Genomic DNA, 195,132 nt, shown 5'->3' with positions numbered 1-195,132 from the left:
TTATGCTTTTTATATTCCCTTAATTATCCTTTATTTATTTGTTCCTTTCACCTTCATTTATTATTGATTGTTAATTGGTTTCATGTTTTAACATTCTCAAAGGGGTTGCGTATAACGTTCGCGCATTACCGACGTCCAGACGGCTTAAGGACCATAGGTCCGGGTGGCTCTGCCACTTAGCCGGTTGGATGTGTCACCTGATCAACTTCAACGAAACTTCCCCTTGGTGACCAAGGGAGCGTAGCGACCGCTGTGGTAATGCAATGTTATGAGATGTCATTGACATCTTGAATTACCTTCAAATTATCTTGTACATGTTTTATTACATCTCTTGAAGTTTTCATCTCGAATCTCTTATAAGAATATTCATTAGTGATATCCAATACTTCTTTCAGATTGTATCCGTGGTTCCATTTAATCAACATCTTTATTAAATTATTGAAAGACTGCTTGTAATTCCACTGCTCTATTCCTGTTCTTGATCTAATAAATCTCCTGATAATTCTATAATCCCTTATGTAGACATTAGGATTTAAAATATAAATGATATCTGCATTTATAAAACTTTCGTTCGTCCAATTGTATTGAACTCCCTCAATAATCCATGACTCTGATCTAACTATTCTATTTAATTCTGCATCTCTTATAGCCTCAGGAAATCTTAGATTTTCTACATTTCTGTCCCAAATCATATTATCAAGTTCATAATTGGTTATCCCTAACATCTTAGAAAGTTCCTTACCTAGATATGATTTTCCACTTCCACAGGAACCAATAATACGTATCTTAATATTCTTCATCTCCTTGAGATGGCTTCATTATCTTTTTTATATTGCAATGATTTCACATAACGTTGCGTATTTCTGACGTCCAAGCGGCTTAAGGACCGTAGGTCCGGGTGGCTCTGCCACTTAGCTGCTTGGATGTGTCGCCTGATTCCACTTCTCCGAAATGCCTCTTGGCGACCAAGGAGCGTCAGCGTCGATGCTGAAAAACATTGTTATGTGATGTCTCGGACATCTTTGAGTACCCAAAAGTTGTCTTTATTAGCCTTTATTTAAGATGGTCTTGAAGACCTTTAGTATATATGGTTTTTCTTCCGATCCATCAGAATATCCTTCAATAGGTAACCCGTTTAGAAAAGGATATCCCAAGAATTCATTAACGATCTCTTCCATACTATCCAATATCTCTATTTCGCATTGAAATGGTAAATGCTCATTAACATTAGAAATTAGATTAAATCTCAGTTGACTAGCCATCCAGTCAAACCAGAGATAAAATATCATTCCGTTCTTTTCACTTGAGTTTGTCACTTGGGCTTGTCTATCCTGTATAACAGCACTAAAGAATTGGATAAAATCATTTATACTTATTTCACACGCTAACTGCTGTTCTAAGGATATACGCCACATATTATTGTTAATCTCTTCTTCTAAATCTCCCATGGAGGTACCTATGAAGATTGGATCTAATTTGATTTCTTCAAGATTCTTAAAATATTGATCTTTATTCATTTAACTCTCCTTGGCATGCAAGAATTGGGTTTAAACACGTTCTTCCGAGATTTCACATAACGTTCGCGCATTACCGACGTCCAAACGGCTTAAGGACCGTAGGTCCGGGTGGCTCTGCCACTTAGCTGGTTGGATGTGTCACCTGAATTAACTTCCACGAATCTACCTCTTGGTGACCTAGGGAGCTTAGCGACCGCTGTGGTAATGTAATGTTATGTGATGTACTCGACCTCGTAGCATCTACTTACAATATCTCATTAACATTTATTTCAATGATTTTATAGTCACTCAAATCTAAAAAAGCCCCTAAATCAAAAAGAAAATACTTTATTTCATCATATCTTTTACTTTTTCGAATGGTAAGAAATTTCAAAAATATACGATCTCCAACAATCATTGGATCTTCCATTTTGAATGCTTTAATTCTTCTGTCTTCTCCCCAAGTCCACCCCTTACTAAACCCAGGTATCAAGTTACTATCAGATTCATCTATTTCTTTATTTACAATTACTTCAACACTAAAAACAGTCCCCTTCTTATGTATAAAATTAGGGGCCTGATAGTAATTTAATATTCCAGTCCATTCAAATTGATCATTAGTATAGTAATCGAAATTATCAGTTGTCATACTATTTCTCCTATTATTAAAAATATAATCATTTAAGGATATTAAACCAATTTCGAGTATTTCACATAACGTTTGACATTCCTGACGTTCAAGCAGCTTAAGGACCGTAGGTCCGGGTCGTCAGACTTAGCTGATTGGATGTGTCGCCTGAATCCACAGCTATGAAAATCCCCTTGGCGTCCGAGGAGCGAACGCGACGATGCAGGAATGTTTGGTTATCTGAAGTAATCGACTACTTTGAAATTTCTAAAACTTCACTTCATCAGTTACTTTATAAATAACGTATTTACCTGTCCACATCTGTGATTCAACTACTATTACATCTTTTTCATTTTCTTTAGTAAAAAAATATCCAGACCCAATTTGCTCTTTGAATTGTAATCCTATTGTGTTAAGTTGTTTAATTAGTTCATCCATTCCATCCTTCTGATTACCTTGATAAATATACCAATTATAATTACCCTTATTACTAAGAAATACGACCTTATTGTAACTGTTAAAGATCTTTTCATATGCTTGCTTTTTGGATACTCCCTCAACTGGTAATTCAGGCAAGTACAACCTCAAATTAAAATAAATAAGACTAAGACCAAAACAGACTATTACTATTCCTAAAGACATTATTGCTATCATCTTTTTTGGTATGCTTTTCATCTTTTCACCTATTTTTCGATTATTTCAGATAACGTTCGCACATTTCTGACGTTCAAGCGGCTTAAGTGACCGAAGGGAACGGGTCGTCAGACTTAGCCGGTTGAATGTGTCGCCTGATTCCACTTCTCTGGCATGCCTCTTGGCGACCAAGGAGCGTCAGCGACGACGCAGAAATGTAATGTTATCGGATGCTTCTGGCATCTTCGAATCCACTACCGAATATATCTAATGTCTTATAATCAATTTTCTTCATATTCCTTATTATCTAGGAGCATTACTTCATTTACCCATTCTTCAAGTGCCTCATATATTTTTGATTTAGGCCATTGAGCATCTAATTCTTCATTACTCTTCCAAGTTAAATGAACTTGAACATACTTATCAGGAACCTCTTGGTATTGAAATAACACATCGTCTCGATCTATTCTTCTAGCAACCACTATTAGTTTGATTCCTTTGAGAATGTGATTATCAGAAATTTCTTTATTAAGTTCATCGAGAAAAACACTCGAGGTTTCTGATTCCCATGGTTCTAAAAATTCCATTTTCGAGCTTTTCATACTAATCACCTTCACTTTTATGTTTTAACACATTGCAGAAGTTTCCGATAACTACTAATCTACGAACTCGTTTATCCCACCGATACAGCTGAATATATGAATTCGTTTATCTCCCAATACAGAAGTGATAGACGAAGCCTTTTAGCCTTACCCTAAATTATACCATCTAGTTAATGCTAAGAATAGTGGCTTCCTTCATTGTCCATTGAATATCCACTTACAATAAGTAGTTTCTGTATTTCCCGATAGCCACTCCCTTCTTTTGTGACACTTCGTTGGGCACTCCAACTTCTTGCATACACGTCGCCTTTCACCGCTATCATAATCCTAAAGGAAATCAGCAACGCTATTCTAGTGAAAAACAACATTATGAAATTGTAACGGAAATGGATGCTTCTATATGGGTCCAAACAGATCCTGCTACGCTGTCCTTTTGCAAGCGTTTATACTCCGATCTAGCGATACTTCGTATCTCTTTGGGGCAGCCATATTATCAGGATTGGGTATTTCCATACTGCCACGATGGCTGTGAATATTTTCAAGCAATCATTACTTACAGCACATGATGATCTGACAACAGATTAATATTTAGCCCAAGAAAAAACCCAGTATGTATCATACTGAGTCGGATACTACATATTTCAAAGTCAGTAACTTCTATAATTCGGGTGGTGAGTGCTCTTCTCATCGGGGCAACATCCAACGGGAGGTCCCAGAATGACCGATTCTCGGATAGGTGCTACAGCCTTCGCATAATCCTGCTCGTTGATACAATACGCTCGTTGCATCACTTCCTTCGGTACACACCGTAAGAAATCCGACCCATACACGATATCAGGCGTAGGCTGATCGAAGATCGTCAAGAGATGAGTATGATCGCACTCCGCAATTATCCAATGGAACCACCCTTTAGGAAATAGTGCTACTTGCCCTGGCTTCAAGTGGTAGGTCATCAGTCTTTGTGTACATGGGTCAAAGACTGACGTAATGATCTCACCGCTAATTACAAAGAGTGTCTCATTTACATTGGTATGCCAATGCGGGTTGACTATAATCCCTTTGCTCAAATGGACGTTAAATAAACCGGTCTTAATCGCGGGTAGTTGCTCCCCGAATAACTGGGTAATATAATTGTGTGGATCCCGCTTATAATTGAGTACTTGATTAGAATCCGCCGCTAAGCATAAGTTAGGTGATTGCAAAACTGCATCGATCATAATATTGTGTCCTCCTTCATGGGTAAATGCCTAATGTAATGTATGCCCAAGGAGGGATTATGGTACTTATCAGTGATCGTAATCCCCAATGTCTCAGCTAAATAGCTTTCCAAATAAGTGAATTTCAATCAATCATTTAATTGAATATTCATTTTTTTCTTATGCACTAAAATGTAAATCAAATAGCTTCCATATACCAAATATATAATATTTAATATAGATACAACTAACACTTCTTTATCTACAATCACACTATTCGTCATTTGAGCAAGCGCATCAAACAAGAAATGAAATACGATTAGTGGAATAATATTACCTGTCGTTTCTATAAGCAGTGCAAGAATAAAACCGATAAGAAGGGCGTTGATAATTTGTAATATAATATGTATGAGGTCACTTCCGTTTAGCGCATTAGCCATATGTAGAATTCCGAAGAAGATAGAAGAAAATACGATGTAAAAGACAGGACCTTTGGACTGTAATCTTTCTCTAATTATTCCTCTAAAAATCGATTCCTCCGTATAACCTACGAGTAGAGAAAAAACAAGAATAAGTATAATTTCAGTTACTGTCAGCTCTAAATTGAGCCCACCCATGATCGGCTGAATGAGCACAATAATCAGCAATGGAATATAATAAAGCGTTACTTTATCTTTACGGATATCCAGCTTTTTAAATCCAAATATACCAAACGAGCGGTCCCTCTTCCTCATGTATACGGTAACAATTACCGCCATTACGAAAAATGCACACATTTGGGCAACCATGATACCCATGTCTTTAAATCCCAGTATCGTTGCTACAGCAGATGCTACAGCAATCAATAACGTCAGCACAACTCCTAGCATAATTGAAAATAAAATAGGATGTTCTTTACGTACTTTCCCTTCCATTATTCCCTCTCCTCTTCCATCAAATTCTATCACTACGTCATTTTACATATAATTCAGAAATTCATCAACCTTTATCTTCCAATCAATTCAATTGTAGATATTCTCATTCTCCACATTAAATGATACAATGATACTGATTCTCATTATCTATTGAAGGGTGATTATGTTGAATACTAAAGTAGCCGATTATAAGAATATACCCGGTCACTGGGTTCTCGCCGGTCTAGGTAAGAAAGTGCTCCGTCCAGGTGGACTAGAAATGACACGAAAAATGCTAGCAGATTTAAATATTGGCGAACAAGATTCCGTTGTAGAGTTTGCCCCTGGGCTTGGTATAACCGCGCAAATGACATTAAAGGCGCAACCAATGCAGTATACTGCTATTGAGCAAAATGAAGATGCCGCCAAAGTGGTACGCAGCTATCTCCATGGGGATAACCGAAACGTCATCATCGCTAATGCTGAACATGTCCCTCTTCCCGATGGTTCTGCAACCGTTATCTATGGTGAAGCCATGCTTACCATGCAGACTCCTGCACAGAAATCACGTATTATTTCTGAAGCAAAGCGGATTCTGAAACCGGGCGGTCGATATGGCATTCACGAAATGAATCTCACACCTGTAGATATTGATGAAGCGAAGAAAAAGGAAGTGCGTCAAGATCTTGCTAAAGCCATTCGTGTTAATGCCTCACCACTAACTTCGGATGAGTGGCAACAATTGCTGACTAGCCATGGTTTCAGGATTATATCCGTACATACCGCACCTATGCATTTACTTCATATGCGTAGACTGTTCCAAGATGAAGGCTGGAAAGGTGTTCTAACAATAACAAGTAATATTATATTAAATAAGCAGGCTCGACAACGAGTTCTTACGATGCGTAATCAATTTATTAAACATGCTGAGCATATTCAAGGTATTAGTATTATCGCTGAGTTGTTACCTAAGGAGCATATTTCATGAAGACATTCTATGAAGTTCTAACTCCCTATTATGATGAAATATTTGCTGTAAACGATAAGCAAATTAGCTTCCTATCCTCCTGCTTCCCCTTATCATCACAGTTGTTAGATATCGGGGCAGGAACTGGAAATACAGCAATTGCCTTAGCAGAGCTAGGCTATCAACTAACAGCATCAGAGCCTGAACCTAGCATGACAATCAGAATAAAGGATAAGCTACATCATAACAAAAAACTTCAAGTCAACGTGTCCCAACACAATATGCAACAAATCGCTCAATTCAACGAATCTTTCGATGGCATCTATTGTATTGGGAATACATTGCCCCATCTTCATGATCTTGATGAAATACGTTCTTTTCTGCAATCAAGTTATGACAAACTTAATGAACACGGAACGTTAGTCATCCAGACTGTTAATTTCGACAAGGTCCTTCACCAGCAAGAGTATGTCTTCCCTATTATTGAAAAAGAATCATTTACATTTACACGTCAGTATAATCTTCATGGAGATAAAGTGATGTTTACTACTATCCTAAAAGATCAATCAACCACTTATTCTAATACACTCCCTCTTTACCCTGTTACCTCAAAACAGCTCGAAGATGAACTTCACAAATGTGGCTTTCATTCCATATCTGCATTTGGTAACTACGCTAAGTCACCTTTCAATATTGAATCACCTGCTCTTATACTTACAGCTAGCAAATAAGCATACAACAAAGAGCGCCACATATGGCGCTCTTTGTTATATGCATGAATCTCATGCGGGTAAGATGGGATCACCTCACAAAGATCTCTCCATCTGCCTTATGACTTCCCTTTTCCAACTGCGAGCCCAACAATCATAATCACCAGTACCAACAGTTGCATGAGCTGTTCTACGGTCATATCCGTCCGCCTCCATCTTGTACAGGATGGCTCTTTCGGACGGTTTCCCTCTCCCTAATTCCCGGACGTTCCCCCTAACATATATATTCACTTGGATAAGTGATTATGTCATCGATTCCTTATTTCAAGAAATTTTTCACGCGGTTAATATATTTCTTTTTATGAGAATAGCCTTGATAAAGTCTCCTATTCACTGTATTGGAATCACCGAAGAAGAATCGCTCATATAGTTCCTGCCGCCCCCCGAAGCCACTTACGCTAAGTTCCCATGCTAATCTAAATAACTGCACCTTATCTTTCGCAGCACGGTCATTTCCTTTAAGATAAGTATCTAAATACGGCCTCAACTCTGTATTGAAGTCCGATTCTGATGGAATCATAATTACTCCACTAGCCCCTATAAGCTGAATAATGTCCATCATACGTGGATATATTTTAGGAAAGATTACGTTTGCGGTCCATAGAGCATTTCGATCCGGAAGCACACTTCCCCAACGATCAACGACTGCATTGAGTTCAGAGGCAATAAGTAGAGATTTTAACGTCTCCACATGAACGATGATTTCGGATACTTTCTCAATAATATGTGGGTTTGTTCCTATATCAAGTGATTCTACCATCTGCAGTACGACACCTAATATAAACTCTGCTTTAGCAATATACCTACATAGTACCTGGTGAGCTGTATGCGTATGAAATCCACTCTCACTGAATAATCGTTGTGATAACGAATCGTTACCAGCCACAAACACACGATGCCACGGAACAAGCACATGATCAAATACGATCAGTGTATCCATTTCTTCGAAACGTGAGCTTAAAGGATAATCAAAGGACGAATCACCCCCAACCATGCTTTCCCGACAGATCCACTTCATTCCTGGTAAATGATTTGGCACAGCAAAGACAAAAGTATTCGGATTATTCTTTTCTTGAAGATGAGTTGCAACAGGTGGATGAACCCATATTTCGTCAGCCGTTACACCTTGTGTAGCTAATAGAAATGCACCACTAACAACAATTCCATCCTTATTTCGATCTACAATCTTGGCTGCTGATGTATCAAAAGATCCGTCATCCATCAATCGGACCACTCTACTAGCCTGTGGCTGCACAAAAACATGAGAAAGCGTCACATCATTCTCGCGGCAATACTCATAATAGTTCCTTAGATTATGTTCATATTCTGGTGAATCCTCTGACAGCAGCTTCGCGCTTGCATGAAATGCCATTAGAGCTGTATTCATGTAGTCAGGAGAACGTCCCATCAGCCCATGATGCTGTTCACCCCATAATGACATCATAACTCGGCGTTTAGCCACATCATGTTTACTCTTTGGTTGCAGATAGGACATTCCCACCCGATTGCCTGTTATTGGTGAGGTATAGCTCATTCTGTCTATATACTCCAGCTCATTCTGCATATCGTATAAAGAAGCTTGTGTGCGTATTAGACCACGGAAAGCCTTATGATTCGATAATCTACCCGAAAGTTTCTCACCGCGAAACCAGACCTCGGGTTTGGATTGATCGATTTGCTTCATATATTGTGAGCCGTTCTTCATACCCATGTGTCTAACCACCTTCTAGGCTTTGTATAACTACAGCATATTCTTTTTCCCTTCGGTGAGAAACAGGCATGCGCCTATTATTCTCCAAACACTTTTCAAATCTATAGCTTTCATAAACCCTCAGGTGTACAATTTCAATAATGAATTGAAGTAACCTTTACTTGGGAGAGGAAAACTAGGAGGAGTATATACATGCTTAACAATCAACAACTTCAAGATATTCAAGATCTACAACAACTTTGCGAGAATGCCGACCAGCTAGCCCTCAAGCTTAACTGGGAGATGTTACGTAACCGAAAGACAGAGCAAAAGCATGATTATTTCCGTTATGTGGGAGATACACTAACTGGTTTCCTAGGTGTCTATACGTTCGGCAGTAAGTTAGAGATCTGTGGCATGGTGCATCCTGATTATCGTCGTAGAGGAATTTTCACTTCATTGTTAAAAGAAGCTCTACAAGATTCAGCAATTGCAGGCTATTCTTCACTATTGTTAAATGCACCTGCTAATTCGATTGCTGGGCAAAAGTTTCTTAATGTAACCCCTTGCCAATATGAGTGCTCAGAGTATCAAATGCGATGGGATTCCACGCATAAAGAGGATCCATCATTGTCCAATGAACAACTCATTTCACAGCGGAAAGTCACCATCCGGAAGGCTGTACATGATGATATCAATGATTTAATTCGTCTTGATAAAGATGGCTTTGAGATGAGCGATGAGGATGTACTGGATATGGCTCAGATATTAGCTAGCGATGGTCTTCATCATATGTACATGATAGAATCCGATGGCGTAATGGCAGGTAAAATTAATGTATTACCATCGGAAGCAGAGACTTGGATCTACGCCTTCACTGTGGATCGGGCAGTTCGTGGCCAAGGAATTGGACGGAGAACGCTCCAACTTATAATCGAGCAGGAACAACCTAACGATAATGAATTATGGTTGGAGGTAGCTGTACATAACCCACAAGCCTTGAAATTGTATGAATCCTGTGGGTTCGTTACACAAGAGAAGCAAGAATATTATCAATATACGGGTTAGATAACTTCGACGGAGAAGTAATAGTCAGATTGCCCTTGATCTAAGAACCAATCACAGTAAATTTTATATAAATATATCCCTTTATCATTCGGAACGAAGTAAGGATCACCATTGGAATCAATGTTTGTAATTGAAATTGTAAATTCCTTGATTCCTTTGGGAGCCTTTGCCTCTACCTTTGATCCTTTAGTAACAATGGTTGGCGTCAATTCAGGTATAGATCCATCCACGCTTACACAACTACCTTCATTGAGAAAAGAAGGAGCACACCAGGTGTAACTGCTACGAACAACATTTATTTTAATGCCATCAATTACAATCTCTGGTAAGGGTGGTTCCGCTGACTTTACCCATTTTGAATTTATGCTTTGTTTAGCAAGTTCTTCGGTTTTCGAGTTATTGTTTCTATCGCCCATTGTATATCCAACATAGAAAACACAAGCAAGTGAAGCTATTATTAACATTGAGATCAACAACCTCTTAATCATTTAAAATCACCCCTCTCACTTAAGACGGCGGTCTTTGTCTATAAGTTACAATATGTCTCTCCTTAGTTCATATGTTGATTCACACAATCCCTGTATAGAATGAAAAAATGACACACTCGATTCCAACCATCTCAGCCCAGTCAACTAGCTGTTCTGTCGTTACTTTGTAAGAGAATACGGTATGATGTGCTCCTCCTGCAAGGATCCATGATTCAGCAGATACTGAAAGCGAAGGTTCAGGCTTCCACATGACGCGTGCAACAGGTTGTTTTGGCATCTCATGTTGCGCTTTAACTGCATCGACTACGTTGATGATAAGACGGAAACGGTTGCCCATATCTACAAGGGATGCTACTAAGGCTGGACCACTACGACAATCAAAGATCATACGAGCTGGATCTTAGCGATCCCCAATAGATAATGGATGAACCTCAATACGTGGCTTATCCGCCGCGATCGTTGGACATACTTCCAACATATGAGAACCAAGAATCAATTCGTTGCCAGGTTCGAAGTGGTATGTATAATTTTCCATGAAGGAGGTTCCTTCATTACGAGCAATGATCTTCATTAGACGAAGTAAAGTGGAGGTCTTCGAAGTTCGTTGTAAATGTTGACTTCCGGTTACAAACCAGAATTGAAACGGTTTTACTTTTAGAATGAATAAAACTTCCTACATATTATTAACAATATATTGTACGTACAACACTCGTTATTCTCTTTCTACTCGTAAAATAGTTGGATTTCAAGTAGAGATTACAGATCTCCCTATGATTAGGATGCATTCATGAGGATAAATGATGTACAATATAATTTATAAGTTCTATAAGAATTTTAGACTGAAATGAAGGATGGATTAATGATGTATGTAGCACACGATTGGAAAGATTACGAATTATTAGACACAGGTAATGGTGATAAGCTGGAAAGATGGGGCGATGTCATCTTACGCAGACCGGACCCACAAATTATTTGGCCATTAGAAAACGAAACAGACACATGGCGTAAAGTTCATGGTCACTACACGCGTAGTTCTGCAGGTGGTGGTCAATGGGATATGAAGAAACCGATCCCTGAGCGCTGGAGTATTTCATATGATAAATTGAAATTCCATATTAAACCTACAAGTTTCAAACATACTGGTCTATTTCCTGAGCAAGCTGTGAACTGGCGCTGGATGATGGATAAAATTGCTGATGCTGGTCGTCCCATTAAAGTATTGAATCTATTCGCTTACACTGGCGGTGCTACCGTTGCTGCAGCTTATGCCGGAGCAGAAGTTGTACATGTCGATGCGGCAAAGGGTATGGTTCAGTGGGCTAAAGAGAATCTTCAACTTTCTGGTCTTGCTAACCGTCCAGTACGCTATATCACAGATGACGTATTTAAATTTGTACAACGCGAACAACGTCGTGGGAATAAGTACGATGCCATTATTATGGACCCTCCTTCCTATGGACGTGGACCAGGTGGCGAGATGTGGAAGCTGGAGTCAAGCTTGTATCCGTTTCTAGAGAGCTGTATGGAAATTATGTCGGACAAGCCTCTCTTTATGCTGATTAACTCCTATACGACTGGCATTTCGCCAACAGTTCTAACCAATATGCTGACTATGACGATGGCACGTAAATATAGTGGGAATATATCTTCCGGTGAAATTGGTTTACCTATCACATCTTCTGGGCTGACACTGCCTTGTGGAATACTAGGTCGCTGGGAGGCTTAAGTTTATGAATGATGTAGACACATCGGGCTCAAATATACCGATTCTTTATGAAGATAACCATCTTCTTGGAATCGTCAAGCCTGTGAATGTACCTACTCAAGAAGACGCATCAGGGGATCCTGACCTAGTTAATATTCTCAAGCAGGATATAAAGGATCGTTATAATAAACCCGGCAACGTCTATGTTGGTCTTGTCCACCGACTGGATCGACCGGTTGGAGGGGCGATGATCTTCGCTAAAACTTCGAAAGCCGCTTCTCGTTTATCCGAGTGCGTTCGCAGTCGAAATTTCCGTAAAGTGTATTTGGCTGTCATCCATGGCACTCTTCCTTCTTCTCATGGAAGATTAACAGATATGCTATTAAAAGATGCGAAGACCAATACGGTAACCGTTGTTCCGCGGGGAACGGACGGCGCTAAAGAAGCCATCCTCGACTATAAAGTTATCGGAACTTCTGACAAGTTAAGTCTAGTACAAGTCGAACTTCTGACGGGTAGATCACATCAGATACGTGTGCAATTCAGCCATGCAGGTCATCCACTCTATGGTGATCAAAAGTATGGTAGTCAACTAAATAAAGTCGGACAACAAATCGCCCTTTGGTCAGTATTTGTCGGCTTCCCCCATCCGGTAACGAAGGAAGAGGTTACTTTAGTATCCTCTCCCCCTTCGCAATATCCTTGGGATTTGTGGCCGCAGGCACTCACTGAACTGTAGTCTTCAAATGTTCAATATTTGCAGCACTTCTTAGAATAGTTATAGGGGAACCTTCTAGGTTAATCTATTAACAATCTGAGAGGTGTATTTTTATACAATCAAACGTAATTAAGAGTTATAATGATGGATGAAGGCATAAACTTTTTTGATCATGCTGATATTTATGGTGGGGGTAAATCTGAGGAGTGTTTCGCACAAGCTATTGACATGAATTCTAGCATTCGAGACAACATGATTATCCAGAGCAAATGCGGAATTCGGGATGGTTACTTCGACTTTTCTAAGGAACATATTTTAAATTCAGTCGATGGCATTCTACAACGTTTACAAACGGAGTATCTAGACGTTCTACTATTGCATCGTCCAGATACTCTAGTAGAACCTGAAGAAGTTAACGAAGCTTTCACCATATTGCGCGACAGTGGTAAGGTCAGACATTTTGGAGTAAGTAATCAAAACCCTATGCAGATTGAATTACTTAGCAAGTACATAGATCATAAGTTGATTATTAATCAATTGCAGTTAAGCATTACCAAGACAGGAATGGTACGAGATTTACAGAGCAGCCGGAAATAAACTTCCGTAAATACTATAGGGAAATGACAAAGTCCCCCCTTGTAAGTAAGCACTCAAAAACTCATGTTATCATGGGATACGAGTGAACTTGAAGGGGGGATATTTTTCATGATCCTTATTTCTTTCGGCCAATATATAGAAGATGTGAGGAAATGCCTAATAGAGCTGGATCTTGCGCTGTCTGTATAAGAAAATCTACCAGTTGCGCATATTCCTCAGTACCCTTCTGTTTCCAATAAGATAGCTGCTCTTCATTTAATAATGCACCGATATTGGTTGAACCGATGAGATCAATGGATTGAAACCCGTTACTCTCCATGAAAGGATTAATATCTTCTACGTTGTAAAAATAGGCGCCTGTATATCTTCCTTCATCACTATGGTTAAAGATACCATTGTTCATAAACTCTTGAATGGCTTGCATATTATCATTCGGCTTCCAATGATTCGGAGATAACAATGACGCAAGTGCATGATTCGTGCGAGACCGAAAAGCAACAAATACATAACTACCACTCTTCGTCACTCGGTGAAGTTCTTGAACAGCGGTACGACGATCAATGTCATTCTGTAGATGATACATAGGTCCTAGCATCAACGATGCATCAAATGATTCGTCAACGAACTGCGATAAATCCCGAGCATCCGCTACATGAAACCCATCAAACAATGAGTCCACACCATACTGATACGCCTTCTCTTTTGCTATTTCAACAAGTTTGGGGGTAAGATCTGTTAACGTCATCTGATACCCTTGTTGTGCAAGGGCAATGGCATACTTACCCGGACCCGCTCCATTATCCAATATATGACCCTTTGCCGGAAGATACTGTTGGATGTAATGCCGATTCACCGTAAATTCGAGTGGCTCTCGATCTAACCGGCCCCACTCTCTCTCCCCAAAGCTATTGTAATAATCAATGACTGGATCGGTCATATACAGCCCCCCTCTTATGATCTCTATTCCCAACTTCGCTCATGAACCCCATCGTTCAAAGTAATACTCATACCACCACCCGTACTTCCTGAAGTATCCACATCACTATCCACTTTCATGTTAAATTCAGTAGTATGAAGCCCTTCAGAACGAGGTGGAATTCTAACAGGTGACAAAGTGATCACAGGCAAAACAGGTATGTTCGAATCTGATAATCTCAAGAATTCAGAAAATTTTATCGCAGGTACAACTTCAACGAGATCTCTACTATTGTTCTTAAGTATCAATTGGCATGTACCCGTAAATTGACGATCCTTAAGAACATAATCACAACTCGCTTGTCGACGATCCACTTCCACTGCATACACTCCTGAGGCGAATAAACGTTGATAGCTCGTCGTTAACCAACCTGCTGCATTACCCACTAACATCAGAATAACGATGAAAGCTACAAACTTGTTGTGATTAAGAGCTCTGTCCATGAAGAATAATACTACCAATAATAGAGCAATAACAAATAAGTTCGCAAAGTGCCATCCCTTCCCATTGTCACCAGAATGTATAGGCAGACCTACCGATTGAAACAGCCATTCGACTGTCATTAGCGGTCCCGGATAGCGGATACTCAGTATGATGATCAATGATAATAATATTATGGAGATCAGCAGAGAACGCCGATCACGGATGAATGGAAGACTTTCTTCCTCCCTGCGGTCGTATAAACGATTTACTTTATTCTTTCTCATGAACATAAGTAACCTCACCTCGCTTGATCGATATAGTATATAACGTCAACTGACTCAAGAAGTTACCACTATTTACATCAAAGGAGGAACTTAGCCTAGTGATTTATCACCCTATCTTCTCTGTATACACTTTTCCCACCAAAGTTTCGATCTCGACCATATCTCCTTTTTGCAGAACAAAGTTCAGAAATTTACGTGAGATCTCTGATCCGTTAAGTTTCATCGTCTTAATATTCTCTAACTCCCAACCAAATTCATCATATACATCCATATCAAAAATAACGTCATTTAAAGTTTGCACGATATCACCCTTCTGTCCATTATGTAGTAATTACAATACTATCATAACCGTCGTAAATTTGGGATTGCTGCCCTTAACCGCTCAAAAATATGGACATTCCTTCTATCTCTTGTTAAGCCCCTGCTGGCTCATCAAGAAAAGAAAGAATGTCCAACTTATACGAACGATATTTACAACTTATTTCAATCCAGGCATTATTTCTACTCGCTCAACCTTATTCGGATCTTCAATACTATACATCCAAATATATAGCTCAGCATCACTTCCCTTGAAATCCTTATAAATATCAATCGATTTGTTCTTACCGTCCCCGGAGAAGTTTGCAGTAAGCGGTCTACCATAATTCCTCTTCCCATCCACTAATCTATAAGTCTGACTGAGTCCGCCAAAATTCAGATCTGAACTTTCACTCTCCACATAAAGATGACCGTCCTTTGTGTAATACGTCCATTTCACAGCGTATCCATTCAATTCAGTTAACGTTATTTTCTTATCATCTCCAATATCCTTTAGATGAATTGGTTCAGCGCCACCATCATATCTAATAATTTCATGCTTCTGCACCCATGTCACAAGGGAATCCTCCGTGATTCGCACCTGAGTAGGGAGTTCAAATCGGAATGTCGTTTCATAAGGCGTGTTTCCACCATCACTATCGGACCACATACCTCCATCTAATACCGTCCCATTAACATCTAGTGAATATTGAGCATATGGAAGCTTTAAGTATTTATCGTTGTGGGTTACTTTGATTTTTATTTGGGTAGGTGTGACTACCATTTCCTTAAGCACCGCATCGTTGGATCCATCATTTAATGGTATATTCATATCTCGTTTAAAAGTACCTGTTTTCATCTGAGATTTATGAAGCACAAGATCGAAATTCCATGATTGATTTAGTCTCTCTTCTTCTCTAGTATATTCCAACTCGTATGTTGTAGATTCCTTCTTCAAATCAGTCAGACGGAAATACTGCTGACTTACATACTCACCCTGTTCTCCAGGAGTGCCGAATACCCCACCCCCTAGGTCATACAACGCTGTCTGTCCTTCTTTAGCGTTAATTCTCGGATATGCCCAAGCCTTCGCTTCAGATTGACTGAATATGACGGATGAAGAGATCATGGCCGTGTCTTTATCTTGGATGAACGATTGAACGTTCACTTTTTCTATTCCATCCTGCTTGATATCAAAAGATTGGATGCCATCCTCTAATGGATTAAATGAAATATCCTTCTGTATATTTGATAGAAACTGTAAACCGCTCGCTGTAAATTGTACTCTAGCTTCTTCTTGATCCGGTGTCCATTCCGTTTCAAAGTAGCCTGTAAATCGTTTATTCTGTTCATCCCATCGTTGACTACTATAGTTCCCTTCAATGACTACTCCTTGTTCATCTTCTAAAGTCATATTAGAGAAGTTCCATAACTTATTCGGATGATCTCCTAAATCTAAGCTATACAAAATAACGGTGCGGTTATCATCCACAATCGCCGTATGAAGCGTCAATACAACACCATCATTCCTCACCGATTTCTCAACAACCTGACCTAATCCCTGCGTCAGTGCTGACTGAATCCCAATTCTCCCTGATAGAACATCACTCCACTCTACATGAAACGCAGCATAAACCGGTGTTGCAAGAATCAGAACAGCTGCGGATGTAGCAATGATGCTTTTACGCAAATGAAATCTTGGCTGCCGTTCAGTCACAGTTATTACATTACCTTCTGATCGATCTCTAGCCTTCTGTATGTTACCCCACATCACATCAAAATCAGGATAGGTTAGTTCTTTATCATCTTTTAAATGCTGCGATAGCGTTTCCTCTATGTCCCTCATCCACATTCCCCTCCCAAGCTTCTTGATAACCGTGCTCATCCAATATCTTTCTCATTAACTTCATACCTTTATGAAGCCTTGATTTGACTGTGCCTATAGGTATTTGTAATATATCCGATGTTTCAGATAGGCTTAAATCATGCACATATCTTAGTGATACCACTGCCCGAATCTTATGTGGTAATTGGCTCAGAAAGCCGCTCCATTCCTTGGCTGTCTCTCGGTCTTCAATGACAGAGTCAACAGACTTATCGAATGTCACTCGATAGAGCCGCTGATTTCTTTGCTCTTTCATTCTTAAGCTACGATTTCTTTTCAAATGATTCAGACAATGATTGACTGCGACTCTTATGATCCACGTTTTGATAAATTCGATTTGTTGCCAATCTTGTCTGAATACGGTGATAAATACATCTTGGCACACATCTTCTGCATCAGAGACATTGTTTAACATGTAATAACAGGTCTTATATACATCTTTGTTGTACCTTTGGAACAAATCCTGCTCTGTCAAACGTCACCCTCCTCTCAAATCAGCTATACATCATAAACAAATGCCAACACAAAAAGGTTCATTCTATCAATCTGCAAAAACTGACTATCCCAAGATGGAAATCCATAGATATAAACGATAATTTATCAGAAAATAGCGGAAATTTTATAGTTTCTACCTGCATGAAGTGACAAACTTTTCTATGATTTAATGATATATTAGATCTACACTTAGTGAACTAAGTGTATAAATGGAGGGATCAATATGGGAGATTTAGAAATGGATATCGTGTCAGAAGAAATCATTGTAGATGAAGCAGAATTATCCGACCCTACCGAAGACTTGACGGAAGAAATCCTTAGTGAAGATTCTGCTGAGGAAGAAGTCGAAGAAATTGAGGAAGTTGAAGATGTAGAAGACGACGATGCTGAGGATTCCTTCGAAGATGACGAGGATCTCATCTAGAAGTCAAGAGGTTATGAACTCCCTTCTCCTTGAACAACATACGATACAAAACCAACCTGTTCATTTATGAACAGGTTTTCATTTTGTTTAAGAAAAACGGCTAAATGATGTACAAGCAACTATTCGTCCTCAAGCTCGATTCCTTTCGTTTCTTTCCCTAGAAAGAGCACAGCAGCAGCTCCAATTAGAATGACTACGAAGAACATACTAAAAATAACATCAATCGCAACGTCTCGAGAAACTAGTAGCCCTACTAACAGTGGAGCAATAACACCACCAACACGTCCCATAGCCGTTGCAAGTCCTACTCCGGTCGTACGAACCTTTGTAGGATATAGTTCCGGGCTATAGGCGTACAGTCCACCCCAGGCTCCCAAGTTAAAGAAGGATAAGAATATACCGGACGTAATCAACATGCCAACAGATGTTGAATATCCGAACCACACTGCACTCACAGCCGTCATCACTAAATAAGTCACAAGGACGAATTTACGTCCGAATTTCTCAATGAAATATGCCGCTGTGAAATAACCCGGTAATTGAGCTAAAGTCATAATTAACACATACTCAAAACTCTTAACCAGACTAAACCCTTTAAGTGTCATCACCGTGGGTAGCCATAGAAACATGCCATAATACGAGAATACGACGGTGAACCATAAGATCCACAGCATAATGGTAGAACGACGATACTCCATCGACCATACTTGTACTACTTTCTCACGAAATGAAACTTTGCGTAGGCCACTTTGTTTGATGAAACGTGGAGGATCTTCTATCGCACGTCGTAGGTAAATTGCGTAAAATGCTGGAAGTGCTCCAATGACGAAAGCTGCCTGCCAGCCATATTTCGGAATAATAAAGTACGCAATAAGTGCAGCGCATATCCAACCAACTGCCCAAAAACTTTCCAATAACACTACTGCACGCCCCCGCTCTTTGGCAGGCACAGATTCAGACACTAATGTGGATGCAACGGGAAGTTCTCCTCCCAGCCCAATACCAGAGATGAAACGTAATAAACACAGTACACCAAACCCAGTAGCTAGCGCAGATAAGCCACTCGCTATGGAAAATATTAATAATGTCCACAACAAAATGGATTTACGTCCATAACGATCTGCCATAACCCCTGCTAAAGCAGCACCGAGCACCATCCCTACAGAGCTTATACTTGTAAGAAAGCCAATCTGGCCCGCTGAGAGAGACCATTCCTCTTTTAGGGCAGCGACGATAAATGATATAATCCCAACATCCATAGCATCGAACAGCCAGCTAAGACCCACTCCGAAAAGTAGTTTACGTTGTTTGGGATTTCTTAATACTTCTATCTTGTTCATATGTATGACTCCCTTTTGATGTCTCTACGATTATTCATCTGATCATACCACTTTGGATGTAATCTTACCCAAAAGATAAATAAGAAGCTGTTGATTATGCGATGAAATACGATTTAACATATTGGATAGAAAAGCATCACGAATTTGCATACCTCGTTCTGCTTCCTGCTTGCCCTTCTCGGATATGGATACCCAGACAATTCGTCGATCGTCGTGATCTCGTTCCCTTGCCAACAGACCGTTCTTCTCCATTCGATCTAGAAGCATAGTAACCGCAGCAGGGCTCGTGGCTAGATAGGGGATGAAATCAGAAGGTTTCATCGTGCCGCGTTCCAGGATGACTTCTAGAACAATTAATTGAGGTTCTGTCAGTATAGGCGTAAGCTCGCTATCCATATGCAGTTTATAATCTTTACTGAGCTGGGACCATAATTTCGCGAATTCGGAAGTCTGCAATGGTATACCTGCCTTTCTATTATAGAACTTTATTTAATTAATGAATGATTTATCCATCTTCCTACTCATTCATTTTCGTGATAAATGTTCCAATTCCTTCCTAGATCCTCTTATTTTCTTAAATAAAAAGAAAACAGCCCCGCTAGAACTTAAGCGGGATGTCTTCTCACATATCACATTATTTCTCAAACAAATCAATAATTTGGTCATTCTTCTCTAGATGAATCAGTTGCTTACCTGTCGATTTTCGTTCAGCAATTGGAGCTTGTGCGGAAGTAATCACATTCGAAATTCCCGCTTGGCTAACCACAACGATCTCCACAGGCTCCTTACTGTAAAAAGCTCCGGCTAAATAGCTACCATTGCGCTTCACACGCTTACCTTCCTTAAATTCAAATGTTGGTAACCCTTTTCCACCACGGCTTTGCGGTAAATAGTCGGCCAAAAGTGAACGTTTAGCATAACCAATATCACTAATCGTCAGAATCTCACCTTCATCTTCATCTACCCAGAGTGCAGACACAATCTCATCGCCCTCACGTAACTGTATTCCCTTAACACCGGCCGATACTCGCCCCATGGCGTTTACTTCTTGTTCATTGAAGCGAATACACATGCCATCTTTACTTACTAAGAGGATATCCTGGTTACTGTCACTCATCGTAACGGAAATAATCTCATCTTCTTCTCCTACTTTACATGCAGCAACTGCATTAGAACGAGTAGTCATATATTCTTTCAGCTCAGTCCGCTTCACTTGGCCTCTCTTCGTAACAAATATAAGGCTCTTACCAGGATCATCCAATGCTGTCGCATGTATCACTCCAATGATGGCATCCTCTTTAGATAGGTTTATAAGATTAACGATGGCCGTTCCGGCATCTTTCCATTTGAATTCAGGAATGAGATGAACCGGCAACATGAAATATTGTCCTCTTTGTGTAAAGACAAGTAAGTTATCGAGTGTATTGAGCTCCATTACCTTCTTAAGATAATCGCCTTCTTTGACGCCTGAACCATCCCGTTCCCCACCAGAGCGAGTAAAAGATAACATATTCGTTCGCTTAATATAACCGTCTTTGGATAAGGTTACGATCACATCTTCAGAGCTGACTAGTACTTCGAGATTCACCTTAATCTCTTCCACTTCACCTTGGATAACAGATCTGCGATCAATTCCATACCTATCTCTTATATCCATCAATTCTTTGCGGATCAAAGCGACTAACTTCTTATCACTTTCTAAAATAGCACGTAAATTAGCTGCTTTCTTATTGAGCTCATCCATTTCTTTCGTCAATGTTGTGATCTCTAAGTTCGTTATGCGATAAAGTTGCAACGTCAGAATGGAATCCGCTTGGCGCTCAGTAAAGCCAAACATCCACTCTAAGTTGTTCTGTGCATCCTGACGGTTCTTAGAAGCCTTAATGGCTGCAATGACTTCATCCAGAATGTTCAGCGCCTTAACTAGCCCTTCTAGCACATGTAGGCGATCTTCTGCTTTATTGAGATCATATTTAGTTCTGCGCGTAACAACTTCACGTTGATGATCAATATATGCTTTCAAAATAGGCTTAAGCCCTAATTGTTGTGGAGCTTTGTTAACAATCGCCACCATATTGAAGTTATACGTAATTTGCAGATCTGTTTTCTTCAACAAATATGACAAAATACCCTGTCCATCCGCTTCCTTCTTAAGCTCGACGACGATTCGTAGCCCTTCTCGACCACTCTCGTCACGAACTTCAGCAATACCCTCGACTTTTTTCTCCAATCGAATATTCTCCATCGCTGTAACAAGGCGTGATTTAACGACTTGAAATGGGATTTCCGTAATGACAATCTGTTGCTTGCCACCACGTAGAAATTCAATTTCCGTCTTAGATCTTAAATATATACGACCTTTACCGGTACGATAAGCATCCATGATGCCTTCTCCACCCATGATTGTTCCACCAAGTGGGAAGTCTGGGCCCTTGATAAATGTCATCAATTCTTCAAGCTCAATCTCAGGTTTCTGCATCACAGCAATACAAGCATCAATCACTTCGCGCAAATTATGCGGGGGAATCTCAGTAGCAAATCCTGCCGAAATTCCACTCGCACCATTGACGAGTAAGTTAGGATACCTTGAAGGCAATACGGTTGGTTCTTGTGTAGTGTTGTCGAAATTATCTTTAAATAGGACTGTTCCTTTTTCGATATCACGCAGCAATTCTAAGGCAATTGGAGATAACCTTGCTTCTGTATAACGCATTGCTGCTGCTGGATCATCATCAATGGATCCCCAGTTCCCGTGTCCATCTATAAGCGTATGACCCATCTTCCATGGCTGAGCCATACGTACCATCCCATCATAAATCGATGAATCTCCATGTGGATGGTAATTCCCCATCACATCACCGACAGCTTTGGCCGATTTGCGATAAGGTTTATCAGGCATGTTACCAGAGTCGTACATCGAATATAGGATACGCCGTTGTACTGGTTTCAATCCATCCCGTACGTCAGGAATGGCACGATCTTGAATAATGTATTTAGAGTATCGACCGAAACGATCTCCTACGACCTCTTCTAAATATACCGGTAGAAATTCTTCTGATAAACTCACATTTTCACCTTCTATTCTACAACATCTGTAAAGTCGACATTATCTACAATCCAGCGTTTACGTGGTTCCACTTTATCACCCATAAGTGTAGATACTCGTCGCTCCGCCTTGGCGGCATCTACAATCTCTACTTTAAGCAATGTTCTCAACTCTGGATCCATCGTCGTTTCCCATAATTGCTCAGGATTCATTTCACCAAGTCCTTTGTAACGCTGCAATTCATACTTATCTCCGAATTCCTTCAAATAATTCGCAAGCTCTTCGTCACTCCATGCATAACGCATCGTCTCAAGCTTACCCGATTTACGGGTGATCTTGTACAATGGCGGTTGAGCGATATATACACGGCCAGCATCAATAAGGGGTTTCATGTAACGGTAAAAGAACGTTAGAAGCAATACCTGGATATGTGCTCCATCCGTATCCGCATCGGTCATAATAATAACTTTAGAATAATTGCTATCTTGTACATCAAATTCTGTTCCTATTCCCGCACCAATGGCAGATACAATAGCACGATACTCCTCGTTCTTGAGGACATCAGCAAGCTTAGCCTTCTCTGGGTTCAACGGCTTCCCTTTCAAAGGAAGAATAGCCTGAAGTTTAGAATCCCGACCCTGTTTGGCCGAGCCACCCGCGGAATCCCCTTCCACAATGAATAGTTCAGTGCGCGTAACATCTTTGGACTGTGCTGGCGTTAGCTTACCATTCAGGTTAGAACTCTCACTACGCTTCTTACCTGTTCTGATATCGTCTCGAGCTTTCCGAGCTGCTTCACGTGCTTTGGATGCCTGAACTGATTTCTTGATCAACGTTTGAGCGACCTGAGGGTTCTCTTCTAGAAAGATCTGCATCTTCTCTGATACGATGGCGTCAACCGTACTTCTTGCAGAGGCACTTCCAAGTTGATCTTTCGTCTGCCCTACAAATTCAACATCCGACATTTTGATACTGATGACAGCCATCATGCCTTCACGTAAATCTGAACCTTCTAGATTCTTATCCTTTTCTTTGAGTATGCTCGATTTTCTCGCATAATCGTTCAACACACGAGTGTAAGCTGTCTTAAAACCAGTTTCATGAGTCCCCCCACCCCGTGTAGGAATGGAGTTAACGAAAGAGACCAATGTTTCCGTATACCCAGCATTATATTGAAGGGCTACCTCAACTTCAACATCGTCTTTCTCTGCATTGAAATGAATAACATCATGAAGAACATCCTTACCTTCATTTAAATATTCAACGAACTGACTTGCTCCACCTTCATAGTAGAACTCATCTTCCTTATCAGCTCTACTGTCCTTAAGGACAATACGAAGTCCCGAATTGAGAAATGCAAGCTCCATCACACGTTCAGCCAATGTATCATAATTGAGATGAATTCCTGCTGTAAAGACTCGAGCATCAGGTTTGAATGTCACTTTCGTACCCGTCTTATTGGTGTTACCTAACTGCTCTAATCCCGCAGACGGTTCGCCTACATGTTCTTTCCCTTGCTTATCAACCCAATATTCGAAACGCTGGCGATGTATTTTACCATCACGATAGATCTCGACCTCAAGCCATTCAGATAAAGCATTCGTTACTGAAGCGCCCACACCATGTAGACCGCCAGATTTCCTATATCCCGAACCGCCAAATTTACCTCCGGCATGCAGAATCGTAAATACAACCTGTGGTGTCGGTATACCCGTTTTATGCATTCCTGTTGGAATTCCGCGTCCATTATCTATAACTGTCACGGATCCGTCTTTGTGTAATGTAATTTCAATTCTTGTGCAGTATTTGGCAAGATGTTCATCCACCGCATTATCTACGATTTCCCATAACAGGTGATGAAGTCCCGAAGTACTCGTACTACCAATATACATTCCTGGTCTTTTGCGAACCGCAGCCAGACCTTCGAGCACTTGAATGTCGTCAACATCGTATCCAGTTTGGTCTATACTACCGCCCTTAGATGACTCTGCAAACAAATCGATACTCTCGACCATTCATGCTCCTCCTTTGTAGATCTTTATGTAGGATTCGAAAACATCACATGCAAACAGATGTTTTCGTATCCTTGTCTATTTTAGTTCAAGATATCCCGTTTCGTAAAGACAGTAAATGACACAATAACCGAACCAAGTGCCCAAACCCCCAGTACCATCAATGAAAAATTAAGATTCATCCCTTCGATGGGAGCTGGTGTTCCTGATAAATAGTTCGTAAGCTGTAAGTTTACCATAAACAAATATTTAGCGCTTGTCCATGCAGATGCCATATTTGTCAGAATATTTCCTGCTATAAGTGCAGCCATCATGACTACAATACTGGCAGCCGTACTTTTCACTAACACCGATACCATGAATGCAAGCAAAGCAACGACTATGGCGACGAACCATATCAATCCACATTGCATCAACAAATACTCCCACTGTGGTACCGCATGTACAGCGGACATATCGACATCAGCACCTGACATTTGGAATCCGGTAAACACAGGCATATTAAACCCAGCATAACCGAAGAAGGCTCCTGAAATCAGATAACTGATAGCAAAAGTTGATACAACAATCAGCGAAACAAACATCATGAGCGCAATAAGCTTACTCAGCAGTACTTTCCACCTTTTTACCGGTCTTGTCAATAGCATCTTTATCGTACCCGTCGTTCTCTCCCCAGAAACAATGTCCGATGCGATAGCCATAATAAGCAATGGAATGAACAAAGTGATCGAATTATCCATGAATTGTCTCGTAAAGGTTACGCCATTCGGTTCTTTAGGATTCACATCATGATCCAAATAATACTGAAGCTGTTGTATGAAAATAAGTCGATACTTTTTCCACTCTTCCGGAATTCGATTACTTCCCAAAGAGTTCTGATTGTCTGTAATCTGCTGTTGAGTTTCCAGTCTCCAATCCCCGTTGAACTTGTCCCGAGTCTGCTCGGACGAACGCATCTGCGCATAGGTGAACATGGGGACGAGTATGAGTAAGATGAGTAGAATGATGTGAAATCGTTTCTTTTTAATAAGTTTGATACACTCGTTCTTGATTAATGGGAGGATATTACTCAATGTTCTCACCCTCAGTCATTTGTAGAAATAATTGTTCCAGTGTTGGATTAATCTTATTCACGCTCTTCACAGCGATACCCGCACTAACTAATTGAGCAATAATCACAGGAATCAATTCCTCCTCGTTCTGAGTAACAATCGCATTAGCCGACATTCCTGCTATGATCGTATCATCAAGTAAAAATTCAGCAGATTCGACCACTCGAACGCCCTCTTTTGCTAAAAGTATTTTCCGTCCCTCCAACATCGGCTCCACATCCCAAATAACATAACCAGCATTCTCAGACACCAATTCATGCACTCCACCCACAGCAAGCACACTACCTTGACTAATAATGGCCACTCGATCGCACAGCAATTGAATTTCACTCAAAAGATGACTTGATACGAATACCGCCATCCCTTCGTTTGCCAACTGCCTTATAAATACACGAAGCTCTTTGATTCCCTTAGGATCAAGACCATTCGTTGGCTCATCCAGAATAAGTAATTTGGGACGACCTAACAACGCTTGAGCAATTCCCAGCCTCTGACGCATGCCAAGTGAATATGTACGTACCTTATCATGAATCCTTTGATCTAACTTTACAATGTCTACAACCTCTTGAATTCTCACAGCATCTATACCAGACTGCATACGGGCAAAATGTTCTAAATTCTCCCACCCAGTAAGATACGTATACACTTCCGGATTTTCAACAATCGAACCTACATATTGTAGTGCATTTTCCTGGTCACGATTCACATCATAACCGTATACCTTGATCGTGCCACTGCTTGGCTTAATCAGATCGACCAGCATCCGAATAGTCGTCGTTTTTCCCGCTCCGTTAGGACCGAGGAAACCAAAGATTTCACCTTCTAGCACATTAAAAGTAACGTCCTTAATGATCATCTTTTTACCAATTCGTTTACTAATATGATCGACGGAAAGCACAATATTATCTACCATATGTATATCCCCCTTTATGCGTCTGATTTACTGTATTCCTTGAACAATTCGATCAGCGATTTGTTGATATCCATCACCATTAGGATGAAAATGATCCGTTGATAAATACCGCCCTAGATGATGTGTAAACAAATCATATGTTGGCACTAATAGCATGAACTTATCTTGATTAATTGTGGTTTGTGCTATGTTATTCCATGTGGTAACAACCTCATTGCCGATCGTTGATAGTTGTTCTATATCCCCAAAAGGATTATATAACCCTACGTAAATAATGTACGCATCTGGATTAATCCCTCTTAATTTCTCCAATGCCAGTTGTAATTGTTCTGACGATTTAGGTAGTACACTCCGAAGTTTCTCAGCAGTTATATCACTAGCTAATCCATCTGACTGTGCTGAATCTGTTGACTCATCTGACTGTGCTGAACCATCCTTTTGCCCTTCTCCAGAAGATAACAGCTCGGCTCCCTGGAATAGATCATTACCACCAATTGAAAGGATGATGATATCTGACTGCTTTAGTACGTACTGTACACCCGGTTCATCTAGCTTCGTCACTAGACCTTCAGTAGTCAGACCATTGATCCCTAAATTGTTGAGCAATGTTGTCTTTTTGCTACTATTCTTTGAAAGAAGTTCCACACTTCTTTTCACATAGCCCATCCCCGTATCGTCGCCTGTTCCTTTCGCCAAGGAATCACCTATGGCAGAAATTTTATATTCCTTTTTCTTGTCCATGGCATCGGACACTCCCTCTCCTAATTGCTGAGATGGTCTAGGCAATTCCGTCCCTGCCTGCGGCGCATTCACATCTTTAATGGCATATATAAACCCAACTAACAATAGTACTGTTGACACAATCGAGACAATGCTCACACTACGCCAGATCCAATTACTTGAATTCAATGATCATCCCTCCATAATCTCGGTAGAATAACTCCGTCATCCGCAACACTCGACAAATAGATTAACTATATTTACATTAAGACTTCTATAATTAATTTGCAAATGAGGATTGCATTGATGTAACAGTTACTGTCGTCGTCAGGAAGGAGATTATGCTTCCGAGGGTAGCGATACTTTGTATCGCTTTCAGCTATGGGCTACAGGTACTCAACGTTAGTTCCAAATTAGTCCTCTAAATCCGCCACAATTTCTGTTTACCCCGTTTTAGTTGCTCAAACAACACTTATTTACTCGAGAAACCCCACTTTTCAATTGCCTCATTAAGCGTATCACAGTTTCAATTTTTAACGGAACACACTGACACTATTCCAACCCAAAACACCAATATGAAATTGTAACGGAAGTACAGGCCTCTATATGCAAATAAACAGCCTAATATTAGAAAAAAGCATCAAATAAGGTCGCTCATTTCCGTTACAATTTTAAAAGAGGCGTTTCGGGCAGATTAAGGTCTGTAGCTTCCGTTAAACTAGAATACATACCAGGTTTCTACTCCACCATCTCAGCTACGTTCTCCATGATAGAGTCGTGAGACAAATGCGCTCACTCCGCTCATTACAGAACCTATTCCCGTTCTTCATCAACTTTCACTTCAGAATGATATCTCATAGTTTCAAAAAAACGGCTATACCGCCCTTTTCAAGGGACAGTATAGCCGTATAATTTTGTATGTCTATTTTATTTACTAATGAACTCTTGCACCCAGTGACCGTTATAGTAACCTACTCCGATAGTTGTGAAGTTAGCACTCAAAATATTAGCACGATGTCCCTCACTATTCATCCAAGCTTGCATAACATCTGCCGGAGTCTTTTGACCTTTCGCAATGTTCTCGCCTGCATAACTATACGAGATGCCATATTGTTTCATCATGTCAAATGGAGATCCAAACGTTGGAGATTGATGAGCAAAGTAATTATTATTATTCATATCTTTCGCTTTATCTAGAGCCATATTTGCTAATTTAGCATCTATTACCAATGATTTCAATCCCGCTTTACTTCGTTCTTTATTCACTAGATCCACGACCTGAGAAGTAACACTAGACTTATCTGTAGTTGTATCATTCGTCGTAGTGTCTGTTGGTTTTGTCACTGGTTTTGTCTCTGGTTTCGTTTCTGGCTTTGTTTCTGGTTTCGTTACTGGTTTCGTCTCTGGCTTTGTTTCTGGTTTCGTTTCTGGCTTTGTTTCTGGTTTCGTTACTGGTTTCGTCTCTGGTTTCGTTTCTGGCTTTGTTTCTGGTTTCGTTACTGGTTTCGTCTCTGGCTTTGTTACCGGTTTTGTAGGCTTAGTAATTGTCACTTCTTTATCCACGACTACTGTCCATTCTCCACCATTATTTTTAATCCACTCTTGAATATACGTTTTCAAACTATTATAGATACCGTAGTTATTGTTATTGTTCTGAACAGAAGTAGCCGATGCTGACCCTGGTAGTGTTATTCCCACAGCCAATACAGTAGCAATCGTCCCCGCCATCAATGATTTTATAAATGTTGTTTTCATTTATCCATCTCTCCTTTGAATCGATTTGTGTCTTGCATCTACATGCAACAGAATAGTTACAATATTGTCACCAGCAATGAATTCATTGTAACATGCTAGTTTTCAATTAAAACCCACAATTATTGGAAAGTACCTACTAATCAATAGATACCAACGGAAAAAACCTTACATAAACCACCGTTTTCACTGTGTGTTTACATAAGGTAAGCTACTACTCTACTATTAATCTTAAGAAGATCTAGCCGATTCATATGCCCTTATTTTGCTTCGTCAATATTGTCCTTCGTAATTTTCTTATATTGGATCCACACATATTGATTGTCCGTAATCTCAAAACCAACATTATCCTTGGTAGGTGTTTCTCTATTCGCTAACAGTGTAGCTAGAATTAGAGCAGCTTTACCTTGGTTATCGAAGTCATTAAGTACAGTTCCTAACATCGTTCCTTCTTGTAACGCTTTTATTGCTGGTGCCATTGCATCTACACCTACAACAGGCATATATTTATCACCTTTGAAATAACCTGCATCTTTTAATGCTTCAATAGCACCTAGTGCCATATCATCATTATTCGCTAGAACCGCCTCAATACTATTTCCCTTCGATTTAAGGAACGCATCCATTTTTTCTTGACCTTTCACCCGATCCCAATACGCTGATTCTTCAGCAACCTTTTCCACTTTAATACCAGCAGCTTCAATCGCTTCAATCGCATACTTCGTACGTAATTCAGCATCTTGGTGACCGGGTTCACCTTTTAACATGGCATATTGGAGTACACCATCTTTGTTCTTATCTGCTTCAGGATGTAATCTCCAGTAATCAGCAATAATCTCGCCTGACATCGTGCCCGATTCTTCAGCCTTCGCGCCGACATAATAAACGTTATCCCATTTCTTCATATCATCTGCAAGTGGTTCTCGATTGAGGAATACGACAGGAATGTTAGCGCTCTTCGCTTTATCAATAATAATGCCAGCCCCTGTCCGGTCTACTGGATTAATAATTAGCGCATTCGTTTTTTTCGTAATAAACACATCTACTTTATCATTCTGAGTCAATTGAGAATTTTGGCTATCTACAATTTCGACCTTTACTTTTCCTTCGGCACTACTTTTAATGGAGTTCCGAACACCCGTCATGTATGTATCTCCGAATCTGTAAATCGCTACACCAATATGAGGCAATTTACCTCCGTCTGCCGAGCTCGAGCAACTTGCCATAACTGATCCGAGTAGCGCACCTATGAGTAAAGCGACTGTCATTCTTTTGATCATTGATATGGACCTCCTCCATAACTTTTCATAGACATGCGATCATCACCTTACAAAAGGAAACAGTTGCTTTTGATTTTCTGGCCACAACATATTATCGAGATCAATCAACTTGGATCCTGTCTCCACTCGCTCAGGAACATGGATCCCTTCAATGCCTTCAACAGCATGCTTCACTGCTAAATATCCATTACTATAAGGGTTCTGAATGACCGTTGCCTGAACAACACCCTCTTGTAACATCTCAATGACCTCAGGTGGGCTGTCAAATGTAATGATCTTCACTCTACCACCAGCACCTAGCTTCTGTACTTCTTTCGACACACCGATCCCTGCTATTTCATTCAGTGCGATGATTCCTCTGAGGTCTGGATATTGATTAATCATTTCATTCGTTAATCGTGCCGCTAACTGTATGTCTGAACCACAATATACGATATCTATTACCTTAACGTCAGGGAACCGTGCCATGTAATCCAACATCCCCGACGCTCTTTCATCCGCATTCCGAGCTCCCTCTACGAAGCTAACTAAACCAACCTGACCTTTACCACCAATCAATTGAATCAATCTTTCTGCCGCTCTTTGTCCTGCTTCATAATTATTGGTTCCTACAAAGGTCTTCACTCGAGCCGAAGCTACTTCTGTATCCATGGAAATGACCGGAATTTTGTGATAAGCTGCGCGATCCGTTACCTGTGCCAGCTTCATATAATCACTTGCTGATAGAATAATAGCATCTGCTTTGTTCTTAATCGCGTCATCGACTAACATAATTTGCCCCTCGATATCATTCTCGCTATCTGGACCAAGGAATGTTAATTCTACGTTGTATTCTTTCGCGGCAACTTCCGCTCCCATCTTAACCGTATTCCAAAAAGAACCACTATTCATCTTCACAATCATGCTCACCTTACGTACGCTATCTGTCATTCGTAAACTTGAAGGAGTATTCGAACAAGAAACCAATCCCAGTGAAAGAGAAACCAATAATAACAATATTCTTCTTATAGTTATATTCATAACATTCCCTCTTCTTCCACAGGATCTAGTTCCTTTATCATCATAGGAAGGGTAATAGTAACCGTAGTTCCTTCCTCCACTTCGCTCACAAATGTCAGTCCATACGCTTTGCCGTAGTACAATTGGATGCGTTCATGAACATTCTTCACACCCACGCCTGATCCTCCTGAACTCTTCACACCACCTGTCAACAGTTGTCCCATCACTTGAGGTGTCATTCCAAGACCGTTATCCGTCACCGAAATAATAACTCTCTCCCCTTCAACTCTGACTGAGATCCGAATAGAGCCTTCATCTGGCATAAGCTCAATCCCATGATAGATGGCATTCTCGACAATCGGTTGAATGATAAGTTTCAGCGTTATACAAGTTAATGCCTCATCCTGAATATCCATCTCGTAATTAAATTTACTCTTATATCTTATCTTTTGGATAATCAGATAATGACGGACATGCTCTAATTCTTCCTCTAACGTGATCATATTCCTTCCTTCACTAAGACTAATACGGAATAATTTAGACAGTGAAGTGATCGCAGTAACGACATCTTCGTTCTTCCCCCGCTCTACAAGCCGGATAACGGAATTCAACGTATTATAGAGAAAATGTGGATTAATCTGCGCTTGAAGTACATCTAGTTCACTTTTCCGCTTCGCTTCCTGTTCATATATAATCTGACTCATAAGTTGACGAATTCGATGTAGCATAAGGTTAAACCTCTTGGATAATTGCTCTACTTCATAAGCACCCTTCACATCAATAGGTGTGCTAAAATCACCTTGCCCTACCTGCTTAACCACTTTCTCTAACCGGCGAATAGGCTGTGATATCTTGGCAGACACAAAAATAGAAATCAATAGTACGACAACCATAACGATCGTTAGAAACCATCCAACGAAATGATTAAGATCCCTCTTCGTTGTTACAATCTCATCTGGATAGGCCACACCAACGATTTTCCAACCAATCGGGTCCACTGTTCTAACCGTAATATATCTTTCTTCTTCTGTAGATGTGTCCATATAACTTCCGAAGGCGTACTTAAATACAGGCTCAATATTTTCATATTTAAGTCCTGCATAAATTAATTGCTGCTGTGGATGATAAATGATATTTCCTAGAGCATCGATAATATAGGCATAACCTTTTTTACCAAGACTTACTTTGCTGCTAAGCTCATCAATCGTCCGAAAATTAACATCCACCAACAGAATACCCTGCTTCAATTCTCCCTTTTCCCTATACTGGATCATTCGACTTAATGAAACTACCCATTTATATTGCCCTTTGTATAAGTTCTGAATATGAGGTTGAGAGAAGGAGACGGATTCCGGTTGCTTAAGTGCAGTCTGAAACCAACTTTGTTTCATTAATTGTGTATTTCGGCGCATGTTCGCATCGGGTACGTCCAATACCATGTCACCTACCGGTGTAAACAGAGCGACAGAGACTAAGTCCTCACGGGTCCGAAGAAGTGTCGTCAGTTGTTCCTGCAATAATGAATCCGAGATGTTACCTGTCTGACCAATTTGCTGTTCCACCACTTCATATATATCCTGCATACCTTTGACATATAGCTCCAAGTGGGAGTTCACCTGTTCTATAATTTGTTGAATGTTTAGATAAGCGTTGTCTTCTGCAGATTTAGCGAACTTGTTGTAGAGTAATAGGCTAACTAGGAGCACCACGATAACCGTAATCATCGAGAAAGATATCGTAATAATGACTTGAATACTTCTTAGATTGAACGAGAGTGGGACTTTAAGTTTTTTTGAAAGTTTAGATTGTCGTGAATCTTTCAATTTAATGCTCACTCGTCGTTGCTCCTCCCGCATTATTTCGATATTCTTTTGGAGATATTCCGAATTGCTTACGGAAACAAAAACTGAAATAATTAGGATCGATAAATCCAACCTTCTCCGCGATTTCAAAAGATTTCAAATCACTTGAACGTAGATAATCTTTAGCAGATTCCATCCGAAGTTGCATCACATAGTTCACAAAGGTCATCTTCATTTCTTTCTTGAAAATACTACTGAAATACCCGGTACTTATATGTAAATATGTACACACTTTATTAATAGAAATGTCATTCTCGTGATAATGGATCGCTATGTATGATTTAGCGTCCTCTACCAATTGATTATAACTAGATTGACGGCCCTTCGAAATGTGGTTCATGAGTTTCACACAAATACCAGTAATCCACAGCTTTACTTCATTCAAGTTATTAAACTTCGTGATCTCAACAAAATACTCATTCGTACCGAATATCTCATCGAGCTCCATCCGAAATTCTTTAGCTATCTTCATAATAGATGTTATGATTTCTAATACATATACCTGACAATCCTTTACAGTAAGTTGACTCATCTCTTCTCCTGCAAATAGATTCTCCACCGTAGCTCCTACTTCCTGCGCTGTTCCTAGTTTAATGGCGCGAATTAACATTTGTTGCTTCAATTCATCATAGTGAAGAGGCTCATTCTTGAATCGATCCGTTCTCGATTCCACATCATCAATCCAAATCACTCGATTATTGCCCAAAAGTAAACGATAATCCAATGCTTGCAATGCATCATTATAGGAATGGTTTACACCCCCAAGAATGTTTGTCATGGTTCCCGCACCTATCGTCACGGTTAGCTTTAAATATTTCTCTACATTTTGTCTAACTTCTTCTAATATTTCTAGCATCCTTTGGATCATCTTCTCGGAATCGTCATCATGATTCATCATTAATAGAACGACATCATCATGATGAAGAAACACTTCACCTATCTGGTGCTTCAGACATATTTCATTGGCAATATTCAGCACTGCAAACAATTGTAATTGTCGATCATTCGTATGTTTTAAAGATTGTGAAGTTGTGACATTCATATGCGATGATTCATTCTGTTGCAGCTCTGCATAGAAATAATCTACTCTCACAATAGAGACCATATATAAAGAAGCAGTTAATTTAAGCTCATAACTGACCATCTTTTCGTTTATTTCTGTGATAGGTATACGTCTTGACACAAGAGAGGAGAGAAACTTGCCTCGCATAATAGGAAGGCTTTCTCGGTAATACTGGAGCAAATGATCTAAGTTGTCCTGTTCAGCTAGTTCGTCGTCCAGTTTATTCTTCACTTTCAACAATACATCAACCAGTTCTTTAGAAGAAAAAGGCTTAAGAACATATTCGTCGATCTGCATCTTTATCGCTTTCTGAGCATATTCGAATTCATCGAATCCAGTTAAAATAATGATCTTCGTATGCGGATAATGGTTTCGAATCCATTCGGCAAGCTCTAGTCCATTCATAAAAGGCATATGAATATCCGTTACGACAACGTCCGGATGATATCTCTCAATTAGCTCTGTCGCTTCTCGACCATTCTCCGCCTTATCTACTACATCGAAACCATGCTCTTTCCATGCTATTTCATCAAGTAATCCTTCTCTTACATCTTCTTCATCATCTACTAAAATAAGCTTATACATTTACTCATTCCTCACCTCAATTTTGTAAGCGATTGCATAATCCGATTTAGCTGCATCGCCGATTATGAAATTGATTCATGTGAAACTTATGCTTTCTTATATTTTAAAAAAATGGTGCCCCTAAAGCCTTAGTAAATGACTCGGGACACCCTGTATGTTATTGCCGCACTATAATGTTTTGCTGAAAAGGTAGCCCATATTGGTGAATCCGATATGTTTATAAAACGCTCTTGCAGGAGCACGCTCTACGCGGTTACCACTTTTAAGAAATAGAAGATGGCTTCCTTGACCTTTGCTCCATTCTTCTGCACTATGAATCAATCTCTTCCCAATGCCCTGACCTTGATAACCTTTAGCGACAACAATAGAGGTAATCTGAGTTGTAGCTTCAGTACTAGAATGAGTCAGAATATTTCGTAAACTGATCTCCCCTACTACTTCGTTATCCACTTCAGCAATGAGTGTACAATGTACAGGACTAGATTCCATCTCCTGCATCCGTTCTCGCATGACACTTAATGTCGTTGGATAGTTCAATTCTCGCATTAATGCATTTAGACTCTCCAAGTCATTCCATTGGAACTTACGGATACACAATACAGGGGTAGACAAACTACCTATCATGGTCAAATTCCTCCACTTTCAATAGACTCGCAGCATGCTTCGCTGTGTCTCGTGCATTCTCAACATTATCAGCAGTACTCAAAGTAACAGCCATTCTTCTTCCAGGCTTCGCCTCACCCTTACCAAATACTCTTACTTGAGTTCGTGGAAGTAAGAGAGCTTCACCGACTCCATTAATGATAAAGTCAGTGCTATTTCCTTGTGCTTTCAATGTAGCTGATGCACCAGGTGAAAGTAATTGTACCTCATCAATCGGCAAGCCAAGGATCGCTCTAACATGTAGAGCAAACTCCGACAAATCCTGTGTCACCATCGTTACCATACCGGTATCATGTGGACGAGGCGATACTTCACTGAATACAACTCCTTCGGATGTTAAGAACAACTCAACTCCAAAGACACCATATCCACCCAATTCATCCGTAATCGCTTTGGCAATTGCTTGAGATTGTTCAATTTGAGTGTCACTCATCTGATGCGGTTGCCAAGACTCCACATAATCGCCATCCTTCTGAATATGGCCAATCGGTGGGCAGAACAGCGTTCCAGATACAGATCGAACAGTAAGTAGCGTAATTTCACTCTCAAATTGAACAAAAGACTCAATGATTACACGGGTAGTCTTAGCTCGTCCATCTTCAACAGCAATAGTCCAACACGCGTTCACTTCATCCATACTCCGACAAACACTTTGGCCTTTGCCAGATGAACTCATAATTGGCTTCACCACACAAGGTGTTCCTAGTTCAGCTACCGCAATTTTCAATTCATCCAGATTGTCTGCGAATCGATAAGCTGCGGTTGGCAATCCTAGAGTCTCGGATGCTAGGCGGCGAATCCCTTCGCGATCCATCGTGAGTGAAGTAGCACGCGCGGTAGGAACGATATGATATCCTTCCATTTCTAATTCCATCAATGCAGTTGTTGCGATTGCTTCAATTTCTGGAACAATAAGATCGGGTTGTTCTTGCCTTATTATTCTTTTTAGTGCTTCTTCATCGAGCATATCGATCACATGAGACCTGTGTGCTACCTGCATAGCAGGAGCATCTTTATAGCGATCCACGGCAATGGTCTCAATACCCAATCTCTGGGCTTCAAGTACCACTTCTTTTCCTAATTCTCCACTGCCCAGCAGCAATATTTTTCTGGAATATGCAGAAAAAGGAGCACCCCACACCACTTGCCATCCCCCCTATAGATCTATTATCTCTATTTTCAGGGTTTAGCACGCAGAATGCAAGAGCGCTCCACAAATTTTCAGCAAATTCAATCTTTTTCCTACATAATCTTGTTACATTTTCACGAAATCCATGTCGGTTTTTCAAGGAAGTGGTATCATTGTGTAATTTTAGTACGTGTTCAAAAAGTCAAATTTTCAGCACTAAAGCGTATGCTTACGATGTTGCGTTTCTTCGAAACGCCTCAGAAGATTGAATGAAGATAGCGAGTGAGAAGCGGAGCTACACGTTTTCGTAGAAAACGACTTCGGAAGCATACGCTGGCAGTACCTACGTGAGCACCTGAAATGTTTCCGAAGGAAACATACCTCGAAAGCATATGCTAGGACCGGCTGAATTCAATATTCGATGTCGAATACGCTCCCTGCTAACCTTCGTGATCAAAAGATGACTTTTTGAACTACCACAATTTAGATGAATCTGAATTGGGCTTCAATGAGACCGTTATAGATCCCATCTTGTCGTATCAACTCAGCGTGGCTTCCCTCTTCCTTGATTTCCCCATGATCCAATACAACAATTTTATCCGCATGTCGTATCGTCGAAAGTCTATGGGCAACAATAAATGAAGTCCGACCTTGGAGTAGTACTTTCAAGGCTTCTTGAATTTTGAGTTCTGTTTCCGTGTCAATACTTGCCGTAGCTTCATCTAACACTAGAATACGCGGATTAGCTAGTAGCGCTCTTGCAAAGGACAGTAGTTGACGCTGACCCATAGACAATACATTTCCGCGTTCTTCTACTTCGGTGTCATATCCCTGTGGTAAGGCCGAAATGAAGTCATGAGCATTCACCGATTTAGCTACCGTTTCAATCTCCTCATCCTTCGCATCTAAACGCCCAAAACGAATATTATCTCGAATCGTTCCAGAGAAGATGAACGTATCTTGCAACACAATACCGATCTGACTTCGTAGGCTTTCAACCTTTACATCTCGAATATCATTTCCATCAATAGTGATCTTGCCATCCGTGATGTCGTAGAAGCGACTCAGGAGATTGACAATCGTACTTTTACCCGAGCCTGTATGACCAACTAATGCAATCGTCTGACCCGCCTCAACGTTTAGGTCAATTCCTTTCAGAGCTTGACGACCTTTCTCATACTCAAAGACAATCTTCTCAAATGTAATATCCCCTTTAATTTCAGGTAGAGTTATTGCATTAGGTTGATCATCGATACTAGGTTTCTCATCCATGAATTCGAATATTCGCTCTGATGACGCCATCGCAACTAACAATTGATTATACATCTGACCCAGACGGTTAATTGGATCCCAGAAGTTACCTACATAACTAGAGAAAGCTACTAATAGACCAATCGTTAGTTCACCTTGTTGAATCAAGTAGGCACCGAACGAGAAGAGTATCAATGTACCGAAGCCACCTGTAATTTCTATAAGTGGACCGAATCCTTGGTTCATGGTCGTAGCTCTATCCCATGACTTCTTAGCATCTTTATTCATGACATCGAAGAATTCCATATTTTCTTTCTCTTGCGTATAAGCTTGAGTGACACGAATCCCTTGGATCGATTCATTCAAATGTGAGTTGATTCGTGAACCTTTCATACGAACTTCCTGCCAAGCTCCACGAATCTTCACCCGCAACTTCGTAGAAATAAAGAACATAATCGGTACTGTAATAATAACCGCAAGTCCAAGCTTTACATTGATTATCAATAGAATCACAACAATTCCTATCAACTGAACAAAGTCAATCATTAAGTTAACGACACCGTTAGTGAAGAGTTCCTGCAATGAGTTCACATCATTGGTAACCCTGACTAGAATCGAACCCGCTGGTCTTTTATCAAAGAAATTGAATGAAAGCTTTTGAATATGCTTGAATAAATCTGCTCGTAAATCAAATATGACTCTCTGTCCAATAATATTCATGTACTTAATGCGATAGGTCGATGCTATCCATTGCACAGCATATAGTACTAATATAACAACAGCAATCGTATAGAGCATCTTCAGATTAGGACTAGCATTAGCAGGCGCAATCGCCTTGTCAATCGCCATACTCGTTAGGTAAGGAACTGTTAATTTAGTGATCGTTCCCAGAATCATCATCAATCCGATCAGAGGGAGTAATTGTTTAGCATAAGGTCGCATATAAGCAAACAATCGTCGGAATTGTCCCCAGTCAAATGCTTTATCAATAATATCATCATCTTGGTAGACAAACCTCGCGCCACCTTTTTGAGCTTTATTAGATTCCTTGCTAGACTTTTGATTCTGCCTTTCAGCTTTTATGCCCGTGTTCATGATTTCACCTGCTCTTCTGCTTCCCCAGTTACCCGGGAGATATAGTCAGCGTACTGAATTTGGTACACATCTCGATATGGACCTGGCACAGTAATTAGATGTTCGTGTTTGCCTCTTTGTACGACCTTCCCTTCGTCCAGTACTAGTATTTCATCTGCATGACGTAGAGAAGATATTCGATGGGCAATAATAAATGTTGTACGTCCTTTCATCACTTCTTGGAATCCTGACTGGATCTCATGTTCTGTCTCCATGTCAACGGCACTGGTCGCATCATCAAGAATAAGAATTTTGGGATTCTTTAGTAAAGCACGAGCTATGGCGATCCGTTGTTTCTGTCCACCAGAGAGTCCCATTCCACGTTCTCCAACGACCGTATTATATCCATCAGGCATCTCCATAATAAATTCATGCGCTTTCGCTAATTCTGCAGCACGAATGATTTCTTCCATAGTTACATCCTTCAACCCATATGAAATATTATTCTGGATGCTGGAAGAGAACAGGAATGTCTCCTGGAATACCGATGCAATCTGGCTACGAAGACTATGAACGGTAATATCACGTATATCCACTCCGTCAAGTTTGATCGTACCTTCATTCACATTATAAGCGTGCATTAGTAATTGAATAATCGTTGACTTACCCGAACCCGTCCCACCTAGAAATCCAATAACAGAGCCCGCTGGTGCATCGAAGGTTACGTCCTTAATCGCAGCTATCTTATTTCCATAGGCAAAAGTAACATCATCAAATGTAATATGTCCCTTAACTTCTTCCACCTTAAGCTCCACCGCATCTTCACGATCTTTAACGTCAATGGGGTGATTAAGTAGTTCTAAGACGCGTTCACCTGAAGCTTCGGATTGGGTATAGTTATTAATTAGGAATCCAATATTCCACATTGGACCGATTATGTACCAGATCAGACTGAAGAAGGCTACCAATTCTCCTAATGAGAGTGTTCCATTGATGACAAAGGTTCCTCCTACTGTAAGGAGCAGAACAACCGTGATCGAAGCCAAGAATTCCATGAATGGAAAGAAGCGACTCCATAATGTTGACGTAAAGATCTGGTTCGTCTTATAGCGTTCATTACGGATGGAGAACTTCTCAACTTCATGAGGTTCACGTGCAAAAGATTTAACCGTTCTAACTCCTGTAACATTCTCCTGTACAGCAGTCGTTAGCGTACTTAATGCTAAGCGCATTTCCCGAAATGCAGGATGAATCTTACCTTCAAATCTCAGAGCTACGATAATTAAGAATGGAACACTCATCATCGTGACCAAGGTCAATTGCCAGTGAATGGAGAACATCATAATTGCGCCGAATAAGACCATTAGTATGGTGTTCATCATTTGTGCTAAACCAAACCCAACAAAATTTCGAATCGCTTCGAGGTCACCTGTTAAACGTGACATTAAATCGCCTGTTTTAGCAGTGTCATAATAGCGAAAAGATAAAAATTGAAGTTTCTCGTAACATGCATTACGCAAACGGTATGCCAAATGATTACCTAATCTACCACCAAGGGTACCGCTTACAAATTGCATCATTGCTTTTACAATGACGACAAGAATGACAGTGATAGCAAGCATAGGCACTTTGTCATACTGCCCAGGCATAATAGCATCATCAATCAGGCTTTTAAGCAACATCGGAGTAACCAATCCTAGCGCAGTAGCAATTGCTAAACTTAGGATCGATAAGTACAGAAACTTCCGTTTGTCCCAAAAGAAGCTCTGTAATTGCCTGAGTACGTTCATGTTTCTCCTCCTTATGGATGCATAAGATCCATATCATTTATTTATATATTTGTGAACATTAATGAAGTTTACCACCGTCCTTGCAAGGCGGCAAAGTGCATAAGTCATCATAATCAGCCTAGTTACGCAACCAACTGCCAATTGAATCATACAATCAAGAGCTAGTTATCAATTGTTCTTGTTTCCTCCATATCCCTTGGTTAATTGACCAAAAGAAAAGAAAGCCTGTAAAAGCGCTTCCCCAATCCGCCTTATCCCCTCTCTTTCAGAAGATTTTCTATTCTAAAACTTGCTCATATATAGTTAATTCATTCGCTAATTCATGCCATTGTTCTATTGAATCTGTTAATTGTAGTGTTTGTTCAAGCGCAGTGTATCCTTCTGCTAATTGCTCTTCTAGAATAGCTGCTTGACGATGAAGTCCCTTTTGAAATTCCGTTACATAGAAGTCAGATAACTGCTGTTGCTGTAGGATGACCGCTTCTGCTACAGCCTCTTTTAACTTTGGTTCAACGGCAAGCCGTAACTTCTCACGACCTTTTCCTTCGAAGAATAACTTTGGTGTTTTAAAAGAAGACCACATACTCCCCCAATCCATAGATTGATGAAATTGACTACCTTGCAAATCAGGTACTGTCCAATCTCGATTCTCTCTCATGGGTATTAATAACATGCCCTCATCCAAGTCATGGATCTGATTTGTAAACCGAATCGCTCCTTCTTCCAAGATTGATTTGGCCTTTAGTTCAAGTCGCAATGTCGTAGCCCATATTTCTTGATCGATTTCCCTTAATAAGGACTGTTCTAGCTCTCGCCCGCAATCCGTGTATATCTCTTTCAAAGAACCCATGCCTTCACGGAGCACTGTAGGATGAAAAGATTCTTGAAAGAATGATCCCAATCGATAATATATCCGTTGGCACACGTGGAATAACAGCTCTTTCGTCTCTTGTTCGATCACCCTATGGACACCTTCCAACTTCGTGAACTGACTCAACATAGCGTTAGCCTTCGTAACCTTATTTGAAAGTTCAAGTCGCTGTCCATCTCTAGTCGCCTCATCTTGTCGGGATATCCGATCCCATTCTTCCGCACGCATTCGGGCCGATGTAATCTCTTGTCTTGCAGCTAGTATAGATAATCCTGGTAACTCTTTCCCGGCAAAATCATCTAGTGATGTCTCAAATGCCGTAAACCCTGAAGCTAATAACGATGACTTATCGCCCTCACGCTTAGCCTCCAACGCTTTCATGCTCGATAGAGCATAAATATGAGGTGAACCAATGCCATTACTCCGAAGGTTGGATTGCACATGGTCTATCACTTGCTCAAGCTCATCGTTTGATGCAGCAAGATCTGATGCATTGATAATGAAAAACATTTTATCCAGTGCAAAGCTATCTTTCACCCTCCCTAATTGAGAGAGAAATTGTCGATCCCCTTTGGAAAAGGCATGATTATAATACGTTACGAACACGATCGCATCTGCATACTTCATATATTGAAAAGTCACACCTGTATGACGTGCGTGCAGTGAGTCAGCCCCTGGTGTATCCACAAGAATAATGCCCTGTTCTGTTAGGTCACAACTGTAAAATAAATCGATGCGCTCAACAAAACAAGATTTACTCTCATCTGCTACAAAGGAGCGATACTGTGGAAAATCAACGATTTGCTCCGTACCCAAAAGTTCCTCGGCTTCCATCCACCCAGCACTAGCGGCCTTCAGGAAGCCGAAATGAGGTAACCCCGCAGGATGTATACCTTCTGAACTTAAGTTATTGACCGCCTTAGACCATTCCCTAGGGTCAGGCACGCCTAAATGGAGCGTCGCGAAAGATATTCTCAAATCCTCCATAAATGTCTCGTGCGACTTCATCGTCACCTGTGCGGTTCCGTGTAAATAATCACCTTGCGGCGCAAGAATACGATTGATCGCCGCGGTCGTCGGATGCGGCGATACAGGCAGTACATCTTCGCCAAGCAAAGCATTGGCGAAGGAGGACTTGCCCGCGCTGAAAGCTCCGAACAGCGCTAGTGTGAACGTGCCGCCTTCTAGCGCAGCGGCGCGTTCACGGATTCCCCGCGCGGCGGATGCCATCGCGGGGTACAGCCCTAGCAGTGCGGACGCGGCATGCAATTGCGCCGCCGCATCTGCTAAGCGCTGGCGGCGACCTCCGGGAGCTATGCCGCGCGGGTGAGCCCCGCCTCCGCTATGCGGCGGGGCAAGTGCTCTTGCGGGCGCAGCGCGAAGCGCGCCCGCCTCCTTGGCCGCCACCGCAGGTGCGGGCGGCCGTAAGGGCGCCACCACCGGCAGGAGGCCGGGGGTGATGCCCTGGCGCGGCGGCAGCAGCTCCGCTAGAGCTGCCGCGCGCGCGGTTTCCTCCCGCAGCAACGCTGCATAGCGGGAGCCGGCGGCCGACTGTTGCTGCAGGTCGGCCATTCGTTGACTTAGCTGCTGCAGCTCGCGTGCAGCAGCCTCATCGAGCAGCACTAATAGCTGCTCCGCGAATTCCATCATGCTACGACGATACAAGCCCTTAATATGTTCGGCTATGCTACGACAATAGTTCAGAACATACTCACCAGATAGAACAGCATCACTTTGAAGTGTGTGTAGAATAACACTCTCATCTATAGACGGAATGAATAACTCCATCTTCTTCTGCCATTCTTCACTCCACAGCTCCTGCTCGTCACCCCATTCAATCAACATCTGACGGACATGCCATTCCACTTGTGAAGCTACTTGTTCCTGCAACTTATGAAGAAACTGACTTTGCCTTTGTTCTTGCTCTGCCTTTGTCTTATTGCCCGATAACCATAGACCCTTCTTAAATCCAGGCCTACGACTCTCCAAGAATAGCTGTGCTAGATCTCTAATTTCTGCTGGCATCAGGTTTGAATTATCCAGTAACTTATGTAACTCGATACGAAGCACTTCTCTCTCTTCCTGTGGACCCCCTTCAATCTGCCCTCGCTCAAGCTCCAAAGACTTCATACCTGCTTCAATCCGATCCAGAACTTCCTCCCCACCTAACTCTTCAAGAAGACGCTCCTTCTCATCTGCTAAAGACTCTTTAAATTGTTCTAAATGATCCTCAGCAACATGGTGAACCGAACAAGATATACTATATTCAAGCAATGCTTCCTTCTGCTCAATTAAATCTGTAATTAAAGATTTCAACCGATCATGCTGATTATAAGGATGATCCATTTCCTTCAAGGAATTATAAATAACCCCTTCATAGCTAACCTGCCAACGTTGAAATGCTGTAACCACTTCCTCATGATATGCCGCAAAAGATAACTCCTGCTCTTTATGCTTATCAATCTGATTAACAATCAAATATAGCGGCTTCCCCCAATCGGATAAGCTCTTCGCGAACATCAAATTATTCTCAGATTGAACATGATTGTAATCCATTACATATAGTACAACATCAGCCAAGTGAAGCGCTGAATGAGTCGCTTTCTTATGTCCATCATCTGTAGAATCGACCCCTGGAGTATCCATCAGAACACCATCTGAACCGAGAAAAGGAATCCTCTCCCATACTTCGATAGATGAATACTCACCACCATTCATGCAATAATTATCAAGTTGTGCTGGCGACACCTCTAACGGCGTAATCTTTTCAATATCGCCTTCCAACTCATTCAGATCAGCGGAGTATATGAGCGCACGTGGTACTCCATTACGAATCGTCACCACATTCGCACTCGTTGGTACAGGACCTGAAGGTAATACCTTCATCCCACACAACGTATTAATTAGACTCGACTTCCCCGCAGAGAAGTGACCACATACAGCAATCGTTAATTCACCAGAATTCTTCTTCTGCAATAAATCATTAATATTATGACAGGATTTCATATCTCCCCAACCAGTCAACTTACTATTAAACGCTTTCAAATCTGTTGCTACGTTCTTCATGTCGCTCTGTGTCACTGCCACCATGAATGAATTCTCTCCCCTTATGAACATACTTTTACCATTTATAGACTTGCTGAATGATATATGACATCATGTCATGTCTAACTCCTGTGATTATTCTCATTGAAATAACTTTATTTTACCATTTCATAAGGTTTAGCGATATCTTTTATCATAACAAAAAAAATAAAACCGAAGAAATTCCTCCGGTTTTATATCTTTTAATGAATATGAACTAACCCTATATCATCGGTCATGCACCTAAGCTAATGCATCCTCAAGCTCAGGGAACAGAATCTCAAACACAGAACCATGTTGAAGAATAGTCACACCGCGTGATCTATCTCTCATAACTACGACTTCTGGCTTCTGAGACATACGCTCATAATAAAACTCTGGCACTTCTCCGGAATGGCTCACAGTAATACCATCCACTTCTTTTTCTTCATTCTCTGCAAATTCGCTGTCCACAACATTCTCGAAAATATCGGAAAATTGTTCAAAATTGTTTGTATACACGGAAATACATTTCATCTAATATCCCATCCTTCTCCAGCTCTAATGTTCACTATCCAATGATCTCTTTATCTTTCCTTTTTTGGGTCAATTTCATACGTTTTTTACCTTCACGACATACATCAAGCAGCGGACAAACCTGGCACTGTGGATTTTGAGCTTTGCAGTGATAACGTCCAAAAAAGATAAGTCGATGATGAGTATCTGTCCATTCATCTCGAGGAACTTTTTTCATCAGTTTCTTTTCCACTTCAAGTACGGAGTCATCCCATCCTGCTAATCCTAGACGTTTAGACACCCGTTCCACATGCGTATCCACTGCTATAGCTGGAATTCCAAATGCATTCGATACGACCACATTAGCAGTCTTACGTCCCACTCCTGGAAGCAACACTAATTGATCATAAGTTCTAGGAACATCACCATCAAATTGCTCTATCACCATTCTGCATAAATTCTGAATATGCTTGGCCTTATTACGATAAAGTCCGATTCTTCGAATATCTTGCTCCAATTCTTCAAGCGGAACATCGATATAATCTTGGGGTGATGTATACTTCTGAAAGAGGTCCTTAGTAACCTTATTTACTGTCTCATCTGTACACTGCGCAGACAAGAGCACAGCAATCGTTAATTCAAACGCGTTGCTATGGATCAATTCACAATGCGCCTCAGGAAACATCTCAGCCATTGTGTCCAATATATGACGTACTTTTGCAGCTACCATGATGAATACCTCCTGACAAGAAGAAAAACGTCTTAATACAGGAAGTACATCCCGTATCAAGACGGTGTATTTCATGACCTAACCGAAAGCAGATTATTGTTTCTGTATTTCCACTATTACATCATTGTGAAAATACAGTACAATTTTATCATTTTCTCGGAGAGATTGCACGGATAATGTCGTGTCACCTTGATGAATATATGCATTTGGTGACAACTTATACAAATTCTTATCGGTTGCAAGTTGTTTTTTCACATAAAAGTCTCTTGAAGTATCTGTATACTTCCAGAAAGTCTTCTCAAGTTTACTAAGCACATTGATGATCGTAGTTCCATCTACATCTTTACGTATTTCGACACGTTCTCCTGAAGTCAGACTGTTTAATACAGTGCTCGTACTACCCGCACGAATAATTTTAACAGCACCTGATGCTTTGATAACTTCTGTGCCACCTTTAAAACTTTTAACGGTAACGTTTGAAGTGGCTATATCTACAGCTAACACTTCGCCCGAAACTAACTTAGATACTTGTGCTGATATAGCAGTATCCCCGCTATAAGTGACATTTACAATCTGACCAATCTGTAAATCAGAAGCTTTCATTAATTCTCCACTATCACTAGTAACAGTAGCCTTGTCTAAATAAACATAGTTCGTACCGCTTCCCGATTTCGCAGTGATCCATTTATTACCCGAATCAACAGACGCCACTTCATATTGAACAGATGTTTTCAGCAAAATTTTGGATACCGTTTCTTGATTATCCCCGAGTACAAGAGTTACCTCATTGCCAACTTTTACATCTGATATATTCAGATAACTTTTACCATACATCTCAACCGATGTAATTTGATAAGGAAGGGTAATTCTTTGACCGTTAGCACCTTCAATCGTTATTTTTCTAGCAAGCGTATCCACTGCTGTTACAGTTCCATCATACTTATATACCACTTCGAGCGTCAAAGCACGATTTGTAATATAGCTAAGATTAATTTTACGTCCACTAGTTAGAAAGTACTCAATTCCTGTCAATGATGGGATCGACGTATTGTAAATCAGCTTCGTCTTGTCATCTATTGTAACTACAAATGGTCTGTTTTTTTCATCTAATATCGTCAACAGCTTCGTCTTTGTATCATAAGATACGACAGTGGCATTTGGCTTTTGTTCCATTTGTCTATTAAGCACGACAATCTTAGTTACTAATTCCTTCGAGTCTAGCGTCATTTCAACTTGATCTCCAGCAGTAGCGTCAGCTAGAAGATCCGCTAGAATCGGCTTATTAATACCACTAATGACAATCTCAGGTTTATCAGACAGCAACTTCACTTCCAATGAACCACCCGTTTTGGTATACGTAATGGTTGTCCCATTTGAGCCAATTTCATAAATAGTACCACGAATCGTCCGTTCGACAGCTTGAGTTATTTCAATTGAGCGAATGGTGTTATTTTGAACAGTGTAGTTAATGACTGAACCCACTTTTAACTCCGCTGGAGATAATAATTGATCCTGATAACTGATAACAGGTACCTCATCCCATTTATAGCTCTCCATCGTGCCTACTGTATTCTTAATTCCAACCGTCTTGGAATTAATGTCTACACTTTCTACTGTTCCTGTGCCATTTTTATTGACGACATTTGTTTTCACTTGAACAACCACTAGATTCTTATTCGTAGAGAAGGTCTCCCGTTTTATAACAATTTGACTTCCCGTTGTTATATCTTTAGCTTCAATCTTATTGCCACTTACATCAAGGAAAGTAGTGTTGGCATCATAGTTGAAATTATCAAACCCTGTATTAGTAGAGACAGCGAATGAATTCCCCGGGAACAATCTTTCAAATGTAGTCTCGATATTCTCTAACTGTTCCGTAGGATCTATAATTTCTACATATGCAGCCTTGCCGCCATTCTCAATGATCATCACTTTGGAGTACAACTTGATATCAGAGAATGGAACTTTGATATCAGAAGTTTTGGTATAGTAAACCGTTGTATTATTTAATGGAAAATTACGTATACTACCGTTAACAAATAAGCTGATTGAATTGTCAGTTAATTCTGTCACGATACCTTCACTTGAATTTGCATATTTAATGTCGGTCTGATCATCACCACGACTAAAGAACGTTGCTAGTTGAGCGCGAGTAACGGAACCTAGCGGATCGAAACGATTCCCTTCAATACCAGTCGTTAATCCCATCTCGATAGCAGCATTTACATACCCAAGTTTCGAAGCAGAAATTTTACTATTATCCACGAAAGAAGTTGCTCTTGATGCTAATGCTTGAGCTTCATTCTCCTTACCAATCGCACGTACTAACAATTCTGTAATCCATTCCCGACTAGCTTTCTTCTCACCCCAGGAAGTTTTTGATGTAACATCATCAACTTCAACCTGCTTATCCAACAAATTATGTTGGAAAGCTAGAGCTACATAGGGCTTGAAGTAATTATTCACCGTAAAAGTAGCAGGAAACACAACTGCCGTATCTGTGTTTAATTGATCTTGGATATTCATAAATCGGATTGCCATCGTCACAGCTTCCTGTTGTGAGACACTATCATTCGGTCTGAATAATCCTTTGTCACCCAATAATATGCCTTGTGATGCTAGTTTGTAGATATGTTTTTCAGCCCAAAATCCACTCTTCACATCACTAAATGTTCCGGAAGCCGATATTAAGGCATTTGTAGCTACTGGTGTTGTTCCATCCGCAAAAACCGCGGCCCCTGAACTTAATGCCACCATACTTGCAAGAACGGCAGATACCACCTTTTTAGAACTCATAGAATTACTGCGCTTGGATTGCATATTTCTTCCCCTCTCTTAATAACACAAATACAAATCAGAATCAGACTGTCTAGAATTAAATTAATATTCGACATAAAAGCTCCAATCCCTGCTTTTCTTCTAATTTTTCACCATTGGATGCTCTAAATCAACATGTCCCATCAGACTTTCTACTTTAGCACCATTAACAAGAAGTTCAATAGATTTCACTTCATCAAATTGAAATAATGTATTTTGAAGTGCTTCAAGTGCGAACAATTCACCACCTGAACCAAGACGAGCTTCATCTGGAAGGTTAATGTCCATCGTTATGGCATCTCCTTTGAAATCAAGAGAGAGCAATTCAATCTTTGCCCATAATGAAATGAGTTCAGCGTTGTCACCTTTTTGAAGCGCTTTAAACGCTTCTACATATTTTTGGGATTCATCCACGTACGTAATCTCGGTTGTGGATTCTATTAGTTCCATCGCTTGGGAATCCGTAAAATAAACCTTAATGTATTCTTTTTGGGATGCGGATGCATTTGTTGTTGGCACATTCTCTGTTGGCACAGTTACTGGCTCTGATTGTCCATCGCTTGGCTGCGCTTGCGGCTTATTCCCACAACCCACTCCAATGACTACGACTAATGCGAGAATCCCCACACTCCACCATTTTCTATTCATACTCTTGTCCCCCTAAAAGTTTTGTAGCAATTGCTTCCTGATGTTCACTTCGTCAAAACTAGCTTCGGAAGCATATACTTTAAAGTTTTGTAGCAATACTTCTTGATTTCTACTTCGTCAAAACTCACTTCGAAAGCATTATCTTTAAAGTTTTGTAGCGTTACTTCACACCAAGATACTCCTTAATTCCGTCCACAATACCTTGGGCAACCCGATTTTGTAAGTTTTCGGTAAACATTGCTGATTCATCTGCTTTATTACTGAGATAACCTACTTCTAATAAAACAGCAGCCATCTTCGTTTCACGAATAACATGGAAGTTCCCATATCGAACGCCTCGATCTTTAAATCCTGTCGCTTTCACTAAATACTTATGCATGACTTTTGCAAATGCTATACTACTATCATTTTTATAGTATGTTTCACTTCCCGTAGCTGCAGACGAAGTGGAGCTGTTTGCATGTACAGATACAAAAACAGCCGCGTTCAAATCATTTGCAATTTTCACACGATCTTTTAACTCCAAGAAAGTATCATCATTTCGGGTTAAAACGAAATCTAGATTGGGTTCCTTCTTTAATAGTTGTCCTGTCTTAAGAGTAACAGCCAAATTGAAATCTTTTTCCCTCTTGCCTGTCACACTAATCGCCCCAGGATCTTGATTACCATGACCAGCATCAATAACTACAATCTTCTTCCCATTATCCCCTATAGGAAAAGATGGATCCGTTTCTGACGAATTCAGATCAACAATTAATACGTTACCCTCATTATACATTGTGTACTTCTTGGCATGATTCAAATCCATTACAATTCTCACTGTTGAAGGGGAATTATTAAATAATGAATATCTAATTTTCGTTAGATCTGGATAACCACTTACCGCGAAACCACCTTGCATATGAGCGTTAAGTTCATGGGTCGCTCCATATGTATCTGAGAAATGGGCATCGGGTATATCAATGATAATACGATCGGGTGATTTCAATACAGACACCTTTGGTTTTACATTACCCGTAGTAGCGACCATCAAACGATTATCACTAAAACTCATACCATCAATAGTTGCGAGTCCGTTGTTCTCCCCAGGACCAGGCGCAGGTTGACCTTCATTTATATCTCCTGACCCTTTATCTGGTGAAAGCAAATATACTGTTTTGGATGTATTATCCCAATCCACTTGAATTCCCATTTGCTCACTAACAAATCTAATGGGCACCGAGACGGTATCATTTTTCAATATAGGAGCCGTTGACAATGTGGATTTATTACCGTCCACCCAGGCGATCTTGTTATTAACTGCCAACTGTAGCGTTGTATCTTTGTTCTTTATAGTTACCGTGCGCTCTTTTTGCTCCCATATGACTTCAAATCCTAGATTTTCCGAGACAACACGAATTGGAATCATTATATTGTTATTCACATTCTCAATTTTTACATTTGACGCAAACACAAGTTCCTTACCGTTCAAATATACATTTGAATGTCCTGAAGCCGCTTGTCCCTTGTTTGGAAATGCCATAACAAAGATGATTATAAACAATAGAAAGCTAAATTTCTTCATCATTCACCCTACCATTCCTAAAATTTTGTATTTCTAATCCAACTATTTCCCTCTCACTTCCTTTCCTCGGACAACTATTAGACGTAATTTCGCTATAAAGGTTGCGAAAATCTTCCTTTTTATCGACAAAGAACCCAAAAGCAGATTCGCTCTCAGGTCCTTCATTCTATATTATGTCAATTTAATTCATTTCTCTTAGTTTGAAGCTTCGTCTCGAACCATAGGATGTTCCAATTCAACATGTCCCATAAGACTATCAACAGACTTATTATCTACTAGCAGTTCGATGCTTTTCACTTCATCAAATTGGAACAAGGTGTTCTTCAAGGCTGTTAGTGCAAAACTCTCTCCGCCTGATCCTAACCTTGCTTCATCCGGCATGTGAATATCCAACGTAATGCCACCCGCATCGAAAGAGATCGACTTCAGTTCAATCTTGCCCCATAGCGGAATTAGATCAGGATTGTTACTAGATTGCAATGCTTTAAACGCAGAATCATATTTCTCAACTTGATCAGAAAAACTAATCTCCTGCTTTACTTGTACAAGTCCCTCCACTTGAGGATCCGTGAAATAGACTGCAATCTCCTCACTTGAGACGGAATCAGTAGACTTTGTTACGGTATCCTTGTCCACTAGTTTATCTCCTTCTGCAACATCTACAACAGTCTCCTGACCATCCGTGCTAGCATTTACTGTTGGAGGAGTAACCTTTTCTTTTGAAGTCGATGAGATTTCTTGGTCTTGCGTAGTGCTTGATCCTTGAACAGTACCGCCTTCTGTCATTGGCTTCTGTCCACACCCCGTTCCAATAACGATCAATAAAGACAATATGAATATACAGCTTATTCTTTTATACAATATAAGCACATCCTTCGGGAGAAATCACTTCGTTTCTATATTTAAATACTCTTTAATTCCATCCACAATAGCCTGTGCAACTCGATTCTGCAAGTCATCCGTAAATAATACAGCTTCATCAAAGCTATTACTTAAGAACCCAATTTCTAGAAGCGAAGCAGCCATTGTCGTCTCTCTGATGACATGGAAGTTCTCATTCTTAACGCCACGATCCTTTAAGCCCGTAGCTTTAATAAGATACTTATGAATACTAGTTGCCAGTTCTTTACTCTCTGACCGATTATAATAATATGTTTCCGTTCCGTTAGGACTTGATGATGTATTGCTATTCCCATGAATAGAAACAAATACATCTGCTTGTAATTGATTGGCTAGTACTGCACGTTCCGATAAAGTTGGATATACATCGCTATCCCTAGTCATGACAACTTCAATATTCGGTTCGTTAAGGAGAATGGCCTGAACTTTCAATCCTACAGACAAGTTAAAGTCCTTCTCACGCTTTTTCGTGACACTCGAAGCACCAGGATCTGACCCTCCATGTCCAGGATCAATTACGACAAGCTTACGACCAGTATGACCTGAATCAATGATTGCATCTTCTTCATATCCAGCTTCATCTTCAGAAACATTCAAATCGATAACAACGATATTAGAACCAAAATCTTGATTCAATCGAAACTTTTGAGCAGCATTCAGACCCATTACGATACGAACCGTATTCGGATCACGAGAGAATAAAGAATACTTCACTTCAGTTACATTAGGATATACGCTAGGGTCCAATGTGTCCAATGCACCCTGCAATGTTGTATCTAGGGGTTGAATTGAAGAAAATGTATCAGCGAATATGGTGTTAGGCAAATCTACCACAATCCGATCAGGATTGCTTAATGTCATAATTTTAGGTTTTACCTCATGGTCCAAAGATATGATAAGTTGATTATTAACAAGTTCTATTCTGTTAAGCGTCCTGTTAGTCTTATCAGCAGGATCTACTAGCGGCGTAGTTACAGATGGATTAGTCTCATTCGGTACAGTTAACGCAGGTAAATCTACTTTTACATCTGTATCCGTATTGGCTTGTCCATTGTCAACAGAACCAGGTTCAGCACTTGTCAGATAAACCGTCTTATCTGTATTATCCCAACTCACAGTCAGTCCCATTTGCTCACTCACGAAACGAATCGGAACAAGAACCGAATTATTCTTCACTTGAGGTGCAGTATTAAGAATAACCTGCTTCCCATCAACAGTTACCTCATCCTTATCGACAGTAAGTAAAATCACTTTTGAATTTTGCTGAATTGTAACACTTTTTTCTTGTTGATTCCAATCTACATTAAATTTCAGATTCTCCACAACGACACGAATCGGAATCATCACGTTATCATTAACTACTGCTACTTGAACATTGTCTGGCATCGTTATTTCGTTACCATCCAGAATGATCTTTGACTGAACTGCCGCCGCCTTGCTTTCGCTCGGACAAACGACAAGAAAGAACATACACAACAACAATAAAAAACTAAATTTCTTCATTATCCACCCCGGTTGTAAATATTTCCTCTTAAACAAACCTTTTTACCCTCTTTTTTACCAATATAGACACTATTCTATCTAATGTTCTGAAACTCCTGCTTTTCTTTCATTTTTTCTTCAAAAAAAAGATAACCAGCTCTTTAAGCTGATTATCTTTTATATAATAGATTCAAAAAGTTTCATTTCACTTCAAAATAAGCTACCTGTTACTAATGTTATGAGACAAGCTTCAACCCTATCGCTGCACCTAAAACCATTGAAATAAAAACAATTCTTTTCCAATCCTTGGATTCTCCATACAGGAGCATTCCTATTATCGCTCCACCTGACGCCCCGATACCTGTCCAAATGGCATATACTGTACCCATCGGAAGTGTTGTCATCGCAAACGCAAGTAATACAAAACTCGCCCCAAATCCAACCATTAACAAAACGATCGACTGCCAATTACGGTCTCTATGCAATTTACTTATCATAGCAACACCAATCATCTCAAATATTCCTGCGAAGATTAAAGATACCCAAGCCATTAGGAATCAGCCCCTTCCTCTGTTTTGTCCTCTGTTACTAATTTCAAACCAATAACACCAGCCAATAATAGTAGTATCAGAAGTATTTTCGCTATTTTAATAGGTTCACCAAAAAAGAAGGTTTCGGATAACACAGTACCCGCCGTACCCATCCCTACAAATACGGCATATACCGTCCCAACGGGAAGCTTTTTCCCTGCCATAATTAATAAATAGAAACTAATAATAATAGATATAATAGTTCCTATCCATGTCCAAACATCATCAGCATGTTTTAATCCTATGACCCAAAATACTTCAAAGAACGCTGCAATCATGACCTTTATCCACTCTTTATTCATTTCATTTCACTCCTTAGATTTATATTCCTCAAAAAAGACACAAAAATAACCTGGGCGACAACTGTTACACAGTTTCTCCCAGGCTTTTATCCTTCCGTGACATAGCAGAGCTATGAGTTTTCTCTCGGACCAGACCAACTATTGTTGCGGAACCCTAGAAAACATTTAATATTGAATTCGAAGTACTTCAATTAGATTATAACACCATTATCTCTTTTTTGCTCAAATGCTGTAATTGCTGCTTCATGTTGAAGCGTTAGTCCAATATCATCTAGACCTTGAAGTAGGAATTGACGACGGTGCTCATCAATTTGGAAATCGATGTGTAGACCGAAATCATCATTCAACGTCTGCTTCTCTAGATCAACATGCAACTGATAACCTTCATTCTTAGCTGTACGTTGGAATATATCTTCCACTTGTTCTTCAGACAACTTGATAGGCAAGATGCTGTTCTTAAAGCAGTTATTATAGAAAATATCTGCAAAGGAAGGTGCAATGACACATTTGAAGCCATAATCCAAAATCGCCCAAGGAGCATGTTCACGTGATGATCCACAACCAAAGTTGGCTCTAGACACAAGCACAGATGCACCTTGATAACGTGGTTTATTCAAATCGAAGCTATCGATGTTGTTACCTTGTTGATCGAAACGCCATTCATAGAACAAGAACTGACCAAATCCAGTACGCTCAATTCTTTTTAGAAACTGTTTAGGTATAATAGCATCCGTATCTACGTTAACGCGATCTACAGGACCTACAATTCCTGTTAATTTAGTAAAAGCATCCATATGGTTAACTCCTCTCTTCTTTATACTTTAGTTGGCTACTTCCGAATTGAAGCTCCATTCACGAATATCTACGAATCTACCTTTGACAGCAGCGGCTGCTGCCATAGCAGGAGATACTAGATGCGTACGTCCTCCACGTCCTTGACGACCTTCGAAGTTACGGTTCGAAGTAGAAGCACAACGTTGTCCAGGCTCAAGAACGTCCGGATTCATTGCTAGACACATACTGCAACCTGCATCACGCCATTCAAATCCCGCTGCAGTGAAAATTTTATCAAGACCTTCTTCTTCTGCTTGAATCTTCACTCTACCAGAACCTGGTACGACGATTGCAGTAACTCTACCTGCTACACTATGACCTTTCGCCACAGCTGCCGCAGCGCGTAAATCTTCGATCCGTCCATTCGTACATGAACCGATGAACACATAATCAATCTCAATGTCAGTCATTGGTGTACCTGGTTTAAGATCCATATATTCAAGTGCAGCTTCAGCAGCTTTACGTTCATTCTCAGTAGGTAATTCTGACGGTACAGGAACCTTGGATGTAATATCCGTTCCCATTCCAGGGCTAGTACCCCAGGTTACTTGTGGGATCAATGAATCGACATCGAATTCCAATATCGTGTCAAACTCAGCATCTTCATCCGTACATAATTGCTTCCAAGCTTCAACAGCCTTGTCGAAGTCTGCACCTTGAGGTACATGCTCACGTCCACGCAAATAGTCGAATGTAGTCTGGTCTGGCGCGATCATCCCTGCTCTAGCTCCACCTTCGATGGACATATTACAGATCGTCATGCGCTCTTCCATCGTTAATGAAACGATCGAATCACCTGTGTATTCAATAACATAGCCTGTAGCGAAATCTGTACCATACTTAGCAATAACTCCTAGAATCATATCTTTCGCTGTCACACCTAAATTACGTTTCCCAGTGAAACGAATTTCCATCGTCTTCGCCTTGGATTGTTGCAAGCATTGCGTAGCCAATACGTGTTCAACTTCACTTGTACCGATACCGAAAGCCAAAGCCCCGAAAGCACCGTGAGTTGAAGTATGGCTATCTCCACATACAATCGTCTTCCCTGGATTCGTAAGTCCAAGCTCTGGGCCCATTACATGGACTACCCCTTGTTCAATACTATCAAGGTCGTATAATTTCACTCCGAAATCGCGACAGTTCTGTGACAAAGTATCAATTTGTTGCTTAGAGATTGGATCTTTAATATTGAAACGATCTTTCGTAGGAACGTTATGATCCATCGTTGCAAAAGTCCGTTCAGGACGACGCACCTTGCGTCCACTTAAACGTAGTCCTTCAAATGCCTGTGGAGATGTCACTTCATGAACAAGATGCAAGTCGATATATATGATACTCGGTTTGCCTTCTTCTTGATGAATGACGTGATTGTCCCAAATTTTCTCAAACATTGTCTTTTTACTCATCATATTCACCCCATCTTAAATTCGAACTTTGGAAGATTTGCCTCTACTTATGAGGCGTCACTTGATTAATCACAATAATATCATCAAACCATTCATTGTTCCAAGATATAATATCTATAAACGCTATAGGTTTAAACTATAACATATGTGAGGCTTATATTATACGATCTCTATCTACTATGGTTACTAGACTGATTATTGGATTCATCTTTGTAGAGGTGTAGGAATACACTCCTACACCTCCACTTGTTAATATTATTATAATTTGTTTATAACTCATCTTAATAAAGTTGAACTGCTCTATTCTATAACAGTCCAATTCTTCTGATCATCATCCTCTATAATCCCGAACGTAACATCTACAATGTCCGGATCTTGTAATACAAGATTTCGAATATCGAATTTAATATCATCTGCCTCAGCAAGGGTGAAACCTTTTTGTAGCTCGATCAGACCATCTGCATGATAGTAACGCCCTTCTTGCATAATCCGTAAAGAATAAATATCTTTCACATGTGGTGCTTGAAGTATAATATTCGAAATTCTTGTTTCTATTTCCTGTGGTGCTGCTATTCCAATCAGACCAACCATATTGTCGTAACCCACTTTAAAAGCAACTCCGACCATAAGCACACCAATTAGAATTGTAGTTATCCCGTCCAAATAGGGCGACGCTACAAGTGAAGTAACAACAATCGATATAAGTGTAAGAAGTGCACCTGTCACAGCTACAAGATCCTCATAGAATACCAACCTTGTTGGGGGTGCTGCACGACTAACATTTTTAAGCGCTACCGTTACAATCGCCAGACCTTTGGCCTCTACTCGAGCTTCATGATGAATTTCTTTCATCGCTTTATACAGAATAGCCCCGTCAACGGCAACATTAATTACGAGTACACCCACACTTAACCAGAAGTATCCTTTACTCTGCTCTGGATGCTGGATTAAATGTATCCCTTCGAGTATCGTTTCGTATGCTATAACGGTAACGACAAGGACTGCAATCATACAGAAAATGTTGATCACACGCCCGAAGCCGGTTGGGAAACGTCGTGTAGCTTTTTTTTCCGAGAGTACACTTCCGACAAATACAAAGCCTTGGTTAATCGCATCAGCAAGTGAATGCATAGCCGACGCAAACATCGTTCCGCTGCCGCTCAATGTTGCAGCAACCGTCTTAATTCCAGCTAGCACTGCATTACCAGTCATAGCAATCGCAGACGATTTGTTTCCTTTTTTTACTAACTGCCAAAGTGTTTCTTTGTCTGTGGATACTGGACTCATAGTTCCTCCTAAATATTCGCAAGTGATGTTATTTAATTTGTTTTATTTAGATCTCCCATATTGCTTAGCATAAGAAACGATGACTTTATAATTTTTTTTATCCTTCATGTTCCTTAAGGGATAAAATTGGGGTCTCGTATTCACTTCCAGAATCCACGGTTTTTTCATAGAATCCAAAGCCACATCCAACCCTAATTCCTTGAATCCCTTTTTATGTTGATCGAAGTTATTCCCTACGGAGACACCCAACTTCTTCAATCTTGTTTCCATATGTTTAATTTCGTCTGTATTGTACCCTGCTCCTGACATCGTTTGATGTAAATACCCGATTCTCCTGCTTTGATTATAGTTTGTCGCAACCTTACCAGTCTTCCCTATTTTCGCGAAGATAGCACTGCTAATCCATTTTCTTTTGTTCGTCTTCTGGACCATAACACGAATATCGAAGGGGGTTCCTTTCGCTTTTCATTTAATTGGTCGGTTATACTCCACACCACTTACACAAAGCTGTTAGCAAGCGTATGGTCTCATGAAAAAACCTCCAAATTGGAGGTGAATGAGTTACTTATTTTCATAACGTACTAAGCCTTAGTTCATAAAAATACTGTACAATGGGATGCTTTAACTTCATCTTCTCGGTCATGTTTAAAATCCGCTTCTTTCCAACTCGTCTGTCCACCAAAGCTAGAATATTCAATAAGATATCATTGCTCTCTAGGCTTTCCTCTATTGAAGTAGATAAATATTTATTAGCTACAACGTTAAAATTCGATTTACTTAATGATGACTGTGCTGACAAAAGATCTTTAGCATATTGCGAAATTATTCTACCTCTTGCAATTACTCTTAGACGATCCTCCGGAACTATTCCCTTGGTATCTTTTCTGACCGATTCAATTTCTTCATTGTTGATAGGAATTTGGATATCTGAATCATTCTTAATTTCCAGCTCTGTCTGATACCATCTAATTGAGGTAGTTCTATCATTCATATTAAGTACGTTCTTTTTATCTACCGCAATATAACAAGTTCCTGCTTTATCAGGTAAATAACGGTAGCTGGTTGCACGGTATTCGACCCTTCCATATAACGCTGGACAGAGAAAACTCTCCAGTTGTTGCTTCAATTTACTCCAGGACATGTAATCCTCCTATGTTTTAATATTCATAATACTAGATCTAATCCCTCAGAACCTTAACCATCCACGGAAACTTCTGGCAGCATAATAAGATTCTGCTCCATTGTGGTACATAAACACTGTATCGTATCGACGATCACAGAATATAGCCCCGCCTAGCTTTCTAATGTGTTCAGGTGTATGCACCCAACTCGATGTTTTAGTATCGAAACTGCCTAGTTTCTGCAGATCTCGATATTGTTCTTCTGTTAGAATCACAATTCCCATTTCATTAGCCATATCTATAGCGCTGTTTTTTGGCTTGTGTTCCTTCCTAGATTCCAGTGCTTCGCGGTCGTAACAAATACTTCTACGACCCTTAGGACTTTCCGCTGAACAATCACACATAATGTATTCGTCCTTCTCAGTCTCATAACCGACAACATCTGGCTCACCACCGGTTTGTTCCATTGCATGAAGCGACCACAATTTTTCAGCATTCGCTTCTAGTTTTGCTTGTACGTGAGCCCATTCCATTCCTTCATGGCGATTCATATTTTTCTCGAAACGGGCTTGCAATATTTTGAGTAGTTCTTCTTGTTGTTCTGGTAATAACGTTTTATTTCCATTTTTCATCCTGATTCTCCTCATATTCCATAAACCTTTTATTGAAATAGCTGACACTTGGGTATCCCGCTTCATTCGCGATTTGACCGATTGAGCAATCACGGCGCTCCAGCAGCCATTTCTTGGAAATTTGCAGTCTACATCTTGTAATAAACTCCATTGGTGTAATCGACATGGTCTGTTTGAATAACTTGCAGAAATAGTGAGGGCTAACATCCACTTTGCTTGACCAATATTCGAGCAGAAAAGGTTCAGTAGCAGAAGATTGCAAATCAGGAAGCAAATCCAATATCTTTTTATTACTTCCCCCTTGCTTCCGCTCCGTTAAGGGAATTGCTTGCTCATTGAACTACTAATGCGTAAGTTCTAGCAGATAATTGCGTCGGATTAAGCATGAGATTGGTTTCTGCTTCTCCCAATGCAAAATAACGATCTAGCGAAATAAGCGGATGTAGCTTTAATCGTAGCTGGTGTAGGCGCTGTTGGAAATTCATTCTAATCTTACTATGCTGAATACGGTATCGGATAGCCAGACTAGGAGTTCTCGTCGTTCTTCCCGCTGATCGTACGATACTTAAGATTTCTGATTTCTGATTTCTGATTTCTGATTTCTCCATATTAAGCACAACTTCTGCAAAGTACTCATACGCAATCGGTTCACGCTCGATAAATTGTTCCAACTGTTCAAGCCACACCATTGCTTGCTTGTTATTACTTAAATACGTCATTAACCTTGTCTCAATGTCGTTCATAGCGTCTCCTGTCAAAACTGTAATCAATAGAACAATTATACCAAACTTAGATGTTGCTGTGCCTCAATAGCCACTATTCCCGTTCAACTGCTCTCAACCAATATGATATTTGGCTACTTGTGAATGTGTAGCCCTACTATAACAAAAGTTCGCTGACGGATAGCTGTCAGCGAACTTTTGTTTGGGTGGGTTGTTTAATTGATAGGCATGGTTGAGGAGGTCCTCCTAGGAACGTTGGTTTTCACTTGGTTTATGCATTGTTCCAGATTTCTTCATCAATCGAGTTATCCCAGAAATCCATACTCGTGATGCTTGCTTGTTCAAGATTATCCCATGCTTCTTGTTCACTCTTGACACACATGTATAACACCACCCTTTCATGTCAACTCACACGCCAACCGTATTCTTCATCATTATAAGTTTGACTTCAATCATTTGTTCTAGATATAAGTAAAGGTTTCTTAACACCCCTATAATATAAAAATGCCCCACCATGGGACACATTGTGAAGAGGTGCGGTTGGGAACTGTTGCTTGTATAATAAATCAGTTGTTTAACAATCGTCAACAATTCATTCTTATCACCACTTTAAAATATTTCATTAATTATTTATTGACCACAAAAAATAGTTAGAGTGAAACATAAATAAAGGTGATGTTCATTCAATTCTGAATGAACATCACCTTTTTCAATATATATCAATTTCACAATATTAGATCATTAGTTTTTCAGTGGCTTCCTAATTAACGGCGAGTTTTTTCTTTCTCTTTTTCAGCTATAGTCTACTTCAATTCTTTATGACGACGAATATATTCACTAACATCTGAACTATCAACACCAGGCAATGTTTGCTGAACATAGTGTACATTTTCAGACTGGCGTGCAGATTTATCAAGATTGTCTCGTGTACGTTTCATATGCCATCACCTCTCCTATAAGTATACATCAATAAGCTTCTCAGCGGTAGACTCATCAATAATCATCCGAGATCCACCGCTCATCTTAGCACCCATTTTATGTTTATAGTATGCCACCAGACCTGTTTTAGCATCGAATGCAATAAATCCATCATGACCAAGATCTATGCTCCGCTTACAACAAAAGGCGAATAGATGTATGCCGATATTATCAAATATCTTCTCGAATCGATTATGTGGCGCACTTTCAATTAATAACATAAAAACATGATTTTCTTTTCGTTCTAAAGCAATAGCTCCTTGTATTCGGTGTTTGTCAAGATAGTTGTCGCATGCAGCTCTTTTCCTAGATTAGCTACTTATTCGATTTAACTTCGTTTTCGCTACCATGCCCAGCTTGCTCTCCCGTTAATGATAGATTGAAATTTCAATCCACCATTAACGCGTGATTACGGCCATAAGAATGTACCACTTCTGTCATCTTTTTTACCAGTGATTGTCACAAGCTTACCACTTGTTGCCAACGCATTTACCAATGGGGTAATATTTAAAATAACGTGGGAAAAAAATCCTAATTCCTGCTTTTTTTGGCGAGGAATTAGGATTTTGATCTTGAACAATCGCGCCCGTTTCTGGAATAGCACTTCCCTGTGATAATGAGAAATGCCATGCGAAAATATTTATCTTTTATATTTATTGCTACCGGGTAATGCTTTAATAATATTCCAAGCTTCAATTGCATCTTCTTTGTTTTTATTCTTATTGTTTGGATCCGCAAAATAATCCCTTGTAAATTGATTGTATTCAAATTGTGAACCTAGTTGTCTTTTATATGATGGGTCTTTTTTTCTTTCTTCTTCCTCGTACCATGCATCAACAACATCCCGATATGTTTTTCCTACATTTCCCTTAAAATAATTTTGAATATATGTAGAGAAATGAAATTTTGGAATTACTGATTTAAAGAAAGCCCTAACTACCTGACTACAACGATGGTTTTCTGTAATAATCGCATCAAAACTTAACTCTTCCAGTTTTGTTTCTTGCGAGGAAGAACTTCTCTTCCTTATTGGCTTTTGTATTTCCCCTGTTTCAAGAAATATAGCAATTCTGTCTGTAATCTCAATTTTAGATCCAGATGCACTCATACCATGTTCTCTGCAAAAATTTTGTAATTCCTCTTTCAACCAATAAAAGTCTCGAAATTCATTTTCTAATTTAGGTCTCACTTTATACCTTACCCCTATTTCATATTCTATTTAGTAAACTGGCCCGTTAGCCATACATGTAGCGCAAAATCAGCGCTACACCACAGAGGATGAAAATGTGTACAGAACGGGTATTGGATACTACGGCCGGGAGAGGAAGGTCGATCAACTATGGTGCCATAGAGCCCATCAGTTAGTTGAACAAGAAACTCGATTAGCTCCATCCGCAAACTAACGATTTCATCGCTGAACGAGCATGTATACGCCACACACACCAGGTTAACATAACGCCAGAGCCTGGAAGTATTTAATTTTATTACTCAATACGAAAAACTGCCATGTAAAGGCAGCCGATACTTAAACTAAAACAACCCTTTAGTTACTTCTCTTTTGGCACGGATTAGTGTACTTTTAGAAATCCCAGTTATTTCTTTTACTTGCGTGTAGGAATCTTTTTCAATTGTTGTAAAGCGTATGCTACTTGCTTTTTGGTTATTTTTTCGGTCTACCTTCACGGTAATCAGGATTCTATTTTTCGTTTGCGTGTGAAAAGTAGTAAACCTATTAAGAACAATATTGTAAATATGATAAGGTAGCTTGTTAAACCAGTTATTGTAGCCATTGTAGGATTATCATAGTATGAAGTTTTATCCACAAAATACATACATAAGCGATATGCAAAGGCACCGGGAATAAAGTAGCCTTGCGATGCTCCAATAAAGAAAACAGATACAAAGCCATAAATCACACCAAGTACGCTGGTTACAATAATATTTCTTGACAGATTGATAACGATTGCTCCAGCTACAATGGTAATTGGCACTAGCAGTAAGACTTCAAGAAAATATCCTTTTGTAATATCAATAAAACTTGTAGAGCTAGTTGTAATTTTTCCCATGCCCATGAGAATGGGGAAGAAAACTACAAGAAACAGGTACATAAGCCCAGCAAATGCAAAGGCAATGATCATTCCAACAATAATTTTTGAAAAATACAGCTTTGTTTTTGAATAACCATAAGTAATCCAGTTGATGTAGGTTTGGTTCTTATACTCCTGATAGAACAAAGAGCCAATCAATATAAATACCACCATAGGAAAGAACATTGAAAATTGATTGTTGATGAAAAAAAACAGATCATCAAGAGGTTTTCCGCTTCCATTTAGGAACAGTCCCAAGCTGCCAGTCAGTACTGGAATAAGCGTTAGCAGCAGCAACATAAGCAAAAACCATTCTCTTTTGAGTTTGCGAAATTCATTTATGATTAAGATTTTCATTATGCATCCTCCTTTTGATCAAAGGTCATAATGTCCTCATACAGCTTTTCTAAATCCTGTTCATTTTCAAAAGTGTTCTGCATGGTTTTGATGATTTGCCCGCCACGAATAAAAATAAATTCATCTGCAATCGCTGCTATTTCGGTAAGATTGTGACTTGATACCAAAATACAATGTTGCGGGGATTTCAGCTTATCTCTAAGCAAAACGCGAATCTCTTTAATCCCCATCGGATCAAGCCCATTGGTCGGCTCGTCAAGAAGCAGATATTTAGGCGTGCCCAGAAAAGCGCGGGCAATTCCTAAACGTTGCTTCATACCAAGTGAGAGCTGGGAAAATTTCTTTTTTCTCGCTCCCCATAAATCTACTTGTTCCAAGGCACTTTGAATATCTGGCTGTTGCAGTTTCAGATATTGTGAATGAAGCTTTAAGTTCTCCACGACAGTCAGATTGTTATAAAAGGCAGGGTATTCAATCAGACTACCAAAATCACGGCTTGATAATAGTTGATTATCCGAGGTGATTTTTCCGGAGTAGGCAGTTAGACCAAGCATAGACTTGAATAAGGTTGTCTTCCCTGCACCATTCGGGCCAAGAAGTCCATATATTTTTCCGTCATTCAATTGTAAACTGATGTTATCCAGCAATGTATATGCCCCTATAGTCAGGCTAACATTTTCAATATTTAGCATGAAACGACACCTCTTTTCTTTCATTGTGTAATTAGAAAAATGGCATAGGTGACAACGTAAATCATTAATGAAATCCCTGCCCATTTTGCATTGTTTTTCAGTCCTTTTAACCCGTCTTTTAATAGACCGCTAACAGCAGCCAGTAGCATAGAACCTAAAGCTAACATGGCAATCACCAAACAAATGTTGCTCAATATATTCTCATCTCCTTTCCTATTGCTTTTATCATACCTATAAAGATTATGAACTTTTTAGGGAAAGTCTAAGGATAGTGTAAGGATTAAAAAAAGAGCTGCGTTTTCGCAGCCCTAAATGAAAGTATGAAGTTGTACGATTACCATATAGAGGATTCTTTTAAAAAAACTATAGTTATTGAAAAAATTTTGTCCTCTAATGAAGCCGTTATATTGCCACCCGTCTTTTCAATCAGTTTTTTTGCAATTGCTAATCCTAACCCAGTTGTTTTTTTATTTCTAGATTTATCGGTTGTATAAAATCGGTCAAAAATATGGGCAATATCTTCTGCCAGAACGGTATTGGAATGATTGGAAAATGAAATATAATATCCTTGGTTTTCCTGTTTAGAGTTGATGACATAACTTCCTTCGCCATAAAGTAAAGCGTTATATATGACATTAGAAAACACTCGTATAATTGCCTCCTTGTCGCCCCAAATAATAAATGGTTCGTTAGGGATACTAATATCTGGAATAACGCCTTTCTTATCAAAATCACCGTAATAAGTGGCAAGCGTATCACGTAAAACATTGTTTAAATTGACTGGCTCATTGTTTAACTCCAACTCATCGGCTTCAATTCGTGCAAATTCAAAAAGTTGGTCAAGCAACTTTTTTACAGCAGAAATACGTTCCTCGGTTATCTGGACATATTCCAATTGTTCTTCGGACAAATCCTGTTCTAAAAGTAACTGAATGTATCCGTTGGCAGTAGTGAGCGGGGTGCGTAAATCGTGCGATAAACTGGTGATGGTTTCACGAAAAGCATTATTTTTATTTTCTATTTTGTGCCCCGTGTTTCGGTATTTAGCTAACAATGCATTGAGGCTTTTAATGAAAGTAATAAATTCTTTATTCGATGTACCTAAAGTGATTTCCTTTTGAGTATCTCGTTGCTCCAAATAAATCAGTTGTTTTCTTACCTCTTTAATCTGCCGTCTGTGTAGTATCAGTGCAGAAAGTAAGTAGACACAAACAATAGTTGCAATAAACGAATAGGTTATCAGTATCATAACTTGCCCTTTTCCGAATTTTTAATATCAAAATGGCAGAAAGTAGTTCTTGCCACAGCAATAGATATTATAAAATACAAAGTAATTGTAACAATGATGCGGCCAATATTGTGTGGGATTTGTTCTATTTGCAGACCGTTTGAAAGCCCTACAATCCAATATTGATATAAAGGATATGACATATCCAAAGCTGTTCCAATCTTTGTCAAATGCAACCATAGCACTACAAGTAGAAGATAATTAACACAAAAACTTATCGTGCGATTGCGCAACAAATAGCAGACCATCAAAACAAAAGTAGTATAGGCGCCAAAGGATAAAAACTGTATGGAAAGATATGTTCCTATCTCAAAAACAGGAATGCCTACACCAGAAATATTAGCCCACATAGTAAAGATCACAGCATAGGCAAAGACAAGGCATATTACAAAATAAAGCATCATTGCATACAAGCAAGACAAGAGCTTCCCCCAAAATATTGCTGTTCTTTTCACACCCTTTGACAGCAATACAGGGTATAATTCTTGCTTAAAGTCACTTGTTACATGAACAATCAAAAATAATAATAAAGGGGAAATCATACTGTAATCTGAAAATAAGTATTCTGTAAATTCTGCAACGGAGGGGGTGACGAGGCTTCCTGCTTTTTCAGGTACTCGAACATACTCGTAATTGTAAGATATGGCCAACGCTAAGACAAAAAATAATGCGAGGGATAAACAAACAATAAACATTTTGCTCTTGCGAACACGATAAAGCTCGCTTTGAAAAACAGCAATCATCCCTTTTTCGCTCCCATCAAATTTGTAATGTATATTTCTTCATCTTCCCCAGTAATAGAAATTTCATCAACTATTATACCCGCTGATACCAAACTGGTATTAATAAAACCAGATTTATCCATAACCCCAAATACACGAATTGTATCATCTGAAAGAATTTCGTATTCAGGACAAATTTTTTCTAAAATAGAAGTTGCTTCTGTCGTTTGTTTAGTGCGGATTTTCACACATCGATTGCAGCGCTCTGAAAGCACTATTGTCGTGAATTCGTCAATAATCGTTCCATTATTGATAATTCCATAGCGAGTAGCTATTTTGGAAACTTCTTCATAACTTTGTCCCGTCAAAAAAATTGTAAGGTTTTCTCTTTTGGATAGGCGAAGTAAAAAATTTGAAATGAAACTTTTTTCGATTGCGTCCAGTCCGCTTAAGGGTTCATCTAGTAGCAATAAATCTGGTTTCCCTAATAGTGCAACAGCAATACTTAATTTGCGTTGGATCCCAAAGGGAAGCTTCCTCACTTTTTTTCTTTCAGTTATATCTATATCTACTGACTTTGACAGTGAGGTTATAGAGGAAGCAGACACAATTCCAAACGCTTTTGCATAGTACTCCAAATTCTCTGCAATGGTGAAATTCATATTAAGGGCTGGCATTTGCGGAACATAACCTATTCGGGCGTATTCGCTTTGAACATCTGTATTATCAAAGAATGTAAAACTACCAAAGGTCGAAGCGATAGAACTCGTCAATACTTTTAATAGTGTGGATTTTCCCGAACCATCGCGACCTAATAAAGCGTAAATGTCCCCAGCCTTTACTTGCAATGATACATCCCTAATGCCATCAGATGACGCAAAAATCTTTGACAATGAATTTGTTTGTAGTATGGTAGGCACCACTTTACCCCTTTCAGTCTACTGCATTTTGAAACCCAATCCCCATACCGTTTGAATATAGGTTTCATCAGGGATGACTTTACTGAATTTTTTTCTTAAATTACCGATGTGGACATTGATGGCATTTTCTTCTCCTTCAAAATTCTCATTCCACACGCTTTCGTAAATAATATTTTTTGTAAATACTCTGCTAGGGTTTGTCATAAGTAGCTTCAAAATTAAAAACTCATAGCGTGTAAGGGAAATTTGCTCATTTTCAATTTTAACTTCCAAGGTTGTACTGTTCAAAGTTAGATCCTTAAAATGCAAAATTTCTTCCGATGCTGTATTTCCTTTTTGATATCTTCGTAACACGGCTTCTATTCTTACAAGCAATTCTTTATTATTGAAGGGTTTCGTAATATAGTCATCTGCTCCATGACGAATAAGATTGACTTTACTTTCGGTATCTGTTTTTGAAGAAACACCGATAACAGGTGTATCTGAGGACTCCTTTATCTTTTCTAAAACAACTTCTCCGGATATGCCAGGCAGCATTAAGTCTAGCAAAATTAAATCAAAGCTCTGTTGCTTTAATAAGAGAATGGCTTCAGTTCCTGAATATGCTGTTGTGGTGCTATAACCATTTTGAAAAAGTAATTTTTTTATCATGTCGCTAATTAGCGTATCATCTTCTACGATTAAAATATGTGTCATACTTTCAACGCCTGTCTTTGCTATTTTGTTTTACAGTCAGTTGAACAACAGTTGCCCGGTTAATAAAACTATTCGAGACTTTTTCGATTACGCTTATTTTCAATCATCGCCCTCGTTAATCAATTTTTCTTGGTCCAAAATGATATGAACCCTATAAAAGATATCGTTCTGTTTCCTTTATGGATTGTACGTATCTGTTACAATCATTTGGTTTTTATCTATTGTCTCTTAAACCCTTAAATAACTTTACCATAACAAACCATATATTTCATTTCACTAACCGACCCTTAATTATTAATGGTAAGCGTTGAATATTTTATGAATGAAGTTGTATATAATGTGGGGTGAAATTTTTGATGAGGTGCTGTTAAGCGGAGTATTTACTGTCCAACTTTTATTGCAGTGGCTTTACTAATTACCAATGATTTATTATCTTAGATTTATACACTTTACCTTTTTACCATATGTAGAACTCTCCTGCCTTTTTCCCTGACTCCATTGCAAACTGACCGATAAGGTACTCATATGCATCACCTAATACATCGCCCTTTTGCAATGCGGCCATGTTCAAGTCTGCAAACAGTAAAATAAGTTTCTTAATATTTTTACTACGTTCGTTTAAGTCGCTACCTAAAGCAGTATTCGTTAAATCAAGTGTAGAACTTGAAAACAATCCTTTGAAGTCATTCGAATCACCAGACACAGCAATCGTACGTTCGAAATCATTCAAACTATCCGTTACTTTTTCAACTGCAAAACCTCCTAAATTGATGTCTTTTAACCAAGTCTGATAGAGATATTCAGGTGAAACATAATAGCCGAGTGTAACTTGAATCATTTTATCTAGTTCTACACCGTATTCTTCTATTGCCTTAGTATATTCCTCAACCAATTCGGATTCAGTTATTTGCCCTAAACCACTGCTCATTTTGAATTTTTCTAACGTTTTATCACTCAAAAACTTATAGAACATCAAACCAAGCATATAATCTTTGTAACGGCTGGCATCCATTGAACCACGCAATTCATTTGCCCCGTCCCATAATCTACGTTTAATTTCTTCTGATGTAATCACTTTGTATCCTCCATTGATGTTTTACTTCTCAGCTCAATCATATTACGTTAACTCAGTACGACATCTATCCTAACAAAGGGGATTCTTAAATTTCGAGTACCAGGTTCTAAAATGATTTTACCATCTGAGCCCTCCTACAAGGAAATCCTCTGCTAACTCTTATTTATTTTTAATCTTCCATCTTCAGGTTTTTCTGCATCTTTAGGTATTATCCAAAACACTCCTACTTTAGAAGCACCTTTGATTCTATCTTCCGCACAAAGAGTCTGCACTCTCCGCTTTGATATCCCCCATTTTAAAGCAGCTTCGTTCGCAGACATATAATCCATGAAAAAACTCCTTTCCATCATATACTCCAATAATATTCCTAACCGCGAATAAAATCAATTTAAAACTACCTACCATCTGTATGAGATAATCGTCTTTTCGCGTAAAAGTAAGTCCCCGGGGGCAAAAAATCCCCCGAAACATTAGTCCGAGGGAACATAATACACATTTCAATATTCAAGTGAAATCAACCAAACCTATTGATATCAAGCTATTCAACTTACCGCAACGGTAGCTCATGAATCCTTCTATTCTTGTGCCCTTGTTGAATGACTCCGTTGTCGGCTCTATTTCCGCTGTATTCAATTCTATTTTCCTCACTATGCTATAATCTAGATATGCCTGATAGGAGGGGAAAAGATGGCCCATATTCACTATATTGAGTGTAATACTACGCACGCGAGCAATTTTGTTATTGATGTTCCCGTGGGCTATCACTGGCTCCTTGTAATCACCAAGACCCCAGCGCAATTCTGGGTAAATGGCGTGCTCAAGGAATATCCTGCTCACAGCGCAATCCTCTATAGTCCATCGCAGAAAGTCTATTATCAGGCCTGCACCGATCATTTCGTCAATGACTGGATCCGTTTCGAATCCAATGAACATTATATTACGGAATCTCCCCTTCCGCTTGGGGTTCCCTTTGCCCTGGGTGACCCGGAATATTGCCACAAGCTGTTTGAACTGCTTGTCATCGAGCATAATTTTAATCGGAATTACAGAGAATCTTCCATCGATTATTTGCTCCGGACGCTGTTCAACAAGCTTTGGGAATCCTACTTCCAAGATGATATTACACCTCAATACTACAAATTACTGAAACTGCGCACTGCTATTCAAACCAACCCGGACGATTACTGGACAGTATCGAAAATGGCGGATTTTCTTCAAATCAGTCCAGGATACCTCCAGAACATCTACAAAAAAACGTTTGGAATATCCTGCATGGATGACGTTATCAACAGCCGGATTCGCATGGCAAAAGAATACTTAATTCACAACGCTCAAAGCATTGCTGAAGTGGCTTCCCGGTGCGGATATCAAAATGTGGAACACTTCTGCAGGCAATTCAAACGAATGACTGGGCACACACCCAGAAATTTTCAGAAGCATGCAAAAGGTTAGTGTTCGAACAGCCTACTAGATCATGAACTTAAAGCAAAGGATACAGGTACTGACTATGAATTCAATGTGTTACGGTTTCAACGAGGGTTCAACTTTTAAAGGGAACGGCTATAAACCTCCAAATTCACACACATGGGGACCAGGTGTCCGCGATGTTTATGCCCTGCATTATATTGTAAGCGGAAAGGGCTATTTGAAGACATGCCATTCTACTTTTTCTTTAAAAACAGGCGAAAGCTTCATTATTTTTCCGCATATGGAAGTGTATTATTATCCTGATCCGCTAGATCCGTGGGAGTATTTTTGGATTGAATTTAACGGGCCCAAGGCCTCTCGCCTATTGTCGATGATTAATATTGCGCCTGATCATCCAGTCGTGGAGGCATCTCCGCAAGATTTCAAGCCATTGTTTCATATGGTCGAGACCGTAGGAATAGAGCCGTTCGAAAGAGAGCGTTCGGATGCAAGACTGCATCTTTTATTGTCATATTACATGGAGTATTACCCAAGTGACAAATCTTTTCTCAAAAAGGACTACGTATTATCAGCGCGGGAATACATTGAAAGCAACTTTTGGAAATCTTCATTATCTGTTCTGGATGTAGTGGAATTTGTGAAAATTGAGCGTAGTTACTTGTTTCGGTTATTCAAGGAAACAAACGGCATATCCATTTCTGGCTATCTAACCGCCTTCAGGATTCAGCGCGCCTGTGAATTATTGATAAATTCTCAGTTATCTATAAATTCATTGGCGTATTCAGTCGGCTACCAGGACCCGTTATATTTTTCAAAAATATTCAAAAAAGTAACTTCGTACACTCCGTCGCAATATAGAAAAACATATAGTTGAACAAAAGGCTGCTCTCCGCGCGTCTTCACGCACTGAGAACAGCCCTCCAAAGAGATCCTTAAAATCAGTTACTCAAATATACATTGTCCACGTACACAGAAGCTTGACCAGAGGAGTTGCTGGCATCAATGAATTGAATACCATACTCCCTAATATCAGCGGCATTGACTGTCGTCAAGTCCAAAGTCAGGTCGATGGTTCCGCTTTTACTTATCGTTGCCCAGCCGCTGTCGGTGAACGTGTAAGCGCTCCCGTGCTTGACGAACAATTTCACACCTAATCCCGATCCGTATCCGCCCCACTCCGAACCATGCACTGTCGCCTTCAGTTTGGTATGGGCGGAGAAATTCGCGTTGACGATCTTTGATACGATATGCTGAGAGTTCGGCGACATCGCAACATCTACTTGCAAGGAGTGCGTGTTCTTTGAACTCCAGGCTGTGGTTGACCAAGGGCCGCCAACAATGTTCGAGCCTGTCCAGCCTTCCGTACCCGATTCAAAATCCGCGTAGGCACTGGTAGTTGTTCCACCACCACCGCCGCCGGTAGAACCTCCCAGATATTGCTTCAGCCATTGCAGCGCCGGACGCTCCGTTCCGTTGGAATTCAGCAGATGCGTATTCGATATCCAGGTCTGACCCTGGATGTAGCCCCAAAGTGTCACGCCTTTTACCGCAGGATTCTCCCACAGCACCGGAAATTTCTCCTTATATCTGGCTAGCTGCGTGTTGTCATCTCCGGTTATATCCAGCTCGGAGACGTAGATGGGCAAGCCCGTGGCAGACAGTTTATTCAGCACGGTATTCATGGTAGAGACGCTTACCGTATCCATATTGAACTGATGGCACTGAATGCCGATGCCATCAATCAGGCCTCTGGCCTTCAGGTGATTGATAATCGTCACATACTGATCGGCCAATCCCGGATCACTAATAATTCCATATTCATTGATGTGCAGCTTGGCGTTCGGAAACGCCGCTCTGGCCTGCTCGAAGGACCAAATGACCCAATCCCAGCCAGTGCTTCCGTCGCCGCCGATGGCATTACGATACGAAGGCTTGGCATGCAGCGGCTCATTGACTACATCCACGAATGCAGACTGAGAATAACGTTGTCCCGCCGCGGAAATCCATGAGGTCAGCTCAGATTTCTGGTCTGCCTGCGAAAGGCCAGCAACCCATGAAGGCTCTTGGCTCCCCCAGACCAGCGTATGGAATTTGAAGGGGATGTTCTGACTGACCGCATAATTATAGGAAGTATCCGCACCGCTCCAATTCATGTTGTTACGTGTGCCTTCAACAGCTCCCCACTTTGTGGCATTCTCAGGCGTCACCTGATTCCAATAGGTGCCGAAGCTGGCAGGGACATCGCCTGCAATGATATTCCCCAGGAACTTTGGCCCATTGGTGAGCGCGGCGTTGGCGTTCCCCACCATCACGGACGAGAGCAAGACACCGACTAAGGCCAACCCGACTACGAACTTTTCAATTCTGGTTTTCAACTTAAATCATCTCCTTTTTCTTAATGGGTTCACCGTGGCTACTTACTCCAGACGTAAATAATCAAAATCAACAAAACCGCCTGCTGACTTCGATGCATAATTGAACAACGCAAACCGGTAGCCCATAAAATGGGGCAGCGTATAGGACATCTGAAGCGTATTGCCTGATGCTGTCCAATTACTGCCGTCAAGGCTGTAGTAAAAATAGGCCTTATCTGTCTGATTAGTGAAATCACAAACCACCTTCAGATAGACTCTGTTCTGGCTGACTGGCACATTTGCTACTTCAGTCATAGACCCGGAGCTGGCGTTAACCATCACAATGGACTTGGAATTGCCGGACATTTTCACACCCACGAAGCCGTATTTGGCCTGAAATGCGGCTAGACCGGCATAATCCCCGTCCTTCATTCCGCTTGTCTCCAAGGCAGTGATACCTGTACTTTTCGGTCCAAACGTTCTTTGGGTCAGCGTGTTTCGGGCATCCAGAATACTTGTACTCACTTTGCCTGTGGTCAATCGCATGAAGCCGGGACGCTGTGCCAGGGACCACTTCGCATTGTCGGGGTTGTGGTTCCACTGCCATACCTTGGCAAGGCCCGCTCCTGACGAAGCCGTTGCTGCAAACGACACATCGTCCACATAAAAGTTCATCAGGTCATTTGTGGCATCCGGCGTAGAACTGTAAGGAGTCTCAATAAAAATAAACGTTTGGGACCGATCCGCGCCAGCTGGAAGCGTATAGGTTCCCTGAATGGTGCCCCACTGACCTTTGGTTAGTGGGGTGGACCCAAGAATCGTAATGCCTGTGTAGCTTGGACCATTCTGGATGTCGAAGTTAAATTGCTTGGTAGCAGGGCCTGTGGTGTATTTAACCTTTGCCGAGAACGTATATACTGCGCCCGCTGTCACTTTCCCGGTGATATCCTGTTTAGGCCCCGCGCCTGTTTGTTGTCTGCCGCTGACAAGTAAGCTGTTGGAGCCGCTGTAGCGGTCTGCAGCAGTGGCTCCAACCGTTGCCGCATTGTTGTTGGTCCATGGACTGATGGCGTTCTCCTCAAAACCTCCGTTCACGATAAGCTCCGCAGAGGCGGAAGCCGATGGAAATTCATCGGACGCATACACCTTCTTCACGGGATAGCCTTCGGCTGGCATGTTCAGCGTCCGCGGCACTTTGCCGCCGGTTCCAAAGACCGGCCAGTTGTTGGACCAAGACACGGGAACAAGATACGGCATACGCCCGATTGCTCCGCTGTCCCTGAAGAGCATGGCATACCAGGATCCGGAAGGCGTGTCCACAATTCCCCCCTGGGCAATGCCTGAATCGTTAAGCGACACCTGCCCCGTATAACTTCCCGTCAAGCTGTTGGACCGGTAGGTCAATTGTGTGCGTCCGCTTCCCGAAGGCCAGCAGATCAGAAAAACATAATAATAGCCGTTGATCTTCTGGATATGCGCACCTTCGGCCTTCACAATGAAGTTCGAACCGGCAATATTGCTGGAGCCGGTAATAATGACCTGGTTGATCCCCCCGGACTTGATGGCTTTGGCATCCGCCGTCAGTTCGATCAAACTGATATTATCGGCGCCGTAGACCAGGAACACCCGTCCGTTATCAAACAGCAGCGATGCGTCATGATAATAGCTTCCCAGGACAGAAGAGGTCCATGGACCGCTCTCGATGTTGGCGGTCTGATAAATATAGGTTTTGCCGGTTGAATTGGAGCCAAAGGACACATAGTAGATGCCGTTGTTGTATCTAAGGCTGCTTGCCCAGGAGCCTTTGCCGTATTCATTCTGACCGTTGTTCAGAGTCTGCGTATCGCCGCTCGCATAGGTATCGTAGACGTAGTTCACGATTTCCCAGTTAACCAGGTCATAGGACTTCATGATTGGCACGCCGGGGTTCATATGCATGGTGGTGCTGGTCATGTAGTATACATTGCCAACCCTGATTACATCATTGTCCGGGGCATCGGCATAAATGAACGGATTGGTAAATGTCGAAGCGGCAACCGCAGAAGGATTGAGTATTAAGCCGATCAGCAACGGTATTGCCAACAAAAACATACCTGTTTTTTTAACCATAGTCATGTCCTCCCACTTTGGTTATACGATCATAAGCTCCATTCAATGTAATCCACAAAAGCATCCCACGATCCGTTGTCCGTTGTTACGTGCAGCTTGATCTCCTGATTTCCGGTTCCATGGGTCACATTGGACAAGGTCTGTACGGTAGGCGTGGTTCCGCTGAAGTAGAAGGAGCCGACGGTCACCCCGCCGATTTGCAAATCGACTTTGGCCGTGGCGGAGTTGCTGGAGGCCCCCCGGACAGAGATATTATGAGTGGCATAGGCAAAATACTGATTGAACGTAGCGGCATCATCATTTCCGTACAACGCTGCCCCGTTAAACGGAGAAGTGGTCTTCCCAGCATAAGTGCCGCTGAGATTCATATCTTCCGCTTCGATTTTGCTTCTGTTAGAAGCGGTGTTGGCGGAGAATTGCCAGTAATCGAGATTAAACAGGTTGCCGGAGCCTGATCCAGTGAATACCAGGTAGAGTCTGTGAACCCCTGTTGTATTGCTGACAGTGGTCTCTACCTCCGTCCACGTTTGCGCACCTCCGGTCGAAGGGACATTGAGCGTTCCCACCAATGTGCCCGTTGCGCTGTCCAGCCGGATTTCGATTTTGCCGCCTGTGGTTGAAGCCACGTTTGCTTTGAATAAGTTGGCACCGGAACCGAAATCCGCATTGCCTACGGCAATCCAGTCTCCATTGTTAATACCGGTCACATTCATATTGCTTACAGGGCCGCCCGCAGCCTGAGTGGGCTCGGTTGCAATGCCTGCATTCCAGCCGATGGTTTCGGCTTCCACTCTGGTGAACGGATCCAGATTGGCAATCTGGACGATACCCGCCATGTCTCCCTGAACCTCCTGTATGGTTCCGTTGGCATTATGGACGAGCTTATTGATATGCGGAGAGCGGTAGCCTTTGCCGTCTCCCAGTACGGCCTTCGCCACGGTCTGGGCATGGTACACTACATACCATTGGTTATTGAAGTTAAATACCGCATGGTGGTTATTGCCACCTACTCCGAAGAAGGTATACGGATTTTTCAGAAAATGTCCACTATACGTAAAGGGACCCATCGGGCTGTTGCTCACCATATACCCAATTTCACCTGCCGGATAATCCGCCGGGTGCGTGCCGGAGAAATTGATGCAATAAGAATAATAATATTTGCCGCCATACTTGTGGATTCCGGAATCCTCGAACATATAAGGAGCATCAATTGTGGATGCGCTTCCAACAATGCTCGTCATATCCGCACCCAATTTCAGCACCCGGGCTGTTTTGGGATTGGCAACAGACGCCGGGTCCGAAGTGTTCGGTATCCCCCCGCCGCAATACAGGTATCCGGTACCGTCGTCGTCCACCAGCACGGCCGGGTCAAACAGCCAGGTCACGCCAGCCATTCCGGGTGTGGCGCCTGTCACCAGCGCTTTGCCCAGCGGGTCCGACCATGGGCCGGTCGGAGAATTGGCCGTTAACACACCAATGCCTGAGGCGCCGTTTGCAAAATACAGGAAGAATTTATCCTGGCCGTTAATTTTTTTCATTGCCACTGAAGGCGCCCATGAGAGAGAAGCCCATTTGGCAATTCCGGCTCCAACGTTTACATTATTGGCTCCGGCCACCGGGATAGCGCCGTGATCTGTCCAGTTCACCATGTCCGCCGAGGAGATGACATTGATTTTATTCAGGGCGCTGAAATCATTGTCCTTCACGGTTCCGTTGCTGTTATATACGTACGCATCGCTGGACATATAGACATAGACTCTTCCGTTATACGTCAGCGCGAAGGGATCGGCGCCCAGCTTGTGATCCATCAGCGGATTGGAATTCCCCGGTTGCTTGGCCGTGGCATTGTTTGCAGCATTCACAGACATCATGGGCAGACAATTCAGCAATAAAACAAAGGTTATTGCAATTACCGAGAGCTTTTTAAACATCGTCATACCTCCATTAAGAATGATTTGTAATCCCTTTCAATCGAATGCGGCACAAATATCGGTCGCTTGCATCCCCCCTCTCTTGTCATCTCCTGTCTGAATGAAGCGGCAGCTGTATCTCACAAAGGTTGTCCCATAGTTCTTGAAGCACTTGCAAGCGCTTCCTTATTCTGTATTATATTAAGTATCTGCTGTATAATCCTTGCAAATAAACGATATTATATTGCGCGGATACCTATAATTCCAAAAGATACATTAAAAGGAATGGTTGCTATGAATAAGGATACAAGCTATATTTTTGCACCTATTCAAGAAGAAATGATTTGCTTTCATAAGACAACAGATACTGAGCTTATCAACCCGGCCTTGCCCTATCACCGCCACGACGCTTACGAAGTTTATTTGTTCCTGAGAGGCAATGCTTACATGTATCTTGAGCAGTCCTGCTACAAATTGGCCCCTGGTGATTTAATCATTATCAGCCCCAGCGAAATGCACCGGTGTATCTGTATCGACAATCAAATGTACGAACGAATAGGGCTGAATATCAAGAAGTCAGCCTTGGAGAGACTTTCAAGTCACCGCTCTGACCTGTTATCCTGTTTCGAATCCCATCCCTTCGGACAAAACAATATAACCCGGCTCTCCCAGGAGCAATGTGTATTTTATTGCAAGCTTGCAGAGAAATTGATCTCCTGTCTGGGGTCGGAGGCATATGGACAGGATCTGCTGGCGGAATCCTATGCAACCCGGCTGCTTGTATTCATCAACACCCTGTATCAGTCTTCCACATACAAATCGAACACTCACATGCCAAAGCTGGTCAGCAATACCATGACCTATATCAAGGAGCACCTGGTCGAATCTATAACTTCTGAGCAGTTGGAGCAGGAGTTTCATTACAGCAGCAAATATATAAGCCAGCAATTCAAGGAGCATACCGGACTTACGATACGCTCCTACATTGTCGACAAGCGTATTTCACTGGCCATGAGCCATCTGTCCGCCGGAAAGACCGTTGCTGAAGCCTGTGAGCTTTCCGGGTTCAGCGACTATGCCAATTTCATAAGGAGCTTCAAAAAAATAGCCGGCATGCCCCCGGGAAAATATAAAGCCATTAAGCATGCCTGAGAGTTAAGATCCCCCCTCCTCCCTAAAAGCAAAGAAAATAACTTGTTCCCTGTACAGGGAACAAGTTATTTTCTTTGTGCTTGTCTTATATTCTTACCAACAGCTATTTGACGTTCGCTTCCCAGTAATCGCCAACCAGGCCTTCAATAATACTGCTGTTGGTCCAAGCCACATAGCGGTACCAACTCCCGGTCAATCATTTCCCGGACTTAACGAAATAGCACACAATTTCCGGACTCACGGAAATATTGTATCAATTGCTCAATGGGCTGTCGTCCGCATTTCAGTTGTTCCCCAAGGCAGTCAATACACAGGAAATCTTGCGCGTTGCGCGTAACAAGCTTCAGGTAAATCGCCACATCATCTGTCACAAGGGGAACTCCGCATTTTCTGCATGTTCTATTCATATTCACGCTCTTCTTTACAACAGTTTAGCCCGCACAATTAGACAATCATGAGCCGGAACCACTGGAGCGTATCTTTCTCTGAATACACCGATTTCTTTATGCTCCCAGCAGTCATACAACGACAGCGATTTTCCTGAAGCATACGGAAGTCCGACATCCCAAAATTGCAGCGACATTTCCCTTTGACCATCGCTCAGATTGAAGAAGCCTATAGCAAGGTCTCCGTCGGTTAACACTTTTACTAGCATAAACACATCATCCGCATGAAACCACTGCGGTTCCGGCTTGATGCGATAAGCACCTCGCCCTTCCACATCCTGATTAATCGCAATCAAATCCTTGTTCATCAGAATATCCCTAGTGGCCTTATTGGCTTTCCGGATGTCGCTGCCAATCATCAGCGGAGACCCCATCATACTCCATAAAGAAAAATGGGTCTTGTACTCCACATCACTGCAACCGCCGATTTGACTTCCGATAAAGTCGCTGTTGCTGCCTCCGTACATGCCGACAACCAGCATATCCAGATCATTATGGCAATAGGCTCCGGTATAGCAGGCTTTATCCAGCTGAGATAAAGCTAAGCTCTTAATTGAAACCCAGCTATCCTGAATATCTCCTGTGGACCGATACATATGCGCGCCTGATTCACGAATCCATTGATGTACATTGTCCTCGCCCCAATTGCATGCCGAGAACAGAATGTCTCTTCCGCAGTTTTTAAGCGCGAGGCTCATTCGCTTGTACAGCAGTTCCCCCGACATATGTCTGGGCTTAAAGCAGTAATCATACTTTAAGAAATCAACGCCCCATTCTGCCAGTGATTCCGCATCCTGAAATTCATGTTCAAAGCTCCCCGGATACCCTGCGCAGGTATGCGTTCCTACACAAGAGTACATCCCGAATTTCAGTCCCTTTGAATGAATATAATCTGCAAGCGCCTTCATTCCACTAGGGAATTTGACTGCATCGACGACCAGCTTGCCATCCTTGTCCCTTTCTTTCAGGCTCCAGCAGTCATCAATAACAATGTACTCATATCCCGCATCCTTGTACCCATCTGCAACAATAGTATCGGCGGCTTCCCTGATAAGTTGCTCATTAATGTCCCATGTAAAAGTGTTCCATGAATTCCATCCCATAGGCGGTGTCAAGCCGAGTTGTTGTATGTTCATTATAATTTTTCATCCTTTCGCATAACCTCATAATTAGGTGCAAGAACAGTTGCTGTACTCTTTATGTATTTAATCACACACGACTCTCTGAATCTATAGCTTGACGTTGCTTTCATATCGACATTTGTTGCTTTTCTCCAGAAGAAAACAAATTCGGCCTTCGTACTACATGGGCTTAAATTCAGGTTAGGCTTCAAAATAAAATAATATATAAAATTTAATTATTCCTAAAATATGTTAAATAAAAAGGTTGGATTGTATAAATATTGATTTTTTGCAATTACATCTAACAATAGATCAATAATTGGTGAGGATAGGTCATTGTTTGAAGGGAACTGATAATTTATTATAGTTTCGTAGGTTGTAAGCGCTATCAACTAATGGGTCACGAAAAGGAGTGACACGATGCGTAGTCAAAGCATGAGAAGCAATTCTATCAAAAAATTTCTTTATATTTCGCCCTTTATGGCTTTACTTGCTGTCTTTGCATACTACCCACTCTATGGATGGGTTTATGCGTTCTTTGACTATATGCCGCCGATTCCGCTGTCACAAGCGCCATTTGTCGGTTTCAAATGGTTTCATTCCTTGGTAGAAAACCAGGTAAAGGTCAATCAACTACTTCAAGTAATCAAAAACACGTTCGGCATCAGTGGAATGAGTTTACTTTTCTCTTGGCTACCCATGGTCTTTGCAATCTTCCTAACGGAGATCAAAGCTGTACGTTTTCGAAAATTCATCCAGACCGTAACCACTCTTCCAAACTTTATCAGTTGGGTATTGGTATATTCATTGGCATTTTCCATGTTCTCAAGTGAGGGTATCTTCAACGGCTTTTTGAGTCAGATGGGGCTTATCGAATCTCCTGTACTCCTTCTTCAGAAATCGGACCATGTCTGGATTACGATGTGGCTATGGGAGACATGGAAAGCATTGGGTTGGGCGGCTATTTTGTATATAGCGGCGATTATGGGAATTGATGAATCCCTATATGAAGCGGCTCATGTAGATGGCGCAACAAGAATGCAGGTCATCCGGCATGTGGTTTTGCCAAGTATGCTACCGACTTATTTTGTACTATTGATGCTTCAAATTGCCGGCTTTCTAAACAATGGATTGGAGCAATATTTCGTTTTCCAGAATGCATTCAACAAAGACACCATACAGGTGTTGGATCTATATGTATACAACCTGGCCATGGGGGGCGGTAGCTATTCCGTTTCCGTCGCGATCAGTATGCTGAAGAGCCTGATAAGTGTTGTTCTTCTCTTTTCCGTAAACGGGCTGTCCAAATTGTTAAGAGGAGAGGGCATCGTATGAGTGACAACCAAACAGAACTAGCGCCAATTTCCACAAAAAATAACAGCCGCGTCCCCAAAAAAATTAAAATGCAGACTAGTACAACTGACAAATTGATTTCTGTTACGATCTATTTCCTGTTTTCTCTCTTTGCATTTGTTTGTGTTTTTCCGTTTTACTCGATCATTATCAATACGATAAGCGCCAACGATCTCAGTGCCAAAGGTGAAATTGTGTTCTGGCCGAAGCAGATACATTTCCAGAACTATATTGACGTATTTAAAATACCGGGACTATGGAATGCATTTGTCATTTCTGTGGGGAGAACGGTAATAGGCACAATGTTGACGGTTGGCGCCTCTGCCTTTTTGGGATTCATGTTTTCTCAGGAGGATATGTGGGGGAAAAAATTTTGGTACAGGTTCACCATTCTTACGATGTTCTTTAATGCGGGCATCATCCCTTGGTATTTGACCATGAGATCCTTGCATTTGACCAACAATTTCCTTGCCTACATCCTGCCGTCCATTGTAGCTCCATTTTTTATCATTCTTGTAAAAACATTTGTTGAATCCACACCGAAGGAATTGCAGCACGCGGCTAGCATTGACGGTGCCGGAATTCTAACTACCTTTTACAAGATTATCTTGCCCATCAGCAAACCGATATTAGCTACAGTCGCCATATTCTCGGCAGTGAACCAGTGGAACTCCTTTCAGGATACGCTACTGCTGGTTACAGACAGCAAATTGTACAGTTTGCAGTTCATTCTGTATAACTACATCAATCAGGCCAGCTCCTTATCCACCATGGTCAATCTGCAAAATGCTGGATCAACCGCCATGGCCAGTCTGTCCACCAAGCAAACCACTACATCCATTCGTATGACAGTTACTATTATCGTTGTCGCACCTATTTTGCTTATTTATCCGACTTTTCAAAGATTCTTTGTTAAAGGAATTATGATTGGTGCAGTGAAAGGTTAATCTGCACTATTATGATAAATTAAACAATTGGGGGGCTGTAAATGAATAAATACAGTAATCTGGTAAGAAAGCCTATGTTGCTCTTTGGCACTACTCTTCTTCTGGGAATGACAGTACTCAGTGGATGCAGCGGCAACTCCAACAATGCAACCGAGTCAGCCGATCCGGGTGCAGGAATCGATCACAGTAAACCTCTGACCATCACCGTGTTCAACAACGCAGCAAATTACCAGGGAGAGCAGACCGGTTGGTACGGAAAGCTCGTTAAGGATAAGTTCAATATCACTTTAAATATTCTGGCTCCCCAAGTTGCGGGCGATCAGCTATACAAGACAAGGTCGGCATCGGGAGATCTGGGTGACCTCCTCATTATTGATAACAGTCAGTTGGAGGAATTAATACCGGCGGGTATGATTATGGATATCACGGATAAGATCAAGAATACGGAGCACCTGTCCAAATATATGGACAATCACTTTAAGCCCTTTAATGCTGCATTCGAAAGTATAAATCCTGAAGGTAAAATCTATGCCTTGCCGACTTTTACATCGGACACTTCCCCAACGACATTCTCGGAAGAAATCCCTTACTCCAGTCCAATTATGCCTTGGGATTATTACAAGGGAATCGGATCTCCCAAACTGAACAATCTGACTGATCTGCTGGATGCACTGAAGCAGATGCAGGAGAAATACCCCAAGACACCGGACGGAAAAACGATCGTTCCGATCACCCTTTGGAAGGACTGGGACAATGGAAGTATGGAAAACGTTCGTTGGTTGAGCAACTGGTATGGCTATGAGCAGCCGGACGGAACCTCGACCATTCTGTTAAATGCTAAAGGCGATATCGTTCCGCTCGTTGACGACAACAGTATGTACAAGAAAATTCTAAAGTTCTATTATGACGCCAATCAGATGGGGCTGGTTGACCCTGACTCACCATCCCAGGATTGGAATAAAGTCTCAGAGAAGCTGACTAATAAACAGGTTCTGCTCTTATGGTATTCCTGGCAAAGAGGCTTCTACAACACTATTGAAAGAGGTAATACAGGGGACGGTAATGTTTCCGTTCCGATCGCCGATACCCACATTATCCAGAATAGTGATGCCTTCTTCGGAAACGGGAGAGTATTTGCTGTTGGTTCGAAAGCGAAAGAGCCTGAAAGAATCATCGAATTCATGGATTGGATGGCATCTCCAGAAGGGCTTCGCTATTATACCAATGGATTCGAAGGCTTTAATTATGAAAAAACGGCAGACGGCAAGTATAGTTTGACTAAAGTAGGCCAAACTGCTTTCCAAGAAAACACCCCTGTTCCTGACGAGTATGGAGGCGGAGGATATCAAGATGGTCAGAGCAAGATCAATACTATGATTATGAGCGATTTTGTAGAAGATCCGGAAACAGGTGAATTCTACAACAACAATTATTGGAGCTCAACCATAGAGGCGAATAAGACAGCTCTAACTAAGGAATGGCAGAATACTTATAATGCAACCACCCCGACAGAGTATTATCAGAACAACAATATGATCGATATCGTACCAAATATCAATACAAGTCTCGGGTCGGATTCGTCGGAAGTTAAGAATAAACGAAGCCAGATCTCTGACTATGTTAAGAACACTTCATGGAAAATGATATTCGCCAAGGATCAAGCGGAATTCGATCAGCTCTGGACAAAGCTGAAGACCGATGTGGTCGGTCTCGGTTGGGATGATGTCATTGCCGTGGATACGGAAAGAGCTCAAAAAATCGTTAAACTGCGTGCTGATGCAGTCGCGAGCAAATAAAACATGGCTACACCAAGCGATTGCAATATCCTAATTTAATCAAGAAAAGGGACGTTCCAAACAGCCGGATCAGGTCTGTGTGGAACGTCCCTTTTTGAGCAGTGGGCTAAAAAATAAGCTTGGAGAACTGATATAAACCGTTCTTCCAGACCGGCCAATCATGGTCGCCATTTTCCTCCACCCAAATATGCGGCACGGCATGCTGCGACAAATAGGCATGCGTCCGGTCGCTGACATTCTTGAGACTGTCCAGATCACCGCACGATAGCCAAAGCAGACTGAGCAATTCTGCGGTCTTCTGCGGTTCCGGGACCAACAGCTCGGGTAACTTCGTATTGGGAGCCGGGGAAAATGCCCCAATCCAAGCGAAACGGTCCAGATTGTTCAGACCGATATTCAAGGACTGTCCTCCACCCATGGATAATCCGGCAATGGCGCGGTGCATCCGGTCTGTCCGGACCGAATATTTCTCTTCAATATAAGGGATAAGATCGTGGAGCAAATCTCTCTCGAATGTTTCGAACGCCTGTACTTTGTCAGGAGCAAACATATCCCCTTCCGCCCGGTCGTTCAGCATCGCTCGACCGTTAGGAAGAACGACGATCATGGGCTTCAGCATTTGATCAGCATATAGATTATCCAGAATGATCTGGGGCTTGCCGTGAGTGTACCACTCATTCTCATCTCCGCCAATCCCGTGCAGCAGATACAACACGCTGTATTCCTGCCCATCGGAATAACCTGGCGGCGTATATACCCTTGCCTTCCGGGTGTTGCCTAGTGTCCTGGAGGGATACTCTATGGTCTGTATCACCCCCCGGGCAATGCCTTCTCTCTCCTTGTCGTATCCGGCTGCTGCTGTTTGCATCTTATAATTCTGCTGGCTCTCGTTCATTGTCGCTCATTCCTCTCTTATATATGAATAGACTACTCCTTGAAATATTGCTCGACCAGAAATTGCATGACTTCACCGGGAGGCTCCTCTACAAATTCTGCTTTGTCTGCAAAAATCATACCGTAAGGTTCTTCCGGTGTACACGGTTTCCAGAGAGGCAACTCCTCGCCGGTAGAATCTTTGCCGTTCGGATTGCCTGTTCCAATGAAATAGGATAGATAATTGCACATTTGGCGGGCAAGATCATAATGCTTACCCACAAAAGGCCGCCAGCATTTGGCCAGCGTTTCGAAATGAAACCACAGATCCACTGAATGAAAGGTACCAGGATTATCCCAGCCCGGAATGTCGGCATCAAAACTGTAATAATACATCGGGACACCGCTGCCGGAATCGCTGTTTGCCTTAACAGCAACACGTGCCGCATATTCAATATTGTTCACGGAAGCTTTATGGATCATTTCCTCCAGATTTCCTGAATCAACGGCGCATAGCTTAAGGTATTTATCCGCTTCCCCGCCAAACATTTCAACAGCCTTGGCTCTGAATTCATCTACGCTATCGGCGTCAGGAACACTGAAGAACTCGGACGAGGTATTTCCCAGCATGACCGGTACCTTTTGGTGCTGTCCTTCCAAAAGAAGATTATATGGATTGCCAACACAGTATTTCTGATCCACCGCCGTTCCCCAGAACTTCCCGTATTCAAGCATTTTATCGCGGAGATATACGGCATCCAGCTTACGGGCCTCTTTCAAATTCAACACACCCAGATATTCAAAGAATGCTATCCCCGCCTCTTCTGCCTCCTTGAGGGTTTGGTTACGCGGAGGAATCGGACTGTTCGGATACAAAGATTTAAAGATCCCGCTCATAATGACGGCCCGCTGAAACAACCCATCATTCTGCGGCGAGGTCAGCTGGCTCAGCACACTTCCGCCGCCTGCAGATTGTCCCCCAATCGTGATTTGGTCAGGATCTCCGCCAAAAGCAGCGATATTGCGTTTCACCCACTGCGTACCCGCCTGCTGATCCAGATGTCCGAAATTCGCGGGAGCATCAGGCGATTCCGCAGTAATCTCGGGATGGCTCAAAAAGCCAAATGCGTTCAGACGGTAATTTATGGTTACTACAACAATCCCCCGGCGGGCAATACGTTCGCCGTCAAACTCCATTTCGGCCGTATGACCCACCTGAAATCCTCCGCCAAAATACCATACAAATACAGGAAGCTTCTCATCAGCACTGACGGCCGGTGTCCAGACATTCAGGTAAAGACAGTCCTCATTCATCGGAAGATCCGGATCGACCGACCATTCGCGGGAATAAATATTATTCACATCTATGACGGTCGGGGCCTGCATGGAAATGGGGGCAAAATCATGTGCTTTCAATTTCCCTTCCCAGTTGTGCACAGGCTGGGGAGCACGCCAGCGGTTCTCCCCCACAGGCGGGGCCGCAAACGGAATTCCCTTAAAGCTGGTAATACGCGGATCAGCCGCCGATAGTCCTTGAACAATACCACTTTCAACACGTACTACTCTTAACATATTTATTCTCCTCCCGGAATAAAAGCGCTTTCTTGACTGTTTTACGATATAAACTATAGAGAAACCCTGAAATTCAAACAATGATATTTACTGACCATTAATTGATCTATCCGAAGAAATGACAAGCCAATGCCACCTTGCGCCACATCGTTATTATGGTAGCCCAGATCATCGTCCAAAATAATTTTCCTAGGATGAATTCCTCTACTCCATAAACTGCCATGATACGAGCTTAAATAATTCTGTCCCGGTCTTACCCGTAAACACCAGATACAAATCGCGGGTCCCTTCTGCTCCGCTAACCTCCGTCATGAACTCCACCTGTTGTTCCGGCCCATTGGCAGCGGGAACCGACAGTTCGCCAATCAATAGACCTGCCGGGTCATCCAGATGAAGTTCAATAGTTCCGCTGCCCTCAAGGCTTATGACAGAAGCACTGAATGCCACAGCACCTTTACTGAAATCTACCCCTGATAATCCAATCCAGTCGCCATTGTCAATTCCCGTTACTCTTCGTTGTCCCAGGTCTGCATGAGTTTCCGTATATACGCCTGCACTCCACCCTATCGTAGCCGCTGGCACGCGTTGATAAGGGCTTAAGAATTGGATTTGCTTCACACCTTTATAGTCTGCTTCAACCTCCCGAATGGAACCATCTTCGTTATGATTAAGGCGGTTGAGATGCGTCGAACGGTAGCCGTTCGCAATCCCCTGTGCTTTGGACAAGGTTTGTGCGTGATAGGCGATATACCATACGTCATGAAATTGGAAAATCGCATGATGGTTATTGCCTGACACTTCGAAAAAGTGTCCCGGATTCTTTAATATCGTCTCATGATATATCCAGGGACCCATCGGTTTGTCGCTCGTCATATACGCAATCTCTCCCGCAGGAGGGCTGCCCTCCGGACGTTCCCCATCATAGAAATTTGAGCAGTAGGTATAATAGTAGACACCTTCCCGTTTATGTATTCCGGCATCCTCGAACATGAACGGGGCAGGAATAACCTCTGCAGTCCCCACTACGCTGGTCATATCATCTCCAAGCTTCATCACCCGTGCCGTACCTGGCTCTGCGTATTCTCCTTCCGGCACTCCGCCTCCGAAATAGATATACCCCTTGCCGTCATCATCAACCAGAACCGCCGGGTCGAAAAGCCAAGTGACGTCCTCAACTCCCGGAGTCGAACGCAAAATGAGTGCCTCACCGATAGGATCAATCCATGGCCCCACCGGACTGTCGCTCGACAAAACGCCAATGCCGCTGGCATTATTGGCGAAATACAGAAAAAATTTATTCTTGCCGTCGATCACCTTATGGACCGCTGCAGGCGCCCATGATTGGGTAGCCCATTTAGCCGCCCCTTCCGGTCCTGCAACCGCAATTTCGCCATGATCGGTCCAGTTGACCAAATCACTAGAGGAAATTACCGCAATCTTGTTGATGCTGCTGTAAGTGTTTTCTTTTACCACACCGTTTCCGTCGTACTCCAGCGCGTCATTGGTCATGTACAGATAGACCCGGTCTTCGAACACCAATACATATGGATCGGCCCCATATCTGTTTGCAACTACCGGATTACCATTAGGCGGAACCTTTCCGATTGCTTGATTCAATTGAAATGTCATTTGATTTCCTCCATTTTTTTATATATTCAAACTTCATTAGGCCAAGGGTTCCATCATATTTATCCCTTTGATGTGAACGTATAGGAGCACCCGGCTTGTCCTGTGAACGAAACGGGGGCAAGGCCGGGAGCATCTAAGCGACAATGGCCAGAAACTGTGCAAGTTACAATCGCTTCAGTAACAAGCCCCTCTGTCCAGGAAAAATCGAGGGTATATCCACCCCTTGCCCGCAGACCCTTGACGCTTCCCTCGCTCCAGCTTTGCGGCAAAGCGGGCAGCAGCATAATCTTTTCGGTGTGACTTTGCAGCAGCATCTCGGCAATCCCCGCCGTCCCTCCAAAATTTCCGTCTATCTGAAATGGCGGATGGTTATCAAACAGGTTAGGCAGCGTTGAATGCTGTAAAAGAGCCCGGACATTGGCATAGGCCTTGTCCTGATCCTTCAATCTGGCCCAAAAGTTAATAATCCAGGCCCGGCTCCAGCCGGTGTGACCACCGCCGTTCGCAAGCCTGCGTTCCAGTGTTGTACGCGCAGCTTGAGCCAATTCCGGCGTATGCTCCAAGCTGATTGCTTCGCCGGGATAAAGCGCAAAGAGATGGGAGATGTGGCGATGCCCCGGCTCCACCTCTTCATAATCCTCCATCCACTCCTGGATCTGGCCATACTTTCCGATTTGCGGTTTGGGAAGACGCTCCAGAGCGGAAGCGAGTTCTTCGCGGAACGCCTCGTCCACACCGATAATCTCTGCACTGCGGATGCAGGCACCAAACAGCGCTTCTATAATTTGAAAATCCATCGAAGCCCCTGCGCAGAGCACTCCTGACTCACCGTTTGGCAGCTTATAGGTATTCTCAGGGGAGACGGAAGGGCAGGTTATCAGACGGCCTTTGGCGTCTTCCATTAAATAATCAAGCAGAAACTGTGCCGCCTCCTTCATCGTCTCATACGCCTGCGCCAGGAAATAACGGTCCTGACTGAACTGGTAATGCTCCCAGAAATGCAGACACAGCCAGGCGGCACCCAGCGGCCAAAAGGAAGCCGGCAAGTAGGTATCCTGCGGCGCCGTGTCTGCCCAGATATCCGTATTGTGATGCGCCGTGAACCCCCGGCAACCGTACATGACCCTGGCCGTGACCCTCCCCGGTTCCCTCATCCGCTCAACCAGATCAAACAAAGGCTCATGGCATTCAGCCAGGTTACAGATTTCTACAGGCCAATAATTCATTTGCGCATTGATATTGATCGTGAATTTGCTGTCCCAGGCCGGGGTGAAGCTGTCATTCCAGATACCCTGCAAATTTGCGGGCAAGGAGCCTTGACGGCTGGAAGAGATCAGCAGATAGCGGCCATACTGGAAATAGGTCGCTATCAGACCATTGTCCTCCTCCCCCTTCTGAAACCGCTTCAGCCGCTCGTCGGTCGGCAACTCGCTCTGGTGCGGGTTCTCTGGCAGCATCAGCTCCACCCGCCCATACAGTCCGCGGTAATCTGCGGTATGCCGGGCCAGTAGCTCTTCATAGGGAACCTGACTCAGTTCCAGCAGCCGTCTTTTGGCGTAAAGGTCCGGATCAGGATGGCGGAACGAGGTTCCTGCGGCAAGCAGCAGCGTAACCGAGCTTGCCCCATCCACAAGCAAATACTCGCCGACGGTTCGGCAGAGGCCGTCTTCCGTGACTGCCTTCAGGACAGCGGCAAAGGAGCTACCCTCTTTGCCGCCGCAATCACCGCTCATAACCAGACCATTGTTCTGCCACTTTCTCGTTTTCTCCAGATATCTCCAGTTGTGGCGGTTAAACCTCGCCTTTAAGGATATTCCATCCTTATTGTCGGTGGAGATTCGTATGACAATGGCCTGATCCGGGTAGCTAGCAAACATTTCGCGGGTATAACTCACCTCGCCGATTCGGTACTTGATCCGGGAAACGCCGTGCTCCAAATCCAGCACTCTCCTGTAGTCCTCGACAGGCTGCCCGTGGCCTCCAAACGACAGCAGCAATTCGCCAAGCGGCAAATAGTGCCGTTGCGCTTCAGGAAGTCCTGCCATCGACATTGCTGCCAACTCCTCCGCCTCCCGCAGCCTTCCCTCCATAATCAGCTTACGAATCTCGGGCAAATGAAGCAGCGCATCCTCGTTGTTTCGATCGCGCGAACCTCCATACCACACGGAATCCTCATTTAGCTGCAGCTTCTCTTCGGCCGTACCGCCAAAAATCATGGCACCGAACCGCCCATTCCCTATCGGTAATGCCTCGTTCCACTCTCCTGCAGGTTGGCTGTACCACAATCGCTGCCTGTGTCCCGTGTTTATCATAATTGGCACACTCCTTTAATCTTCTAGCTAGCAAGTGTTCTTCCGCACAAAGAATCATAAAAATGGATTGCGGCAGTCTTATACTGGTCCGCGCTTATGTTATACCGGTACATCACAGCAACAATTCAGAACCCCCTCTTAGTTATTCCAAAGTAATTGAGGCCAGAGCGGCGCTGCCGTTGCCGGTATACGTAAAATACAACGCTTGCACGCCGTCAGGAATGGCCACTTCCGCAGCGTATTCCTTCCAGACATTTGTGAAGCCTACCGGTATCCTTCCAATAGCCGGTCCGTCCCACGACGTTTTTACTTCAAACGCACCTTGGCAATATCCGCGCACCTTGATTTTGACTCTAGTGACTCCCTCACACGCAAAATATTTAAACCCGGCCGTAGCCGAATCTGTCATATTGGCAATATAGCCGATTTCTTCGTCACCATCTCTGCCGTCCTGGGTAATCTTCGGAAAACGGCTGTCCATCCACGCTCCAGTAGGGCCAAAACCACCCGTATACATTTCCTCATCACTGCAGAACAAATGGCAGGCCAGGTATGCCGGATATTCCCCCCGGCCTTCAAGTGGCCCTCCGTTCGAACCGCAGGATGTGATCTCCACCTGTGGAATAATTCCATCCTCTCGGAATTCGATTCGCTCGATACAGCCCTGTCGGCAGAATGCCGTACCGTTGGTGTGCCTGTGATAAAAAACGTACCATTCACCGTTGATTTCAACAATGCTGCCATGATTATTGCCGCCATAATACATCGGTTGGTTCGCCGGCTTGTACGTATCAATATGAAGATCACAATTGCTTACAATGACTCCCTGGTATGTGAAGTCTCTGGTCGGATGCTGACTGGTCGCATAGCACAGTTCATGCATGGAAATAGAGGAATAGATAAGGTAATAGGTATCTCCCCTTTTGCGGATAGAAGGAGCTTCAAAGAACTCATATCCTTCGAATCCACTTCCCTTGCTGTAAGGCTGGCTCGGCGCAACAAATACAGGTTCTTCGATAATCGTGAGCATATCCGGGCCAAGCACCGTTGCGATTGCGCCATGTCGGGATTGGTCTCCAAACGCGCAGAATCCGGTGTACAGATAGGTGTTCTCTCCTTCGGTCAGCACGCCTGGGTCAAACTGCGGCTCGTCGCCTTCTCTCTCCCCCAAACGTGTTCCATCGGCATATCTTACATAGCCGTAGAACACATACTTACCGCCCGGCTTGTCGCAGACAGCCACCGAAACGACGGGAACCTTGTCAAGCACATAATAGAGATAATACCGCCCGTCCGGTCCCACCGTAACATCGGGAGCATACAGGCACATGTTGCCTTCCGGATTAAGAGGGTCATCCGTAGTCTGATAGATTACGCCCTCATACTGCCAATCGGCCAGATTGTCCTCCGGCGCAGACCAGCATACATAATCGTTCAAACAAAAAGCATGCCCGTTAAAACGATCATGCGAGCCATATATATACACTCTGCCTTCAAAAACATTCGGCTCACCATCGGGGATATATTCCCAGGATGGGAGATACGGATTTAATCCTTGTTTTTTTTCCATCGTCATTTCACCCTTGTCATTTATTAATTTTGTCTGTTTATGCGTGCACAATCACTTCCATGGAACAATCGTCATGCCACATCCAATACCGGTTATTGTTCTTGCTTAACAGATTGTCCCTTACAGTATAGTAAAGCAACTTGAATAAAGTCCATGACATATTACCACTTAACATTGATCTATTCTTAGATTATAGGCGATGTACGGAAAAATGAGTTGTGGAGCGAATGACAGGCTGAATCACCTATAATTTTTTAAGGAAATGCTTTAATTTCTACACCTCCGGTTATGTTATACTTTGGGCAAAACTTATCCAATGGAGGATTGTTATGAATTTCTTTAAAGAAGGCTCCTTCTATACCGGAGAATACAGAAACCTGTTTCAGGAGAACGGATTGTCGGAAGAGGCGATCGAGCAAAGGCTTGACGACACCTGGAACGAATTGTTCTACGGTGCGCCCGATGTCCGAATCTACCATCCTATGGATGACGATAAGGGATATATCGTGGATACAGGTAATACAGATGTGCGGACGGAGGGCATGTCCTACGGGATGATGATGGCTGTTCAAATGGACAAGAAGGAGGAATTCGACCGGCTCTGGAAGTTCGCCAAGGTATATATGCAACATACGGAAGGACGATACAAAGATTATTTTGCCTGGCACTGCAAGTTGGACGGAACACGACTGTCGCCCGGTCCGGCGCCGGACGGGGAAGAATTTTTCGCAATGGCGCTGTTCTTTGCCTCCAAGCGCTGGGGTGACGGCGCCGAGCCGTTCAACTATTCCGAGCAGGCCAGAATCATTCTACGCGCCTGTGTGCATAAAGGGGAAGACGGAGAAGGCGATCCAATGTGGGACCCGGAGACGAAGCTAATTAAATTCATTCCTGAGACCCCTTTCAGTGATCCCTCCTACCATATGCCGCATTTCTATGAATTATTTGCCCTGCAGGCGGATGAACAGGATAGCGTTTTCTGGAAAGAAGCCGCAGCCCGAAGCAGAGCCTATTTACATACGGCTTGCCATCCGGAAACCGGCCTTTCCCCCGAATATGCCAACTATGACGGAACCCCAACGGAACCCCAGCCGCATGGAGACTTCCGCCACTTCTTCAGTGATGCTTACCGAGTCGCGGCCAACATCGGGCTGGATTATGAATGGTTCCGTAGCGACCCTTGGCAGGTGGGGCAGTCTAACCGAATTCAACATTTTTTCCGAAACATTGAAGTTACCGATTACCGGCGCTACACTATTGACGGCCAGCCCTTTGAGGAGCCATCCCTGCATCCTATCGGCCTTCTTTCAACCCTAGCCATGGCCTCTCTGGCTGCAGATGGAGCGGATGCAGAATATTTCGTCAAGTTGTTCTGGGATACACCGCTACGCACCGGGGACCGCCGGTATTACGACAACTGCCTATACTTCTTCAGCTTACTGGCTCTTAGCGGAAACTATCGTATTTATTCCTAAATAAATAATAAAAAGAAATCGCCCTTTGGTTAATATGGAAGCACCGCCTTCCATCCCAAGGGAACGATTTCTTTTTTTATAATAATTCAACTAGCTCTTACTTTACCAACTAGATAACCAACCGTAAACACCAGTAACATAGAAAAGTATGCAATGATTGTAATAGTTGTTCCATACAATACATCTGTAAAAAATGAGGTTATTTTTGCACCTGACCATATAAATGAAAGCATGTAATGTTGACTGAAAAGTGCTAATGATAGGCTTCTACTTTCATCATCTAAAAGTACGAATTGCCATAAAAATAGTAAAAACGAAAGTAACCAAAAACTATTTCCAATTAAAAAATTCTTAACTTTGTTTCCACTTAAACGGGAAATCTTCATTCCGACCCAGAACCAAAAGACTGCAAAGACAAGTTGGGTCAACAATGAAGGTACTATTACAAAGGTGTTTGAAAAAAAGCCATAAACAAATGGTATTATAGCCCATATGAACATTTTTTTATTTTCTGTCATTTTCCTACCTCCTTATTTTCCTTTGACTTTGAAATACGAATTCATCCCAACAATCAAGCGCGGCTCGCTGAGCCATATGGGGGGGAGTACTTTCATTACTCATGCCCGAAGCCACCGCAAGACTCGCGGAAGATGAACGGCGTGTCGAATACGATCGATTTGGGTATGCCCGAAGGATCGAGAATCCGCTCCATGACTAAGCGGATACATGCGTCAGCCATTTCTTCAACAGGCAGCTTCACCGTCGAAAGGGACGGAACGCTGTATTTCTCTGCATCATGGTCGCCGTACGTCAAGATTTCCATCATGTCGGGAATTCGGATACCTGCGCGATGGAATTCAGGAAGGGCTGCGACGGCCATGAGCCCCAGTGGGAAGAACATCGCGGTTGGCAGGTCACCGCCTCCCTCCACAATCTTCTTGGCTGCCACATTCCCGCCCTCCATCGTCATCGGAGCATATTGGATATGCCGCTCCTCCAGTTCGAGTCCATACCTCATGCACGACTCGACAAATCCTCTGAAGCGCAGATTGTTCCCCGAATTAACGAGATAATCCGGCACAATCGTACCGACCTTCTTATGGCCGCGGACCGCGAACAATTCAGCCGACTTGCTGCCAATCTCATACGTATCTACATAGGCGCAGCTATAGTTGCTACTCTTGCGATTAAAGATTACGGTCGGCACGCTTAACGGATGATCTTCCAGGTAACGTTGCTCCTCAGCGGAGATGCCCGTCAATATCGCTCCATGATAGCTGCCTTGGTCGCAAATCTCCTTAATTCTGTGAATGTGCTTCCGCTTGTATGGCTGGATTGTCATATCGAATTCAAATTCTTGCTCCAGAATCGAGCTCTGAGCACCCACAATGAACCGCCCCAACAAATCCGATGAAAGGTCAGAGGGCCAGAAGGTAGCAATGGCCGGAATGTTCCGGGCATTCGATTGTCTCAGCCTTCTTGCCGAGACGTTGGGCAAATATCCAATTCCCTGCGCAGCTTCCAGAATCAGCTGTTGCGTTTTTTTCGAAATCCGCATTTCGTCGCCGCGGCCGTTGAGCACGATGGAGACCGTCCCTGTTGAAAGCTTCGTTCGTTCCGCGATTTCTTTAATTGTTGACATACTCATCCGTCCCATTCCCAGTAGTAATACTCCATTTATACGGAATGAAACCGCTATTGTCAAGAATGCACCTCTTGTTCTCTACCCTTCCTCCGGATGTCTCCTAATTCGCCGGTGTATTCGTATTTCCGACGCTTTTACCATGTAACATCTGTGTTCCGAATTTTTAGCATTTCACCGCTAAAACAATATTGACTTTTTAAACAGCTGCCGTTACGATTCACACGTAAGCTAAAACGAAAATGCTAATAGGAAAGGTTGTGATTATTGAAAGCAAGATGCCAATCTAATGTTGTTCGTAGGAAGATAATTTGGGATTCTGAAGAGCGGTGAGAGGACCCGGTGCGTGACAGACGCACTGACTCTCGAATTTAAAAGGAGGAGAACATGTTGAAGAATGGAACAAGGTTGTTGCAACCCATTATGATGATGTTAATTATTGTATCCTTGGTATTCATGAATTTTCTCGGTCCAATGCCTGACGTCTCTGCAGCTACAGCCAAGTCCAAACCGGCATTCAAACAGAAGGAAGTCATCACAGCAAAAATCATAGTTAAGGAGGCACCTGTGAAATCAGACCCTGGCAAAATATCCGTTGATAAGAATGGTTTGGATTCCCATGGAAGAATGGTAGCCTATTTCGGTTCACCAACCATTGACGGAAATGTTGATCCTCTATGGAATAATGCGCAGCCGGTCTTACCTATGCATGTATCCGGCAATATCGATACATCGGCTACGTTCAAAGCGTTATGGGATGACCGCGCGCTTTATATTCTTGCAGAAGTCAAAGATAAAAACTTATCCGTCCAATCCGGAACACCGTACATGCAAGATTCAGTGGAAATATTCCTAGACGAGAACAACGACAAGACAAAAGAATATGGCGCGGATGACCTGCATTTCCGCGTTAATTATGAGAATGCGCTGTCTGTGGACAACGGAGATGCCAACCTGTATTATACGGAAGCGAGAAAAGTGAAAGACGGATATGTTATCGAATCGAGAATTGCTCTGAAGACAAAACCGAAAAACGGAACTGTACTCGGAATTGAATTGCAGATTAACGATGCCTTAGGAACGGATCGAGCTGGTACCCTTAATGTGTTTGATGCAACGGGCACTACATGGAACGATCCGACGAAATTCGGCGAAGTTTTGTTTGCCGGAAAGGCAAAGGATGACGTTAGCGGATTAAATCCGTATGATCTATTGAAATTGATCAATAGTACGCTGAAGCTAGATTTCAAGCTTTATAACAATGCCAATATCGTAACGGATGCTATTACTAAAGTTGTAATTGAAAGCGTGCTCAATGGCCATAAAGTCACCCAGAAACAAATTGACGGACAATTTGCTGCGATAAAAGTTGCAATTAGTAAGTTAGAGATGACGGAAGAAGCGGCGAATGAGAAATACTTCAAGCCGGTTCCGGATGAATATCGAATGGAGAACGACAAACCGGGAACAATTGAAAGCTTGCATTACAAAACGCCTAATTTAGAGAATGGAATGGACGACAAAAAATTGAACGTTTATCTTCCTCCTGGTTATGAGGCTTCTGCTACGAATAAGAAATACAATGTTCTCTATCTGATGCATGGCGGCGGCGAGAACGAGGATCTCATCTTCGGCGGACCCGGCCAGAGCAAAGAAATGAAGAAAATCTTGGACAATATGGTTGCCAAAGGCGACATAGAACCGCTAATCGTAGTGACTCCTACTGTCAATGACGGTAAAAATGATGTCGCTCTCTTCCACGAGGAACTGCTCGACACCATTGTTCCGTTGGTGGAAAAGAAGTACAATACCTATGCCAAATCCGGAAGTTTGGAAGATTTGAAAGCATCTCGAGAGCATCGGGCATTCGGCGGATTCTCCATGGGTTCGGTGACTACATGGTATACCTTTATCCATGCCTTAGACTATTTCAAATATTATATCCCGTTAAGCGGCGACAGCTGGATAATCGAACAGCGAGGTGGCGACCTCCAGCCGGCGAAAACGGCGGAATACCTTGCGAATGTTGCAAGAAAGTCCGGATATAAGCCACAGGACTATTACATCTTCAGTGCTACCGGCAACTTGGATATTGCATATCCAAACTTAAAGCCTCAGATCGATGAGATGAAGCAATTAAAAGATGTCTTCATCTATTCTTCGGATACGAAGAAGGGGAATTTCTATTTCCTCGTAGCTGACGGCGGTACACATGCATGGAATTGGCAGAACCAGTACATTTACGATATTTTGCCTGACCTGTTCAGTAACTAAGCAACCGACATCGCTTATGCTTAACGTAGAAGCTCAGGGCCAATTGTCCTGAGCTTCTGCGAAAAAAAAGCAATCCCCATTTAAACAACTATTCATGTTTCGTTTATTCCTCATTATTGGCGTAGATTAGGTTTCTATCGTCATCGCATAAAGCTCTCTATAGGTTGTGGGGGTTATCTTCTCATATTCCATAAACCTTTTATTGAAATAACTGACACTTGGGTAGCCCGCTTCATTCGCGATTTGACCGATAGAGCTATCACGGCGCTCCAGTAGCCATTGCTTGACCAATATTCGAGCAGAAAAGGTTCGGTAGCAGAAGATTGCATATTAGGAAGAAAATCCAATATCTTTTTATTACTTCCCCCTTGCTTCCGCTCCGTTAAAGGAATAGCTTGCTCATAGAACCACTCACCACTTAACCGACCTTACGGTCTGTTTGAAGTGGGAGATTCCTAAGAACACCAACCTAACGGTTCGTTTTTAATTAGGCGATCCCCGTCATTCCAACGGTTAGAAGCCTGATGGCTTCATTTTTAAGATTGATTCCTGCGTTAATATCTCTTTGATGATGGGTATGGCACTCTGGGCAGTCCCATTCACGTAGTCTGAGATTTTTAACATCTATGTTTTTGTAGCCACAACTTGAGCAGAGCTGGCTGGAAGGAAAGTTTCTAGCAACGGTAACGACTTGTTTTCCCGACCATTTCGCTTTGTATTCAATCATACTCTTGATTTGTGACCATGATACGTCGCTGATGGCTTTAGCCAGTTTGTGATTTTTAAGAATGGCTGTTTTCGTAAATATTATTGTTTTTTACAAAATGTCCTTTTAAGATTATTCGTATATAATGATATTAAGTATTTCGAGTTGGGCGACAATTGATATTTATAGAGGAGGATATTGTTTTGATAAGTGTCTTAGAAAACATATATGGACTTTCGATAGCAATACTACTTTTATGTTCATTCTTTTATGTTAGACAGTTAAAGAAAGTTAAGCGAGAAAGAAAACTTACAACTTTTGAATTTGCAATGTACCTAATCACACAAATAGCAATTTTCCTATGGGTAGGAAGTTTCTTCCTTCTGAGATATGGGATATAATTTCTGATGATAATGTTATTTGAATAACAAAGTAATGAAAAATGGATTTATAACGTAAACTCTGAAAAATGTAATTCGAAATCTTTAACGGGATAGCAAGTGCTATCCTTTTCTTATATTTCAACACTATGCACTTCTCAACATTTGAACTGTATTGTGATTGGATTTTTGGCACGCTGAAATAAGCATTTGCTCTACCCGATTTTCAAATGATAAATTCTTGCCAAGGTCAAGCCAACGGAAGCAGTAAAGGTAGTTGTCAAGGTACTTAGTGGCAACTCCTTGAAAACGTGCCATCCAAGCCTTTAAATGATTGTGGAAGTTGTTGACGTGTTGGATGTGATAAATCCCCTTCTTAACACGTTGTTCTTGACGTTCATTTACCGTTTCGTGCTTGAGTTCCTTTATTTTGGCGAACTTCTTGTAGTTCGTGGCTGTATCCGTACATAGCAAAGCAGATGCCTTTGCGCAAGCAGTTCTTCAAGGGAAGCCACTCCCCTTTGCTGCGGTAGATCCGGTTTACAATATGAAGATTATTGATGCTTGTATCGCATCGGCTACGACAAGAACGAGAATAGAACTTAACGTATAGGGGTGTTTACTATGGAATATATACACATTGCAGGATGCCGTAAGCCAGTCTCACGATTGATGAAGGGTACTGATTATTTTGTCCATGACAGCTATGAGCTTGTGCGCAACAATATGGATGCTTTTATTGCAATTGGTGGTAATTCTTTGGATACTGCACATGTATATTGCGGTGGTCAAAGTGAAGAAGTGATTGGTAAATATTTAGAGGACCGAGGAAATAGGGATGAATTAGTCATCTTGACCAAAGGTGCGCATCATGATCAACATGGGCCACGATTAGCTAAACAAGATATTGCCTATGAGCTTTCACTTAGCTTGGAAAGATTACGAACAAACTACATTGATCTCTACGCTCTGCACCGTGATGATCCCAATACACCCGTAGAACATATTATTGATGCATTAAATGAATATATTGAGGCTGGCACAGTGCAAGCGATTGGTACTTCGAATTGGACTTGGCAGCGCATACAAGAAGCCAATGACTATGCCAAACGTGCGGGCTTAACTGGTTTTACTTTCAACAGCCCTAACTTAAGTCTTGCCAAAACAAATGAGCCGTTCTGGCAAGGTTGTGTTTCCACAGATGAAGAAACCTGTAAGTGGCATGAAGAAGTTCAAATGCCTTTACTATCATGGTCCTCGCAAGCTAGAGGCTTTTTTACAGGTCTGTTCACACCAGAAAATCGAGAAAATGCCGATTTGGTCCGTGTATTTTATAGTGATGCTAATTGGGAGCGTCTAAGAAGAGCCAAGCAGCTTGGGGAACAAAAAGGTCTGACTGCTATACAAATTGCTCTTGCCTATGTGATAAATCAGCCATTTCCAACTTGTGCATTGATTGGAGCACGCAGTGAAGCGGAGCTGTCATCTTGCAACGAAGGCGCAATAACTAAATTAACGAAGGCAGAAATGGACTGGCTCGATCTAACAGCAGATCAACAACAATAATTGATATAATATACTCACCGTCAACTGAATTCTTATCTCCAGTATCAATTTCCGAAACAATGCCTCCCGATTGGAGGTGAATGAGTTATTTATTTTCATAACGTACTAAGCCGTAGTTCATAAAAATAGGAACGATCCCCTTAGTATCTTCTCTGACCGCTTCAATTTCTTCATTGTTGATAGGAATTTGGATATCTGAATCATTCTTAATTTCCAGATCCGTCAGATACCATTTGATTAAGGTAGTAATATCACTCATATTGAGTATGTTCTTTTTATCTACCGCAATATAACAAATTCTAAAGTCATCTCTATCATTTTTTTGGATGGGGTACTTTTTCTAAAAATGTTTACGACTTTGAATTGTTAAGAGATATGGAAAGGAACTTGAGGTTTCGGGATTCTCTTATCCATCATTGCAAAATTTTCCGAAATCATCAATGTAACGAATTCTTTCGAAGTTATGGTACAGAAATCCAAAATCTTTAAAACGTACTGCTTTTCTTCTTCATGATTACCATTCAACACATTGCCTATGCTGGTGTCGTAAATAAATTCAGCTTCTTCCATTTTAACTATTAACTCTTTAGGATAGTTCATAAAAGAAAAGCCTGCTTTCTCAGCAGACCTTGTTGAATCATTTACATTTCAATGTCCCTCGCAATATATTACTACCACGCACTCCACATGCACCGTATGCGGAAACATGTCACATTCAGCAGATCAGCCGATCAAGTGTAACTTTTATATTTAATTGAACAAGAATCTCAGCAAGCAATCTACATATAAAGCAACCTCCCACTAGAATAAAGGGAGGTTGTTTAGTCAGTTTTGATATGCACTTCCACGGCTTCCTATCTTTAATACAAGGATGATAAATTTCATCTCTCATCTGATTAGGATCATCGTAGATCTGAGTATCATATTCAAAATCATAGCTATCCGCATTCGCCGTACTTCGAATATTCAGTACATCATCGATCCAAGCTAGATATCCATCCGAGCCATTACATCTAAATTGCGAATCTAGCTTCATCTCGACTAACTTTGCACCTATCGACTTTGCATTCAGACGATGCGCTTCGTACCCTGTCATGGCGTCACCTCCTTGCTGGGAAATGAGCCGACATCCTTGAGTGCCGATGGCAGACAAAGATGATGGTTTCACATCGAAATATTCCATTATACGATAAAAAAATAACTGTTGTCAATTCAATATTGGAAATATATTAGAATATATGGTAATATATAATTATATGAATATTTAAATAAGACTAGGATAATCGTACGCAACTTCTTTATGACAGATTTTGATTGCGGTTTTTTTGATGTGAGAAACCATTTTCTCACTCCATTTCATCTATTGAAAACAAGCTAGCCAGAAAAAATAGGTGTTAATTAATACCTAAATATATATACGAGGAGAATGTGTCAGTGAACTTACTCAATGAAGAAATAACTCATAAAGTCTTTGGTATTGGAAGTATTGTGGATCAAAATGAGTCTGTCATCACTGTTGTTTTTAATGATTATATTAAAAAATTCGTTTACCCTGATGCCTTTGAAAAGTTTATCAAACTAAATGACCGGAATACCTCGAAATCTTTGCAGAAAATCATTGCCAATGAGGAAATAAGAAAAGAAGCACTTGAAAGAAAAGTTGAAGAAGTAAAGGCGTTGCAGGCGCTTGAACAGCAGCGTAGAGAAAAACTCAAAAACCTTAAAATTCATGAGAGCTCACAAATTGTTTTGTCGCTGGATGAAGAGGAACAACAAAATGTATTTACCGACTGGCGAGCGTCTACTGGCAAGGTTCAAAACGGAAAAAATAAAGGCCAACCAAATAGAGTAGCTCGTTTGCTTCCGAACAGTGCATGTCTTCTGACTGCAAGAGAATCGAATCAACCAGAAACAGAAAGACGTATTCTCGGCCTCTACATGGTAAACGAAACGTTTTTCGGCGATCTTAGCCATGATGAAATGGTCCCCGCCCATATGGAATTTAGAATTAAGCTCACAGATCAAGAAGCTGCAAATATGCTTTTCTGGAATTATTATATCAATAAAAACTTTCCTCAACGCTTGACCTGGAATTCTGGTAAATATCGTTACTTCGATAACATTTGGACTGCTCAAATCTTAAAAGATATCATAGCATTAAGAACAGATGAAGATGAAATCGAAGAAGCTAAAAACTTCCTGGAATACTTCTGTCACATAAATCTACTTGACATGGATAATATCCCAAAGGCGCAAGGAGCTTTAAATCAATAATACTCAGATGACATTTAGAGACGGTCCGTATGCTTCATCTCATCATGAGACAAAGCATACAAACCGTCTCTTATTTTTTTCCCCAAACTATGAAAGCTGTCTCAATCATCTAAAGATGTCCGGCTGGGTTTCACTTTTTACCATTAGAATAACGATCTTAATTTTTCTTTAATACTATTAATAATCTTTTGTCCAATGTTCATTTCTGTAAGCGTAACGTCCCACAACACGACATTTGTAATCGGATTTGAATCATCGCTCGTTATTTTTATGGCGAGTTCATTTACTCCCTGTAGAGGAATTTGAAATGAGTCACGCTGAATTCTCCCGTTGCCGCCTGGTAAATTCAGTATCCCATAACCAATTGAATAAATTTCTGTTCCATCTGCGATAAATGAGATTTCACTTCTCCCGTTTACTGTACTGACAACATCGTCTGGTATCGCGACATATCCTGCCATATTGGCATACCCGCCGTTTAAAACATACGAAAACTTATTGGTCTTCGTGTTTTTTCTACTGTAAACATTTATTTGCGGATCAACCTTTGTTAGACCTGCCGAAAAACTGGAAAGTCTTTCATCCCACAATACAGACCCCTCTTCTAAAGCAATTTCATGCAGGGCAACGATTTCTCCGCCCCCCTTTTCTAAATAATTATTGATGCCACCAACAACAGTAAACGTACCAATTGAAATTACAATCGCTATCAGCATGATTCGAAAAATCCCTTTAAATTTATCTCGATCACGGTGCACTAACCGCTGTGCCCAAAATCCTACCGCCGCCCCTAGTGTATTAATTATGATATCGTCAATATCAAAGGATCCTAAACGAGAGAGCATTTGTAAGATTTCAATAATCGTAATAGACAGAATAAACAAGGTAATAAAACGAATGAAATTACAACGAAACAGAAGTGGGATGAACATCCCAAAAGGTATAAATGTTACAAAATTACCCAACTCAAAAAACCTTGATTGGAAGTTCCATCCAATTGGAAAGTGTAAAGGAATCCCTCTAGGTATTAGATTATACCGCATGTTAGAGTCTTGAAGAAAAGAAGCTCTGTTGAAACCTATATACAAAAAATAGAGCATCAAAACGGTATATAATGCTAACAGTATTATCGTGATTTTACGTAATTTTCCTTGATACATAATTACATCCTTTCTTCTACAAAACGGCTGCCTCATGTACAAATACTTATGATACCATTTTAGAGAACAAAGATTAAATATTTGTTAATTATCTCTTAATTTTCACTAATGATTGCTTGCCCTTCTCATTGTGATGGTGATCGTCCTTGTTATTGAAATTGCGCTCCTGATCATTCGTTCTCTATACTTTGTGAAGTACTGTCACATCTCAATTATTCATAAGAACATCAACTACTTTGTGCAGATTTTTATATTATTACTGCAAAAAGTTCATTTATAAATTTAGCATTTCTGATAACATATTTCTTAGATATACTTGTAAGCTAATATTATGAAAATAGGGGGAAATATGAAATGAAGTATGTATTAACAACGATCTTGCTTTTAACACTTTGCCTAAGTGGATGTAACAATAACCAAAATACCGATGCAGAGGTTGCTTTAAATGAAAACATATCTGAAATTGTAACAATCGATGTATCATCTGAATCCTTGACGGAAGATGGCAAATGGATAACGACCATAAATAGCACAAATGCTAAACCAGCAGGTTCCAACCTCTCCCCGCAGATAAGTTGGAGTGAAGTAGATGGAGCGAAATTATATGCTGTTTATATGATAGATATATCTGCCGGTAATTGGCTTCATTGGAAAGCACATAATGTAGAGGGAACAAATCTAGAGCTTGGAGTTAAGATAGAGGATAGCGATTATGTAGGTCCATATCCCCCCAGCGGTATCCACGAATACGAGATCATTGTATACGCTTTAAAAGCTGCTCCCGACAACTATGCTGGTTTCTTTAACTCTAGCAATCCTAATTTTCAAACCATTGAAGAAAAACTCGATACAACAGGAGATAAACAAGGCAATATCATCGGAAAAGGTAGCGTTATCGGCACTGTAACAGTTGGAGAAGCAGTAAAATAAAGTCCCTCATAGAAATCCTTTCCTGTATTGTAACGGAGTGGAGCTATATGTTGACTTAAATGTTTTTGAAAAATAACTGGCATCCTTAAATCCAACTCGATATGCTACTTCTTCTATTGGAATCTCGGTATTCTTTAATAATAACGTGGACAGCTTAAGTCGCATCTGCAAAAGATACTGTATGGCCGTTTTATTAATTGTTTTAACAAAAATTTCATTTAAACTGTTCCTATTCATACCGAACCTCTTTGTTAATTCACCAAGAGTAATCTCTTCACTTATGTTTTCATTCATATATGTAATAACCTTTTGAACCAGTTCAAAAGACTCTTTCTGAGCTGTCAACTCAATAGAAAGGGTCTTTTCCATTAACTCAGTTTGATAATTCCTATCTATAAAAAATAGAAGTTCCAAAAAATACGATCGGCTTCTGCATGGCCAAAATCCATCTTGCTGCTCAATCAATTCTCTCTCAATATGATTAAATAAACTTTGTACGATAAGTAAAGAGCCTGGATTTAATGGCAATACTTTTGTAACCATTTTCCCAAACTCATAAAAAGCATTTAATAGATAGCGATCCTGCAACGTTGTTATACTATTAGTATCATCAGTTTCACCTTTTAGCACGTAATATTGTAAAGCATCACTAATGACTTCAGGTCTGAAATAGATAACATCACAATCCAAAATATTACTTTTCTCATATTCAATTTCATCTTCATGGTTTAAGAATAAAAGTGCGGGAGCAGTAACATTTATCTTTTTCTTATTACAAAACACCACTATGTTTTCCTTATATATTAATGCTATTTTACATGTCATAGGATCATTTATATATGTAAACAAGTCGTCTTGTCTATTTATACATAAATACACAATTCTATTCCTTTCTTTATCATAACTTCTTGTCAATAGTTCCATGCTCTCACCACCTCCCCCTATAAATCCTGCACATTATCCCTTGCTAACAACGCCACCGCATCAAGCCGTGTAATGAAATCGATCCACTTCATTCGATCCCAAAAGGAGAAAGGTAAATCTCCGGACCAATCCAAGGAAGTGATATAGCTATGATGCTAAGCCGGATAGACACCGTTTATCTTGCGGTTGGCGCAACAGACCTTGAGAAATCTATTGATGGTCTGGTTGAAGTGGGAGATTCCTACGAACACCAACCTAACGGTCGGTTATGGATTACATCTGATAGTGGCACTCAATATGCGACCTTCGACTTCACGACTTTTGGCAAAGCGAACACATCCAAGTTTAGGCAACTTCATGCGATTTTCTATGATACCTATATTTCCATTCGTATACTTGGTTGTATAAGATTGAACAGGATTCTTTTTTGATTTAAAACGTGGTTGTTTGTTTTGCTTTTTGTAATAGCGTTGGAATGAATCGCTTAAGTTTTCAACCGATTTTTGAAGGGAAATACTATCTACTTCTTTAAGAAAAGAATAGTATTTTTTTAATTCACGCACAGCTTTGACAGACTCATATTTATTGAAAAAGGTACCTTTCCAGTTGTTTGATGGTAATTGGCCATTCTGTCTCATTTCTTCAACGATGTACCAATAGGCATCTTTTTCTTTCTGTTTGGTAAGGAAAAAGTTGAAGACGAACCTTGAACAACCGATGGTCTTATGTATGAGTTCTGCTTGTTTTCTGTTTGGATAGATACGAAATTTGTATGCTTTATGTACTAACATGAGTCATACCTCCATCATATCGAGAACATTCGTTCTATTATATCATACGAAGGAAGTATTTGGCTATCGCCAACCGAAATTCATCTCCCACCTACTCACTGAGCTTCGCCCTTCACATTCATTGAGGTGGAAGTCTTCTTTCGGAAAATGATAAATTTGTTTTTGCGAAAAGATATCGAGATCAAAAAACTCTAAAAATCCATCGAGTTCTACAACACTATTCACGGATGTACACGAAAAAACCTCCCATTAATGAAGAGGTCTCATAGTTTATGATTTATACCTACCCAATTGTTCTTCGCAAGCTTTGAGAGTTCTTCGACAAAGCATTCTTCTGGTGTGATCATTGAGATCATGTTCGCAACCTTCGACCTCGTAATTTTCTCGACTGGAAGTCAGATTACTCAGATTGAGGAAATCTACTATTCTCCAAGTTTTTGATTGATTTAATTCTAGAGGTAATACCAGCTAATATCATCACTAAAACCCCCGCAATGATAAATAATAGACCAATCCCTCTACCGGGGCCTGTACCGATAATTTCCCCGATGCTAGGGGCAAGAAGTCCCCCATCGATTAATAATGGATTAAATACATGGTCTGCTAGGAAACCCGATACACTGTATGCGGCAACAAAACCAAGCTGTGAAAGTATCCCGATAATGCCCCAAACCCTGCCTTGTTTTTCATTAGAAATATTCTGCCGAACCAACACATCAGCGCTGGTATTGATGAATGGCAGTGCTGATAGGAATAAGAATCCAGCCCCTATTATAAAGTAAAGGTTGGTTGTTAGCCCCAACAACGAAAAGGATAATCCAGCGAGAACCATCCCCAGTACAAGCATGCGGGAATACCTCTTGCTAACGCTAAATATGCCGATAACTAGACTGCTTATTATCATCCCTATAGCACTAATAGACTGAAAGGTTCCAAGTGTTCTCGCATCTGAAAACGACAGTATCATGGGTCCGATCAAAGTCTGCAAAAAACCGAGATAAAAAGTAATAATTGAGACAATAGTTACAAGAAGCAATATCCCCTTTGTAGAGGAAATCGCATTCCACCCCTCTTTTAAATCTGTTAGGAAATTTTGATTTGCAGATTCTTTAGATACTGTCTGTAAATTCTTTTTAACGACCAAAACTGCAAATATAGCAACTACAAACGTAGAAATATTAATAATAAGAATATTCTCTATCTTCGTAATGCTAAGTAAGAATCCAGCTATGATCGGGGAAAATAGGAATTTAGCTGATTCGGCCAGTTGTACCAAACCGCTTCCCTTTGAAAATTGTTCCTCCGTTAATAAATCTGTAGCTGAAGCTTTGTAAGCCGGACTTTGTAAGCCAGCAAAAATGGAACTGATCGTCACACCAATATATATTTGCCAGAGCTGAATATCTCCTGTCAACATTACAATCAAAATGAATAGAAGCCCTAAAGCAGAACCTAGATCACCAAGAATCATCATAGCCCGTCGATCATATCGATCGGTTAATACACCACCAACAGGTCTTAATAAAATGGATGGCAGGAAGGAAAAAAGCGTAATTAGAGCTACACTTGTGGCAGTATGTGTTTTCTCAAAAGCATAAACCCCCAGAGAAAAGGCTGTCAAACCAACCCCGATAGACGATACCATCTGGCCCATCCAAACAACAAGAAACTTCTTAAACGATTTATTATTTACAACCTTCATTTTTTTCTCACTTCCTTTCTATTTCTGAAAGCACTTCTGAAATGACAACGATCCTCACGATTCAATTTGATCTTTCAGCATCTGCTCATACATTTCGGGTATATAACTGAAGCTACCCTTTTCCGCCCCTAACGTAGTTTCGATAATAAAAGCAAAAGCCTTTGCTTTTTTGATGATTTCCACAGGCTCCCATTGGAATAGACCTGTATCCAGCAAAAATTGAGAAGATACTAATAAAAACTCAACCACTTCCTTTGGGGCAGGTGTATTGAACGTTCCCTCCTTTATTCCTTGTTCAACAACAACAGCCAAAATCGGAGTCAGCAACAAGATGGTTTCAACTAAACTTTTCTGATGCATCTCGGCATTATCTACCCGGTGTAGCTGTTCAATAATATGGTTCTTCCGACTGCTGTCCTGATTTTGCGCCATAATTATTCTATAAATTTTTTCATGAGAATTAAGTTTTGGATTTGCGGCGATAGATTTTGCATCTGCCAACCCAATGTTCATATAACGCATTACAATTGCGTTCATGACTTCTTCTTTGGATTGAAAATAGTAGTAAAAGGTACCCTTGGCGATTCCAATCCTTCGCAGAATGTCATTTACTGTCGTTTTTGAAAAGCCCTTTATTCCAAAGAGAAGCTCAGCAGCATCCAGAATTTCATTTCTACGTTCTTCAGGCCTTTTTAAAACCCTCATTAGCATACCTCCATCGTTTGTAGACCGACCCCCGGTCTACAAACGGTCAAAATTGTTCCTTCTATTATTTATTTTATAAGCCCATTTCCATTAGCCATCTCGAAAGTTTATTTTCTCTCGCTTTAATATCATTTTTCTCTTTAGAGTATTTCCCTAGTTGTTGCTCGGCAACTATATTACCGTCCAGCATGAAGAGAATACGTTCTGTTTTGGCTGCAACTTTAACATCATGAGTCACAATCATAATTGTTGTGCCCGAGTCGTTGATATCTGCCAGAATTTCCATGATTTCAGTAGCCGACTTGGAATTCAAGGCACCTGTCGGTTCATCACCAAACACAATATCAGGATTATTAATAAGCGCTCTGCAAATGGCTACTCTCTGAAGCTGTCCGCCCGAAGCCTGGGTAATATCATTATTGGCAAGCTCAGAAATTCCAGTCTGCTTCATTAATCGGACGGCTCTTTGATTGATCTTTTCCCGACTGCTAACCTTCGACATATATGCTGACAGGATGATATTGTCAAAAATGCTCAGATTCTTTAACAGATAGATGTGCTGAAAAATAAATCCCATTTTATTCAGACGTAATTTGGCCAATTCATTCTCGGAAAGAACTGAGATTTCACGCCCATTAAAAAGGACACTTCCTGAAGTCACATTGTCCATTCCGCTAATATTGTAAAGCAATGTAGATTTCCCTGAACCTGAGGGACCCATCACAGATACGAATTCACTCTTTTTGATTTGCAGATTCACATTTTTAAGGATGTTATGCTCAGTCTTATTATTAACAACATAGGTTTTATTCAGTTCCTTGGACTCTAATATGTTATTCATTGATTTCCTCCTTATTCTACAATCATCTCAGAGATACTGGATTTTTTTATTGATACGATGCTGATTAATGTTGTAATTGTCACAACAATCATTAGAACAAGCGGGCTAATAAGGTAGGCTTGAACAGGATCAATAACAAATTTAATTTGTGATGCACCAAAGAAGGAAAGAATAATACTCACAATTTTTTGCCCGATCGTGTTTGAAATAATTGTACCCAGGATGATTCCGACATTAAGTACCAATAACGCCATGGTTACATATTTTATTCGGATATCTTTTAAGGAAAAACCAATACTTTTAAGAATAGCTATTTGAGCGTAATCTTTGGCCACCAACATTTTTATGAACAAGGATGTTATTAGGATGGATATAAAGATAGCAATCATAATAGCCAGAACTGTAATTAATTTGAGCTGATCAATTGTATTCCCTAAGGTTTGGTCTAAATACCCCTGAAGATGGGTGACTTTGGCCGGGTAGAATGCCTGTTCATATTCAGCAATTTTTTCCTTGATGTCGATATGATCAGATACATCTAAGCTTACTACATACCAAAGTACAGTATCCGCATTGAACGGCATAAGTGCTTTGGCTGTTCGGCCCCCATTGGTCACGTCTTGGTAAATACCGCTAACCACCATTTTCTTTTCTGCTCCGTTGATTACTAGTAGAAGCTGATCGCCCGTATTCTTTTCCATGTCTTTGCCGTTAGCATAGGAGAGAGCAATTTCATTGTCGCTTGTCGGGGCATTCCCATTCACATAATCCAGAGGGAAAATAGAAAAGTCTCCAGTTTCGATACTGATGTTATCTAGAGCACCTTCATTATTTATTATCTTAAACTGACTGGTGACCAATGGAGAAAACTTCTCAACATCTTTATCGTTCTTGATATAAGCATTCATTTCCTCATATCTTTCAACGATATTATCTGTCACACGCAAATCTATCCTGATGTCACTTTGCCCTATCCCCATATAAGAAATGAAACTCGGCGACTGGATCGTGTTCAGGAAGTTCACAGGAATGATGATGATGAATGAACTCACTAAGAAAACGATCAATAGTAATCTAAACATCTTATATCTTTGAAAGACATCCTTTATCCCAAGGAATATTGGAATATTAACAAACTTGCTTTTGTGTAAAGGCAGAAAACTCGTCTTAACCTGTGTATCTCCGATATTTCCAGATCGCAAAGCTGCTATTGCTGTTATCTTATTGAAGCGTCTGAGTACTAAGCTACAAAATAAGACCACCATCAAAAAGATCAAAACTACAGCAATAAAGGAAATCAGGTGTTGAAAGACACTCTTCGGTGCTGTTCCTATATAAAGCATAATATTAGCGGTGAACAAGCGGTTTAGAAATATGGAGGCCAGAAATCCGATTACAGATGCTGATCCTGCCATAACAACATACTTAGTCAGGTACATTTTTTTAATATAACTTTGACTTATTCCAATCGCCTTCATAACTCCAATTTCTCTGTAATCTTCTTCGATTGTGGCCAAAATTGTAAATCTTATGCACAGAATGGCTATAACATTGAGAAGAATACTTACAAATATAACAACCGCCGCTACAGCACCATCTGTAATTGAATTTAAAGTCTTGAACAAACTGTAGTCAATAGCAGGCCCCTTCTTGGGTAAGTTGGAGGATTGGTACGCATTGCTAAATTCGCTAAGCTTGCTTAAATCATTTAATTGAAATTCAATCAGGTATTCAATTTCACCGACATTACTTTTCAGCCTCTCGAAATCGTCTTTATGTACTACAAAACGCTTCGAATGAATGATGGAGGGGTTCATCTGGACATCCCTGACAAAGTCCATCACTGTGAATTCCATGTCAAATGATTGTGAGGTAATTTTGACTTTGTCTCCAATATTCATATTTTTTTGCTGCTTATAGTAAATGGGAACTGCAATTCCACCTTCTGAAACTTGGAGAACTTGGCTTTCCAGGTTAAGTAGCAAATCAAATGATGAGTTCTGCTGGACAAAATCAAGATCCATAATACTATTCTTCTCTGACTCAGCATCGTTACCCAAATATAGATTGGATCCATCTATATTGATCATTTCTACAGTCTGCTGATCTTTCACAAGGTCATTCTTAGAAGCCCAGTCATCAATTTCCGACTGATTTAGTTCTCCGGAATGCATCTGGACGAAATGCGGAGCTTTCGATGCCGTAAATAGATTATTCAAAGAATTGGATAACTCCATAATCATGCTTGAACCCGCCGAGACAAGTAAAGCTGATAACAAAATAAAAATAAACAATGCAATCGTTATGCCCTTTTTTCTGGAGAAATCTTTTTTTAGCATGTTTAATAACATCCAGTCACCATTATTCCTTTCATTAGTTCGAATTTATACAGTCTGTCGAAGTACAATATTAGCAAGATGTTCTGCAACAACCTTTGCTTTCGTGGAAATAAACATGTGGGTCCCACCCTCAATTGGGATTAGCTTGATCTCATTACTAAAATACTTCATCCACAAGATGACCGAATCCATTGGGACTACTTTGTCATTTTCACCCCATAAAAAGAAGACAGGAATATGTAATGGCTTAAATTCAAGGTTCGAAGCTGTCTCCAATACTCTGAAATCGGCACGAATAACCGGTAGGAAATATGCTAGCAAGCTTTTCTCATGAATGAGTTCCTCCGGAATTCCATCATAAGAAATAAGATGATCGATGAGCTTATCGTTGGATAAATCAAAATAATTAGTCCCCTTAAATTCACAAGGCGTATTGCAAGCGGATAATACTAACTGGAGAGAATTTGTTGTATATTCACCGGAATTCAGCAGACGTTGCGCTAAAAAGTAGGCGATAATCCCCCCCATACTATGACCTAAAAAGATACTATGAGGTTTGATTATGGCTTGCAATTCTTTGTAATACATATCCAAAAGAATTCCAATATCCTGCACAGGTTCACTTGTGCTTAATCCATGCCCTGGCGGATTTAACGACCAGACTTCAAATTCCTCGTCCAAAGCATTTGCCAAGCCTAGATAGGAATTTGCATAACCTCCTAGGTAGGGGAAGCAGATAATCTGCCACTTCCCCTCTCCCGGTCTCAATTGTTGAAATATTTCAGTTATCATAGATCCTCCTGAATAATCAGATTTTGCAACTTACGCTTTTAAAAAATCAGGGAAAACCTGTAACGGCTGAGCGACTTTCTTTTTCTTAAATATAAAGTGTATTACAATAGCCGCAATAATAAAGTAGGCGATCTGCAACTTTTGTACATCAGGATTGAAGAAGTATAGTTGGATTTGACTTCCTGTCGCAGCAAGCCAGAAGGCAAATAGATAGAACAGAAGGTTCCCTTTTGTTGCGTTAAAAATATAACTTTGGAATACAACAAAAGCCATCAACTGCACAACATAATATAAGTAGGATGTCGATGTTCCGAACGAAGATATAATGTAACCCGGTAGAACCCATAGTCCAAATAGAAAACCTGTTAGCAACGCACTTGTAATATTATTCTTAAATTTACCTTGTAAGAACGGTAATAAAAAACCGATCCATCCGAAAACTCCACCGATCAACCCTGTTTCTTTAATGAAATTTACCAAGGCCGCTATAAACATTTCTGGAACAGTGAAGGTGATATCCGGGACAGGTAATCCAAATAGCAAGGAACCATAATGCATCGTCAATCCAAAGAGTATAAAAATACCCAAAATGATAGGAAACCAGACCAGATCTTTCTTTCTAGGTATGAGTTTGGAGAATAATCCTTTTAAGGCTTCGGACCCACCCATAACATAATAGGTAATAATTCCAGCAATTGACGGTGAATACAAAGCGATAATGGCAATCGGATGCATTAAGGTAAGTTCACCGGTAATTGGAACGAGGAAATCTTCAAAGACAATAAAGGATATGGCTATTCCCCAACATACGGCAAAGGAAATACCCAAATACAAGTACAGATACTTATTATTACTTTTCATCGACTAATTCTCCTTTATTAATAGTTTCTTATTCATCAAAGCTGTAAGATTGTTTATCGTGCTGAAGTTCTTGAGATCTAATTCATCATTTTCAATCTCAATCCCAAACCTCTGTTCCACAAAATCTACTAATCTCATGGCAAAAAGGGAATTCACAAATCTGAGTTCAAAATAATTGTCATCATCTGAAAATACAACTTCGTCATCGTCAATGGATAGGTTCTCACCAATAAACCTCCTGATTTCTTCTCGATAATTCATAAAACCCTCCCTGGAAAATAAAATTTATTCATTGATGCAAATGTCTATATAATCAGGAAAATTCATGATGTTGTTCAAATCATGCTCCAAGACATAATTACCATTCCCATCCGAGTTCTTTTCACGAAAACCGGCAAATCGGAAGCTCACATTCATCATCCGGTTACGTCCCGTATCCCGAAAATCTGCTAGTAAAACTTTGTTTTGATTTTTGGCTTCCTTCATAATATGGGTGAGAAGAACGGTACCCACTCCCCTTGAAATAACCCTACATGACATCAGCATCATCTCAAGTCTCCAATATTCATCTTGCATATGGATTAAGGCCAACCCGATTTTCCCATAGGTTCCATATTTATCTTCTAATTCACAGACAAGTAGTTGATGATCATCAGACAACATCAACCTATTTAATTCATCGTAACTAAACGTTTTTCCAGTGGCATTCAACTGATTCGTTCTTATGGTAAGTTCTTCTGACCGCATCAAATCATCTTGTTCAGCAGCGTAGATTGAGAATTTCATATTGAGTGATGCTAAAAAGGCATCTGAGGGTCCTTGGTATTCGCTTTCCGCTTGTTTTCTTTTGTAGTCAACTTGATACATTTTTCGCCTACGTGCCGAATCCACGGTTATAAACCTTGGATTTAAGCGAGGATTCGTTAGAAGTGTCAGGTATTCGCTTGAATTAAGCAGATTTATCAAAGGATGTACATTTTTCACCTCCTCAAGTTCGAATTCTTGATCATCCACAAAGAGAATGGCATCCATTCCAAAATTTATATTTTTCTGAATTTGTTCCAATGAAAAGGACTTTGCATTCCAATGAATCTCTGGATATAGAAAGTAATCATTCAAACCAAATTCTTCAAGCTTTGACATGGCTAGATCATAGTCATTTTTACTCGAAATAGAGTTAAGGATTCCCCGCTCATCCAGTGTTCTGATGATATTGATAATTTCAGGCTTTAGCTGCACATCATTGGATTCTATGAGGACGCCATCCCATAACGTGTTATCTAAATCCCAAACTACACATTTAATCTCCTTATATTCATCCATATACATGCCCTTTCTACTTCAATATTCATAGAAACCCTTTCTACTTTTCCGCCCCCATTGACCTGCGTCCACCATTTTTTGCAATAATGGACAGCATCTATACTTGGGGTCATGATAGCTGTTGTACAAAACATCTAGTGAATGGACAACTGTATCCAGTCCAATTAAATCGGCCGTTTCTAGAGGTCCCATTTTATGATTGAAACCTTGTTTGATAATGTTATCTACTTGTTCAGCGGTAGCAATTCCATCCTGCACGATAAAAGCGGCCTCATTCATGAACAGGTGCGAAAGGCGATTCGATACAAACCCCGGTAAATCACCAATGACAATAGAACTTTTCCCCATGCTTTTTAAGAAAAGGACTACTTCTTCCTTAGTTTGATCTGAGGTATGATAGCCTCTCACTACTTCAACCATTTCCTTAAGGGGCACAGGGTTCATCAGATGAATGCCAATCACTTTTGTTGGGTCCGGCAAAAAGGAGGCAAGTTTTGTAATAGATATACAGCTTGTGTTAAGTGCAAAAAGTGTATCCTTCTTGCAAATTTCAGTTAATCTCTTATATTCTGAAGTCTTTTCTTGCAAATTTTCACTAATATTTTCGATAACAATTTCGGCATTCCCAATGTTGGAGTAATCATCTTGGAATGTAATCCGTTTGAGGATCGTATCCAAATTCACAGTGGAATACTCCTTATTGAATAGACAAGCTGAACGATATTCCTGTTTAATTATTCTTGGGGCATTTTCCAGAGCGCTAACAGATATATCCTTCAGAATGACGTCATACCCATGTCTTGATGCTTCCAGTGCAGTGGCACACCCCATGACTCCAGCGCCAATAATAGCAATTGTTTGCTTTTGCATCTGCGTTTTCTCCATTCTGATGATTCTTTGGTTAAATTAGCTCATCATATATCTCTTTTGTATCCAACAATGCCTTGCCCACTCTCTCACGAAACCAATTCACATCATTCATGTTAAGTGAAATATTAGGATATAATCGGGAGATGGATGAGACAAGGATACCGTTCTTAGATAGGTTATTATGTAAAATAATATCTAGCGACATGATTTCAAAAGTGTAATCTGCAGTGGTTTGAATAATATCATGACAGCAATGATAAGATGCGCAAGCAGGAGGACCCTGAATCACAAGCGGAAGCCCTACAGCTTCAGCCTCAGTTTTTAAAATGTCGTGGATCATAGTCATTTTTGTATTCATTTGCGTCATAGCTAATCCATTATTTCTGCTTAGGATTTCAAGGGTTGTTTTGACTGCTGCTGTGCCTAATGGATAGCCATTAAAGGTTCCAGCATGAATGACTTTCTTGTCTACCAATAGCTGCATAATCTCTTTTTTACCGACCAGTGCTGAAACAGGAACCCCTCCTCCAGCGATTGCTTTACCCAATGTGGTCAAGTCTGGAATCACATCGAATTCTTCCTGCGCCCCGCCTAATCCCATTCGAAACCCGGTGATAATTTCATCGAAAATGAGCACAACATTATATTTATCGCATAATTCTCTCATTTTTTTCAGATAGCCGGGAGCTGGCATTACCCCTCCTCCATTTACACAAACCGGTTCAGTAATCACTGCTGCGATCTCATCCCCGTTATTGATAAAAAGCTCTTCCAAAAGGCCAGCATCGTTCCATGGCAATAGGTATGACTGGCTTTCAAGTGAATCCTTGGCTCGTCCAGCAGTTCCTTTTAGATCTCCGAAATAATCAGAAGGTATCGGTTCTCCGGTTCTAGGAACTCGCCCGCCCATAATATTGTCTGCGTTTCCGTGATAATGACCTTCAAATCTGACAAAACGGTTTTTGCCAGTCCAAGCCCTCGCTAACCGAAGGGCATTTTGTACGATTTCAGTTCCCGATAGTCCAAAACGAATCATTTCAGCAGATGGGATATATTTTGCGATCAATTCCAAGGCTTCGGCATCCATATCACAGTGACTCACAGAGAGAACTCTATCAATGGTTTCTTTAAGGCTCTCATTGTATTCCTTATTTCCGTGACCAACGATCAGTGCACCGAATCTCGCATACAAATCCAGGTATTCTTCACCATTCATATCCCAAACCCGACTTTCATTTGCTTTCACAAAGTGAATTGGAGTTTCCTCCCAAGGTAGATGGAAATTATAGTGCACACCTCCTGGCAGAAGTTCCTTCACTCGGTGGTTGTAATGTTTCATACTGGTTGGTGTTATCAATGGATGACCTCCTTATTCAAGATTCCATAAAGTTTCTTCCGGTCTTCTTCATCATCAAACGCTATACAGAGCGGCAGCTCAGGATTCTCTTTCACAAGGTTCCTTATAATGGGCTGCGGTCCGATATCTATGAATAACTCTACTCCTGAATCTCGCATGCTTGAGAGAACCTGATTCCACTGGACAGGTAGGACTAATTGATTGCTGAGTATGTCTGGAATGCATTCTGCCGATTCAATGGTTTTACCAGTTACAGTCGACCATAGATCAAAGCTTGTCGGCCCGAACTTGAGGTTTTGTAGGGCTTCTTCCAACTCGGGTTTTAGATAAGTCATCAAAGCAGTGTGATAAGGAGCATCTGCTTTCATAGGCATCATCCGAAAAGGAATAAATTGCCCTCCATATTTATCTACTTCCTTTTCCAAAGACCGAAGCGCACTTGGATAACCGGCGACAATAAATTGTTTGGGGGAATTATAGCCTGATATAGTCACATAATCATTCGGCTGAATTGAATCAATGATGTTGTTCAGAACCTCATCATTCAGATCAACCACAATACCGGCTCCGCCCTTTTTTTCTTCAAGTGCATGCTGCATGATCGCACCCCTTTGTCTGGCGTATGTGACACCCTCAGAAAAAGACAACGCTCCTGCAACAATAAGCGACGAAATCTCACCCAAACTATGACCTGCACTACAATAAGGCGTCAGTCCTAATTGATCTTTAAAGACCCGATATAAGGCGTAGCTTGCTGTGACAACCGCCGGTTGAGCATTTTCTGAACGTGTTAATTCTTCCAGACGTCCATTCATGATTAAAGAACGGATATCAAAACCCAAGCTGTTGTTAGCCTCTTCAAAGACCTCAGTCGCAACGGGGAAGTTTTCAATCAGATCTTTGCACATGCCAATGTACTGACTGCCTTGCCCCGGGAATAACACCGCAAATCTCATTTCTTTTTACTCCTTTTGTTATACTTTTTTAATCCGAAATGGGAAATAATCTCCTGCTGCATTTGAGATGATCCTTCAATAATCTCTAAAACCTTGGCTTCCCGATACAATCTTTCCACCGGATATTGATTGGTGAATCCATTTGCACCGTGGATCTGTAGGGCATCATTGGCCACATCCACCGCTACTTTAGAAGTGAAATATTTAGATATCGTCGTTTCAATGGAAGCGTCCGGATGCTTTTTCTTACGTAATTCACCAGCTCTTAAGCAAAGTGCCCTTGCAGCATGTAACTTAGTTACAGCGTCCCCAATCATTCCCCTGATAAGTTGAAAGTTGCTTATTTTTTGATCAAATTGTGTACGGCTTCGAGAGTAAGTAACCATTGCATCCAATGCTTCCTGCGCAATTCCTAGTCCCGCCCAAGCTATGCTGTAACGCCCTTGGTCAAGTGCAGCGGAGACAACATACTCGAAAGCGAAATTCAATTTCCCGAGCACATTACTTTTAGGAACCTTGACGTTATCAAGGTGGATCTCCGCAAGATAGGTTGCACGTGCAGCCAATAATCCTTCGATTCGTTTCGTCTGAACACCGGGAAATGACCTCTCGACTAAGAATGCTGTGCTCTTACCGTTGTTAGAGGCAATAATGATAAAGACATCCGCTATATGACCGAAAGTGATCCATTTCTTAGTCCCATTGAGAACATAATAATCATCCTCTTCGTGCCAAGCTGTCTTGATGCTTTTTGCATCCGATCCAATATCCGGCTCAGATAATCCAAAAGCAGATATGACTTCACCGCTAGCTAATCGCGGTAGCCACGTCTCTTTTTGCTTCTCCGAGCCAAATCGTAATAGGGTCTCACTTACAAGGGAAGTTTGTACGGTAATCAAACTTCTTGTAGCCGTACATGCCTTACCAAAAACCTCAGTAAACAAGCCGTAATAGACCGGATCCAACCCCAAACCTCCATATTCTTCGGGAAGAGAAGCTGCTAAGTACCCCTTAGAGGCCATTTTCTTAATCAGCTCATGAGGGATACCTCCCTGTTCTTCAAACTCGTTCACATGTGGACGAATTTCTTCATTTACAAAAGACTCCGCTTCCGCAATAATTGCTGTCTGTGTCTCTTCGTTCATCAAAGCACCTTTTCATTTAGACATTCGCTAAGGTAGCCTGCAAATTCAGATATCGTTTTGTATTCGAACAAGGCAACAGGACTAATGTCTATATCCAAGTTTTTTCTCGCCCGGTTAATAATTTTCAGTGCCTGAATGGATGAGATACCGATTTTCAAGAAGTTCACATTCTCATCGATATCATCAGGTTCCTGCCCTAAGATAGCAGCAATTTCTGTTTTCATGAGCTCCATAATTTCGTCTCTGTTCATAATCATTCTCCTCTCAATTCATTGATCCAATAAGCCTTCTGCTCAAATGGGTAGGTCGGCAAGTGAATGATCTTACCTGATCCATCAGGGTGAATATAATCCCAATTGAAATCTGCACCCGCGGCATACAATTCCCCCATGACTGATAACAAATTCCGTTCAAAGGAGGCCTCACCTTCAGGCTCTAAACATACTACTTTCGCTTTTCTTTTGAGCTCGCCAGGCAAAATACTTAGCAAATGATCCTCCGTTATACCCAGACCAAGTACAATATCTGCAGTATTTGACTTAGCTGATTGGTTCTTCTCTTCACTTCCTTCATTTAACAAATCAGCGAGAACTTGTCCTGAATCTATTCCACTCATCTCGGTGATATTTAACCCCGTTTGTTGTAGTTTCGATATAAATGAATGCCAATAGGCTAAATATATCAATTCATCCGTATTTTTGTTTTCGTCCACATCCGGGTTCACTTTCGTACTACTCACCTCCAATAAGTATTCCTGATAAGCAGTAACGGCCTCCTTTTTAAATACGCTGTCATCCCCACCATCACTACTTTTCAAATCCCCAAGGATAACAGCTACTCTGGCCGAACGCTTTTTCAGAAATTGTCCTTTACCTATGTGAGTTAGTATACCTGTGTGTTCAGCAGTTGAAATCAGGCATGCGGCACGATAACTGTAATGTTTTCTGTATCGATTACTCGTAAAACATAAATTATTAATATCCATATCCGGCGAATTTTTAAGTGAAATTTCAGTACGACTGATCATGCTCTGCAGTGCTTTTTCTGTTTTGGCCGACAAGGTTAAAAGATGTAAGCTTTGTTCTTTGGGAACCGTCACACTTTCTTTCCATTCCTCCAGTACGATATGTGCATTGGTTCCTCCTAATCCAAATGAACTTATTCCCGCTTTCCGGGTCTGCTTATTTGTGGTGGGCCAGTCCTCCACATCCTTAACAATATAAAGGGGCGTTTTCTCCAGCTGTAATGCCGGATTAACATCCTCCATATGCAGACTGGGCACTAATTTTTGGTTCTTCATACTAAGTAACACCTTTGCAAGACTGGCTCCACTGGAGGCAGGAAAGAGATGGCCAATATTCGTTTTTACAGATCCTATTCCAATATGGGGCTGATCTTCCGGTTCATTTTTTGAGAATAATTTAGTTAATGCACTAATCTCTATGGGATCGCCTATGGTAGTACCTGATCCATGTGCTTCAATATAGCTGATTTCATTCGGAGAGAGATTAGCATCTGCATAAGCATCAGCCAGAACCTGATATTGTCCCTTGGGATTAGGTGCCATGATGCCCAAGGAATATCCATCATTATTAATCGCAGTTCCACGGATTACTCCGTAGATATTTTTATTTGTATTTACAGCTTGGATAAGGGGTTCCAGATAAACAACGACAGCTCCCTCTCCTATAACTGAACCATCAGCATCTTTATCGAATACTTTAGTATGCTTGGTGGAAGAACATATTCCTGCTTGTCGTGATAAGGAATGTACAATAGAAGTTGCTACAACATTTGCCCCGCCAACTACTGCCCCGGAAATATGGTTCTGTCTGATCGCAGACACAGCGTGATGTAGGGCAACTAAGAATGATGAACATGCTGTATCGATAGCTAATGCGGGTCCTGTGAAATTATACAAATGTGAGATCAAGGCCGCGCCAATATTGGACATATTGCCAACCATAGCGTTTTGATGAATGTTTTCCAGTCCATTCTTTTCGATATAATCAACTACAAGCTGGTAATACGTACTCGGACTGATCCCAACGTATACACCGATATTACGTTTTTCATCTTCTGAACCCGCAATAACACCCGCATCCTCTAGAGCTTCATAAGAAACTTCCAAAAGAAGTCTTTGTTGAGGATCCATAAACACGGCTTCTTCTGCAGAGATTTCGAAAAATTCATTATCAAACTTATCTGCTTCTTCAAGCTCCCCTATCCATTCATCCCATTCCGGCTTACCTGCTTGTGCTCTTCGTTTAGAGCTAATCTTAGAGATACTATCCTTTTTCGAAGATAGATTGTCCCAGAATTCCTCCTGATTTTTTGCACTTGGAAGTCTCAAAGCCAATCCTGTGATGGCAACGGCCTTGTGAATATCGAGTTGATTATCTGTCTTCCAGTCCATAGAAGATTCTTCACTATTGGACGGCATAGCTTGGAGATAGTCGGCGATTTCTCTGATAGTCTTACAAAAGACTAAAACCTCTGATCCAATCTCCTTATTAAAATGTTTACCTATCAGGTCTAGCAATTGGTATGCTCGAATAGAATTTCCACCTAGAGATAAAAAAGTATCATCAATAGAAATTCTGTGCGCAGGAATACTCAAAATTTCAGACCAAGTGTTGTGAAGGTATATTTCCAATTCACTCTGAGGAAGATTGATGAGTCTATCATTTTGCCTGCAATCTACAAGATGCATTTGAATCTTATTAATAACATCGTTGAAATCCCCATTTTCGAAACCTTTTCGCAATTGGAACCGTTGCAGCTTCCCGCTTGTGGTCTTGGGTATTAATTTGATAGGGATAACATGAGTTGTCTCTATTCCTAATAATCCCAGCAGTCGGTCGATGATGCTTTGACGTATAGGCAGGAACTTCTCTACATCTGATTTATGCTTGACAAAGACAAGCAATTCTTCCTGTTGTGTCCTACTATTAAAATGTCCAACCAGCATAATATTTCCCCGTGGTATCGTCCCAAGACCATATATAACTTCCTCTAGATCATGTGCAAAGAAATTTTGACCCCGGACAAAGATAATATCCTTAATTCTGCCGCTTACGATCAAACCATTATCAACCATAAATCCAAGATCGCCTGTATGTAACCACCCGTCAATGAACAGATCTTTGGTTTCATGTTCAAGATTATAATAGCCTGAGGTAACGGAATCGCCCTTGATCTGAATTTCACCGATCATGTTCTCATTGAGGGTATTCCCTTGCTCATCTGCAATTCGGATACTGATTCCATCCGCTGCGTATCCCTCATGTACAAATTCAACACAGTCTTCATCGTCAGCATCTTTCACAGGAACAGCCAGGTTGTCGTTCGTCAATTTGGAACGATAAATCCTTTCAATCCTAGGCAAAACCCCTATTTCAGGCATCGAAACACCGACTGTAGCCTCTGCCATACCGTAAGCCGGGAACATCATGTTAGGTTTAAATCCACATTTCGAAAATTTCTCAGTAAACTTTTGTATCACAGTTGCGGATATCGGTTCAGCCCCATTTAACGTTAATCTTAAAGAAGACAAATCCAGCGTTGATAATTTGTAGTCAGGTACTTTCTGCACCATCCAGTCGTATCCGAAGTTCGTGCAGCAGAACCATTTCCCTTTGTGTTCGGTTATCTTTTTCAGAAAAATATACGGCGAGCGAATAAAGGTATACGGTGAGAACACCATAATGTCACTTCCACTCATTACAGGGGTTAGATGCTGACCAAACAGACCCATATCATGAGTGTGAGGCAGCCAAGTAAAAGCAATCTCATCCGCTTGTGTACCAAGACCATTTTTACAGGAGACAGTATTTGTAATTATATTTTTGTTCGTAAGCTGTACCCCTTTGGGGATACCTGTACTGCCTGAGGAGAACTGTAAGAATACAAGATCATTCGATTGGGTCCAATGAATTTCTTCCATTTCATCTGTATTTGCACTTAATTCATTTAACGAGATGAACCGAAGCTCTTCATAAGGAGAAACCTCCTGTAAAGATTGATACCGGGCCCGAAGTTGTTCTTCCACTAATACTACTGGTTTATTTAACACTTCCCATATTTTAGTGAACTTCAACAATCCCATTGAATGGGGTTCCCATGAGGTCGGCTGACTCACTGGCGCAGCGATGATTCCCCCGAAAATGCAAGCCCAAAATGTCCGATAAAATTGTTTAGAGTTGTCGATTTCTAGCATTACGATATCCCCTGACTTCAGTCCCTTGCGATAGAGAATTTTAAGATATTTACGCGCATTTTCGACCAAAGCCGGATAAGATTCAAAGTCTTCCTTTCCAGCAGCGTCCACATACGTAATACCTTTAAGAGGATATTTCTCAACGGTAACCATCATCATTCCAGCTAAAGTATCATACTCTTTCGGAAGTTCAATCGGCTTGCCATGTTGGATCGCTTTCTTAGTCATTTCCGGCCTCCAATAATCCATAATTAACGAATACATTTGAATATTGACTTAATTCTGTTTCCATGATTTGACTAAGCTTATCCAGATTGAAACCCATTGTGCTGTCAAGGATGATTTTTAAATTCTCCTCATCATAATTAACAGTGACCAATACTTTTGCCAATTCGTTCTGATCCTCATCTCCTTGTGAATTACTAAAGGCTTCCTGTTCTTCTTCAGATACAAACCCTTGGAAATTGAATAGAACAAATGGTTTGGGCTCCTCCAACACTTGATAAGCTGGATTTAAAAGGTCTGCTATCTTAGAGAACTTCTTGGATAAATCAGGATCAAATATTAAAGAGAGAAAGTTAATGGAATGGAGCTGACACTTCTTAATAAGATCCATTGGATGTAACTCTTGATTCCTTCCCCTTACAACCAAAGGTATGATATCCAGAAATTCACCGACACAGTTATAAAAATTGTGGTTATTGTAGCTTCTGCCGTAATTAACAATCGCTATCGGAATTTCTGGAATCCCCGTGTATTCAATGAATAAATTCACAATGAAATCAAATGCATTCCACCATTGATCTTCAATATCGTTATCCCCTAACGGGATATACAAATGTATTTCTCTATTGCATCGATTTGGGATTTGATCCAGATTTTTCATCAGAATTTGATTGCTATCATTCCAGACCTCCAAGGAATAGTGGTCAATTATTTCTTTTTCACCGATTCCCTGGGGGCCTGTTGCCAGCAGTGCTACATAGTCTTGATATTTTTGAGGAAGTAGTTTTCCAGCAGATTCAGCTGGAACAACTTCAGCTTCATTTAGTGAATAAAAAACCGCCTGCTCCAGCTGATGACGAATCACTTCCGCACTCATCCCATCAAAGGCCGTATGATCAAAACCCCAGATTACATAATGGGTATCTTGACTTAAGCGGAGACAGCAAAGTCTCCATGGTAATTCACCTAACAGATAGTCCGATAATAACAATTTTGTGCGCAGCTGATCTACCATTTTCTCTTTGGTATCAGGAGTATATTCCCGTAAGTCTAAGTACGGAATATTTTGCTGAATCAACGATTGAAGAGCCGAGATGTCACACTCGTTCCATACCATTTTCTTATCTTTATTGATAACACAATGAAGCAGTTGATTGTCGCGAATCGTGTTAAACAATATCTCGCGTATATTCCGCTCATCCATCTCTCCTGTGATCCAGGTTGTAAACCCGCTTAGACTTGACCCGATTGAAGCGTGAGCTACCTGAACGGGAGAGAGTGGAAATTCATCCAACCGGTTGGATGAAGCAATCATGGTTGAGATCAAAGAACAAGTATTTCGGACATGAGCTACGAGACACTCTATTTGATTTTCATTAAGAGCTACAGTATTCAGGTTTATTTCTTTTTCTGGTGTGGCTGACTTGCTTTTAGCATCTAATGCAAATACCTTTCTGACTTCAGGAAGGGTTGCCAGCCCTTCAACCGTGGGATACTGGAAGATCTCATTTACTTTTACAGGGATACCTTCCTTTGATAAAGACTGAACCAAAGCAATTGCCTTAATGGATTGTCCGCCAAATCTAAAGAAGTCATCTCTAATCCCAATGTAGCTATTTTCGAGAATATCCTGCATTTTTGTAAGAATCATTTGTTCCAGTTCATTTCCAGGTGCAATATAGCTGGATAATTGATCTTTATATTCTTCAATAACTGGAAGAGCTCTGCGATCAATTTTTCCATTTAGCGTTAGCGGGAAGATATCCATCTTTTTCATCCGTGACGGAATCATATAATCCGGTATCTTGTCCATAAGAAGTTCTCTAATCTGCTCTGGTTCTAGTAGAGTTAGCCCCTTAACAGTGTAGTAAGCAGCAATATAGAGACTACCTGACTTATCTGTTTGCGATACAACAATTACATCCTTAACGCCCGAGAGATCTTTAATTCGAGCTTCAATTTCCCCTAACTCAACTCTAAATCCTCTGATTTTGATTTGGAAATCCCGACGTCCTATAAATCCGATATTACCCGAAGGCATACGCCATACCTGATCTCCTGTTCGATACAACTTTCCTAAGCTCTCAAAAGGATTCTGAATAAATTTCTGATTGGTTAGTTCATCTCTGTTCAGATAACCTATGCCCACCCCATCGCCTCCAATATAAAGTTCACCGGGAACATTGGGGGGGACAGGCTGACCTTGTGCATCAAGAATATAGAGAGTTGTATTGGATAGAGCAGTACCAATAGGTATAAAATGTGCATTCTCCCCTATTTCATCAATAGGGTAGTACGTTGCAAAGAACGTTGATTCCGTAGGCCCATAACCATTTATAATCTTGTTCGGCCCCAGTACCTCCAATGCTTTCCGTGCATGAATTAGCGAAGCTGCCTCCCCGCCAAATACAATCTTACGAACATTTTTCAGACAGGTAAGGTCCTCATCCACCAACATATTGAACAGAGCAGTTGTAATAAAGAACACCGAAATTCCTTTTTGTTCGATGAACTTAGACAATTGGGCGATCTCAATGGCAGCCTCCTTAGCGATCATAACTAGACACGCTCCGTTAAGCAGGGCACCAAAGATATCAAATACGGATCCGTCAAATACATAATTGGATAGTTGTAAGAGCCTGTCCGTTGGTTCAATCGTAATAAAGTTGGTTTCCTTGGCTACACGGATTACATTCCGATGACTAATGAGAGTTCCCTTTGGCGTGCCTGTTGATCCTGATGTGTACATAATATAAGTTGGATCTTCAGCACGAGCAGATGGAAAGGGACGATTCATTGTTAGAGTTATATGTTCACTAGATTTCAGCAAGTCCGGCTCAATATCCACTAAAAGTGCAGGAATCATATGAGTAATACTCGATAGAAGCTCTGATTGAGTTAGCAACAAGCAAGAACCGCTATCTTCTAGAATGAAATTAACACGATAATCTGGGTATTCAGGATCGATCGGTACATAGACACAACCGGATTTCTGTATCCCCAGAATACTTATAATCTGCAATGGACCCCGTTCTAGTAAAATAGCGATTCTATCGCCGCATTTTACATTGTGCTTAGCAAGCTGCTCTGCGAGTCTATTGGCTCTATGATTCAAATCAATATAGCTAATTTCTTCGTTCCCCCAGATGATGGCTATTCGATCTCCGTTTTGTTCTACTTGTTCTTCGAAAAGCTGAATAATGGTTTTGTCTCTTGGAAAGTCTGTCACAGTCTGATTTAGATCCTGCAATATCCACTTTTTCTCTTCCGGAGTCATGATGGAGAGTTCGCCCAGCTTCCGTGCAGGTTCAACTGTGATGAGCCTCAACATGTACAGAAGTCTATTCCCGAAAGACTCCATGCTCTCGCGTGTAAAAAGAGCGGTGTTATACTCAATATCTGAATAATAACTTCCATCCTTATCCTGAATGGTCCATGTAATATCAAATTTGCAATCTATTTTTGCCATCGGCCAAGGTGTAAGTTTCAAATCGCCTATGGACAGTTCTTCAGTCCCCATATTAATGTAATTAATCACTACATCAAAAAGCGGGTTCCTGGCCATGTCTTTCTCAATCTCCAGCATTTCAACTAACATCTCATATTGGCAATCCTGATTTTCATAGGCCTTGATCATTTTTTCTTTCATATACTGCAGATGTTCAGAAACGGTTGATTCTTCATTGGTTTGTGTTCTTATTGCCAGCGTGTTCACAAACATTCCCACTATGGAATCAAGATCCGCATGGCGTCGTCCCGCAATACCTGTTCCTACAACCAGATCATTTTGTCCTGTATACTTCCACAAGACTAGCTTTAGAGCTGCCATAAGAACCATGTACGGAGTTAAACCATGTTCTCTGCTTAAAATATTCATTTTGGCACTGAGCTCTTCACCCATTTCGAGTGGAACACGATCACCTTCGAATGTCTGAATACGGGGTCTTCTAAAGTCTGTCAGCATGTTAAGCTTTGGAATTTCCCCAGTAAATTCATCCTTCCAGTACACCATTTGTTTTTCAATTTCTTTACTCTTAAATATTTCATTCTGCCAGGCTGCGAAATCCTTATATTGAAGGTCAAGCGGATTTAACTTCTCTCCACGATATAAGACAGCAAACTCCTGTAGCAAGATCGCAATAGAGCTTTGGTCAGAGATAATATGATGCATATCAATGAAAAGAACATGCTTTTCTGAATGGATGCTGATTAACTTTATTCTCAATAAAGGTGCTTTCGACAAATCGAAGGGTCTAATATAACTTTGTACTTCAGATTCAATCTGATCCTCAGCGGCAGTCCCAAATTCAACGATGGACGCAACATCCTCCTCGATAATTTGTACGACTTCTCCCTCGATCATGTGAAATCTAGTTCTTAACGATTCATGTCTGTGCACAAGTTCGTCAATAACCTTTACAAGCTTTTCCCGATCGACTAAACCATGTACCAGATAGATGGAAGCAAGATTATAAGGGACAGCATTGCCGATCATTTCATTGACTACATACATTCGCTTTTGCGCAGAAGAGACTTCATATTGACTTTTCTTCTGAACTGGTAGAATGCTCTGTGCTGTTTGTTCATGGACGTTTGACAATAACCACTCTACCATTTGATTAAAAACAGAGCGGGCAAAGATTTCTGTTAACGGCATTTCAACATCGAAACTCTTTTGTATTTGTGCAGCTAAGGAAATAGCTTTTAGTGAATGTCCTCCAAGCGCAAAGAAGTCATCCTCGGAACGAACCTCATCACAACCCAATATTTCATGCCAGATACCGGATAACTGCTGAATGACCATTTCCTCAGGGTTCTTCTCAGAATAATCCTCTTTAACTTGTGCCCGAGAAGTGTTGTCATGAGAACTGCCATCATGTGCCCTGCTAGCAAAATCGTATAAGGATACATCATTCTCATGAAATTTCTTATCAAAAACATAAGTAGGTAAAGGAACCCGTTTTCTGAAGGATTCTCCCTTTAACATATTCCAATCCAGATCTACACCCGCACACCAGAGTTGTCCAAGTATTTGAATGAAATATACCAAATCATCCTGTTCTTCTGCGAAATGACGAATCAGCTGTACAGCTTCTTCCCCATCTGAGTGTTGTGCAAGTAATGCTTGCAGCCCATTTCCAGCGCCTACTTCGATAAATATAGAATTCTTATCTGCCAATACTTTTTCAAGGCTTCCATCTTCATCTGAAACCAGCTGCACCCAAGGCTGATTATGCTTATATTGGGAGATATTCACTTCTGCAGTTGCAGCGATCAATGAACCTGTCTCCTCATGTTGCAGCCATCCCTTGTATTTTCTTACCAGATCAATGGCATCTTCCAGTTCCAGAACTCCAGCAACGGTGTTGGCGCATATTTCTCCAATATTTTGTCCCAACACTCCATTAGGAACTACACCTGTCTGAATCAGGGTTTTCGCTAGTGAGTAACCTATCGTGAATGAAAGGAGTTGGTTATATCCCGTTGAATTGATCTCCGATTGAACTACACCGCCGGACAATATTTTTAGGAAATTCACGCGTTCATCTTCTTGCAAGAATGACAGAACATGGTCCATATAATGTCCAAATACCTCTGAGATTCTGCTTCTATGATCTGAGAAATACAGGCCGCGAGCCATCCCTTGATAGCAGCTTTCCTCTCCCGAAAACATGAAAATTACAGATTTTTTAATGTCCGGTATTCTCTGTCCGGGGTGATTCAAGAACCCGGCAATATTGTTTTGCTCTTTATTAAATGAAGAGTTGTTCACTACCAATACTTTTCTGTATTCAAATGCTTTTCGTCCATCCTGTAACGTCCATCCTACATCTGAAAGATTAAGAGCCGTGGTGTTCTCCAAGTAGTTCAGTACTGCTTCCGAAGTATTGGCTAATGCTGTTTGGCTTCTTGCGGAGAACGGCAGCACATTTACCGTGTCAGCTAAACTGCTCATTGGCTGCTCCAGAGGCGGTTGTTCCAGAATAACGTGAACATTAGTTCCCCCTATTCCAAAAGAACTCACTCCCGCTCTTAAGGTTGTATCAGTTTCTGTGACATACTTCGCTTCTGTGTTGATATAGAACGGACTGTTGTCAAAATCAATCATTGGATTAGCCTCATTATAATTAATAAGAGGAGGAATCGTTCTATGATACAGTGACAACACGGTCTTAATAAAACCGGCTACACCTGCCGCAGCATCCAAGTGACCAATATTCGCCTTAACAGATCCTATGGCACAATATCCCTTTTTATCGGTATTCCATGATTGCTTGAGTGCTGCGATTTCGATGGGATCACCTAACTTCGTTCCAGTTCCATGAGCTTCGAGATAGTTAATGTCCTCTGGATCCACACCTGCCTTTTTAAGCGAGGCATCAATTACAAAGGCTTGTCCAGCTACACTCGGTGCTGTATAACCGATTTTCTCAATCCCATCATTATTAATGGCTGAGCCTTTAATTACCGCATAGACTTTGTCCCCGTCCCTTATTGCAGCAGCAAGTGGTTTCAGCAATACAATTCCGCATCCATTTCCCGATACTGTTCCTGAGGAATCTTCGGCGAATGGACTGCAATGGCCATCTTTGGATAAAATCATGCCTTCATGCCAGAGATACCCTTCTTTTCGCGGATAAGAAATAGATACTCCACCAGCTATGGCCATATCAGATTCTCCGCTAATTAAAGACTGGACAGCCTGGTGAATCGCTACCAAAGATGTGGAGCAAGCCGTTTGGATATTAAAGCTGGGTCCCTTCAAATTAAGTTTATAAGACACTCTTGTTGTCAGATAATCCTTTTCGTTTAAGGTCAGGGCTTCAAAAACACTTAAAAAGTCCTGCTGCTTCCCTAAAAACCGGGTCATCCAAGGCAAGCTGGAACCACTGCCGGCGAATAATCCTATTCTTCCTTTATAGGCAGAGGAATTATAACCTCCATGTTCCAAAGCATCCCAGACGCATTGATGAAGAATCCGGATTTGGGGGTCCATCATATTAGATTCCTGATAAGGATAATCAAAGAATTCAGAATCAAAGTACTCAATTCCCTCTAGAAAACCTTTAGCCTTTACATAATTCGGATTCGACAACAATTCAGGATCAACTCCGGATTCCAACAATTCCTCATTATCAAAGTGGGTGATGGATTCCTTTCCGGAAACTATATTTTTCCAGAATGAATCTAAATCATCCGCCCCGGGAAATTTACATGACATCCCTATAACGGCTATGTCCGTTGAATCCGGTTCAGAGTTCGAAACAATCTTGGGTAGCCTACCCTCGCTTGATTCCCCTGTTGGAACACTCAAACTCTTGACCAAAGATTCAATGGTTGGATGCTGGAACAGCTGCATTAAAGGAATTGACCGTCCAATAAGCAAGTTCAGTTTATTATTTATCAAAATTAATCCCAGAGAGTTTCCACCCACATCGAAAAAATTATCCCGAACACTGATGCGCTCAACACTCAATACTTCTTTCCAGACCTCCAGTAATGCTCTCTCCAATTCTGATGAAGGTGGTGTTACTTGCACCTCAGTTGGTCTACTTGTTTCTTGTGGGAGAATCAGAGCATTTCTATTTATTTTCCCATTAGGCAGGACAGGCATCTCATCTAAATCTATGAAGTAGGAAGGTACCATATAATGAGGCAGACATTCCCTTAGCCAGCCTTTCAGCCATGTACTATCTTCGCTGGAGAGCTCAATCTCTCTTTTTGTGCAATAATGCAATACAAGCTGTTTGTTATTCCTTTTGTCATCTATTACGGTAAGTACGGCTTGCCGAATATTCTCATGGCTCAAAACCACTTTTTCAATTTCAGTTAATTCGATTCTGTAGCCGCGTATCTTAATCTGAGAGTCCAGTCTGCCTAACAGTTCTATTTCACCATTGTCAAGAAGTCTGGCCCGATCACCTGTTTTATAAAGAAGGGTTCCAGGAAGATCAGAGACTTCAATAAATTTATCCTTCGTTTCCTCGGGATTATTTAAATAACCACGGGCAAGGCCGTGACCAGCAAGATATAGCTCTCCATATACACCGATCGGCTGCAGTTTGCCGACTGTATTCATGATGTAGGCTTGAGTATTAGCAATGGGCTGTCCGATGTTAATCGTACTGGAATGAGTAAGTTCCTTTGTAGTTGACCAAATCGTTGTTTCTGTCGGACCGTACATATTAAAGATTCTTGCTTGGGATCTCTTTTGCAAATCATGCAATAATTTTACTGGGTAATTTTCGCCACCACTTAAGATGCACTTCAGCTGTTTCAAGGCCTGATCAAAATCAGGGTTCTCGACAAAGGCTTTAATCCGCGAGACGGTACTTAAAATATGGGTGACTTTGTGTTCAATGATCTTTTGATTGGCCAAGGAAGGGTCCAGCTGTTCATTTTCATCTGCCAAATAAATAGAATGACCTGTGCATAAAGGAACCAATGATTCAAATCCAAAAATATCGAAAGACAGTGTTGTGACGCTGATCATTCTGTCATCGTGATTCTGAAAAATCTCTCTGTTCTTTATGTCATGAATGAAGTTAACTACAGAGCCTTGATTAATTAATACTCCTTTCGGTCTCCCAGTTGAACCGGAAGTGAATATGACACAAGCCAAGCTGTTCTTATTTCCCCCTTGTGAGGGATTAATGGTTGATTTGAGGGGGCGATTTAGAGATTCACAATCAATTACTGTACCTGCAAAATTAATCATATCCCGGTACTCTCGAGAACAAATTAATGTGCTAATTTCGCATTCCGCAAGCATATAAGCAATTCTCTCTTCAGGAAATCCCGGATCAATAGGGACATACGCTCCCCCTGCCTTTAATACGCCAAGGATAGAAATTAACAAATATTCATCTCTACGGGGCATTATTCCGACAAGAGAGTCTTTGTGAATACCCAATTCAATTAAGCGCAAGGCTAGCGCATTGGCGTGATCATTTAACTCCCGATAAGTTAGTTTTTTGCCGCTTGATACAATTAATGCCGTTTTATCAGGGATAGCCTGCACATTGTGCTCGAACATCTCCTGAATGAGCAAAGTTTCATTAAACTCAAGAGTTGTCTTATTGTTGAATTCCTTCAGGATGAATTGTTTCTCAGCTTGAGGAAGAAGGCCTATGTCGGAAATCCCTACGTCTTTCTCTTGGGTAATATGGATTAGAATTTCCCGGAAGTGCTGAGCCATCCGTTCCACCGTTTCTTTTTTAAATAAGCCCGTTGAGTATTCAATAAATCCTGTTATAACCTGATCTTTCTTGTTTTCCTGGCAAGTCAGAACAAGGTCATAAGCAGCAGAATTCGTCTCGAAGGAATATGGTGTGAAGCGGATTTCGTTAATTTCCAGATCATAAACTTCCATATTCTGAAAATCGAAGCACACATCAAATAGTGGGTTACGGCTTAATTCCCGTTTGAGGTTCAGCTGTTCAACCAACTCATCAAATTGATAATTTTGGTTCTCAAATGCCTTTAAGGAATTCTCCTTTACCTCATTTAAGAAATCAATGAATCTCTTGCCGTTCTCCGGATGATTTCTCATCGCCAGCATATTAACAAACATTCCTACAGTTTCTTCTATCTCCTCCTGAGTTCTGCCAGCAACTGGAGTCCCTACAATAATGTCTTCTTGACCCGAATATCTGGCTAAGAGGATATTCCAAGCACTTAACATAATCATAAAGAGTGTGGCTTCTGAGGTTTGAGCCAATTCAACGAGTTTAGATGTTAATTGTCTATCCAGATCAAAATAAATCCTACTACCTGCAAAATCCTTCACAGGTGGTCGCTTAAAGTCTAATGGCAATTCAAGGGTAGGCAAATTATCACCAAGTTGTTGTAGCCAAAACTCTCTTTGTTCCTCAATTTCTTGCGATTTAAGGTAATCCCTCTGCCAGACAGCAAAATCCTTGTACTGAATCTTAGCAGGAGCGAGTTCACCGAAATAAAGATCATTAAAGTCTCTTGTTATAATTTCCACAGAAGTGCCATCCGCAATAATGTGATGGAGATCAAAGAGAAGCAAGTAGCTATCCACACCGGTGTTGATGAGCTCAACTCTAAACAATGGAGCCTTTTCGAGATCAAAAGGTTTAATGAAATCATATATTAGTTGACGGATATCCTCGTGGCTGGAGACGGTCTTGTCTGAATAGGTAATTGGAACTCTCGCTGTTGAATGAATAATCTGTACTGGTTGATTGTCTCTGATTCTGAAAGTAGTTCTTAAAGACTCATGTCGTTGTATCAATTTATCCAAGGCCTGTTCTACTCTTCCTTTGTCCAACGGACCTCTGATCATTGTGGCGGATGGAAGATTATAAGCGACATTCTCTTTATCCAATAATGAAAGTGCAAACATCCGACTTTGAGCCGATGACAGGGTATACCCGTCCATTTTCGCTGCAGGTCTAATGCTCATATCATTAGATTTACTAACTTCAGTTTCACTTAAAAAGGATGCTAAAGCGTCAGGTGATGGATACTTGAATAAATCGGCGATCTCTACTTTTATGCCCAATACATTTTTAATAGCAGAAGATAGACTTACTGCCTTAAGGGAGTCTCCACCTAGCGTAAAAAAGTTCTGATCGACACTAACGGTATCAAATCCGAAAACAGTTTTGTATGCTTCAACAACAGTATGCTCCAAACCGCTTTTACTCTGGAAAGCTATGGACCTCAAGGGAATAGAAAGCTTAGTATCTGAGATGTCGTGTCCGTTGAATGCCGATTTTTGCACAGAGTCCGTCTGGATATGAATAGGAAAATGGACCTTATCGAATACATAAGTCGGCAGAGATAGGCGCTGACGAACAGAGGAGCCCTTTAAAGCAACCCAATCCACTTGAATACCTGCACACCAAATCTCTCCAAATTTTTTATTTATATATTCTACATCATTTTCATTTTCTTGCGGATGACGAATCAAATTAATAAAGTGCTGCCCGTCCGCTCTGGATTCATGTTGTCTGGCGAACGTACTTAATGTCCGACCAGCCCCTACCTCAATAAAAACATCATCTTTATTTTTGAGTACTTCAGACAAATTTTTAGAGAACTTGACCGTTTTCAAAATATGTTTGGACCAATATTCAGGATTTGTCATGTCCTTTTCCTGAACCCATGTTCCGCCTGTATTGGAAACAATCGGTATTAGGGGTTCGTTCATAGGGTATTGGGAAATGATTTGTTGAAACTCTTTGGCTGCTTGTTCCATCATCGGCGTATGGAAGGCATGTGAGGTCTTAACTCTTACAAACTTCAAGCCAAGCTCCTCTAATTTCCGTTCAAAATGAACAATCGCCTGTTCACTTCCTCCAACAACACAACTGCGGGTCGTGTTCTCCAATGCCAGCCAGACATTCGGTTCAAGCTCTTTCTCCACTTCCCGGGCATCGGCCATGACCGCCAGCATAACTCCGGGTTCCTGTTTCTGCATAACCTGACCGCGAATCCTTACGATTTCGACTGCATCCTTCAGAGCAAATACACCGGCAACAGCGGCTGCAGTGACCTCCCCAATACTATGACCAATCATACCTGCTGGTTGAATACCTAATTCAATTAATGTCTTAGCCAATGCATAACTGGTAGCAAATAATGCGAATTGGCTGTATTCAGTTTGATTAATTTTATGTTGGTGCTGATCCCCATAGATTAACTCTTTAAACTCTACACGTTCCTCTTCTTTCAATAGGTCAAATACTTGGTCGATATGACGTTTGAAAATCTTGGACATCGCACTTCGATCCGCTGAATTATAAAGGTCACGACCCATTCCCTGATATTGGCTCCCCTGTCCGGGGAACATAAAATACACCTTTCTATTAGAATCTTTCACTTCATATAAGGCAGTATCACTTAGATTCTTAAGCATTCTTTCCGGCTCTTTCAAGAACTCTTCATTAATAACTAACGTGCTTCGATAAGGGAATGGCATTCTGCCCACTTGCAACGTCCAAGCTGCATCAGACAGACGAGTTCCCGGATTCTCAAGCAGATATTCTACTACCTTTTTCGAAGTTTTCATTAATGCCTCAGCGCTTTTGGCAGAGAATGGAAGTAAATTCACTTGTTCATCAGGACTACTTCCTCTAGTGGCCGGCGGCTCTTCCAGTACCATATGAGCATTCGTTCCACCAACACCGAAGGAGTTGATTCCGGCACGTAACAAACCTTTTGTTACCGGTTCCTTACCCCATTCAGTTCCATGTTCTTTAACCATAAAAGGAGTGTTTTTAAAATCAATTTTCGGATTCGGCTCTTGGTAGTTCACGGTTCCAGGAATATATTTATGCTTTAGACTAAGCGCCACTTTCGCAAGGCCTACCACACCGGCTGCCGTATCCGTATGTCCGACATTTCCTTTTACAGAACCTAGGAGACAGAATTGTTTTTTATCAGATGCAAAAGCCTTCGTTAAGGATTCAACCTCTATCGGATCGCCGAGTAATGTTCCCGTTCCATGAGCTTCAACGTAACTAACAGTCTCCGGATCGATTCCCGCCACACGATAGGCCTCTTGAATGACTTCGGTTTGACCTGTCACGCTTGGTGCCAGAAAACCTACCTTTTGATTCCCATCATTATTAATAGCAGAACCTTTAATAATGGCATAAATTTGGTCACCATCATCCAAGGCTTCATCCAATCTTTTCAATACAACAAGCCCCATACCATTAGAGAAAACGGTGCCTTGAGCTTTAGAATCAAACGGTCGGCAATGTCCATCCGGTGAGAACATCATGCCGTCTTCATACAAGTAACCCCCATCATTGGGAAGTTCGATCGTAATGCCGCCTGCTACAGCCAGATCACATTCCCCTAATATCAAGGATTGGCAGGCTAAGTGCGGTGTCACCAACGTAGTGGAGCATCCAGTAAGTGCTGAGAACACAGGCCCTTTAATATCCAATTTATAAGAGACCCTGCTTGCTAAAAAGTGATTGGTGCTGAGCGTAAAAGCCTGATATTTATTACTAAAGTCGTTGTCCCCGAATAGCACATGCTTGTACCACTCAAAATCATCGGAACCGCCCATAAACATACCGATTTTGGAGGAATCAGAGTTGGGGAAATAACCGGCATCTTCGAGCGCTTCCCATGTACCCTGGTAGAGCAAACGTAATTGAGGTGACATCATCCGAACTTCCCCCGGTGTGTAACCAAAAAATTGGGGATCAAAATAATCAACGCCTTGAAGCCTACCTTTTGCCTTCACATAATTTGGCGAATTCAAAAGATCAGTATCAATGCCCAGCTCCATTAATTCATCGTCTTGATAAAAGTGAATGCTTTCCTTTTCGTTTTTCAAATTATCCCAAAAATCAAAGATATTCTCAGCTCCAGGAACATGCACTGACATTCCTATAATCGCTATATCTTGGCGTACGATTTTTTTGTTTCTTTTAAAATAGGCTTCTCTATTGCCAATCACTTCCGTCTCCGTCTTAGAAAAGTACTCTGCAAGTAAACGGACAGTCGGTGATTGGAAGAATAGTGTGATAGTAAATTCAAGATCAACCAATTTTCTGAGTTTATTGTGAACCTGGATCAGTGATAAGGAATTCCCTCCGATATCAAAGAAATTATCATCTAACCCAACTTGGGGAACCGATAGCACCTCTTGCCATACGGTTGCAATCTTACTCTCCAATTCTGTTCTTGGAGATACATACTCTGAAGATGTTTCTTTTATAAATGCCAAATCTGTAATAAGTGCATTTCTATCAATTTTCCCGCTATTATTATGAGGCAGCTCTGTTTTATGTACATAGAACGAGGGGATCATATATGTAGGTAATGAATTTGATAAATGATCTTTAAGCTCTGACACAGGGATTTCATTCTCCGAGAGATAATAAGCACAGAGAACTCCTGGTCTCCCCTCTTGTTTTTTAACAACAACTACTGCCTGAACAATTCCCTCGTACTCAGACAACATATTTTCAATTTCTCCCACTTCCAGACGAACACCCCGCACCTTGACCTGAAAATCAATTCGTCCTAAATACTCAATAGTCCCACTTGGAAGCCAGCGAACAAGGTCTCCCGTGCGATACATATATCGATAGCATTCTGGATCTATTCCTTCCTCAAAAAAGGGATTCGGCACAAACTTTTCTTTCGTCAATTCAACCATATTCAGGTATCCCCGAGCTAAACCCACACCGCTCAAACAAAGCTCTCCTGGAATACCAATCGGTTGCAAATTATCATGGTCCCCAACCACGTACCAACGAGATTCATTAAGTGGCTGTCCAATGGGAACATTTGCTGCTCCATTGTAATCCTTAAGGGAGTAGTGAGAGACCCAAATGGTACATTCTGTAGGTCCGTATACATTTTCCAAGCTGATGTTTGTCTGAAGCGCATTAAATTTCTGCAAAATATCCGGTGTTACAGCTTCTCCGCCCACAAATATCCATTTAAGTGGATTTAACTTTTTCAGATTATCGTCCATATCAAATAACTCCAGAAAGAGCCTAAACATCGTCGGAACAAAATTAATATGAGTTACAGCATGTTTGCTGATTTCGTTTAAAATTAATTGAGGATTTTTCTCCCCATCTGGCTCTAATACCAATAATGCACCTTCCCCTATAAACCATCCGAAGAACTCTGTCGCGGAAACATCAAAGGTAAAGGATGTTTTGAGGAGATACACATCTTCCTTTCCTAGAGGGAAGCGTCTTTCCAAATCCATTAATGTATTCACTACACTATGATTCTCTACCATAACTCCCTTTGGTTTGCCTGTTGAACCGGATGTGTACATAATATAAGCCAAACTGAAGGGATCCAGTTCCCCTGCCAGATTACTATCATCACCGCTATAGGTTTCAGGATCATCAATAATAAGAAAATCCACACTCCAATCTTCTATATATTCGCACTCTGACGATGTTATAAGAAGTTTAATGTCCGCATCTTCAAAAATATATTTTTTTCTTGCCGCGGGATAAGAGGGATCTATAGGCACATACGCACAACCCGCCTTGAGTATCGCCAATAAACTAATTACCAAATCCATCGAACGGTGCATTTGAACACCAATGGCTTCATTGGATTTTCCTTTTTTTTCAACAATTTTTCTGGCTAACTGATTTGCTTTGGCATTCACAGAAGCATAGGTTTCTTTTTTCTCCCCTTCAATCAGCGCGATATATTCCGGATGCTTGATGACTTTGGAATGGAGCACATCAATAATATGCTGTGGCTGGTAGGGGAAGTACGAAGTAGCATTGAAATCATGTAATATACATTTCTTCTCATTCTCTAACAACAGATCAATCTGTCCGATTTGGATATTAACATTTTGTATTAAGACTTCAAGAAGCTTCAGAAATCTACGTCCCAGCAACTCTATCATTTCATCAGAAAAGATTCCTGACTTGTATTGAATTTTAATCATGTCCTCATTCGGAGTTTTATTTAAAACTACCATCAAGCTCCCCGGAAAAGTCACTATATCCTGATCTAGAATTTCTATTTTGAGATTGTTATCTTCTGTTTCTTCATAAATATCATAGACAAAAGACACCTCAAAAATCGAAGGCGATCCGGGCATGGATACCAATTGACTGTCTCGCACAATCAAATTATTAGGATATCCAATATTCTTATATACTTGAATTAATTCTTGGGAAACCTGCTGCAGAATAGAAGTGAAGCAACTATCACTCTCAATGTTGAAACGCATAGGCAACATATGGACAAAACAACCCATGGTTTCTTCCAGATCAAAGCTAGGGCGATAGGCAAAGGGAGAAGAGAAGATGATATCATCATTGCGCGTATACTGATTCATAAGCACAGTAAAAGCTGCAATAAAAAACATGAAATCAGTTACTTCTTGGTCCATAGACAGATTATGAACAGCTTTAATCATATCGCTGGGTATTTCAAAACGTTTTTCTTTACTAATGCCTTGATCTTTGTGTCTTACTGAATAATCCGGTTGTAAGACCAGCGGCTCCGAGCCTCTCATTTTTTCCAACCAATATTCTTTTTGATTGCTATACTTTCCATTCAAGAGTTTAGTATTTTCCCGCTCAATGAATTCAGAAAAACCTGTATCCTGTTTCAAAACAATTTGTTTCTTGTTTACCAACCTGGAGTAATAATCAAGTAATTTCGCCTTGAAGATTTCCAAGGATAAACCATCGGAGATAATATGGTGGATGCAGATTATAAATAGATGCTTATCATCATCCAATTTGATCAATCTAGTACGAAATAAAGGAGCCACGGTAAAATCAAACGCCGTACTGCATTCTATCATAGTAATTCCGCTTAATAATTCATCCTTCAGCTCGACTTGACCTGAAAGATCTTGCTGTATTAATTCATAGGGAATTTGGTCATGAATAGCCAAAAAGGGTAAATCATTCACCATTTCGAGACTACTTCGTAAGGCTTCTTGTTCTCCAATTAATAATTTCAAAGCTGCCTCAAAGTGTTTCTCCTGTAAGTCTTCAATCAATAGAGTTGCAGATATATTATAGGATATAGGATTATCGATTTGGCAGTCAAAGTAAATGCCTTTCTGAGTTTCTGATAATTCCACTCTTTTTGTTATCACAATCTTACCTCCTCCGATTTTATCCCAGAATCCAGATTCCCCCTGCTAAAATCGACAACACTGTAATAAATGTCTGGTAAGCAATATCCATAATAAGGTTACTTATACTATCTGCATCCACCTTTTTATTCTTAAGCATCACATGTGTATGAGACCAAAGGCCACTGAGTCCATAGATGTACATCGTTACGAGAACCCCGATCCAAAAAGTACCTTGGAACCAAATGGCCAGTATCCCCATTATTCCTAAACCTACTTGAGAGAATCCATATTTAACCTGAAACGGTCCACCGGGCCATCCTAACATTTTCGCTGTTTCATCAGCCCTCGCAATATTAACTACGTAACCAATTACGCCAACTAATCCGAAAGTAACAACAAACTGATGAAGAAGAAGGATCGTACTTATATCACTAACACTGTTGGGAAACCCCAGGATAAACAAATGCACCAGAGCTGAAATAATTCCTAACACCCACAACGCTAAAAACCACACATTAATTCCTCCTAAAATGATAAGTGTATTTTTGTTATTATTCCATTTCTCAACATACCTGCTTGTGGTAGCCCCTCCCCTTTCGCTCTAGCAATTACCCTAACAACCCTTCGTTCTACTAATCGATAGGTAAGGTAGAATCTTTATTAACAGTGACTATCTATTCAGTTCTATGTAGAGTCTTTTAGGTGAATACTTATGTGGTATTTATGTGGTGTTTATGTGGTGTTTATGTGGTATTTATGTGGAGTTTTATGTAGATAAATATAAGATTCGAGTTAGAGTTTATGCTTCTTGAATTCGGGGTTATTAAAAAAGTTTATTTATATCCTTATAAAGAATTACTTAGAATATTTTCCATTAATTATCTAATAACAAGACTTTATACTGAGATGTTATATTTGTCAATATATTAATTTTATTGATTATGTTTACTTTTTCAGAAAAAGATAGAGACATTCTTAATTAGTAATATTATTTGCGTTGTTTAGCGCTCGTCGTGTTGACTTTTATAAAGAAAGACTCTTTATGTCTATGTTATGGATGGTCTGGGTAAATAGTTTTTCTTTTGTACAAATAGCCAACTTATAGTTGGCATTCCAATCGAACTGTTTTAGATACCAAATATTATCACTACTAGAATTTCTACCTATTTTAGCTCGTAAGGATTCCCCGGGCTCTTGCTGTTCTATCTCAATCTCAAACGATTGAAGCGGGATGCTGAGGCCCTTTCCAACAGCTTTAATGTAACTCTCTTTAAATGTCCAAATCTCATAAAATCTATCCATACGTAATACCGGATCTCCCCCAAAAATATATCTATACTCCTGATAAGCAAAAAACCTTCTGGCTATTTCAATGTCTATATCATCCTTTTTTTCTATATCGATTCCTATCTCATCTTTATCAACTGCACAAACCACCCACTCTCCTGAATGAGAAACATTAAAATAACAGTGTGTATCTCCAGATATAAACGGTTTTCCAAACTCATTGTATTCCAATTTAATTTCCTCTAGACTGCAACTCATAGTTTCAGCACACATAGTTCTAGCAAGTAAGTCGGCAGCTAAAGAACGTATAACATCTTGTTGTCTTTTAAGTTGTTTTAATCGTGCTTGTTTCTCCTCAGAAAGCCTTTTCCACAGAACTTCAAACGTCTTAGCATCAATGTAAGCACCTACATATACTGAATACAATTTCATAAATTATCACTCCAATTCACAATTTATGTGCACTTAAATATCTTTATATGTAGAAATTCTTAGCGTGTCGCTTGCGGTTATTGGATGTCCAAATGGTGCCTCCTTTAGTAAAAACAACCTTCCTATGATAGTATTAAAATACAAATTAACCAACATTGAAGGATGGTAGTCCATGGAACTAAGACAATTACAATATGCCATACAGATTGCGGCGGAACGAAACTTCTCGCGAGCAGCAGAGAAACTACATATTGCTCAGCCCTCACTCAGTCAACAGCTAGCTAAGCTAGAGAAGGAGATTGGAGTGTTACTTTTCCAGCGCAATACGAGTAGTGTTGAGCTAACTCATGCTGGAGAAAAGTTTATAGAACAAGCGCAGAAGATCATTGATGCAGTTGAATTATTGCGGCAAGAGATGTCCGATATTTCGCAGCTTCGTGGAGGTAAGGTTGTTGTCGGAAGCATGCCTATCACCGGTTCTCATCTGCTTCCTTATGTGCTTCCAAGCTTTAAACTAGCTTTTCCAGATATTGAAATCAATCTTTTAGAAGACTCGTCAATGAATCTAGAGAAACTGACTGCACTGGGTCGGACGGATCTAAGCCTGCTCTCCCTTCCATTGGTGGAACCTTCGCTTGCATATGAGGTGATTGGAGAAGAATTGATCGATCTGGCTGTTCCCCCTCTGCATCCACTAGCTTTGAGAGCTACGAACAGCCTTTCGCCTGAACCTGTTCATTTAGAAGAACTCAAAGATGAATCCTTCATCGTACTCAAAAAAGGGCAAGGCTTTCGCACTATGACCTTCGATCTCTTTCAAAAAGCTGGATTCGTGCCACAAGTCGTATTTGAAAGCAGTAACATGGAGACGATACAATCACTTGTAGCCGCTGGAATGGGCGTAACTCTCGTGCCACGTTATATTGCGCGCGCGCCTAGATCAGAGTTCGTACCGGTCTATTTACCATTGGCTGAGCCTATTCCCTATCGAACACTTGTTGTTGCCTATCGAAAAGGTCGTTATCTCTCCAAGGCCGCGGAAGCCTTTATTGCGACATTCAAGAAATCTATGGAGGAATTAAAATAAACTGCTACACAAACCTATGCTTCATCTGTTTTACAAGTAGAAATGGCTTCGCCGTCCTTTTTCAAGGACGGCACCCGTTTCAGCGGAAATATAAGGATTAGAGTATCAAGTGAAACTTATACTCTAATCCTTATATTTTAATAAATATCTGGTCGACGATCTTGAAAGACGGGAATACGACTTCGTACCTCATCAACAAAGGAAATCGAGACTTCACCGATAACTATTTCTTCGTCTTCTCCACTTTCAACAACAATTTCACCCCATGGATCGATGATCATCGAATGACCGAAGAAAGAAACATCACCGCTCTCCCCTACTGTGTTACACGCGATAACATACATTTGATTCTCAATGGCTCTCGCCATGAGTAATGTTCGCCAGTGATGTAAGCGGGGATGCGGCCATTCCGCCGAAACAAACAGTACCTTCGCTCCATTCAAAGCCAAGGAACGTACCATTTCCGGAAAACGTATATCATAGCAAATGCAAACACCTGCTACACATTCATCATTCAGCTGAAAAGAAACCAATTGTTGACCAGGGACTAAATATTTCTCTTCATTCATCAGACGGAATAAGTGAATTTTTGAATAATCGGCAATTTGCAAACCTGCTCGATCAAACACATACATCGAATTGAATACCTGCCCTGCATTGGATTGGGCTATCGAACCTCCCACGATAAAGACTTGATGCCGCTTAGCAAAAGAACTTAACCAACTCTTGCTATGCTCACCATCCTCATCTGCAACATCTTGAATCTGCTCCAGTGCATATCCTGTGTTCCACAATTCAGGTAATACTAAGAGATCTGGTTTCGGGTTCTTTGCGACGGCCTCCTCCATTAATGAAAGGATGTGCTCTTCATTCGCAACAGGTTCACCTAATATAATTGACGTTTGAATCAATGCTATACGTAAATTACCATTCTCTGCACCTTTTATCATCAAGGTTCCCCCAATTCTAATAGATATGCTCATCATATCTTATAAAAGCTAACCCGTACAATAGTCTGCAAAATTCAATCTATCTACCTTTTACTCTTTGCAAAGCAAACAGTTCCATGGTATTCTAGTTGAAAATAAACTACCTCTTATAATATACAAACGTGTTGACGGGACCAATTAATAAGGCTACTTCACGCCTTTAGAGAGTAAATTCCTTGGCTGAAAGAATTTACCGTGAACCTTATCTAAACCTACCCCTGAGCGGCCTACCACATCGGTGGGACAGAACCTTCTGTTACTAGGTAATCAAGTTGGATGATTTATTCATCAATAAAGGTGGTACCGCGGAAGCTATAACTTTCGTCCTTTGCTCGTCAAGGATGAAGGTTTTTTTGTTGTCAATTTATTGCTACAATGAATAATCATAAGGACGTGATACTTGTGTCATCCCGTATCGTCATCAAAATCGGTAGTAGCTCCCTTACTTTTGCCGAAGGAGCTCTAAATCGGGAAGCCATCCACTTTTTCGCAGGAGAAATGGCTTCTCTACACGCAGCAGGTCACGAAATACTATTAGTCACATCAGGAGCTGTAGCAGCAGGCTTCCGCGAGATAGGTTATCCCTCTCGCCCCCGTCTATTGCACGAGAAACAAGCCGCAGCAGCGGTAGGTCAAGCTCTATTAATGCAATCTTACCAGCAAGCCTTCGGGTCACATGATATTGTCACAGCACAGTTACTTCTTACACGGACCGATTTCTGTAGTCGCAAACGAATGAACAATGCTGGCATGACGGTTGAAGAGTTATTGAAGCAAGGTGTCATACCGATCTTTAATGAGAATGATACTGTCTCTGTAGATGAATTGAAATTCGGTGACAATGATACTTTATCCGCTCTCGTCGCCAATCTAGTGAAGGCACAGCATCTATTGATTCTGACAGATATGGATGGTCTATATTCAGGAGATCCCCGTAAACATCCAGATGCTGTTCGATTCGGTCGGATCAGTGAAATTACAGAAGAGATTTATGCCATTGCCGGTGGTGCCGGCTCTTCTCTCGGTACAGGTGGAATGCGCTCTAAGGTGGATGCCGCCAAATTCGCAACAAGAGGAGGGGTCCCTGTTTTCGTAGGAAAAGTAACTGCCCCTGGGGATCTGCAAAGTGCAGTTGATGGAGCTGGGCGCGGGACATACTTCGATACAGAACTTTCCTCTCTCTCCATGAAGAAGCAATGGCTCGGCTTTATGTCTACACCACTTGGTTCTATTACTGTAGATGAAGGTGCAGAACAAGCACTAACCCATGGGGGGCATAGTCTACTTTCAGTCGGCGTGAAGCAGGTCGAAGGTCACTTCCATGCAGGAGATGTTGTTGAAGTACTCAATATGGAAGCGGAAGTCATTGGAAGAGGCATCATTAATTACGATGACGATCAATTACGAGAGGTTCGTGGAATGTCTAGTTCGGATGTCTTCAAGAAAACAGACAATATTCATCGATTGGAAGTTATTCACCGTGATGAGTGGATTACGTTAAAATAGGCTATGCTCAAAAACTTTTAGGAGGTTATCCCATGATTACGAATGAAGTAAGAAATAAAGCAACACTTGCCAAAACCGCATCTACCGTGCTTAACCGTTTGGATACGGAGCAGAAGAATGAGGCATTGCGACTTATGGCCCAAGCTCTTAGAGATGAACAAGAGATTATAATTACCGCCAATCTCGAAGATCTCGAGCGTGGACGCCAACAAGGAACGCCACCTTCCCTTCTGGATCGTCTCGCGTTGAATCCAGAACGAATCCATGCCATGGCTGAAGGCTTAGAGCAAATTATCGATCTTCCAGATCCTATTGGTGAGGTACTAGAAGCCATCGATCGTCCCAACGGTTTGGCGATTGATAAAATCCGTGTACCCATTGGTGTTATCGGAATCATCTATGAAGCTCGCCCTAATGTGACTGTCGATGCCGCTGGCCTTTGTCTAAAGACAGGAAATGCTGTTGTCCTACGTGGTGGTTCAGCCGCTATCTCATCAAACCGTCAAATTATTGAAGTGTTGCATCGCGCACTAGCCTCATCAGCTATTCCTGTTGATGCTCTTCAAATCATTGAAGATCCAAATCGTAGTTCCGTTGATGAAATGATGAAACTGAAAGGAATATTAGATGTCATCATTCCTCGAGGTGGAAGATCACTCATCCAGAACGTCGTAGAAAACTCCACTGTTCCTGTGATTGAGACCGGTGCTGGCGTATGTCATACCTATCTCGACGCTTCAGCAGATCCTACTATGGCTACTGACATCAGCTTAAATGCCAAGGTTCAGCGTCCTTCTGTTTGTAATGCCATGGAGACTCTAATCATTCATAAGGATTTCGCAGCAATCCATCTTCCACTTCTTGCGGAACAGTTCAAGGAATCCAATGTAGAAATACGAGGCTGCGAGAATACTCTTGCACTCATCCCATGGGCTACTCAAGCAACGGAAGAAGATTACTCTACAGAGTACAATGACTATATTTTGAATGTGCAAATAGTCAATACGATGCAAGAAGCTCTCGACCATATTGCGAAACACGGCACACAACACTCTGAATGTATTGTGACTGAAGATCAAGATCATGCTACAACTTTCATTCAAGAAGTTGATGCTGCTGCCGTCTACCATAATGCATCTACTCGTTTCACAGACGGATTTGAATTCGGATTCGGAGCAGAGATTGGAATTAGTACTCAGAAATTGCACGCGCGGGGCCCAATGGGACTCCCTGCACTCACTACTACTAAATACCGTATTTATGGCAACGGACAAATCCGTCGGTAATTCCGGCAAGGAGGATCATATCATGAGTGAACAACATCGTTTATTTCAGAACAATATCGCCTTTTATGGAGCAGGCTCGATGTCAGAAGCGATTGTTCGCGGTCTTATTGCGCGTTCAGTTATTTCACCTTCTAACATAATTATGCTGAATAGAAGTAATTCAGCTCGGCTTGAGGAATTGAATCAACGTTACAATGTACAGACCAGCAACGATGAGGCTGCCACAATAGGAATTCTCCGGACTTCTTCAATCATCGTACTAGCCATGAAACCTAAGGATGCTGCTTCCGCCCTACAGCAATTGGGTCCCTTACTATCCGGAGGACAACTAATTGTTTCAGTTATTGCAGGTTTATCTATCCATACCATACAGCGTCTATTAGGTCGTAACATACCTATCGCTCGTACGATGCCGAATACATCCAGCTCTATTGGTCTTGGTGCCACTGGAATGTCATTCTCTGATGAAGTTACTCAAGATCAACGTCGGACCGTCATGACTCTTTTTGATGCCGTCGGTACGGTCACCGTCATCGATGAGATGCAAATGGATGTGCTGACTGGGATTTCCGGTAGTGGGCCTGCCTATATTTACTATATGATGGAAGCTATGATGGAAGCCGGTATTCGCGGGGGTCTGACGCAACAGCAATGTAAAGAATTAACCGTCCAAACCGTCCTTGGTGCTGCCAGAATGGTGCAACAGACGGGTGAAGAACCTAGCGCATTGAGAGCTAAAGTCACTTCTCCGAATGGCGCTACACAAGCGGCGATCCAAACCCTTGATGAGGGAAATTTCTTCGAAGATGTTATTGCCGCTGTCCATCGCTGTGCCGAACGCTCTCGGGAAATGGGCGCTGCACTAGAGAATGAAGTATAGTAGATTTAATAATTGAATCACATACCAACCAAAAGCACCCCATCCTTATGATACATAGGATGGGGTGCTTTTTATGACGTTACCCTGTTTCGTGCCAATTGACTGATTAGATCTGGAATCCACGAATTCAATTGTGTGAAAGGGAATCCCGCTTCAATCCCCTTGGAATTACTCATGAAGAATGATTGCTCCACGCCATAAGGTGATTGATTCGATTCTGACGTATGTTGTTCAATCAAGGCTGACTTGCCTACTTCCTGTTCCATCAAAGCAATTATCTCAGCTAATGATATCTCACCCGTTGCACAAGCATTTAGAGGTCCCGTAAGAGATTGATCCTTAAGCCAGCATAATAATGCCGCAGCCTCATCCGAGGAAATGAAGTTGATCTTAGCATCTATCGAAGGAATTCCTATAGCAGTCCCTTCCTTAATCCGCTCGATGTGAAATTCAAGCCGTCGGGTGTAATCATCTTTTCCCACGACGAACGTAAACCGTACGCTACACACAGGAAATGTAGCATGTTGCGCAAATATAGCTTCAGATAACGCTTTACCTGTACCATAATCGAAATCCGCGCGGCAACCCATCTTGATCGGATACGTGTGTGGATCCAATCTGTGTGTTCATGTGATGCTGGCTCATATACGGACATGCTTGATGTATTAATATATCTCTTCGCCTTGCCCGCAAATACTTTACACGCATTCCAAGCGTCTTGAGGTGAATAACAGATGTTATCGTAAATGACGTCCCATTCATAACCTGCTGTAGCCTTTAATAAAGAGCTATAGTTCTCACGATCCACGATAAGACGCTCCACTCGATCTCCAAATGAATCTGATGCAATCCCTCTTGTAGCAATCGTCACATCCATGCCCTCTTCCAAAAGCAACTCTACTAGCTTCTTTCCGAAAAAACGCGTCCCTCCTAATACTAATGCTGATTTCATATAATTCCTCCTACTCATCCAGTTGATTACCGACGACCTCGGACTTGTTCTGACTTGTTCTTCATTTTCTTATTGCTGAGCGCCAACTTCAGTCCGCCACCAATGAGTAGTACCGAAACAATGAAAGTTTGAATATACGTACGTAACCTATAATCAATACGATACTCAGGGAACTGTCTTTCCAATACTGGAATAATGAATTGCGTACCTAAGTAATACAACCCCAGCACAAGTAACCCTATTCCTATCAATCCACGATGATTATCGAGTCCTTCCACTAGCGGACGATCAACTAGCGGTTCTTTACCATAACGAGAGGACTGTTGAAGTCCGTCAAAGAAACTATAGAACCAAATAACCGGGATGAGGAACATGAACAATGATAGTCTGAGAATATCTAGCACATAGATGGAACCCAAGAACAATACCATCAGTTGCAATCCTCTCTTTTGCAAGCCTAGATACATATGTCCCGCTCCAGGAAAAGCAGACAACAACGTCACTAATATTTTACTGCGTTTACCATCTTCTCGTCCTTCTTCAAATTCCTCAAATAATGTTCGATCGACTAATATCTCACCTGCCTGCTTCCGATTCATTTGTTGTACAACATCAAACATACAATATAACCAAATAATCGGGAGCACACCGAGAAACAACAGGAATACCGATGAACTTGTAATCCCTGTAACGAACACCATAATTGTTATTAAACCGAAGAATGATATTAAGAAGGATAGTCCTCTTTGCATCAAACCCAATTGTAGATGACCTAGTCCTGGGATAAATGATAATAGAATCGTATAAAAACGTTCACTATGCTCGCTTTTCAAAACTGCTGGTTCACTTATTAACTGTCCTTGTTCGTTCACTGCATGACCTAGTTCATTCCGCATCTGAGACGAGGATCGAGATGGGGCTCTTAATAAGAAGATAATTAAATCAAGCATGCTAGCGCACCAGAGGAGTAGTCCACATACCAAGCCAAAACCTATTAAATCATCAGTATTAGTAGCTATACCCAACAATATACTCGCACCCATACTTCCAAAGAACATTAAGGGATACAGAAATCCCCTCGTTTTTCTTCCCAAGAAATAATGCCCCAAACCAGGGAACACATTTAATATAAAAGCAAAAAATCCACTTCGCTCATTATGCACACAGATCCGCCCTTTCGATTCATTTATCGTTTCAATTGGTCCAGCCAAGTTACTGTAATATCCATGATCTGATCACTATAAGACGTTGTATGTTCCTTTGTTATCACGTTCAAGTCCCCAGCCACTAACTTATCAAATATCCCGGTAGACAAAAACAACAAGGTCAAGCAAGCAGCCACTGTATAATGGAAGATCGAATGTTCAAACCATCGTCGTCGTTGTTCAACGAAGTCCAATTCTTTCCCATAGAGATGATCAGGAAGTCTATTCATGACATCATCCGTAAATTGTATTGCATCCACCATATCTGGCATCCTCAGTTCCATGGAAGATAAGAGTTGGATATGTAGTTCCATCGCTTCAGTATCTTCAAGCAGTAGAGATTCCCATGTCTGCTCTTGTTCCATTGTGCAAGTTCCATCTAAATAACACTGTCCGAGCTTTCGCTTATCGTCCATACTTAAATGATTCATTTCCATTCTTCCTCCTTCCATTTCTTCCGAATCCAATCTCTTGCCCGATATAACTTAGATTCTACAGTCTTCGGCTTCACATCGAGCTCTTCGGCAATTTGCTCGTAATTTTTCTCTTCTAAATAAAATGCCGTAAGCACAACACGATGATTATCCGGTATCATTTGTAACTTCTTCTTGAATAGTTCCTTTTTTTCCTGACGGATAGTCAGAGATAATGGATCTTCTTCATCCGAGGGGATCAAATCCATGTCGACCACTGGATATAGTTGTTTATCCTCACCCCGCCGTGTCTTCTTTCGCTTCAAATCAATAGCCTTGTTCGTAGCAATTCGAGTAATCCATGATTTAAATCCTTGGGATCGGTATTGAGACAGAGACTTATAGATCTGGATAAATGTCTCTTGGGCAACATCTTCCGCATCCTTCACATCTCGCAATACCGAGTATGTCGTATAAAATATATGTTTACTGTACTCATCTACAATGAGTCGAAAAGCATCCGTATTACCCCGAAGAACTTCTTCTATGATTTTATCCTCGTCAATAGTTCTCCTCTCCTTCCCTTAATCTTAGACGTTCATTTTATCATTACCCCTGCACTCCTTGTGAAAAGAATTTTGGAGTAGTGCTATAAACCGATAGAGTGAACAAAGATGTTCTCTTGTTATTGATGAAAGATAGAGCAAGCTAGCCTTTACTGTAAGTCACAAAATCAAATTTCTCTATTATAATGGTCTTCAAGAGACGAAGAACGTCCCGCTTCCATTCCCCCGCGAATGGAAGCGGGACGTTTTCTTTTATTCGGGAGGGATGTCGAGATGAATTTTGATGAGGCACATGCTGCATTTATTCAGTACCATTTACACAAAAGAAAAGGGGAGCGACGCGGCCGTCTGGAGCGAGGTCACCGCGAAGCAGAGAAGTTATTCTGCCGCAATATTTGGTGGCCACTACTTGGAAATTTCGATCATTTACATCCAGAGTTCGAAGTCCTCGATTGGCGGGGTCTATCCTATTTCTGTGATTTCGCCTGGCTTACGTGGGGTGTAAAACTTGTTATAGAAATCAAAGGTTTCGGTCCACACGTACGGGACATGGATAGACAGAAATATTGCAATGAATTAAATAGGGAAACTTTTTTATCTGGTATGGGATTTCAGGTCATTTCATTTGCTTATGATGACGTCGCTTACCGACCCGAACTGTGCATTACGCTACTACGCATGGTGCTTAGCCGCTACCAACCAGAATCTACTCCTAACAACTTGATCAATGTCATGGAACGAGAGATCATACGTCTTGCCTGTTTACTTACTCGCCCTCTGCGCCCAATCGATGTGGAAACTCATTTAAATATCAATCACCGCACCGCTGTTCGAACACTACAATCGCTCTGCATGAAGGGCTCGTTTACCGCTGTAGCCGGGGCGGAGGGTAAACATGTCGTGCGATATGAACTTCAGCCTGGCGCATTGATACGCTGGTAGAATACCTGTGATTCTACATCTATTTCTTTCGCTATTTATCGTATAACAACAGTTCCTGCAAATATACACCTTTTAACCTGTCAACCCCTCAATTCGGCGACTAATGCTTTAAATTCCTGCACAATTGTAGGTATTCTGCTAGAAAGTTCATTTCGAAGAAAAAAGCCTGCGCTTTCGCAGGAATATGCCCTAAGTCAAGTATAAACGGCTTCGCGTCCTTTTTTTAAGGGCAGTACCCGTTTCAGCGGAAATATAAGGATTAGAGTATCAAGTGAAACTTATGTTCCCATATATGTCAAAAAGACTGAACGAGGCTCTCCCCGCTCAGTCTCATTCCCAGTCTCAAAATAATTCTTTCTCATAACCTGCACGCAGCACCGTCTAATGTTTTACAATGTTATCGCAGTATCCAGTGCTACTTCCATCATGTCATTAAATGTGGTCTGGCGCTCTTCAGAGCTTGTCTCTTCACCAGTCAATAAGTGATCACTTACTGTCAAAATAGTTAAGGCGTGAACACCAAACTTCGCTGCCAGCGTATAAATCGCAGTTGTTTCCATTTCCACACCTAGAACACCATACTTCATCAGTTTCTGTACTACAGAAGGATCGTCGCGATAGAACATGTCAGAACTGAATACATTACCTACATGTAGCTTAAGACCTTTAGCTATTCCTAGTTCATAAGCTGTTTTAAGCATGTTGAAATCCGCGATGGGCGAGAAATCATACCCTCCGAAATTGTGATGATTGACACTCGAATCCGTACAAGAGGCTTGCGCAAGAATAACGTCACGAACATGAACATCCTTTTGCATACTACCGCATGTACCTACACGTATCAGGTTTTTAACACCATATTCACTTATCAGTTCATTGACATATATGCTAGTTGATGGAATCCCCATTCCCGTTCCTTGAACGGAAATACGTTGCCCTTTATAAGTACCCGTGAATCCGAGCATCCCTCTAACTTCATTGTAACAAATCACATCCTGCAAATACGTTTGTGCAATAAACTTCGCGCGCAGTGGGTCTCCGGGTAAAAGTATCGTCTCAGCAACATCGCCAGGTTTCGCCCCAATATGAGTGCTCATTCGTGTTCCCCCTAAAAATCAGTCTACAGCCATCATAACATAATTGGCATACTATTTTCAGACGACCACTCTCTTTTCAAGATATGGAAAAAGGTACATCAACTATGCCTTTTGGACGGAGTCAATCTTTTATTCGGTTTACTCTCAAACGATGTTCTTCTCAGTATTTCTGGAGCCATGATTCCTAGTACAATCAAGATCATCCCCAACCATTGTAGGGGCGTAACTAATTCTCCTAGAATAATGACGGAAACTACCATGGCAGATGGCAGTTCAGCAGCACACAGAATCGTACCTAAACCTGCTCCGATTTTAGGCATACTAATGGCAAATAACAAGAACGGAACGACTACACCAAGCACCCCAAGCAGTAAACCATAGCCCCATAGGCTTGTCTCTGTTAATTGGGTAACAAGATGGATTGGACTTATTGTAAACGATATCGTTATAAGTGCTCCTGTACTAATAAAGAACAATCTTTTCGGAGCCGCTTCATGCGTTGCTACTCTTGAAGTAAGTACCAAGTATAGCGCAAAGAATAAGGCTGCAAGAAGACCAAACAACACACCTTTCATACTCAATGAAGTTAATGATTGACCAAAGATAGCTCCCGCCAACAATGTACCGATCACTAGTAACAGAATGGCTACTAATTTACTCTTACTTGGCCATGTTCTAGTCAATACACTTTCAATAAGAACGCCTATCCAAGTGAATTGGAACAAGAATACAACTGCTATCGAGGCCGGAAGTTCAGATACAGAGACTGCGTAGGTGATACCCACCAAAGCGGTCAGCATACCCGTAAATAATAATTGCCCTGCGTTTTTCCATGAAATCTTGTAGTTAAATGAGAACAGATAAATAGCAGCAATGATTACCCAACCGGTGAAATATTGGCTACCTACTAATTCTGCTGAACTAAAACCGTCTTTAAATCCAAGCTTAATCATCGTCGACAATGTACCATACGAGATAGCTCCCAATATGACAAAAATTGAATATTTTAATAAGTTCAAGCTAAACACCCCTTTAAAAAAATAAAATCGCCACCCGTCCAATGGACAGGTGACGACTGAAAAAAAGGTTTCCCTTTTAAAAATTTCGTCTCTCAGATATAACTGAGTTTGTGAATACTCTTATGCAACCTTTAATATTATAGATTAAATTGAAGGTACTGTCAATGCGAGACCGCAAATGATTATATGGCATTATTTTACTTGATACGAATTTTATATGCCTCACGAATATAGGCAGGATAGTCGTATACCGTTAACGTGAGTGGCTGTTTATAGGAATCTCTCTATATATAATACAGTGAATGTTGCTCTTGTGGTCTTCTTCCATCGAAATATCCACTAATAATCTCTTCAAGATCTGCCGTTGAGTAACGCACACCATTCGCATCAGTAAATTCACTTTCAAACAGATTATACATCATCTTGTCTTCTGGATCGAGAATGCTAAGGCTGAAATCCAGTTTCATAGCTTTCTCAAGATTCGTCATCTTATAGAAATTGAGTTTCTCATCTGGTGCTTGAAGCAATATACCTTTCTCCGTATCAATAACGACAGACATCTGGTTTTTATCGAGCGCACGGAACCAACTTCCTTCAATGGTCAAAGACATCGGCTCTTTGAAATAAGGGCTTTCGAAATGATACACCGGATGATTCCTTCCCACACCCGAACTCCCTGATATATTCCGCCAGACAGTACCTTCGTCATCTACTAATTGAATATTACCAGGTCCGAAAATTTGTTTGGTATTATGATCGTCATAATCCATATACAATGATACACGTAATGGAGAAACAACCGCTTTGGAAAAGGTGACCTTCTGCCGCAAATACATCAAATGTAACAAAAGATATGATCGTAGGTAACGAGGAAATCCCTGTTACTGGACTTGGAGACGTGGGCGGAACGGAGTTCAACGTGAACATACCGATTGATCGAGAGAAGTTCGCCGCACTTCAGACCTAGTCTGATTGCTTCGAATTCAAGATTGTTCATCAAAAAACAGTACTCGTAATTCGCTAGATTTTTTGCTATATCCGTTTCCTTAGCGAATGAATAAAAAAAGCAGTTGCGAAGCAACCGCCTTCTTGCTAATGTTATCCGTTGGCTGAATAAAAACTACGTCAGCCTTTTGATCCTAACTGCCACTCATGATGATTGAATTGATAACGATACCGTCAGGTAAGTCTTCCTTAGATACACTAATTAGGGATCTTATAAAGACTTTCCCTTTCATTTTTTTATCTGAATTATTTTCATTCATTACAGGAATTACATCAATTTTCAGAATTGGATCTTTCCCCACATTCTCTTCTGACAACGTTAGCGATATAATTTCAAATCCCTTTGTAACGGATTCCTTTTCTCCAATGCTTACACATATGAAATACTCTGTGTCCGTTTCTTTTACAATAAATCCGCCAGGTACTGAAGTTTTAAACTCTCCATATCTATCTGCTATTTCTTGTGACAGACCATCAGAGTTATCTCGCTCCCAAGCAAAATTTGGTGAACTCTTCGAGTATAAATGTTGTTTATAAGGAATACTCTTCACTTTTCCATCAACTTGCACTATCGTTTCCGTCTTTTCATCCACGACCTGATTTCCATTCCCGTCCTCACCTGCACTACAACCCAACTGTAGACCTATAACAAACAGAATTATAAGCCCAGTCACCATTGGTAACAATCTTCTGCTCCGATCCATTTCTCCACTTCACCTCAAAGTCTCATCTCTTAACTAAATCTTACTTATTTTCAGCATCGTATTAGCACCCTTTTGAAATTCATAAGGGACAATTATTTCTTCAGTGGTACAACCTAATTTATGAATATCCCCAATCAATCTGTCCAAATGTTCATACCTCTTGCAGGAAAGATCAATCAAAGGAAATATACGAATTTCTTGCGAAGTCACTCGCAGCAGTTCCCGGATCGTATCTAAATGAAAGTTATAATCCAACCGATCAGCATACATGAACAGAAAGTGTGCAGAGAGCGTTAAATCGAATCGATTATCGTCAAAAGGTAACGTTGGTAGTTCTGCCGGAACATAACGGTTGGGAGAAATTTTCATATCCGCTGCACAATCCGTTAATCCCTGAATTCTATGCTTCTTAAGTTCATCAATTGATTTGAAATAATTCCATAAGTAGTTACCCTTTGCATTCTCCATTTGCTCAATGACATGTTCTATATCCTGAAATCCCTTTGCTTCAAGCAGTGAAAAATCGTGATAATACACTATATCAGTTGCAGTTACATCTGCTCCAAGCTGATTAGCTATCGCTGTGAAGGAACATCCTCCCGCAGGACAATCAAGTATTCTGCGACCTAATAAACCCTCCTTGGATAGGTTAAACATCGCCATATACTCATCAAAAGTTCTCCCAATAAACACAATACGACTTAAATCCAATTTTATCTCTTCTGTACTCATCTCAGCTCACCATTCCTCTTCTCAACTATTCTCAGCTCTTTACAATACAATGGTGTTACAAGGGAAATTGTACCATACCCTAACACTATTAATATCACTAAAGGGCGAATTGTTTCAACATGACGACTTACGTTATGTATTTTCCAAGTTTTAAGTTACCAAGATAGGTCTATTAACCTTTTAAACAGGGTAAATTATGAAGGTTAATAGCAGTGTCTTACAAAAGGAGATGTTTCACATGGACAACGAACCAAAGACTACGGCTGACTTGACCTATGAACAATATGAGACCTCACGTCCTATAAATCCAGAATTAGTCATTCCCCCAGATGATTTACGTGACGTCAATACCATCACCACTCAAAGTATTAGTGAATCACCTCTAATGAGTGATGCCGATGATATCCAAAAGGACAGCCCTATTGATCCTGCCGTACCTCCAATAGAAATTGTGCATGGCACAGATCTATTGAATGGATATCGTAATGAAGATCCTGAACAATCATGTAAATAATATTGCGTCTTTCACCACATCCCAAACCTGTGACCCTGTACAGGACTGAGGATGTGGCGATTTAAATATCACTCCCTTCTAGTCTGTACCGTCTCCGCTCAGTTATATGTTTGTATCCCCCTCATTATTTTTGAAATTCTACGTTCTAATCCCTTTGAATTTAATTCAATACTAATTTAATTTTTCATGCTACACATCTTCAGACATACTGCCTATCAGTTCAGAAAAAGAAAACACATTTCTCACCAAAAAAATTGTATCTATTATCTTGAAATTAATAAGACAATAGTTTATAGTGATTAGTGTATATGGTGTGCATGATAACAATGCACACTTAAAGAGTAACGAGCAAAGAGGTATTCAAATGAAAATAATTATTAAAAATGTATCAAATCAACCCTTATATCAGCAGATCAAAGATCAAATCAAAGATGCTATTCTAAGTAATGAAGTAAATGGAGGTGAGCTACTCCCTTCTATACGTTCATTAGCAAATGATTTACAAGTTAGTGTTCTGACTACTAAAAGGGTATATGCCGAACTAGAATCAGAAGGTTATATCATAACTAAAGTTGGTAAGGGTACTTATGTAGCATCGGAAAATTTAGAAATGTTAGTAGAATCCAAGCGACTTATGGTGGAATCCAAGCTGACAGAAGTATGGAAAATGTCTCGGTCTCTAGGAATAGACAAAGAGGAACTTTATTCTATGATGGACCTACTTTTTGAAGAAGAGGAGGAAGTATAATGAAAACAATTTTGGAGGTAACCAATCTAGATAAGAATTTTAAAAATTTCAGTTTGGATAATGTTAACTTCTCACTACAGGAAGGTTGCATTACAGGTTTTATTGGTATTAATGGTTCTGGAAAAACGACCACGATAAAAGCAATCCTTGGACTTATTCTAAAAGATGCGGGTAACATTACATTTTTAGGTAAAGAAATGGGTGATCATGAGAGAGAACTAAAAAATCGTATTGGTGTCGTATTGGATGATGGCTATTTCTATGAAGAATTGACACTGAAGGAAATGAAAAGCATTATTGCGCCTGCATATACAAATTGGGATGATGCTATTTTTCTAAGCTATATGGGACGGTTTAATTTAAAATTAAATCAAAAAATTTCTACGTTATCTAAAGGTATGCGGATGAAATATGCTATTGCTTTAGCACTGTCTCATCATGCTGATTTATTGATTATGGATGAACCAACGAGTGGTCTCGATCCATTAGTACGAAGTGAGTTAATGAATATACTACTAGACTTCATGAAAGAAGAAGGAAAAAGTGTATTCTTCTCTACTCATATTACATCTGACTTGGATAAAATAGCTGACATTCTTATTCTAATTGATCAAGGGAAAATTATATTCAGTGAAGAAAAGGATCAGCTGTTAGATACACATGCCATAGTGAAGGGCGATCATATATTATTGAATGAACATACCCGCAAGTTATTTTTAACACTACGTGAGACTACATACGGATTTGAAGGTATTACCCATGATATTAATAATGTACGTCAACAAATGAAAGATATCGTCATAGAAAAACCAACGATTGAGGATATTATGCTGTCATATATAGGAGGTCATAATCATGTTATTTAATCTTGTGAAGAAGGATTTTATTATAGCAAAAAGGTATTTACTCATCATGATCATCTTTGCAGTAGCTGGCCCAGCCTTCATAGCTATCCAATCGGATGTTCTCAATGGTAGCTTCATTGGATTCCTTGTTACTGTGCTATTTTTGGAATATATTTTGTTCAATACCGTGTCGATGACAGAAGAGAAATACAAAGGTTCCGCACTACTCTGCACTACTCCATATACGCGAGACACTGTAGTAAAAGCTAAGTATCTTTTTATCTTTGTTATTTTTATTTGCAGCCTCTTTGTATACACAATAACATCAAATATAACATCGTTGGGCTTACAACGATTAACCATTACGAATATCGGAATATCTTTTCTAACGATCAGCCTGTTTTTCGGAATATTATTACCCCTACAATTTAAGTTTGGATATGAAAAGACAAGATATATTTCATTTGCTTTGGTTTTTCTAACACCATTCCTATTTGTACCCGTTGTACAGTGGCTTCAAACCAACCATATCACTATGGATCTCATGCTCCTTATCCCACAAATGATCCAGCAGTGGCTTCCCTATTTGATTTCGCTGTTAATTGTCTTTATTTCTATGATTACATCAATACGCATCTATTCTAGAAAAGACCTATAATTAAGAACCATTCGCTAGTGCAACGAGCTTGTTCATTGTTTTCCAGTTACGTATGGTCGAAGGTACATCCAACTTTTGAAGATTGTTCGCAAGCTTGGAGTTTCTAATACTATCATGGAATAAAAGATAGACCTCTCGACCTTCAATTCGGTACTCTTCATTTTCACTTTTGTAACCCTTTAGTCGTTCAATCCCTTCACCTGAAGGTTCTTCAAGCAACATAGAGACATAGAGGCTCTCTCCTACAGCCGACGCTTCTGCTTCGGATATATCCTGCTCAGAGAATGGGCAGTTCGCAACAATTCTGTTCAGCGCCTCGGCTGTTCTTAACACGACGCTTACCGCAAACCCAAATACCGCCTCAATCTGATCTTCGATCCGTTTGCGTAGCGGTTCTTCTTCCTCATTCGATTCAAAAAGAACATTACCACTCTGAATATACGTTTGAACCCGACACAGCCCCATCGTTTCAAACATTTTCTTCAATTCAGCCATTTTGATCATATTCTTCCCACCTACGTTAATTCCTCGTAACAGCGCAATATAGATCGTCAACCAACTCACCCGCCTCTTTATTTAATGGATTCAGTCAACAGGATACATCTCTTTCAAAAAATGGACGGATTGCTGTATTAACGCCTTCAATACCTCTTCATCGATGTCAGCCACTTTATTGATATACACACAAGCTTTCCCTGCTGTATGTTTACCAAAGTCTTGTAATAACTCATCACGTTTGGCGTCACCTGTCGCAAAGTATAAACTGATTTTGGCCTTCCGAGGTGAAAATCCGACTAACGCTGCATCCCCTTCATGACCCGAATCATATTTATAATGATAAGCACCAAATCCAATAATGCTCGGTCCCCACATCTTTGCTTCATAGCCAGTCGTTTCCGTGAAAATATCTAATAATCGATAGGCATCTTCACGTTTCTTAACATTGTCGACATTCTCAATAAACTCAATGACACTGTTATCGGTTTCTTTTGTTTTTGGTATATACATGTAAGGGGCTCCTGAGTTCATCTCAATTTATTTCTAATTCCGGCCATATTTTTTTCCAATTCTTCTTGTTCACTCTAAACTTATAATAAGATTCATCCTTAAACAATGGACTTCTTCTTACTCTGAATTCGAACAAATCCCCCAAGCCCATACGGACATACTATTGAAATTTGATTGTCATCTTCTAATCTAATTCCTACTGCGGTAACTGTCTCCGGCCAATGACTTATGGCATCTTCAATTGATTGATAGGGTTTGTCACCATTCTGGGTATGCATTCTCGCTTGATTCTTAACAGACCATATGGAACTACCTGTTTGCCGTTCTAATATCCGCTCATATTCTTTCTCTACATCTTCATCGATTTCCTCCGTGTTGTAATATATGATGTCAATATCATTTAATGGTGTTCTAGTCGAATATCCATGTAACGTATCCCAAATATAGTTACGCACATACCCAGCTGCAACAACCCAATCGGGCAGGTTTAACGCTCTCATCATTTTTAGATCTTTCATAATCTCATCATTATTACTAATTAACTTTATTAACGTATTAGTATAATCCGACAGCCCTATCAACTCCTTCGTGTTCATTTCATTGTTCTAAGCATCAGGCTGTTCATTTGCCAAGAGCTGTTCCATTGTCCGATAAGTTACCACATGCCATAATTCTTCTAACGCTTTTCCCTTAGCTTCGTCACGGTCAACCATACCGCTCACACGAAATCGCTCTAGAAGCGCTTGCGCAATTCTCAAATAATATTGTGCTCTAAATTCTCCGCCGCCAATGATACTAAAAGTTATAGGTTTCCTCATGTAGTACACCGCTTTTTTGTCCTATTGAATCCTTAGTGTTCTTTCATTTTATGAAGAGGTTAGTGCGTTCCCATACCCTGTCATCCACTCATCAACTACGGGCCATAGTTCCCACAACTTTAAATCGTATAGCTTTGCAAATCTATAGAGATAGTATTCGTAGAGCACGTTTAAATCTGTAATCAATCTTATTGTATTATACTTTTATATTGGAGACTAGTGTCTCTATCCTTAAGCTATCTTCGACTTTCTAACGGAAATCACAGACACTATTCGATGGAAAAACACCTTTATAAAATTGTAACGGAAATGCACGCCTCTATTATGAAATAAACAGCCCCGATTCTGCAAAAAAGACCAAATAAGGTCTCCTAGATCCGTTAGAATTCCAAAAGTGGTGTTTTCGGTAAAATAAGGGCTTCTGCTTCCGTTAGGCTACATACAAGTAGAAACTTCTCAAAGAGCTTATGCTTCCGAAGCTAGCGATGCTTCGTATCACTTTAAGGCACCCGTTTCAGCGGAAATACCAGGATTTGAGTATCAAGTGAAACTTATGCTTTCTTATATTAAAAAAAGGACGCCCCAAAGCCATAAAACCAGCTCGGGGCATCCCTTCTTAACAATCCATATGATTAACTTCTACCACTACTACGGAATTTCTGCGTGTACGCTTTGGCGTCAGCCACATTCTTGACGCGGTTGCGGCTCCATTCAAGTAGAATGCGGTCGATATAACGGAAATGAACTTTACCGGCAAATACAGCTTCTTTCAAAGCCATTAGAATGAGTTCATCTAGATATCGATCCTGATCGAGCCATCCTGCTATCGTCTCACATTCCATTGGTGAAAGCGGACGACCGAACTCTTTCTCGAAGATTGTGAACATATTACGCTCAGCTTCAGGCTCGCTCGTATCTGCTAACGCCTCTTCACGCTCAGCAGCAGCTTGCTTCGCCTTATTCTTTGCATCATTCGCCATACATATACTTAACTTATCATACAGCCCAGATACGTTGTAGCATTCGTATTGTATGCCACTATCTTCATCGACCTCTTCATCAATGCTGAGAAATCCATCCTTCATCAGTTTCTGCAAAGTAAGGGAGATCTCTGCCGTTGTTCCCCCTGTTAACTCCTGCATATCTTCTAATGTAGGGAACTCCTTATGCTCCACCTGCTTAAATGTCATCAGGTGCATTAACAACAATAGTTCTCTGTCATTTAACTTCAATCTGCGATAGTAACGGAATAACGCATATGGCAGCACGGCCACGCCCGCTCCCATTCCCGATGAAGCGCCCTCAGCCCATGTTCTCCATCCTGAACTATCCACGAGCTTCACCACCTCTTCATTTAAGGATACAGACGATACAATGTACGTGGGAAGGCAATCGTCTCCCGAACATGATCTAGCCCACAAATCCATGCCACAGTACGCTCAAGACCTAGACCGAAGCCGGAATGAGGTACGGATCCATATTTACGCAGATCCATGTACCACTGATATGTCTCTATTGAGAGATTATGTTCTTTGAAACGTTCTTCCAATAATGCTTGATCATCAATACGCTGCGATCCACCGATAATCTCACCGTATCCTTCAGGTGCAATCATATCCGCACATAGCACCACTTCAGGTCGGGTTGGATCTGGTTTCATATAGAAAGATTTAATCCCTGCAGGATAATGTGTTATAAATACAGGCTTGTCATAACTCTGAGCAATAGCAGTCTCATGTGGTGCACCGAAGTCATCACCCCACGGAATATCGAAACCTTGTCCATGTAGAAATTCAATAGCATCATCGTAAGTAATACGTGGGAACGGTGCTTGAATTTGTTCTAATTTGGAAACATCACGACCGACCGCTTCCAATTCCACGCGACAATTCTTCAGAACAGATTGTACAACATGAGTAATGAAGTTCTCTTGAACACACAAGCTCTCCTCATGATCAGTGAAAGCCATCTCTGGCTCGATCATCCAGAATTCAATGAGGTGACGACGTGTTTTAGATTTCTCAGCACGGAATGTCGGCCCGAAGGAGTACACCTTGCCTAAAGCCATCGCTGCAGCTTCCATATATAATTGACCACTTTGAGTTAAATAGGCGTCTTCATCAAAGTATTTCGTATGGAATAAGTTTGTCGTTCCTTCTGCAGATGTCGGAGTTAGAATCGGTGGATCTACCAAAGTAAAACCATTCGTATCAAAAAACTCCCGAACCGCACGAATAATCTCTGCACGAATAACTAGAATGGCACGTTGTTTGTTCGAACGAAGCCATAGATGACGATGATCCATTAAGAAATCTACGCCATGTTCTTTCGGAGTAATCGGATAATTCTCAGTGATATGTATCACTTCAATACCCGTTACGGTCATTTCATAGCCCGATGCACTTCTTGGCTCTTCACGAATAATGCCTGTCACATACAAGGAACTTTCTTGTGTTAAGCTTTTCGCATCATCCCATACTTGTTCTGATACCTCACTCTTTACAACAACCCCTTGAATATATCCAGAACCGTCACGTAATTGCAAAAATTGAATTTTGCCGCTCGAGCGTTTGTTGTTAATCCAGCTTCCAATAGTCACTGTTTCTCCAACATGCTGATTCACATCGCGAATCACACTTTTTGTAGACATCCTTGATCTCTCCCTTATGGACTACTCTTTCAATTCAATAACTACTTCGCTTCACTAACAATACGATAAGTATCTCGTGCAATAACCAATTCTTCATTCGTTGGAACGACAAGAACCTTCACTTTAGCGTTAGCAGTCGAGATCAACCTTGGTTCACCCGAACGAATCGCATTAAGTGCATCATCAATTTCTACACCAAGATAAGTTAAGTTCTCACATACTTTCTCACGAACGATGACGGAGTTCTCACCAACGCCAGCTGTAAATACGATGACATCGACACCATTCATTGCCGCAGCATAAGAACCAATATATTTACGAAGACGATATTCATACATTTCAAAAGCAAGCGTACAATTGGCATCGCCATTTGCCAAACCATCTGTAATTTCTCTCATATCACTACTAACGCCAGATATTGCCAAGAGTCCACTATGTTTATTAAGCATAGAGTTCACTTCATTCACGGTCAATTCTTCTTTATTCATAACAAACGGTACAATTGCTGGGTCAAGGTCACCACTACGTGTTCCCATCATCAAGCCTTCTAGTGGTGTCATACCCATGGAAGTATCCACAGAACGTCCTCCTAGTACAGCAGTAACGCTACCACCGTTACCAATATGACAAGTAATGATCTTCAAGTCCTCGATAGGTTGTCCAAGGAATTTCGCTGCCGCCTTACTAACATATTCGTGTGAAGTACCATGGAAGCCGTAACGACGTACTTTGTACTTGTTGTACAGAACTCTCGGAATGGCATACAAATAAGCCTTCTCAGGCATTCCTTGATGAAAGGCAGTATCGAACACAACGACCATCGGTACACCAGGCATGTTAGCTTCTGAAGCCGAAATCCCCATCATTGCCGCTGGGTTGTGGAGTGGCGCTAAATCAATTAAACGACGAATCTCTGACTTCGCATTTCCATCAACCATAGCGGAAGCCTTGAACGATTCTCCCCCATGAACAACGCGATGGCCCACAGCTTCTATTTCATTAACTGATTTAATTACGCCGTGCACTGGATCCGTCAATATAGAGAGAACTTTACGAATAGCTGTCGTATGCTCTAGAATCTCCTGGACCTCCGTTACTTCCTGTCCTCCAGTAGGGCTATGTGTCATGATCGATGAATCCATCCCTATCCGTTCTACAAGACCTTTAGCTAGAACAGATTCGTCTGTCATATCGTACAATTGATATTTCAAAGAAGAACTTCCTGCATTAATAACTAGAATTTTCATAACCGGTCACCATCCTTATCGTACTTGAAGAACCCCTCACCTGTTTTAACCCCTAAATTCCCTGCGCGAACCATCTTCTTAAGTATGGTGGAAGGACGATATTTCAATTCTCCGAATTCACGGAACATTCTTTCGAGTGCTGCTAGAACTGAATCAAGACCGAAACGGTCGGCCATTTCAAGCGGACCATTCTGGAATTGGTACCCTATACGCATAGCATCGTCGATATCTTCTGCAGAAGCAACTCCTTCTTGAAGAACATGTAATGCTTCATTAATTAACAAACAGAATAAGCGCGAAGTAACAAATCCAGGAGACTCATATATCATGACACCTTTTTTGCTCACTACTTCTTCTACGAATCTTTTTGTTTCTATGAAAGTAATATCTGACGTCTTCAACCCACGGATGATTTCAACTAGATCTACTTTACCAACCGGATGAATGAAGTGCATCCCGATAACACGTTCAGGATACATCGTGGAACTTGCAAGTTCAGTTAAACTTAGTGTAGACGTGTTACTAGCAAGAATTATATTGTTAGGACACACTTGGTCTAATTGTGAGAATATTTGTTTCTTCGCATTAATATCTTCATAAATCGTCTCAATCACCATATCACAAGAACCCAGTTCAGCGAAATGAACAACTTTATGAATTCTGCTTAAGATCAGCTTCTTCTCTGCTTGGGTGATTCCCCATTTCTCAAGCTGTTTGTCGAGACTTACTTCTATCATATTATAAGAATAATTTAACGTCTCTACATCTTTCTCAACGAGCAATACATCAATGCCTTTTGTAGCTAGCATTTCTGCGATACCTTGCCCCATCGTGCCACCGCCGATGACACCAATTTTTTTGAATAACATTCGGTATGCAACTCCCTTTTTGTCCTTATATTCGGTAATATACCCTTCTTGTCGAAAAATATATTATTCCACTCCAACATCTAATAATATCTTAGCACGGATCAAAAGTAAAAAAAAATAACCAGCATCATGTTTTATGCTGGTAAAAGGGAATATTCACGAAATAGACATCGAAATTGTTCTCCCGTTAGATTTTCCTCAGTTAAAAGAATATCCAGTGACTGATCAAAGATATTACGGTGCTGTTCAAGAGCCTCCCGAGTACGTGTCATTAATTGTTCCAAAATAATGTTATTCTCTTTCATCAACTCTTCTGTAGTCACCATTTGCATGTTAACGATACCTAGTGAAGTTAATCCTGATTTCATCATCGTCTGAACAATATTCAGTACCTGTTCGAAATCATTGCTCGATCCAGTACTTCTTCCACCGTAATATATTTCTTCTGAAGCAGCTCCACCTAGCGCAATCATAATTTGTTCTTCTAGAAATGCTTTGGTATACAGATACTGCTCCTCTTGAGGATTATGGCGGACATACCCAAGAGCTTGACCTCGTGGACTTAGTGCTACTTGGCTCACACTTCCAGGGCGGACAATTTCAGCCATGATGGCATGTCCTAATTCATGAATGGCCACTCTCTTCTTCTCTTCCTGCGTTGATTCACGATCTGTCTTTTCACCCATCATCACTTTATCAATCGACATTGATAAATGTCGTTGTTCAATTTGGGACTTATTCTCTCTCATCATATAAATGGCAGCTTCGTTCATCATACTTTCAAGCTGGGCACCGGAGAATCCATAGGACTCTTCTGCAATTTTGTCCAGATTGGTGTCAGCGTGAATAGGCTTATTATTTGCATGGATTTCAAGAATATGCTTTCGTCCTTTTTTATCCGGAAGATCCACTTGAATATGTCGGTCGAATCGTCCTGGGCGAAGAAGCGCACTATCTAGCATTTCCTTGCGGTTAGTTGCAGCTATGAGTAATATTCTAGGACTTTCAGAATTATAAATGCCATCCATTTCCGTTAATAACTGATTTAAAGTCTGATCATACTCACGCTGTTGCCCACCTTCACGTTTACCACCGATGACATCAATCTCATCAATAAATATAACTGCACTTTTCTTGTTTTCCTTCATCGCACGTGTTCGCGCGTCACGGAATAAATCACGCACTCTCCCCGCACCAACACCGACATACATCTCAACGAACTCACTGCCTGATGCAGCAACAAATACAGAATCCGTATACTGACTAGCTGCTTTTGCAAGCAATGTCTTTCCTGTACCTGGTGGACCCGTCAGTAATATTCCCTTTAATGGGCGAATACCAAATTTCTGAATTTCTTCATGTCTAATGAGAAAATCAAGAGCTTCCATCAATTCCTCTTTCGGATGATCCTGTCCACCAATTTCATCAAAAGTTAGCTTGCTTGGAACTTTCTTCTTGCGCTTCCGATCTGCTATTGCACCTACTGCTAAGCCACCACGCTTATTCACAAAGGTTAGTATAACTACTATAAACGCTCCGACGAGTAGAATAGGAACAATATTCACACCAATATAAATAAGAAAGATAAGGAGTACCGGAGTAAATCCGATCAATATTTCTTTGCCCCACTTAGGCATTATTCCACACCCCCAATACCCCTGGCTCGCGTGGCAAGATAATAAACTTACTACTCTCTCCATCAGTTAGACTTACATACACATTCTTAGCATCCATTTCGGTTGTTACTTTTACCGTTGTATTGTGTTCCATCTTGTTTAATTTCTCAACAATCTGTGTATATTGTTTATTCTCCATCGCTTCTGCAACAGGGAACATGGCCTGATCCCAGAACTCATCTAATGTATCGTTCGAGTGATCAACTATATCGAGCTTTAATGTCTTTTTTCCAATAATTGATTTCCCTTCCGTCGTAAGTTGTTGAACTAATCCTGATAATTTCGTCCCAGGTATAACATCAAGATTCACAACGATCTCATTATTGGTAATTTTCAATTCGTGCTGATTAACACCTTCATATTCTTTAACTATATTGTGAAGCGGATTCTGCTGAGCTACCTGCCGATAACCGAACCACCCACCAAATAAGAGCGCACCTGAAATGACCACCGATAGTGCAATCGGAATAAATCGTAACTTCATATAACTATCTCCCTTCGCAAGTCATTCTGGGTAGAGTATATCAACTTCGTATATATTCACTACATGAATTAGTATATCATATCGTATACATTTATCTTCTGAAAATATATGGATTTTTTAAATGATGTCACAAAGATTGCGACAATCGCCTCCACCAATCACGCAGTTGCATAAAGCGCAATTAAATTCGAACGAATCCTCCTAAAGCTAAATTTAGTTGTATTCATGGTATCTAGTTACTAGAAAAATCCACTTTTTATCGTTTTCGCCACTTTTAACTGCCATTATTACATCTAATTCTGCTACACCCTACTTTTCCTACTAATTAAGTGTCCTTTTACAGGTATTCCTCGCACTCAGCACTCACCAATCAGCAATCAACCCCATCAGGGCCCATCCGAGCTTACCCGACCTCACACACAAACAAACAACAAAACCAGTTGGGTCATCCTCAAAGGATGACTCAACTGGTTTATTGATCTAGCGTAATTTAACGTGATCTAACGGTTCGGTAATGTAAATTGTTCGCCTATTTGCATACCATCACTGAATCGATAGAAGCGATAATTATAATGGTCTTGTTCTTTGTAGAACAGTTGCCAGGCAGCTGTTCCATTGAAAAGACCTAGTTGCAAATGTTTTTTCTTTATATTCGAAAGTTCCTTTTCGATAAGTGTCATCATTTGGGTTTTGGATAACCCATCCTTCAATAGTTCACTTTGAATCGCTTTCGGGGTATCATTCACTTCGTACTCACTCGTTAATGGGACCCAGACAATCATATTCTGATCGTCCTGATCTTTACCTTCAATGACCCAGACTACATTGTTCCAGACCGATTTGGAGGTACGAGTAACTTGAGTTAATTCACTATGCTCCTTCGCTGCAGCAATAGCCACAGCTTCCTGACTCCATTGATCCTGCATAATGTATATGTAATAGCGATAGAGTCCGAATAGCAACACGATGATGACAGCGACACTTAGCCAAATGATCTTCTTCTTGTCCATATACTTGTTCTTGTTCTTATTCTTCTTCAACCTGAACTTCCTCTCTTCAGGAATAAGGAGTAACTAATACCTTAACGGTTAAGTAAGCCCTCGAAAGCAGATTGCGCTTCATGGTGTATACGCTCTTCGTCTAGAGTAAGACAAGCACCATTCTTCACAACTTGCTTACCATCAACCCATACATGCTCTACATCTTTGGCACTCGCAGAATAGATCGAGTGTGAGATGAAATCCGTGTGGGGTAAGAAATGAGCCTGATCCGTATTTAGTGCAATGAAATCTGCCTTCATACCCGGAGCCAATCTTCCTACCGTATCTAGAAACAATGACTTTGCCCCATAAATAGTACCCATCCGCAGCGCCTCAGCAGCCGGAATAGCTGTTGGATCCCCAGATATCCCTTTGTGAATGAGGGCAGCCAGTCGCATCTCTTCGAACATATCCAGATTGTTATTACTTGCTGGACCATCTGTTCCAAGCGATACAGGTACTCCTGCCTTCAATAGGTCTGTTACACGCGCAATACCACTCGCAAGCTTCAAGTTACTTCCTGGGTTATGTGATACGCCAACTTGATGAGTTGCTAGAATCTCAATCTCTTCGTCATTCAAATGTACACCGTGCGCAACAATCGAAGGACGTGTAAACATGCCGAGTTTCTCCAAATGTTGAACAGGACGTAGACCATAGTCTGCTACGTTCTGTGCTACTTCACTTAGCGTCTCCGACATATGTGTATGCATCGGCAGATCGAGATCATGTGCAGCCTGTACAAACTTCTCGAAGTAATCTGGCGGGCATGTATAAGGAGCATGTGGCGACATCATCGTCGTAATTCTACCCTCTGCTTGTCCGTGCCAATTTTTTGCAAAAGAGATCGCTTCCTGAAGCTTATGTTGTTGGACTTCCGCAGAACATAATCCAATAACACCTCTAGTTAGGACGCCGCGAATTCCAGATTCCTGAACTACTTTAGCTACCTGATCCATGTGATCATACATATCTAGAAAAGTCGTTGTACCACCCTTAAGCATTTCTAACACAGATAAGGAAGCTCCCCAGTAGACATCTTCAGGGGTGAATTTCTCTTCCATTGGCCACATTTTCTCCTGTAACCATACTTGTAGCGCAAGATCATCGCCATAGCCTCTAAGCAATGACATAGCAGCATGTCCATGTGTGTTGACAAGACCTGGTAAGAACAACAAATGGCTACCATCCACCTCTGGAATATCTTCATCAACTACCGGCTTGTCTTCACCAATATACGTGATCAAATCATCCTCTATGAGCATATACCCCTTCAATACAGGTTGTTCATTGTTCAGAACAGCGAACGTACCATTCTTAATGATCCACTTCTGAATTTTGTTGTTCATTTTCGTCTGAATCTCCCTTTCCATTAACCAAATAATAAGCAAGGCTAAGCATATCCGTAGTGAAATCAGCTGCATGAATACGAACATCCGCCGGGGCCTTTAATATCGTTGGAGCGAAATTCAATATAGCTCCAATTCCTGCTTCAATCAATTTATCGGCAACATCCTGAGCTTCTTGCTCAGGAACGGTAATGATTCCAATGCGAATATTATGCTTCTTAATTGTATCGAAAAGTTCATCCATAGGTTGAACTTCTATTGTATTAATACGCGTTCCAATCTTCGTTGGATATGCATCAAATACGGCGACAATCTTTAAATTCTCTTTCAAGTAAGCATTATAATTGGATAAAGCGTGGCCTAGATTACCGGCACCTACTAGAACAACATTGATCTGTTGATCCAAATTAAGAATATGTCGTATTTTTTCAATTAAATAAGCTACGTCATACCCAATGCCTTTTCTACCAAAATCGCCAAAATAAGCAAGATCCTTACGAATTTGCGCAGGATTCAAGTCTAGCTTTTGACCTAATTCCTGTGAAGAGACTGTAGCTACTTCCCGTCTTTGAAGTTCTGTCAGATAACGCAAATAAATAGGTAATCTGCGTACAACAGCTTCTGAAATTTTATCAGATTTCATATTTGCTCCTCCTAATGAATAGCTAATACATTGATCAAGGACGGTGTCCGTCTTGTAACCATTCCGAAATTCTTGGAACCATTTGATCCGTTGACATATGCTCCATCTTAGGACCAGGTAGTGAATATAGGAAGTACTTCCCATAATAAGATTCAATCACCCGTGTATCATATACAATAACGATTCCTCGGTCACTCGCCGTACGCACTAATCGTCCAAATCCTTGTTTGAAACGAATAACTGCTTGAGGTACTGAAAGCTTCATGAAAGGATTTTTCTTTTGTTGCTGTAAAAGTTCACTCTTCGCCTCTACAAGTGGATGATTAGGAGGCTGAAAAGGAAGTCGAACAATAGCTAAGCAAGTCAGTGCTTCTCCTGGAATATCTACCCCTTCCCAGAAGCTGTTTGTTCCTAGAAGTACCGAGGCACTACTATCCTGGAAACGGCGGATCAACTTACTTCGGCTTCCATTATCCACACCTTGTCCTAGTACCGCAATATCCGTAGAGGAGAGTGCTTTACTTAAAGGCTCATACACTTGCCGAAGCATACGGTATGAAGTGAATAATACTAACATTCGACCTTGTGTAACGATAGCTGTTTCAGCCAGTGATTTAACAAGTGTTTCGACGAAGAGCGCGTCGCCTATACTTCCCTTCACACTTGGGAAATCACGCGGGATAATCAGCAATGCCTGATCACGATAGCGAAAAGGAGACGGCAATTGCACAGTTACCAGTCGATCTTGATCCGAAGCTTCCTGAAGCCCCAAGTTTTCAGTCATATACTGAAAGGATTTGTCGATTGACAACGTAGCTGAAGTTAGAATAATACTTTTCTTTTTATCAAAGAATACTTCCTTTAGCTGCTGACTTACATCTACAGGAACCGCATACATCTGTAGGGATTTACTCCGATAGTGACCGTTAGCCTCCATCCAGTATACATTTCCTGCATCGTTAAGTGATACAAAGAAATGTAAGCCTTCACGCTGGGAAGCTAAATCTTTCACAAGGCCACTGATGTCCGTGAGCAAACTTTCAAAATTAAAATCCTCTAGATTTTCTCTGATTTCATTGATCATTTTATCCGAACTACGAATCACTTCGCCCAGCGTTACATAGATCTGATTCTCTATCTCTTGCAGCACTTCCCAATCCTTCGGTTTCTTCGCAGGCTGCAAACGTAGGACGAACTGCCCCGTATCCCCTGGAGCAGCATCACTTCGTTCAGGAAGCAGAGCAAATAACATATCGCTTAGTCTATCCCAATGTTCCTTCACATCAACTAAATCACTACTCATACGATCAGTCAATAGTGCCCAGTCGGCGGCCTTCTCATCGCTTGAAGATTGTAGCTGTTGTCGTAGAACAGGAAATTGACCGTTTCGGTTATCTTTGTAAAGTCGTGATAACGTGTGGATCACATTGAAATACCTTATATGAAGGCCTAGGTGTTTACCAGCGACTTCTTCTAAATGATGCGCCTCATCTATAACTAAATATTCGTAAGCAGGCAATAGCTGATGTCCTGCCTTTACATCTGAGAATAGCTTCGAATGATTGGTAATCACAACGTCCGCTACACCCGCTTCATGTTTAGCACGATGATAATAGCATTTACGAAACCATGGACAAGCGCGTCCCAAGCAAGAATCCGTGTCACTAGACACCGTCTCCCAGAAGTCCCCACCACGGGCTCCTAGATTCAGTTCCTCATCATCACCTGTCTCAGTCTGCGTTAACCATACCATCATTTGCGCAGCTAAGATCAAATCCTCTTTAGGATTCGTAAAGTCTCTTCTATTTATTTTATGTTCAAATTTTCTCAAACACAAATAATGTTGTCTCCCCTTGAAAATTGCCGCTTTAAATGGGAAAGGAACAACTTGAGTCAATAGTGGTATATCTCGCTCTCGCAACTGCTCCTGGAGGTTGATCGTATGCGTGCTTACCATAACTTTCTGTTCGCGCTTTACACTCTGATAAATAGCAGGTATTAAGTACCCTAGAGATTTCCCTGTTCCTGTTCCCGCTTCAATAAGGAGATGCTTCTCTTGCTCTAGTGCATTCATAACCTCAGTGAACATCATACTTTGAGATTCGCGGGCTTCATACTGTGGCATAATTGAGCGGAGTCGTTCCTCAATCTGCTCAAGATACTGTGGAAATTCAATGTTCTTCAGAGGGTTATCATCTGCATCATCTCGTGGTGTTGATATGTCCGTCCAATCCTCAACTGCCAAAGCCAATTGACGATAAAATGTATGACTTTCCAGATCCTGTGCAGGCTCCTTCTCTTTCTCCCTACATAACGCGTCGAAATACCAGGCTAAATCACTGTCCTCATCTGTAAATAGCTCACTCAGGCGCTGTAAAGTGATTAGTGGAAGACTGACCAATTCATCCAAACATTTCAACAGTACATGTGCAGTAGCCAGTGCGTCACTATCCGCTTGATGGGGCCGGTCATGCTGAATACCGAATTGCAAGGATACAAGCCCTAATTGATAAGTCGTTAATGACGGAAAGCATATTTTCAGAAAATCGATAGTGTCAAGCAGTCTTCCCGCGTATGGCAAATAACCACATCGATCAAGTGAATTTTGCAAGAAATTGAAATCGAATGCGATATTATGACCTACCAGAACAACGTCATCTAATAAGGGAACTAACTCCATCATCATTTCTTCTAAGGAAGGAGCATTCTCAACGTCACTATTGGATATTCCAGTTAATTTACTAATAAAAGGAGGAATGGGGATACCCGGATTAACGAAAGATCCGTATACGCGGGATATCGATTGATCTTCCTCAATAATGGCAAGTCCCACTTGAATGATCTCATCACCGGGTTGGTTACCCGTAGTTTCAAAATCCAGTACAGCAAATTTCATGTTCTATTATTCCCTTTCAATCCAGTCTCTTTTACAGCATAACAGAAGTTCTCATTTTATTCATTATATGTGGTGCAAAAAAAAGACGACGCCTCGTAGCTCACGCTTTGCAGGCATCGCCTTATTATCGTCTTCCCGTTAGTTCAATGATATGAGTTGACTTCCATATTGGAGTTGGCCACAATTGTCGCTGCACACTCTTAAATTCACGATTGGATCGGCTAGTGTAGGATCATTTTGCAATGCCAATCTGAAGTACTCCTGTGCTTTCACCGTGTCTGAATGTTTAAACTGTATACAACCAATTGCGTTATAGATCATTGCTTTTAGCCTCTTATGTTCAGTTATGGGGAGGATCCATTGGAATTGCTTGAGCGCTTCCGTCGTCTCATCTAAGTGAAGATGCGCCATCGCTATATACGTTCTTGCAAGCAAACTGTCGGGAACATCCGATATAATTACGGAAAATTGCTGTATAGATTGACGATACATCATTAATTGGAAGTAACCTTGTCCTCTCACAAAAGACTCTGTCTCCATTTCAGGTGTAGTACCTAAAGGAAAAATGGGCGGTAACAACGTATATTCCCGAAAGATACCCATCTTGTCTTCAAAGGAAAGCCATTCCTCAATAATCCCATCACTCATCGCTTTAAGCATGTTCCATCTTTGGATCATAAGCTGCTTCTGCGTTTCTTGCGCTGTTGGATAACGCTTGACAATCTCCTCTAACATGTCGTTCATTTCAGCGAATACATGTTGAAACATAATCTGCATCCCACCTTTAACAATCATGATATTAGTGCGATCTAACAAATAGAGGTTGTTCAAAAAGTCATCTTTTGATCACGAAGGTTAGCAAGGAGCGTATTCGACATCGAACCTTGAATTCAGCCGGTCTTTCCGGTGCTCACGTAGGTACTGCCTACGCTCCGCTCCTCACTCCCTATCTTCATTCAATCTTCTCGGTGCTGAAAATCTAACTTTTTGAACACGCACTAATATCATTTTTTGTAGATGAGACGCTTTTCATGCGCTGATACCATACATTGCATCTTATGTCGATTAAGCCTTGTTACATAATCGTTCCATGAACTTCTTTATCCATCAACTGAACAGGTTTATTGTTCGCATCGACAAAAACAACAGTAGGTTTGTGTGAACTTAATTCTTCCTGAGAGATGATGGCATATGAAATAATAATCACTGTATCTCCTGGAGAAACTAACCGTGCCGCTGCTCCATTTAGACAAATAACGCCACTACCCCGTGAACCAGGAATAACATACGTTTCTAGACGAGCGCCATTATTGTTATTTACAATTTGAACTTTTTCATTCTCAAGTAAATCTGCCGCTTCCATCAAATTCTCATCTATCGTAATACTGCCTACATAATTTAAATTCGCTTCCGTTACTGTTGCTCGATGGATCTTGGACTTCATCATATGTCTAAACAAGAGAACCAGCCTCCTTTGGTATGAACAATATATTATCAATTAATCGGGTTGTACCGAACTTCACAGCTACAGCCATCATCACTTGATCACGAACGTCTGAAATCAATTCGTCATCTTGTAAAGGAATCAATTCAGGAAAAGTCAGCACTTGAACATAATCTATCACAGCCAGCGGAGAGGCAACAATCATCGATGTAAGCTTCTCGCGGATCTGAGAGATCGTTACGAGCTTCCTACAATCGAACTCGCCCTTTACCTCATGAAGAGAACGAGAAAGCACCAATGCCTGTTTACGCTCCTCTGGACTTAGGTACACATTCCTTGAACTGAGTGCAAGTCCATCTTTCTCGCGGACAATAGGACACGGTACGATTTCCACATCTATGTTCAGATCCCGGACCATTTGCTGAAGTACAGCGATTTGCTGTGCGTCTTTCATCCCGAAAAATGCGAGATCAGGCTGGACAATATTCATCAGTTTACTTACAACTGTCGTCACACCGTCGAAATGTCCTGGACGCGATGCTCCACACAGTAACTCCGTTAGCTCAGATACGATAATCTTCGTCTTTGTTGGTCGAGGATACATTTCATCCACCGTAGGGATAAATACAATATCTACACCTTGGCGTTCCGCCAAAGCTAAATCTCGCTCTTCATTTCGAGGATATGTCTCATAATCTTCCCCAGGTCCAAATTGAATTGGATTCACAAAAATACTTACAACGACCACATCACTCATCTCACGAGCACGGGTCATTAGGCTAGCATGTCCATCATGAAGATAACCCATCGTTGGAACTAATCCAACTCTGCTGTCCCCCATGTGATCCACTTTATATTGCTTAAGCGCTTGTCTTAATTCAATAATACTTCTGATCACTTTCATGACTTATCTCCCTTTGTCGTTCCATTTCCATAAAGGGAATCCAATACATGATCATCCGCCAAGAATACATGCTCGGAAGACGGGAAGGAACGTTCCTTTACTTCTTTCACATAATTCCCTAACCCTTCACGAATTAAAGATCCTATATCTCCATAAGTTTTGACAAATCGTTTATTCATGTAGGGAGATGCATATTGGAAAACATCATGAAACACCAGTACTTGTCCATCACAATAACGGCCCGCTCCAATTCCAATCGTCGGAATGGTTAATTCCTTTGAAATAGCTTCTGCCACTTGTTCCGTTACTAGTTCCAACACGATTCCAAAAGCTCCTGCTGCTTCTAAAGCTTTAGCTTCATCTATCAATCGCTGAGCATCCTTAGCATCTTTACCCTGTATCCGATAGCCACCAATTTGGTTCACTGATTGCGGTGTAAGACCAATATGACCTAAAACAGGCACGCCCGATTTCACAATAGTCTCTACAGTTGAGCATATTTCCAAACCGCCCTCGAGTTTTACAGCTTGGGCATGCCCCTCCTGCATAAGCTTTCTCACACCGCGTAAAGTCTCATCTATACTTCCGTGATATGTCATAAAAGGCATGTCAGCTACGATAAATGTGTTCTCGGCACCTCTAGCAACCGAACGGGTATGATACACCATATCCTCCAAAGTTACAGGGATTGTGGAGTTATATCCCAGTACGACATTCCCAAGTGAATCTCCTACTAGAAGGATGTCTACATTCGCTTCCTCAGCTAACTTAGCCGTAGGATAATCGTATGCAGTAACCATACTTAGAGGAATTCCTTCCTCTTTCATTTTTTTCATTTTCACAATATTTAGCATTGATTTAGTTGACATATTCATGCACTCCTTTCATTCTAAAGACAACAAAAAAACCTTTTAGTATTTCCACTAAAAAGGTCCGATAGTCAAAAAAGAGTCACTTTCGATCGTCCCTTCTGTCTCGGTCCTTCCGGCTCAGAGCAGAATCCAACGCACTCACAATATTCATTAAGCTTCCAATTGAACTTAAGTATTCAGTACAAGTGCAGTTCGACTTCATTCGATACCGCCTAGAAATTAGTATAACAAAAACAATCTCAAATTTCACTATTTAAGTTTGACATCACCAGAAATAATTGGCATGATCTCACCCATTCCCATATCCACAAGCAATGCGCCACTGGGATCTAGACCAACAGCAACACCTTCACGTATTCCATGATGTGTGTTTACTATAACCTCTTGTTGATTGCTAATCGATAATGCTTCCCACAATAAGGAGATAGGCTTGAAGCCCTCCTGTTGGTATAGCGTATACAGCGTTTCGAATTCTTCCATAACTTCAGCAATCAATCCGATGCGATCCACTGGACTTCCACTCTCTATTTTTAAAGATGTTGCAATATCCCGCAATTCTTCTGGGTATTCTTCTACATCTACATTCACACTTATACCGATCCCAGCAATACAATAACGTACAAGCTCATCCTCAACGACCGATTCCAATAAAATACCACATATTTTGCGTTTATTGAAAAGAATATCATTGGGCCACTTGAGTCCAACATTGATTCCTGTCGTCCTTCTGATTGCTCGACAGACAGCTACGCCTGTAAGAAGAGTAAGTTGAGACGTAAACTTCAAAGACTGTTGTGGACGAAGAATAAGGCTCATGTAGATCCCTTTACCTTTCGGTGAGAACCACTTACGCCCCAATCTACCTTTTCCACCTGTCTGTTCTTCTGCAATGATAAGCGTCCCTTCAGCAGCACCCTGCTCTGCTCTCTTTCGCGCTTCCTCTTGCGTAGAGACCGTCGTTTCTACGATTTCTATATCCGCACCCATCATCTTTGTCTTCAATGCGTTCTTTAACGTCAATACATCAAGCAAATCTGGTTTAACTAGAATACGATACCCTTTATTCGATACTGCCTCGAATTCGTACCCTAGGCTTCTTAGCTTATTAATTTGCTTCCATACCGCCGTCCGACTGATCGACAATCTTCTGCTTATTTCTTCGCCTGACATAAATTCGTCAGGATTCTGAAGTAATATACTCAATAAAGATATATCATTCATGATTTGTACTCACCCGTTTCATTTCAACAATTAGACTATCTTTATCGTTCTCGACGATCCCTGCTGCCACAACCAACAATAAATGTTGAAGCATCTCGCTCAGCCACGGACCTGCCTTCCGCTCCAATGCCTGTATGATTTCAACACCACTTACATTCAATTCTTTGAGATGGTGAACTCTCATTTGACTTCTCCACGTTGTAAGCATTTCCAAGACTTGTACAGAAATAATCCGTCTGTGCTCCGGAAGTACCTGTTGCATCATCAACCAGCCATCAGCAGTCGCTACTCCGAATGAAAGGACGAGCCTAATCCATGATAGTCTTCGTGTTTCATCAGACTCCGCACCATCCCGTGCTACATATTCTGCCCTTACTTGTTCATCTAACCGAAGCAGTCTGCAAATATCATCCTTCTCCTGGTTGCTAAATGTCCATTTCCTTAAATTTGCCCCTGCTTCGCTAGAAGTGAAATTTCCAGCATAAAGAAGTAGCCCCCATCTAACACTTAATGCCTCTGAACTTAATACATGCAGACCCAAGAGTAACTCCCGATCAAATCTTGAGCATAATATAGGTACTTTAGCGAATTCTAATAAAAGACTGCGACTTAAGAGTTCGAGCCCTCTTAGGGGATTCTCACCACGCATGATCTTTTCCATCTCAACTCGAATTCGTTCCAACGCTATGTATTGTAAATTACTGCGCTTAGATAATAAGCCCTTCCATGTACCCTTTGCGATCGAATATTCGAATACAGATGCAAATCGGACACAACGAACCATCCGCAGAGCATCCTCATCGAAACGTTCGAGTGGATCTCCAACAGCACGGATGATTTCTTTCTGAGTATCTTCTTGACCACCGAATGGATCAATGTATGTACCATCTACAGCCCTTGCGATAGCATTCATCGTGAAGTCACGACGCTTCAAATCCTCATTAATATCTTCCACAAAGGTAACCGCATCAGGACGTCGGTGATTGATATACGTCCCTTCTACCCGATACGTAGTCACTTCAAATGGATAGCCCTTCATCATCACCGTAACTGTACCATGCTGAATACCTGTAGGAATGGTGTGATCGAATAACGCCATCACTTCTTCTGGAGTCGCCGACGTTGTCAGATCCATATCATGAATAGGACGACCCATTAATTCATCCCTCACACAGCCTCCTACCCAATAGGCTTCGAACCCATGTTCCAGTAACAATTGCAGAAGGATTTCACTTTGTTCCGCCATTCCCGTCTCCGCATGATTCCATTTCACCAATGACAACTATCCATACACCTCATTCAAACATTCTGTATTTGGAATCTCCCGTCCCAGAACACGATAATAAATTTCTTCATATTTCTTCGTAATCAATGTATCACAGAAATCTTCCCTTGCACGTTGCAAACATGCCTTTCTGAATCTTTCACCTAAAGCAGCATCAGATAATAGCTGAATCGTAAAATCAGCCATTTCAGCGACCTCACCAATAGGAGCAAGGAACCCCGTCTCACCATGGATGACGAGTTCAGGTATGCCACCCGCTTCAGAACCTACCGTAGGTACACCACAGGCCATCGCTTCTAATGCCACCAGACCGAAACTTTCCTTGGAAGATGGTAGAAGCAGCACATCCGCAAGTGAAATAACATGTGCAATCTCATCTTGTTTACCGAGGAAATGAACCCTGTCAGTTAACCCCAATTCTTTAATCATACATTGAATTTTGGGCAGATCCGGACCTTCTCCAACTAACAATAGTTTTGATGGAATCACTTCATTGACCTTTGCAAAAATATCAATCACATCTGACACGCGTTTCACTGGGCGAAAATTAGATATATGCATCAATATTTTTTCATCAGGCTGGGCGAAATCTTGTCTTAAAGCAGTTGTGTCACGAGGGTAGTATACCCGTTTATCTACGAAATTGTATGTCAAGTCAATGTCTCGACTAATATCCAAGACATCTCTAGTTTCTCTAATCAAGTCATTCGATACTGCCGTAACTGCATCACTTTCATTTATGGCCAATCGAATAAGATCTTTAAGTGTTTCGTCTTGTGCTAATACAGTAATATCTGTTCCATGTAGTGTTGTTACTACTTTCAATTGATCCCCAACCATCTGCTTAGCTAGAAAAGCACATACCGCATGAGGCACAGCATAATGTACATGAAGGATATCAAGATTTTGTATTTTGGCAACTTGTGCCATCTTAGTAGCTAGCGCTAAATCATAAGGAGGATATTTAAATACATAATAATCACTCACTTCAACTTCATGATAAAAGATATTTTTCTGAAACGTCGTTCCTAATCTAAATGGAACACTGTGAGTAATGAAATGAACCTGATGCCCCTTCTCAGCTAACAACTTTCCTAGCTCAGTTGCAACCACACCCGAACCACCTAGTGATGGATAGCAAGTAATTCCAATTTTCAAAAATTTACCCATTAACGTATTCCCCCTTACCTCTTCGGACTCATAACCCCATACTATGCTTGGCAGGAGACAATTATATAGCATACCAACATTCAGTTGGTTAAGTTAAAAAACGTTCTACCAAGAACGGTGACTTTACAGCGAAACCTTCAGCATACGGAACAAGTCTACGTTGACCCACTAATCGATCACGAGACTTCACGCGTTCGATATATCCTTGAGTAAGAGGAGTATCGATCGCCTCTTCTGTTAACTTTTCAAATTGAGATCGATAACATGAAAGTGCCTTCTCCTTCATTTCATAATGATTTGAAATATCTACGATGAGATCCGCTTGTCCTAGATCATTAATGAAATAATAAACCAACTGATCCACATTCACGACCGGTTGGTCAGGCATATAACGTCGAAGCTTTGCATTAAACACGGCCTCTTCAACTAACTTACTACAAGCAACATGATCAGGATGCCTGTCCTCCCAATAAGGTGCAAACACGATTCGCGGCGCAAGTCGCCGAATTTCTGCAGTAATCGCCTCTATATTATTCCGAGTCATAGTTAAACCTCGATCAGGAAGACCCAGATTACTTCGTGAAGACAATTCCAATACTTTACCCGCTTCTTCTGCCTCTTGCTTACGAGTCTCCACAGTACCATTTGAAGACATCTCCGCAAAAGTCAAATCGCATATTCCTACTCGGTAGCCCGCCTCAACATGTTTATATATCGTTCCTGCCATGCCAATCTCTGCATCATCTGCATGCGCACCGAACACGAGAATATCTAGCTGATCTGTCATACATCATCACTAGTTGGCTTATACTTATGTACGAGTTCACGCCATGCAAAGTCACCACGGTCCAGCGCCTTAACAAGGATCTCAGCTGTAGCAATATTCGTTGCAAGAGGTATTCCTTGAACATCACATAAACGCAGAAGCGCATTAATATCTGGTTCATGTGGCTGCGCCATGAGCGGGTCTCTCAAGAAAACGATAAGATCCATTTCATTTTGTGCAACGAGAGCACCAATCTGTTGATCTCCTCCAAGGGGACCCGACATGAATCGGTGAATTTTCAATTTCGTGTTCTCCATAATTCGCAATCCCGTTGTACCCGTAGAATACAATCCATGACCTTCAAATACATGCTCGTAAGCAATAACGAAATTGACCATTTCTTCTTTCTTTCGGTCGTGAGCTATAAATGCAATTTTCATAGTTTCTATCTCCCCTATCTCCCTAGTTAGTCAATGAATTGTTCAAACCCATATACTAGCCCAGTGTACTCCATCACTTTTTGTATTCCTACTTTCACGCCAGGCATATATGCTGCCCGTTCATATGAATCATGACGAATTTTAAGTGATTGACCGAATCCAGCAAGAATCACTTCCTGTTGGGCAAAAATCCCTGGCAATCGAACGCTATGAATTCGAAATCCATTATAATACCCGCCGCGCGCTCCTTCAATCGTCTCTTTTTCCTGCGGATTTCCTTGTCGAAGCTCGTTACGATTCTCTAGAATCATTTCTGCGGTTTTGATCGCCGTTCCTGAAGGTGCATCAAGCTTCTGATCACCGTGATACTCTATAATCTCAAGATGTGGAAAGTATTTACTTGCCTGTGCAGCAAACTTCATCATCAATATAGCACCAATAGAGAAGTTAGGTGCGATTAAACCACCAATTTCCTTTTCTTGACACAGCTTGTCCAGTTCCTTAATCTCTTCTGGTGTAAAACCAGTCGTTCCTATCACTGGTCTCACACCATGTTTAATTGCAATTAATGTATTCATATACGCAGATTCTGGTGTGGTAAAGTCAACCATCACATCTGGCTTTTGCTCGGCAAAAGCAAATTCAATATCAGATGTAACCATAATTCCACTTAAAGGTAATCCAACTAAACTAGCAACATCTAACTCACCAGCAGACCGATCTACCGCGGCTACCAATTCAAGTTCTTGATCTTCCAACACCAACTTAACAACCTCTTTACCCATGCGGCCTCCAGCACCTATAACCGCCACTCTAATTGGAACTGACATGTCTCAGATCTCCCCGCTTCCTCATTATATATTGGATCCATTCATATAATCTTTAAATTTTTTTTTTAATTGTTCCAATAATTTATCCAACCCCTGCTCTGCTGGCAAAAGAAATAACGCTTCCTTTAACGTCGCAATCGCAGTCGCATGTTCATTCAACTCACTATATGCTAACGCTAAACAAACATAAGCTTCACCATATAACGGATCTAATTCGATGGCCTCTTTTAGTGAGGTAACCGCCTTATATAAATCAATTACAGTAAGATTCTGTAGTTGATCTAGTTGTTTCTTTGATTCTTGTACAAGATACATCGCTTTGAGATGTTGTAGGTACAACTGATAAACAACCTTATCCGGAGCTAGATGAAGAGCCCTTTCAGCGTATTCAATTCCCTTAACAAGCCGGTTATTTCTAGCATAGGTAATCGAACACTTATAATAAATCTCAGCATCTAACGGGTTTAAACTAATAGCTTCTTCGAAAAGACGGATCGCTTCTACAAAATCATTCTGTAGAATACAACGGTATGCCTGTTGAATATAGTCTTCCGATTTCATATGCTGTTCTCACCTTCAAATGGGTTTTATACAGCATATGTGCTATATACCTAATCTGTGTCTTTTTTAGTCCAGCGATTCGCATCACGAGTATTAAATTTATGCATGACAGAATCATGCGCTTTGCTCAAATCGATACCTAATGAGTTAGCGAAACACATTGTAATAAAGAGGATATCTCCAAGTTCTAGCTCAATTGAATTATGTTCTTCACTTGGTTTTTTAGGTTTTTCACCAAATTCATGATTCACTTCACGTGCTAATTCGCCAACTTCCTCCGACATCCTCGCTAACATAGATAATGGATTGAAATATCCTTCTTCAAATTGCGAAATATAGCGATCCACTTCGCGTTGCATCTCTGCCAATGATTTCTCCATATTTTACACAACCCCTTTAGATGTTGTTCAAAAAGTCATCTTTTGATCACGAAGTATACCAAGAGGCGTATTCGACATCGAAGATTGAATTCAACCGTAAATACAACATTTTCTTGTTACTTATTTTACTCCAAATGTGCTATTAAAGCTATTTTGTAATGATTTTTTTTAATATTCGTTAAAAAAGGTATACTACTAGTGACATAATAATCTATGTTTTTCCTATTTCTGAATATGTGGGGGATACAAATGAACTTAACGAACATTACTACACGATTTAAAATGGTTGTTCCCATCATTATGGGTACCGCAATTTACGCTTTCGGTCTTCTTTATTTTATCATTCCTAACCAATTAATGGAAGGTGGAGTCACAGGGATTACAATATTGCTTCATTATGCTTTCCAAATTCCACCTTCATTATCTACTTTAATTTTGAATGTCCCTCTTTTTATAATGGGATGGATGATTTTAGGTAAGAAACAAATGCTCTACACGGGGATCGGTATCGTATCTTTGACTTTTTTTCTTTGGTTTTTTGAAAAGCTCATAGAGCGTGGGCTTATTTCTCCTTTTGTGACCCAATATGACTATATACTAGCCTCTCTATACGCAGGAGTCACATTGGGTGGAGGGCTTGGAATTGTATTCCGTTTCGGAGGAACTACTGGGGGATCTGACATCATCGCAAGGATCTGTAGTCGTAAATTTGGGTGGAGCATGGGACAAGTCATCTTGGCGCTGGATGTCATCATCATTGGAGCTTCTTTATTCTTCATTCCTATTGAGAAAATTTTATACACTTTCGTTGCCGTTTATATTGCATCTAGAGTGATCGACTTTATCCAAGAAGGGGCATACGCCGCAAAAGCCTTCACAATTATTAGTGATCATGCTCCTGAGATCGCCGATCTCATTACGAAGGAAATGGATCGAGGGGTAACACTAATTCCTGCAATCGGTGCCTACTCTAAGCAAGCCAAATACATGGTCTATTGTGTCGTTTCTAGACAAGAGATTCGACGTCTCAGCCTGATTATTAAGTCCATTGATCCCCGAGCTTTCATCATTATTAATGATGTTCATGACGTTCATGGTGAAGGGTTCCGCGAAGATCATAAGTGAAGTCTACTACCATAACTTATGCACCCCTTGGTATTTGCGATAACCTACATAGATAAGTGTAGACAATATAAATAATCCACCTATCCAGATTCCATTCTGATAGGAATGAAGGTCGAATTGCGCTGAGAAAGCAGGTTCGTCCTTTTTCTTACCAAATAACGTATTAACCAATTCTTCCCCTTGAATAACTGCACTTCGAATAGAATCTGCTTTAGATGTCTCTGATGCTGTCATACCACCTACAAAAGATATCCAGGAATCCATCATGCTGACCTCAAATGGTTTCTTCTGTATCACAACGGCTGGTCGAATTAACTCATAATGGGCTTGCAGACTGTCGTAGGCCTTTTTCAAACCTTGTTTATTATTCTCATTCAATCGGTTCTGCATCATACTTAAATCTTCACGCATAACTTTATAATATTGGTACCATAAAGGTTGTTCTTTATTACTTAGACTATCTGCTGCTAAACGTAGTTTCGCTGCAGATTTCAACCATTCTTCTGCTTGAATGGATGATTGAGTCGTTGCCATCTTCATTTCTACAATGCACTCTACAAGAGCTTGAATACCTTCAACTTCCGTCAGACCTTCGAACGAAGAGGACGTAAATATTTGTTCAACTCTCTCTGTTGCGAGACGAATCTCCGCCAAATTCCCATCCACAACATTACGGTATAACCTCTCTACAGCTATATTTAATTGCGTTGCTTGATCGATAGGTGCTGATGATGATCCTTCCGACCAGACCACACCTGGATTTGTAATAAACATAAATATAACGCTAACCATCAACCAAAGTATTGGGTGAGATCGTGTAATACGTAACATGGACATCCCTCCTACCGTAAATGTATGGTCAGAGGGATGCATATAGAACAAGATTCTATTGTTTGATAGCAGGGGTACGAAGCCTAGCATACCTCAATGTAATCCATGCTATTGCAACACTGATGATAGTCAGTCCTATCGTGAAGTTCTCTACAGCCTTTAAGTTGTCATGTAACACACCTGGGAGATAAGGATACACACCATATGTATAATCTATGAAATCATTCGATAGAGTCCATGCAGCAGCACCAATTAACAACCTAGAATTGAATCCAAATAAGCGAACATACACTAATGCCTCAATCACCATAGCCGAATGGGACACAACGAGCATCCAATCCTGCCATTGCAAAATATCCCCTTGATATTGGCCCGCAAATATCATACTACAAGCCCATATCCCATACTTCACCGATGTAACTACTGCCAATGCCTCAATGATATGACGAATGGTTTGACCCCATCCCGTTCGAGGCGGCATCAATAAACATCCAATAGCAACCGTAAAGAATAAGCTTGCCGTAGGACTATCTGGGACAAAAACAATTAACCATGACGCATAATGTGCTAATGTGTCTTCCATTTGGCCCCCGTACCATATATATCCATATACTGTTCCGACGAGATTACATAGAAATAGAAGCCACAGAAAACTTCGTTTACTCAGAAATGATGTGCTCCAAAAATAAGAAATAGACAATATTGCTCCTCCTTAGGTGATAAGAAAAAAACCTGATCTTTTTAAAGAATCAGGTTTTCATTTGATTTTACTATTCTGATTTCTGTTTCGCAAGCCAAGCTGCCAATTCATTAACGTCTTGATCCGTTAAACCTGCTGCAATAGCCTGGTCATACATTGGAGACATACGTCCTTGACCTTCTTTGATAACTGATAGAATCGCTGCCTCATCATAATTATCACCAATGCCACGCAATGATGGACCAGCATTCCCTTTCAGGTCCGCTGCATGGCAAGAAATACAACCTGCCAATTTGTAAGTTTCCATCGCTTGATCTTCTTTATCAACAATAGCAATTTCTTTGGTTACAACGGCATTGGAAGTAGGAAGACCCTTTGCACGCTTCGCTTCCGCATCTAGAACACGTTGATGAGTCTCAGGTATCTGATTTGTAGCTTCTAGTTCATTTATATAATGCGTCCAAGCTGAGTTTGTTAGAAACACGATCGCCGCTATCGAAAGTAACATAAGCGATGATGTGATAGGTCTGCGATAGAACCGGCGCTCTTTACCTGTATCTAGGAAAGGCGCTAGCAATAATGCCATAAAGGCTACTCCCGTAACACCAACGACTCCAAGAGCAACATAATCACCAGAGGCGTAAGGCAGTTTCAAATATTCATATAAGAATAAGAAATACCAATCCGGCATTGGAATAATCGTTGCACTTGGATTTGCTGGAAAACCAAGTGGAGCAGGTTCTGCAATCGTTAATACTAAGAATCCGACAAGAACGACAACCCCAACCATCCATTCTTTTAACAGAAAGTTTGGAATAAACGCTTCCGATTTACCAGGATAAGCTGTGTAATCCGGTGGCACAACAAAGCCTTTCCCCTTCTTGACACGAGAATCACCAACAAAAACTACCTTTTCTTTCGAATCTTTTCCGTGCGCCATCAATATACCTCCCTTCTATTATAGTGGACCGGAAATTCCCTGTCTGCGGATCATAATGAAATGTCCAACCAACAGAGTTAACAATACGGCCGGGAGGAAAAATACGTGTAATGCAAAGAATCGAGTTAACGTCTGAGCACCAACGATCGTACCACCTTGCATCAATTCTTTCAGAACAGGCCCTAGATATGGAACAGAGTTTGCGATTTCCATCGTTACTCTCGTTGCAAAGTAGGCCTTGTTATCCCAAGGAAGTAAGTAACCTGTTAGTCCTAGACCCAACATAACGAAAAAGATGAGCATACCTACGACCCAGTTCATTTCACGCGGGGCTTTATACGAGCCCGTAAAGAATACACGCATTGTATGTAGAAACATCATGACAATAACTAAACTCGCTCCCCAGTGATGCATTCCTCGCACAATTTGACCAAACGCAACCTGTGTCTGCAAATACTCAACACTGTTATAAGCATTCATAATATCGGGTACATAATACATCGTCAGGAACATACCTGACAAAATTTGAATGACGGTAATAAAGAATGTCAATCCACCGAAGCAATAAACAAATGCAGAAAAGTGATGCGCCGGGTTAACATGTTCCGGAACTTCATGGTCTGCAACGTCTCTCCATATCGGCGTGATATCAAGACGTTCGTCAATCCAGTTATAGATATTCTTAAACATCCGAAATATTCGCCTCCTATTTCACTTCCGTATTTGGTTCAGTACTTCCTAAATATACCCATCCATTGTCAATCGATATTTTGTAAGTATCGAGTGGTTTTGGCGATACTGATAGGTTCTTGCCGACTTTCGTATAACGAGCTCCGTGGCAAGGGCAGTGATACTCGTCTGGATATGATTTGTTATTATTCCATCCCACAATACATCCCAAATGCTTACAGATGGGAGATAAAGCATAAATCTTACCGGATTCATCCTTACGAATCCATGCAACTAAGTTAGCCGTACTTGGATACCAGCCATCTTGTTGTTTGAGTTCAAATTTAAACTCTTGTGGTTCATTAGTAATTTTACTAACTTCAACAACTTTAATGAAATCTTCATCTGTCTTCTTCTGCAGAATTGGATCTACCGCAAATCGTACCATTGGCAATATTGCACCAGCAGCCATATAGGCTGTCGCGCCTCCCAATGTATACGTTAGAAATTGTCGACGAGACATCTCCTTGTTACTATTTGGTAGGTATTCCTTTTCTTGATGATCATTTTGGTTGTTCTCCATGTCTTCAACCCCCTTTTCAACCCGTTCATTAAGTAATTCAATGATATTTATCACACCAATTACCAAGACAACTTAATAATATATTAGCCTCTTAAGACCGTCAACAATTCATGCTCATTTTCATGTCAACAAAAAAAATTCTTAACTGCAAAATGTCGTAATTCTGTCACATTTATCTTAAGCAGTTCCTTTTCCAGAGGTTTTCTACTTTTTCTTGTATGATAGATGATAGCGACAAATGTTGATCCACTAGTAATTCTTCTAATTTCGGCTGTGATAATATTAAGTCAGAATGAGTACATTGGGGTGACTCTAAATAGGTATCTGCTGTCATAACAATAACATATTTAAACCCACTTTTCTTAACTTTGTGACAAATATCATTTAATAGTTCACAATTTGCTTGTCCTCCATAATGAAATGCAGGGTATGTGACCATCCTCCCATTGTAACGAGATTCAACTAAATCCATCAAATCACGTAATCTTTCCAATGCCGCCGTAGCTTCGATAGGAGATTCCACACCCGTCAGACCTGTAAAAGGAATCAGACAAGTATCTAAGTAAGGTTGCAGTTCTAACCATGACTCAGGAGATATTTCGCTAAACTTCATAATACTCATCCCTTCTATAATGATATATGAACTTAAATCTAACCTAAAAAAGAAGAAATGCAAAGATGCATTTCTTCATTTCAAAGTCCTTAGCACTTCGGTAAGTTCTGTAAAAGCCACCTTATCTCCGTTGGCCAACGCTATATCAATTTTCTTGTAGACCTCTTCGCTACGATATATACGGACAGCTTCATCTAGGACCATCTCAGCTGCTAACCCCAACATCACTTCGTTAGTAACTTTCAACTTATCCAATTGAATGCACCCCCACACTTTAGATCTGAACTATTTCCTTACCTCTTACCGTCATTTTCACAACAATTCCCTTTTCTTCACTTTCACCAATGCGGAGAAGCCCTAGATGCATCATCATTTGAATGACACGTTCTTCCATAATCATCTGTGACGTATCGTAGTAGAACGGCTTAATCAACCAGCCTAAAGCCTCATGTAACGATGTAAGCGTAACCCAATCACTACAACATTGATCAATCCAATAAACTAAAGACGACAAATTAGGAATCGGTCGTTTATACAGTCTTAACCAGAATTGAACCATTCGTACCATTTCCTCACTTCCCCCTTGCTCCAACCATTCCAGCCCTAGCTCTGTTAGTTTTAATCTATGATCTGACTCATCAATATACCCCTTATGGAATGCGTAATCATAGATTAAAGCTAATCTAACTGGATATACATGAAAGGTCCTTCCATATCCAAATCTCCATCCTCCTTTTGATAACAAAGGTTCTGAAATATGAAAACTGTCCATAATCTGTTGCTGATTCCTTCGATACATCGTGTACTCCTGATTCATTTCAATCTCCTGCTGTTGAACATAACGCAGAAAGAATCCCAAATCTTCTTTCAGAAGGGCCTGTTCTTCGCGATAGACCGCTGGTTCACTTGAACTTATAATCATACTTTTCAAATAACCGCCTAATTCCTTGCGGAATCTATCCTTCAGATCGCGTGGAATCTGGAAGAGATACTTTGTATCCTGTGATAACCCATTGAAAATCCAACCACTTCTTTTGAATCGAGCAATCGTGTCTCGAGGATTTAATTTCTTCACCTGTACATTCGAGCTGTCTGCCTCTACGCTCTGAAAGGAAGTTTGGCTAATAATTGCAATGAACTCCTCCAGATTGAAGAATTGTCGATCATCGAACAGAATAGCGTTAAGAAATCTCAAATCATCCACGGAGAGACAACGAATCTGTTGCCCTATAAATTCCCTATGATTCAAAGTCACTAAAATACTTTGAATTAACTCATGTTTCGAATTCTGCTTGCATTCGCATTGGTAGTGGCTTGCAATCGTTGTCAGCTGCCCAATATCAGCAAACGTGAGCATATCCGCTAGATTCATGGTTCGATTCATGGTTCATCGCCTCACCGTTTTAGTACCATTATTGGTAGTTACTCCTCATTTGATACCTAAAAAAAGAAAAACGCCTTCAGCATAATTGATCGGGGGTTCGGAGAGTTCAGGTAGTGGGAGTAATATCCCTCTAATCGAAACAAGCTGATATGACGAGAGTCTCCAACTGATTCCGCGATGTTAAGCCAACAAAAAAGACTATCCTTAGTCAGTTTATGACTTATAGGACAGCCCAATTTACTGTATCTTCAGTAAATGACGATTACAATTGTATAATAGAGGCTTCCAATTCAAATCCTCTTTCTCCAAAATTGTTAATGATAAATTTCCAATTCTCTCCGTATATATATCGTTGTACATCGCTATATATAATTGGGCAAGAAAAGCGCCGTGACTTATAACGAGAATATTTCTGTCAGGATACCTTTTCCACATGTCTTCCAAAAAGGCAAGACCTCGCACTTGAATGTCTTCATCCTTTTCCTGACCGAGATCTAGCTGATTCCAATCCTTACCCCACTTCTTCTCCCGTTGCTCAGCTGTTAACCCCTCTACTTGTCCGAAGGAGCGCTCTAACAGTCGTTCATCAGGTTCCATTACGGGAATGGACAATATCGATGCGATAATAGCTCCTGTCTCATCTGCACGTGTTAGTCCGCTGCTAATCACAGAATCCCACGTATAGGATTCTTCTCTTAGTCGTTCGCCTAAAGCTACGGCCTGTGCCCTACCCTCATCATTCAAGGGAATATCCGTTTGACCCTGAATCTTCCCTAATGCGTTCCAGTCTGTAATTCCGTGACGGATCAATCCTATCTTCATCCTCTTATCCTCCAATCCAAATAACGTTTCCTAAATCAACGACGAATGCGACTTAACCTTCGTAGGGAGTATAGCGCTAGAGCTACACTTATAGTAGATAGTACCATCCAATAAAGAGGATGCGTAGGACCCATATTGATCACCAGAGGTTCAATGATTCCGCTATTCAACTCAGGAATAATATAAGTTGCTTCCGTAGAACTTCCTGCAATCTCAGTGGGAAAGATACCATTCGATGATACGATTTCAATCTTAGATTTAGATGGATCTAGCTTAATAAAAAATAAGAAACTTATAAAGAACAACATAAGGCAACTAATAATCCATACTGATAGTCTCTGTCTTGTCGCTACTGGTACTTCAAATGGCTTACTCTGATCCTGTATCAACCACGGAGATTCGCTAAATATCCGATCCATTACCTGCCGATTGATAGATTCCGATCTTAATTCTGTCCATTCATCACTTAAATCATGCATTAGCAATCGGCTTTCTTCCCAAAGCTCGAATTCAGCTGAACACTCGCTACAGGTTGCTATATGTTGTTCTAACATAAGCCTCTTCGGATGATCTATGGATATATCCCACATCAACCCGAATAATTCCTGAGCCTCACAGCATTTCATCTGTTCGTCATCCCTTCGAATTCGTCATTAGTGTCGTTATAATAGTAAGGTTCCAGTTGTATTTTCACACTAGAGCGTGCTCGAAATAAAAGCGATTTCACAGAACTTACACTTTGTCCGAGTATATTAGCGATCTCCTGATAGTCTAATTGATCATATTCTCTTAGAATTAAGGCAGAACGCTGCTTCTCAGGCAAATTGTTGATGGCAGATCTCACCATATTGACTTTTTCATTACGAAGAATCGCTTGTTCTGGTGCCACTTCAAAGGGTGCAACAGGAACAAATCCACTCTCATCAAGCGGAATATTTACACTACGTTGTTTACGCAATTCACTTAAGACCGTATTCCGAGCGATCGTATATAGCCATGTGGAGAATGAGGCATCCACCTCTCTGAATGTATGGAGACTGCGGTATGCTTTGTAAAATGTTTCTGAACAAAGATCCTCCGCCATAAGCTCCATATTAGAACTCTTTAGCATATGATAGACAAACGCTAGTATTTTACGCTGATAACGACGCATTAATACGGAGAAAAGTTCGACATTCCCCTCTTTAATCTCTCGAATCATCTGGGAATCCGACATATGTATGCGACCTCCTCGCCAAACATCCACTAAATTTGTGCCATTTCAAGCCATTATGTATAGACAAATTTCCCAACAATCCAACAATCATTCCTAAAACATTGTAACATAAACTGCATTGATAGTCAGTTAGATTGATAGATTCCCCCATATTACCAATTATATATTTACATATCCTTCTTTTAATTTTCGGTTACTTTCACCGCCCCAATCATCATCTTGGAGCACCATCGCTTGTATTTTCACGTCAGCTGGAACAAAAGTTAATTTATAAAAAGTGTTCTCATCTACACAAACCTCATAATATAAGTCGTATAATTTTTTCTCATGAAGCGGCAATTGAATAGGTATAGCAGTACCCACAGATAAAACCTCCAGCTTATCCGGTTCTAATACTTCAAATGGAACTACAAAACATCTCTGTGTGTATCGACCTAATGTAAATTGCTCTTTAAACACCAAGCAAACCTCCGCTTTAAAATTACCATCGAGTAACGGATCAAAGGTAATATATCCAGGATGAATAATAACCCCCTGTTCTACATTTCCATCCCCCCATTGACACAAGGTCTCATCAAATATCCTAGAGCGAATTTGAATTTGATGATGTGAAATATGAAGCTGTATCCTTTGCGTTTCTTCCTTCATCTCTATCCTCCTAATATATGTGTATGCACTCTGAATCAAAGTTATATTAACTCATTCCGTGTTTTCAAATACTTGTATAATATCATACCCGCGAATGAACATATAAGAGCACATAATCCAATAAATCCATATCCAGCTTGCAATCCACGTAATAAACCTATTTCTGTATCGACTCCGTATACATTCTTTACCCCATCTGTAATCGCCCCAATCAGATAATTCCCTATCACGCTGCCAATTCCCATCATGGTCACAGTAAAGGTAATCGCTGTATCACTTCCTGTAGGGTATCTCTTAGCAATAAAGGCCATAACCGTAGGATATATAGGTGCAATACCAATACCTGCTACAGCAAAGAAAATAGCAGCTGGTTCACCAGCTAGGATAGCTATAAAAGTACAGATACCAGCAAATGCTGATAATATGATGATCGAAAGATTAAACCCTATTTTATCAGTAACAGGTCCTAAAAAGAGTCTTGCCCCTGAAAAGAAAAGAAAGAAGGTGGATAGCATTCCTGCCGCAACTGTTGTATTCCAATCGTAAGATTTCTCAAGGAAATTGACCAGCCAGCCACCCACTGCCAACTCTGATACTACTCCGAAAGAGAGTATTGCAACTAATAGCCATAATGCCGGGTCTCTCATTAATACTTTTAGCGGAATTCGATCCTCTTCTAATAAATCGTCCCCTGGAAAGCGACTCATCAACGCCGGTATCATAGGTATGACCGATAAACATAACATCACGAGGTACATTCCTCGCCAATCCAATGTATGATTGAATATAGTTAACGTCATTAACCCGGAAGCTAGCAAGGGTGCGACCGTAGAACTAAGCCCATAGAAGAAATGTGACAAGTTCATCATCGTTCCCGTATTTTTCACAAAAATCCGAGCTCCAAGTATAGCTAATGCGATCTCAAGCATTCCATTTCCAATGTACATCAAGAAATAAGATGCAGAGAAGAATGTATAGGTATGGGAAACAAAAATAAGAATCCCGGAAATAATCATAGATCCAAAGGCAATCATACTCGCCCACTTTATTCCTATTTTTCTTGTTAATATAGCTGTGAAGGAACACGCAATAAGATAACCTAAGGCATTCAGTGATAATAATGTACCTAGCTGAATTTCGTCAAGATTGAAGCTCATCTGTATTCGAGGAATGGCAGGTCCCTTAATATTTTCAGAAACACCAAAAATAATGAACCCAATGAATATCGTCGCTAACTGTAAAGAATAATTTTTATTGAATAATTTTTTGCGTTGAGTTTTCATTTATAACTCCCCTAATCTGATGTTGTAATATGTATAATATCGTAATCTAGCTGTGTATGCTTTCATTATATTAACTTGTAGTTTAATTTTGCTATCCTATCGAATGTAACTAACACTATCAAAACTGGAATTATCAACGCAAAATTTGTATAGTTCTATATGAAAGAGTTATACAAATGACTTAAGAAACGAAAGGTTGATTACCATGTTATCATCAGTTGAGATCCACCGTAGTGAAGCACCTTCATCTGTTCGTTGTATGATTATAACAGTCTCTGATACGCGGACACCAGAAACGGATGCAAGCGGCGCCTTATTAAGGGAACTCTTGGAATTATCTGGATATGAAATAACAGACTATCAAATTGTACCCGATTCATACGAGCAAATTCAGTCTGTTATTGGTGAAGGAATACAGAATCCTTCCGTAGAAGCTATTCTTCTAAATGGCGGTACTGGAATTGCCTTAAGGGATACGACTTATGAAGCCGTTTCAGATATCCTCGACAAAGAAATGCATGGATTCGGAGAGTTATTTCGCTATTTAAGCTTTACTGAGGATATCGGAACAGCAGCTATTCTAAGTCGAGCCATCGCAGGTGTATGTAATCATAGAGCCATCTTTTCGATGCCTGGATCGACGGGGGCGGTCAAGCTTGCTACAACTAGAATTATTATCCCTGAACTGCGACATGTTATGAGAGAAATTTATAAAGATCTATAATATCGGCTAAATAGCGAACATAGATACCAGTAAGAAGAATACGACACTTACAATTTCAATCATACCCACTTTCATCGGGCGCATCTGCTTGCCACCGTATACGAATGAACGAATGAGCGCAAGACTATACGACAACATCATCCATGGGATACCTACAATCCAAGGTATAACGAGTAGGATCACATGGTAGATGCGAGTGGCCATCAGCCAGCTTTTATCTCCTCTTTTGCGAAAGACAGATTTCACGAAAAATACAGTGCCTGTAAAATATAAAAAGTTAAACAAAATAACGACCATCATCGTATAGTCCCAACTCCCACCACCCACCAAATAGGCAGCCGCTCCTCCAAGTGAAAAGATAATAATAGCGCAGAGGTCGTTAACGATCTCACGTTCAGATCTTTGCTTGGCATGCCAAATATTAACTAGCAGCAAGC

174 protein-coding genes, 8 pseudogenes and 1 riboswitch (1 of these 183 cut by a window edge) are annotated in these 195,132 nt (G+C 41.0%); of the genes and pseudogenes, 31 read left to right on the top strand and 151 right to left on the bottom strand.

What is annotated here, in order from left to right; genetic code table 11:
• Positions 1–266 precede the first annotated feature (266 nt).
• The 7 genes from AC1TO8_RS08950 to AC1TO8_RS08920 form a co-directional block, all read right to left on the bottom strand.
• Positions 267–800, bottom strand: coding sequence for a P-loop NTPase family protein (locus AC1TO8_RS08950; protein ID WP_482055211.1), 534 nt, complete (start codon positions 798–800; stop codon positions 267–269).
• A gap of 246 nt (positions 801–1,046) precedes the next feature.
• Positions 1,047–1,517, bottom strand: a complete 471-nt coding sequence (locus AC1TO8_RS08945) for a hypothetical protein (protein ID WP_482055210.1) — start codon at positions 1,515–1,517, stop codon at positions 1,047–1,049.
• A gap of 244 nt (positions 1,518–1,761) precedes the next feature.
• A complete protein-coding gene (locus tag AC1TO8_RS08940; RefSeq protein ID WP_482055209.1) occupies positions 1,762–2,145 on the bottom strand; it encodes a hypothetical protein in 384 nt (127 codons plus the stop codon).
• Between the two features lie 246 nt (positions 2,146–2,391).
• Complete coding sequence (locus AC1TO8_RS08935) at positions 2,392–2,778, bottom strand: hypothetical protein (protein ID WP_482055208.1); 387 nt, start codon at positions 2,776–2,778, stop codon at positions 2,392–2,394.
• Positions 2,779–3,038: 260 nt separating this feature from the next.
• Entirely contained in the window at positions 3,039–3,344 is a 306-nt protein-coding gene (locus AC1TO8_RS08930; RefSeq protein ID WP_482055207.1) for a hypothetical protein, read from the bottom strand.
• 662 nt (positions 3,345–4,006) lie between these two features.
• The gene (locus AC1TO8_RS08925) at positions 4,007–4,576 is read right to left on the bottom strand and encodes a cupin domain-containing protein (RefSeq protein WP_482055206.1); all 570 of its coding nucleotides are present in this window, start codon (positions 4,574–4,576) and stop codon (positions 4,007–4,009) included.
• Positions 4,577–4,704: 128 nt separating this feature from the next.
• Complete coding sequence (locus AC1TO8_RS08920) at positions 4,705–5,469, bottom strand: CPBP family intramembrane glutamic endopeptidase (RefSeq protein ID WP_482055205.1); 765 nt, start codon at positions 5,467–5,469, stop codon at positions 4,705–4,707.
• Between the two features lie 163 nt (positions 5,470–5,632).
• Between AC1TO8_RS08920 and AC1TO8_RS08915 the strand changes: the two genes are divergently transcribed.
• Both AC1TO8_RS08915 and AC1TO8_RS08910 read left to right on the top strand, forming a co-directional pair.
• Positions 5,633–6,436, top strand: coding sequence for a class I SAM-dependent methyltransferase (locus AC1TO8_RS08915; protein WP_482055204.1), 804 nt, complete (start codon positions 5,633–5,635; stop codon positions 6,434–6,436).
• Complete coding sequence (locus AC1TO8_RS08910) at positions 6,433–7,146, top strand: class I SAM-dependent methyltransferase (RefSeq protein ID WP_482055203.1); 714 nt, start codon at positions 6,433–6,435, stop codon at positions 7,144–7,146. Before AC1TO8_RS08915 ends, AC1TO8_RS08910 begins: the two co-directional genes overlap by 4 nt.
• Positions 7,147–7,444: 298 nt before the next feature.
• On the opposite strand, the gene hpaB is transcribed toward AC1TO8_RS08910, so the two are convergent.
• Positions 7,445–8,896 (bottom strand): 4-hydroxyphenylacetate 3-monooxygenase, oxygenase component, encoded by a 1,452-nt coding sequence (gene hpaB / locus AC1TO8_RS08905; RefSeq protein WP_482055202.1) that lies wholly within the window; start codon positions 8,894–8,896, stop codon positions 7,445–7,447.
• Between the two features lie 192 nt (positions 8,897–9,088).
• Here hpaB and AC1TO8_RS08900 point away from each other — a divergent pair, with 192 nt between their 5' ends.
• On the top strand, positions 9,089–9,943 hold the full coding sequence (locus AC1TO8_RS08900; protein WP_482055201.1) for a GNAT family N-acetyltransferase: 855 nt from the start codon (positions 9,089–9,091) through the stop codon (positions 9,941–9,943).
• Here the strand turns inward: AC1TO8_RS08900 and AC1TO8_RS08895 are convergent.
• Complete coding sequence (locus AC1TO8_RS08895) at positions 9,940–10,431, bottom strand: hypothetical protein (protein WP_482055200.1); 492 nt, start codon at positions 10,429–10,431, stop codon at positions 9,940–9,942. The two genes, AC1TO8_RS08900 and AC1TO8_RS08895, sit on opposite strands and share 4 nt — an antisense overlap.
• Before the next feature lie 79 nt (positions 10,432–10,510).
• Positions 10,511–11,026: pseudogene (locus tag AC1TO8_RS08890) on the bottom strand (L-arabinose isomerase); the annotation flags it as partial.
• A 267-nt stretch (positions 11,027–11,293) separates the two neighbouring features.
• Between AC1TO8_RS08890 and AC1TO8_RS08885 the strand changes: the two are divergent.
• From AC1TO8_RS08885 to AC1TO8_RS08875, 3 genes and pseudogenes are all read left to right on the top strand, one after another.
• Positions 11,294–12,157, top strand: a complete 864-nt coding sequence (locus AC1TO8_RS08885) for a class I SAM-dependent methyltransferase (protein ID WP_482055278.1) — start codon at positions 11,294–11,296, stop codon at positions 12,155–12,157.
• A 4-nt stretch (positions 12,158–12,161) separates the two neighbouring features.
• Positions 12,162–12,875: an RluA family pseudouridine synthase gene (locus AC1TO8_RS08880; RefSeq protein WP_482055199.1), complete on the top strand. Its 714-nt coding sequence runs from the start codon at positions 12,162–12,164 to the stop codon at positions 12,873–12,875.
• A gap of 120 nt (positions 12,876–12,995) precedes the next feature.
• Positions 12,996–13,424, top strand: a pseudogene (locus tag AC1TO8_RS08875) (aldo/keto reductase); the annotation flags it as partial.
• A 142-nt stretch (positions 13,425–13,566) separates the two neighbouring features.
• Here the strand turns inward: AC1TO8_RS08875 and AC1TO8_RS08870 are convergent.
• The 5 genes from AC1TO8_RS08870 to AC1TO8_RS08850 all read right to left on the bottom strand — a co-directional run bounded on the left by AC1TO8_RS08870 (position 13,567) and on the right by AC1TO8_RS08850 (position 17,791).
• Positions 13,567–14,388 (bottom strand): class I SAM-dependent methyltransferase, encoded by an 822-nt coding sequence (locus AC1TO8_RS08870; protein WP_482055198.1) that lies wholly within the window; start codon positions 14,386–14,388, stop codon positions 13,567–13,569.
• Positions 14,389–14,411: 23 nt separating this feature from the next.
• Positions 14,412–15,134 (bottom strand): hypothetical protein, encoded by a 723-nt coding sequence (locus AC1TO8_RS08865; RefSeq protein ID WP_482055197.1) that lies wholly within the window; start codon positions 15,132–15,134, stop codon positions 14,412–14,414.
• 106 nt (positions 15,135–15,240) lie between these two features.
• Positions 15,241–15,435 (bottom strand): hypothetical protein, encoded by a 195-nt coding sequence (locus AC1TO8_RS08860; RefSeq protein ID WP_482055196.1) that lies wholly within the window; start codon positions 15,433–15,435, stop codon positions 15,241–15,243.
• A 177-nt stretch (positions 15,436–15,612) separates the two neighbouring features.
• On the bottom strand, positions 15,613–17,277 hold the full coding sequence (locus AC1TO8_RS08855) for a DUF4179 domain-containing protein (protein ID WP_482055195.1): 1,665 nt from the start codon (positions 17,275–17,277) through the stop codon (positions 15,613–15,615).
• A complete protein-coding gene (locus AC1TO8_RS08850; RefSeq protein WP_482055194.1) occupies positions 17,234–17,791 on the bottom strand; it encodes an RNA polymerase sigma factor in 558 nt (185 codons plus the stop codon). The genes AC1TO8_RS08855 and AC1TO8_RS08850 overlap by 44 nt, the downstream gene beginning before the upstream one ends.
• A 243-nt stretch (positions 17,792–18,034) precedes the next feature.
• On the opposite strand from AC1TO8_RS08850, the gene AC1TO8_RS08845 reads away from it, so the two are divergent.
• Positions 18,035–18,235: a hypothetical protein gene (locus tag AC1TO8_RS08845; RefSeq protein ID WP_482055193.1), complete on the top strand. Its 201-nt coding sequence runs from the start codon at positions 18,035–18,037 to the stop codon at positions 18,233–18,235.
• Positions 18,236–18,354: 119 nt separating this feature from the next.
• On the opposite strand, the gene AC1TO8_RS08840 is transcribed toward AC1TO8_RS08845, so the two are convergent.
• From AC1TO8_RS08840 to AC1TO8_RS08615, 46 genes and pseudogenes are all read right to left on the bottom strand, one after another.
• Positions 18,355–19,575 carry an MFS transporter gene (locus AC1TO8_RS08840; protein WP_482055192.1) on the bottom strand — a complete coding sequence of 407 codons (1,221 nt, stop codon included), beginning with the start codon at positions 19,573–19,575 and terminating at the stop codon, positions 18,355–18,357.
• A 42-nt stretch (positions 19,576–19,617) separates the two neighbouring features.
• Positions 19,618–20,031: a MarR family winged helix-turn-helix transcriptional regulator gene (locus AC1TO8_RS08835; protein WP_482055191.1), complete on the bottom strand. Its 414-nt coding sequence runs from the start codon at positions 20,029–20,031 to the stop codon at positions 19,618–19,620.
• 178 nt (positions 20,032–20,209) lie between these two features.
• On the bottom strand, positions 20,210–22,642 hold the full coding sequence (gene gyrA, locus AC1TO8_RS08830) for a DNA gyrase subunit A (RefSeq protein WP_482055190.1): 2,433 nt from the start codon (positions 22,640–22,642) through the stop codon (positions 20,210–20,212).
• Between the two features lie 11 nt (positions 22,643–22,653).
• The gene (parE, locus tag AC1TO8_RS08825) at positions 22,654–24,636 is read right to left on the bottom strand and encodes a DNA topoisomerase IV subunit B (protein WP_482055189.1); all 1,983 of its coding nucleotides are present in this window, start codon (positions 24,634–24,636) and stop codon (positions 22,654–22,656) included.
• An 80-nt stretch (positions 24,637–24,716) separates the two neighbouring features.
• Positions 24,717–25,706, bottom strand: a complete 990-nt coding sequence (locus AC1TO8_RS08820) for an ABC transporter permease (RefSeq protein WP_482055188.1) — start codon at positions 25,704–25,706, stop codon at positions 24,717–24,719.
• On the bottom strand, positions 25,699–26,658 hold the full coding sequence (locus AC1TO8_RS08815; protein WP_482055187.1) for an ABC transporter ATP-binding protein: 960 nt from the start codon (positions 26,656–26,658) through the stop codon (positions 25,699–25,701). The genes AC1TO8_RS08820 and AC1TO8_RS08815 overlap by 8 nt, the downstream gene beginning before the upstream one ends.
• Before the next feature lie 27 nt (positions 26,659–26,685).
• Complete coding sequence (locus tag AC1TO8_RS08810; RefSeq protein WP_482055186.1) at positions 26,686–27,567, bottom strand: GDSL-type esterase/lipase family protein; 882 nt, start codon at positions 27,565–27,567, stop codon at positions 26,686–26,688.
• Positions 27,568–28,305: 738 nt separating this feature from the next.
• Entirely contained in the window at positions 28,306–29,133 is an 828-nt protein-coding gene (locus AC1TO8_RS08805; protein WP_482055185.1) for a CAP domain-containing protein, read from the bottom strand.
• Positions 29,134–29,390: 257 nt separating this feature from the next.
• Positions 29,391–30,410, bottom strand: a complete 1,020-nt coding sequence (locus tag AC1TO8_RS08800; protein WP_482055184.1) for a galactose ABC transporter substrate-binding protein — start codon at positions 30,408–30,410, stop codon at positions 29,391–29,393.
• Positions 30,411–30,452: 42 nt separating this feature from the next.
• On the bottom strand, positions 30,453–31,430 hold the full coding sequence (locus AC1TO8_RS08795) for a substrate-binding domain-containing protein (RefSeq protein WP_482055183.1): 978 nt from the start codon (positions 31,428–31,430) through the stop codon (positions 30,453–30,455).
• Positions 31,427–33,133 (bottom strand): sensor histidine kinase, encoded by a 1,707-nt coding sequence (locus AC1TO8_RS08790; RefSeq protein WP_482055277.1) that lies wholly within the window; start codon positions 33,131–33,133, stop codon positions 31,427–31,429. The genes AC1TO8_RS08795 and AC1TO8_RS08790 overlap by 4 nt, the downstream gene beginning before the upstream one ends.
• Positions 33,134–33,233: 100 nt before the next feature.
• Complete coding sequence (locus AC1TO8_RS08785) at positions 33,234–34,919, bottom strand: response regulator (protein ID WP_482055182.1); 1,686 nt, start codon at positions 34,917–34,919, stop codon at positions 33,234–33,236.
• Positions 34,920–35,087: 168 nt separating this feature from the next.
• Complete coding sequence (locus AC1TO8_RS08780) at positions 35,088–35,543, bottom strand: N-acetyltransferase family protein (RefSeq protein WP_482055181.1); 456 nt, start codon at positions 35,541–35,543, stop codon at positions 35,088–35,090.
• Positions 35,533–36,723: a formate-dependent phosphoribosylglycinamide formyltransferase gene (gene purT, locus AC1TO8_RS08775; protein ID WP_482055276.1), complete on the bottom strand. Its 1,191-nt coding sequence runs from the start codon at positions 36,721–36,723 to the stop codon at positions 35,533–35,535. The genes AC1TO8_RS08780 and purT overlap by 11 nt, the downstream gene beginning before the upstream one ends.
• A gap of 471 nt (positions 36,724–37,194) precedes the next feature.
• A complete protein-coding gene (locus tag AC1TO8_RS08770) occupies positions 37,195–39,057 on the bottom strand; it encodes an ABC transporter ATP-binding protein (protein ID WP_482055180.1) in 1,863 nt (620 codons plus the stop codon).
• On the bottom strand, positions 39,054–40,826 hold the full coding sequence (locus AC1TO8_RS08765) for an ABC transporter ATP-binding protein (RefSeq protein WP_482055179.1): 1,773 nt from the start codon (positions 40,824–40,826) through the stop codon (positions 39,054–39,056). The genes AC1TO8_RS08770 and AC1TO8_RS08765 overlap by 4 nt, the downstream gene beginning before the upstream one ends.
• Positions 40,827–41,103: 277 nt before the next feature.
• Positions 41,104–44,787 (bottom strand): dynamin family protein, encoded by a 3,684-nt coding sequence (locus AC1TO8_RS08760; RefSeq protein WP_482055178.1) that lies wholly within the window; start codon positions 44,785–44,787, stop codon positions 41,104–41,106.
• A 237-nt stretch (positions 44,788–45,024) separates the two neighbouring features.
• The gene (locus tag AC1TO8_RS08755) at positions 45,025–45,297 is read right to left on the bottom strand and encodes an NAD/NADP transhydrogenase alpha subunit (RefSeq protein WP_482055177.1); all 273 of its coding nucleotides are present in this window, start codon (positions 45,295–45,297) and stop codon (positions 45,025–45,027) included.
• 34 nt (positions 45,298–45,331) lie between these two features.
• Positions 45,332–46,006 carry an endonuclease III gene (gene nth, locus AC1TO8_RS08750; protein WP_482055176.1) on the bottom strand — a complete coding sequence of 225 codons (675 nt, stop codon included), beginning with the start codon at positions 46,004–46,006 and terminating at the stop codon, positions 45,332–45,334.
• A gap of 93 nt (positions 46,007–46,099) precedes the next feature.
• Positions 46,100–48,802 carry an S-layer homology domain-containing protein gene (locus AC1TO8_RS08745; RefSeq protein WP_482055175.1) on the bottom strand — a complete coding sequence of 901 codons (2,703 nt, stop codon included), beginning with the start codon at positions 48,800–48,802 and terminating at the stop codon, positions 46,100–46,102.
• 123 nt (positions 48,803–48,925) lie between these two features.
• A complete protein-coding gene (locus AC1TO8_RS08740) occupies positions 48,926–49,471 on the bottom strand; it encodes a GerMN domain-containing protein (RefSeq protein ID WP_482055174.1) in 546 nt (181 codons plus the stop codon).
• Between the two features lie 160 nt (positions 49,472–49,631).
• A complete protein-coding gene (locus AC1TO8_RS08735; protein ID WP_482055275.1) occupies positions 49,632–51,035 on the bottom strand; it encodes an N-acetylmuramoyl-L-alanine amidase family protein in 1,404 nt (467 codons plus the stop codon).
• Positions 51,036–51,230: 195 nt separating this feature from the next.
• On the bottom strand, positions 51,231–51,896 hold the full coding sequence (locus AC1TO8_RS08730; RefSeq protein WP_482055173.1) for a GerMN domain-containing protein: 666 nt from the start codon (positions 51,894–51,896) through the stop codon (positions 51,231–51,233).
• A 24-nt stretch (positions 51,897–51,920) separates the two neighbouring features.
• Entirely contained in the window at positions 51,921–53,405 is a 1,485-nt protein-coding gene (locus AC1TO8_RS08725) for an N-acetylmuramoyl-L-alanine amidase (RefSeq protein WP_482055172.1), read from the bottom strand.
• Positions 53,406–53,653: 248 nt separating this feature from the next.
• The gene (locus AC1TO8_RS08720) at positions 53,654–53,968 is read right to left on the bottom strand and encodes a DMT family transporter (protein ID WP_482055171.1); all 315 of its coding nucleotides are present in this window, start codon (positions 53,966–53,968) and stop codon (positions 53,654–53,656) included.
• A complete protein-coding gene (locus AC1TO8_RS08715) occupies positions 53,968–54,309 on the bottom strand; it encodes a DMT family transporter (RefSeq protein WP_482055170.1) in 342 nt (113 codons plus the stop codon). The genes AC1TO8_RS08720 and AC1TO8_RS08715 overlap by 1 nt, the downstream gene beginning before the upstream one ends.
• 73 nt (positions 54,310–54,382) lie before the next feature.
• Positions 54,383–54,478, bottom strand: a riboswitch (guanidine-I (ykkC/yxkD leader).
• A 22-nt stretch (positions 54,479–54,500) separates the two neighbouring features.
• Complete coding sequence (gene leuD, locus AC1TO8_RS08710; protein WP_482055169.1) at positions 54,501–55,103, bottom strand: 3-isopropylmalate dehydratase small subunit; 603 nt, start codon at positions 55,101–55,103, stop codon at positions 54,501–54,503.
• A 27-nt stretch (positions 55,104–55,130) separates the two neighbouring features.
• Positions 55,131–56,552 (bottom strand): 3-isopropylmalate dehydratase large subunit, encoded by a 1,422-nt coding sequence (leuC, locus tag AC1TO8_RS08705; RefSeq protein WP_482055274.1) that lies wholly within the window; start codon positions 56,550–56,552, stop codon positions 55,131–55,133.
• 300 nt (positions 56,553–56,852) lie between these two features.
• Positions 56,853–57,839 carry a cation diffusion facilitator family transporter gene (locus tag AC1TO8_RS08700; protein WP_482055168.1) on the bottom strand — a complete coding sequence of 329 codons (987 nt, stop codon included), beginning with the start codon at positions 57,837–57,839 and terminating at the stop codon, positions 56,853–56,855.
• 42 nt (positions 57,840–57,881) lie between these two features.
• Positions 57,882–58,289 (bottom strand): annotated as a pseudogene (locus AC1TO8_RS08695) (YheC/YheD family protein); the annotation flags it as partial.
• 121 nt (positions 58,290–58,410) lie between these two features.
• Positions 58,411–58,980, bottom strand: a complete 570-nt coding sequence (locus AC1TO8_RS08690) for an SF0329 family protein (protein WP_482055167.1) — start codon at positions 58,978–58,980, stop codon at positions 58,411–58,413.
• 45 nt (positions 58,981–59,025) lie between these two features.
• Entirely contained in the window at positions 59,026–59,592 is a 567-nt protein-coding gene (locus tag AC1TO8_RS08685) for a DUF4256 domain-containing protein (RefSeq protein ID WP_482055166.1), read from the bottom strand.
• Entirely contained in the window at positions 59,576–59,872 is a 297-nt protein-coding gene (locus tag AC1TO8_RS08680; RefSeq protein WP_482055165.1) for a helix-turn-helix transcriptional regulator, read from the bottom strand. The genes AC1TO8_RS08685 and AC1TO8_RS08680 overlap by 17 nt, the downstream gene beginning before the upstream one ends.
• 52 nt (positions 59,873–59,924) lie before the next feature.
• Complete coding sequence (locus AC1TO8_RS08675; protein ID WP_482055164.1) at positions 59,925–60,335, bottom strand: hypothetical protein; 411 nt, start codon at positions 60,333–60,335, stop codon at positions 59,925–59,927.
• A 782-nt stretch (positions 60,336–61,117) separates the two neighbouring features.
• Complete coding sequence (locus AC1TO8_RS08670) at positions 61,118–61,252, bottom strand: hypothetical protein (protein WP_482055163.1); 135 nt, start codon at positions 61,250–61,252, stop codon at positions 61,118–61,120.
• A 15-nt stretch (positions 61,253–61,267) separates the two neighbouring features.
• Positions 61,268–61,513, bottom strand: a complete 246-nt coding sequence (locus AC1TO8_RS08665; protein ID WP_482055162.1) for a hypothetical protein — start codon at positions 61,511–61,513, stop codon at positions 61,268–61,270.
• A 419-nt stretch (positions 61,514–61,932) separates the two neighbouring features.
• Entirely contained in the window at positions 61,933–62,481 is a 549-nt protein-coding gene (locus AC1TO8_RS08660; protein WP_482055161.1) for a DUF6434 domain-containing protein, read from the bottom strand.
• A gap of 499 nt (positions 62,482–62,980) precedes the next feature.
• On the bottom strand, positions 62,981–63,736 hold the full coding sequence (locus tag AC1TO8_RS08655; protein WP_482055160.1) for an ABC transporter permease: 756 nt from the start codon (positions 63,734–63,736) through the stop codon (positions 62,981–62,983).
• Positions 63,736–64,428, bottom strand: coding sequence for an ABC transporter ATP-binding protein (locus AC1TO8_RS08650; RefSeq protein ID WP_482055159.1), 693 nt, complete (start codon positions 64,426–64,428; stop codon positions 63,736–63,738). Before AC1TO8_RS08650 ends, AC1TO8_RS08655 begins: the two co-directional genes overlap by 1 nt.
• Positions 64,429–64,448: 20 nt before the next feature.
• Positions 64,449–64,622, bottom strand: coding sequence for a hypothetical protein (locus AC1TO8_RS08645; protein ID WP_482055158.1), 174 nt, complete (start codon positions 64,620–64,622; stop codon positions 64,449–64,451).
• A 140-nt stretch (positions 64,623–64,762) separates the two neighbouring features.
• On the bottom strand, positions 64,763–65,566 hold the full coding sequence (locus tag AC1TO8_RS08640) for a sensor histidine kinase (RefSeq protein ID WP_482055157.1): 804 nt from the start codon (positions 65,564–65,566) through the stop codon (positions 64,763–64,765).
• Positions 65,567–65,673: 107 nt separating this feature from the next.
• Positions 65,674–66,459, bottom strand: a complete 786-nt coding sequence (locus tag AC1TO8_RS08635) for an ABC transporter permease (RefSeq protein ID WP_482055156.1) — start codon at positions 66,457–66,459, stop codon at positions 65,674–65,676.
• Positions 66,456–67,331, bottom strand: coding sequence for an ATP-binding cassette domain-containing protein (locus AC1TO8_RS08630; RefSeq protein ID WP_482055155.1), 876 nt, complete (start codon positions 67,329–67,331; stop codon positions 66,456–66,458). The genes AC1TO8_RS08635 and AC1TO8_RS08630 overlap by 4 nt, the downstream gene beginning before the upstream one ends.
• A gap of 45 nt (positions 67,332–67,376) precedes the next feature.
• Positions 67,377–68,054 (bottom strand): response regulator transcription factor, encoded by a 678-nt coding sequence (locus AC1TO8_RS08625; RefSeq protein ID WP_482055154.1) that lies wholly within the window; start codon positions 68,052–68,054, stop codon positions 67,377–67,379.
• A 466-nt stretch (positions 68,055–68,520) separates the two neighbouring features.
• Positions 68,521–69,129 (bottom strand): annotated as a pseudogene (locus tag AC1TO8_RS08620) (type I restriction-modification system subunit M N-terminal domain-containing protein); the annotation flags it as partial.
• A 152-nt stretch (positions 69,130–69,281) separates the two neighbouring features.
• Positions 69,282–69,458 carry a helix-turn-helix domain-containing protein gene (locus tag AC1TO8_RS08615; RefSeq protein ID WP_482055153.1) on the bottom strand — a complete coding sequence of 59 codons (177 nt, stop codon included), beginning with the start codon at positions 69,456–69,458 and terminating at the stop codon, positions 69,282–69,284.
• A 358-nt stretch (positions 69,459–69,816) separates the two neighbouring features.
• Here AC1TO8_RS08615 and AC1TO8_RS08610 point away from each other — a divergent pair, with 358 nt between their 5' ends.
• Both AC1TO8_RS08610 and AC1TO8_RS08605 read left to right on the top strand, forming a co-directional pair.
• A complete protein-coding gene (locus AC1TO8_RS08610; RefSeq protein WP_482055152.1) occupies positions 69,817–70,581 on the top strand; it encodes a helix-turn-helix domain-containing protein in 765 nt (254 codons plus the stop codon).
• A gap of 55 nt (positions 70,582–70,636) precedes the next feature.
• Positions 70,637–71,431 carry a helix-turn-helix domain-containing protein gene (locus AC1TO8_RS08605; RefSeq protein WP_482055151.1) on the top strand — a complete coding sequence of 265 codons (795 nt, stop codon included), beginning with the start codon at positions 70,637–70,639 and terminating at the stop codon, positions 71,429–71,431.
• A gap of 64 nt (positions 71,432–71,495) precedes the next feature.
• Here the strand turns inward: AC1TO8_RS08605 and AC1TO8_RS08600 are convergent, their stop codons facing one another.
• The 4 genes and pseudogenes from AC1TO8_RS08600 to AC1TO8_RS08585 form a co-directional block, all read right to left on the bottom strand.
• Entirely contained in the window at positions 71,496–71,990 is a 495-nt protein-coding gene (locus AC1TO8_RS08600; RefSeq protein ID WP_482055273.1) for a hypothetical protein, read from the bottom strand.
• Positions 71,988–72,932 (bottom strand): annotated as a pseudogene (locus AC1TO8_RS08595) (endo-1,4-beta-xylanase); the annotation flags it as partial. The pseudogene AC1TO8_RS08595 and the gene AC1TO8_RS08600, both read right to left, overlap by 3 nt.
• 42 nt (positions 72,933–72,974) lie before the next feature.
• Positions 72,975–75,020, bottom strand: a complete 2,046-nt coding sequence (locus AC1TO8_RS08590; RefSeq protein WP_482055150.1) for a beta-xylosidase family glycoside hydrolase — start codon at positions 75,018–75,020, stop codon at positions 72,975–72,977.
• 29 nt (positions 75,021–75,049) lie between these two features.
• Positions 75,050–76,951, bottom strand: coding sequence for a carbohydrate-binding protein (locus tag AC1TO8_RS08585; protein WP_482055149.1), 1,902 nt, complete (start codon positions 76,949–76,951; stop codon positions 75,050–75,052).
• Between the two features lie 273 nt (positions 76,952–77,224).
• On the opposite strand from AC1TO8_RS08585, the gene AC1TO8_RS08580 reads away from it, so the two are divergent.
• Positions 77,225–78,082 (top strand): AraC family transcriptional regulator, encoded by an 858-nt coding sequence (locus AC1TO8_RS08580; RefSeq protein ID WP_482055148.1) that lies wholly within the window; start codon positions 77,225–77,227, stop codon positions 78,080–78,082.
• 421 nt (positions 78,083–78,503) lie between these two features.
• Here AC1TO8_RS08580 and AC1TO8_RS08575 read toward each other — a convergent pair whose 3' ends face one another.
• On the bottom strand, positions 78,504–79,664 hold the full coding sequence (locus AC1TO8_RS08575; RefSeq protein ID WP_482055147.1) for a glycoside hydrolase family 27 protein: 1,161 nt from the start codon (positions 79,662–79,664) through the stop codon (positions 78,504–78,506).
• A 405-nt stretch (positions 79,665–80,069) separates the two neighbouring features.
• On the opposite strand from AC1TO8_RS08575, the gene AC1TO8_RS08570 reads away from it, so the two are divergent.
• The 3 genes from AC1TO8_RS08570 to AC1TO8_RS08560 are packed head-to-tail and all read left to right on the top strand — an operon-like array spanning position 80,070 to position 83,745.
• The gene (locus tag AC1TO8_RS08570) at positions 80,070–80,984 is read left to right on the top strand and encodes an ABC transporter permease subunit (protein ID WP_482055146.1); all 915 of its coding nucleotides are present in this window, start codon (positions 80,070–80,072) and stop codon (positions 80,982–80,984) included.
• Positions 80,981–81,949, top strand: a complete 969-nt coding sequence (locus AC1TO8_RS08565) for a carbohydrate ABC transporter permease (RefSeq protein WP_482055145.1) — start codon at positions 80,981–80,983, stop codon at positions 81,947–81,949. Before AC1TO8_RS08570 ends, AC1TO8_RS08565 begins: the two co-directional genes overlap by 4 nt.
• A gap of 41 nt (positions 81,950–81,990) precedes the next feature.
• A complete protein-coding gene (locus AC1TO8_RS08560; RefSeq protein ID WP_482055144.1) occupies positions 81,991–83,745 on the top strand; it encodes a type 2 periplasmic-binding domain-containing protein in 1,755 nt (584 codons plus the stop codon).
• A 106-nt stretch (positions 83,746–83,851) separates the two neighbouring features.
• On the opposite strand, the gene AC1TO8_RS08555 is transcribed toward AC1TO8_RS08560, so the two are convergent.
• From AC1TO8_RS08555 to AC1TO8_RS08535, 5 genes are all read right to left on the bottom strand, one after another.
• Complete coding sequence (locus AC1TO8_RS08555; RefSeq protein ID WP_482055143.1) at positions 83,852–84,640, bottom strand: alpha/beta hydrolase; 789 nt, start codon at positions 84,638–84,640, stop codon at positions 83,852–83,854.
• Positions 84,641–84,672: 32 nt separating this feature from the next.
• The gene (locus AC1TO8_RS08550) at positions 84,673–86,190 is read right to left on the bottom strand and encodes a carboxylesterase/lipase family protein (RefSeq protein WP_482055142.1); all 1,518 of its coding nucleotides are present in this window, start codon (positions 86,188–86,190) and stop codon (positions 84,673–84,675) included.
• Positions 86,191–86,394: 204 nt separating this feature from the next.
• Positions 86,395–87,819 carry a glycoside hydrolase family 43 protein gene (locus tag AC1TO8_RS08545; protein WP_482055141.1) on the bottom strand — a complete coding sequence of 475 codons (1,425 nt, stop codon included), beginning with the start codon at positions 87,817–87,819 and terminating at the stop codon, positions 86,395–86,397.
• Between the two features lie 59 nt (positions 87,820–87,878).
• Entirely contained in the window at positions 87,879–90,131 is a 2,253-nt protein-coding gene (locus AC1TO8_RS08540) for a glycoside hydrolase family 95 protein (protein ID WP_482055140.1), read from the bottom strand.
• 142 nt (positions 90,132–90,273) lie between these two features.
• On the bottom strand, positions 90,274–91,701 hold the full coding sequence (locus AC1TO8_RS08535; RefSeq protein ID WP_482055139.1) for a family 43 glycosylhydrolase: 1,428 nt from the start codon (positions 91,699–91,701) through the stop codon (positions 90,274–90,276).
• 329 nt (positions 91,702–92,030) lie between these two features.
• On the opposite strand from AC1TO8_RS08535, the gene AC1TO8_RS08530 reads away from it, so the two are divergent.
• On the top strand, positions 92,031–93,176 hold the full coding sequence (locus tag AC1TO8_RS08530) for a family 8 glycosyl hydrolase (protein WP_482055138.1): 1,146 nt from the start codon (positions 92,031–92,033) through the stop codon (positions 93,174–93,176).
• An 86-nt stretch (positions 93,177–93,262) separates the two neighbouring features.
• Here AC1TO8_RS08530 and AC1TO8_RS08525 read toward each other — a convergent pair whose 3' ends face one another.
• Both AC1TO8_RS08525 and AC1TO8_RS08520 read right to left on the bottom strand, forming a co-directional pair.
• A complete protein-coding gene (locus tag AC1TO8_RS08525) occupies positions 93,263–93,694 on the bottom strand; it encodes a hypothetical protein (RefSeq protein WP_482055137.1) in 432 nt (143 codons plus the stop codon).
• Between the two features lie 95 nt (positions 93,695–93,789).
• Positions 93,790–94,818: a LacI family DNA-binding transcriptional regulator gene (locus tag AC1TO8_RS08520; protein ID WP_482055136.1), complete on the bottom strand. Its 1,029-nt coding sequence runs from the start codon at positions 94,816–94,818 to the stop codon at positions 93,790–93,792.
• A gap of 387 nt (positions 94,819–95,205) precedes the next feature.
• Here AC1TO8_RS08520 and AC1TO8_RS08515 point away from each other — a divergent pair, with 387 nt between their 5' ends.
• Positions 95,206–97,092: a sugar-binding protein gene (locus AC1TO8_RS08515; RefSeq protein WP_482055135.1), complete on the top strand. Its 1,887-nt coding sequence runs from the start codon at positions 95,206–95,208 to the stop codon at positions 97,090–97,092.
• A 126-nt stretch (positions 97,093–97,218) separates the two neighbouring features.
• On the opposite strand, the gene AC1TO8_RS08510 is transcribed toward AC1TO8_RS08515, so the two are convergent.
• Together AC1TO8_RS08510 and AC1TO8_RS08505 are read right to left on the bottom strand one after the other, a co-directional pair.
• Positions 97,219–97,383, bottom strand: a complete 165-nt coding sequence (locus AC1TO8_RS08510; protein WP_482055134.1) for a helix-turn-helix domain-containing protein — start codon at positions 97,381–97,383, stop codon at positions 97,219–97,221.
• A gap of 196 nt (positions 97,384–97,579) precedes the next feature.
• A pseudogene (locus AC1TO8_RS08505) lies at positions 97,580–97,882 on the bottom strand (zinc ribbon domain-containing protein); the annotation flags it as partial.
• Positions 97,883–97,983: 101 nt separating this feature from the next.
• Here AC1TO8_RS08505 and AC1TO8_RS08500 point away from each other — a divergent pair.
• Complete coding sequence (locus AC1TO8_RS08500; protein ID WP_482055272.1) at positions 97,984–98,199, top strand: hypothetical protein; 216 nt, start codon at positions 97,984–97,986, stop codon at positions 98,197–98,199.
• A 126-nt stretch (positions 98,200–98,325) separates the two neighbouring features.
• On the opposite strand, the pseudogene AC1TO8_RS08495 reads toward AC1TO8_RS08500, so the two are convergent.
• A pseudogene (locus tag AC1TO8_RS08495) lies at positions 98,326–98,658 on the bottom strand (IS1595 family transposase); the annotation flags it as partial.
• Between AC1TO8_RS08495 and AC1TO8_RS08490 the strand changes: the two are divergent.
• Entirely contained in the window at positions 98,630–98,791 is a 162-nt protein-coding gene (locus AC1TO8_RS08490; protein WP_482055133.1) for a hypothetical protein, read from the top strand. The pseudogene AC1TO8_RS08495 and the gene AC1TO8_RS08490 overlap by 29 nt on opposite strands.
• An 11-nt stretch (positions 98,792–98,802) precedes the next feature.
• The gene (locus AC1TO8_RS08485) at positions 98,803–99,744 is read left to right on the top strand and encodes an aldo/keto reductase (RefSeq protein ID WP_482055132.1); all 942 of its coding nucleotides are present in this window, start codon (positions 98,803–98,805) and stop codon (positions 99,742–99,744) included.
• 127 nt (positions 99,745–99,871) lie between these two features.
• Here AC1TO8_RS08485 and AC1TO8_RS08480 read toward each other — a convergent pair.
• The 3 genes and pseudogenes from AC1TO8_RS08480 to AC1TO8_RS08470 all read right to left on the bottom strand — a co-directional run.
• Positions 99,872–100,054: pseudogene (locus AC1TO8_RS08480) on the bottom strand (SF0329 family protein); the annotation flags it as partial.
• 56 nt (positions 100,055–100,110) lie between these two features.
• Positions 100,111–100,344, bottom strand: a complete 234-nt coding sequence (locus AC1TO8_RS08475) for a hypothetical protein (protein ID WP_482055131.1) — start codon at positions 100,342–100,344, stop codon at positions 100,111–100,113.
• Positions 100,345–100,459: 115 nt separating this feature from the next.
• The gene (locus AC1TO8_RS08470; RefSeq protein ID WP_482055130.1) at positions 100,460–100,840 is read right to left on the bottom strand and encodes a DNA/RNA helicase domain-containing protein; all 381 of its coding nucleotides are present in this window, start codon (positions 100,838–100,840) and stop codon (positions 100,460–100,462) included.
• Between the two features lie 338 nt (positions 100,841–101,178).
• On the opposite strand from AC1TO8_RS08470, the gene AC1TO8_RS08465 reads away from it, so the two are divergent.
• Complete coding sequence (locus AC1TO8_RS08465) at positions 101,179–102,018, top strand: malate synthase (RefSeq protein ID WP_482055129.1); 840 nt, start codon at positions 101,179–101,181, stop codon at positions 102,016–102,018.
• A 143-nt stretch (positions 102,019–102,161) separates the two neighbouring features.
• Here AC1TO8_RS08465 and AC1TO8_RS08460 read toward each other — a convergent pair whose 3' ends face one another.
• Complete coding sequence (locus AC1TO8_RS08460; RefSeq protein ID WP_482055128.1) at positions 102,162–103,178, bottom strand: VanZ family protein; 1,017 nt, start codon at positions 103,176–103,178, stop codon at positions 102,162–102,164.
• Between the two features lie 354 nt (positions 103,179–103,532).
• Between AC1TO8_RS08460 and AC1TO8_RS08455 the strand changes: the two genes are divergently transcribed.
• A complete protein-coding gene (locus AC1TO8_RS08455; protein WP_482055127.1) occupies positions 103,533–104,108 on the top strand; it encodes a YbhB/YbcL family Raf kinase inhibitor-like protein in 576 nt (191 codons plus the stop codon).
• A gap of 6 nt (positions 104,109–104,114) precedes the next feature.
• Here AC1TO8_RS08455 and AC1TO8_RS08450 read toward each other — a convergent pair whose 3' ends face one another.
• The 19 genes from AC1TO8_RS08450 to AC1TO8_RS08360 form a co-directional block, all read right to left on the bottom strand.
• Positions 104,115–105,032: a helix-turn-helix domain-containing protein gene (locus AC1TO8_RS08450; protein WP_482055126.1), complete on the bottom strand. Its 918-nt coding sequence runs from the start codon at positions 105,030–105,032 to the stop codon at positions 104,115–104,117.
• A gap of 266 nt (positions 105,033–105,298) precedes the next feature.
• A complete protein-coding gene (locus AC1TO8_RS08445) occupies positions 105,299–105,823 on the bottom strand; it encodes a helix-turn-helix domain-containing protein (RefSeq protein WP_482055125.1) in 525 nt (174 codons plus the stop codon).
• A gap of 400 nt (positions 105,824–106,223) precedes the next feature.
• On the bottom strand, positions 106,224–107,525 hold the full coding sequence (locus AC1TO8_RS08440) for an MFS transporter (RefSeq protein ID WP_482055124.1): 1,302 nt from the start codon (positions 107,523–107,525) through the stop codon (positions 106,224–106,226).
• Between the two features lie 54 nt (positions 107,526–107,579).
• The gene (locus tag AC1TO8_RS08435; protein ID WP_482055123.1) at positions 107,580–108,230 is read right to left on the bottom strand and encodes a TetR/AcrR family transcriptional regulator; all 651 of its coding nucleotides are present in this window, start codon (positions 108,228–108,230) and stop codon (positions 107,580–107,582) included.
• Between the two features lie 73 nt (positions 108,231–108,303).
• Complete coding sequence (locus tag AC1TO8_RS08430) at positions 108,304–109,071, bottom strand: ABC transporter ATP-binding protein (protein WP_482055122.1); 768 nt, start codon at positions 109,069–109,071, stop codon at positions 108,304–108,306.
• 11 nt (positions 109,072–109,082) lie between these two features.
• Positions 109,083–111,422, bottom strand: coding sequence for an ABC transporter permease (locus AC1TO8_RS08425; protein ID WP_482055121.1), 2,340 nt, complete (start codon positions 111,420–111,422; stop codon positions 109,083–109,085).
• Between the two features lie 33 nt (positions 111,423–111,455).
• Positions 111,456–112,202, bottom strand: coding sequence for a thioesterase II family protein (locus tag AC1TO8_RS08420; RefSeq protein ID WP_482055120.1), 747 nt, complete (start codon positions 112,200–112,202; stop codon positions 111,456–111,458).
• Positions 112,203–112,232: 30 nt separating this feature from the next.
• On the bottom strand, positions 112,233–113,063 hold the full coding sequence (locus tag AC1TO8_RS08415) for a hypothetical protein (protein WP_482055119.1): 831 nt from the start codon (positions 113,061–113,063) through the stop codon (positions 112,233–112,235).
• 3 nt (positions 113,064–113,066) lie between these two features.
• Positions 113,067–113,324 (bottom strand): acyl carrier protein, encoded by a 258-nt coding sequence (locus AC1TO8_RS08410; RefSeq protein WP_482055118.1) that lies wholly within the window; start codon positions 113,322–113,324, stop codon positions 113,067–113,069.
• Between the two features lie 24 nt (positions 113,325–113,348).
• Complete coding sequence (locus AC1TO8_RS08405) at positions 113,349–114,386, bottom strand: HAD-IIIC family phosphatase (protein ID WP_482055271.1); 1,038 nt, start codon at positions 114,384–114,386, stop codon at positions 113,349–113,351.
• 18 nt (positions 114,387–114,404) lie between these two features.
• A complete protein-coding gene (locus AC1TO8_RS08400; RefSeq protein WP_482055117.1) occupies positions 114,405–115,256 on the bottom strand; it encodes a 3-hydroxyacyl-CoA dehydrogenase family protein in 852 nt (283 codons plus the stop codon).
• Between the two features lie 31 nt (positions 115,257–115,287).
• Positions 115,288–116,595 (bottom strand): aspartate aminotransferase family protein, encoded by a 1,308-nt coding sequence (locus tag AC1TO8_RS08395; protein ID WP_482055270.1) that lies wholly within the window; start codon positions 116,593–116,595, stop codon positions 115,288–115,290.
• Positions 116,596–116,609: 14 nt separating this feature from the next.
• Entirely contained in the window at positions 116,610–117,569 is a 960-nt protein-coding gene (locus tag AC1TO8_RS08390) for an ACP S-malonyltransferase (protein WP_482055116.1), read from the bottom strand.
• Positions 117,566–118,714: an acyl-CoA dehydrogenase family protein gene (locus tag AC1TO8_RS08385; RefSeq protein WP_482055115.1), complete on the bottom strand. Its 1,149-nt coding sequence runs from the start codon at positions 118,712–118,714 to the stop codon at positions 117,566–117,568. The genes AC1TO8_RS08390 and AC1TO8_RS08385 overlap by 4 nt, the downstream gene beginning before the upstream one ends.
• Positions 118,714–118,965 (bottom strand): phosphopantetheine-binding protein, encoded by a 252-nt coding sequence (locus tag AC1TO8_RS08380; RefSeq protein ID WP_482055114.1) that lies wholly within the window; start codon positions 118,963–118,965, stop codon positions 118,714–118,716. The genes AC1TO8_RS08385 and AC1TO8_RS08380 overlap by 1 nt, the downstream gene beginning before the upstream one ends.
• Positions 118,966–118,967: 2 nt before the next feature.
• The gene (locus tag AC1TO8_RS08375) at positions 118,968–123,161 is read right to left on the bottom strand and encodes a non-ribosomal peptide synthetase (RefSeq protein WP_482055113.1); all 4,194 of its coding nucleotides are present in this window, start codon (positions 123,159–123,161) and stop codon (positions 118,968–118,970) included.
• On the bottom strand, positions 123,154–139,755 hold the full coding sequence (locus AC1TO8_RS08370; RefSeq protein ID WP_482055112.1) for an amino acid adenylation domain-containing protein: 16,602 nt from the start codon (positions 139,753–139,755) through the stop codon (positions 123,154–123,156). Before AC1TO8_RS08370 ends, AC1TO8_RS08375 begins: the two co-directional genes overlap by 8 nt.
• Positions 139,756–139,774: 19 nt before the next feature.
• Positions 139,775–140,251: a DUF6790 family protein gene (locus tag AC1TO8_RS08365; RefSeq protein ID WP_482055111.1), complete on the bottom strand. Its 477-nt coding sequence runs from the start codon at positions 140,249–140,251 to the stop codon at positions 139,775–139,777.
• A gap of 509 nt (positions 140,252–140,760) precedes the next feature.
• The gene (locus tag AC1TO8_RS08360; RefSeq protein ID WP_482055110.1) at positions 140,761–141,456 is read right to left on the bottom strand and encodes a 4'-phosphopantetheinyl transferase family protein; all 696 of its coding nucleotides are present in this window, start codon (positions 141,454–141,456) and stop codon (positions 140,761–140,763) included.
• Positions 141,457–141,628: 172 nt separating this feature from the next.
• Between AC1TO8_RS08360 and AC1TO8_RS08355 the strand changes: the two genes are divergently transcribed.
• A complete protein-coding gene (locus tag AC1TO8_RS08355; protein ID WP_482055109.1) occupies positions 141,629–142,543 on the top strand; it encodes a LysR family transcriptional regulator in 915 nt (304 codons plus the stop codon).
• Between the two features lie 137 nt (positions 142,544–142,680).
• On the opposite strand, the gene AC1TO8_RS08350 is transcribed toward AC1TO8_RS08355, so the two are convergent.
• On the bottom strand, positions 142,681–143,493 hold the full coding sequence (locus AC1TO8_RS08350) for a carbon-nitrogen family hydrolase (RefSeq protein ID WP_482055108.1): 813 nt from the start codon (positions 143,491–143,493) through the stop codon (positions 142,681–142,683).
• A 441-nt stretch (positions 143,494–143,934) separates the two neighbouring features.
• Between AC1TO8_RS08350 and proB the strand changes: the two genes are divergently transcribed.
• The 3 genes from proB to proC are packed head-to-tail and all read left to right on the top strand — an operon-like array spanning position 143,935 to position 147,204.
• Positions 143,935–145,038 carry a glutamate 5-kinase gene (gene proB / locus AC1TO8_RS08345; RefSeq protein WP_482055269.1) on the top strand — a complete coding sequence of 368 codons (1,104 nt, stop codon included), beginning with the start codon at positions 143,935–143,937 and terminating at the stop codon, positions 145,036–145,038.
• A 32-nt stretch (positions 145,039–145,070) separates the two neighbouring features.
• Positions 145,071–146,324 (top strand): glutamate-5-semialdehyde dehydrogenase, encoded by a 1,254-nt coding sequence (locus tag AC1TO8_RS08340; protein WP_482055107.1) that lies wholly within the window; start codon positions 145,071–145,073, stop codon positions 146,322–146,324.
• A 22-nt stretch (positions 146,325–146,346) separates the two neighbouring features.
• Positions 146,347–147,204, top strand: a complete 858-nt coding sequence (gene proC, locus AC1TO8_RS08335; protein WP_482055106.1) for a pyrroline-5-carboxylate reductase — start codon at positions 146,347–146,349, stop codon at positions 147,202–147,204.
• A 71-nt stretch (positions 147,205–147,275) separates the two neighbouring features.
• Here proC and AC1TO8_RS08330 read toward each other — a convergent pair whose 3' ends face one another.
• The 5 genes from AC1TO8_RS08330 to AC1TO8_RS08310 are packed head-to-tail and all read right to left on the bottom strand — an operon-like array spanning position 147,276 to position 150,322.
• The gene (locus AC1TO8_RS08330; protein ID WP_482055105.1) at positions 147,276–147,686 is read right to left on the bottom strand and encodes a hypothetical protein; all 411 of its coding nucleotides are present in this window, start codon (positions 147,684–147,686) and stop codon (positions 147,276–147,278) included.
• On the bottom strand, positions 147,617–148,156 hold the full coding sequence (locus AC1TO8_RS08325; protein ID WP_482055104.1) for an NAD-dependent epimerase/dehydratase family protein: 540 nt from the start codon (positions 148,154–148,156) through the stop codon (positions 147,617–147,619). Before AC1TO8_RS08325 ends, AC1TO8_RS08330 begins: the two co-directional genes overlap by 70 nt.
• Before the next feature lie 26 nt (positions 148,157–148,182).
• Entirely contained in the window at positions 148,183–149,319 is a 1,137-nt protein-coding gene (locus AC1TO8_RS08320; RefSeq protein WP_482055268.1) for a hypothetical protein, read from the bottom strand.
• Positions 149,320–149,342: 23 nt separating this feature from the next.
• The gene (locus AC1TO8_RS08315) at positions 149,343–149,792 is read right to left on the bottom strand and encodes a hypothetical protein (protein WP_482055103.1); all 450 of its coding nucleotides are present in this window, start codon (positions 149,790–149,792) and stop codon (positions 149,343–149,345) included.
• The gene (locus AC1TO8_RS08310; RefSeq protein ID WP_482055267.1) at positions 149,789–150,322 is read right to left on the bottom strand and encodes an RNA polymerase sigma factor; all 534 of its coding nucleotides are present in this window, start codon (positions 150,320–150,322) and stop codon (positions 149,789–149,791) included. Before AC1TO8_RS08310 ends, AC1TO8_RS08315 begins: the two co-directional genes overlap by 4 nt.
• Positions 150,323–150,613: 291 nt before the next feature.
• Between AC1TO8_RS08310 and AC1TO8_RS08305 the strand changes: the two genes are divergently transcribed.
• Positions 150,614–151,282, top strand: a complete 669-nt coding sequence (locus tag AC1TO8_RS08305; protein ID WP_482055266.1) for a PDDEXK family nuclease — start codon at positions 150,614–150,616, stop codon at positions 151,280–151,282.
• A gap of 389 nt (positions 151,283–151,671) precedes the next feature.
• Here the strand turns inward: AC1TO8_RS08305 and deoD are convergent, their stop codons facing one another.
• The 5 genes from deoD to AC1TO8_RS08280 form a co-directional block, all read right to left on the bottom strand.
• A complete protein-coding gene (gene deoD, locus AC1TO8_RS08300) occupies positions 151,672–152,379 on the bottom strand; it encodes a purine-nucleoside phosphorylase (RefSeq protein WP_482055102.1) in 708 nt (235 codons plus the stop codon).
• Positions 152,380–152,477: 98 nt separating this feature from the next.
• A complete protein-coding gene (locus AC1TO8_RS08295) occupies positions 152,478–153,398 on the bottom strand; it encodes an EamA family transporter (protein ID WP_482055101.1) in 921 nt (306 codons plus the stop codon).
• Between the two features lie 284 nt (positions 153,399–153,682).
• Positions 153,683–154,246, bottom strand: coding sequence for a DUF5643 domain-containing protein (locus AC1TO8_RS08290; RefSeq protein WP_482055100.1), 564 nt, complete (start codon positions 154,244–154,246; stop codon positions 153,683–153,685).
• A 291-nt stretch (positions 154,247–154,537) separates the two neighbouring features.
• Positions 154,538–155,107, bottom strand: a complete 570-nt coding sequence (locus tag AC1TO8_RS08285; protein ID WP_482055099.1) for a hypothetical protein — start codon at positions 155,105–155,107, stop codon at positions 154,538–154,540.
• 33 nt (positions 155,108–155,140) lie between these two features.
• Positions 155,141–155,839, bottom strand: coding sequence for an SAM-dependent methyltransferase (locus AC1TO8_RS08280; protein ID WP_482055098.1), 699 nt, complete (start codon positions 155,837–155,839; stop codon positions 155,141–155,143).
• A 238-nt stretch (positions 155,840–156,077) separates the two neighbouring features.
• Here AC1TO8_RS08280 and AC1TO8_RS08275 point away from each other — a divergent pair, with 238 nt between their 5' ends.
• From AC1TO8_RS08275 to AC1TO8_RS08260, 4 genes are all read left to right on the top strand, one after another.
• Entirely contained in the window at positions 156,078–156,353 is a 276-nt protein-coding gene (locus tag AC1TO8_RS08275; RefSeq protein WP_482055097.1) for a hypothetical protein, read from the top strand.
• A 364-nt stretch (positions 156,354–156,717) separates the two neighbouring features.
• Positions 156,718–157,101, top strand: a complete 384-nt coding sequence (locus tag AC1TO8_RS08270; protein WP_482055096.1) for a GntR family transcriptional regulator — start codon at positions 156,718–156,720, stop codon at positions 157,099–157,101.
• Complete coding sequence (locus AC1TO8_RS08265; protein WP_482055095.1) at positions 157,101–157,967, top strand: ABC transporter ATP-binding protein; 867 nt, start codon at positions 157,101–157,103, stop codon at positions 157,965–157,967. Before AC1TO8_RS08270 ends, AC1TO8_RS08265 begins: the two co-directional genes overlap by 1 nt.
• Positions 157,957–158,604, top strand: a complete 648-nt coding sequence (locus AC1TO8_RS08260) for an ABC-2 transporter permease (protein WP_482055094.1) — start codon at positions 157,957–157,959, stop codon at positions 158,602–158,604. The genes AC1TO8_RS08265 and AC1TO8_RS08260 overlap by 11 nt, the downstream gene beginning before the upstream one ends.
• Here the strand turns inward: AC1TO8_RS08260 and AC1TO8_RS08255 are convergent, their stop codons facing one another.
• From AC1TO8_RS08255 to AC1TO8_RS08125, 27 genes are all read right to left on the bottom strand, one after another.
• The gene (locus tag AC1TO8_RS08255; protein WP_482055093.1) at positions 158,605–159,159 is read right to left on the bottom strand and encodes a DUF1697 domain-containing protein; all 555 of its coding nucleotides are present in this window, start codon (positions 159,157–159,159) and stop codon (positions 158,605–158,607) included.
• Positions 159,160–159,189: 30 nt separating this feature from the next.
• Positions 159,190–159,612 (bottom strand): DUF1801 domain-containing protein, encoded by a 423-nt coding sequence (locus AC1TO8_RS08250; RefSeq protein WP_482055092.1) that lies wholly within the window; start codon positions 159,610–159,612, stop codon positions 159,190–159,192.
• Between the two features lie 22 nt (positions 159,613–159,634).
• Positions 159,635–159,763, bottom strand: coding sequence for a nucleotidyltransferase family protein (locus AC1TO8_RS08245; protein WP_482055091.1), 129 nt, complete (start codon positions 159,761–159,763; stop codon positions 159,635–159,637).
• Positions 159,711–160,208, bottom strand: coding sequence for a nucleotidyltransferase family protein (locus AC1TO8_RS08240; protein ID WP_482055090.1), 498 nt, complete (start codon positions 160,206–160,208; stop codon positions 159,711–159,713). The genes AC1TO8_RS08245 and AC1TO8_RS08240 overlap by 53 nt, the downstream gene beginning before the upstream one ends.
• A gap of 9 nt (positions 160,209–160,217) precedes the next feature.
• The gene (locus tag AC1TO8_RS08235) at positions 160,218–160,430 is read right to left on the bottom strand and encodes a Gfo/Idh/MocA family oxidoreductase (protein WP_482055089.1); all 213 of its coding nucleotides are present in this window, start codon (positions 160,428–160,430) and stop codon (positions 160,218–160,220) included.
• A 632-nt stretch (positions 160,431–161,062) separates the two neighbouring features.
• Positions 161,063–161,764 carry a DnaD domain-containing protein gene (locus AC1TO8_RS08230; protein ID WP_482055088.1) on the bottom strand — a complete coding sequence of 234 codons (702 nt, stop codon included), beginning with the start codon at positions 161,762–161,764 and terminating at the stop codon, positions 161,063–161,065.
• A 20-nt stretch (positions 161,765–161,784) separates the two neighbouring features.
• Positions 161,785–163,080, bottom strand: coding sequence for an asparagine--tRNA ligase (asnS, locus tag AC1TO8_RS08225; RefSeq protein WP_482055087.1), 1,296 nt, complete (start codon positions 163,078–163,080; stop codon positions 161,785–161,787).
• A 41-nt stretch (positions 163,081–163,121) separates the two neighbouring features.
• Positions 163,122–164,327, bottom strand: a complete 1,206-nt coding sequence (locus tag AC1TO8_RS08220) for an acetate/propionate family kinase (protein WP_482055086.1) — start codon at positions 164,325–164,327, stop codon at positions 163,122–163,124.
• Positions 164,324–165,196 carry a 3-hydroxyacyl-CoA dehydrogenase family protein gene (locus AC1TO8_RS08215; RefSeq protein ID WP_482055085.1) on the bottom strand — a complete coding sequence of 291 codons (873 nt, stop codon included), beginning with the start codon at positions 165,194–165,196 and terminating at the stop codon, positions 164,324–164,326. Before AC1TO8_RS08215 ends, AC1TO8_RS08220 begins: the two co-directional genes overlap by 4 nt.
• Before the next feature lie 134 nt (positions 165,197–165,330).
• Positions 165,331–166,833, bottom strand: coding sequence for an AAA family ATPase (locus AC1TO8_RS08210; protein ID WP_482055084.1), 1,503 nt, complete (start codon positions 166,831–166,833; stop codon positions 165,331–165,333).
• Positions 166,826–167,356, bottom strand: a complete 531-nt coding sequence (locus AC1TO8_RS08205; protein WP_482055083.1) for a hypothetical protein — start codon at positions 167,354–167,356, stop codon at positions 166,826–166,828. Before AC1TO8_RS08205 ends, AC1TO8_RS08210 begins: the two co-directional genes overlap by 8 nt.
• 500 nt (positions 167,357–167,856) lie before the next feature.
• Positions 167,857–168,396 (bottom strand): cell wall elongation regulator TseB-like domain-containing protein, encoded by a 540-nt coding sequence (locus AC1TO8_RS08200; RefSeq protein WP_482055082.1) that lies wholly within the window; start codon positions 168,394–168,396, stop codon positions 167,857–167,859.
• Positions 168,397–168,437: 41 nt separating this feature from the next.
• Positions 168,438–169,745 (bottom strand): amidohydrolase, encoded by a 1,308-nt coding sequence (locus AC1TO8_RS08195; RefSeq protein ID WP_482055081.1) that lies wholly within the window; start codon positions 169,743–169,745, stop codon positions 168,438–168,440.
• On the bottom strand, positions 169,714–170,388 hold the full coding sequence (locus AC1TO8_RS08190; RefSeq protein WP_482055080.1) for a redox-sensing transcriptional repressor Rex: 675 nt from the start codon (positions 170,386–170,388) through the stop codon (positions 169,714–169,716). Before AC1TO8_RS08190 ends, AC1TO8_RS08195 begins: the two co-directional genes overlap by 32 nt.
• 34 nt (positions 170,389–170,422) lie before the next feature.
• Positions 170,423–173,284 (bottom strand): ATP-dependent DNA helicase DinG, encoded by a 2,862-nt coding sequence (gene dinG, locus AC1TO8_RS08185; protein WP_482055079.1) that lies wholly within the window; start codon positions 173,282–173,284, stop codon positions 170,423–170,425.
• Between the two features lie 138 nt (positions 173,285–173,422).
• Positions 173,423–174,052, bottom strand: a complete 630-nt coding sequence (locus AC1TO8_RS08180; protein WP_482055078.1) for a tetratricopeptide repeat protein — start codon at positions 174,050–174,052, stop codon at positions 173,423–173,425.
• Between the two features lie 307 nt (positions 174,053–174,359).
• Complete coding sequence (gene panD, locus AC1TO8_RS08175; protein WP_482055077.1) at positions 174,360–174,743, bottom strand: aspartate 1-decarboxylase; 384 nt, start codon at positions 174,741–174,743, stop codon at positions 174,360–174,362.
• Positions 174,736–175,632: a pantoate--beta-alanine ligase gene (panC, locus tag AC1TO8_RS08170; protein WP_482055076.1), complete on the bottom strand. Its 897-nt coding sequence runs from the start codon at positions 175,630–175,632 to the stop codon at positions 174,736–174,738. The genes panD and panC overlap by 8 nt, the downstream gene beginning before the upstream one ends.
• Positions 175,629–176,501, bottom strand: coding sequence for a 3-methyl-2-oxobutanoate hydroxymethyltransferase (panB, locus tag AC1TO8_RS08165; protein WP_482055075.1), 873 nt, complete (start codon positions 176,499–176,501; stop codon positions 175,629–175,631). Before panB ends, panC begins: the two co-directional genes overlap by 4 nt.
• Positions 176,502–176,753: 252 nt before the next feature.
• Positions 176,754–177,728 carry a biotin--[acetyl-CoA-carboxylase] ligase gene (locus AC1TO8_RS08160; RefSeq protein ID WP_482055265.1) on the bottom strand — a complete coding sequence of 325 codons (975 nt, stop codon included), beginning with the start codon at positions 177,726–177,728 and terminating at the stop codon, positions 176,754–176,756.
• On the bottom strand, positions 177,718–178,998 hold the full coding sequence (locus tag AC1TO8_RS08155; protein ID WP_482055264.1) for a CCA tRNA nucleotidyltransferase: 1,281 nt from the start codon (positions 178,996–178,998) through the stop codon (positions 177,718–177,720). The genes AC1TO8_RS08160 and AC1TO8_RS08155 overlap by 11 nt, the downstream gene beginning before the upstream one ends.
• Before the next feature lie 9 nt (positions 178,999–179,007).
• Positions 179,008–180,180, bottom strand: coding sequence for an N-acetyl-alpha-D-glucosaminyl L-malate synthase BshA (bshA, locus tag AC1TO8_RS08150; protein WP_482055074.1), 1,173 nt, complete (start codon positions 180,178–180,180; stop codon positions 179,008–179,010).
• Between the two features lie 88 nt (positions 180,181–180,268).
• Complete coding sequence (gene bshB1 / locus AC1TO8_RS08145; RefSeq protein ID WP_482055073.1) at positions 180,269–180,967, bottom strand: bacillithiol biosynthesis deacetylase BshB1; 699 nt, start codon at positions 180,965–180,967, stop codon at positions 180,269–180,271.
• A complete protein-coding gene (mgsA, locus tag AC1TO8_RS08140) occupies positions 180,964–181,386 on the bottom strand; it encodes a methylglyoxal synthase (protein ID WP_482055072.1) in 423 nt (140 codons plus the stop codon). The genes bshB1 and mgsA overlap by 4 nt, the downstream gene beginning before the upstream one ends.
• 26 nt (positions 181,387–181,412) lie before the next feature.
• Positions 181,413–182,216, bottom strand: a complete 804-nt coding sequence (gene dapB, locus AC1TO8_RS08135) for a 4-hydroxy-tetrahydrodipicolinate reductase (protein WP_482055071.1) — start codon at positions 182,214–182,216, stop codon at positions 181,413–181,415.
• A 24-nt stretch (positions 182,217–182,240) separates the two neighbouring features.
• The gene (locus tag AC1TO8_RS08130) at positions 182,241–182,777 is read right to left on the bottom strand and encodes a tetratricopeptide repeat protein (protein ID WP_482055070.1); all 537 of its coding nucleotides are present in this window, start codon (positions 182,775–182,777) and stop codon (positions 182,241–182,243) included.
• Between the two features lie 50 nt (positions 182,778–182,827).
• On the bottom strand, positions 182,828–183,157 hold the full coding sequence (locus AC1TO8_RS08125; protein ID WP_482055069.1) for a nucleotide pyrophosphohydrolase: 330 nt from the start codon (positions 183,155–183,157) through the stop codon (positions 182,828–182,830).
• 249 nt (positions 183,158–183,406) lie between these two features.
• Between AC1TO8_RS08125 and AC1TO8_RS08120 the strand changes: the two genes are divergently transcribed.
• Positions 183,407–184,282, top strand: a complete 876-nt coding sequence (locus tag AC1TO8_RS08120; protein WP_482055068.1) for a YitT family protein — start codon at positions 183,407–183,409, stop codon at positions 184,280–184,282.
• Positions 184,283–184,288: 6 nt separating this feature from the next.
• Here the strand turns inward: AC1TO8_RS08120 and AC1TO8_RS08115 are convergent, their stop codons facing one another.
• The 13 genes from AC1TO8_RS08115 to AC1TO8_RS08055 form a co-directional block, all read right to left on the bottom strand.
• Positions 184,289–185,113 (bottom strand): sporulation protein YpjB, encoded by an 825-nt coding sequence (locus AC1TO8_RS08115; protein WP_482055067.1) that lies wholly within the window; start codon positions 185,111–185,113, stop codon positions 184,289–184,291.
• A 55-nt stretch (positions 185,114–185,168) separates the two neighbouring features.
• Positions 185,169–185,813 (bottom strand): DUF1405 domain-containing protein, encoded by a 645-nt coding sequence (locus AC1TO8_RS08110; protein ID WP_482055066.1) that lies wholly within the window; start codon positions 185,811–185,813, stop codon positions 185,169–185,171.
• A 70-nt stretch (positions 185,814–185,883) separates the two neighbouring features.
• Positions 185,884–186,753, bottom strand: a complete 870-nt coding sequence (locus AC1TO8_RS08105) for a c-type cytochrome (RefSeq protein ID WP_482055065.1) — start codon at positions 186,751–186,753, stop codon at positions 185,884–185,886.
• An 18-nt stretch (positions 186,754–186,771) separates the two neighbouring features.
• A complete protein-coding gene (qcrB, locus tag AC1TO8_RS08100; RefSeq protein ID WP_438351245.1) occupies positions 186,772–187,443 on the bottom strand; it encodes a menaquinol-cytochrome c reductase cytochrome b subunit in 672 nt (223 codons plus the stop codon).
• A 16-nt stretch (positions 187,444–187,459) separates the two neighbouring features.
• Positions 187,460–188,005: a QcrA and Rieske domain-containing protein gene (locus AC1TO8_RS08095; protein ID WP_482055064.1), complete on the bottom strand. Its 546-nt coding sequence runs from the start codon at positions 188,003–188,005 to the stop codon at positions 187,460–187,462.
• A 172-nt stretch (positions 188,006–188,177) separates the two neighbouring features.
• The gene (locus tag AC1TO8_RS08090; RefSeq protein ID WP_482055063.1) at positions 188,178–188,618 is read right to left on the bottom strand and encodes a DUF2487 family protein; all 441 of its coding nucleotides are present in this window, start codon (positions 188,616–188,618) and stop codon (positions 188,178–188,180) included.
• 75 nt (positions 188,619–188,693) lie between these two features.
• Positions 188,694–188,873 carry an IDEAL domain-containing protein gene (locus AC1TO8_RS08085; protein WP_482055062.1) on the bottom strand — a complete coding sequence of 60 codons (180 nt, stop codon included), beginning with the start codon at positions 188,871–188,873 and terminating at the stop codon, positions 188,694–188,696.
• Positions 188,874–188,892: 19 nt separating this feature from the next.
• Positions 188,893–190,002, bottom strand: coding sequence for a hypothetical protein (locus AC1TO8_RS08080; protein ID WP_482055061.1), 1,110 nt, complete (start codon positions 190,000–190,002; stop codon positions 188,893–188,895).
• 237 nt (positions 190,003–190,239) lie between these two features.
• Positions 190,240–190,824 (bottom strand): histidine phosphatase family protein, encoded by a 585-nt coding sequence (locus AC1TO8_RS08075; protein ID WP_482055060.1) that lies wholly within the window; start codon positions 190,822–190,824, stop codon positions 190,240–190,242.
• A gap of 35 nt (positions 190,825–190,859) precedes the next feature.
• On the bottom strand, positions 190,860–191,450 hold the full coding sequence (locus AC1TO8_RS08070) for an anti-sigma factor family protein (RefSeq protein WP_482055059.1): 591 nt from the start codon (positions 191,448–191,450) through the stop codon (positions 190,860–190,862).
• The gene (locus AC1TO8_RS08065) at positions 191,447–192,040 is read right to left on the bottom strand and encodes an RNA polymerase sigma factor (protein WP_482055058.1); all 594 of its coding nucleotides are present in this window, start codon (positions 192,038–192,040) and stop codon (positions 191,447–191,449) included. The genes AC1TO8_RS08070 and AC1TO8_RS08065 overlap by 4 nt, the downstream gene beginning before the upstream one ends.
• Positions 192,041–192,199: 159 nt before the next feature.
• Positions 192,200–192,688 carry a competence protein ComJ gene (comJ, locus tag AC1TO8_RS08060; RefSeq protein WP_482055057.1) on the bottom strand — a complete coding sequence of 163 codons (489 nt, stop codon included), beginning with the start codon at positions 192,686–192,688 and terminating at the stop codon, positions 192,200–192,202.
• Between the two features lie 41 nt (positions 192,689–192,729).
• Positions 192,730–193,971 carry an MFS transporter gene (locus AC1TO8_RS08055; RefSeq protein WP_482055056.1) on the bottom strand — a complete coding sequence of 414 codons (1,242 nt, stop codon included), beginning with the start codon at positions 193,969–193,971 and terminating at the stop codon, positions 192,730–192,732.
• 205 nt (positions 193,972–194,176) lie between these two features.
• On the opposite strand from AC1TO8_RS08055, the gene AC1TO8_RS08050 reads away from it, so the two are divergent.
• Positions 194,177–194,695, top strand: a complete 519-nt coding sequence (locus AC1TO8_RS08050) for a MogA/MoaB family molybdenum cofactor biosynthesis protein (protein ID WP_482055055.1) — start codon at positions 194,177–194,179, stop codon at positions 194,693–194,695.
• Between the two features lie 6 nt (positions 194,696–194,701).
• Here AC1TO8_RS08050 and AC1TO8_RS08045 read toward each other — a convergent pair whose 3' ends face one another.
• Positions 194,702–195,132: the 3' portion of a YwiC-like family protein gene (locus AC1TO8_RS08045; protein WP_482055054.1), read on the bottom strand. It continues 292 nt past the right edge of the window; 431 of the gene's 723 nt are visible here — the last part of the coding sequence; its start codon lies off the right edge, out of view; the stop codon is at positions 194,702–194,704.

The organism is Paenibacillus sp. Y859 (genome assembly GCF_056786405.1).
The sequence above is the reverse complement of the archived record's forward strand: the minus strand, read 5'-3'. Positions and strand labels throughout refer to the sequence as shown.

What these genes read in the sequence shown, in the direction of transcription:
- AC1TO8_RS08950 (WP_482055211.1), bottom strand. Translation starts at nt 800, where the DNA reads ATGAAGAATATTAAGATACGTATTATTGGTTCCTGTGGAAGTGGAAAA.
- AC1TO8_RS08945 (WP_482055210.1), bottom strand. Translation starts at nt 1,517, where the DNA reads ATGAATAAAGATCAATATTTTAAGAATCTTGAAGAAATCAAATTAGAT.
- AC1TO8_RS08940 (WP_482055209.1), bottom strand. Translation starts at nt 2,145, where the DNA reads ATGACAACTGATAATTTCGATTACTATACTAATGATCAATTTGAATGG.
- AC1TO8_RS08935 (WP_482055208.1), bottom strand. Translation starts at nt 2,778, where the DNA reads ATGATAGCAATAATGTCTTTAGGAATAGTAATAGTCTGTTTTGGTCTT.
- AC1TO8_RS08930 (WP_482055207.1), bottom strand. Translation starts at nt 3,344, where the DNA reads ATGGAATTTTTAGAACCATGGGAATCAGAAACCTCGAGTGTTTTTCTC.
- AC1TO8_RS08925 (WP_482055206.1), bottom strand. Translation starts at nt 4,576, where the DNA reads ATGATCGATGCAGTTTTGCAATCACCTAACTTATGCTTAGCGGCGGAT.
- AC1TO8_RS08920 (WP_482055205.1), bottom strand. Translation starts at nt 5,469, where the DNA reads ATGGAAGGGAAAGTACGTAAAGAACATCCTATTTTATTTTCAATTATG.
- AC1TO8_RS08915 (WP_482055204.1), top strand. Translation starts at nt 5,633, where the DNA reads ATGTTGAATACTAAAGTAGCCGATTATAAGAATATACCCGGTCACTGG.
- AC1TO8_RS08910 (WP_482055203.1), top strand. Translation starts at nt 6,433, where the DNA reads ATGAAGACATTCTATGAAGTTCTAACTCCCTATTATGATGAAATATTT.
- hpaB (WP_482055202.1), bottom strand. Translation starts at nt 8,896, where the DNA reads ATGGGTATGAAGAACGGCTCACAATATATGAAGCAAATCGATCAATCC.
- AC1TO8_RS08900 (WP_482055201.1), top strand. Translation starts at nt 9,089, where the DNA reads ATGCTTAACAATCAACAACTTCAAGATATTCAAGATCTACAACAACTT.
- AC1TO8_RS08895 (WP_482055200.1), bottom strand. Translation starts at nt 10,431, where the DNA reads ATGATTAAGAGGTTGTTGATCTCAATGTTAATAATAGCTTCACTTGCT.
- AC1TO8_RS08885 (WP_482055278.1), top strand. Translation starts at nt 11,294, where the DNA reads ATGTATGTAGCACACGATTGGAAAGATTACGAATTATTAGACACAGGT.
- AC1TO8_RS08880 (WP_482055199.1), top strand. Translation starts at nt 12,162, where the DNA reads ATGAATGATGTAGACACATCGGGCTCAAATATACCGATTCTTTATGAA.
- AC1TO8_RS08870 (WP_482055198.1), bottom strand. Translation starts at nt 14,388, where the DNA reads ATGACCGATCCAGTCATTGATTATTACAATAGCTTTGGGGAGAGAGAG.
- AC1TO8_RS08865 (WP_482055197.1), bottom strand. Translation starts at nt 15,134, where the DNA reads ATGAGAAAGAATAAAGTAAATCGTTTATACGACCGCAGGGAGGAAGAA.
- AC1TO8_RS08855 (WP_482055195.1), bottom strand. Translation starts at nt 17,277, where the DNA reads ATGAGGGACATAGAGGAAACGCTATCGCAGCATTTAAAAGATGATAAA.
- AC1TO8_RS08845 (WP_482055193.1), top strand. Translation starts at nt 18,035, where the DNA reads ATGGGAGATTTAGAAATGGATATCGTGTCAGAAGAAATCATTGTAGAT.
- AC1TO8_RS08840 (WP_482055192.1), bottom strand. Translation starts at nt 19,575, where the DNA reads ATGAACAAGATAGAAGTATTAAGAAATCCCAAACAACGTAAACTACTT.
- parE (WP_482055189.1), bottom strand. Translation starts at nt 24,636, where the DNA reads ATGGTCGAGAGTATCGATTTGTTTGCAGAGTCATCTAAGGGCGGTAGT.
- AC1TO8_RS08815 (WP_482055187.1), bottom strand. Translation starts at nt 26,658, where the DNA reads ATGGTAGATAATATTGTGCTTTCCGTCGATCATATTAGTAAACGAATT.
- AC1TO8_RS08805 (WP_482055185.1), bottom strand. Translation starts at nt 29,133, where the DNA reads ATGAAAACAACATTTATAAAATCATTGATGGCGGGGACGATTGCTACT.
- AC1TO8_RS08800 (WP_482055184.1), bottom strand. Translation starts at nt 30,410, where the DNA reads ATGATCAAAAGAATGACAGTCGCTTTACTCATAGGTGCGCTACTCGGA.
- AC1TO8_RS08795 (WP_482055183.1), bottom strand. Translation starts at nt 31,430, where the DNA reads ATGAATATAACTATAAGAAGAATATTGTTATTATTGGTTTCTCTTTCA.
- AC1TO8_RS08790 (WP_482055277.1), bottom strand. Translation starts at nt 33,133, where the DNA reads ATGATTACGGTTATCGTGGTGCTCCTAGTTAGCCTATTACTCTACAAC.
- AC1TO8_RS08785 (WP_482055182.1), bottom strand. Translation starts at nt 34,919, where the DNA reads ATGTATAAGCTTATTTTAGTAGATGATGAAGAAGATGTAAGAGAAGGA.
- AC1TO8_RS08780 (WP_482055181.1), bottom strand. Translation starts at nt 35,543, where the DNA reads ATGATAGGTAGTTTGTCTACCCCTGTATTGTGTATCCGTAAGTTCCAA.
- AC1TO8_RS08770 (WP_482055180.1), bottom strand. Translation starts at nt 39,057, where the DNA reads ATGAACACGGGCATAAAAGCTGAAAGGCAGAATCAAAAGTCTAGCAAG.
- AC1TO8_RS08765 (WP_482055179.1), bottom strand. Translation starts at nt 40,826, where the DNA reads ATGAACGTACTCAGGCAATTACAGAGCTTCTTTTGGGACAAACGGAAG.
- AC1TO8_RS08760 (WP_482055178.1), bottom strand. Translation starts at nt 44,787, where the DNA reads ATGGTGGCAGTGACACAGAGCGACATGAAGAACGTAGCAACAGATTTG.
- AC1TO8_RS08755 (WP_482055177.1), bottom strand. Translation starts at nt 45,297, where the DNA reads ATGAAATGTATTTCCGTGTATACAAACAATTTTGAACAATTTTCCGAT.
- nth (WP_482055176.1), bottom strand. Translation starts at nt 46,006, where the DNA reads ATGGTAGCTGCAAAAGTACGTCATATATTGGACACAATGGCTGAGATG.
- AC1TO8_RS08745 (WP_482055175.1), bottom strand. Translation starts at nt 48,802, where the DNA reads ATGAGTTCTAAAAAGGTGGTATCTGCCGTTCTTGCAAGTATGGTGGCA.
- AC1TO8_RS08740 (WP_482055174.1), bottom strand. Translation starts at nt 49,471, where the DNA reads ATGAATAGAAAATGGTGGAGTGTGGGGATTCTCGCATTAGTCGTAGTC.
- AC1TO8_RS08735 (WP_482055275.1), bottom strand. Translation starts at nt 51,035, where the DNA reads ATGAAGAAATTTAGCTTTCTATTGTTTATAATCATCTTTGTTATGGCA.
- AC1TO8_RS08725 (WP_482055172.1), bottom strand. Translation starts at nt 53,405, where the DNA reads ATGTTCTTTCTTGTCGTTTGTCCGAGCGAAAGCAAGGCGGCGGCAGTT.
- AC1TO8_RS08720 (WP_482055171.1), bottom strand. Translation starts at nt 53,968, where the DNA reads ATGGCTTGGGTATCTTTAATCTTCGCAGGAATATTTGAGATGATTGGT.
- AC1TO8_RS08715 (WP_482055170.1), bottom strand. Translation starts at nt 54,309, where the DNA reads ATGAATAAAGAGTGGATAAAGGTCATGATTGCAGCGTTCTTTGAAGTA.
- leuD (WP_482055169.1), bottom strand. Translation starts at nt 55,103, where the DNA reads ATGGATGCTTTTACTAAATTAACAGGAATTGTAGGTCCTGTAGATCGC.
- leuC (WP_482055274.1), bottom strand. Translation starts at nt 56,552, where the DNA reads ATGAGTAAAAAGACAATGTTTGAGAAAATTTGGGACAATCACGTCATT.
- AC1TO8_RS08700 (WP_482055168.1), bottom strand. Translation starts at nt 57,839, where the DNA reads ATGAGTCCAGTATCCACAGACAAAGAAACACTTTGGCAGTTAGTAAAA.
- AC1TO8_RS08690 (WP_482055167.1), bottom strand. Translation starts at nt 58,980, where the DNA reads ATGTCCTGGAGTAAATTGAAGCAACAACTGGAGAGTTTTCTCTGTCCA.
- AC1TO8_RS08685 (WP_482055166.1), bottom strand. Translation starts at nt 59,592, where the DNA reads ATGAAAAATGGAAATAAAACGTTATTACCAGAACAACAAGAAGAACTA.
- AC1TO8_RS08675 (WP_482055164.1), bottom strand. Translation starts at nt 60,335, where the DNA reads ATGAACGACATTGAGACAAGGTTAATGACGTATTTAAGTAATAACAAG.
- AC1TO8_RS08670 (WP_482055163.1), bottom strand. Translation starts at nt 61,252, where the DNA reads ATGAAACGTACACGAGACAATCTTGATAAATCTGCACGCCAGTCTGAA.
- AC1TO8_RS08665 (WP_482055162.1), bottom strand. Translation starts at nt 61,513, where the DNA reads ATGTTATTAATTGAAAGTGCGCCACATAATCGATTCGAGAAGATATTT.
- AC1TO8_RS08655 (WP_482055160.1), bottom strand. Translation starts at nt 63,736, where the DNA reads ATGAAAATCTTAATCATAAATGAATTTCGCAAACTCAAAAGAGAATGG.
- AC1TO8_RS08650 (WP_482055159.1), bottom strand. Translation starts at nt 64,428, where the DNA reads ATGCTAAATATTGAAAATGTTAGCCTGACTATAGGGGCATATACATTG.
- AC1TO8_RS08635 (WP_482055156.1), bottom strand. Translation starts at nt 66,459, where the DNA reads ATGATTGCTGTTTTTCAAAGCGAGCTTTATCGTGTTCGCAAGAGCAAA.
- AC1TO8_RS08625 (WP_482055154.1), bottom strand. Translation starts at nt 68,054, where the DNA reads ATGACACATATTTTAATCGTAGAAGATGATACGCTAATTAGCGACATG.
- AC1TO8_RS08615 (WP_482055153.1), bottom strand. Translation starts at nt 69,458, where the DNA reads ATGGATTATATGTCTGCGAACGAAGCTGCTTTAAAATGGGGGATATCA.
- AC1TO8_RS08610 (WP_482055152.1), top strand. Translation starts at nt 69,817, where the DNA reads ATGGCCCATATTCACTATATTGAGTGTAATACTACGCACGCGAGCAAT.
- AC1TO8_RS08605 (WP_482055151.1), top strand. Translation starts at nt 70,637, where the DNA reads ATGAATTCAATGTGTTACGGTTTCAACGAGGGTTCAACTTTTAAAGGG.
- AC1TO8_RS08590 (WP_482055150.1), bottom strand. Translation starts at nt 75,020, where the DNA reads ATGGTTAAAAAAACAGGTATGTTTTTGTTGGCAATACCGTTGCTGATC.
- AC1TO8_RS08585 (WP_482055149.1), bottom strand. Translation starts at nt 76,951, where the DNA reads ATGTTTAAAAAGCTCTCGGTAATTGCAATAACCTTTGTTTTATTGCTG.
- AC1TO8_RS08580 (WP_482055148.1), top strand. Translation starts at nt 77,225, where the DNA reads ATGAATAAGGATACAAGCTATATTTTTGCACCTATTCAAGAAGAAATG.
- AC1TO8_RS08575 (WP_482055147.1), bottom strand. Translation starts at nt 79,664, where the DNA reads ATGAACATACAACAACTCGGCTTGACACCGCCTATGGGATGGAATTCA.
- AC1TO8_RS08570 (WP_482055146.1), top strand. Translation starts at nt 80,070, where the DNA reads ATGCGTAGTCAAAGCATGAGAAGCAATTCTATCAAAAAATTTCTTTAT.
- AC1TO8_RS08565 (WP_482055145.1), top strand. Translation starts at nt 80,981, where the DNA reads ATGAGTGACAACCAAACAGAACTAGCGCCAATTTCCACAAAAAATAAC.
- AC1TO8_RS08560 (WP_482055144.1), top strand. Translation starts at nt 81,991, where the DNA reads ATGAATAAATACAGTAATCTGGTAAGAAAGCCTATGTTGCTCTTTGGC.
- AC1TO8_RS08555 (WP_482055143.1), bottom strand. Translation starts at nt 84,640, where the DNA reads ATGAACGAGAGCCAGCAGAATTATAAGATGCAAACAGCAGCAGCCGGA.
- AC1TO8_RS08550 (WP_482055142.1), bottom strand. Translation starts at nt 86,190, where the DNA reads ATGTTAAGAGTAGTACGTGTTGAAAGTGGTATTGTTCAAGGACTATCG.
- AC1TO8_RS08545 (WP_482055141.1), bottom strand. Translation starts at nt 87,819, where the DNA reads ATGACATTTCAATTGAATCAAGCAATCGGAAAGGTTCCGCCTAATGGT.
- AC1TO8_RS08540 (WP_482055140.1), bottom strand. Translation starts at nt 90,131, where the DNA reads ATGATAAACACGGGACACAGGCAGCGATTGTGGTACAGCCAACCTGCA.
- AC1TO8_RS08535 (WP_482055139.1), bottom strand. Translation starts at nt 91,701, where the DNA reads ATGGAAAAAAAACAAGGATTAAATCCGTATCTCCCATCCTGGGAATAT.
- AC1TO8_RS08530 (WP_482055138.1), top strand. Translation starts at nt 92,031, where the DNA reads ATGAATTTCTTTAAAGAAGGCTCCTTCTATACCGGAGAATACAGAAAC.
- AC1TO8_RS08525 (WP_482055137.1), bottom strand. Translation starts at nt 93,694, where the DNA reads ATGACAGAAAATAAAAAAATGTTCATATGGGCTATAATACCATTTGTT.
- AC1TO8_RS08520 (WP_482055136.1), bottom strand. Translation starts at nt 94,818, where the DNA reads ATGTCAACAATTAAAGAAATCGCGGAACGAACGAAGCTTTCAACAGGG.
- AC1TO8_RS08515 (WP_482055135.1), top strand. Translation starts at nt 95,206, where the DNA reads ATGTTGAAGAATGGAACAAGGTTGTTGCAACCCATTATGATGATGTTA.
- AC1TO8_RS08485 (WP_482055132.1), top strand. Translation starts at nt 98,803, where the DNA reads ATGGAATATATACACATTGCAGGATGCCGTAAGCCAGTCTCACGATTG.
- AC1TO8_RS08475 (WP_482055131.1), bottom strand. Translation starts at nt 100,344, where the DNA reads ATGAACTATCCTAAAGAGTTAATAGTTAAAATGGAAGAAGCTGAATTT.
- AC1TO8_RS08470 (WP_482055130.1), bottom strand. Translation starts at nt 100,840, where the DNA reads ATGACAGGGTACGAAGCGCATCGTCTGAATGCAAAGTCGATAGGTGCA.
- AC1TO8_RS08460 (WP_482055128.1), bottom strand. Translation starts at nt 103,178, where the DNA reads ATGTATCAAGGAAAATTACGTAAAATCACGATAATACTGTTAGCATTA.
- AC1TO8_RS08455 (WP_482055127.1), top strand. Translation starts at nt 103,533, where the DNA reads ATGAAGTATGTATTAACAACGATCTTGCTTTTAACACTTTGCCTAAGT.
- AC1TO8_RS08450 (WP_482055126.1), bottom strand. Translation starts at nt 105,032, where the DNA reads ATGGAACTATTGACAAGAAGTTATGATAAAGAAAGGAATAGAATTGTG.
- AC1TO8_RS08445 (WP_482055125.1), bottom strand. Translation starts at nt 105,823, where the DNA reads ATGTTAGTACATAAAGCATACAAATTTCGTATCTATCCAAACAGAAAA.
- AC1TO8_RS08440 (WP_482055124.1), bottom strand. Translation starts at nt 107,525, where the DNA reads ATGAAGGTTGTAAATAATAAATCGTTTAAGAAGTTTCTTGTTGTTTGG.
- AC1TO8_RS08435 (WP_482055123.1), bottom strand. Translation starts at nt 108,230, where the DNA reads ATGAGGGTTTTAAAAAGGCCTGAAGAACGTAGAAATGAAATTCTGGAT.
- AC1TO8_RS08430 (WP_482055122.1), bottom strand. Translation starts at nt 109,071, where the DNA reads ATGAATAACATATTAGAGTCCAAGGAACTGAATAAAACCTATGTTGTT.
- AC1TO8_RS08425 (WP_482055121.1), bottom strand. Translation starts at nt 111,422, where the DNA reads ATGTTATTAAACATGCTAAAAAAAGATTTCTCCAGAAAAAAGGGCATA.
- AC1TO8_RS08420 (WP_482055120.1), bottom strand. Translation starts at nt 112,202, where the DNA reads ATGATAACTGAAATATTTCAACAATTGAGACCGGGAGAGGGGAAGTGG.
- AC1TO8_RS08415 (WP_482055119.1), bottom strand. Translation starts at nt 113,063, where the DNA reads ATGAAAAGTAATAATAAGTATCTGTACTTGTATTTGGGTATTTCCTTT.
- AC1TO8_RS08410 (WP_482055118.1), bottom strand. Translation starts at nt 113,324, where the DNA reads ATGAATTATCGAGAAGAAATCAGGAGGTTTATTGGTGAGAACCTATCC.
- AC1TO8_RS08405 (WP_482055271.1), bottom strand. Translation starts at nt 114,386, where the DNA reads ATGGATGAATATAAGGAGATTAAATGTGTAGTTTGGGATTTAGATAAC.
- AC1TO8_RS08400 (WP_482055117.1), bottom strand. Translation starts at nt 115,256, where the DNA reads ATGCAAAAGCAAACAATTGCTATTATTGGCGCTGGAGTCATGGGGTGT.
- AC1TO8_RS08395 (WP_482055270.1), bottom strand. Translation starts at nt 116,595, where the DNA reads ATGAAACATTACAACCACCGAGTGAAGGAACTTCTGCCAGGAGGTGTG.
- AC1TO8_RS08390 (WP_482055116.1), bottom strand. Translation starts at nt 117,569, where the DNA reads ATGAGATTTGCGGTGTTATTCCCGGGGCAAGGCAGTCAGTACATTGGC.
- AC1TO8_RS08385 (WP_482055115.1), bottom strand. Translation starts at nt 118,714, where the DNA reads ATGAACGAAGAGACACAGACAGCAATTATTGCGGAAGCGGAGTCTTTT.
- AC1TO8_RS08380 (WP_482055114.1), bottom strand. Translation starts at nt 118,965, where the DNA reads ATGAACAGAGACGAAATTATGGAGCTCATGAAAACAGAAATTGCTGCT.
- AC1TO8_RS08375 (WP_482055113.1), bottom strand. Translation starts at nt 123,161, where the DNA reads ATGACTAAGAAAGCGATCCAACATGGCAAGCCGATTGAACTTCCGAAA.
- AC1TO8_RS08360 (WP_482055110.1), bottom strand. Translation starts at nt 141,456, where the DNA reads ATGAAATTGTATTCAGTATATGTAGGTGCTTACATTGATGCTAAGACG.
- AC1TO8_RS08355 (WP_482055109.1), top strand. Translation starts at nt 141,629, where the DNA reads ATGGAACTAAGACAATTACAATATGCCATACAGATTGCGGCGGAACGA.
- AC1TO8_RS08350 (WP_482055108.1), bottom strand. Translation starts at nt 143,493, where the DNA reads ATGATAAAAGGTGCAGAGAATGGTAATTTACGTATAGCATTGATTCAA.
- AC1TO8_RS08340 (WP_482055107.1), top strand. Translation starts at nt 145,071, where the DNA reads ATGATTACGAATGAAGTAAGAAATAAAGCAACACTTGCCAAAACCGCA.
- proC (WP_482055106.1), top strand. Translation starts at nt 146,347, where the DNA reads ATGAGTGAACAACATCGTTTATTTCAGAACAATATCGCCTTTTATGGA.
- AC1TO8_RS08325 (WP_482055104.1), bottom strand. Translation starts at nt 148,156, where the DNA reads ATGAAATCAGCATTAGTATTAGGAGGGACGCGTTTTTTCGGAAAGAAG.
- AC1TO8_RS08315 (WP_482055103.1), bottom strand. Translation starts at nt 149,792, where the DNA reads ATGAATCATTTAAGTATGGACGATAAGCGAAAGCTCGGACAGTGTTAT.
- AC1TO8_RS08305 (WP_482055266.1), top strand. Translation starts at nt 150,614, where the DNA reads ATGAATTTTGATGAGGCACATGCTGCATTTATTCAGTACCATTTACAC.
- deoD (WP_482055102.1), bottom strand. Translation starts at nt 152,379, where the DNA reads ATGAGCACTCATATTGGGGCGAAACCTGGCGATGTTGCTGAGACGATA.
- AC1TO8_RS08285 (WP_482055099.1), bottom strand. Translation starts at nt 155,107, where the DNA reads ATGGATCGGAGCAGAAGATTGTTACCAATGGTGACTGGGCTTATAATT.
- AC1TO8_RS08280 (WP_482055098.1), bottom strand. Translation starts at nt 155,839, where the DNA reads ATGAGTACAGAAGAGATAAAATTGGATTTAAGTCGTATTGTGTTTATT.
- AC1TO8_RS08275 (WP_482055097.1), top strand. Translation starts at nt 156,078, where the DNA reads ATGGACAACGAACCAAAGACTACGGCTGACTTGACCTATGAACAATAT.
- AC1TO8_RS08270 (WP_482055096.1), top strand. Translation starts at nt 156,718, where the DNA reads ATGAAAATAATTATTAAAAATGTATCAAATCAACCCTTATATCAGCAG.
- AC1TO8_RS08265 (WP_482055095.1), top strand. Translation starts at nt 157,101, where the DNA reads ATGAAAACAATTTTGGAGGTAACCAATCTAGATAAGAATTTTAAAAAT.
- AC1TO8_RS08260 (WP_482055094.1), top strand. Translation starts at nt 157,957, where the DNA reads ATGTTATTTAATCTTGTGAAGAAGGATTTTATTATAGCAAAAAGGTAT.
- AC1TO8_RS08250 (WP_482055092.1), bottom strand. Translation starts at nt 159,612, where the DNA reads ATGTATATACCAAAAACAAAAGAAACCGATAACAGTGTCATTGAGTTT.
- AC1TO8_RS08245 (WP_482055091.1), bottom strand. Translation starts at nt 159,763, where the DNA reads ATGGGCTTGGGGGATTTGTTCGAATTCAGAGTAAGAAGAAGTCCATTG.
- AC1TO8_RS08240 (WP_482055090.1), bottom strand. Translation starts at nt 160,208, where the DNA reads ATGAACACGAAGGAGTTGATAGGGCTGTCGGATTATACTAATACGTTA.
- AC1TO8_RS08235 (WP_482055089.1), bottom strand. Translation starts at nt 160,430, where the DNA reads ATGAGGAAACCTATAACTTTTAGTATCATTGGCGGCGGAGAATTTAGA.
- asnS (WP_482055087.1), bottom strand. Translation starts at nt 163,080, where the DNA reads ATGTCTACAAAAAGTGTGATTCGCGATGTGAATCAGCATGTTGGAGAA.
- AC1TO8_RS08220 (WP_482055086.1), bottom strand. Translation starts at nt 164,327, where the DNA reads ATGAAAATTCTAGTTATTAATGCAGGAAGTTCTTCTTTGAAATATCAA.
- AC1TO8_RS08215 (WP_482055085.1), bottom strand. Translation starts at nt 165,196, where the DNA reads ATGTTATTCAAAAAAATTGGTGTCATCGGCGGTGGCACGATGGGGCAA.
- AC1TO8_RS08210 (WP_482055084.1), bottom strand. Translation starts at nt 166,833, where the DNA reads ATGCCTAAGTGGGGCAAAGAAATATTGATCGGATTTACTCCGGTACTC.
- AC1TO8_RS08205 (WP_482055083.1), bottom strand. Translation starts at nt 167,356, where the DNA reads ATGAAGTTACGATTTATTCCGATTGCACTATCGGTGGTCATTTCAGGT.
- AC1TO8_RS08195 (WP_482055081.1), bottom strand. Translation starts at nt 169,745, where the DNA reads ATGAACAACAAAATTCAGAAGTGGATCATTAAGAATGGTACGTTCGCT.
- AC1TO8_RS08190 (WP_482055080.1), bottom strand. Translation starts at nt 170,388, where the DNA reads ATGAAATCTGATAAAATTTCAGAAGCTGTTGTACGCAGATTACCTATT.
- dinG (WP_482055079.1), bottom strand. Translation starts at nt 173,284, where the DNA reads ATGAAATTTGCTGTACTGGATTTTGAAACTACGGGTAACCAACCCGGT.
- AC1TO8_RS08180 (WP_482055078.1), bottom strand. Translation starts at nt 174,052, where the DNA reads ATGTTTCAACATGTATTCGCTGAAATGAACGACATGTTAGAGGAGATT.
- panC (WP_482055076.1), bottom strand. Translation starts at nt 175,632, where the DNA reads ATGAAAGTGATCAGAAGTATTATTGAATTAAGACAAGCGCTTAAGCAA.
- panB (WP_482055075.1), bottom strand. Translation starts at nt 176,501, where the DNA reads ATGTCAACTAAATCAATGCTAAATATTGTGAAAATGAAAAAAATGAAA.
- bshA (WP_482055074.1), bottom strand. Translation starts at nt 180,180, where the DNA reads ATGGGTAAATTTTTGAAAATTGGAATTACTTGCTATCCATCACTAGGT.
- bshB1 (WP_482055073.1), bottom strand. Translation starts at nt 180,967, where the DNA reads ATGACAGATCAGCTAGATATTCTCGTGTTCGGTGCGCATGCAGATGAT.
- mgsA (WP_482055072.1), bottom strand. Translation starts at nt 181,386, where the DNA reads ATGAAAATTGCATTTATAGCTCACGACCGAAAGAAAGAAGAAATGGTC.
- dapB (WP_482055071.1), bottom strand. Translation starts at nt 182,216, where the DNA reads ATGTCAGTTCCAATTAGAGTGGCGGTTATAGGTGCTGGAGGCCGCATG.
- AC1TO8_RS08130 (WP_482055070.1), bottom strand. Translation starts at nt 182,777, where the DNA reads ATGAAATCGGAAGACTATATTCAACAGGCATACCGTTGTATTCTACAG.
- AC1TO8_RS08125 (WP_482055069.1), bottom strand. Translation starts at nt 183,157, where the DNA reads ATGGAGAAATCATTGGCAGAGATGCAACGCGAAGTGGATCGCTATATT.
- AC1TO8_RS08120 (WP_482055068.1), top strand. Translation starts at nt 183,407, where the DNA reads ATGAACTTAACGAACATTACTACACGATTTAAAATGGTTGTTCCCATC.
- AC1TO8_RS08115 (WP_482055067.1), bottom strand. Translation starts at nt 185,113, where the DNA reads ATGTTACGTATTACACGATCTCACCCAATACTTTGGTTGATGGTTAGC.
- AC1TO8_RS08105 (WP_482055065.1), bottom strand. Translation starts at nt 186,753, where the DNA reads ATGGCGCACGGAAAAGATTCGAAAGAAAAGGTAGTTTTTGTTGGTGAT.
- qcrB (WP_438351245.1), bottom strand. Translation starts at nt 187,443, where the DNA reads ATGTTTAAGAATATCTATAACTGGATTGACGAACGTCTTGATATCACG.
- AC1TO8_RS08095 (WP_482055064.1), bottom strand. Translation starts at nt 188,005, where the DNA reads ATGGAGAACAACCAAAATGATCATCAAGAAAAGGAATACCTACCAAAT.
- AC1TO8_RS08090 (WP_482055063.1), bottom strand. Translation starts at nt 188,618, where the DNA reads ATGAAGTTTAGCGAAATATCTCCTGAGTCATGGTTAGAACTGCAACCT.
- AC1TO8_RS08080 (WP_482055061.1), bottom strand. Translation starts at nt 190,002, where the DNA reads ATGAATCGAACCATGAATCTAGCGGATATGCTCACGTTTGCTGATATT.
- AC1TO8_RS08075 (WP_482055060.1), bottom strand. Translation starts at nt 190,824, where the DNA reads ATGAAGATAGGATTGATCCGTCACGGAATTACAGACTGGAACGCATTA.
- AC1TO8_RS08070 (WP_482055059.1), bottom strand. Translation starts at nt 191,450, where the DNA reads ATGAAATGCTGTGAGGCTCAGGAATTATTCGGGTTGATGTGGGATATA.
- AC1TO8_RS08065 (WP_482055058.1), bottom strand. Translation starts at nt 192,040, where the DNA reads ATGTCGGATTCCCAGATGATTCGAGAGATTAAAGAGGGGAATGTCGAA.
- comJ (WP_482055057.1), bottom strand. Translation starts at nt 192,688, where the DNA reads ATGAAGGAAGAAACGCAAAGGATACAGCTTCATATTTCACATCATCAA.
- AC1TO8_RS08055 (WP_482055056.1), bottom strand. Translation starts at nt 193,971, where the DNA reads ATGAAAACTCAACGCAAAAAATTATTCAATAAAAATTATTCTTTACAG.
- AC1TO8_RS08050 (WP_482055055.1), top strand. Translation starts at nt 194,177, where the DNA reads ATGTTATCATCAGTTGAGATCCACCGTAGTGAAGCACCTTCATCTGTT.